General features: G+C 58.0%; 204 protein-coding genes, 2 tRNA genes, 1 other RNA gene, 1 pseudogene and 2 riboswitches (2 of these 210 only partly in view). Of the genes and pseudogenes, 120 read left to right on the plus strand and 88 right to left on the minus strand.

Going from position 1 to position 230686, the window contains the following annotated elements:
• Together pflB and G5533_RS05550 are read left to right on the plus strand one after the other, a co-directional pair.
• Window positions 1-1710, plus strand: the 3' portion of a protein-coding gene (gene pflB, locus G5533_RS05545) for a formate C-acetyltransferase (protein WP_337072580.1). Its footprint begins 585 nt before the window's first position; the window shows 1710 of its 2295 coding nt (coding positions 586-2295); its start codon lies beyond the left edge, outside the window; its stop codon occupies window positions 1708-1710.
• Between the two features lie 69 nt (window positions 1711-1779).
• Window positions 1780-2169, plus strand: a complete 390-nt coding sequence (locus tag G5533_RS05550; RefSeq protein WP_216979249.1) for a RidA family protein — start codon at window positions 1780-1782, stop codon at window positions 2167-2169.
• Window positions 2170-2275: 106 nt separating this feature from the next.
• On the opposite strand, the gene G5533_RS05555 is transcribed toward G5533_RS05550, so the two are convergent.
• On the minus strand, window positions 2276-3487 hold the full coding sequence (locus G5533_RS05555; protein ID WP_216979248.1) for an RsmB/NOP family class I SAM-dependent RNA methyltransferase: 1212 nt from the start codon (window positions 3485-3487) through the stop codon (window positions 2276-2278).
• A gap of 222 nt (window positions 3488-3709) precedes the next feature.
• Between G5533_RS05555 and G5533_RS05560 the strand changes: the two genes are divergently transcribed.
• The 6 genes from G5533_RS05560 (at window position 3710) to G5533_RS05585 (ending at window position 9692) form a co-directional block, all read left to right on the plus strand.
• Window positions 3710-5725, plus strand: coding sequence for a reprolysin-like metallopeptidase (locus G5533_RS05560; RefSeq protein ID WP_421255024.1), 2016 nt, complete (start codon window positions 3710-3712; stop codon window positions 5723-5725).
• Window positions 5722-6045 (plus strand): hypothetical protein, encoded by a 324-nt coding sequence (locus tag G5533_RS05565; protein WP_005344032.1) that lies wholly within the window; start codon window positions 5722-5724, stop codon window positions 6043-6045. Before G5533_RS05560 ends, G5533_RS05565 begins: the two co-directional genes overlap by 4 nt.
• A gap of 171 nt (window positions 6046-6216) precedes the next feature.
• Entirely contained in the window at window positions 6217-6855 is a 639-nt protein-coding gene (gene pdxH / locus G5533_RS05570; RefSeq protein ID WP_216979246.1) for a pyridoxamine 5'-phosphate oxidase, read from the plus strand.
• Between the two features lie 36 nt (window positions 6856-6891).
• Complete coding sequence (locus tag G5533_RS05575; RefSeq protein WP_216979245.1) at window positions 6892-7506, plus strand: glutathione S-transferase family protein; 615 nt, start codon at window positions 6892-6894, stop codon at window positions 7504-7506.
• Window positions 7506-9146 (plus strand): GNAT family N-acetyltransferase, encoded by a 1641-nt coding sequence (locus G5533_RS05580; protein WP_441254587.1) that lies wholly within the window; start codon window positions 7506-7508, stop codon window positions 9144-9146. The genes G5533_RS05575 and G5533_RS05580 overlap by 1 nt, the downstream gene beginning before the upstream one ends.
• Before the next feature lie 6 nt (window positions 9147-9152).
• A complete protein-coding gene (locus G5533_RS05585) occupies window positions 9153-9692 on the plus strand; it encodes a GNAT family N-acetyltransferase (protein WP_005344037.1) in 540 nt (179 codons plus the stop codon).
• Window positions 9693-9788: 96 nt separating this feature from the next.
• Here the strand turns inward: G5533_RS05585 and G5533_RS05590 are convergent, their stop codons facing one another.
• From G5533_RS05590 to G5533_RS05670, 17 genes are all read right to left on the minus strand, one after another.
• Window positions 9789-10202, minus strand: a complete 414-nt coding sequence (locus tag G5533_RS05590; protein WP_266134046.1) for a hypothetical protein — start codon at window positions 10200-10202, stop codon at window positions 9789-9791.
• A 183-nt stretch (window positions 10203-10385) separates the two neighbouring features.
• Window positions 10386-11516, minus strand: coding sequence for a ribosomal protein uL16 3-hydroxylase (locus G5533_RS05595; RefSeq protein ID WP_441254588.1), 1131 nt, complete (start codon window positions 11514-11516; stop codon window positions 10386-10388).
• A gap of 165 nt (window positions 11517-11681) precedes the next feature.
• A complete protein-coding gene (gene purB, locus G5533_RS05600) occupies window positions 11682-13052 on the minus strand; it encodes an adenylosuccinate lyase (RefSeq protein WP_441254589.1) in 1371 nt (456 codons plus the stop codon).
• A gap of 122 nt (window positions 13053-13174) precedes the next feature.
• Window positions 13175-13789 carry a high frequency lysogenization protein HflD gene (gene hflD / locus G5533_RS05605; protein WP_129503561.1) on the minus strand — a complete coding sequence of 205 codons (615 nt, stop codon included), beginning with the start codon at window positions 13787-13789 and terminating at the stop codon, window positions 13175-13177.
• A 23-nt stretch (window positions 13790-13812) separates the two neighbouring features.
• Window positions 13813-14919, minus strand: coding sequence for a tRNA 2-thiouridine(34) synthase MnmA (gene mnmA / locus G5533_RS05610; protein WP_005353619.1), 1107 nt, complete (start codon window positions 14917-14919; stop codon window positions 13813-13815).
• Window positions 14920-15069: 150 nt separating this feature from the next.
• Window positions 15070-15573: an NUDIX hydrolase gene (locus tag G5533_RS05615; protein ID WP_421172556.1), complete on the minus strand. Its 504-nt coding sequence runs from the start codon at window positions 15571-15573 to the stop codon at window positions 15070-15072.
• 95 nt (window positions 15574-15668) lie between these two features.
• On the minus strand, window positions 15669-16544 hold the full coding sequence (gene rluE / locus G5533_RS05620) for a 23S rRNA pseudouridine(2457) synthase RluE (RefSeq protein WP_441254590.1): 876 nt from the start codon (window positions 16542-16544) through the stop codon (window positions 15669-15671).
• A 104-nt stretch (window positions 16545-16648) separates the two neighbouring features.
• Window positions 16649-17416 carry a PTS sugar transporter subunit IIA gene (locus G5533_RS05625; RefSeq protein ID WP_421353869.1) on the minus strand — a complete coding sequence of 256 codons (768 nt, stop codon included), beginning with the start codon at window positions 17414-17416 and terminating at the stop codon, window positions 16649-16651.
• Window positions 17416-17721 (minus strand): PTS fructose transporter subunit IIB, encoded by a 306-nt coding sequence (locus G5533_RS05630; protein ID WP_005334611.1) that lies wholly within the window; start codon window positions 17719-17721, stop codon window positions 17416-17418. Before G5533_RS05630 ends, G5533_RS05625 begins: the two co-directional genes overlap by 1 nt.
• Before the next feature lie 219 nt (window positions 17722-17940).
• Window positions 17941-19347 (minus strand): hexose-6-phosphate:phosphate antiporter, encoded by a 1407-nt coding sequence (gene uhpT, locus G5533_RS05635; protein ID WP_005334609.1) that lies wholly within the window; start codon window positions 19345-19347, stop codon window positions 17941-17943.
• Between the two features lie 577 nt (window positions 19348-19924).
• Window positions 19925-21835: a PTS fructose transporter subunit IIABC gene (locus tag G5533_RS05640; protein WP_441254591.1), complete on the minus strand. Its 1911-nt coding sequence runs from the start codon at window positions 21833-21835 to the stop codon at window positions 19925-19927.
• A gap of 535 nt (window positions 21836-22370) precedes the next feature.
• A complete protein-coding gene (locus tag G5533_RS05645) occupies window positions 22371-23147 on the minus strand; it encodes a phosphotransferase family protein (RefSeq protein WP_234922378.1) in 777 nt (258 codons plus the stop codon).
• A gap of 11 nt (window positions 23148-23158) precedes the next feature.
• The gene (locus tag G5533_RS05650; RefSeq protein ID WP_319919186.1) at window positions 23159-23674 is read right to left on the minus strand and encodes an AAA family ATPase; all 516 of its coding nucleotides are present in this window, start codon (window positions 23672-23674) and stop codon (window positions 23159-23161) included.
• Window positions 23675-23784: 110 nt separating this feature from the next.
• Complete coding sequence (locus tag G5533_RS05655) at window positions 23785-24390, minus strand: hypothetical protein (protein WP_133249543.1); 606 nt, start codon at window positions 24388-24390, stop codon at window positions 23785-23787.
• 106 nt (window positions 24391-24496) lie between these two features.
• Window positions 24497-24991, minus strand: coding sequence for a hypothetical protein (locus G5533_RS05660; protein WP_133249542.1), 495 nt, complete (start codon window positions 24989-24991; stop codon window positions 24497-24499).
• Window positions 24992-25366: 375 nt separating this feature from the next.
• Complete coding sequence (locus tag G5533_RS05665) at window positions 25367-25630, minus strand: hypothetical protein (RefSeq protein ID WP_158112176.1); 264 nt, start codon at window positions 25628-25630, stop codon at window positions 25367-25369.
• A 213-nt stretch (window positions 25631-25843) separates the two neighbouring features.
• Window positions 25844-26881 carry a Mal regulon transcriptional regulator MalI gene (locus G5533_RS05670; protein WP_005344074.1) on the minus strand — a complete coding sequence of 346 codons (1038 nt, stop codon included), beginning with the start codon at window positions 26879-26881 and terminating at the stop codon, window positions 25844-25846.
• A 280-nt stretch (window positions 26882-27161) separates the two neighbouring features.
• On the opposite strand from G5533_RS05670, the gene malX reads away from it, so the two are divergent.
• Window positions 27162-28733: a maltose/glucose-specific PTS transporter subunit IIBC gene (gene malX / locus G5533_RS05675; RefSeq protein ID WP_139430288.1), complete on the plus strand. Its 1572-nt coding sequence runs from the start codon at window positions 27162-27164 to the stop codon at window positions 28731-28733.
• 87 nt (window positions 28734-28820) lie between these two features.
• A complete protein-coding gene (locus G5533_RS05680; RefSeq protein WP_441254592.1) occupies window positions 28821-30011 on the plus strand; it encodes a MalY/PatB family protein in 1191 nt (396 codons plus the stop codon).
• Window positions 30012-30153: 142 nt separating this feature from the next.
• Here the strand turns inward: G5533_RS05680 and ruvC are convergent, their stop codons facing one another.
• The 5 genes from ruvC to G5533_RS05705 all read right to left on the minus strand — a co-directional run bounded on the left by ruvC (window position 30154) and on the right by G5533_RS05705 (window position 38126).
• Window positions 30154-30675 (minus strand): crossover junction endodeoxyribonuclease RuvC, encoded by a 522-nt coding sequence (ruvC, locus tag G5533_RS05685; protein ID WP_005334512.1) that lies wholly within the window; start codon window positions 30673-30675, stop codon window positions 30154-30156.
• 115 nt (window positions 30676-30790) lie between these two features.
• Window positions 30791-31840 (minus strand): efflux RND transporter periplasmic adaptor subunit, encoded by a 1050-nt coding sequence (locus G5533_RS05690; RefSeq protein WP_266134033.1) that lies wholly within the window; start codon window positions 31838-31840, stop codon window positions 30791-30793.
• A gap of 15 nt (window positions 31841-31855) precedes the next feature.
• Window positions 31856-34918, minus strand: coding sequence for an efflux RND transporter permease subunit (locus G5533_RS05695; RefSeq protein WP_441254593.1), 3063 nt, complete (start codon window positions 34916-34918; stop codon window positions 31856-31858).
• A gap of 166 nt (window positions 34919-35084) precedes the next feature.
• The gene (locus tag G5533_RS05700) at window positions 35085-37424 is read right to left on the minus strand and encodes an acyl-CoA dehydrogenase (RefSeq protein WP_266134031.1); all 2340 of its coding nucleotides are present in this window, start codon (window positions 37422-37424) and stop codon (window positions 35085-35087) included.
• A 48-nt stretch (window positions 37425-37472) separates the two neighbouring features.
• Window positions 37473-38126: a TetR/AcrR family transcriptional regulator gene (locus tag G5533_RS05705; protein ID WP_441254594.1), complete on the minus strand. Its 654-nt coding sequence runs from the start codon at window positions 38124-38126 to the stop codon at window positions 37473-37475.
• Between the two features lie 468 nt (window positions 38127-38594).
• On the opposite strand from G5533_RS05705, the gene G5533_RS05710 reads away from it, so the two are divergent.
• The 3 genes and pseudogenes from G5533_RS05710 to G5533_RS05720 all read left to right on the plus strand — a co-directional run bounded on the left by G5533_RS05710 (window position 38595) and on the right by G5533_RS05720 (window position 41182).
• A complete protein-coding gene (locus tag G5533_RS05710) occupies window positions 38595-39335 on the plus strand; it encodes a phosphatase (protein WP_441254595.1) in 741 nt (246 codons plus the stop codon).
• A gap of 89 nt (window positions 39336-39424) precedes the next feature.
• A tRNA-Thr gene (locus G5533_RS05715) sits at window positions 39425-39500 on the plus strand.
• A gap of 525 nt (window positions 39501-40025) precedes the next feature.
• Window positions 40026-41182: pseudogene (locus G5533_RS05720) on the plus strand (IS3 family transposase).
• 260 nt (window positions 41183-41442) lie between these two features.
• Here the strand turns inward: G5533_RS05720 and ssrA are convergent.
• Window positions 41443-41802: a transfer-messenger RNA gene (gene ssrA, locus G5533_RS05725) on the minus strand.
• Between the two features lie 166 nt (window positions 41803-41968).
• Window positions 41969-42457: an SsrA-binding protein SmpB gene (smpB, locus tag G5533_RS05730; protein ID WP_005334498.1), complete on the minus strand. Its 489-nt coding sequence runs from the start codon at window positions 42455-42457 to the stop codon at window positions 41969-41971.
• A 169-nt stretch (window positions 42458-42626) separates the two neighbouring features.
• On the opposite strand from smpB, the gene G5533_RS05735 reads away from it, so the two are divergent.
• On the plus strand, window positions 42627-43061 hold the full coding sequence (locus G5533_RS05735; RefSeq protein ID WP_005334496.1) for an SRPBCC family protein: 435 nt from the start codon (window positions 42627-42629) through the stop codon (window positions 43059-43061).
• Window positions 43054-43401 carry an RnfH family protein gene (locus G5533_RS05740; RefSeq protein ID WP_058059898.1) on the plus strand — a complete coding sequence of 116 codons (348 nt, stop codon included), beginning with the start codon at window positions 43054-43056 and terminating at the stop codon, window positions 43399-43401. Before G5533_RS05735 ends, G5533_RS05740 begins: the two co-directional genes overlap by 8 nt.
• 81 nt (window positions 43402-43482) lie before the next feature.
• Here the strand turns inward: G5533_RS05740 and G5533_RS05745 are convergent, their stop codons facing one another.
• Together G5533_RS05745 and fadE are read right to left on the minus strand one after the other, a co-directional pair.
• Window positions 43483-44757 carry an amidohydrolase gene (locus G5533_RS05745; RefSeq protein ID WP_216951740.1) on the minus strand — a complete coding sequence of 425 codons (1275 nt, stop codon included), beginning with the start codon at window positions 44755-44757 and terminating at the stop codon, window positions 43483-43485.
• Window positions 44758-44936: 179 nt separating this feature from the next.
• Window positions 44937-47393: an acyl-CoA dehydrogenase FadE gene (gene fadE / locus G5533_RS05750; RefSeq protein WP_216961742.1), complete on the minus strand. Its 2457-nt coding sequence runs from the start codon at window positions 47391-47393 to the stop codon at window positions 44937-44939.
• A gap of 256 nt (window positions 47394-47649) precedes the next feature.
• Between fadE and lpcA the strand changes: the two genes are divergently transcribed.
• From lpcA to G5533_RS05765, 3 genes are all read left to right on the plus strand, one after another.
• Window positions 47650-48228, plus strand: a complete 579-nt coding sequence (gene lpcA, locus G5533_RS05755; RefSeq protein WP_005334485.1) for a D-sedoheptulose 7-phosphate isomerase — start codon at window positions 47650-47652, stop codon at window positions 48226-48228.
• A 164-nt stretch (window positions 48229-48392) separates the two neighbouring features.
• On the plus strand, window positions 48393-49202 hold the full coding sequence (locus tag G5533_RS05760) for a class II glutamine amidotransferase (RefSeq protein WP_421172031.1): 810 nt from the start codon (window positions 48393-48395) through the stop codon (window positions 49200-49202).
• Window positions 49203-49493: 291 nt separating this feature from the next.
• Window positions 49494-49829: an Hpt domain-containing protein gene (locus tag G5533_RS05765; RefSeq protein WP_005353511.1), complete on the plus strand. Its 336-nt coding sequence runs from the start codon at window positions 49494-49496 to the stop codon at window positions 49827-49829.
• 39 nt (window positions 49830-49868) lie between these two features.
• Here the strand turns inward: G5533_RS05765 and G5533_RS05770 are convergent, their stop codons facing one another.
• Complete coding sequence (locus G5533_RS05770) at window positions 49869-50783, minus strand: gluconeogenesis factor YvcK family protein (RefSeq protein WP_040065206.1); 915 nt, start codon at window positions 50781-50783, stop codon at window positions 49869-49871.
• Between the two features lie 113 nt (window positions 50784-50896).
• Here G5533_RS05770 and G5533_RS05775 point away from each other — a divergent pair, with 113 nt between their 5' ends.
• Together G5533_RS05775 and G5533_RS05780 are read left to right on the plus strand one after the other, a co-directional pair.
• Entirely contained in the window at window positions 50897-52081 is a 1185-nt protein-coding gene (locus G5533_RS05775; RefSeq protein ID WP_421255014.1) for an FIST signal transduction protein, read from the plus strand.
• 17 nt (window positions 52082-52098) lie between these two features.
• Entirely contained in the window at window positions 52099-54195 is a 2097-nt protein-coding gene (locus G5533_RS05780; protein ID WP_421255013.1) for an ATP-binding protein, read from the plus strand.
• A gap of 249 nt (window positions 54196-54444) precedes the next feature.
• Here G5533_RS05780 and G5533_RS05785 read toward each other — a convergent pair whose 3' ends face one another.
• The 3 genes from G5533_RS05785 to narQ all read right to left on the minus strand — a co-directional run bounded on the left by G5533_RS05785 (window position 54445) and on the right by narQ (window position 57474).
• Window positions 54445-55020, minus strand: a complete 576-nt coding sequence (locus G5533_RS05785; RefSeq protein WP_201937094.1) for an LON peptidase substrate-binding domain-containing protein — start codon at window positions 55018-55020, stop codon at window positions 54445-54447.
• 103 nt (window positions 55021-55123) lie between these two features.
• The gene (narL, locus tag G5533_RS05790; RefSeq protein ID WP_005334471.1) at window positions 55124-55762 is read right to left on the minus strand and encodes a two-component system response regulator NarL; all 639 of its coding nucleotides are present in this window, start codon (window positions 55760-55762) and stop codon (window positions 55124-55126) included.
• Window positions 55762-57474: a nitrate/nitrite two-component system sensor histidine kinase NarQ gene (gene narQ / locus G5533_RS05795; RefSeq protein ID WP_201937096.1), complete on the minus strand. Its 1713-nt coding sequence runs from the start codon at window positions 57472-57474 to the stop codon at window positions 55762-55764. The genes narL and narQ overlap by 1 nt, the downstream gene beginning before the upstream one ends.
• 78 nt (window positions 57475-57552) lie before the next feature.
• Window positions 57553-57693: riboswitch (molybdenum cofactor riboswitch) on the plus strand.
• Between narQ and moaA the strand changes: the two genes are divergently transcribed.
• The 16 genes from moaA to G5533_RS05875 all read left to right on the plus strand — a co-directional run bounded on the left by moaA (window position 57681) and on the right by G5533_RS05875 (window position 70689).
• Entirely contained in the window at window positions 57681-58676 is a 996-nt protein-coding gene (moaA, locus tag G5533_RS05800; RefSeq protein WP_040065406.1) for a GTP 3',8-cyclase MoaA, read from the plus strand. (Overlaps the previous riboswitch by 13 nt.)
• A gap of 239 nt (window positions 58677-58915) precedes the next feature.
• Window positions 58916-59458, plus strand: coding sequence for a ferredoxin-type protein NapF (gene napF / locus G5533_RS05805; RefSeq protein ID WP_139410607.1), 543 nt, complete (start codon window positions 58916-58918; stop codon window positions 59456-59458).
• 29 nt (window positions 59459-59487) lie between these two features.
• Window positions 59488-59742: a chaperone NapD gene (locus G5533_RS05810; RefSeq protein WP_031227438.1), complete on the plus strand. Its 255-nt coding sequence runs from the start codon at window positions 59488-59490 to the stop codon at window positions 59740-59742.
• A gap of 101 nt (window positions 59743-59843) precedes the next feature.
• On the plus strand, window positions 59844-62333 hold the full coding sequence (gene napA / locus G5533_RS05815; protein ID WP_441254596.1) for a nitrate reductase catalytic subunit NapA: 2490 nt from the start codon (window positions 59844-59846) through the stop codon (window positions 62331-62333).
• Between the two features lie 16 nt (window positions 62334-62349).
• The gene (gene napG, locus G5533_RS05820) at window positions 62350-63087 is read left to right on the plus strand and encodes a ferredoxin-type protein NapG (protein WP_058059905.1); all 738 of its coding nucleotides are present in this window, start codon (window positions 62350-62352) and stop codon (window positions 63085-63087) included.
• A complete protein-coding gene (gene napH, locus G5533_RS05825; protein WP_227340984.1) occupies window positions 63084-63959 on the plus strand; it encodes a quinol dehydrogenase ferredoxin subunit NapH in 876 nt (291 codons plus the stop codon). Before napG ends, napH begins: the two co-directional genes overlap by 4 nt.
• Complete coding sequence (locus G5533_RS05830) at window positions 63959-64414, plus strand: nitrate reductase cytochrome c-type subunit (protein WP_005334452.1); 456 nt, start codon at window positions 63959-63961, stop codon at window positions 64412-64414. The genes napH and G5533_RS05830 overlap by 1 nt, the downstream gene beginning before the upstream one ends.
• 11 nt (window positions 64415-64425) lie before the next feature.
• The gene (locus G5533_RS05835) at window positions 64426-65016 is read left to right on the plus strand and encodes a cytochrome c3 family protein (protein WP_005353459.1); all 591 of its coding nucleotides are present in this window, start codon (window positions 64426-64428) and stop codon (window positions 65014-65016) included.
• A gap of 242 nt (window positions 65017-65258) precedes the next feature.
• A complete protein-coding gene (gene moaB, locus G5533_RS05840) occupies window positions 65259-65765 on the plus strand; it encodes a molybdenum cofactor biosynthesis protein B (RefSeq protein WP_005344126.1) in 507 nt (168 codons plus the stop codon).
• A gap of 9 nt (window positions 65766-65774) precedes the next feature.
• Window positions 65775-66299 (plus strand): cyclic pyranopterin monophosphate synthase MoaC, encoded by a 525-nt coding sequence (gene moaC, locus G5533_RS05845; protein ID WP_227340983.1) that lies wholly within the window; start codon window positions 65775-65777, stop codon window positions 66297-66299.
• Window positions 66296-66541 carry a molybdopterin synthase sulfur carrier subunit gene (gene moaD / locus G5533_RS05850; protein ID WP_005353453.1) on the plus strand — a complete coding sequence of 82 codons (246 nt, stop codon included), beginning with the start codon at window positions 66296-66298 and terminating at the stop codon, window positions 66539-66541. The genes moaC and moaD overlap by 4 nt, the downstream gene beginning before the upstream one ends.
• A 101-nt stretch (window positions 66542-66642) precedes the next feature.
• Window positions 66643-67116 carry a molybdopterin synthase catalytic subunit MoaE gene (gene moaE, locus G5533_RS05855; protein ID WP_201995903.1) on the plus strand — a complete coding sequence of 158 codons (474 nt, stop codon included), beginning with the start codon at window positions 66643-66645 and terminating at the stop codon, window positions 67114-67116.
• A gap of 87 nt (window positions 67117-67203) precedes the next feature.
• Window positions 67204-67932 carry a molybdate ABC transporter substrate-binding protein gene (gene modA / locus G5533_RS05860; RefSeq protein ID WP_441254597.1) on the plus strand — a complete coding sequence of 243 codons (729 nt, stop codon included), beginning with the start codon at window positions 67204-67206 and terminating at the stop codon, window positions 67930-67932.
• 111 nt (window positions 67933-68043) lie between these two features.
• Complete coding sequence (modB, locus tag G5533_RS05865; RefSeq protein WP_005353447.1) at window positions 68044-68724, plus strand: molybdate ABC transporter permease subunit; 681 nt, start codon at window positions 68044-68046, stop codon at window positions 68722-68724.
• 14 nt (window positions 68725-68738) lie between these two features.
• On the plus strand, window positions 68739-69821 hold the full coding sequence (gene modC, locus G5533_RS05870; RefSeq protein WP_421255045.1) for a molybdenum ABC transporter ATP-binding protein: 1083 nt from the start codon (window positions 68739-68741) through the stop codon (window positions 69819-69821).
• Between the two features lie 91 nt (window positions 69822-69912).
• On the plus strand, window positions 69913-70689 hold the full coding sequence (locus G5533_RS05875) for an alpha/beta fold hydrolase (protein ID WP_270905112.1): 777 nt from the start codon (window positions 69913-69915) through the stop codon (window positions 70687-70689).
• 70 nt (window positions 70690-70759) lie between these two features.
• On the opposite strand, the gene moeB is transcribed toward G5533_RS05875, so the two are convergent.
• On the minus strand, window positions 70760-71515 hold the full coding sequence (gene moeB / locus G5533_RS05880; RefSeq protein ID WP_421255010.1) for a molybdopterin-synthase adenylyltransferase MoeB: 756 nt from the start codon (window positions 71513-71515) through the stop codon (window positions 70760-70762).
• Window positions 71512-72738 carry a molybdopterin molybdotransferase MoeA gene (gene moeA / locus G5533_RS05885; protein ID WP_441254598.1) on the minus strand — a complete coding sequence of 409 codons (1227 nt, stop codon included), beginning with the start codon at window positions 72736-72738 and terminating at the stop codon, window positions 71512-71514. The genes moeB and moeA overlap by 4 nt, the downstream gene beginning before the upstream one ends.
• Window positions 72739-73047: 309 nt before the next feature.
• On the opposite strand from moeA, the gene folE reads away from it, so the two are divergent.
• Window positions 73048-73704 (plus strand): GTP cyclohydrolase I FolE, encoded by a 657-nt coding sequence (gene folE, locus G5533_RS05890; protein WP_441254599.1) that lies wholly within the window; start codon window positions 73048-73050, stop codon window positions 73702-73704.
• Window positions 73705-74115: 411 nt separating this feature from the next.
• Entirely contained in the window at window positions 74116-75771 is a 1656-nt protein-coding gene (locus tag G5533_RS05895) for a methyl-accepting chemotaxis protein (RefSeq protein WP_421205847.1), read from the plus strand.
• 72 nt (window positions 75772-75843) lie between these two features.
• Here the strand turns inward: G5533_RS05895 and G5533_RS05900 are convergent, their stop codons facing one another.
• Window positions 75844-77574 (minus strand): formate--tetrahydrofolate ligase, encoded by a 1731-nt coding sequence (locus G5533_RS05900; protein ID WP_421205846.1) that lies wholly within the window; start codon window positions 77572-77574, stop codon window positions 75844-75846.
• A 67-nt stretch (window positions 77575-77641) separates the two neighbouring features.
• Between G5533_RS05900 and G5533_RS05905 the strand changes: the two genes are divergently transcribed.
• Complete coding sequence (locus tag G5533_RS05905; RefSeq protein ID WP_421205845.1) at window positions 77642-78058, plus strand: hypothetical protein; 417 nt, start codon at window positions 77642-77644, stop codon at window positions 78056-78058.
• A 55-nt stretch (window positions 78059-78113) separates the two neighbouring features.
• Here G5533_RS05905 and G5533_RS05910 read toward each other — a convergent pair whose 3' ends face one another.
• Window positions 78114-79016, minus strand: coding sequence for a LysR family transcriptional regulator (locus tag G5533_RS05910; RefSeq protein ID WP_421205844.1), 903 nt, complete (start codon window positions 79014-79016; stop codon window positions 78114-78116).
• A 109-nt stretch (window positions 79017-79125) separates the two neighbouring features.
• Here G5533_RS05910 and G5533_RS05915 point away from each other — a divergent pair, with 109 nt between their 5' ends.
• From G5533_RS05915 to G5533_RS05930, 4 genes are all read left to right on the plus strand, one after another.
• On the plus strand, window positions 79126-79686 hold the full coding sequence (locus G5533_RS05915; RefSeq protein ID WP_216951725.1) for a YceI family protein: 561 nt from the start codon (window positions 79126-79128) through the stop codon (window positions 79684-79686).
• A complete protein-coding gene (locus G5533_RS05920) occupies window positions 79686-80423 on the plus strand; it encodes a hypothetical protein (protein ID WP_441254600.1) in 738 nt (245 codons plus the stop codon). The genes G5533_RS05915 and G5533_RS05920 overlap by 1 nt, the downstream gene beginning before the upstream one ends.
• A 182-nt stretch (window positions 80424-80605) precedes the next feature.
• On the plus strand, window positions 80606-81730 hold the full coding sequence (locus G5533_RS05925) for an adenosylhomocysteinase (RefSeq protein ID WP_421255008.1): 1125 nt from the start codon (window positions 80606-80608) through the stop codon (window positions 81728-81730).
• Window positions 81731-81807: 77 nt separating this feature from the next.
• Entirely contained in the window at window positions 81808-82116 is a 309-nt protein-coding gene (locus tag G5533_RS05930) for a SelT/SelW/SelH family protein (protein WP_005344153.1), read from the plus strand.
• A gap of 114 nt (window positions 82117-82230) precedes the next feature.
• Here the strand turns inward: G5533_RS05930 and G5533_RS05935 are convergent, their stop codons facing one another.
• Entirely contained in the window at window positions 82231-83940 is a 1710-nt protein-coding gene (locus G5533_RS05935; protein ID WP_421235763.1) for a lysophospholipid acyltransferase family protein, read from the minus strand.
• Window positions 83941-84142: 202 nt separating this feature from the next.
• Window positions 84143-85366: a peptidase T gene (pepT, locus tag G5533_RS05940; protein WP_421235762.1), complete on the minus strand. Its 1224-nt coding sequence runs from the start codon at window positions 85364-85366 to the stop codon at window positions 84143-84145.
• Between the two features lie 1014 nt (window positions 85367-86380).
• On the opposite strand from pepT, the gene speA reads away from it, so the two are divergent.
• Entirely contained in the window at window positions 86381-88282 is a 1902-nt protein-coding gene (gene speA / locus G5533_RS05945) for a biosynthetic arginine decarboxylase (protein ID WP_005344160.1), read from the plus strand.
• Between the two features lie 272 nt (window positions 88283-88554).
• Complete coding sequence (locus G5533_RS05950; protein ID WP_005334402.1) at window positions 88555-88743, plus strand: hypothetical protein; 189 nt, start codon at window positions 88555-88557, stop codon at window positions 88741-88743.
• 74 nt (window positions 88744-88817) lie between these two features.
• On the opposite strand, the gene G5533_RS05955 is transcribed toward G5533_RS05950, so the two are convergent.
• From G5533_RS05955 to G5533_RS05965, 3 genes are all read right to left on the minus strand, one after another.
• The gene (locus G5533_RS05955; RefSeq protein WP_421255006.1) at window positions 88818-89111 is read right to left on the minus strand and encodes a hypothetical protein; all 294 of its coding nucleotides are present in this window, start codon (window positions 89109-89111) and stop codon (window positions 88818-88820) included.
• Window positions 89112-89392: 281 nt separating this feature from the next.
• A complete protein-coding gene (locus tag G5533_RS05960; RefSeq protein ID WP_441254601.1) occupies window positions 89393-91399 on the minus strand; it encodes a methyl-accepting chemotaxis protein in 2007 nt (668 codons plus the stop codon).
• Window positions 91400-91621: 222 nt separating this feature from the next.
• Window positions 91622-92917, minus strand: a complete 1296-nt coding sequence (locus G5533_RS05965; RefSeq protein ID WP_100645496.1) for an amino acid permease — start codon at window positions 92915-92917, stop codon at window positions 91622-91624.
• Window positions 92918-93168: 251 nt separating this feature from the next.
• On the opposite strand from G5533_RS05965, the gene G5533_RS05970 reads away from it, so the two are divergent.
• The 6 genes from G5533_RS05970 to G5533_RS05995 all read left to right on the plus strand — a co-directional run bounded on the left by G5533_RS05970 (window position 93169) and on the right by G5533_RS05995 (window position 99307).
• Window positions 93169-93552 (plus strand): Rid family detoxifying hydrolase, encoded by a 384-nt coding sequence (locus G5533_RS05970; RefSeq protein ID WP_040095234.1) that lies wholly within the window; start codon window positions 93169-93171, stop codon window positions 93550-93552.
• A gap of 22 nt (window positions 93553-93574) precedes the next feature.
• A complete protein-coding gene (locus G5533_RS05975) occupies window positions 93575-94864 on the plus strand; it encodes an L-cysteine desulfidase family protein (protein ID WP_421205842.1) in 1290 nt (429 codons plus the stop codon).
• Between the two features lie 64 nt (window positions 94865-94928).
• On the plus strand, window positions 94929-95582 hold the full coding sequence (locus G5533_RS05980) for a helix-turn-helix transcriptional regulator (protein WP_005334376.1): 654 nt from the start codon (window positions 94929-94931) through the stop codon (window positions 95580-95582).
• Window positions 95583-95737: 155 nt separating this feature from the next.
• Complete coding sequence (locus G5533_RS05985) at window positions 95738-96325, plus strand: histidine phosphatase family protein (RefSeq protein ID WP_421205841.1); 588 nt, start codon at window positions 95738-95740, stop codon at window positions 96323-96325.
• 150 nt (window positions 96326-96475) lie between these two features.
• Complete coding sequence (fabV, locus tag G5533_RS05990) at window positions 96476-97669, plus strand: enoyl-ACP reductase FabV (RefSeq protein WP_100653359.1); 1194 nt, start codon at window positions 96476-96478, stop codon at window positions 97667-97669.
• A 162-nt stretch (window positions 97670-97831) separates the two neighbouring features.
• Window positions 97832-99307 carry a YfcC family protein gene (locus G5533_RS05995; protein WP_164537218.1) on the plus strand — a complete coding sequence of 492 codons (1476 nt, stop codon included), beginning with the start codon at window positions 97832-97834 and terminating at the stop codon, window positions 99305-99307.
• 63 nt (window positions 99308-99370) lie between these two features.
• On the opposite strand, the gene G5533_RS06000 is transcribed toward G5533_RS05995, so the two are convergent.
• Complete coding sequence (locus G5533_RS06000) at window positions 99371-100585, minus strand: pyridoxal phosphate-dependent aminotransferase (protein WP_005334367.1); 1215 nt, start codon at window positions 100583-100585, stop codon at window positions 99371-99373.
• Window positions 100586-100972: 387 nt separating this feature from the next.
• Between G5533_RS06000 and G5533_RS06005 the strand changes: the two genes are divergently transcribed.
• On the plus strand, window positions 100973-101182 hold the full coding sequence (locus tag G5533_RS06005; protein WP_043851261.1) for a DUF1653 domain-containing protein: 210 nt from the start codon (window positions 100973-100975) through the stop codon (window positions 101180-101182).
• 274 nt (window positions 101183-101456) lie between these two features.
• Window positions 101457-102146 (plus strand): aquaporin Z, encoded by a 690-nt coding sequence (gene aqpZ, locus G5533_RS06010; RefSeq protein WP_421205840.1) that lies wholly within the window; start codon window positions 101457-101459, stop codon window positions 102144-102146.
• A 92-nt stretch (window positions 102147-102238) separates the two neighbouring features.
• On the opposite strand, the gene G5533_RS06015 is transcribed toward aqpZ, so the two are convergent.
• Complete coding sequence (locus G5533_RS06015; RefSeq protein ID WP_421309607.1) at window positions 102239-102988, minus strand: lytic transglycosylase domain-containing protein; 750 nt, start codon at window positions 102986-102988, stop codon at window positions 102239-102241.
• Window positions 102989-103313: 325 nt separating this feature from the next.
• Here G5533_RS06015 and G5533_RS06020 point away from each other — a divergent pair, with 325 nt between their 5' ends.
• The gene (locus tag G5533_RS06020) at window positions 103314-103754 is read left to right on the plus strand and encodes a GNAT family N-acetyltransferase (RefSeq protein WP_266134531.1); all 441 of its coding nucleotides are present in this window, start codon (window positions 103314-103316) and stop codon (window positions 103752-103754) included.
• 5 nt (window positions 103755-103759) lie between these two features.
• Here the strand turns inward: G5533_RS06020 and G5533_RS06025 are convergent, their stop codons facing one another.
• Window positions 103760-104302 carry a DUF1439 domain-containing protein gene (locus G5533_RS06025; protein WP_005344183.1) on the minus strand — a complete coding sequence of 181 codons (543 nt, stop codon included), beginning with the start codon at window positions 104300-104302 and terminating at the stop codon, window positions 103760-103762.
• Between the two features lie 95 nt (window positions 104303-104397).
• Between G5533_RS06025 and cls the strand changes: the two genes are divergently transcribed.
• Together cls and G5533_RS06035 are read left to right on the plus strand one after the other, a co-directional pair.
• Window positions 104398-105879 (plus strand): cardiolipin synthase, encoded by a 1482-nt coding sequence (gene cls / locus G5533_RS06030; RefSeq protein ID WP_421205839.1) that lies wholly within the window; start codon window positions 104398-104400, stop codon window positions 105877-105879.
• Between the two features lie 107 nt (window positions 105880-105986).
• The gene (locus G5533_RS06035; RefSeq protein ID WP_441254602.1) at window positions 105987-107249 is read left to right on the plus strand and encodes a DUF945 family protein; all 1263 of its coding nucleotides are present in this window, start codon (window positions 105987-105989) and stop codon (window positions 107247-107249) included.
• Window positions 107250-107328: 79 nt separating this feature from the next.
• Here the strand turns inward: G5533_RS06035 and purU are convergent, their stop codons facing one another.
• The gene (gene purU / locus G5533_RS06040; RefSeq protein ID WP_005344188.1) at window positions 107329-108165 is read right to left on the minus strand and encodes a formyltetrahydrofolate deformylase; all 837 of its coding nucleotides are present in this window, start codon (window positions 108163-108165) and stop codon (window positions 107329-107331) included.
• A 259-nt stretch (window positions 108166-108424) separates the two neighbouring features.
• Window positions 108425-108581: riboswitch (FMN riboswitch) on the plus strand.
• Between the two features lie 104 nt (window positions 108582-108685).
• Between purU and ribB the strand changes: the two genes are divergently transcribed.
• Together ribB and G5533_RS06050 are read left to right on the plus strand one after the other, a co-directional pair.
• Window positions 108686-109339 carry a 3,4-dihydroxy-2-butanone-4-phosphate synthase gene (gene ribB / locus G5533_RS06045; RefSeq protein WP_441254603.1) on the plus strand — a complete coding sequence of 218 codons (654 nt, stop codon included), beginning with the start codon at window positions 108686-108688 and terminating at the stop codon, window positions 109337-109339.
• Window positions 109340-109564: 225 nt separating this feature from the next.
• Complete coding sequence (locus G5533_RS06050; protein ID WP_005334342.1) at window positions 109565-109807, plus strand: Lpp/OprI family alanine-zipper lipoprotein; 243 nt, start codon at window positions 109565-109567, stop codon at window positions 109805-109807.
• A gap of 173 nt (window positions 109808-109980) precedes the next feature.
• Here the strand turns inward: G5533_RS06050 and G5533_RS06055 are convergent, their stop codons facing one another.
• Together G5533_RS06055 and G5533_RS06060 are read right to left on the minus strand one after the other, a co-directional pair.
• The gene (locus tag G5533_RS06055) at window positions 109981-110829 is read right to left on the minus strand and encodes a tetratricopeptide repeat protein (RefSeq protein ID WP_441254604.1); all 849 of its coding nucleotides are present in this window, start codon (window positions 110827-110829) and stop codon (window positions 109981-109983) included.
• Window positions 110826-111545: a 4'-phosphopantetheinyl transferase family protein gene (locus tag G5533_RS06060; protein WP_158112381.1), complete on the minus strand. Its 720-nt coding sequence runs from the start codon at window positions 111543-111545 to the stop codon at window positions 110826-110828. The genes G5533_RS06055 and G5533_RS06060 overlap by 4 nt, the downstream gene beginning before the upstream one ends.
• Before the next feature lie 275 nt (window positions 111546-111820).
• Here G5533_RS06060 and G5533_RS06065 point away from each other — a divergent pair, with 275 nt between their 5' ends.
• The 4 genes from G5533_RS06065 (at window position 111821) to G5533_RS06080 (ending at window position 116059) form a co-directional block, all read left to right on the plus strand.
• Window positions 111821-112309, plus strand: coding sequence for a C40 family peptidase (locus tag G5533_RS06065; protein ID WP_421172010.1), 489 nt, complete (start codon window positions 111821-111823; stop codon window positions 112307-112309).
• A gap of 148 nt (window positions 112310-112457) precedes the next feature.
• Window positions 112458-113429, plus strand: a complete 972-nt coding sequence (rlmF, locus tag G5533_RS06070; protein WP_216951710.1) for a 23S rRNA (adenine(1618)-N(6))-methyltransferase RlmF — start codon at window positions 112458-112460, stop codon at window positions 113427-113429.
• Between the two features lie 243 nt (window positions 113430-113672).
• Window positions 113673-114398, plus strand: a complete 726-nt coding sequence (locus G5533_RS06075) for a MaoC family dehydratase (RefSeq protein WP_441254605.1) — start codon at window positions 113673-113675, stop codon at window positions 114396-114398.
• Between the two features lie 245 nt (window positions 114399-114643).
• On the plus strand, window positions 114644-116059 hold the full coding sequence (locus G5533_RS06080) for an SLC13 family permease (RefSeq protein WP_421205835.1): 1416 nt from the start codon (window positions 114644-114646) through the stop codon (window positions 116057-116059).
• Window positions 116060-116125: 66 nt separating this feature from the next.
• Here the strand turns inward: G5533_RS06080 and G5533_RS06085 are convergent, their stop codons facing one another.
• Together G5533_RS06085 and G5533_RS06090 are read right to left on the minus strand one after the other, a co-directional pair.
• The gene (locus G5533_RS06085; protein ID WP_421205834.1) at window positions 116126-117115 is read right to left on the minus strand and encodes a DUF481 domain-containing protein; all 990 of its coding nucleotides are present in this window, start codon (window positions 117113-117115) and stop codon (window positions 116126-116128) included.
• Window positions 117116-117154: 39 nt separating this feature from the next.
• Window positions 117155-118111, minus strand: coding sequence for a L,D-transpeptidase family protein (locus G5533_RS06090; protein WP_441254606.1), 957 nt, complete (start codon window positions 118109-118111; stop codon window positions 117155-117157).
• A gap of 391 nt (window positions 118112-118502) precedes the next feature.
• On the opposite strand from G5533_RS06090, the gene G5533_RS06095 reads away from it, so the two are divergent.
• The 4 genes from G5533_RS06095 (at window position 118503) to tsgA (ending at window position 121784) form a co-directional block, all read left to right on the plus strand.
• A tRNA-Ser gene (locus G5533_RS06095) sits at window positions 118503-118592 on the plus strand.
• Between the two features lie 365 nt (window positions 118593-118957).
• Window positions 118958-119539, plus strand: coding sequence for a DUF1349 domain-containing protein (locus tag G5533_RS06100; RefSeq protein WP_421205832.1), 582 nt, complete (start codon window positions 118958-118960; stop codon window positions 119537-119539).
• A 326-nt stretch (window positions 119540-119865) separates the two neighbouring features.
• Window positions 119866-120567, plus strand: a complete 702-nt coding sequence (deoD, locus tag G5533_RS06105) for a purine-nucleoside phosphorylase (RefSeq protein ID WP_421205831.1) — start codon at window positions 119866-119868, stop codon at window positions 120565-120567.
• A 53-nt stretch (window positions 120568-120620) separates the two neighbouring features.
• Window positions 120621-121784: an MFS transporter TsgA gene (tsgA, locus tag G5533_RS06110; protein WP_421312484.1), complete on the plus strand. Its 1164-nt coding sequence runs from the start codon at window positions 120621-120623 to the stop codon at window positions 121782-121784.
• Window positions 121785-121881: 97 nt separating this feature from the next.
• Here tsgA and G5533_RS06115 read toward each other — a convergent pair whose 3' ends face one another.
• Window positions 121882-122559, minus strand: coding sequence for a Crp/Fnr family transcriptional regulator (locus G5533_RS06115; protein ID WP_216951704.1), 678 nt, complete (start codon window positions 122557-122559; stop codon window positions 121882-121884).
• 163 nt (window positions 122560-122722) lie between these two features.
• A complete protein-coding gene (gene rimO / locus G5533_RS06120; protein ID WP_421312485.1) occupies window positions 122723-124051 on the minus strand; it encodes a 30S ribosomal protein S12 methylthiotransferase RimO in 1329 nt (442 codons plus the stop codon).
• A gap of 293 nt (window positions 124052-124344) precedes the next feature.
• On the opposite strand from rimO, the gene G5533_RS06125 reads away from it, so the two are divergent.
• Entirely contained in the window at window positions 124345-125469 is a 1125-nt protein-coding gene (locus tag G5533_RS06125) for an HD domain-containing phosphohydrolase (RefSeq protein WP_421312486.1), read from the plus strand.
• A 163-nt stretch (window positions 125470-125632) separates the two neighbouring features.
• Here the strand turns inward: G5533_RS06125 and G5533_RS06130 are convergent, their stop codons facing one another.
• From G5533_RS06130 to G5533_RS06155, 6 genes are all read right to left on the minus strand, one after another.
• Window positions 125633-125818, minus strand: a complete 186-nt coding sequence (locus tag G5533_RS06130; protein WP_421312487.1) for a hypothetical protein — start codon at window positions 125816-125818, stop codon at window positions 125633-125635.
• Between the two features lie 42 nt (window positions 125819-125860).
• On the minus strand, window positions 125861-126442 hold the full coding sequence (locus tag G5533_RS06135) for a NifB/NifX family molybdenum-iron cluster-binding protein (protein ID WP_441254607.1): 582 nt from the start codon (window positions 126440-126442) through the stop codon (window positions 125861-125863).
• Window positions 126439-126753, minus strand: a complete 315-nt coding sequence (locus G5533_RS06140) for a DUF134 domain-containing protein (RefSeq protein ID WP_076492301.1) — start codon at window positions 126751-126753, stop codon at window positions 126439-126441. Before G5533_RS06140 ends, G5533_RS06135 begins: the two co-directional genes overlap by 4 nt.
• A gap of 223 nt (window positions 126754-126976) precedes the next feature.
• Window positions 126977-128158: a dicarboxylate/amino acid:cation symporter gene (locus G5533_RS06145; protein ID WP_005359180.1), complete on the minus strand. Its 1182-nt coding sequence runs from the start codon at window positions 128156-128158 to the stop codon at window positions 126977-126979.
• A gap of 192 nt (window positions 128159-128350) precedes the next feature.
• Window positions 128351-128902, minus strand: coding sequence for a hypothetical protein (locus tag G5533_RS06150; RefSeq protein WP_421208002.1), 552 nt, complete (start codon window positions 128900-128902; stop codon window positions 128351-128353).
• Window positions 128903-129007: 105 nt separating this feature from the next.
• Window positions 129008-129646 carry a TetR family transcriptional regulator gene (locus G5533_RS06155; RefSeq protein ID WP_421208003.1) on the minus strand — a complete coding sequence of 213 codons (639 nt, stop codon included), beginning with the start codon at window positions 129644-129646 and terminating at the stop codon, window positions 129008-129010.
• Window positions 129647-129786: 140 nt separating this feature from the next.
• Between G5533_RS06155 and G5533_RS06160 the strand changes: the two genes are divergently transcribed.
• The 27 genes from G5533_RS06160 to G5533_RS06290 all read left to right on the plus strand — a co-directional run bounded on the left by G5533_RS06160 (window position 129787) and on the right by G5533_RS06290 (window position 163297).
• Window positions 129787-130980, plus strand: coding sequence for an efflux RND transporter periplasmic adaptor subunit (locus tag G5533_RS06160; RefSeq protein ID WP_421208004.1), 1194 nt, complete (start codon window positions 129787-129789; stop codon window positions 130978-130980).
• Between the two features lie 17 nt (window positions 130981-130997).
• Window positions 130998-134147, plus strand: coding sequence for an efflux RND transporter permease subunit (locus G5533_RS06165; protein WP_441254608.1), 3150 nt, complete (start codon window positions 130998-131000; stop codon window positions 134145-134147).
• A 589-nt stretch (window positions 134148-134736) separates the two neighbouring features.
• Window positions 134737-135843 (plus strand): dTDP-glucose 4,6-dehydratase, encoded by a 1107-nt coding sequence (gene rfbB, locus G5533_RS06170; protein ID WP_421205824.1) that lies wholly within the window; start codon window positions 134737-134739, stop codon window positions 135841-135843.
• Complete coding sequence (gene rfbD, locus G5533_RS06175) at window positions 135843-136730, plus strand: dTDP-4-dehydrorhamnose reductase (protein ID WP_421205823.1); 888 nt, start codon at window positions 135843-135845, stop codon at window positions 136728-136730. Before rfbB ends, rfbD begins: the two co-directional genes overlap by 1 nt.
• Window positions 136731-136829: 99 nt before the next feature.
• Window positions 136830-137708, plus strand: a complete 879-nt coding sequence (gene rfbA, locus G5533_RS06180; protein ID WP_216954298.1) for a glucose-1-phosphate thymidylyltransferase RfbA — start codon at window positions 136830-136832, stop codon at window positions 137706-137708.
• A 62-nt stretch (window positions 137709-137770) separates the two neighbouring features.
• Window positions 137771-138316, plus strand: coding sequence for a dTDP-4-dehydrorhamnose 3,5-epimerase (rfbC, locus tag G5533_RS06185; RefSeq protein WP_216954296.1), 546 nt, complete (start codon window positions 137771-137773; stop codon window positions 138314-138316).
• A gap of 38 nt (window positions 138317-138354) precedes the next feature.
• Window positions 138355-139752 (plus strand): mannose-1-phosphate guanylyltransferase/mannose-6-phosphate isomerase, encoded by a 1398-nt coding sequence (locus G5533_RS06190; RefSeq protein ID WP_421205822.1) that lies wholly within the window; start codon window positions 138355-138357, stop codon window positions 139750-139752.
• Window positions 139733-141142: a phosphomannomutase CpsG gene (locus G5533_RS06195; RefSeq protein WP_302055988.1), complete on the plus strand. Its 1410-nt coding sequence runs from the start codon at window positions 139733-139735 to the stop codon at window positions 141140-141142. Before G5533_RS06190 ends, G5533_RS06195 begins: the two co-directional genes overlap by 20 nt.
• Before the next feature lie 14 nt (window positions 141143-141156).
• Window positions 141157-142278: a GDP-mannose 4,6-dehydratase gene (gene gmd, locus G5533_RS06200; RefSeq protein WP_108540000.1), complete on the plus strand. Its 1122-nt coding sequence runs from the start codon at window positions 141157-141159 to the stop codon at window positions 142276-142278.
• A 2-nt stretch (window positions 142279-142280) separates the two neighbouring features.
• Window positions 142281-143369, plus strand: a complete 1089-nt coding sequence (locus G5533_RS06205; RefSeq protein ID WP_421205821.1) for a DegT/DnrJ/EryC1/StrS family aminotransferase — start codon at window positions 142281-142283, stop codon at window positions 143367-143369.
• Between the two features lie 63 nt (window positions 143370-143432).
• Window positions 143433-144218, plus strand: a complete 786-nt coding sequence (locus tag G5533_RS06210; protein WP_108539995.1) for an ABC transporter permease — start codon at window positions 143433-143435, stop codon at window positions 144216-144218.
• Window positions 144215-144973, plus strand: coding sequence for an ABC transporter ATP-binding protein (locus G5533_RS06215; RefSeq protein ID WP_108539993.1), 759 nt, complete (start codon window positions 144215-144217; stop codon window positions 144971-144973). The genes G5533_RS06210 and G5533_RS06215 overlap by 4 nt, the downstream gene beginning before the upstream one ends.
• Window positions 144970-147255: a glycosyltransferase gene (locus G5533_RS06220; protein WP_421255279.1), complete on the plus strand. Its 2286-nt coding sequence runs from the start codon at window positions 144970-144972 to the stop codon at window positions 147253-147255. Before G5533_RS06215 ends, G5533_RS06220 begins: the two co-directional genes overlap by 4 nt.
• Complete coding sequence (locus G5533_RS06225) at window positions 147246-148886, plus strand: glycosyltransferase (RefSeq protein ID WP_441254609.1); 1641 nt, start codon at window positions 147246-147248, stop codon at window positions 148884-148886. The genes G5533_RS06220 and G5533_RS06225 overlap by 10 nt, the downstream gene beginning before the upstream one ends.
• On the plus strand, window positions 148858-149508 hold the full coding sequence (locus tag G5533_RS06230) for an acetyltransferase (RefSeq protein WP_421255281.1): 651 nt from the start codon (window positions 148858-148860) through the stop codon (window positions 149506-149508). Before G5533_RS06225 ends, G5533_RS06230 begins: the two co-directional genes overlap by 29 nt.
• Window positions 149509-149524: 16 nt before the next feature.
• Window positions 149525-150013 (plus strand): GDP-mannose mannosyl hydrolase, encoded by a 489-nt coding sequence (locus G5533_RS06235; RefSeq protein WP_421255282.1) that lies wholly within the window; start codon window positions 149525-149527, stop codon window positions 150011-150013.
• Window positions 149991-151115, plus strand: coding sequence for a glycosyltransferase family 4 protein (locus tag G5533_RS06240; RefSeq protein ID WP_421208013.1), 1125 nt, complete (start codon window positions 149991-149993; stop codon window positions 151113-151115). The genes G5533_RS06235 and G5533_RS06240 overlap by 23 nt, the downstream gene beginning before the upstream one ends.
• Window positions 151116-151134: 19 nt before the next feature.
• Entirely contained in the window at window positions 151135-152085 is a 951-nt protein-coding gene (locus G5533_RS06245; protein ID WP_421255326.1) for a UDP-glucose 4-epimerase family protein, read from the plus strand.
• Entirely contained in the window at window positions 152085-153110 is a 1026-nt protein-coding gene (locus G5533_RS06250) for an MraY family glycosyltransferase (protein ID WP_216954282.1), read from the plus strand. Before G5533_RS06245 ends, G5533_RS06250 begins: the two co-directional genes overlap by 1 nt.
• Window positions 153107-155092, plus strand: coding sequence for a polysaccharide biosynthesis protein (locus G5533_RS06255; protein ID WP_421208014.1), 1986 nt, complete (start codon window positions 153107-153109; stop codon window positions 155090-155092). Before G5533_RS06250 ends, G5533_RS06255 begins: the two co-directional genes overlap by 4 nt.
• 30 nt (window positions 155093-155122) lie before the next feature.
• The gene (locus G5533_RS06260; protein WP_323912956.1) at window positions 155123-156379 is read left to right on the plus strand and encodes a lipopolysaccharide biosynthesis protein; all 1257 of its coding nucleotides are present in this window, start codon (window positions 155123-155125) and stop codon (window positions 156377-156379) included.
• 8 nt (window positions 156380-156387) lie between these two features.
• Window positions 156388-157155 (plus strand): glycosyltransferase family A protein, encoded by a 768-nt coding sequence (locus G5533_RS06265; protein WP_323912953.1) that lies wholly within the window; start codon window positions 156388-156390, stop codon window positions 157153-157155.
• Window position 157156: 1 nt separating this feature from the next.
• Complete coding sequence (locus G5533_RS06270; protein ID WP_227340921.1) at window positions 157157-158251, plus strand: glycosyltransferase; 1095 nt, start codon at window positions 157157-157159, stop codon at window positions 158249-158251.
• Entirely contained in the window at window positions 158248-159381 is a 1134-nt protein-coding gene (locus tag G5533_RS06275) for a glycosyltransferase family 4 protein (RefSeq protein WP_421205816.1), read from the plus strand. Before G5533_RS06270 ends, G5533_RS06275 begins: the two co-directional genes overlap by 4 nt.
• Before the next feature lie 18 nt (window positions 159382-159399).
• Window positions 159400-160680, plus strand: coding sequence for a sugar transferase (locus G5533_RS06280; protein WP_323912947.1), 1281 nt, complete (start codon window positions 159400-159402; stop codon window positions 160678-160680).
• 17 nt (window positions 160681-160697) lie between these two features.
• Window positions 160698-162425 (plus strand): PglL family O-oligosaccharyltransferase, encoded by a 1728-nt coding sequence (locus G5533_RS06285; protein ID WP_323912946.1) that lies wholly within the window; start codon window positions 160698-160700, stop codon window positions 162423-162425.
• 461 nt (window positions 162426-162886) lie between these two features.
• A complete protein-coding gene (locus tag G5533_RS06290; RefSeq protein WP_216954269.1) occupies window positions 162887-163297 on the plus strand; it encodes an H-NS family histone-like protein in 411 nt (136 codons plus the stop codon).
• A gap of 583 nt (window positions 163298-163880) precedes the next feature.
• Here the strand turns inward: G5533_RS06290 and G5533_RS06295 are convergent.
• From G5533_RS06295 to nadK, 6 genes are all read right to left on the minus strand, one after another.
• The gene (locus tag G5533_RS06295; protein ID WP_323912944.1) at window positions 163881-165245 is read right to left on the minus strand and encodes an efflux transporter outer membrane subunit; all 1365 of its coding nucleotides are present in this window, start codon (window positions 165243-165245) and stop codon (window positions 163881-163883) included.
• A 2-nt stretch (window positions 165246-165247) separates the two neighbouring features.
• Window positions 165248-167221: a MacB family efflux pump subunit gene (locus G5533_RS06300; protein ID WP_216979164.1), complete on the minus strand. Its 1974-nt coding sequence runs from the start codon at window positions 167219-167221 to the stop codon at window positions 165248-165250.
• Window positions 167218-168381 (minus strand): macrolide transporter subunit MacA, encoded by a 1164-nt coding sequence (macA, locus tag G5533_RS06305; RefSeq protein WP_421205812.1) that lies wholly within the window; start codon window positions 168379-168381, stop codon window positions 167218-167220. The genes G5533_RS06300 and macA overlap by 4 nt, the downstream gene beginning before the upstream one ends.
• Before the next feature lie 247 nt (window positions 168382-168628).
• Window positions 168629-169519, minus strand: a complete 891-nt coding sequence (locus tag G5533_RS06310; RefSeq protein ID WP_376901387.1) for a manganese-dependent inorganic pyrophosphatase — start codon at window positions 169517-169519, stop codon at window positions 168629-168631.
• A 293-nt stretch (window positions 169520-169812) separates the two neighbouring features.
• The gene (gene recN, locus G5533_RS06315) at window positions 169813-171477 is read right to left on the minus strand and encodes a DNA repair protein RecN (RefSeq protein WP_376901386.1); all 1665 of its coding nucleotides are present in this window, start codon (window positions 171475-171477) and stop codon (window positions 169813-169815) included.
• Window positions 171478-171727: 250 nt separating this feature from the next.
• Window positions 171728-172612 carry an NAD(+) kinase gene (gene nadK / locus G5533_RS06320; RefSeq protein ID WP_005338038.1) on the minus strand — a complete coding sequence of 295 codons (885 nt, stop codon included), beginning with the start codon at window positions 172610-172612 and terminating at the stop codon, window positions 171728-171730.
• A gap of 291 nt (window positions 172613-172903) precedes the next feature.
• On the opposite strand from nadK, the gene grpE reads away from it, so the two are divergent.
• The 3 genes from grpE to dnaJ all read left to right on the plus strand — a co-directional run bounded on the left by grpE (window position 172904) and on the right by dnaJ (window position 176920).
• Window positions 172904-173479 carry a nucleotide exchange factor GrpE gene (gene grpE, locus G5533_RS06325; protein ID WP_164536416.1) on the plus strand — a complete coding sequence of 192 codons (576 nt, stop codon included), beginning with the start codon at window positions 172904-172906 and terminating at the stop codon, window positions 173477-173479.
• 268 nt (window positions 173480-173747) lie between these two features.
• Window positions 173748-175676, plus strand: a complete 1929-nt coding sequence (dnaK, locus tag G5533_RS06330; protein ID WP_441254610.1) for a molecular chaperone DnaK — start codon at window positions 173748-173750, stop codon at window positions 175674-175676.
• Window positions 175677-175777: 101 nt separating this feature from the next.
• Window positions 175778-176920 carry a molecular chaperone DnaJ gene (gene dnaJ, locus G5533_RS06335; protein ID WP_216954258.1) on the plus strand — a complete coding sequence of 381 codons (1143 nt, stop codon included), beginning with the start codon at window positions 175778-175780 and terminating at the stop codon, window positions 176918-176920.
• Window positions 176921-177035: 115 nt separating this feature from the next.
• On the opposite strand, the gene mgtE is transcribed toward dnaJ, so the two are convergent.
• A complete protein-coding gene (gene mgtE / locus G5533_RS06340) occupies window positions 177036-178415 on the minus strand; it encodes a magnesium transporter (RefSeq protein ID WP_216954257.1) in 1380 nt (459 codons plus the stop codon).
• A gap of 1192 nt (window positions 178416-179607) precedes the next feature.
• On the opposite strand from mgtE, the gene G5533_RS06345 reads away from it, so the two are divergent.
• The 5 genes from G5533_RS06345 to G5533_RS06365 all read left to right on the plus strand — a co-directional run bounded on the left by G5533_RS06345 (window position 179608) and on the right by G5533_RS06365 (window position 186086).
• Window positions 179608-181113 (plus strand): carbohydrate porin, encoded by a 1506-nt coding sequence (locus G5533_RS06345; protein WP_441254611.1) that lies wholly within the window; start codon window positions 179608-179610, stop codon window positions 181111-181113.
• A 115-nt stretch (window positions 181114-181228) separates the two neighbouring features.
• Window positions 181229-182185, plus strand: coding sequence for an aminoimidazole riboside kinase (locus G5533_RS06350; protein WP_441254612.1), 957 nt, complete (start codon window positions 181229-181231; stop codon window positions 182183-182185).
• Window positions 182186-182268: 83 nt separating this feature from the next.
• Window positions 182269-183633, plus strand: coding sequence for a sucrose-specific PTS transporter subunit IIBC (locus G5533_RS06355; protein WP_421255285.1), 1365 nt, complete (start codon window positions 182269-182271; stop codon window positions 183631-183633).
• Window positions 183633-185048, plus strand: coding sequence for a glycoside hydrolase family 32 protein (locus G5533_RS06360; RefSeq protein ID WP_441254613.1), 1416 nt, complete (start codon window positions 183633-183635; stop codon window positions 185046-185048). Before G5533_RS06355 ends, G5533_RS06360 begins: the two co-directional genes overlap by 1 nt.
• 27 nt (window positions 185049-185075) lie before the next feature.
• Window positions 185076-186086, plus strand: coding sequence for a substrate-binding domain-containing protein (locus G5533_RS06365; protein WP_021231153.1), 1011 nt, complete (start codon window positions 185076-185078; stop codon window positions 186084-186086).
• A 92-nt stretch (window positions 186087-186178) separates the two neighbouring features.
• Here the strand turns inward: G5533_RS06365 and G5533_RS06370 are convergent, their stop codons facing one another.
• The 3 genes from G5533_RS06370 to G5533_RS06380 form a co-directional block, all read right to left on the minus strand.
• Window positions 186179-186907, minus strand: coding sequence for an MgtC/SapB family protein (locus G5533_RS06370; protein ID WP_201990472.1), 729 nt, complete (start codon window positions 186905-186907; stop codon window positions 186179-186181).
• A gap of 228 nt (window positions 186908-187135) precedes the next feature.
• Complete coding sequence (locus tag G5533_RS06375) at window positions 187136-187540, minus strand: hypothetical protein (protein WP_201990470.1); 405 nt, start codon at window positions 187538-187540, stop codon at window positions 187136-187138.
• Between the two features lie 422 nt (window positions 187541-187962).
• On the minus strand, window positions 187963-188148 hold the full coding sequence (locus tag G5533_RS06380; RefSeq protein WP_201990468.1) for a YgaP family membrane protein: 186 nt from the start codon (window positions 188146-188148) through the stop codon (window positions 187963-187965).
• Window positions 188149-188236: 88 nt separating this feature from the next.
• Between G5533_RS06380 and G5533_RS06385 the strand changes: the two genes are divergently transcribed.
• Genes G5533_RS06385 through G5533_RS06425 form a run of 9 tightly spaced genes read left to right on the plus strand, consistent with a single transcriptional unit; the run spans window position 188237 to window position 197965 of the window.
• Window positions 188237-188551 (plus strand): ArsR/SmtB family transcription factor, encoded by a 315-nt coding sequence (locus G5533_RS06385; protein WP_005338008.1) that lies wholly within the window; start codon window positions 188237-188239, stop codon window positions 188549-188551.
• The gene (locus G5533_RS06390; protein WP_168176940.1) at window positions 188551-188964 is read left to right on the plus strand and encodes a YeeE/YedE family protein; all 414 of its coding nucleotides are present in this window, start codon (window positions 188551-188553) and stop codon (window positions 188962-188964) included. Before G5533_RS06385 ends, G5533_RS06390 begins: the two co-directional genes overlap by 1 nt.
• A gap of 13 nt (window positions 188965-188977) precedes the next feature.
• Entirely contained in the window at window positions 188978-189448 is a 471-nt protein-coding gene (locus tag G5533_RS06395; protein WP_421255287.1) for a DUF6691 family protein, read from the plus strand.
• A gap of 41 nt (window positions 189449-189489) precedes the next feature.
• Window positions 189490-190545 carry an efflux RND transporter periplasmic adaptor subunit gene (locus G5533_RS06400; RefSeq protein WP_441254641.1) on the plus strand — a complete coding sequence of 352 codons (1056 nt, stop codon included), beginning with the start codon at window positions 189490-189492 and terminating at the stop codon, window positions 190543-190545.
• Window positions 190538-193702, plus strand: coding sequence for an efflux RND transporter permease subunit (locus G5533_RS06405; protein ID WP_441254614.1), 3165 nt, complete (start codon window positions 190538-190540; stop codon window positions 193700-193702). Before G5533_RS06400 ends, G5533_RS06405 begins: the two co-directional genes overlap by 8 nt.
• A gap of 27 nt (window positions 193703-193729) precedes the next feature.
• The gene (locus G5533_RS06410; RefSeq protein WP_441254615.1) at window positions 193730-194869 is read left to right on the plus strand and encodes an efflux RND transporter periplasmic adaptor subunit; all 1140 of its coding nucleotides are present in this window, start codon (window positions 193730-193732) and stop codon (window positions 194867-194869) included.
• On the plus strand, window positions 194862-195551 hold the full coding sequence (locus tag G5533_RS06415; protein ID WP_421255290.1) for an ABC transporter ATP-binding protein: 690 nt from the start codon (window positions 194862-194864) through the stop codon (window positions 195549-195551). The genes G5533_RS06410 and G5533_RS06415 overlap by 8 nt, the downstream gene beginning before the upstream one ends.
• Window positions 195552-196766 carry an ABC transporter permease gene (locus G5533_RS06420; RefSeq protein ID WP_421255291.1) on the plus strand — a complete coding sequence of 405 codons (1215 nt, stop codon included), beginning with the start codon at window positions 195552-195554 and terminating at the stop codon, window positions 196764-196766. It abuts the gene before it with no gap.
• A complete protein-coding gene (locus tag G5533_RS06425) occupies window positions 196766-197965 on the plus strand; it encodes an ABC transporter permease (RefSeq protein WP_441254616.1) in 1200 nt (399 codons plus the stop codon). Before G5533_RS06420 ends, G5533_RS06425 begins: the two co-directional genes overlap by 1 nt.
• A gap of 51 nt (window positions 197966-198016) precedes the next feature.
• On the opposite strand, the gene G5533_RS06430 is transcribed toward G5533_RS06425, so the two are convergent.
• Window positions 198017-200479 (minus strand): diguanylate cyclase domain-containing protein, encoded by a 2463-nt coding sequence (locus G5533_RS06430; protein WP_421255293.1) that lies wholly within the window; start codon window positions 200477-200479, stop codon window positions 198017-198019.
• Window positions 200480-200909: 430 nt separating this feature from the next.
• Between G5533_RS06430 and G5533_RS06435 the strand changes: the two genes are divergently transcribed.
• Both G5533_RS06435 and G5533_RS06440 read left to right on the plus strand, forming a co-directional pair.
• The gene (locus G5533_RS06435; RefSeq protein WP_441254617.1) at window positions 200910-201926 is read left to right on the plus strand and encodes a lipoate--protein ligase A; all 1017 of its coding nucleotides are present in this window, start codon (window positions 200910-200912) and stop codon (window positions 201924-201926) included.
• A 218-nt stretch (window positions 201927-202144) separates the two neighbouring features.
• A complete protein-coding gene (locus G5533_RS06440) occupies window positions 202145-203839 on the plus strand; it encodes a pyridoxal phosphate-dependent decarboxylase family protein (protein WP_441254618.1) in 1695 nt (564 codons plus the stop codon).
• A gap of 158 nt (window positions 203840-203997) precedes the next feature.
• Here G5533_RS06440 and G5533_RS06445 read toward each other — a convergent pair whose 3' ends face one another.
• The 3 genes from G5533_RS06445 to yiaY form a co-directional block, all read right to left on the minus strand.
• A complete protein-coding gene (locus G5533_RS06445) occupies window positions 203998-204627 on the minus strand; it encodes an NAD(P)H-binding protein (protein WP_288726925.1) in 630 nt (209 codons plus the stop codon).
• 168 nt (window positions 204628-204795) lie between these two features.
• The gene (gene bamE, locus G5533_RS06450; protein ID WP_005344334.1) at window positions 204796-205134 is read right to left on the minus strand and encodes an outer membrane protein assembly factor BamE; all 339 of its coding nucleotides are present in this window, start codon (window positions 205132-205134) and stop codon (window positions 204796-204798) included.
• Window positions 205135-205271: 137 nt separating this feature from the next.
• Complete coding sequence (yiaY, locus tag G5533_RS06455; protein ID WP_005359322.1) at window positions 205272-206423, minus strand: L-threonine dehydrogenase; 1152 nt, start codon at window positions 206421-206423, stop codon at window positions 205272-205274.
• A 382-nt stretch (window positions 206424-206805) separates the two neighbouring features.
• On the opposite strand from yiaY, the gene udp reads away from it, so the two are divergent.
• Window positions 206806-207561 (plus strand): uridine phosphorylase, encoded by a 756-nt coding sequence (udp, locus tag G5533_RS06460; protein ID WP_005337975.1) that lies wholly within the window; start codon window positions 206806-206808, stop codon window positions 207559-207561.
• Between the two features lie 168 nt (window positions 207562-207729).
• Here udp and G5533_RS06465 read toward each other — a convergent pair whose 3' ends face one another.
• On the minus strand, window positions 207730-208458 hold the full coding sequence (locus G5533_RS06465; RefSeq protein WP_441254619.1) for an RluA family pseudouridine synthase: 729 nt from the start codon (window positions 208456-208458) through the stop codon (window positions 207730-207732).
• Window positions 208459-208680: 222 nt separating this feature from the next.
• Here G5533_RS06465 and rihA point away from each other — a divergent pair, with 222 nt between their 5' ends.
• Together rihA and G5533_RS06475 are read left to right on the plus strand one after the other, a co-directional pair.
• Entirely contained in the window at window positions 208681-209616 is a 936-nt protein-coding gene (gene rihA / locus G5533_RS06470; protein WP_421255298.1) for a pyrimidine-specific ribonucleoside hydrolase RihA, read from the plus strand.
• Between the two features lie 33 nt (window positions 209617-209649).
• Window positions 209650-210117, plus strand: coding sequence for a hypothetical protein (locus G5533_RS06475; protein WP_005350434.1), 468 nt, complete (start codon window positions 209650-209652; stop codon window positions 210115-210117).
• A 185-nt stretch (window positions 210118-210302) separates the two neighbouring features.
• Here the strand turns inward: G5533_RS06475 and G5533_RS06480 are convergent, their stop codons facing one another.
• From G5533_RS06480 to G5533_RS06490, 3 genes are all read right to left on the minus strand, one after another.
• Window positions 210303-210599 (minus strand): winged helix-turn-helix domain-containing protein, encoded by a 297-nt coding sequence (locus G5533_RS06480; protein WP_005344341.1) that lies wholly within the window; start codon window positions 210597-210599, stop codon window positions 210303-210305.
• Complete coding sequence (locus tag G5533_RS06485; protein WP_005350438.1) at window positions 210596-211126, minus strand: DUF1523 family protein; 531 nt, start codon at window positions 211124-211126, stop codon at window positions 210596-210598. Before G5533_RS06485 ends, G5533_RS06480 begins: the two co-directional genes overlap by 4 nt.
• Before the next feature lie 176 nt (window positions 211127-211302).
• A complete protein-coding gene (locus G5533_RS06490; protein WP_421255299.1) occupies window positions 211303-212925 on the minus strand; it encodes a methyl-accepting chemotaxis protein in 1623 nt (540 codons plus the stop codon).
• Between the two features lie 232 nt (window positions 212926-213157).
• Between G5533_RS06490 and G5533_RS06495 the strand changes: the two genes are divergently transcribed.
• A complete protein-coding gene (locus tag G5533_RS06495; protein ID WP_040066050.1) occupies window positions 213158-213790 on the plus strand; it encodes a LysE family translocator in 633 nt (210 codons plus the stop codon).
• 73 nt (window positions 213791-213863) lie between these two features.
• Here G5533_RS06495 and G5533_RS06500 read toward each other — a convergent pair whose 3' ends face one another.
• From G5533_RS06500 to G5533_RS06535, 8 genes are all read right to left on the minus strand, one after another.
• Window positions 213864-215072, minus strand: coding sequence for a cation:proton antiporter (locus G5533_RS06500; protein ID WP_441254620.1), 1209 nt, complete (start codon window positions 215070-215072; stop codon window positions 213864-213866).
• 30 nt (window positions 215073-215102) lie between these two features.
• Window positions 215103-216206, minus strand: coding sequence for a beta-N-acetylglucosaminidase domain-containing protein (locus tag G5533_RS06505; protein WP_042053967.1), 1104 nt, complete (start codon window positions 216204-216206; stop codon window positions 215103-215105).
• Between the two features lie 43 nt (window positions 216207-216249).
• On the minus strand, window positions 216250-217977 hold the full coding sequence (locus tag G5533_RS06510) for a potassium/proton antiporter (RefSeq protein WP_416014498.1): 1728 nt from the start codon (window positions 217975-217977) through the stop codon (window positions 216250-216252).
• Between the two features lie 279 nt (window positions 217978-218256).
• Entirely contained in the window at window positions 218257-218403 is a 147-nt protein-coding gene (locus G5533_RS06515; RefSeq protein ID WP_005337933.1) for a hypothetical protein, read from the minus strand.
• Window positions 218400-219089 (minus strand): M15 family metallopeptidase, encoded by a 690-nt coding sequence (locus G5533_RS06520; protein WP_058058024.1) that lies wholly within the window; start codon window positions 219087-219089, stop codon window positions 218400-218402. Before G5533_RS06520 ends, G5533_RS06515 begins: the two co-directional genes overlap by 4 nt.
• Complete coding sequence (gene dapE, locus G5533_RS06525) at window positions 219086-220213, minus strand: succinyl-diaminopimelate desuccinylase (RefSeq protein WP_441254621.1); 1128 nt, start codon at window positions 220211-220213, stop codon at window positions 219086-219088. The genes G5533_RS06520 and dapE overlap by 4 nt, the downstream gene beginning before the upstream one ends.
• A 19-nt stretch (window positions 220214-220232) precedes the next feature.
• Window positions 220233-220583: an ArsC family reductase gene (locus tag G5533_RS06530; protein ID WP_005337930.1), complete on the minus strand. Its 351-nt coding sequence runs from the start codon at window positions 220581-220583 to the stop codon at window positions 220233-220235.
• Between the two features lie 317 nt (window positions 220584-220900).
• Window positions 220901-221215 (minus strand): hypothetical protein, encoded by a 315-nt coding sequence (locus tag G5533_RS06535; protein ID WP_005337929.1) that lies wholly within the window; start codon window positions 221213-221215, stop codon window positions 220901-220903.
• A gap of 285 nt (window positions 221216-221500) precedes the next feature.
• Here G5533_RS06535 and dcuC point away from each other — a divergent pair, with 285 nt between their 5' ends.
• The gene (gene dcuC / locus G5533_RS06540; RefSeq protein ID WP_216954209.1) at window positions 221501-222877 is read left to right on the plus strand and encodes a C4-dicarboxylate transporter DcuC; all 1377 of its coding nucleotides are present in this window, start codon (window positions 221501-221503) and stop codon (window positions 222875-222877) included.
• 84 nt (window positions 222878-222961) lie between these two features.
• Window positions 222962-224101: a M20 family metallopeptidase gene (locus G5533_RS06545; RefSeq protein ID WP_216954207.1), complete on the plus strand. Its 1140-nt coding sequence runs from the start codon at window positions 222962-222964 to the stop codon at window positions 224099-224101.
• A gap of 140 nt (window positions 224102-224241) precedes the next feature.
• Here G5533_RS06545 and G5533_RS06550 read toward each other — a convergent pair whose 3' ends face one another.
• From G5533_RS06550 to asnS, 4 genes are all read right to left on the minus strand, one after another.
• Window positions 224242-224898 (minus strand): adenine nucleotide alpha hydrolase, encoded by a 657-nt coding sequence (locus G5533_RS06550; protein ID WP_216954205.1) that lies wholly within the window; start codon window positions 224896-224898, stop codon window positions 224242-224244.
• A gap of 173 nt (window positions 224899-225071) precedes the next feature.
• Window positions 225072-226415 (minus strand): anaerobic C4-dicarboxylate transporter, encoded by a 1344-nt coding sequence (locus G5533_RS06555; protein WP_005337916.1) that lies wholly within the window; start codon window positions 226413-226415, stop codon window positions 225072-225074.
• 374 nt (window positions 226416-226789) lie between these two features.
• Complete coding sequence (locus G5533_RS06560; RefSeq protein ID WP_216979130.1) at window positions 226790-227545, minus strand: substrate-binding periplasmic protein; 756 nt, start codon at window positions 227543-227545, stop codon at window positions 226790-226792.
• Between the two features lie 110 nt (window positions 227546-227655).
• The gene (gene asnS, locus G5533_RS06565) at window positions 227656-229056 is read right to left on the minus strand and encodes an asparagine--tRNA ligase (RefSeq protein ID WP_421255303.1); all 1401 of its coding nucleotides are present in this window, start codon (window positions 229054-229056) and stop codon (window positions 227656-227658) included.
• 194 nt (window positions 229057-229250) lie between these two features.
• Here asnS and G5533_RS06570 point away from each other — a divergent pair, with 194 nt between their 5' ends.
• Entirely contained in the window at window positions 229251-229601 is a 351-nt protein-coding gene (locus G5533_RS06570) for a hypothetical protein (RefSeq protein ID WP_216979128.1), read from the plus strand.
• A gap of 23 nt (window positions 229602-229624) precedes the next feature.
• Here G5533_RS06570 and G5533_RS06575 read toward each other — a convergent pair whose 3' ends face one another.
• Window positions 229625-230437 (minus strand): HAMP domain-containing protein, encoded by an 813-nt coding sequence (locus G5533_RS06575; protein ID WP_441254622.1) that lies wholly within the window; start codon window positions 230435-230437, stop codon window positions 229625-229627.
• Between the two features lie 176 nt (window positions 230438-230613).
• Window positions 230614-230686 carry the final stretch of an adenosylmethionine--8-amino-7-oxononanoate transaminase gene (gene bioA / locus G5533_RS06580; RefSeq protein ID WP_441254623.1) on the minus strand. 1202 nt of this gene lie beyond the right edge of the window, so 73 of the gene's 1275 nt are visible here — the last part of the coding sequence; its start codon lies off the right edge, out of view — the gene reads right to left on this strand; its stop codon occupies window positions 230614-230616.

Consider the following 230686-nt stretch of genomic DNA (forward strand, 5'->3'; position numbering starts at 1 on the left):
TATCTAATCCGTGAGCGGGAACTGCAGTTTGCCGATCTGCAACCGGCTCTCGAGCGGGGAGAGCAGCTGGAGCAGGTGATCCGCCAGCGCGAAGAGCTGGCCGAGCACAAGCGGGCACTGGTGCAGATCAAGCAGATGGCGGCCAGCTACGGCTTTGACATATCCGGGCCGGCGCGCACTGCCCAGCAGGCGGTGCAGTGGCTCTACTTTGCCTATCTGGCGGCGGTGAAGTCGCAAAACGGTGGCGCCATGTCCCTCGGCCGTACCGCCACCTTCCTCGACATCTATATCGAGAGGGATCTGAAGGCGGGGCTTATCAGCGAGCAGGATGCCCAGGAGCTGGTCGATCATTTCATCATGAAGATCCGCATGGTGCGCTTCCTGCGTACTCCCGAGTTTGACTCCCTCTTCTCCGGCGATCCCATCTGGGCGACCGAGGTGATCGGCGGTATGGGGCTGGATGGCCGTACTCTGGTGACCAAGAACTCCTTCCGCTACCTCCACACCCTCAAGACCATGGGGCCGGCGCCCGAGCCCAACCTCACTATCCTCTGGGCGGAAGGGCTGCCGCGGGCCTTCAAGACCTATGCCGCCCGCGTCTCCATCGATACCTCATCCCTGCAGTATGAGAACGATGACTTGATGCGCACCGACTTCGAGAGCGATGATTACGCCATTGCCTGCTGCGTGAGCCCTATGGTGATCGGCAAGCAGATGCAGTTCTTCGGTGCCCGTGCCAACCTCGCCAAGACCCTGCTCTATTGCATCAACGGCGGGGTGGACGAGAAGCTGAAGATCCAGGTTGGTCCGAAAGTGGCGCCTATCATGGACGAGGTGCTGGATTACGACACTGTCATGGCCAGCCTCGACAGCTTTATGGATTGGCTGGCGGTGCAGTACATCAGCGCGCTCAACCTTATTCACTACATGCACGACAAGTACAGCTACGAGGCCTCGCTGATGGCGCTGCACGATCGCGATGTCTATCGCACCATGGCCTGCGGCATTGCCGGTCTGTCGGTAGCGGTCGATTCGCTGGCGGCCATCAAGTACGCCAGGGTCAAGCCGGTGCGCGATGCGGACGGGCTGGCAGTCGATTTCGTGATTGAGGGGGAGTATCCCCAGTACGGCAACAACGACGAGCGGGCCGACTCCATCGCCTGCGAGCTGGTCGAGCGCTTCATGAAGAAGATCCAGGCGCTGCCGACCTACCGCAATGCGGTGCCGACTCAGTCGATCCTGACCATCACTTCCAACGTGGTCTATGGCCAGAAGACAGGTAACACCCCGGATGGCCGCCGTGCCGGTGCGCCGTTTGCGCCGGGGGCCAACCCGATGCACGGTCGGGATCGCAAGGGGGCGGTCGCTTCGCTCGCCTCGGTAGCCAAACTGCCGTTCAAATATGCCAAGGACGGGATCTCCTACACCTTCTCCATCGTGCCGGGGGCGCTCGGCAAGGAGCCGGCTAATCGCGAGAACAATCTGGTGGGGTTGATGGATGGCTACTTCCACCATGAGCGGGATGTAGAAGGGGGTCAGCACCTCAACGTCAACGTGATGAATCGCGAGATGCTGCTGGATGCCATCGAGAATCCGGACCAGTACCCCAGCCTGACCATCCGGGTCTCCGGCTATGCGGTGCGCTTCAACGCCTTGACCCGCGAGCAGCAGCAGGACGTCATCTCCAGAACCTTCACCAACATGATCTAACTCTCATGCCCGGGTTGAGCCGGCTTGCTCCGGGCCTACTTTTTGTTTGTCAGCACGAGGAAGTAACAGATGCGACAGGTTATCAGTACCAAAGCGGCGCCTGGCGCCATCGGCCCCTATGTGCAGGCCACCCGGATTGGCAACATCCTCTATACCTCCGGTCAGATCCCGCTGGACCCGGTGAGCGGCGACATTGCGGAGGGGATCGAAGCGCAAACCCTGCGCTCCCTGCAAAACGTCAAGGCGATTGTCGAGGCGACAGGCGGCCAGGTGCGCAATATCTTCAAGACCACGGTGTTTGTCTCCGATCTGAACGACTTTGCCGCGGTCAACCGGGTCTACAACGACTTCTTCACCGAGCACGATGCCATGTATCCGGCGCGCTCCTGCGTGGAGGTGGCCCGCTTGCCCAAGGATGTGAAGATCGAGATAGAGGCGATTGCTGCGCTGGAGTCCTGACGCGGCGATCCTTATCAATAAAAAGAGCGGCAGCCCGAGGGCTGCCGCTCTTTTTTCATCGAACCCGCCGTGCGCGATAAGGGCGCAAGGAGCAGATCACGCTGGATCAGGCGATCCGTTCGATACGAGCCATGTAGAAGCCGTCGAAGCCGGTCTCGGCCGGGCTTACGGTGTGATCGTCACGCAGACGGAAGTTCTCGTTGGCAGCGAGGAACTTGTCCACCTGCTGACGGTTCTCCTGGGGCAGAATGGAGCAGGTTGCATAAACCAGCAGACCGCCCACCTTCACCATCTGGCTGTAGCGCTGCAGGATCTCTTCTTGCAGTGCGACCAGTACAGGCAGACGCTCGGCGGTATCACGCCACTTGGCATCCGGATTGCGTTTGAGTACGCCAAGACCGGAGCAGGGCACGTCCAGCAGTACGCGGTCGGCGCTCTCTTTGAGGCGCTTGACGGTCTTGCTGCTGGTGATGACCCGGGTCTCCACATTGTGGGCACCGGCGCGGCGGGCGCGTTGCTTGAGGTTCTCCAGCTTCCACTCTTCCACATCCATCGCCAGCAGGCGGCCTTTGCCCTGCATCATGGCGGCGATATGCAGAGTCTTGCCACCGGCACCGGCGCAGGCGTCAATGACACGCATACCCGGGGCAACTTCCAGAGCTGCCGCAACCAACTGAGAGCCAGCGTCCTGTTGTTCGAAGCAGCCATCAGCAAAGGCCTTGGTGCGGAACAGGGCGGCGTCGGAAGTGACCTGCAGGGCCGTCTCCACACCTTCAACCGGAATAGTGGTGACCTGCTCTTTGGCCAGAATGGCCTGCAGCTCATCACGGGTGCACTTGAGGGTGTTGACCCGCAGGTAACGCTTGGGCATCCAGGCCAGGGCAGCACGCTCGGCAGGCCAGGCTTCACCCAGCTGTTCGTTGCCCAGTTTCTCCAGCCAGCTCGGGCAACCATCCATCAGCACCGGGTTCTTCTTCGCCTCGGTCAGACGGCGGCGGAAGGCCTCTTCGTTGAAGCGATCCAGCGTCGGGTTGTTGGGCTGGGCGATTTTGTGGAAGGCGTGCCAGCTGTGCAGCAGCGGCCAGACATTCTTCTCGGCCTGACGCACCTGAATACCTGTCAGAGCACAGTAGAGGCTCAGCCGACGCAACAGGTCGCCGGTGACCAGGGCAATCCTTGCCTGTTCTTGCGGTTTGAGTTCGATGCCTGAGAAGTGACGGGCATAGGCACGGTCGAGGGTAAGACCCTGACCGAGCACATCGTCAATAATGGCAACGACCAGATCCCCGAAACGGGGCAACAGTGGGGATTTGAGCATGAGATTAACCTTGGCCAGATAAAGATGAACTGCACCTTTGTGAAGAGGGGCTGTTCTAAAATTGACAAATCCGCGCAATGATAGGGGTTAGACGGGGTTGGCGCAACACTCCCACTCGGGAATGGTGGAAAGGGTTGCTTCAGCTTTGTATTGATGTGGCCGAATAAAAATAAAGTACAGGCCGCAATTCAGGCGATTGCATTAATACAAGGACTAAAAACAATGCATGTGACGAAATACTCTAGGGTGGCCTTGCTGGTTGCCAGCATGCTGGGCTCAACCAGCCTGATGGCCAGCGAATGGAGCACGGTTGCCGCCAGAGCAACAGCTGACGAGGGTTATGAGGTACGGGCTCATCAGTTCCGGGTCGCCAAGGTGCCGCTCGACTATTTTGCCGGGTTGCAAGCGGGGGCCAGCAAGCTGACCTTGCCACTGCCTGATGGGGGGGAGGTTACCTTTGCACTGGAAGCTTACAATGTACTGCCCGCAGACCTTGCAGCCAAGTATCCTCAGATCCGCACCTTCAAGGGGTACAACCCGGCTCATCCGGTTGATACTGGACGCTTCGATCTGGGGCCGCAAGGTTTTCATGCCATGTTCAGCCATCAGGGCAAGATGGTGTTTGTCGATCCGCTGCGCAATGCCGAGGGGTATGCAATTTACTACCAGCAGGATGCCTACAGCCGACTGGAAGAAGACGCCGACAAGGTGATCGGGGCTGACGCCAAAACGTTGGCTCGCAAGGTGCAAGTGGATGGTAATGTTCGCAAACGTTACACCATCGCTATCTCGGCCGCAGGTGAGTACACCCAATATCATGGCGGCTCCCAAGTGCTGGCCCTGGCGGCCATTACTACCCTGCTCAACCGGGTCAACGAGGTGTACCAGCGAGATGTGGGGGCCGAGTTCGTGCTGGCCAGCGGCAACGATTCTGTGATTTTTACCGATCCGGTAACAGACCCTTTCTACAACGGCGATAACCCTGACTACGTGAGCGGCGTGAGCAGCATCTATGAGGCTGATGACACCAGCAAGAACGTCCTGGTACAGGGAGAAGCCTTCGCCAATGGTGAGCTGGGCGCATTCGATATCGGGCATGTGGTCAATACCGGGGGAGGTGGCCTGGCCGGGCTCGGCGTGCTGTGCACCGCGGACAAGTCGGCCGGGATGACGGGCTCCGATAAGCCGGTGGGGGATGCCTTCTTTATCGACTACGTGGCTCACGAGATCGGCCACCAGTTCGGTGCCGACCACACCTTCAACGGCACCACTGGCAGTTGCGGCGGTGGCAATCGGGAGGCGGCACAAGCCTGGGAGCCGGGCAGCGGTACTTCTATCATGGCCTATGCCGGGATCTGCGGGGACGAGAACATCCAGCCCCACAGCGATCCCTATTTTCACAGCAAATCTATCGAGCAGATGCGGGCGCACATGGCGACCGTGCCGGCCTGTGGCACCACCCTGAATCTCGTCAACAACACGCCCCAGGCGGTGGCCGGAGCCAGCTATATCATTCCCGCCAACACGCCATTCGTGCTCAAGGGGGCCGGCGCCGATTTGGACAAGGATCCCCTGACCTACACTTGGGAGCAGATTGATCTGGGCGACCCGTCCAGCAGTGCTTTTGACATGATCGATGACGGCTCCCGTCCGTTGTTCCGCTTCGTGTCGCCGACCGGCTCGCCGGAGCGGATTTTGCCGAGCTTGCCATCCCTGCTCTCGGGCTCGCTCGCCAAGGGCGAGGCATGGCCCACCACTAACCGGGATCTCAACTTCCGATTGACGGTGCGTGACGGCAAGGGCGGTGTCGCCAGCGACGACATGAAGGTCCAGGTGATCAACACTGGCAGTGCCTTCCGATTGACCGCCCCGATTGGGGTGGCATTGACGCCGGGGGCAAGCCTGGCTGTCAGCTGGGATGTGGCCGGCACCACGCTGGCGCCGATCAGCTGCAGCAAGGTAGACCTGTTCATCACCCAAAACGAGGGAACCAGCTGGAGCAATCTGGCGGTCAGCCAGCCCAACAGCGGCGCCGCCACTGTCACCCTGCCGGCGGATCTGGCCAGCTCTGCCCGCCTGAAGGTGGCCTGCAGCGACAACATCTTCTTCGCGATCAGTCCCTCCAAGCTGCCGGTTGTCCAAAGCGGCGGCAGTTCGGGCGGTAGCGGCGGCGGTGGTGCCCTCGGTCTCTGGACTCTGGCGCTGGCTCTGCTGGGTTGGCAACGGAGGCGCGGATGAGGGTTGGCTGGCTGATGCTGGTGTCCCTGCTTGGCGGCTGTCAGGCCGACGCCGATACTCTGGAGCAGGCGGTCAGCGCCAGCCTGGCAAAGCAGGATTACCGGTTGATCGTGCGGGCCGGGCGCGGCGAGGTGGCGCCCGGCATCGCGCCGGAGCAGCAGGCCTCGGCCAAGGCGCGCTGCGGTGTGCGCTACCTCGACGGTCTGGGGGATGTCATCAAGCCCGGACAGGAAGAGGCCCAGGCCAAGCTGGCGGCCTATGCGGCCGATTACAACCGGCGCATGCTGGCGCATTGTCCTGCTGTCGCTGGCAGGCAATAAGCCTGCGCGTACCAAGATCGTGCGAAGGGTATATCAAGGAGGGAGGCGTGAGCCTCCCTCTTTTTTTGCAGCAGCCATTTGCTGGTCACAAGGCTTGTACCCATGGCGTGCTCGTCGCACAATGCCAGCACGCATGGCCGCATGGGCGGCAAAGAGAGAAGGAAAATCAAGATGATGGATGTTGCTGATCTGCGTCGGGAGTATACCCGTGGCGGGCTGCACCGGGCCGATCTGCCGGCCGAGCCGCTGGCGCTTTTCGAGAAGTGGTTGGCGCAGGCTTGTGAGGCCAAACTGACCGATCCCACCGCCATGGTGGTGGCGACCGTCGATGCCGATGGTCAGCCCTGGCAGCGTACCGTGCTGCTCAAGCACTACGATGCCCAGGGGATGGTCTTTTACACCAACATGGGCAGCCGCAAGGCGCAGCAGCTGGAAGGCAATCCCCGTATCAGCCTGCTCTTTCCCTGGCATACGCTGGACAGACAGGTGCATGTGACCGGTCGGGTGGAGAAGATGAGCACCTTCGAGGTGATGAAGTATTTCCACAGCCGTCCCAAGGATAGCCAGATTGCCGCCTGGGTCTCCAAGCAGTCGACCCGCATTTCGGCGCGCGGTGTGCTGGAGGCCAAATTCCTCGAGCTCAAGCAGAAGTTTGCCAATGGCGAAGTGCCGCTGCCGAGCTTCTGGGGCGGTTTTCGGGTGCGGATCGACACGGTCGAATTCTGGCAGGGGGGTGAGCATCGCCTGCACGATCGTTTCTACTACACCCGCGATGGGGATGGCTGGCATATCGAGCGTCTGGCTCCCTGAGTGCGCTGTTCAAATCTGTTTTCACAAGGAGTGTGTATGCGTCTGTATGGTGATCTGCGTTCCGGCAACTGTTACAAGGTGTGGCTGCTGGCCCGCTGGCTGGAGCTGCCCCTTGAGTGGGTAGAGGTCGATATTCAGGCGGGGGATACCCGTACCCCTGCATTTTTGGCCATGAACCCCAACGGCAAGATCCCGGTGCTGGAGATGGGTCAGGGCGATACGCTGGCGGAATCCAATGCCATCCTCTTCTATCTGGCGCAAGGTAGCACCTTGTGGCCAACCGATCCGCGCCAGCAGGCCGAGGTGCTCAAATGGATGTTCTTCGAGCAATACAGCCACGAGCCATACATCGCGGTGGCCCGCTTCATCGTTCACTATCTCGGCCGACCCGAGTCGCAGGAGGCGCGTCTCGACGGGCTGAAAGCCGGTGGCGAGAAGGCGCTGGCGGTAATGGAGCAGCAGCTGAAACAGAGCCCCTACCTGTGTGGTGATGCGCCGACCATCGCCGATATCGCCCTTTATGCCTACACCCATGTGGCAGAGGAGGGGATCTTCTCTCTGCAGGGGTGGCCCGCTATCCGTAGCTGGATCGCCCGTATTGAAGCCCATCCCCGTCACCTGACGCTGCCCGCGGCCTGTCAGGCCAGCTGATGGAACTGCTGATCGAGGCCAGTCTGTGGCAACCGCAGTGGGCTGCGCTGTTGCCGCACTGGCAGCAGCAGGGTCATCGCTGGCAGCTGCTACTGGGCAAAGAGGCGGCCGCCGTCCTCGATCAAACCGATGCTCCCTGGGCGAGCAGTCCTCCTGACGGGGTGCTCTGCCCGGGGGCCCTGCTGGCTACTTGGCTCGATGGGGATCTGCTGGCGGATTTTCATGTTGATCCCAGCCGCCAGATCCTGATCAGTGCCTCTACCTCCCTATTGACCCTCGCCAGGGAGCAGGGACTGCTCACCCTTGGCCCTGTGGGGGCCGATCTGCCGCTCACCCCCGAGGCCGATTTGGGCGCCGTGCTCAATCGCCTGCTGGCGCGCCGCGTGACGGTGCCGACCCTGGCTGAGGGGCATCCGCTATCAGGTGTCGTATTGCGACCGCTGCAGGCCGACGATGAACGCGAGATAGTGCGCTACTGCAGCGACGAGGCGCTGGCGCGCTACACCCTCAATATTCCTCACCCCTATCCGCCGGAGGGGGCCCGCGACTGGCTGGCGCTCAATTGGCGCAAAGCGGCGCTTGGCCTTGGCTGGAGCTGGGCCATCACCTTGCCAGAGGAGCAAGGGGTGGCGCTGGTTGGAGTGATCTCCTTGCAATGGAATGGCGAGCTCGCCTGGTGGGTGGGCGTGCCCTGGCAAAATCGCGGTCTGGCGACCCGGGCCGCCAGCTTGGTCAAGGGGTTCGCCTTTGACCAACTGCAACTGCCTGCGCTGACGGCTCGCCATATGCCAGACAATTTAGCCTCCGGCCGGGTGATGGCAAAAGTGGGGATGCACTATCGCGGGCGGCGCCATATCAGCGGTCGCCAGTCGTGTGAGGTGAGCTACTGGCGGCTGGATCGCCCCCTCTCCTTGCCAGCCCCTTTACTTGATGAGATTGATCATTGGCTGGCGGATGAGCGGATCGCCGTAGTGATCCTGTGTGATCCCGCAACGACCAATCGGCAGAGTGCCAACGGAAAGCAGGCTATCTCGCTCTTTGTGGATGAGAGGGGCGCGGGGGAGGAGTCCTGCTCTATTCGCTGCCCGCCGCATCTTGAGAGGTCTCTGGAGCTGCACTGTTACCCCGTCGAACTGCTGGAGCAGGCCGAACCGGAGCAGTTGTCCCATCTTGGCGGCGTCTTGCTTAAAGACAGGGATGAACAGGGGCTGGCGTGGTTGCTGCAACTGGCCGCGCTGCAGCGTCAAGGGCCCGAGCGGCTTAGCCGCGAGGAGCGCGCATCACGGCTCCACTGGTTCAACCAATTGATGGCGCAGGCGCTGGGTGGCAACTGTGACTCGTCGCAGATACGCTATCAGCAGTTACGGCTGCTAGTGGAGCTGCCGGAGCTGGTCGACGAGCTGGATGGTTGTTGGCATCAAACGCCCGAACTGACTTTTGAGCGGTTGGCGCGGGAGGCTCCCGCCCTTTGGCTGGCCTACCGCGAGGCGATGAACAGGGTCACCCCGGCGACGCTAACCGCCTTGCAGCAGCAGTTTGCAGCTCGTTTTCCTGAGTGCACCCTCCCATTTTTGGACAAAGGTACTCAGAGTGACCAGCCGTTATGTGGAATAATGCCTGCTCTGCTGTACGAGGAGTAATACCTGATGTTGAGAACCGAGCGCCCCGGTGACATGCTGCCGGTCTATGAGCTGCTGAGTGCCGCCTTCGGTCGTTCCGATGAGGCCGAACTGGTCAACCGCCTGCGCGAATGTGGTGCTGCCGTGGTGACCATGGTCGAAGAGGAAGAGTACGAGTTCATGGGGCACCTGATGCTAAGCCCGATCACCATTAACGGCATGGAAGGGCCTTGGCTCGGTCTGGCGCCGGTCGCGGTTCATCCCGACTGGCAAGGCCAGGGGATTGGCTCGGATCTTATCCGTGAAGGGCTTGATACGGCGCTCGAGATGGACTGGAAAGGGGTGGTTGTACTCGGGGATCCGGCCTATTACAGCCGTTTCGGTTTCCGCCCGGCCAGCGAGTTTGGCCTGCACTGCATCTATGAGGTGCCTGCCGACTGCTTTATGGCGATGGAGCTACAGGAGCGCGGTTTTGCGGGTGTGCAGGGTGAGGTGCTCTATCACCCCCTGTTTGATGAACTCCCCGACGAGCTGCCGGACGCGCAGGCAGAAGTGTCCCATTTATAGCGAGACGTCGCAGCGACAAGCCATAACGAAAAAGCCCTCATCGAGGGCTTTTTCATCTTGTATTGGTCCCTGCCGGGCTTATTCGAGCAAATTGGCTCAGGCAATGATGTCGAGCTGGGTGCCCTTGCGATTATCTTCGCCCACCATGTCACCCATCTGCTGGGCGAGCGGACTCTGCTGGAATTGCATGTAGTCGCTCAGATTCTGCTGGCGCTGGTAGCGATTGGCCGCCTGATAGAGTTCCGCTGTGCTCGGGCCCGACTTGCTGTCGCTCTCCTGACCGCTGGCCTCCAGGTAGCGCTCCACCACGGCCTTATCTTGCTGGTTGGCCGTATAAGAGACCGCCAGAGTTCTGCGAGCCGTTGCTTTCTCTTCGCTCTGCGCCTGCACTTCATCCTTCTTGGCCAGTGCTTCGTTACGGGCCTGACTGACCTGCTCGGGTGTGACAGTCGGAGAGGAGGGGTATTTGCCGTAATCGGGCAGCGGCATGGGTCGGGAGGTGATTTGCATGGTGGCGCTTCTCTTTTGAACAGGGACGGACGCATGATACTCATCGATCTTAGTTCAATAAATCACCACTTGTCGGTTCATCAAGAGTGGGTTCAGTTTCGCGCATCGATTGTTAATTGAACCGTATCTGAGTGACAAAAAAGGCGCCATAAGGCGCCTTTTTGTCGTTCAGTCATCGCTGGATCAGTTGAAGAACCAGTACCCGCGGTTGACCAGACGGGTCAGCAGTTGCAGGAAACCGGCCTGATCGGCCAGCTCCACCATATCGGCTTGAGTGATGATGTCTTTGTCACACAACAGCGAAATGGCGGCCGCGTCTTCGCTCTGCAGGGTCCAGGCTTCGCCGTCGATGAAGCACTGCTGGCTTTCGCCGCTAAACCAGACGGTGCGCAGACCCGGCACCTTGATGGCTGGCTCGCCCTGGGTCAGCAGGTCGGCCACTTCCTCGGCGCTGTAGTCCGGCTCCACCGGATTGACGTCCAGATCGTGCTTGGCCTCGGAGATCATGGTGCCGAACCACTCCTTGAACAGGGTCTCGTCATCGAGGGCCTGTTGCATCAGCTCGCGCAGACGGTGCAGCTCGTGGGGCTGGATCTCGCCGTGGCGGGTGCGGGGCTTGAGGTCGGCATCGCCGTAACGCTCGGTGCGCACCTCGTTGTCTATCAGGTGATCGGCAAAGGAGGAGATAAGCGCCTTGGCATCTGGTGCGCGGAAGCCCACCGAGAAGTTCAGGGAGGGCTCGATGGCGTAGCCCTCGTGGGGGAATCCAGGCGGGATGTAGAGTATGTCGCCCGGCTCCATGATGACGTCGATGATCGCCTCGAACGGCTCGCAGTGCAGCAGGGCCGCATGGGCGGCAAACTCGTTCAAGGGCTTGGCATCGCCGACGCGCCAGTGGCGTTTGCCCTGGCCCTGGGTGATGAAGACGTCGTAGTTGTCGATGTGGGGACCGACCCCGCCGTGAGGGGTGGAGAAGCTCACCATCACATCGTCAAAACGCCAGCCCGGAATGAACTGGAACGGCACTGCCAGCTCGTTGACCTCGGGAGCCCAGTGGTTGCATGCCTGTACCAGAATGGTCCAGTTCTCTTCGCCCAGATGGTCATAGGATTCGAAGGGACCGTGGGCCGCATCCCACTTGCCGTCGAAACGGGTGACCAGACGGGACTCTACCACCTCTTCCATGGCCAGACCCGCCAGCTCGTCCGGGCTGATGGGATCCTGAAAGTCTTTGAAGCCGCCCTTGATAAGGAGTGGGCGCTTCTGCCAGTAGTGCTCGAGGAAGTGAGCGATATCCAGATTGAGTTCGTACATAGATCTTCTCGTCAAAGGGTTCGACAAAGGTCAGGAGAGGTCTTGCCACAGGCGGCTGCCGGCCTCGGGCAAGCCCTCTTGCAAACCGTGTATAGGGTGCCACATAAAATAACCGGGGCCCTGTTGCAGATCATGCACAGGGCCCCGGTAGTGTCATTTATCCGCTTATTTCAGCAGGTCAACCAGACGCTGGGCGTCACCGATGTAGTTGGCCGGGGTCAGCTTCTTCAGCTCAACCTTGACCGCTTCCGGCAGCGCCAGGGTGTCGATAAAGGTACGCATTCCTTCGGCATCGACACGGCGGCCACGGGTCAGCTCTTTGAGCTTCTCGTAGGGCTTCTCGATACCGTAGCGGCGCATCACGGTCTGGATCGGCTCGGCCAGCACTTCCCAGTTGGCATCCAAGTCGGCGGCCATGGCGGTGTCGTTGGCTTCCAGCTTGGAGATACCCTTGAGGGTGGACTGATAGGCGATAAGGGAATAGCCGATGGCAACGCCCAGATTGCGCAGTACGGTAGAGTCGGTCAGATCACGCTGCCAGCGGGAGATGGGCAGCTTGTTCGCCAGATGCTGGAACACGGCGTTGGCCAGACCCAGATTGCCTTCGGAGTTCTCGAAGTCGATGGGGTTGACCTTATGCGGCATGGTGGAGGAGCCGATTTCCCCCGCGATGGTGCGCTGCTTGAAGTGACCCAGGGAGATGTAACCCCACACATCGCGGTCGAAGTCGATCAGGATGGTGTTGAAGCGGGCCATGGCGTCGAACAGCTCGGCGATATAGTCGTGCGGCTCGATCTGGGTGGTGTAGGGGTTCCAGGTCAGACCCAGGGAGGTAACAAACTCCTCGGAGAACTGGTGCCAGTCCACATCCGGGTAGGCGCTGAGGTGGGCGTTGTAGTTGCCGACCGCACCGTTGATCTTGCCGAGGATCTCCACCGCCATGATCTGCTTGAACTGGCGCTCCAGACGGTAGGCGACGTTGGCCATCTCCTTGCCCATGGTGCTCGGGGTCGCCGGCTGGCCGTGGGTGCGGGAGAGCAGCGGCATATCGCGGTACTCGTGAGCCAGACGCTTGAGCTCGCTGATCAGCTTTTCGCAATAAGGCTTGATGACCTCTTCGCGGGCGGTTTTCAGCATCAGACCGTGGGAGTTGTTGTTGATGTCTTCCGAGGTGCAGGCGAAGTGGATGAACTCGCTGACAGCCGCCAGCTCCGGGTTCACTTCAACCTTCTCTTTGAGGAAGTACTCCACCGCTTTCACATCATGGTTGGTGGTGCGCTCGATCTGTTTGATGCGGGCGGCGTCGCTCTCGTTGAAGTTGCTGACGATGCCGTCGAGCAGGGCGTTGGCGGCCGCGCTCAGGGCAGGGACTTCCGGGATCCCGGCGTGGCTGGCCAGTTTCTGCAACCAGCGAACCTCGACTTCAACGCGAAAACGCAGCAGGCCGAATTCGGAGAAGATAGGGCGCAGGGCATCGGCCTTGTCGCCATAACGACCGTCAATCGGGGAAACAGCAGTCAGCGCGGACAGCTCCATGGGGTGAACTCCTGATGATTGGTGTGGGGGATCCGTATTCACTTGCGCGCCGGTCGGGGTGTATCAAGGCTGATGTGCGGCTGTTCACCTTGTCCTCCCTCTGCCTGCGCGCAAGCCAATGATTAGTAACGCTTGGCCAGTTCCACCATCTTCTTGCGAGCGAAGATGATCTGGGTGCGGCTGCCACCGAGCTGGCGCCACAGCACCACGGCGCGGATGCCTGCCAGCAGCAGGGCGCGCACCTTGTGCTGCACCAGCGGCTGCTGCAGGAACAGCGGGGTGCCTGCCACCTGAATGCGCGGCCCGATGGGGCTGATAAGGTCGCTGTAGATGCTCGCCATGTTGGCCAGGATCTGCTCGTCGAGCAGATCGAAGTGCTGTTGCTGGCGACCGATCTGACTGATCCGCTCACCCAGCATGTTGAGAATGTCCTTGCGCTTGGCCAGCTTGCGCTCCAGCGCAATCAGGCTCACCACATAGCGGGTCAGCTCGGCATTCTTCTGGCTGCCGTCGGCACCCAGCTGCTCGACCAGCGCACGGTAGCCGTCGCGAATGGCCAGATGGGTATTGTTGAACACCTCGAGCGGGTGGCTCGGGTTGGTCACCAGAATGCTGGAGAGGCTCTCGCGCAGGGCAGCCTCGTCACAGCTGCCGTCTCGGGCCACCTTCTGCACCAGATACGCGGCCTGGCAGATGCCGGCAAAGGCCATTGTTCTGTCTTGGAATTTATCGCTCACGTCTGCTGCCTTCTGTTAAGGATTCAAACCGGATGGCTGAAACGTTGTTCGATGATGCCGCCGCCCAGACACACTTCCCCGTCGTAGAAGACGGCGGACTGGCCCGGGGTCACCGCAGCCTGTTTCTCGTCGAAGATGACCCGGATGGTCTCGTCGTCGATGGGCTGGATCAGGCAGGGGATATCCTGCTGACGGTAGCGGGTCTTGACGGTGCAGCGACGCGGCTCGCGAATGGGAGTGCGATCCACCCAGTGCAACTGGCTGGCAATCAGGCCATCGGAGTAGAGGCGAGGATGCTCGCCCTGCGCCACCACCAGCACGTTGCGCTCGACCTCTTTGTCGACCACATACCAGGCCTCTTCGGTGGCATCCTTTCGACCACCGATACCGAGCCCCTTGCGCTGGCCCAGGGTGTGATACATCAGACCCTGATGCTCGCCGATCACCTTGCCATCCACGGTCTCGATTTTACCGGGCTGGGCGGGCAGGAACTTGGCCAGGAAGTCCTTGAACTTGCGCTCGCCGATAAAGCAGATACCGGTGGAGTCTTTCTTCTTGGCGGTGATGAGATCCAGCTGCTCGGCGATGCGGCGCACCTCGGGCTTCTCCAGATCGCCAACCGGGAACAGGCTCTGACCCACTTGCTTCTCGCTCAGGGTATAGAGGAAGTAGCTCTGATCCTTGTTGGTATCGAGACCGCGCAGCAGGCGCGGGCGGCCGGTGCTGTCGTCACGGCGCACATAGTGGCCGGTGGCGATGTAGGTGGCACCCAGCTCTTCGGCGGCAAATTCGAGGAACGCCTTGAACTTGATCTCCTTGTTGCACAGGATATCCGGGTTTGGCGTGCGGCCAGCCTTGTACTCTTCGAGGAAGTGCTCGAACACATTGTCCCAGTACTCGGCCGCGAAGTTGATAGTGTGGAGTTTCATCCCCAGCTTGTCGCAGACGGCCTTGGCATCAGCCAAATCCTGGGCGGCAGAGCAGTACTCGTCCGTGTCGTCTTCTTCCCAGTTCTTCATGAACAAGCCTTCGACCTGATAGCCCTGCTGCTGGAGCAGGTAGGCCGAGACGGAAGAATCCACGCCGCCGGACATGCCGACGATCACCTTGATTTGGCTGTTGTCTGTCATTAGTCGAAGTTACCAGTTCGTTTAAACGGGGCGTATTCTACCAGAGTTTTGCGCCCCCGGTCACATCTCCATGCCACTGTCCCCATCAGGAACCTTGCGACAGGAAATCGTTTTTCTTGTGGCGATTGCCAGCGGATGCCTGCTCTGTCCCTAGCTCTGGATAAAGGCCTTGAGTGCCGAGAGCGGCAGGCGTGTTCCCGCCAGATAATCCTCGATGCACTGCCACACCAGCGGGCTTCTCAGGGCCGGTTTGCACTCGGCGATCTCCTCCAGGGTGAGCCAGTGGCAGGCGAGGATATCGCCGTCAGGATCCTCTGGATGGTGCTGACCCGGCGCTTTTTCAAGGTCGAAGATGATGGCTGTGCGCACATAGGTGGCCTCGCTGTCGGCCGGTTTGTAGAGATAGGTGCCAAGCCAGGAGGTAGGCGTGGCGGTCAGCCCCGTCTCCTCTTTCAGCTCGCGGCAGGCGGCGGTGAGCAGATCTTCACCGGCCTCCACATGGCCGGCGGGCTGGTTGAAGCGGCGCTGGCCTTTTATCTCCTCTTCCACCACCAGAAAGCGGCCCTGCCACTGCACCAGCGCGGCAACCGTCAATCTGGCCTGCATGCGCTCATGCGGCGTTTTTTCCTGCGATGCAGAAAGGTTATCGCTCATAAGGACTCCTTGTCTCGTTACCGGTTTGGCCCCGGCCGGAGCGGGGGCTCGATTCAGCGCTGTTCTTTACTGTTCGATTGCCAGCGGGCTGCGCGTCACTTCGAGGGGTTGTTGCGGGCCGGTCGGCGCGCGGTACCACGGCCGCCGCTGCGATTGGCCGGGCGGGGGCTCGCGTCACGGCTGTCGCGCCGCTGGCCCTGACCATGCGGGCTTCGGGTCGGTTGGGAAGCGCGTGGATTGCTGCTGCCCGTGCCCTGACTGCGCGGTTTGTTGGGTGCCTGTGCCCTGCGCGGGGCTGGCGCCAACTCGGGAGCGGGCAGGGCGCGGCTCTCGCCGGGGGCCAGACCATCTAACGTCCAGTCGCCGATGGCGTAGCGAATAAGGCGCAAGGTGGGGTGGCCGATATGGGCGGTCATCCGCCGTACCTGGCGGTTGCGCCCCTCCACTATCTTGATCTCCAGCCAGCTGGTGGGGATCTCCTTGCGATCGCGGATCGGCGGATTGCGCGGCCACACCGCAGGTTCATCCATGATGCGCGCCCCGGCGGGCAGGGTCATGCCGTCATTGAGCTCCACCCCGGCGCGTAGGGCGGCCAGTTTCTCCTCGCTCGGGATGCCTTCTACCTGCACCCAGTAGGTCTTGGGGGTCTTCTCCCCCGGCTGGGTGAGGCGCGCCTGCAGCTTGCCATCGTTGGTGAGCAGCAGCAGCCCCTCGCTGTCGCGATCGAGCCGCCCTGCGGCATAGATGCCGGGCTCTTTGATGTAATCCTTGAGGGTCTCGCGGCCCGCCTCGTCGGTGAACTGGCAGAGCACCATGTAGGGCTTGTTCAGCAGGAGCAATTTGCGATCCTCTGGGGCCAGCTCCGGTTTGCGGGGGGATGCATGGCGGGGTGCGGCTGGTTTGGCCGCCGTGCGCGGGGCGTAATCGCGCGGCGCGCGGCTGACAGAGAGACGGGAGCGGGGAGATTTCATCGGATACACACTTCAGACAGACGATGGCAGCGAGTGTACCACAGGGTGCTGAGGGCAGGATGAATGGCTGGCGTTACAGCAAGCAGCGCCCAGAGCCAATTCGCCTAGCTCAGCAGGCTCTCGATCACGATAGCCTGAAGGGCGGGGGCCGAGCCCGCCAACAGCAGGGCGTGGCTGACCACATCGTCGATCATCGCCTGCGCCAGTCGGGTGAGGGGGCGCAGGGTCTCCCGTCCGCTACCAACCGGCACCGCCAGCAGAATAATGGTCTGCACCGGCCCGATTTGAGAGCCCCACTCGATGGGCTCCTTGCAATTGAGCAGGGTCAGCGCTGGCTGGCTGATCCCTTCGCTCAATACATGGGGCATGGCAAGGCCGGGGCGGATGATGGTGGCCGAGACCTGCTCGCGCCGCTCCACCGCGGCGGTCAGTGTGGCGCGGTCGGTGACCAGCTCGTCGGGCAACAGATCGATCAGATGCTCGAGGGCTTCGGCCTTGGTCAGCGATTTGGGGCTATGGGCCAGCTGGCGCAGGGCAAAATGGTAGTCGGGCAGAGCGTTGGCCAGTCGCAACTCCGCCAGCGCGGCGGTGCGCGGGCGCACCAGCGGTTGACCCAGTTCGCCGCACCAGCAGGTGAAGGCCATGTGGGCCAGCTCGGCATCGCACCCTTCAATTTGCAACTGGCAGAGATCGCCGGGCTGAGTGGCGAGGGTCAACAGGGAGAGCTGGTTGCTGGCGGCAACGGTCTGGCGCCGGGTGAGGTTGGCGCAGCGGATGGTGGATTTGAACATCCCCGCCAGCCGGTTCAACTGCTTGGCCTGGGTGATGCTCAACCCCTGCTGGCAGTAGAAGGTGATTTCGCGGGTCAGCATTAGGCCGGGATCGGCAGGGCCTTGAGTACGGCGTTGGCATCCAGCAGCACGGTTTCCAGTCTCACCTGATGGATGGTGCAGCCGAGGAAGCGCTCCTTCTGCTCAATCTCGATATCGGAGGCAATCAGCACCAGGTCGGCGCTGGCAATATCGCGGGCGGTCAGCATGTTCTCCATGCCCATGGCGCCCTGAGTCTCGACCTTGATCTTGAGTCCCAGCCCAGTGGCTGCTTTTTGCAGGGCATCGGCAGCCATATAGGTATGGGCAATACCGGTCGGGCAAGCGGTGACGGCGACGATCTTCATCTGCTCTCTGTGATGCTGACAAGGGGGAGCAACAAGATAGCGCCAGCGGGGTGCTTTTACCAAAAGCGCATATGAAAAGTGGGATCTTGATGGGGATATGCCTGCCCCTTGAACGGCAGTGCAGGCTCATGCCGGGCCAGTCGGGTATCTGGTTGCTCTAAACAACAAGGGCCACCCCTGTGGGTGGCCCTGAACAATCTGCGTCTGATGTGATGGCTATCAGGCGGTCTGGGCGGCCAGTTCGGCGGCTTTCAGTTCGCGCTTGATGCGGCGGATCTTGCGCTCTTCGGCGACCGCGACACAGCCCATCAGCACCAGACAGGCGGCGGCTGCGATATCCAGCGCCGCGAAGGTGCCGGTCCAGCCGGTCAGACCGAAGATGGGGGTGCCATCGGCGATCATGCCCAGACCCAGTTTGGCGAAGCTGTCACCAATCAGGTAAGCAAAGGTGCCCTTGACGCCATCGGCCACGCTGATGCCCTGCTTGGGGACGAAGCCCACGGCGGCCACGCCGATCAGCAACTGCGGACCAAACACCAGGAAGCCCAAGGTGAACAGGGAACCCAGGAACATAAACTGGGTGGTCGCATGCTGGTAGAGACCCAGAGTCGCGATGATGAGCGCCAGCGCCACACAGGCAACCAGACCACGACGGCCGTTGGCCAGATCGGAGAGGTAACCCCACATCAGGGTGCCGACCAGAGCGCCCACTTCGAAGAAGGTAAAGCCCTGAATAGCCACGTCTTTGGAGAAGCCCAGCTCCTGGTGTGCATAGACGGTGGACCACTGGTCGATACCGATACGCACCACGTAGAGGAAGATGTTGGCAAAGCAGAGCAGCCAGATCACCTTGTTCAGCAGCACGTACTTCACGAAGATCTGCCACTTGGTCAGCTTCTGCTCTTCGGTAGCGATATCTTCTTCGCTCGCCACTTCGTCAAACAGCTCTTCCACCTTGCCAAGACCATAGGCTTCCGGTGAATCGCTACCAAAGCGCAGGCCGATAAAGCCGACGATCAGCGCGATGATGGAGGGGAATATAAACATGCCGAGCACGTTGCCATCAAACAGGTAGTTGGCACCGAACAGCGCCACACCGGCCGCACCGGCACCGCCCACGTTGTGAGAGAGGTTCCACATACCGAGATAGGTGCCGCGCTTGTTGCGAGGGGTCCACTTGGTGATGGTGGAGTAGCTGCAGGAACCGCCACAGCTCTGGAAGAAACCGCTCAGGGCATAGAAGAAGATCATGAAGTAGAGGCTAAAACCTGTGCCGCCCATGCTGGCACTGAAGCCCAGCATGCAGAGCGCGGAGAGGATCAGCATCAGCGGCAGGAACTGCTTGGTGTTCTTGCCATCGGCGTAGTAGGAGACGATGGTCTTGCCCACCCCGTAGGTGATGGAGAAGCCAAGGCCGATCATGCCAAGCTCGGTCATGGAGAGACCGTACTCCTGGATCATGTCATTTTGCGCAATGTTGAAGTTCTTGCGGATCAGATACATGGTCAAATAGCCAATAAATACAACCAGATAAGATTGCATAAACGGCTTGAACCAGAGCTTGCGCCGGGCTTCGACCGGCAGGTCGAGGGTGGGGACCCGGACCTGTTGGAGCAATTTCAACATCTTCGTTCATCCTCTGCGAGATAGACGGTATTTCCGCCGCGCCCCTCATTTGTAGATAGGTTGTTCGAGGTCACGCCACGGAAGGGGGAACGGAACGTCGGGGCTGTCAGCCGTTGCTGCGCTCGACGCTCCATCCATATAAACCCGGGCCCGGCACGGGATGACGGGGCGCATTGCCCGTCGCGGTGCGGGTCACGACATCAGGTGGGGTGACTCTAATAAGAGGGGCAAAAAATGGCTTGAGAGCCATCCCTAGTGGGGCTAGGAAATTTTCCTAGTTTTTGCGCTTTCGCGGACAAAGCGTGAGAAACATCACACCGCTGACGCCGGATTGCTGCCATTTCAGCCAGTTTGGCGCGCTGTGTGAGTGTTGGGTTGAGGAGGGGAGAGGCCAGAAGGGAGCCAGGGAAAGGCAAGGAGAGAGGTGAAGGGAGAGACGAGGACGAGTGCTTGTTGACCACCATTTCTCGGGGGCGATATTGGGAAATACGGCTCGCCAGCTATCCCCAAAAAACAAGAGGCCACCCCGTGGGGTGGCCTCTTTTATGCTCGACGAGCCGCGATGGCGAGGGGGGACTCAGGCCACCTTGGCCAGGGTCACCTCGTCACTCTTTTTGACTCGCAGCTTTTTCAGGGCAACCGCGACCACGCCGGTGACGATGGCGCCGCAGATCATGCAGAGCAGGGCCAGCAGCGGCTTGTTGACGGCGCCCAGCAGGGCCACGATGGGGCCACCGTGGGCAACGCTGTTGGTGATGCCGAACAGGAAGGCCATCACGGCGGCGGTCATGCTGCCCAGAATGTTGGCCGGGATAACGGCCAGCGGGTCACGGGCGGCGAACGGAATCGCCCCTTCGGAGATTCCCACCAGACCCATGGCACCGGCGGCTTTGCCCGCTTCGATTTCAGAGGCATCGAAGATACCGAGCTTGCGACCGAGCACGGTCGCCAGCGACATGCCAAGAGGGGCAGCCGGGATGGCGCAGGCCATGGCACCCATAAACTGGGTCTGACCGGAGGCAATCATGCCCACCGAGAACAGGAAGGCCACCTTGTTGACCGGGCCACCCATATCAAAACCAGCCATACCACCCAGCACGATACCCAGCAGCACCAGACTGCCACCGCTCATGGAGAGCAGCATGGCGTTCAGGCCAGTCATCATGTCGGCAATCGGGGCGCCGATGATGAAGATAAAGACCGCAGCGATAAAGAGCGACCCGATGATGGGGGCGATCAGGATCGGCACTAGCGGTTGCACCATCTTGTGGTACTGACGGGTGGCAATCCAGCGCACCAGATAACCGACCAACAGGCCCGCGATGATGGCACCGATAAAGCCGGTCCCGGCATCAGCGCCGTAGAAGCTGCCGTTGTTGGCGATCCAGCCGCCGATAAAGCCCGGCGCCAGTGCCGGACGGTCACCGATGGCGTAGGCGATATAGCCCGCCAGAATGGGGATCATCAGGGTGAAGGCGGCCACGCCCACGTTGAGGATCTGGTTCCACATGCTCCCTTCCGGGATCTGCATGCCGCTCGGGGTCGGGTTACCGCCGATGGCCAGTGACAGGGCGATAAGCAGACCACCGGTCACCACGAACGGGATCATGTGCGATACGCCGTTCATCAGGTAGCGATAGAGAGCCGAGCTGCCGCCGCTGGCGCGCTTCTCGTCACCCTTCTTCTCATCCTTGTCCGCCACATAGGCGGGGGCTTTCAGCGCCTGCTCAATCAGACCCTTGCCATCCTTGATGGGGGCTTTTACGCCGGTCTTGATGAGCGGCTTGCCAGCGAAGCGGGCCATGTCCACCTGCTTGTCACAGGCGACCACGATGGCGGTGGCGCGGGCAATCTCGTCTGCGGTCGGGCTGTTCTTGACACCGATGGAGCCGTTGGTCTCCACCTTCACCTCATAACCCAGCTCCTTGGCGGCGCGCTCCAGCGACTCGGCCGCCAGATAGGTGTGGGCGATACCGGCCGGGCAGCCGGTGACACCGATAATAAAGCCTTTGCTGGTGGTCGGGGCCGCGCTCTGCTCCTCTTTCTTGGTCAGCAGCAGCGCCAGCGCATCGGCCGGGGTTTTTGCCGCCAGCAGTTTGGCGATAAAGCCCTCTTCGATCAGCTTGCCGGAGAGCTCGGCCAGCACTTCGATATGGTGGTTGGCGCCGCCATCGGGGGAGGCGATCATAAAGAAAATGTGGGACGGCTTGCCATCTTCGGCGCCGTACTCGATGCCGTTGCGGCTGATGCCGATGGCGACCGCCGGATTGCATACCGCCGCACTCTTGGCGTGGGGCAGGGCCACGCCCTCTTCAAAGCCGGTGTTACCCAGCTCTTCGCGGGCCCACAGATCCTTGATAAAGGCCTGCTCGTTGCTGACTTTGCCTTGCGACGCCAGCAGGCGGGCCATTTCGGTGAAGACCTCTTCCTTACGCGTCGCTTTCAAATCGAGGTTGATCAGATGTTCATTGATCAAGGTGGTGATCATGGCGCTCTCCCCGCTTCCGGTGACGGAAGCTATGCGTGAGTACGTATCGACGTACTGGATAAAAATGACCTGTTCATTATCGTGGCTCGCTCGCCCCATCCCTATCGGACAAATGTGCTAATCACTGGATTTTTGTGCGCAGTAAAACGCGATGTGATGAAGATCCCGTTTTCAGGCAGGACTCACCATTTTCAGGTTATTGCTAATTTTGTCTTTAAAAACAAATAAATGGATTGTGGTTGGTCTCGTAGCCAGGTTTGTAATGTGTCATGTCAATAAATTAATCACCAGCAGGGTCTGGATTTATATGTGGTTTTAAGGCGTTATCAGATGTGACCCTTCTCACAAAAAGTCGCCATTTCGTCGGGCGGATTAGGATTTTTATGCGCCTGATGGCGGAGGCCAATCGCATTGGCTGGGCGAGCGCAGAGGGGCGTTGTTTGGGAAGAAAGTGTGGTGGCAAGAGAGGGATGGCCGAAAAGAGAGAGGTGATAACACGAACGTTCGAATACGCTGCGCTATTCGAACCTGCGGATTACACCATATGCGCCACCGACCCCAGCCAGTTGGGAACTTGTTGCCGATACCACTCCAGATATTGCTGTGCCTGCGGCTTCTCTCTTCTGGTCAGCAGATTGGTGACCTCAATAATCAGCCAGCACTTGGCCATGACGAGATGGCGGAGCAACCGGTCGCCAGAGAGCAGCGAACTGTGGCGCAGATAGCGTTCAATGATGGTTTCATATTCAGCCAGCGAACCCATCCGCGGCACCAGCGGGGCCAGATCGATGGCCGGACTACCATAACCAAATCGCTCCCAGTCAAACAACACCAGCTCACCATTGTCGCGGGTGCCCCAGTTTCCCTCGTTGCTATCTCCCGAAATCAGGTATGACTCCTCGAATAGTTCGTGGCCGACTTGCTGGATATGGCGGATCTTCTCGTTTACCGCTTCCGGCAGGCAGAGTACAGAGAGCGCCTCGTTGGTGTCGGCGAGCGACCAGCCGTGAGTTTTCACCGCAAAGTCGGGCTGATAGTTGGCGTTATGCAGGCAGGCCAGCTGAGCAAAGGTCTGTTCGTTGTGGTGCAGCTGCGTGAGCGTGACCGGATGAGGGATCTGCTCAAGGAACAGGGTCTCCCCTTCGACCTTGAGCAGGGAAGGAGTGTTGAGCCCGCTCAAATGCAGTGCGGCGCGTTGGTAGAAATGGCGCTCGACAGGCGATGCGCAGCTTTTTCTGATACAGGGCTTGCCATCCAGCAGCTGGATATTGACCGAAGCGCCCCCCATTTTCGCCAACTCCTGTTGCGTCATCCTCTACCCCGTTAGCTATGAGTGGTCAGGTGCGTGAGATAGCTATTTACTTCTGCCCGAGTCGTGAAACGGTGCTTGTCGTTTGGGAATCGATCAAACAGCTCGCGATGGAATTGGCGGGAGCTTTTACCGGCTCGCTGCCCATATTCCGATGCCCACACCAGCAGTTGTTGAAAGCTCTTTTCGGCTGCCACTGCATCCCGTTGCCTGGCACTTTGTGATCCACGCGATAGCAGTGAATCACGGCATACTGACCAGTCGAGATCCAGAAAGAGAAGGGTATCAGCGGCATCAAGCAGTTGCTCGGCCAGGGCACCAAATACCCCTTCGACCACCCATGATGGCTCTTGAGCAAGTGTTTGAATGGCATGATCAATCTCATGCTGGGGCCGTTTTTGGTTAAAGCCGCCCGGCTGCCAGACAATGGTGTCCAGATTGACCTCGCGGATAGTTAACCCCTCAGCCAATCGAGCTGCCAACCAGCTCTTGCCCGATCCCGAGTTACCAATAATCAGAATGCGTTTCATCTATGAGTGCTCTTTTCTGGAACAGATATCTGGAGGCTGGAAAGTAGAGGTGATGACGCGAATGTCCGAATATGCTGCTCTATTCGAACCTACTGGCTATGCCATTACCATCATGCCTTTACGAATTTACCGTCTGTGTATTTATAAAGGTGAATGGTATTTAAATGTGGATACTTATCAAAATTTTTCCATAATGAGGAACGGATGTTTTCATGGGTTGCATCTATTCTTGGTGATGGCCAAAAAGCTAAATATAAATTATTTATCAACATATCTTTTAAAACTGATTCTGCGTATCGCAGTCGCTCATCTATGTATCTATAAGTTCCTTTTTCTGTTTTTTGATTAGTACCATTTAGATATAGCTTATATTCTGCATTCAAATGTATTATTTTAGCAAAATCTTCATTGAAGGCTCGTTTACTAGTATTGCTCTCTGATTCAAGGGCAAAAGTAATCTTTTTTATGAAACTATGTTGATAATCAACGATGCAACTATCTACAAGCCACTCTCCGGATATTTTTTCATATTTATCATTAACCCCAATAACTTTAAGTTTTCCATTTCTTTCAAAACAAACAGTATAAATAGAACTTGCGACCTCATGAACGAAAATGGATGATATTAGTTGGCTAGAGATTTCTTCTTTTTTTTGGGTTTTTTCTTTTGCGTTATGAAAACCAATGTTGATAGCTTGCAAGATAGTGTTATCCATACGATCCTCTGTTTTGCTTATTCGATAATAAAACGTTTGGAGTTTGGAGAGTAGAAGGTTATTTCAAGAATGTCCGAATACGCTTCATTATTCGACTCTGCTGGCCTTAATTTGAGTTCTGTTCCTTACGAACCCATTTTATTTCCAAAGACTCTATTTTGTCTGTGATAATAGAGCGGAAGCAATAAACCCCGTTTAGTCTAATACCTCCATTAAGAACTTGTAGTAAAGAGGTTGAGTAAGATAATCTTGTTCTATCTTTGCTCTGTTGATTGAGAGTAATGAATCCTTCCCATATATGGCCACTCATAGATAAATTAGATACCTGTGTTAGATTACTTGGATCTCGTCCTTGGACAATTGTTGATTCACCTTTCACTGAATGGCCATTTTGATGAATAGTCATCTCCATGCTTGCAGTGATTCCTGATGCTGATGTAACTTCAGCAACCCATGTCCCACTTATATCAACACCTTTATAAATCGTTTTTTGATACCATGGAATAAAATGGTTTATAAAAAATAAACTAATGAGATATAAGAATGCCGCAGTGATGACTCCACTTACAACACCAAGTATTACAGTTTCAAATATATTCATTTTATATCCAAGATGGAAACGTAACTTTAATTAGCAAAACGTAATTGGACGTTCGCGAATGTTTTATCAAAATATTACTTATTGGGCTTCGCTCTGCGTCAACCTACAAACACCACGCTACCGCCCGTGGATTACAGCCTCCAGCCTGCTGCGGTTATCCGGCGATGTGGTGGATGGCGAAACGGCTGCACAGGGTTATCTCTGCAAGAGTGGTTGCCAAGTGGAGCATATTAGTCGAGAGAGGGGCAGGGTAAAACCGCAGTCGGGCAAAAACCTGCCAAAGATCAATAAATTACTTATTAAGTGGCGGCTACTCGCCCACTTGGGACAGTGACCGCAGACAGAGCTTCACATCTTGCCGGGTACAATCGCCACTTAATACTCCAGAAACTTCTCCCCGCAGTGTTCGCAAATTAGATGTTTTACATGGGTGGTCTGGTAGGCCAGTGTTTCACCAAACGCCCAGTTGGTGATGCTGCTGGAAGTAAAGGCTTGCCAGAAGGCTTTGCGCGGATCCTTGGGCATGATGTCCTGGCTGTGATCGCGGGCGACCAGCACCACGATATGGCGGGTACGCTCGCCACATTTGTCACAGCGATGAATTTCACTCGGCGGGTTCTGGTCGTGCGGGTGGCTCATAAATGGGCTCGTGAAGTGAGGCAGGCGCCCATCATATTCCTCTTCACTTGGCTCTCAATCTCTCCTTGCCAGCGCAGTGAGCAGCCTCACATTTTGCGTCCCCTCTTTGTTATTTGCCCGCGCGCCGCAGCCGTGTGCTTCTGGTCGGTGCCCGCTTTTGCGGTTTGCTGGTGAGTGGTGATGATATGGTGGCAGCAGGCTTGCCCAGCTAGTTCAGGCTGATTCTCGCTTCTGCAAATTGGGGGTGATGATATGGCGGTTGGGGGCGAGCTCGGGTTGCTGCATCCGGGTCAGCAGGCGCCTTGCCGCCTGACGGCCGATTTCGCGGGCCGGTGAGCTGACAAAGGTGAGTGCGGGGGAGGTGAGTTCGGCCTCCGCCACATCGTCAAAGCCGAGCAGGGCCACCTGTTGGCCGATGTAGTTGTCCTTGCCCACGGTGCGGCCGCTCGCCTCGACGCCATAGATGGCGCCGAGCGCCACCTCGGGGTAGTGGCAGAGCACGGCGGTCACCTTGGGGTGCTGGTGCAGCAGCTGGGCGATGGTGTCGGCGGCGCTGCGCTGGGTGCGCTCGCACTCCAGTACCCACTCAGGTTTGAAGGGCAGGCCATATTGCAGCAGGCTGGCGCAGTAGCCGCCGATGCGCTCGGCACGGGTGAGGGAGTCGGCTCGCCCGCCGACGTAGGCGATATGGCGGTGGCCCTGCTCGATAAGGTAGGTGGTGGCCTGCTTGGCGGCGTGGGTGTTGTCGGGGCCGATAAAGTCCACGTCATCGCGATAGTAGGAGCGGGCGGCGCACACCACCGGCAGCTCGGAATCGAGCAGGGTCTCCAGGGTTTTGGCCGCCGCGCCGCGCACCGGATTGAAGATGATGCCCGCCACCCCTTGGCGCGACAGGGAGTGGATGCTCTGCTGCAGCCGCTCCGGGCTGTGCCCGCACTGGGTCAGAAACAGCAGATAGCCCTGCTGCTCCAGCACCTCGCTCACCCCGGCGGTCACCTCGGTATAGAAGGGGTCGGTGATGTCGCGCAGGATCAGCCCCACCAGATTGGACTGCTGGCTGCGCAGGTTGGCGGCGGCGCTGTTGGGCACATAGTCGAGCTCTTTTATCGCCTGTTGCACCCGCTCGGCGGTGGCCGGCGAGATACGTCCCTTGCCGTTAAGCACCATGGAGACGGTGGTGACCGACACTCCCGCCCGCTGGGCGACATCGGTGATCTTGGTGGCTTTGGCAGAGAGGGATTTGGGCGACATAGGGCGAACGGACGACGGACAGTTGAAAGCGAGGCCCCAGCATACCTGCTCAGATGCTCAAGTGAAACGTTACATCACCATTGGGCCGATCCGGCTCACAAATTTGGATCCTTCTGCCAGCCAGCCCCCTTATTCTGTGATCCTGTCGGCACTTGTAAGTTGATAAAACGTTTTATCATCCAGCAAAACCTGATGCTGACCCGCGCCTTTTGCTTCGAGATTGCCTCGAGCGGGGGAGGGCCGCCGCAGATATTGCTGTCTATTCACAAGGAGCCGTTTCATGGCCAAGCCTCAAGCCAAATCCACCATCTGGGAGTTCCTGCAGAGCCTCGGCAAGACCTTTATGTTGCCGGTCGCCCTGCTGGCCTTCTCGGGCATCCTGCTCGGTGTCGGCAGCTCGCTCACCAGCGATGCGGTCAAGCAGAGCATGCCCTTCCTCGACAATACCGTGCTGCAACTGCTGTTCCTCTGGATGACCAAGGTGGGGCTGGTGGCCTTTATCTATCTGCCGGTGATGTTTGCGGTGGCCATTCCGCTCGGGCTGGCGCGAGAAGAGAAGGGGGTCGCGGCCTTTGCCGGTTTCGTCGGCTATGCGGCGCTCAACCTCTCCATCAACTTCTACCTGACCGTGGCCAACGTCATCGGTGACGCGGCGGCGGAAAAGGCCTACGGGGTGAAATCGATCCTCGGCATCAGCTCCATCGACACTGGGATTCTGGGGGCCATCATCGTCGGGGTGATCGTCGCGAAGCTCCACGCCCGTTTCTACACCTACAAGATGCCCGATGCGCTCGCCTTCTTCGGCGGTGCCCGCTTCGTGCCCATTATCACTGTGCTGGTGCTGGGTGTAGTCGGTCTGGTCGTGCCGTTCGCCTGGCCCTGGTTTGCCGCTGGCATCAACGGTATCGGGGCGCTCATCTCCCACGCCGGTCCCTTCGGCCCCTTCCTGTTCGGTACCGGTGAGCGTCTGCTGCTGCCGCTCGGCCTGCACCACATTCTGGTGGCGCTGATCCGCTTTACCGAAGCGGGCGGCACCCAGCTGGTATGCGGTCACGAGGTGAGCGGCGCCCTCAATATCTTCTACGCCGAGCTCTCCTGCGCTGACACTTCCGGTTTCTCGGTCTCAGCCACCTCCTTCCTCTCGCAGGGCAAGATGCCTGCCTTCCTCGGCGGCCTGCCGGGTGCGGCGCTCGCCATGTATCACTGCGCTCGCCCGGAAAATCGCGGCAAGATCAAGGCGCTGCTGGTCTCCGGCGTAGTGGCCTGCGTCATCGGCGGCATCACCGAGCCGCTGGAGTTCCTGTTCCTGTTCGTGGCACCGGTGCTCTACGTCATTCACGCCATCCTGACCGGTCTGGGCTTTATGACCATGGGGCTGCTCGGCGTCACCATCGGCAACACCGATGGTAACCTCATCGATTTTCTGGTGTTCGGCGTGCTGCAAGGCACCGCCACCAAGTGGTATCTGGTGCCGGTCGCGGCGGCCATCTGGTTTGCCATCTACTACAGCGTGTTCCGCTTCGCCATCGTGCGCTTTAACTTGAAGACCCCTGGCCGCGAGATCGAAACTAGCGAGACTGCCCAGCCCGCAGGCAAGAAGGCAGGCAACAGCGGTTACAACGGTGAAATCATCCTTAACGCCCTGGGCGGCGCCGATAACATCCTCGCGCTCGATAACTGCATCACCCGCCTGCGGATGTCGGTGCAGGACATGAGCCGGGTCGATGACAAGGTATTGAAGGCGAACGGTGCCATCGGGGTGATCAAGCTCGACGAGCACAACTTGCAGGTGGTGATCGGCCCGCAGGTGCATCTGGTGAAAAACCAGCTGCAGAGCCTGATGGGGGCCTGAACCGGCCAATAAGATCCGAACGGGGGGCGCAAGCCCCCCTTGTTTGCCTCTCCCAATATGTCTCCTGTTTATGGAGGGAGAAACTTCATGTACGATACTTATGACTTCGACCATGTGGTCGACCGCCACGGCACCTACTGCACCCAGTGGGACTATGTGGCCGACCGTTTTGGCCACGCCGACCTGCTCCCCTTTACCATCTCCGATATGGATTTCGAGACTGCCCCCTGCATTCGCCAGACGTTGGCAACGCGGCTCGAACACGGGGTATTTGGCTACAGCCGCTGGAATCACGACGACTTCAAGGGGGCGGTGAGCGACTGGTTTGCCCACCGCTACGGCGCGAGCCTCGACCCCGAGACGCTGGTCTACGGCCCCTCGGTCATCTATGTGATTGCCCAGCTGGTGAGCCTCTGGTCGGCGCCGGGGGAAGGGGTGCTGGTGCATACCCCCGCCTACGACGCCTTCGGCAATATGCTGGCTGCCAACGATCGGGTGCTGCTGCCTTGCCCGCTCAAAAAATCAGAGGGGAGTTACCAGATCGACTGGCAATGTTTCGAGCAGCAAGCGGCTCGCCCCGATTGCCGGATTTTGCTGCTCTGCAGCCCCCACAACCCCACCGGCCGGGTCTGGACGCGGGATGAACTCGGCCGGATGGCCGCCATCTGCCTGCGCCACGGGGTCAAGGTCATCTCGGACGACATCCATATGGATGTGAGCTTTGCCCGCTACCTGCCGTGGAGCGAAGTAGCGCAAGATGATCACTGGGCGTTGGTGAGCTCGGGCTCCAAATCCTTCAATATTCCCGCCCTTGGCGGAGCCTACGCCTTTATCGCCAACGCAGCGGCGCGGGCCGCCTATCTGCAGCGGCTCAAGGCAGCCCATGGCCTCTCATCGCCCCCCATTCTCGGGGTGCTGGCCCATATCAGCGCCTATCGGGACGGGGCTGCCTGGCTCGATGTCCTGAAAGCCTACCTGCACGGCAATCTCGCCCATGTGGCGGCGCGGCTCAACGCCGCCTTCCCCGCCATCGACTATCGGGTGCCCGAGGGAACCTATCTCGCCTGGATTGACCTGCGCGGTCTTGGCATCGACTCCACCGAACGGATGGATGCGCTGCAAGCCTTGCTGGTGGAGAAATATCGGGTCGCCATCATGCGCGGCGACACCTACGGCCCGGAAGGCACAGGCTATATCCGCCTCAACGTCGGCTGCCCGCGCTCGAAAGTAGATCAAGGACTCGACGCTCTGATCAGCGCACTGGGGGAGGTGGTGTAGAGTAAATTCATTCAACATGAGAAACATAACGGGGCCATCAGTGATGGCCCCGTTATGTGGGGAAATATAAAAAACCGCCCCGGATTTACGGGGCGGTTTTTTATTTTGCGATACCGAGATGAGTCGTGGACGACACAAGGGCTCAGCGATAGCGGCCACGTACCGAGCTGCTGGCACGGCCGGCCATCTTGATCAGGCTCTGGCGGGTGTGCAGGTGGCAGAGCGCGACGCCGAGGGCATCCGCCGCATCCGCCTGCGGGGTGGCGGAGAGTTTCAGCAGATGGGTCACCATATGCTGCACCTGCTCCTTGGCGGCACCGCCAGTGCCCACCACTGCCTGCTTGATCTGGGTAGCAGAGTATTCGCTCACCGGCAGATAGGCGTTGACCGCGGCGACGATGGCGCTGCCCCGGGCCTGCCCCAGTTTCAGGGCCGAGTCGGCGTTGCGGGCCATAAAGACCCGCTCGATGGCAAACTCGGTGGGTTTGAACTGGGTGATGATCTCGCATACCCCGTCATAGACCTGCTTGAGGCGCTCCGGCAGCTCGCCGCAATCGGTGCGGATGCAGCCAGAGCCCAGGTATTCGGCCTTGCCGCCCACGACCCGGATAACCCCGTATCCGGTGATCCGCGATCCCGGATCGATGCCCAAAATAATGCTCATGGGTGTTGATTGCTCTAAACGCGAGTGATGGCCGCCAAGATAGCAAACTGTGGCCCGTTTGGCTGTATGTCCCGGGTCAAGCGGGCAAAGATTGGCCAGCCTGCGTCGAGCGTGGTTAGCCCTTGAACAGCGCTATGGTGTCGCCATCCTGCAGGCTGCCCGCGCCGCGCACCACCACCCGATCCCCCTGCTTGAGGGCGCCGCTCACCGCCACCTGCTGGCTGTCGCCAAACAGCACGGTGACCGGCACCCGATTCACTTTGAGCGATTTGCCGCTTCTCGCCACCTGATAGACCACGCTGCCATCGGTGCCGAGCACCAGAGCGTCCCGGGGCAGCAGCATGCTCTGCTGATCCCCCAGTGGCAGGGCAACCCGTACCGGCGAACCGATGATGAAGTTGCCCGCTTCCGGTTTGAGGCGCAGCTCGATGAGGCGCGATTTGGGATCGGCGCTGGCGGCCCGCTGGTAATAGACGCCGTGACCGCTCAACTGCTCCCCCTCCACCCGCAGCCGGGTTTGCGGCGCCAGCTGCTGGGCCCAGAGAATGGGGGCCTGCAGGCGGATATCCGGCTGATCCGGGTTGACCAGCTCCAGCGCCTGCTCGCCCGCGTCCACATGCTCGCCGGGCTGGATGAAGTGGTTGTTCACCACCCCGTCGAACGGGGCATAGATGTGGCTGCGGCGCAGCTGTTCTTCAATCTGGTTTACCTGTATGGCGGCCAGTCGCTCGGCCAGCGCGGCCTGCTCCACATCGTAACTGGCCTTGTCGTACTGGCTCTGGGAGGCGCTCTTTTGCTGGTGCAGCCGGGTGATCCGCTGGGATTCGGCGCGGGCGAAGCGCAGGTTGCTCTGCCATTTCGCCTGCTCGGCGCGAGCCTGCTCCAGCGAGAGGCGCAGCGCCGTACTGTCGAGGCGCAGCAGCTCGTCCCCTTTTTTGACCCGGCTGCCAAATTCGGCGATCCACTCCACCCGGCCGCTCACTTCGGCGCTGAGCGCCGCTTGCTGGCGACTCGCCACCGTGCCGCTGACCCAGATATTGGCGGCAGCATCCCCTTGGGTCACATCCGCCAGGGTCACCATCTTGCCCTGATCGGCCAATACCGGTAGCGTGCTGCCTGCTATCAGCACAGCGCCAGCCAACATTCGGGTAATCATATGTGTCATCGATGAGCTCCTTGCTCAGGCCCGCTGGCGCAGGGGTTGTGGGATCGCCACCTGCTCCCCGAGACGCAGGAAGGCAGGCAACAGGATCAGGGTAAACAGGGTGCTGCAGCTCATGCCGCCGACAATGACGGTGGCGAGCCCGCGGTAAATTTCGCTCCCCTCGCTCGGGCTCAGCATCAGCGGCAGCATGCCGAAGATGCTGGTGAGACTGGTCATGGCGATGGGACGCATCCGGCTTTGCAGGGCATCGGCCACCGCCAGCTGGCGGCTCATGCCGTCCCGCTCGGCGGTGCGGGTCTGATGCACCAGCAGGATGGCGTTGTTGACCACCAGTCCCAGCAGGATGACAAAGCCGATGATGGTGAGCAGATCCATCGGCAGCGGCACCAGCAGCCCGCTCAGTTGCAGTGCCAGCACGCCGCCAACTGAGGCAAGGGGCAGGGTGAGCAGCACCAGCAGGGCATCCTTGAGGGAGGCAAACACTCCCCACAGCAGCACCAGCAGGATCACCACGGCAAACAGGAAGATGGTCCCCAGATTGTCGAGCGCCTGTTGCAGGCTGTCGGCATTGCCGGCAATGCGCAGCTCGCCACCGGCGGGCAGCAGGGGACGGATGGCGGCAAAACTGCGGTTTTTCAGGGTGTCGATCACCTGCTCCATGGTCATGCCCGCCGGGGGCGCTATCTGCAGGCTGATGCTGCGCCGCCCATCGTCCCGGAAGATGCTGGCCGGGCCCATGTCGTGCTCCACCCGCAACAGCTCGCCAAGGGGAACGATGCGCCCGGAGGGGGTGGCCAGCGGCACTGCCTTCAGCTCGTCCGGATTGGCGGAGCTCTGCCCCATCAGCATGATGTCGAGCCGATCCTCGCCATCGAAATACTCGCCGACCCGCAAGCCGTCGCCAAAGGTCTGGATGATGGTGGGCAGGGGTGTGCGATCCCAGCCCACTTCGGCGAGGCGCCGATCTTGCGGCACCAGTTTGAGCTCGGGGGCGGTGAAGTCGAGACTCGGTTCGGGCCGGATCTGTGCTCCCGGCAGGTCCTTGCTGAGGATCCCCATGCTGGCACGGGCCGCCTGATAGAGCTCGGGCAGGTTACCCCCCTGCAGCAGCAGGGAGACGCCGTTCTCGCTGTCAAAGCCGCCAAACAGCGACCCCTGACCGCCGAACACCCGTGTGTCGGGAATACCCACCAGCAGCTGTTTCATCAACAGGCTCTCCAGCTCCTTGATGCGGTTTTCGTCTTTGGGGCGCACGCCAATCTGGGCGCCCCCCGGGTAGCGCAAGATGTAGTAGTTCTTGAGGGCAGGCTCTTTCTCCCCCTTCATGTAGGGGGCGAGGCGGGCGATCAGGGTATCGATCACCTCTTCGCGCTGGGCCTTGAGGTTGACCCCGGGGGTGAAGTTCATCCAGACATCCACCGCGTCCCGTTTCACGTCCGGCAGATAGTCCATCTTGGGCAGCAGCGCCCAGGTGGCCAGTGCCGGCAGACTCATCATCAGGGTGATGACCGTCCAGCGTTGGCGTGAGGTCGAGGTCCAGCGGATCACATGACGGGTGGTGCGCTGCCACAGCGACGCATAGGGGTCGGTCAGTGTTTCATGTCCCATCCAGCGCGCCGCCACCGCAGGCAGCACGATGACGGCGACCAGCATGGAGACCGTTACGGCGCAGGCGATGGTCAGCGCCAGATCGGCAAACAGTTGGCCCTCCACATCGTTGAGCAGCAGCACCGGCAGGAAGATGGCGACCGTGGTGAGGGTGGATGCCACCAGCGCCGTCCACACCTGACGGGTACCTTCGAGCGCCGCCTCCGCCTTGCTCAAATCCCCCCGCTCGTGGCGCCGGTAGATACTCTCCAGCACCACGATGGCGGCGTCGAGCACCATGCCGACGGCAAAGGCGATGCCTGCCAGCGAGATGATGTTGAGGGTGCGATCCATCACCTTGAGCAGGCAGAAGGTGAGCATGATGCTGATGGGGATGGCGAGGGCAATCATCAGGGTCGCCTTGAGCTGGCGCAGGAAGAGCCAGAGGATGGTGCAGGAGAGCAGCACCCCGAGCCCCAGGTTGGCAGTGACCATGCTGACGGCGCGATTAATGTAGAGGGAGGCATCGAATGACTGCTCCATGTGCAGCCCGACCGGCTCCAGCACCTCGCGGTTGAGCTCGTTCACCCGGGCCTTGATCGCCTCAAGGGAGGCCAGGGCATTGGCGCCGCTCTCCTTGAAGATCTGGGCGGCGATGGCGGTATTGCCGTTCTGGATCCGCAGCACCGGGTTCTCTTCCCTGGCCACCCTTACCTCCGCCACATCCCGCAGATAGATGGGCAGGCCATTGCGCCAGTCCACCACCTTGTCCCCCAGCGTCTCGACATCGTAACGACCGGCGAAGCGCAGCTTGTACTCCCAGCGACCGATGTCGAGGGTACCGGCCGACACGTCCCAGCCGGTGGTGGCGCGGCTGGCCAGCACCGGGATCTCCACCCCCAGCTCGGCGGCGCGATAGGGGTCGAAGCGGATCTGGATCTGACGCTCATTGATCCCCTCGACTGCGACCGTCGAGACCCCTTCGATGCGTTCCAGCTCGGGTTTGACCCGCGCCTCGATCAACGCCTGATGATCATCGATCACCCCTTTGGCGCCGGGCAGTTGCTGGATGAAGAAGAAGGTGAGGGTATCGTTGCTGCTATAGTTGTTGACGTAGGGGCCGCCGATCTTGTCCGGCAATCCCGAGACCCGGTTCAGTCGCGAAATCACGTCGAGTTGGGCCCGTTGCATGTCTGTGCCGAGGGCAAACTCCATGTCGATTTCGGTAAAGCCGGGATAGCTGTTGCTGACAAGGCTCTTGAGCCCTTGCACCCCCTGCATCTCCTGTTCGATGGGGTCGGTGATCTCCGACTCCATCTCCTGGGGCGAGGCTGAACGCCAGCTCACTGAGATGTTGAGGTGTGGACGGTCGATGTCGGGGAACAGCTGGATCGGCAGTCCCCGGATACTGAGCAGGCCCAGCAGGAAAATAAGCACGATCGAGACCGCCACCCAGATGGGGCGTTCGATCGCCGTTTTGGCGAGGTTCATTCACTCTTCCTGAGTTGTTGTTATCGGCCATTCCGCTGGCCTTGCTTCCAAAGCCCCTGCAACAGGGACTCAAGCATTTAACTGGAATTCTCCTAGCTTGTAAATGCATGGTTAACAAACAAAAAACCGGCCACGAGGGCCGGTTTGGTACTGGTTTGCCAAGGGATCAGGCGGCGTGCTCGACCTTGTTTGGCTGCTTGCTTGGTTGCTGGGAGAAGCCTTCCAGCTCGCCCGGAGCGAAGTTGTCTACCTGGATCGCTTCGTAGCGCAGGGCATCGGCGGCCAGCAGCTTGTCCGCTTCGTCCTTGCTCAGGATGGAACCTGCCAGCGCAGCGGCAACCAGCTCCGGCAGCGCCAGTTTGCGGGGCAGTTTGCCCTCTTTCTGGGCCTGCACCAGCTTCTTCTCGTAGGGCTGCACAGCGACCATGGCCTGGAAGGCGCGCTCCATCAGGCCGACCGGATCCGCCTCGTCTTTGCCGACGTAGCACAGCGCCGTCAGACGGTCGCGGAACTCGCCCGGCTTCATCATGGCCAGACAGATGGCGTGGCAGCGATCGTCGGCCGGCATCTTGTAACCGACGCCGAACGGGAACACCACGCGCTTGAGTACGGCACCCGCCACCTTGTTCGGGAAGTTCTGGAAGAAGCCCTCGAACGCCTTGCCAATCAGGTAGAGGTTGCGCTCCACCGCGTACTGCACGAACGGTAGATCGGAGACCATGCGGCCCTGATCCTCGTAATGCTTGAGGGTGGCGGAGGCCAGATAGAGGTGGCTCAGCACGTCCCCCAGACGGGCGGAGATCATCTCCTTGCGCTTGAGATCGCCACCCAGCATCAGCATGGAGACGTCGGCGCACAGGGCCAGCCCTTTACTCATGCGGGAGAGCTGCTTGTAGTAGCGGGCGGTTTCGCCAGCTACCGGCGCGCTGTTGAACTGGCCCAGAGTCAGCCCCTGGAACAGGGAGCCGAAGAAGTTGCCGGCGCCGAAGGCGATGTGCTTCATCAGCAGGGCGTCAAACTTCTCGAGACCGCGTTCCACGTCGGTATCGGCTGCCGCTTCCAGCTCGGCAAACACGTACGGGTGGCAGCGGGTAGCCCCTTGCCCGAAGATCATCAGGTTGCGGGTCAGGATGTTGGCCCCTTCCACCGTGATGGCGACCGGAATACCCATGTAGGCGTAGCCGGTGTAGTTTTTCGGGCCCAGCTGGATGGCTCGACCGGCGTGGATGTCCATGGAGTCATCCATGATCTGGCGTGCCATCTCGGTCATGTGGTACTTGGAGATCGCGGTGACGATGGCCGGTGCCTGACCCAGGTCCAGGGAACCGGCGGTCATGCGACGGGCTCCTTCCAGCTGATAGGTGAGGCCGCCGATACGGGCCAGCGCCTCTTGCACCCCTTCAAACTTGCCGATGGACATGCCGAACTGCTTGCGCACATAGGAGTAGGCGCCCACGGTGCGGCTCGCCATGTGACCACAGGCGGTGCCCAGAGCAGGCAGCGAGATGCCGCGACCGGCGGAGAGGCATTCGACCAGCATACGCCAGCCGCGACCGGCGTAATCCGGGCCGCCGATGATCCAGTCGAGCGGAATGAACACATCCTTGCCGAAGGTCGGGCCGTTCATGAACGCCAGACCCATAGGGTAGTGGCGATCGCCGACGCGCACGCCGGGGTGGCTGGTGGGGATTAGGGCGCAGGTGATGCCGAGCTCTTCCTTGTCACCCAGCAGTTTTTCCGGGTCATAGAGTTTGAACGCCAGCCCCAGCACGGTAGCGCGCGGCGCCAGGGTGATGTAGCGCTTGTTCCAGTTGAGGCGAATACCCAGCACCTCTTCACCCTTGTGCATCCCTTTGCAGACGATTCCCTTGTCAGGAATGGCACCTGCATCGGAGCCCGCCTCCGGCCCGGTCAGGGCGAAGCAGGGCACTTCCTTGCCGTTGGCTAGCCCCGGTAGCCAGAAATCTTTCTGGGCCTGGGTGCCGTAGTGCATCAGCAGCTCACCCGGGCCGAGGGAGTTCGGCACCATGACGGTGACCGCCACGCTCAGGCTCTTGGTGGCAATGCGGGTGACGATGGTGGAGTTGGCTATCGCCGAGAACTCGCGGCCGCCATAGGATTTCGGGATGATCAGGGAGAAGAAGCCTTCCTTCTTCAGATAGTCCCACACCGGTTCCGGCAGGTCTTTGGTTTCGTTGACGATCTTGAAGTCATCGACCATGGCGAGCAGGGTTTCGACCTGATTGTCGATAAAGGCCTGCTCCTCTGCGGTCAGCTCGGCCTTGCCGTAACCGTGCAGTTTTTTCCAGTCGGGGTTGCCGCGAAACAACTCGCCATCCCACCAGACGGAGCCGGCTTCCATGGCCTCCCGCTCGGTAGCTGACAAGGGCGGCAATATTTTTTTGAAGATGCCGAATACCGGACGGGTTACCACCTTTTTACGGATGGAGGGTACGCCGAGCACAACGGCTATCGCCAGCACCAGCAGGACAAGCAATGTGATCATACCGAAGTTCCTTCTATTTCACTGTTTCCGTTGATTTATTGTTGGTTGTTACACGGCCAGGGAGAGCCTGGTCGACTCCACGGGCGCCCCGACTCCGGACGCCAGATAAGGAATAACGTTGCGCACCAGCCCTTCCACATCGAGCTGCTGGCCAAAGTCGGCCAGGGCGATGTCGCGCAGGGCATCGGCAGAGGCCATGGTGAATACGACGGTGCCCAGGGTGAAGTGCAGGCGCCAGAAGAGATCCGCGGGCGACAGGGCCGGATTGGCCTTGGAGATGGCCTGGGTGATCCGCTGCAAAATGGGGCCATAGTGGGCGGTGATAAAGCGGCGCAGGTGGCCCTGGCTGTCGATGTAGCCGCGACCCAGCAGCTGCATGAAGATGGCCGGGCCGTTGGTGCGCACCGCCACCAGCTTCATCAGCGGGTCGACGAAGCTCTCGAACACCTGCAGCAGGGTCAGCTGCTCCTGCGCCATCAGGGTATGCAGGCGTGCATCCAGCTCGGGCATGAACAGGCTCAGATAGCGATCGAGCACCGCCTGGATCAGCACCTTCTTGGAGCCGAAGTGGTAGTTCACCGATGCCAGATTGACGTCGGCCTCGCTGGTGATCAGACGCAAAGAGGTATCGGCGAATCCCCGCTCGGCAAACAGCACTTCAGCGGCGTCGAGAATACGGTTTTTGGTATCGATTTTACTCACTGGACACCTCACTTAAACGAATGTTTAAAAAGTACGTTTCATAACGTGAGGTGTCAAGAGAATGTGAATGAGTGTTAGCGGAATGTTTTTCGATGAAAAAAGCAAAGTGGGCGGAACTTAGTCAAAAAGCAGGACTCTATATCTATGCCACTGCAATTAAACATTAAGTCTCGCCCAACCTGCACCATGCTAGTTGGGCCTTTTTTTGCGCGTTTGTTACCGGTTTGCGGCTTGCAGGCAAAAAAAACCGCCGCAGGGCGCGACGGTGGGGAAAGTGAGTTCGCGTCATCCTGACGGCAAACTGTCGATGCGAGTTCAGGCATGTATCGACGGGGGCAGTATGCCAGCCAGAGCCCCTCAGACTATGTCAGCTTCGCGGTATTTTGTGACAAAGTGTGGCAAGCTCTGGCGTGGCCCAAGCTGCCGCTCTTTGCTATGCTGCCCTTTCAAAATATGAGGGGAGAGAAGATGAAGTACCCGGTCGATACCCACACTCACACCATTGCCAGCACCCACGCCTACAGCACCATCCACGACTATCTGCCCATCGCCAGAGCTAAAGGGATCAAGCTGTTCGCCACCACGGATCACGGCCCCGAGATGGCCGATGCCCCTCATGTCTGGCATTTTGCCAACTTGCCGATATTGCCAAGAGTGGTGGAAGGGGTAGGGATCTTGCGGGGTATCGAGGCCAACATCAAAAACCTCGACGGGGAGATCGATTTTCCCGAGCGCTATGAGTCGCGCCTCGACATGATCATGGCGGGTTTTCATGAGCAGGTATTCCCTCCCTGCGATCAGGCAACCCACACCCAGGCGATGATCAACGCCATCAAGAGTGGCCGGGTCGATATGATCAGCCATCCGGGCAACCCCTCATTTCCCATCGACATTCAGGCGGTGGTCAAGGCGGCTGCGGACTATCGGGTGGCGCTGGAGATCAACAACTCCTCCTTCATTCACTCACGCCCGGGTAGCGAAGGTAACTGCCGTGCCATCGTTGAAGCCGCGCGAGATCTGGGGGCCTACCTCACCTTCGGCTCCGATTCCCACGTCGCCTTCAGCCTCGGCGATTTTGACCATTGCCACCGTCTGGTGACCGAAGCGGGCTTCCCGCAAGAGCGGATCCTGGTGCGCTCCCCCCGCGCCCTGCTCGAATTTCTCGAAAGCCGCGGCCGTGCCCATATCCCCGAGTTTGCCGATCTGTAAATCGGGCTCTAACACCATGAGCCAACTCATAAAATCGAGTTGGCTCAATTGACTTGCCGGTCATTTTTTATGAATGTGGAGAGCAACAAGCCGGTATAGCTCAGTTGGTAGAGCAGCGCATTCGTAATGCGAAGGTCAGGAGTTCGATTCCCCTTATCGGCACCATATAAAACAAAGGGTTGGCTTCTTGGTAAAGCTAGCTCTTTAGCGCATTTGCCCAACACCATGCCCAACACTTCACAGTGTATAGGCTGCCCATGACGGGCGGCTAACTTGTCTTGTACGCAAGAGAGAACACCAGAGGAAAATAAAAGAATCGAGGGGGGATAGGATAGGTCTGTTCGATTATGGGGGAAAATTGCATGGAGGGGAGCAGGGGGTAAGGGAGGTCTTCTTATATATGCAATGAGGCTTGAAAAAATCTCACAGAAAATATGACAAATGGCCCCCTCTGCAAGAGTCAATACAACCCCATGAGCATACTGGCTATAGGGATAGTAATCAGATGGGGGCTGCATGTCTTGAGAGGCGTGAGGGGTAAAGTACCTCTTCTCTATCACCGGATTACTTCATCTTTCACGGCTTCATAGTAGGAATAGTGGGAGTATCGAGCGCATAAGGGTGTAGTGGTCTAATTATCCCGGACACCATTTTAGGTGGTACAGTCGCCACCATGACCTGAGGTGTTCAATGACAAGATTACGTCGCTCATTTACTGCCGCATTCAAACTCGAAGCCGCATCCCTGGTGCTCGACCAGGGATATTCAGTCCCCGAAGCCAGCCGTTCACTGGACGTCGGTGAAACCGTGCTCCGTCGCTGGGTTCAGCAGCTTCAATCCGAACGCAGTGGCACAACCCCAATCAGCAAAGCGCTAACTCCTGAGCAGCAGAAAATCCAGGAGCTGGAAGCCCGTATCAACCGACTCGAACGTGAAAAGGTCATTCTAAAAAAGCTACTGCTCTCTTGATGTCGGACGACTTCACACGTACGCGCTGATAGACCGATTAAGGGAGCAAGCCCCCATCACCCTGGTCTGCTGCGCTTTCGATGTTCCAACATCCTGTTTTTACGACTATCTGGCTCGCAGGCGGACGATTAACCGTGAGCGCATGCAGCATCGCTCTGAGTTGCGCCGTTTGTTCAAAGTGAGCCGGAACTCGGCAGGCAGCCGTGCCTTGATGTCGATGATGCGGGAGTTGGGGTATCAGATTGGTCGATTCAAAGTACGTAACCTGATGAAGGAAGCCGGTCTGGTATCCAAGCAACCGGGCGCTCATCGCTATCAGGTCGCTCGGTCTGAACGACCGGGCATTCCCAATCTGCTGGCCCGCGAATTTGATGTCCAGCAACCCAATCAGGTGTGGTGATATCACCTACGTCTGGGCAGGTGGTCGTTGGTATTACCTGGCAGCGGTGCTTGACCTGTACACCCGGCGGGTCGTGGGCTGGGCGATGTCTGATAAACCTGATGCAGAATTGGCAATCAAAGCACTGGAGATGGCCTATCAGTAGCGGGGTTGCCCATCCGGTGTGCTATTTCACTCCGACCAGGGCAGCCAATATGGCAGCCGGGCATTTCGGCAACGACTGTGGCGTTATCGCATAACCCAGAGCATGAGTCGTCGTGGAAACTGCTGGGATAACGCCCCGATGGAGCGACTGTTCAGAAGCCTGAAGTCAGAGTGGCTCCCGGCTATGGGATATATGAGCTTGCGAGAGGCGAAACGAGATATCAGTTATTACCTGATGGATTACTACAACTGGCGGCGTCCACATCACCACAATGACGGGATACCGCCAGCAAAAGCCGAAGAATGGCCTAACCAAGTGTCCGGATTTAGTTGACCACTACAAGTAGGAGCCTGCCAATTTTGAAAGCATGGATCCACAATTCTCCCGTTTTAGCGCGATTTTTTGTGCCGAGTGAGAAACGGGTCTCACGAGGAGCTCCGTACTGGCGGAGGGCCGGGGGGAAGATCAGGCGGTAGCAGTAGACACCACAGTGGTTTTTGATGAGACCGGGATAGAGCATATGTGACACCTCAGTGTGTCACTCCCTGACCAGCCATAAAGAAAAAGCCCTGACGAATCAGGGCTTTAGCAGGTGGTGGAGCTGGGGGGATTTGAACCCCCGTCCAAAATTACTACATCCTTGGCACTACATGCTTAGTCACTCTTTACATTCGCCAACCCGCTGCGGAGAGACACGCCACGAATTGACTAGCTCGATTGGTTTTAATGCTTCCGCCCCGAGCAGGACTTCCACACGATCCTGTGAAGGATGACCTTCCGATTCCCTAGGACACAGGCAAGCTAGGGTAGAAGGGCTCTATGCAGGTTATTAAGCTGCTAGTGCGTAGTTTTCGTCGTTTGCGACTATTTTTTTGCGGTTTATTAACGAGGCCTACCGCACCTCGGCATGCACCTTGGGTTTCGTGAATCTTGTCGAATCCAGAATCAGCCCCAAGTTGTTAATTGCGATTGTACGCAAAAATGCTGTCATAGCAAGGCGTTGATACCCATTCCCTCTGGCCGCAAGTCTGTTTGCCGATTTATTGTACGCAGCTGAGCCTGAAGAGCCAGCTGCGCCGGGGGAAGGTGAACTGGCGTCCAGATCCTGCCAGTAGCGGGTTAGCCGCGATGCTTGTTCTTCATGATGCGGGCTTTTTCCCGATCCCACTCGCGGGCCTTGGTATCTTCGCGCTTGTCGTGCTCTTTCTTGCCCTTCACCAGGCCGATCTCGACTTTGACCCAGCACTGTTTCCAGTAGAGGGCGAGGGGAACTATGGTGTAGCCCTGACGGGCGATCAGGCTTTCGAGCTTGTCGAGTTCACGACGGCTCAGCAGCAGTTTGCGGGTGCGGGTCGGGTCACATACCACGTGGCTGGAGGCCGCTTGCAGTGGCAGGAAGCTGGAGCCGAACAGATAGGCCTCGCCATCGCGGAAGATGACATAGGCTTCGCTGATGTTGGCCTTGCCCGCCCGCAGGGATTTGACTTCCCACCCTTGCAGGGACAGACCCGCTTCGATCTTCTCTTCGATGAAGTATTCGTGGCGCGCGGTTCTGTTGAGTGCAATGGTGCTGGACCCGGCTTTGTTTTTACTGTTTTTTTTGCTCATGACGGGCGATTTCCGGCAATGACTAGGAGGCTCGTATTATACGTAGGCAGGGGCGGCTGTAAAACGCGCAGCAGGTCAAGTGGTGGCTTTCTGAGCGGTTTGGCTGAGGTTTTACCTCCACAACCCCAAACATGGTGATAAAATCGCGCCGATTGGATGAGGAAAAGCCATGCCCCGAATTACGCGCAGTGCCCTGGTGATGTTCAGTGCAGAACAGATGTTCAAGTTGGTTAACGATGTGGATGCCTATCCGCAGTTTTTGCCCGGCTGTGTTGGCAGCCGTGTCCACGAGGCTGGCGATGACTACATGATGGCGTCGGTCGATGTGGCCAAGGCGGGGATTGCCAAGACCTTTACCACCCGCAATCAGCTGGATGTGAACCGCCAGATCAGGATGGAGCTGGTGGATGGCCCGTTCCGCAAGCTGGCGGGCTGGTGGACCTTTACCCCGCTCGATGTCGACGCCTGCAAGGTGGAGTTTGATCTCGATTTCGAGTTTACCTCCAAGCTTATCGAGGTGGCATTTGGTCAAGTATTCCGCGATCTGGTGAGCTCCATGGTCTCCGCCTTCTCCAACCGGGCGAAGGAGGTCTACGGTGTCTGACCAGCTCAATATCGAGGTTGTCTATGCCTTGCCGCAGCAGCAGACGGTGATTGCCCTGCGGGTGGCGCCCGAGACTTGCGTGCTGGCGGCCATCGAGCAGTCCGGCATCGTGCAAAAGCACCCCGAGATTGACTTGTCGGTCAACAAGTTCGGTATCTACAGCCGCCCGGTGAAAGGGAGCGAGCCGCTGCACGACGGCGATCGCATCGAGATCTACCGTCCACTCATCGCCGATCCCCGCGAGATGCGCAAAAAGCGGGCCGAGAAGGCCAAAGAGGAGGGGCGAGCCGATAGCGTGACCGGTGGTCGCCCCGATGTGCATCGCAAACTCCGCGAGTAGCGCTCAGGTTTTTCTTGCAGAAAAAAGGCGCCGAGGCGCCTTTTTTTGATCCCGTTAGCCGGTGAGCTGGCCGAGGGGATATCAAGAGAGGGCTGCTTCTGCCACACCCAGCCGTGCGCGTGCCCAGGCGGCCAGCAGCTCGACCCCGCTTTGCATCACCCGCTCATCGAAATCGAATTCGTTGTGATGGTGCGGCGCCGCCAGATCGGCCCCCAGGATGAGGTAAGCCGCTTCGCCCCCCTGCTTTTGCACCCGCTCCATCAGAAAACCGGCATCTTCGCTGGCGCCAAAGCGGCGAGTCTGGATGGTGGCGAGCCCTTGCTTGCGGGCCAGCACCGCCAGCTCGGCCTGCAGTGCCGGGCTGTTGTCGAGGGCAATAGCCTCGCCCTGTTTGATGATGCGGTAGGTGACGCCGTGGGCGAGGGCAGTCCCTTCGACGATGCGCTGTACCTGACTGAACATATAGTCGTTGAGCGTGCTGTCGGCGCCGCGGGTCTCACCGCGCAGCTCGGCGTGATCGGGGATGACGTTGCGGCCGCTGCCAGCGTGGAGCTGGCCGACGTTGATACGGGTCATGCCGTCGCGGTGGCGGGGAATGCCGAGCATGGCGGTGGTGGCCATGCAGGCGGCTGCCAGCGCATTGCTGCCAGCGTTGGGTTCGAGCCCTGCGTGGGCGGCGGAGCCCATAAAGTGGACGTCGAACTTGGTGGAGCAGAGGAACTCGGTGGGGTTGATCACCAGCTCGCCGCTGCCAGCGTGAATACCGATATGGAGCGAGAGCAGGGCATCCACGTCATCGAGTGCCCCCCCGGCGGCCAGCGCCTTGCCACCGCGGCACCCCTCTTCGGCGGGCTGGAAGAAGAGCTTGATGCGGCCGCACAGCTGCTCCTTCATCGCCATCAGGCTGCTGGCCAGCCCCATGCCGATGGCGGTGTGGCCATCGTGGGCGCAGGCGTGCATCCACCCCTTGTTGTGGGAGGCAAAACCCTCCTGCTGCGGCTGGTGCTGTTCGGCATCGGACTCTTCCACCTCCACCGCGTCGATATCGAAGCGAAAGGCCAGGGTCGGGCCGGGACGGCCGGTATCCAGCTCCCCCATCAGCCCGGTGACATCGCCGATCCGCTCCAGCCAGTCGGGATGGGCTCCCTGACGGCGGGCACGAGCCTTCTCGGCCGCCACATCCACATCACGCCCCATCATCAGATTGCTGGCCAGCAGTTTGTCGCCGAGCACAATGCGATAACCGAGCTCGCTCAGGTGGTGGGCAATCAGGCTGGTGGTGCGAAACTCTTTCCAGGCGGCTTCCGGCAGGCGGTGCAGGTCGCGGCGCCACAGGATCAGGTGCTCAAGGGTCATCTTGGCTTCCTTGGTGATTCGATTTGTCGGCTATTGTGCCTTTTTTCCCGGCTGACCACACGGGGGCTGCAGCTGGTCGGGGGAGCTGTGAGTGCAAGTGGTGGCTGTTCGGGCCGTGAATAGTGGTGAGCGCCCATAAAAAACGCCTCCACAAGGGAGGCGTTGTCGATAGCTGGTTATCAGGCCGCGTGATGGTAAGCGGAGGCTTCAAACAGCTTCTTGTTGGCCACCAGATCGATGGGGTCAAAATCATCGACGTTGATGGTGCGCAGGCGACTTACCTCGGCGCGGTGCAGCAGCTCGGCTTCGCTCTGGGTCAGTACGCCAGCGGCCAGACCCATGTCGGCCACCTTGTCCAGCGCCATGAAGGGACGCTTGATACCATCGCTCTTGCAGACTTTCTCGAACAGCGGCTCGGCGGCCAGCACGTCATCGAGCGCTTGCTCCAGCAGACCGAAGGGGTTGCCCTCTTCGCGAGTCAGGTATTGGCCCTTGGCCAGGCGGCTGCGGGTCTCGCTCGGGGTTTGCAGCAGACGGGCCACTTGCTGGTCCAGCTTGTCGCACGGACGGTTCAGGTCACGACCCAGCGGCAATACCACGGCGCGCAGGGCAAGGCCAATCCAGCGGTTCGGGAAGTTGCGCAGCAGCTCGTCGATCGCTTCTTGTGCTTTGAACATGGCATCTTGCAGTGCCCAGTGCAGCAGCGGCAGGTCGGCCTGCTGGCGTCCCTCGTCCTGATAGCGCTTGAGGGCGCTGGAGGCCAGATAAAGCTGGCTCAATACGTCGCCAAGGCGGGCGGAGACCCGCTCCTTGCGCTTGAGCTCGCCACCCAGGGTGCCCATCGCCATGTCTGACAGGAACGCCAGGTTGGCCGAGAGGCGGGAGAGCTGCTGGTAGTAGCCCTTGGTCTGATCCTTGTAAGGGGCCGCGGCAAAGCGGGCGCCGGTGATACCGAGCCAGAAGCTGCGTACCAGGTTGCTGATGGCAAAGCCGACGTGGCTGAATACCGCCTTGTCGAAATCTTTCAGCGCCTGCTCCTTGTCGGGATGGCTGGCGGCCAGCATCTCCGGCAGTACATACGGGTGGCAGCGGATAGCGCCCTGACCGTAGATGATCATGCTGCGGGTCAGGATGTTGGCCCCTTCCACCGTCACGGCGATGGGGGCACCCTGATAGCCGCGGGCCAGATAGTTGTTGGGGCCCATGCAGATGGCCTTGCCGCCGTGGATGTCCATGGCATCGATGATGCACTTCTGGGCACGGTCGGTGAGGTGGTATTTGACGATGGCGGAGATGACCGAGGGCTTCTCGCCAAGGTCGATACCGGTCACGGTCAGGTTGGCTGCGGCGCCCATGATGTAGGCGTTGCCGCCGATGCGGGCCAGCGGCTCTTCAATCCCTTCCATCTTGCCGATGGGCAGCTTGAACTGGCGACGGATGCGGCTATATGCGCCGCTCGCCAGGGCCAGCATCTTGACGCCACCTGTGCTGTTGGAGGGCAAGGTGATGCCGCGACCGACCGACAGACACTCGACCAGCATGCGCCAGCCCTGACCGGCCATGGCCGGGCCACCGATGATGAAATCGAGCGGGACGAACACATCCTTGCCCTGGGTCGGGCCGTTCTGGAACGGCACGTTGAGCGGGAAGTGGCGACGGCCGATGCCGACACCCTTGATGTGAGTCGGGATTAGCGCGCAGGTGATGCCGAGCTCTTCCTCTTCGCCCAGCAGGTGTTCCGGATCACGCAGTTTGAAGGCGAGACCCAAGACGGTGGCGATAGGGGCGAGCGTGATATAGCGCTTGTTCCAGGTGAGGCGCATACCGAGCACCTCTTTGCCTTCCCACTCGCCCTTGCAGACGATGCCAAAATCGGGGATGGAACCGGCGTCCGAACCTGCCTCCGGGCTGGTCAGGGCGAAGCAGGGGATCTCTTTACCTACCGCCAGGCGGGGCAGGTAGTAATCTTTCTGCTCGTCGGTGCCGTAGTGCTGCAGCAGTTCGCCCGGGCCCAGCGAGTTGGGTACGCCGACGGTAGAGGCGAGCACGGCGCTGGCGCCGCACAGTTTTTGCAGGACACATGACTGGGCGTAGGCCGAGAACTCCAGACCGCCATATTTCTTCTTGATGATCATGGCGAAGAACTTGTTGTCCTTCAGGTATTGCCACACCTCGGGGGAGAGGTCCGCGCGCTCGTGGGTCACTTCCCAGTCGCTCACCATGCGGCACACTTCCTCGACCGGACCATCCATAAAGGCCTGCTCTTCGGCAGAGAGGGTGCTGACCGGGATGGCGTGCAGCTTTTTCCAGTCCGGGTTGCCCGCGAACAGATCGGCTTCCCACCAGGTGGTGCCCGCTTCAATCGCCTCTTTCTCGGTGCGGGACATCTCCGGCATGATCGATTTGTAGATCTTGAACAGCGGCTTGGTTATTTGATTGCGGCGAAATTCCACCAGATTGAGCGGGATGGCGATCACCGCGAACAGCGCCCATACCAGCAAGGGCACATGACCATAGATGGCGCCAAGCACCAGGGCGGCGCCGGTGACCAGGGTGGAGATGAACAGGGATGCCCGGCGATAGGCCAGGGCTCCGATAACCAGGATCACCCCGAGCAGAGTGAGGGTCGTCGTCATTGCTTGCTCCTTGCGTGTATAAATGTGCCAACTTGGTGTAACTCATCCAGAGGTCTGACCTGTTGGATATGGCCCCTGTTGTAATTCATACGCACAAAGTTATCAAGCTGTTTACATCTTCATTACCTTCTCTCTGTGATCCCCATAACGCTCACGCGCCGCCAGCGCTGTGGCTCGCAGGGGGGCGACTGTGCGATTCGCTTGTGCGAGAATAGCCGCGATCTACACGCACACTAAAAACAGTGGAAGAGACATCATGTACCAAGAATTGATCCGCAATGAACTGACCGAAGCTGCCAGCGTGCTGCAGGCCTTCCTGGCTGATGAGCAGAACCTGAAAAACATCGAAGCGGCCGCCAAACTGCTGGCTGACTCTTTCAAAGAAGAGGGCAAGGTGCTCTCTTGTGGCAACGGTGGCTCCCACTGTGACGCCATGCACTTCGCCGAAGAGCTGACCGGTCGTTACCGCGAGAACCGCCCGGGTTATGCCGGTATCGCCATCTCCGATCCGAGCCACCTCTCCTGCGTCTCCAACGACTTTGGCTATGACTATGTCTTCTCCCGCTACGTAGAAGCGGTCGGCCGCCGTGGCGACGTGTTGCTTGGCATCTCTACCAGCGGCAACTCCGGCAATATCCTGAAAGCCATCGAGGCGGCCCGCGCCAAAGGGATGAAAGTGATCGCCTTGACCGGCAAGGATGGCGGCAAGATGGCAGGTCTGGCGGATGTCGAGATCCGCGTGCCGCACTTTGGCTATGCCGACCGTATTCAGGAAGTGCACATCAAGGTGATCCACATCCTGATCCAGCTGGTCGAAAAAGAGATGGCCAAGTAATCAGGCTGTCACTACCAGACAAGGGCAACGCCGGTAGCATGGTTCGCCATCGGCCGGTTGTTGCCAGTCACAGGGGAAGAGATTGCGCCTTCCCCTGCTGTCTGTCGAACCAGCGTGCTGGTCGAACATGACACAAGCCAAATCATGAAAGGAGTCTGCCGGATATGTGCGAACTGCTCGGCATGAGTGCCAATGTGCCGACCGATATCTGCTTCAGCTTTACCGGGTTGATGCTGCGCGGCGGCAAGACCGGGCCCCACAAGGATGGCTGGGGGATCACCTTTTACGAAGGGAAGGGCTTTCGCACCTTCAAGGATCCCGAGCCCAGCGCCCAATCTCCCATCGCCAGACTGGTACAGGCGCTGCCCATCAAGAGCTGCGCTGTGGTCAGCCACATTCGGCAGGCCAATCGTGGCTGCGTGTCACTGGAAAATACCCACCCCTTTACCCGTGAGCTGTGGGGCCGTTACTGGACCTTCGCCCACAACGGTCAGCTGACCGGTTACAAGAAGCTGCCAACCGGTCGCCACCGTCCGGTAGGGGATACCGACAGCGAACACGCCTTCTGCTGGCTGCTCGACCGGTTGGAGCAGAAGTACCCCAAGCGTCCTGCAAACTTTCCCGCCATGTTTCGCTATATGGCCACCTTGTGTGATGAGCTCAGAGCATTCGGGGTGTTCAACATGCTGCTCTCGGACGGGGAGTATGTGATGAGCTACTGCAGCAACAACCTGCACTGGCTGACTCGCTGCGCGCCATTTGGCGAGGCGAGTTTGCTGGATGAGGAGGTGGTGATCGATTTCCAGAGCGAGACCACACCCAACGATGTGGTGACGCTGGTCACGACGCGGCCGCTGACCGGCAATGAGAACTGGATCAAGATGGCCCCCGGCGAATTCAATCTGTTCCGGCTTGGGGAGCGGGTGGCGACCAATCGGGTTGCGCTTGGGCAAGATAAAAAAATACCAGGGTAGATACCTACCCTGGTTCTTCGCAGCAGCCATAAAAGGCAAAAGGGATGAGAGGTGTTGCTGAGCATCATCACTCTGACGGCATTGAGTGTTGATCAATTGTTAATTTGTGGCAATCAAGTTGTTGTCTTGACGGGCGCTTGAGCATCGCTATTTCGATACTGATCACATTTTTTGCCACTTTATTCCCTGAGCCATCCAATCGGGTGCTTCATCACTGCCTGGTCGTGAGCCACGACATCGAAAACTATCTATAGTATGGTCTGTTTGAATACCGTTCTGGAGGAGCCTCGCATGGAGTGGGTGGATCGCAAGGTGTTGCAGCAGCTGGCAGAGGATATCGGTCCGGATATGCTGCCCGTGGTCATCGCAGTCTTTATTGAAGAGGTGGGCGAGCAGCTGAGTCAGCTCAGACCCCTCTATGAACAGGGAGAGTGGGAGGCGCTGGCTCGGGTGGCGCACAGCATGAAATCATCCTGTGGCAGCTATGGCGCCATGCCGAGTTATCAGCAGGTGATGGCACTTGAGATGGCCAGCAAGCAGGCCGATGTGGCAGAGGCAGAGCGCCAGTTGCAACTGCTGGAGGCCTCCTTGCCTCAGGTGCTCGCGTTTCTTGCCGATTATCAGTAACGGCGCCATGCAGGGGGGCCGGGGCGCCGTGACCGTTGCCTAACGCTGGTTGAGCAGTTGCTGGATGATCCGGTCCAGCGCCAGTTTCAGCTTCAATCGATCGTGCCGATGGGGCAGCTCAAGCTCGCCCAGCTCGGCTTCGATCACACGCCCTTGCCAGTCCCCCGCATCACTCGCGCCCTGTGGGGCCAGGATGGCATCCAGCCGACCCTGACCGACCCGGGACTCCAGCCAGCGACACTGACTCATCAGATCCAGCTGGCTGGCAGGGCCGTTTTCTGCCACCAGATTGCAGACGAAAACCAGCATGGCGCTGCTCTCGTTGATGGCCTGGGCGATCTCGGCCAGCAGCAGTGGCGGCATGATGGAGGTGAGAAAACTGCCCGGCCCCAGAATGATCATGTCCGCCTGCTGCAATGCCAGCACCGCTTCCCGGGTCGCTTGCACCTCCGGCATCAGGCCGAGGGATAGGGGCGGTGTTGCCAGTTGATCGATGGATACCTCTCCCAGGATCTGGGTGCCACACTCCATATGGGCGCAGAGATCGGTGGGAAATTCAGACATGGGTAGCAATTGTGACTCGATTTTGAGCATGTCACTGATCAGCTTGATAGCATCAAGAGGACGGACACAGAGATTATCGAGCGCCAGCAGCATCAGGTTGCCAAGGTTGTGGCCCGCCAGCTCGCCTTTGCCGGCGAAGCGGTACTCGAACAACAGGCTGCCGATGCTGGGATCGGTCACCAGCTGGTTCAGGCAGTTGCGCAGATCGCCCCAGGCGATGCACTCCTGACTCTTGCGCAGGCGTCCGGTCGAGCCACCATCATCTGTGGTGGCGACGATGCCGGTGAGCCGTTGACCGAGAAACGAGAGGGACGAAAGCACTCGTCCCATGCCATGGCCACCACCGATGGCAACGACCCGATCGAAGTCATTGATGTTTTTTTGCCACATATGGGCGTCCTGTTATTGGTCTCAGTTGACCGCTATGTTAGCAAGCGAAGCGAGATAATTGTTTGATAAAGGTATGATTTTTGCTTGAGGCTGACATTCGATAAAACAAGGAGATGGTGTTGAAATTTCTGACCGTTCACTCCCTCGCCCAGAATTCATCGCTGGCGGCCCAAGATATCTGCGCGCAGCTGCGCCACCATGCCGATCAGGCCCCCTCCCTGCTGTTACTCTATTTTACCCAAGCCCATGAAGGGGAGATACTGCGCGACGCGCTCAAACGCCAGTTCCCGACGACCCGCCTGCTTGGGTGCAGCTCTTGCGGTGGCGTCATGACCGAGATGGGACACCACGCCCGAGACGGATATGGGCTGGCAGTTGCTGCCCTGTACGACGAGAAAGGGGCCTTCGGGGTGGCCGGTGCCAGCGGTGACGGGGTGGATGTGCGGCAGTTGCTGCGCCGAGCCATGAGCGACTGTGGTCGACCGGGCGAGCTGCCCCAGTTGATCCTGTTTCATGCCAGTCCCGGCAAGGAGGAGGGGCTGCTGGCCGGTATCGAGGCCGAACTCGGTGCCTCGGTGCCGGTGGTCGGTGGATCCGCGGCTGATAGCAGTGTCAGCGGTGACTGGCAGCTCTGTTGGGATGAGGCGGTGGCTCAGGATGGTATCGGTCTGGCGGTGCTCTATCCTGATTGCCAGCTCGCTTTTCAGTTTCACTCCGGTTATGTGCCTGCCGAATTCAGCGGCGAGATCACCGCCTGCAACGGGCGGGAGGTACTCACCATCGATCATCAGCCTGCCGCCGAGGTCTATGCCCGCTGGTGCGGGCGCGAGCAGCCCTGGCCGGTGGGCGCGATTTTGCGGGAGACCACGCTCACCCCGCTGGCCCGTCAGGTGGGAGCACTGGATGGTATTCCTTATTACAAACTCTCCCATCCCGAAGCTGTGACCGAACAGGGCGGGCTGCGGCTCTTTACCGATGTGGTGCAAGGGGAGCGTCTGCTGTTGATGTACAGCAGTCAGGAAGGGTTGTTGCAGCGCAGCCTCAATGCCATGCGCGTCGAGCCAGGGTATGGGGTCGATGTGGAATTGCAGCCTATCGGCGCTCTCATCATCTTTTGTGCTGGTTGTCGTTTGGCGCTAGGTGATATGTTGTGCCAATTTGTCGAGCAGAGCCAGGCTCGCCTCGGCAAGATCCCTTTTATCACCCCCTTTACCTTCGGCGAGCAGGGGCGACTGCCCAATGGCGAGCTGGCTCACGGCAACCTGATGGTATCGAGTGTGATCTTTCTGACCGCTTGAGCAGAGCAGGATACAAGATGATTGGCAACAGTGAATTGGAAGCCCTTGGCGACAAACTGCAGGCGACCCTGGTCGATCTTATGCGCTGTCGTGAGCGCGAGGCCAAGTATCGTCATGAATCCCATACCCTGCTGAAAGGGGTGGCTACACTGGCTGATGCCAAAACGCTGGAGCAGGTGCTGGAGAGCCTCATTCAAGTGCTCAAGCCCTTTATTGGATTTGAACATGCGGATGTGGTGGCCTGGAGTGGGGAACAGGGCATCACCCACCTCAGTACCGAGCCGGAACAGTGCGGTCGCAGCTGGTTGATGACCCCGGCCTTTGCTCGTGCCATTGCCGGAGAGACGTTGGTGATCTATGACCCGTTCCAGTTGCCTGAGCTGGCACCGCTGGCGAGCGAGCCGGGCTGGGCCAGCCTGATGCTGACCGGGCTGCAGGCCCCCGGCTTTACCGCCGTTATCCTCTGTCGGCACTCGCTGGCCGGCTCCTTCGATCTGACCAGCAAGGCGGCCATGCAGCGCTGCCGTCCGTTGATTTCACAAGCGCTGGTCAACATTGCCTATCGGGCCCGCTTGCAGGAGCAGGTCGATTTAAAAACTCAGGCCCTGCAGGCCAGTGAACGCCGTTTTCGCAGTTTTGCCGCCATGGCCTCCGACTGGTTCTGGGAGACCGATGCCGAACACCGGCTCAGCTATGCTTCCGAGCCCGGTTACCTTGACGAGATGACCCCGCTGGCAACCCGGCCGACCCTCTATGACTATGTCTGCAACAAGCAGAGTACCGAGTCACAGGCATATCTCGACCTATTGGAGCAGCGTAAACCGGTTCGGGCTGTACGCATGCAGGTTGCGATGCTCGACGGCCCCCGCTGGATGGAGGTGAGTGCCGAACCCTGTTTTGATCATGGGGGGGCTTTTACGGGATATCGCGGTACCGCACGCGATATCAGCCACCAGATCCATCGTGAAGAGGAGCTGGCGCGGGCACGGGACGATGCGGAGGCGGCCAACCGTGCCAAATCCCAGTTTCTTGCCATGATGACCCACGAGATCCGCTCCCCCATGAATGCGGTGCTGGGGATGCTCGACCTGGTGCTACACGCCGAGCTGGCACCCGAGCAGAAGCAGTTGCTACGTCATGCCACCCACTCTGCCAGATTGCTGCAGACCATCATCGACGATGTGCTCGATTTCTCTAAAATCGAGTCCCAGACCCTGGTGTTCCATTGCGAGACCTTGCAACCGATCCAGTTGTGTCAATCCGTGATCGAACCGTTGCAGAACCGTGCCGACGGCAAGGGCATAACACTGAGCTATGGGGTAGATGAAGCTGTCCCTGCCGAGCTGCAGGGAGATCCGGTGCGTCTTACCCAGGTGATGGGCAATCTGCTGGACAACGCCCTCAAATTTACCGAACAGGGAGAGGTCACTCTCCATCTGGGTTGGCAGGATGAGAAGCTGCTGATCTCGGTCTCTGACACCGGGATCGGGATCTCTGATGCGGATCAGGCGCTGCTGTTTGAACCCTTCTCCCAGGTCGACAACTCGGCCACCCGGCGTTTTTCCGGTACCGGCCTCGGTCTTGCCATCAGCAAGCGTCTGGTGACGCTTATGGGGGGAGAGATCCACCTGAAGAGCGAGCCGGGCAAGGGAAGCTGTTTCTGGTTCGAACTGCCCGGCATGGCGCTACCCTGCCATAGCCAGCCGCAGCGGGAGGAGGGGGCTTCGGCACTGTTGCCACTGGATGTGCTGGTGGTGGAGGACAGCCCGGTGAATCAGCTGGTGGTGTCGCTGATGCTGCAAAAACTGGTGGGCAAGGTTCGGCTGGCTGCCAATGGTCTGGAAGCGCTGGCGCAGGTGGATGAGCAGCTCCCGGATCTGATCCTGATGGATATGCGGATGCCCCTGATGGATGGACTGGAAGCGACCCGACGCTTGCGTGAGTTGGGATGCACCATGCCTATCGTCGCCCTGACGGCCAATGCGATGGCGGAGGACAAGGCGTGCTGTCTGGCGCAGGGGATGGATGACTTTCTCGCCAAGCCTATCACCTTGTCACGGTTGAGAGAGTGTTTGCAGCGTCACTTTGGTCAGCGGTTGCCGACGCGCGGATAAAAAAAATGGTCAACTTTGTGGGTTGACCAGTTCTTCAGCAAATACTGAAGAGAGCACGGGATAAATCGGGTTGTATCAATCTATATGAAAAATCTGTGCCAACTTTTTCAGGACTCTTTTGTGTTCAATTTTGGCCGTTTAGCGCAGCGGCTCTCTCTTGTTATGGCGTTTTGCGTTCCTACTTACTCGCAAAATGCGAATTTCACATTTTCATTGTTGGAATAATTGCATTTTGCAACGCTGTTTTTGTCATTGTGAAATCAGGCGATGCAGAAATTTACGGGCCGCTTCGCTGTTTTGTTTGGCAATCAGCATCTGCTTTTCATAAATCGGCATCGGCAATATCTCGAGCCAGCGCTGGCAGAGCCAGGCGGCATCTTCAAAGCGCTTGTCCGGATAGAGCTCATCAAGCTCCGGATACTGCTCGAACACTTCCCGCAGGCGATTGACCAGCAGCTTGTCGTTGAAATCTGAGTGGGTGCTCGGCCAGTTGGGCAGCATCTCCACCTTGGCCCGGCGCAGGCCCATCTCGTCTGTTTCCATCTCGTGGATGCAGAAGCGCTCCAGTCCCAGCACCGTCACTCCCAGCAGGCCATCATTAAGGCTGTAGAAGTCAGTCACCTTGACCCGGGTGCCCACCGGCAGAATGCGGCCGGATTGTCCCGAGGTGGTCGACTCTTCCATCACGATGCCAAAGCCCTGATCGTTGATGAATGACTCCTTGAGCATCTGCAGGTGGCGTGGCTCGAACAGACGCAGAGGAAGCTTGCCGCCCGGCAGTATGTGGGAAGGCAAGGGGAACAGTGCCAAAGGTTGTAGTTTCATGTTCCATCCTCCATTGAGTAGTTGCTGAATATGACAATGCAGCGACTGTGCCAGAGAATGAAAAAAGCCACCGGAGGGTGGCTTTTCGGGCGGTTGAGGGCGCTTAGTTGCGCTGCTCCAGATACATGACAGCCGCTTCCACGCGGCTTTGCGCCTCGAGTTTCTTCAGCAGGCTCTTCACGTGAACCTTGACCGTTCCCTCGGAGATATGGAGTACCGAGGCGACCTGTTTGTTGGAGAGGCCTTTTGCAATTTCGCGCAGGATTTGCATTTCGCGACGCGTTAAGCTTTCCAGCTTCTGCTGCAGGTGATCCAGCTCGTAGATGTTTTCGAGATAGGGGCGCAGCGGTTCGCTCAGGATCTGCTTGCCGGTCATCACGTCGGCCAGCTGGGCCAGCAGCAGATCAGGCTCGGTATCCTTGAGCAGGTAGCCGTCGGCACCGGCCTTGAGCAAAGCCACCACATCCTGACGGGCATCGGAGACGGTGAGGATCACTACCCGGGAGGTGATCTCCTCGGCGCGCAGCGCCTTGAGGGTATCGAGGCCGGAGAGCCCCTTCATGTTGAGATCGAGCAGGATCAGATCCGGCTCTGACTCTTTGGCCAGCGCCACGGCATCTGTGCCGTTGGAGGCTTCACCGGTCACCTCCATGTTCTCTTCCAGAGCCAGCAGCTGCACAATCCCTTTGCGCATGAGGGGATGGTCATCTACGACCAGAACTGTGTATTTCATCTCGTCCATCAGGCGTCTCTCGTTAGACTGGTGGGAAAGGTCAGATGCACGCAGGTGCCTTGTGGTTGCTGCTCGTTGATGGTCAGCAGACCGTGCAGTTTGCTGGCGCGCTCGTTCATGATGCTCAACCCGTAATGGTTGATCGCCGAGCTGGCGAGTCCGATCCCGACACCGTCATCTGAAATCTGAACCTCAATGTTACCACTGGCGAGGGTCTCACAGCTAACATCAATCACTTGCGCGTTGGCATGTTTGATGGCATTGAGCACTGCCTCACGGATCAACTGCAAAATGTGGATATGCTGGCCCGCCTCCAAGTCGTTGTCGGCCAGTCCGTAATGGAACCGGATTTCGGCCTGGGTCTGAGGCTGCAGTTGATCAAGCATGACGCGGATCGCTTCCCCCAGATTGGCATCGCCAATGGTGAGACGGAAGGTACCGAGCAGTTCGCGCAACTGGGTATAGGCATTGCTAAGCCCCTCGTCGATCTGCTGCATCGCCTCCTGCGCCTTGTCATGTTGCCCCTTGGCGTAAGAGCGCTTGAGCAGGGTGGACTGGATCTTGAGATAGGAGAGGGCCTGCGCCAGCGAGTCGTGCAGCTCGCGGGCGATCACCGCCCGCTCCTCCATCAGCAGCAGTCGCTGCTGCTGCAGCAGGGTCTGGTCTTTGTGCAGCACCTGAGCCAGCAGCATGGTGAAGTTTTTAATCAACCGCTCATCGATGGGGTGTTGGCTGATGATGTCGAGGCGGCCGAACTCCTGCTCATCCATCTGCAGATAAAAGCTGGCCACCGCATCGAGATCGCCGGGCCAGCCGGTGCGCCCCGAGATATAGACCGGCATGGCATTGTGCTCGAAGCGGGTCAGCCGGATATGGTCGATATGCTGGTGGGCGGCGGCGCGGTCCAGCAGTTTGATGAGGGTACGGGTACTGAGCGGGGCGGCGTGCAGCTTCTGGGCGGTCGAGTAGAGAAACGAGAGCGTGTCGTTGGCCTGTTGCAGCTTGGCGGTTTTCTCTTCCACCTTGTTTTCCAGCTCCCGATAGAGTTTGCCCAGCTCATCGGCCATGGTGACGAAGGCGCGCGATAGCTCCCCCAGTTCGTTTTCGCCGTGGGCGGGCAGCTTAAGATCGAAATCCTGCCGCTGGATCTGGCGGGCACAGTAGACCAGCTGGTTGAGGGGGGCGACCACCTGCTGACGGGTGAAGCGCACCGTGAACCAGGCGATGGTGATGATGGCCAGCAGGCCGAGCCCCTCCGCAAGCGCCAGCATCCGCACCTTGAATTCCACGTGGTACTGCATCTGATTGACGAAATTGTCGATGGCCGCCACAAACTGCTCGGTGTTATCGGTGTACCGTCTGGGGGTACGATCCTCGATGTGCTGGCGCATCACCTGCCACTGGCCGAGCACCTCGCCATAGGTGCGACGCAGGGAGGCAGGAGTGATCCAGCGCTGGGTCTCCTGCAGCTCTTCGGCGTGCAGGGTCTCTTCAAACTGGGAGAGGCGCCCCAGCACGCTGTCGCCCCGCTCGATTTCGTAGGCCATCCGGTAGGCCTGCATCCGCAGCGAACCGGAGAGGTTGATCGCCTTGGCATCGGGTACCGAGTAGAAGAGGGTGACCATGGCGACCAGCGCGATCAGGCTGGCCATGAAGAGGATCAACACCATGGCGCGGCCAATGGCACTGCTGACCGAATGGACCCTGAACCGTTTTCCCATACTGATGCGCACCTCTGAATAGTGATAAGGACCCCGCAAGATGCGTGGGAGTGTACTCCAACTTGTGTTAGCATCGAAAAACTAGATGAACTCCGAGCGGTTTTGCCTAAGTCCTAGCGATAGGGGAAAACCAGCCGTCAGCCGACGTTCGAGCTGTAAGGGTCAGGAAAGAAATGCCCTGGCCTCCCGTATTTGGAAAGGTGTTTATGTTGCCACTTGAAGATGGTTTTTCCCGTCGTTTTTACTATTTGCGTCTGTCAGTGACCGATGTGTGCAATTTCCGTTGCACCTATTGCCTGCCTGACGGTTATCGTCCCCCCGAAGGTCACAAAGCGGGGCGTCAACCCTTTCTCTCGATTGACGAGATCCGCCGCGTGGTCAGCGGTTTTGCCGCCATGGGTACTCGCAAGGTGCGCATCACGGGGGGCGAGCCCTCCCTGCGCCGCGATTTCACCGAGATCGTCAAGGTGATTGCCACCACCCCGGGCATCGAGAAGGTCGCCATGACCACCAACGGCTATCGCCTCAAGGAGCGGGCTCAGGAGTGGTTTGATGCCGGACTCAACGCGCTGAATGTCAGTGTCGACAGTCTCGACCCGCGCCAGTTTCACCAGATCACCGGTGAGAACAAACTGGCCGAAGTGATGGAGGGGATCGAAGCAGCACTGGCCGCCGGTTTCAAATCGGTGAAGATCAATGCTGTGCTGCTCAAGGGGCTCAACGACTACCAGCTTGATGCCTTTCTGGGCTGGATCAGGTACAAGCCCATCGAGCTGCGCTTTATCGAGCTGATGCAGACCGGCGAGATGGATACCCTGTTTCGTGACCACCATGTCAGCGGCGAACAGATCAAACAGCGCTTGCTGGAGAGCGGTTGGGTGCAGCAGTTGCGGGGCACGGATGACGGTCCGGCGCAGGTCTTTATGCACCCCGATTCGCAAGGTGGGGTGGGGCTTATCATGCCCTACAGCAAGGATTTCTGTGCCGGTTGCAACCGGCTGCGGGTCTCCTCGCTGGGGAAGCTGCATCTGTGCCTGTTTGGCGACAACGGCATCGACTTGCGGGATCTGCTCGGCGCAGATGGGCAATCTGATGAGCTGCAACAGCGCATTCGCGCGGCACTGGCGGGCAAGAGTGCTACCCATCGTCTCCATGAGGGCAATGCCGGTATCACCCCTCATCTCGCCTCGATCGGCGGATAACCGCAAAAAATCGCCAACGATTAAATAGCAATCCTCACATGGAGGTATTTTAACCGATACCTCCATTTTTATTGCGCTGCAAGGCTTTGATCTGGCGCAAGAATCCCCCCTGTTTATCTCCCTGGTGGTATATCCCTTACCTTGTCAGGGCCGCAATATACACCCACTCTTATAATTGGTATCAAGAATGCCAATCATGGACTCGCACTGTCCCCTTTTTCACCAGAACAGGAGTCAACATGCCGGATGAGATCGATCTTGCCCGCCGCGGCCTGTTCCGGGGGCGGCTGAGAACCGCCGAACCGCCGGTGCAGTTGCCCTGGTCAGTCAACTGGTCGGCATTTGTCGCCGACTGTACCCGCTGCGGGGACTGTCTGGCCGCCTGTCCGGAGCAGATCCTGGTGAATGGCGAGGGCGGTTTTCCGGTGGTCGATTTCCAGCGTGGCGAATGCACCTTCTGCACCGAGTGCGTCACGGTCTGCAAGGTGCCGCTGTTTCGCCCGACCAGCGAGTCCCCCTGGCACTACAAGGCCCATATCGAGGCCAACTGTCTGGCCAATGGTCAGGTGTTTTGCCAGCGCTGTCAGGACAGCTGCGAGCCCAATGCCATTCGCTTTATTCCGGTGCTGGGGCGTGTGCCCACCCCGACGGTCGAGCCGGATCGCTGTAATGGCTGCGGCGCCTGCGTGCAGGATTGTCCGGTTGGCAGCATCAAGGTCGATGGGCGAGCCGCCCCATCCGGTGTTACGAGCCAGTCCACCCTCAAGCAGGAGTCAGAATGAGTCAGAAGCCGTGTGACACAGAAGCCACAATGGATCAGGAGTTCCATGTATCGAGTCTGGTGGTGCTGACCCAGCCCCCCTTGCGCCATCAGCTCGCCGAGCAGATTGGCGCCCTTGAAGGGGCCGAGATCCACGCCGTCAGTGACGAGGGCAAGCTGGTCGTGACCCTGGAAGGTCCGAGCCAGCGGCCGATCATGGCGGCCATTGATGCGATACAGGCGATGCCGGGTGTGCTCTCTGCCGCCCTGATTTACCACCAGTTCGATGAACTGGGCGGTCACTGAAAAGAGTGATGGGATGCCGGGCGTGCCCTCTGCCGCTGATGGCTGGCTCCCGTTCGACAGATTCGACAACTATTACGCGATAAGCAATGTGAGGATATGCCATGAAGCTGAGTCGACGCGACTTTATGAAGGCCAACGCGGTGGCAGCTGCCGCTGCCGTGGCCGGTGTCAGTGCCCCCACGCTGGCAGCCAATCTCATCACCAGTACCGACAAGACTGCCATCCATTGGGATAAGGCTCCCTGCCGCTTCTGCGGTACCGGCTGCTCCGTGCTGGTGGGCTCTCAGGATGGTCGGGTCGTGGCGACTCAGGGCGACCCCGATGCGCCGGTCAACCGTGGCCTCAACTGCATCAAGGGCTACTTCCTCTCCAAGATCATGTACGGCCAGGATCGCCTGACCCAGCCGATGCTGCGGATGAAGAACGGCCAGTTCGACAAGGATGGCGACTTCGCCCCCATCAGCTGGGATCAGGCGTTCGACATCATGGCCGAGAAGTTCAAGGCGACCCTGAAAGAGAAGGGGCCGACCGCCGTCGGCATGTTCGGCTCCGGCCAGTGGACCGTCTGGGAAGGCTATGCTGCCGCCAAGCTGATGAAGGCCGGTTTCCGCTCCAACAACATTGACCCCAATGCCCGTCACTGCATGGCCTCTGCGGTCGTTGGCTTCATGCGTACCTTCGGTATGGATGAGCCGATGGGCTGTTACGACGATATCGAGCAGGCCGATGCGTTCGTGCTGTGGGGCTCTAACATGGCCGAGATGCACCCCATCCTCTGGTCGCGGATGTCTGATCGCCGTCTCTCCAACCCGGATGTGCAGGTGCACGTGCTCTCGACCTTCGAGCACCGCAGCTTCGAGCTGGCGGACAATGGCATGGTGTTCACCCCGCAGACCGATCTGGCGATCCTCAACTATGTTGCCAACTACATCATCCAGAATGACAAGGTGAACTGGGACTTCGTCAACAAGCACACAGTGTTCAAGAAGGGGGCCACCGACATCGGTTACGGCCTGCGCCCGACCGATCCGCTGCAGCAGAAAGCTAAGAACCCGGACAGTGGCGATGCCACGCCGATGACCTTCGAGGAGTTTGCCAAGTTCGTGGCGGATTACGATGTGGAGTCGGTCTCCAAGCTCTCCGGCGTCTCCAAAGAGAAGCTGGAAAAGCTGGCCAAGCTCTATGCCGACCCGAACAAGAAGGTGGTCTCTTACTGGACCATGGGCTTCAACCAGCATACCCGTGGCGTCTGGGCCAACAACCTCTGCTACAACATCCACCTGCTGACCGGCAAAATCTCCGAGCCGGGCAATGGTCCTTTCTCACTGACCGGCCAGCCCTCTGCCTGTGGCACCGCGCGTGAAGTGGGTACCTTTGCCCACCGTCTGCCTGCCGACATGGTGGTGACCGAGCCCAAGCACCGCGCCATTGCCGAGCAGATCTGGAAACTGCCAGAGGGGACCATTCCCGACAAGGTGGGTTTCCACGCCGTGCTGCAGGATCGCATGCTCAAAGATGGCAAGCTCAACGCCTACTGGGTGATGTGCAACAACAACATGCAGGCTGGCCCCAACATGAATACCGATCGCCTGCCTGGCTATCGCGATCCGCGCAACTTCATCGTGGTCTCTGACCCTTACCCGACCGTCACTGCCCAGGCCGCTGACCTCATTCTGCCCACCGCCATGTGGGTGGAGAAAGAGGGGGCCTACGGCAACGCCGAGCGCCGCACCCAGTTCTGGCACCAGCAGGTGAAAGCGCCGGAAGGGGCCAAGTCCGACTTGTGGCAGCTGATGGAGTTCTCCAAGCGCTTCAAGGTGGAAGAGGTGTGGCCAGCTGAGCTGATTGCCAAGATGCCGGAAGTGAAGGGCAAAACCCTGTTCGACGTGCTCTATGCCAACGGTCAGGTCAACCAGTTCCCGAAAGAGCAGAGCAAAGGGCTGCTGAACGACGAAGCCGAGCACTTCGGTTTCTACGTCCAGAAGGGCTTGTTCGAGGAGTACGCCACCTTCGGTCGCGGTCACGGCCACGATCTGGCGCCGTTCGATCAGTACCACGAAGCGCGCGGTCTGCGCTGGCCGGTAGTAGATGGCAAAGAGACCCTGTGGCGCTATCGCGAAGGGTTCGACCCCTATGTGAAAGCGGGCGAGGGGGTGCGTTTTTATGGCAAGCCCGATGGCAAGGCGGTCATCTTCGCCCTGCCGTTCGAGCCCGCCGCCGAGTCGCCCGATAAAGAGTACGATCTGTGGCTCTCCACCGGTCGCGTGCTGGAGCACTGGCACACCGGCACCATGACCCGTCGGGTGCCCGAACTCTATCGCGCCTTCCCGGATGCGGTGCTCTTCATGCACCCGGACGATGCCAAGGCTCGCGGCGTGCGCCGTGGTGAAGAGGTGATTGTCTCCTCCCGCCGTGGCGAGGTGAAGACCCGTGTCGAGACCCGTGGTCGCAACCGTCCGCCGAAAGGACTGGTCTTCATGCCCTTCTTTGATGCGAGCCAGTTGGTCAACAAGCTGACCCTGGACGCCACCGATCCGCTCTCGAAAGAGACCGATTACAAGAAGTGCGCCGTCAAGGTGATGAAGGCTTAAGGCGGGGGAGCGCGAGATGAGTCGTAGTCGTCGCCAGTTTCTGGCCGACATGGCCAAGGGGGCCTGCGGTGTGGGCCTGCTTGGCGTGGGGCTCGGTGGCGTGGCCCGCCAGCAGGCACAAGCTGTGCCTGCCCAAGCGCTGCGTCCGCCCGCCGCTCTCGATGAAACAGAGTTCCTCAGCGCCTGCGTGCGTTGCGGGCTCTGCGTTGAGGCCTGCCCCTACGACACCCTCAAGCTCGCCCGGCTGTTTGACCCTGTGACCACTGGTACCCCCTATTTCAAGGCGCGTGCCGTGCCCTGCGAGATGTGTGATGACATCCCTTGCGTGGTGGCCTGCCCGAGCGGGGCGCTGGATCAGCAGATGACCGACATCGATCAGGCCCGGATGGGGGTGGCAGTGCTCATCGATCACGAGACCTGCCTCAACTATCTGGGGCTGCGCTGCGATGTCTGTTATCGGGTCTGCCCGCTGATTGACAAGGCGATCACTCTTGAGCTGCAGCATAACCAGCGTACCGGTAAACACGCCATGTTCCTGCCCACGGTACACAGCGATGTCTGTACCGGCTGTGGCAAGTGCGAGCATGCCTGCGTGCTGGAGGAGGCCGCCATCAAGGTGGTGCCACGCCAGCTTGCCAAAGGTGAGCTGGGTCATCACTACCGGCTCGGCTGGGAAGAGAAGGCCAAGGCGGGGAACAAGTCGCTCATCGGCGACAGGCTCACCCTGCCCACCCGCAAACCGGAGGGGTTATGAGTCGTTATCCGGGGGAAGAGGCTCGCATCAAGCTGGGGTGGTGGCGTTCCCACCGCTTCCTGCTGTTGCGTCGGCTGAGTCAGTTCAGTGTGCTCGGGCTGTTTTTGCTGGGGCCGCTGGCGGGCATCTGGATCCTCAAGGGCAACCTCTCCAGCTCGCTGTTGCTGGAGACGGTGCCGCTGACCGATCCCCTCACGCTGTTGCAGTCGCTGGCGGCGGGCCACTGGCCCCTCACCACCCTCTGGCTGGGTGCTGCCATTGTGTTGGCCGGTTACTGGCTGGTGGGGGGGCGAGTGTTCTGCTCCTGGGTCTGTCCGGTCAACCTCATCACGGATGCGGCGGCCTGGCTCCGGGGGCGTCTTGGCCTCAAGGGAAATGGCCAGTTCAGCCGTGCGACCCGCTACTGGCTGCTGGCCATGGTGCTGGTGGTGCCAGCGGTGGCCGGGGTGATGGCGTGGGAGCTGGTCAATCCGGTGTCACTGGCCATGCGCGGTCTGCTGTTTGGCATGGGGGCGGGCTGGGCCCTGCTTGCAGCGCTGTTCCTGTTCGATCTCTTCGTAGTTGAGCGGGGCTGGTGCGGTCATCTCTGTCCGGTGGGGGCCTTCTATGCCTTGGTCAACCGGGTCGGATTTATCAAGATTTCTGCCAAGGGGCGCGAGCGGTGCAACAACTGCATGGATTGTTATGCGGTCTGCCCGGAACGTCCCATCCTGCGCGGGCCTGTTCATGGTGCCAAGCGCGGTCACGGGCCCTTGATTGCGGCTCAGGAGTGTACCAACTGTGGCCGCTGCATCGATGTCTGCGCGGAACAAGTTTTTGAAATCACTGTAGGTTTTGCCGTCAAGGCAGAAAAAACGTCGGAGAACAAATAATGAAAAAGCTGATTGGAGCAATGCTGGCCTGCCTGATGGCGGGATCCTTGATGGCAGCGGCCCCCGAGATCACCAACAGTACCGGTGGCCTCAAGTCCGAGCGGGGCGCCACCGATCTGGTGACCGATGCCACCGCCGCGCCCCTAAAAAACTTCCGCAAGGATGGCGCGCCCTACGATCGCCAGTACATGCATCAGCCGCCGCTGATCCCCCACGACATTCGCAACTATGAGGTGGACACCAAGGTCAACAAGTGCCTGGCTTGCCACAGCTTCAAGAATGCCAGTGCCATGAAGGCCCCCAAGATCAGTCCGACTCACTTCGAGACCCGCGACGGCCTGACCCTGGGTGAAGTGTCGCCGCGTCGCTACTTCTGCCTGCAGTGCCATGTGCCGCAAGCGGATGCCAAGCCGCTGGTGGAAAATACCTTTAAACCGGTTGAAGCGCTGAACTGAGGAATCCATAGATGAAATTACCCGGCTTTATCCAGCGTCTGTGGACCACCTTCAAGTCACCATCGAAGGCGGCTCTCTGGGTCATCCTGCTGATGGGCTTCTTCGGTGGCGTGATTTTCTGGGGTGGCTTCAACACCGCCATGGAAGCATCCAACACCGAGGCCTTCTGCACCAGCTGTCACGAGATGAAGGACAACGTGTTCGAGGAGTACCGCGACACCATCCACTACGCCAACCGCTCCGGCGTGCGGGCCAGCTGCCCGGATTGCCATGTACCGCATGAGTGGACCTACAAGATCATCCGCAAGGTGCAGGCTTCCAAGGAGCTGTGGGGCATGATCACCGGCAAGGTGGATACCCGTGAGAAGTTCGAGTCGCACCGGCGCGAGATGGCGGAGCGGGAGTGGCAACGAATGAAAGAGACCGATTCGCGCGAGTGCCGCAACTGCCACAACTTCGAGTACATGGACTTCTCCCTGCAGGGGCAGCGTGCCGCCAAGATGCACTCTACCAATCTGGCCAGTGGTGAAAGTACCTGTATCGACTGTCACAAGGGGATCGCTCACCAGCTGCCCGACATGACCGGGGTGAAAGGGTTCTGATCCTGCGACGACAGGCCGGGTTTGCCCGGCCTGCGTTTTGTTCATATATGGGACAAGCATCAGATTTGTGTGTCTTTTAAATCCCATATCTCGTGAAACCTTTGATAGAATCAGCCCGCCGTCACACGCTTGAGCAAGTTGGTCACCCCTGTCTGCGTCCGTTTTTGCGCCCTGACAGCTGGCCTCTCATACCCCTTCTCTTCCTGCCTCGTTGACGGCCCATAGCCACAAGGAGCTGCCCGATGGGACAGAAACACAACGCATTTATTCCCCTCAAGATCGCCGTGCTGACGGTCTCCGACAGCCGCACCGCCGCCGATGACAGCTCGGGTGACTATCTGGTCTCGGCCCTTACCGACGCGGGCCATCAGCTGGCCGATCGGGCGCTCTGCCCGGACAACCTGTTTCGCATCCGGGCGCGGGTGAGCGAGTGGATTGCCGATGAGGGGGTGCAGGTGGTACTGATTAACGGCGGTACCGGCTTCAACGAACAGAACCGGGTGCCGGAAGCGGTCGGTGTGCTGTTCGAGCGCACCGTACAGGGTTTTGGCGAGATGTTCCGTCAACTCTCTTTTGCCGAGATTAAAGGCTCCGCCATGCAGAGCCGTGCGCTGGCGGGACTCGCCAATCGCACCCTGATCTGCTGTCTGCCGGGCTCCACCGGCGCCTGCCAGCTGGGCTGGGAGCAACTGATCCGCGATCAGCTCGATGCCCGCACCAAGCCGTGCAACTTTGTCTCCCACCTCTGAGAGCAAGCGATGAACCAGATCGATCCCAAGCAGACCCAGCCCAACCTGACGCATCTGAACCAGAGCGGCGAAGCCCATATGGTGGATGTGACCGACAAGCAGGTGACCGAGCGCGAAGCCCGTGCCGAGGCGTTTGTTGCCATGGCCCCCGAGACGCTGGCGCTGATCCTGAGCGGCCAGCACCACAAGGGTGACGTGTTCGCCTCCGCCCGCATCGCTGGCATCATGGCCGCCAAGAAGACCTCCGATCTTATCCCACTCTGCCATCCGCTGGCCTTGACCAAAGTCGAGGTGGAGATAGTGCCGCTGCCCGAGCAGCAAAAGGTGCATATCCGCACCCTCTGCAAGCTCTCCGGCAAGACTGGTGTCGAGATGGAAGCGCTGACCGCCGCGTCGGTAGCGGCGCTGACCATCTACGACATGTGCAAGGCGGTGCAAAAGGACATGGTGATCGAACAGGTGCGGCTGGTAGAGAAAAAGGGCGGCAAGTCCGGCCATTTTCAGCTGGGGTCAAATAGCGGGGAGCAAGCATGATCAAGGTACTGTTTTTTGCGCAAGTAAGAGAGCTGGTGGCCTGCGATGAGCTGAGCCTGCCCTGCGACTATGCCACCGCCGAACAACTGCGTGCGGCGCTCTGTGAACGCGGCGACAAGTGGGCGTTGGCGCTGGAAGCAGGCAAGCTCTTGGTCGCGGTCAATCAGACCCTGGTGCCCCTCGATACCCCCATCAACGATGGCGATGAGGTGGCCTTCTTCCCGCCGGTGACCGGAGGTTAAGGATGAGCGAGATAATGACCGTGGATCGCACCACTGAGCTGTGCGGTGGTGACGAAGTGGCCTTCTTCACTTTCTCTCCAGTAACGACCGGAGGCTGAGCCATGAACGACGTAGCCATTACAGACCGCATTCTGGTGCAGCGTGAGGATTTCTCGCTGGCGGACGAATATGCCCGCCTCGCCACCCGCGCCGACAGTGGCGCCATCGTCACTTTTGTTGGCAAGGTGCGCGACTTCAATCAGGGGGAGGAGGTGAAGGGGCTTGCCCTCGAGCACTACCCCGGCATGACCGAGAAGGCGCTGGCCGATATCGTGCAGGAGGCCCGCCGCCGCTGGCCGCTGCAGGAGTGTACCCTCATTCATCGTATCGGCGAGTTGTGGCTTGGCGATCAGATCGTGCTGGTGGCGGTGAGCAGTGCCCACCGCGACGCCGCCTTTGACGCCTGTCACTTCATCATGGATTTCTTGAAAACCCGGGCGCCGTTCTGGAAAAAAGAGCTGACTGCCGAGGGTGTGCAACGCTGGGTCGAGGCCAAGGAGAGCGACAACGCCGCCGCCGCCCGCTGGCAAGCCTGACCTGTTCATCACGAGGGGCGCAGGTTCAACGGGAACCACGGCCCCGCCAAGGGGCGCGGATGTGCGGGCCCCATCAGGAGAAAGGGAATGAAACCGCTGTTATCTGTTGTCATCGTAGGAGTCTGCGCCGCCACCTTGCATACCGGTGTCGTGCAGGCCGATGAAGTGAAAGTGGCCGTGGCGGCCAACTTCAAGGGAACCATCGAGCGTATCGGCAAGGAGTTCACCGCCAAGACCGGCCACACCCTGGCCATCTCGTCTGCCGCCACCGGAGTGCTCTACACCCAGATCAGTCACGGCGCACCGTTCGATCTCTTCCTCTCCGCCGATGCGGCGACCCCCGAGAAGCTGGAAAAAGAGGGCAAGGGGAGCGATCGCTTCACCTACGCCATCGGCCAGCTGGGGCTGTGGAAGAAGGGGGGGCCGGCCCCTGACGAGGCGACCCTGCGCAGATGGAAAGGCAACCTCGCCATCGCCAATGCCCGTACCGCCCCCTATGGTGCTGCCGCCATGGCGACCCTCACCCATCTCAAAATCGATCCCAAGCAGTACCGGTTGCTGACCGGCGCCAACATCGGCCAGACTTGGCAATTTGTCGACACCGGCAATGCCGAGCTGGGCTTTGTCGCCTGGGCCAATCTGGTGGAAGCGGGCAAGACTGGCGAAGCCTGGGCGGTGCCTGCGAGTTTCTATCCCCCCATCGAGCAGCAGGGGCTGGTATTGAAAAAAGGCGCCGCGGTCGAGGCTCTGGTGGCCTGGCTCAAGGGGCCGGGTCAGGCACAGATCAAGGCAGCTGGTTATGCCTTGCCCCAATAAGGGGATGGGCCTGATGCGATACCTTGAGTGGTCGGCCTTCGGGTCGGCCACTCTTTGCAATGAGGATGGAGACCATGCCGTTGGAGGCATTTATCAACCGGGAGGTCGGCAATGAGTGAAGGGGATCTGCTGGCGGTCTGGCTCACCCTGAAGCTTGCGGCCAGTACCACAGCGATTTTGCTGTTGCTGGCTCCGCCGCTGGCCTGGTGGTTGTCGCGCAGTCAGAATCGGCTGCGGCCGCTGGTGGAGGCGCTGGTGGCGCTGCCGCTGGTGCTGCCCCCCACAGTGCTGGGTTTTTATCTGCTGCTCGCCTTCTCCCCCGAATATGGCTTCGGCGCCTGGTGGCGCGACACCTTTGGTGCCCCGCTCGCCTTCAGCTTTCTCGGCCTGCTGTTTGCCTCCATCCTCTATTCGCTGCCGTTCGTAGTGCAGCCGCTCACCTCCGCCTTCGTCAACATGGGCAACAAGGAATTGGAGGCCGCCGCTACTTTGGGGCTCGGCCCGCTGGAACGCTTCTTCCACATCATCTTGCCGATGACCCTGCCGAGCTTTGTGATGGCGGCGGCGCTGGGCTTTGCCCATACCCTGGGGGAGTTTGGCGTGGTGTTGATGATTGGCGGCAATATCCCCGGCGAAACCCAGGTGCTCTCCATCGCCCTGTTTGATCATGTGGAGGCGATGGACTACCAGAACGCCCATATTCTGGCGGGCGGCCTGATGGCCTTCTCGCTGGTAATGCTGGTGCTGGTCTACGGGGTGTTGCAGCGTAGACAGCGGAGAGTGTTTGGTTGAACCAGCCCGCCACTATGCCGTCAGTGAACGTGCCGCACCGCCATGTCCTGAACCTCCATGCCTGGCGCGAGTTTGGCCCTTTTACCCTCGACTGCGCACTGACCCTCGAACTGGGGGGGATCCTCGGTCTGTTTGGCCCCTCCGGCTGCGGCAAGAGCACACTGCTGCGCATCATCGCCGGACTCGATCGCCGAAGCGGGGATCGCTTGCGGTGGCGCGATCGGGAATATGCTCAACTGCTGCCCGAAGCGCGCCGGATCGGACTGGTGTTTCAGGACTCGCGGCTCTTCCCCCATCTGACGGTGCTTGGCAATCTGCAACTGGCGGCCCGCAAGGGGCGAGGGCGCTGGCAGCCCGAAGCGCTGGCGGCTCGGCTCGGTTTTGCCGATCTGCTGGGGCAGCCTGCCCATGCCCTCTCTGGCGGTCAACGCCAGCGGGTGGCATTGGGGCGGGCGCTGCTGGCCGAGCCTGATCTGCTGCTGCTCGATGAGCCTTTCTCGGCGCTGGATCGGCGCAGCCGCATCCATCAGGCCCATGTGCTCAAGGGGTTGCAGCAGGAGAGCGGCATCCAGATGATCTTCGTCAGTCACGCCATGGAGGAGGTGAGCCTGCTCTGCGATCAGCTGGTGCTGCTGGAAAGTGGCAGGGTCGAGGCACAAGGCAGGCCGAGCGAAATCTTCGCCCGCACCGATCTCTCGCTCGCCACTCGCGACGATGCCGGGGTGATGCTGGATGCGACCCTCTCTCACTACGATGATGACGAGCAGATGGCGACCCTGCAACTCGGCGAGCAGCAGCTGCGGGTTACCATGACCCATGTGCCGGATGAGAGCGGCCCATTGCAGATCAAGGTGGCGGGGCGCGATGTGGTGATTGCTACAGCACCTATCGAGCACTCCAGTCTCTCCAACTGTCTCGTCACCCGTCTGCTGGCGGTGCGCGAGGTGCGCCCCGGCCAGACCCTGTTGCAGTTGGCGCTGGGTGAGCAGATACTGCTGGCCCGGATCACCAGCCGCTCCGCCAGGCGGCTGGCGCTGGCGCCGGAGCAGCAGATCTACGCTTATATCAAGGCGGTGAGTCTGGTCAGCGAAGGCTGATTGGGCGCCGTGCTGATAACGTGGCAGGATAACCACGGGTGACATAACAACAAGAGATGGTTCAGGTGATAAGTCGAGAGGCAATACACTGATGCGCCGCAATCAGGTGATGAAATTCAACGGTCTTTCCCTGCGCAGCGCGGGGGAGGGCCCCTTGCTGTTGCTGCTGCATGGGCTGGGCTCCTCCAGCCTCGACTGGCAGGCGCAGATCGAACGGTTTTCCGAACACTACCGGGTGGTGGCGCTGGACTTGCGCGGCCACGGCCAGAGCATGCAGGAGGGGCCGTTCGATGTGGCGACCCTGGCAGCCGATGTGGTGAACTGGCTCGATGCACAGCCAGAACCCGCCTGGGTCGTGGGATTGTCGCTGGGGGCCATGGTAGCGCTGGAGCTGGCGCTGCAACTGCCCCACAAGGTGCAGGGGCTGGTGCTGGTCAACGGTTTTAGCGAGTTTCTGCTGGAGAGCCCCAAAGAGCAGGAGCGTTACGCCCAGCGCCTCAAGTGGCTGCGCTGGTTCGGTATGCGCCCCCTCGCCTGGTGGCTGGGACGCGAGCTCTTCCCGGGCCCGGATCTGGCACAGGTGCGCCACACCTTCCGGCTGCGTTTCGTGCGCAATAAAAAGAAAACCTACAAGGCGCTGCTGGAGGCGTTACCCGGCTGGTCGGTACGCGCCCGGCTCGGCGCCATCTGGCAGCCGGTGGCCATCATCTCCACCAGTCACGACTACCTGCCGCTGGCCAAACGGGTAGAGCAGTTTGCCGCCTTGCCCAACGCCACCATCCACACCCCCAACGGCCACCACGCCTGGCCTGCGGAAGACCCCTCGGGCTTTAATCACCTGTTGCAACGGATCCTCACGACCCATTGAGGAAGGGGTTGTTAGGTGCAGGTACCAAAAAGCCGAACCACAGGGTTCGGCTTTTTTGATCCCGTTTGCTTTATGGATGGGAGCAGACCGGGCAGTCGGGGCGCTTGGGCAGCTTCATCTCGCGGAAGGTGCTGCTCAGGCCGTCGATCATCAGCAGGCGGCCGCTGTAGCTTTTGCCCATGCCTGCCAAGAGCTTGATAGCTTCCAGCGCTTGCAGGCTACCCACCAATCCCACCACGGGGGCGAGCACACCTGCCTCGACGCAGGTGAGGGCCTGCTCGCCAAACAGGGCGCTGAGGCAGGCGTAGCAGGGCTCATCTTCCTGCCAGGTGAAGCTGCACAGCTGTCCCTCCAGCCGGATGGCGGCGCCGCTGACCAGCGGCACCCTGTGCTGGCGTGCCTTTTGATTCAGCAGGTTGCGAATGGCCAGATTGTCGGTGCAATCCAAGACCAGCTGATGCCGTGGCAGCAGGGTATCGAGCAGCGCTTCATCGGCCACGGCAGCGTGGGTCTCCACCTTGAGCCAGGGATTGAGCGCGCGCAGCGACTGGGCGGCAGAGTCTACTTTGTAGTGACCGATGCGCTCATCGTTGTGCAGCACCTGACGCTGCAGGTTGGAGAGCTCCACCTTGTCGAAATCGACCAGGGTGAGCTGGCCGACCCCGGCAACCGCCAGATACTGGCTGGCGGCGCAGCCAAGGCCACCGGCGCCGATCACCAGCACCCTGGCCTGCTTGAGCGCCTCCTGTCCCTCGAAGTCGAAGGATTTGAGGATGATCTGGCGGTTGTAGCGCAGCAGCTCGGCGTCGCTGAGGATCTCGCTCACAGCAGCAATCCCCCGAATGGCTCGACGGTCACCGTCTCGCCCGCGGCGACGCGGCCCCGCTCGCGCTCAAGGACGATGTAGCAGTTGGCCCGCGACAGGGAGCTGAACACGGCGGAGTCCTGCGAGCCGGTACTGCGCACCTCGAGGCCATTTGGCCCCTGGCTCAGGATGCCGCGCTGGAAGTCGAGTCGGCCCGGGCTCTTTTTGAGCGGCTCGGTCGCAATGGCCTGCAACTGAAGTGGCCGCTCGAAGTGCTGACCTGCGAGCTTGGCCAGCGCCGGTTGCACCAGCTGATCGAAGGTGACCATGGCGGAGACCGGGTTGCCCGGCAGGCCGAAGAACCAGGCGTGGGGCAGGCGACCAAAGGCAAACGGTTTGCCCGGCTTGATGGCGAGCTTCCAGAAGCCAATCTCGCCGAGCTCGTCCAGCAGCTGTTTGGTGAAGTCCGCTTCCCCCACCGAGACGCCGCCAGTGGTGATGAGCACGTCGGCCTCTTTATCGGCACGGATAAAGGCGGCGCGCAGTTGGGCGGGATCGTCCGGGATGATGCCAAGGTCGAGACAGTCGCAGCCCATGCGTGCCAGCATGGCCCGCACGCCGTAGCGGTTGGAGTCATAGATATCGCCGTGAGCGAGCGGGGTGCCGACCGGTTTGAGCTCATCGCCGGTGCTGAAAATAGCCACTTTCAGTGGGCGGCGCACCGCGACGGTGGCCACGCCAAGGGAGGCCAGCAGCGGCATCTCTCTTGGGGTGAGGCGAGTACCGGCTGGCAGCACACAGGTGCCCTTGCCTATATCGCTGCCGGCGCGGCGGATATTCTGGCCCGGTTCGGGTTGTGCCAGAAAAGTGATCCGATCGCCGTCGGCCTGCGTTTCTTCCTGCATCACCACCGCATCTGTGCCTGCGGGGATTGGGGCGCCGGTCATGATCCGCACGCAGTGGCCAGCGGGCCATTCGCCCTGATAGGGCTGACCGGCGAAGGCTTTGCCCGCCATGATGAGCGGGGTTCCGCTGGCGAGATCCGCAAGGCGCACGGCGTAACCATCCATGGCGGAGTTGTCGAATGGGGGCACGGCGAGGGGAGAGGCGATATCACAGGCCAGTACCCGGCCAAGGGCCTGTGGCAGGGGCAGCTGCTCGCTGTCGCAGCAGCAGGCGAGTTGTTCCAGCATCCCTTGCAGGGCATCGCTTAAGGGGAGTAGTCCGCTGGTATCAAATCCCATCGTCATGACCTCTTTCTATGATTGAAGGCGGGATTATCACAAAAATCCCCGGGGATGGGCAGGTTATCTCAAGGGAATCTCGGGGTAATCGGCGCAAAAACGGGGGTAGATGGCCATAAAGTATGAGGTGACGCACAAGTTGACTTGAATCTTGGCGGCAATGGCCGTTTACTATGCCGCCATAACAGATGGCCGTCACATCCTGTGTGGTGACCATTACAGCGATACCGTCGGCCCTGTGCGCCGCCATAACATAGGGTGTTGCTCCTTGAGCAGCCCTCACAGTCCCTGAGCGTGGGAGAAAAGACAATGACAACCTTAAGTTCGGAAGCCTTGCTGGTCAGGGCTGCCCTCGAAGCCCAGGGACTGGAAACCCCCCTGGTTGCCAACGAGCTGAACAGTCAGCAGAAGCGGGAGAAGATCGAAGGCCATATGCGCTCCATCATGGAGACACTGGGGCTGGATTTGGCCGATGACAGTCTGGCCGAGACACCGCACCGCATCGCCAAGATGTACGTCAACGAGATCTTCTCCGGCCTCGATTATTCCACCTTCCCCAAGGTGACGGTGATCGAGAACAAGATGCAGGTGGACGAGATGATCATGGTGCGGGACATCAGCCTCACCAGCACCTGCGAACACCACTTCGTCACCATCGATGGCATGGCCCATGTGGCCTATATCCCTCGCGGCAAGGTGATTGGCTTGTCGAAAATCAACCGCATCGTGCAGTTCTTCGCCCGTCGTCCCCAGGTGCAGGAGCGGCTGACCCAGCAGATCCTGCTGGCGCTTCAGACCCTGCTAGGTACCAAGGACGTGGCTATCAGCATCAAGGCGACCCACTACTGCGTCAAGGCGCGGGGGGTGATGGACTCCACCTCCTACACCACCACCACCTCCCTCGGCGGTGTCTTCAAGACCCAGCCCGATACCCGGGCCGAATTTCTCGGTGGCCTGCGCGGATAAGATGGCGGTTGTTTTGTAACCGCCATGCTGAATAAACGAGACGCCAGCTGCCATTGCTGGCGTTTTTCATTGGTCCCGAATGAGAGTGGCGGTCTGCCACTGCTTGGCCCGCGTGGCTTGCCCTATGCAAACGTTATGCATTTTTTCGATTTATTCATCTGAGCGATATATTTAATCGAACACGAAAAAAACTTCGCTTTCACCTTACAAAAAGTAACCGGACAGACTCTTTCCGAACCGCCACGATCCGGTTACTCTAGCGCCCCCTCACGGCTCTCGCTGCCGCTCATGGAATTCAGAGATATTCATCAAGGTTGGATGGTGCGCCACTGAACAAGTGGCCAGATAGTTCATGCCAGGAGGGCGTGAACCGGACGAGTGCTACGAATTTAACGACCACCAGGATATCCCATGAATACCAGTTCCATGACCATAGGTAAAAAGCTCACCGCCGGCTTTGCAGTGCTCGGTTTGATGGTCGCCTTTATCGGCGGCTTCTCGTTGCTGGAGTTCAGCAACATGAACCGGGCGGCTATCGGTTTTACCGACAGCATCCTGCCTGCCGTCAACCGCACCAATGACATTGGCGACAGCATCAGCGAGTTGCGTCGTTATGAGCTTGGTCTGTTTCTGGTCGCCGCTGATCCCCAGAAGCGTGCCGAGTACCGCACCATGGCCGCGCAGTTGGTGGAACGACTCAAACAGCAGATGATCGACCATGACAAGACCATCTGGGCGCAGGATGTTGAAGAGCGTCGCACTTTCGATATCGTAAAGTCCGACTGGGCAAGCTACCTGGCCCTGCACCAGCAGGTTAAGCAGTTGCAGGATAGCGGCCTGATGAGCGAGGCCCAGAGCGTCTTCATGGAGCAGGGGATCCCCCTCTACAACAACCTGCACAAGTCGGTGGCGGATCTTATTCGCATTAACCACGGTTATGCGACCGAGTCGCGCAAGGTTGTGGTTGCCTCCTACGACTCCGCCAAGCTGAGCGTTACCATCGCGCTGGTGATTGGTCTGATCCTTGTGGTGGTGCTCTCAGTGGTACTGACTCGCCAGATCCGCGACCCGCTGATCATGCTGGCCCGTCAGGCCCAGCGTATTGCCAATGGCGATCTGGGTCAGGGCGAACTGCAGCAGTGGATCCGCGACAGCCGCTTCAACCGCGACGAACTGGGCCAGCTGGGTTCCGCCATCAACCGGATGCAGGGCTCCCTCTCCGATCTGGTGAGCGAGATCGCTGGCTCCGTGAGCCAACTCAGCAGTGCGGTGGAGGAGGTGAGCGCCATCTCCAGCCAGTCTGCCAGCGGCATGGCCATCCAGCAGAACGAAGTCTCCCAGGTGGCGACTGCCATGAATGAGATGCAGTCCACCGTCAACGAAGTAGCCCGCAACACCACGGATGCCATGAGCGCCGCCAAGGATGCCTCCCGCACCTCCGCTGCTGGCAGCGAAGTGGTGCGCAGCTCGATTACCAGCATCGAAGAGGTGTCGGTCAAGATTGAACAGGCGGGCATAGTGGTGCAGCAGCTGGAGGCCGACAGCGCCAACATCAGCGTGGTGCTGGATGTGATCCGCGATATCGCCGGTCAGACCAATCTGCTGGCCCTTAACGCCGCCATCGAAGCGGCCCGTGCCGGTGAGCAGGGTCGTGGTTTTGCGGTCGTTGCGGATGAAGTGCGTTCATTGGCCCAGCGTACCCAGGACTCCACCGCCGAGATCAGCAAGATGATCGAGCTGTTGCAGAGCCGCGCCGCCGAGGCGGGCAACGCCATGCAGCTGAGTCGTCACCAGATGCAGGAGAGTGTCGGTCTGGCACGGGATGCTGGTACCAGTATCGAGACCATCAACGGTGCCGTGGTGCGCATCACCGACATGAACACCCTGATCGCCACCGCCACCGAAGAGCAGAACGCGGTGACCGAAGAGCTCAACCGCAGCATCGTCAACATTCACAATGCCGCTGACGAGAATGCCCAGGGCGCTCATCAGATCGCCCAGGCTTGCGTCGAGCTGAGCAAGCTGGCCAACACCCTGCACCATATGACCCAGCGCTTCACCCTCTAAGGGTTGATGCATGGATAACAGAAGGCCCCGCCAATTGGCTGGGCCTTGTTGTTTCTGGCGTTGTGGAAGGGCTCAGCTCAGGCCGACTATCTCGCCGTTCTCATCGATATCGATATGGCGATAGGCAGGCAGACTGCCCAGCCCCGGCATGGTCATGATGGGGCCCGCCAGCGCATAGACGAACCCGGCACCGGCGCAGAGCTTCACCTCGTCGATGGGCACCTCGAAATCGGTCGGTACCCCTTTGAGGGCTGGGTCGTGGCTGATGGAGAGCGGCGTCTTGGCTACGCAGATGGGCAAGTGATCCCACCCTTCGGCGGAGAGTTGCGCCAGCTGCTGGCGCGCTCTGTCGGAGAGCTGCACTCCGCGGCCGCCGTAGCCGCACTCCACCAGGGTCGCCAGCTTGCCGTCGAGGCTCATCTCATCGGGGTAGAGCAGTTTCACCTTGCCGGGTTGCTCGCAGGCGGCCACCACGGCGCGGGCCAGCTCGCTGGCACCGGCACCACCCTGAGTGAAGGCGTTGGAGATGGCCGCGCCACAGGCACCGGCTTGCTGCGCTTCATGGGCCAGCAGCGCCAGTTCGGCCTCGCTGTCGGTGGGGAAGCGGTTGATGGCGACCACCACCGGCACCCCGTAGCGGCGGGCGTTCCGGATATGCCAGGCGAGGTTGGCGCAGCCCTGCTTGAGGGTCGGCAGATCTTCCCCTTGCAGGCTGGCTGGCAGCGGCTGGCCCGGGCGGATATCGAGCAGGCCGCTGTTGGCCTTGAGGCCGCGCACCGTGGCCACCAGCACCACGCAGGCGGGGGTAATACCGGATTGGCGGCTCTTGATGTTGAAGAACTTCTCCAGCCCCATGTCGGAGCCAAAACCTGCTTCGGTCACCACATAGTCGGTCAGGCCAAGGGCGATGCGATCGGCGATCACCGAGGAGTTGCCGTGGGCGATGTTGGCAAAGGGGCCGGCGTGCACCAGCACCGGCGTCTGCTCGGTGGTCTGCATCAGGGTCGGTTGCAGCGCATCTTTGAGCAGCACCGTCATGGCGCCCGCCACTTCCAACTGTTCGGCGGTGATGGGCTTGCCGTGGATATCGCGGGCCAGCTGGATGCGGCCAATACGAGCGCGCAGCTCCTTGAGATCGCTTGCCAGCGCCAGAATGGCCATCAGTTCGGAGGCGGCGGTGATGACGAAGCGATCGCTGCGCTCCACACCATCGGCAGCGCCCCCCTGTCCAATCGTGAGGTGGCGCAGTGCGCGGTCATTCATGTCGAGGGTGCGTGGCCAGAGAATGTTGTCAGCATCGATATCGAGCCGCGGCAGGCCGGTTTTGGCGCTGAACTGGTCGCCGAGTTTACGCTCATGGAACAGGCGGGCATCGAGGGCTGCCGCCGCCAGATTGTGGGCCGCCGTCAGGGCGTGAAAATCGCCGGTGAGGTGGAGGTTCATCTCCTCCATCGGCACCACCTGGGCGTGGCCGCCACCAGCGGCCCCTCCCTTGACCCCGAATACCGGCCCGAGGCTCGGTTGGCGGATGGTTGCGATGCTGGGCTGGCCGATATGGTTGAGCCCCATGGAGAGGCCAAGGGTGGTCACCGTTTTCCCTTCACCGAGCGGGGTCGGGGTGATAGCGCTCACCAGTACCAGCTTGCCGCGCTGTGTGGGTTGAGACGTGAGCAGGTCGAGGCTGAGCTTGCCTTTGTAGTGGCCATGAGGGCTGAGCAGGTGCTGGGGGATGGCGAGGCGTTCGGCCAGCGCGTGGATTGAGAGACGGGGGGACTGGCGGGAGATCTCGATATCGCTTAGCATCAGCACCTCGTTGGCATATCTGGGTAAAATATGCGGCGCAGTCTAGTGGAATATAACGGGTAATCCAATGACGAAAACGATTTTATTTGGTGAGGGTGAGGTTCGTCAGAATCCTGTTCGGCTGGATCTCAACGCACTCTATCATCCCCCCAGGCAGCCGATGACGGCGCTGGGGATTGTCAGCGCGCTGGTGCCGTTGTTTGGTTTCGGCTGGCAGGCGATGACCCAGGACCCCGAAACCCAGCTGCGCCACGAGATCCGCAAACGGGTCAACAAGCACAAGACCGACGAGGCAAACCTTATTTTGATCCTGCAGCTGGCCGCCATGTTTGACTGCCCCGAGATTGAAGTGGCGCTCCCCTATGCCTTCAGTGAACAGCAGTTGTCGGTGATACGCACCCGTTTGCCACGCTGGCAGTTAAGCCTCGAGCAGGCGCGTCTGCTGGCAACGCTCGCCCCCGCAGCGGCCCCCAGCCAACGTTAGGTTGTCTGCCGGGCCAGCAGGCCGGAAAGTCAGAGCAAACCGTCAGCGTTGACCATCAGGTCGTCGCATCCCACTGTTGCGGGGCGAGATAGCGCTCCTGCACGAACTCGATAAAGCAGCGCACCTTGGCCGAGACGAAGCGGCGGTGCGGATAGACCGCATAAAGTCCCACCTCTCCCTTGTCCCACTCCGGCAGCAGGCTGACCAGCTGTCCTGACCGCAGGGCCTCCCCCACGATAAAGGTGGGCTGCAATATGATGCCCTGATCATCACAAGCGGCGCGGGTCAGCGCCACCCCGTTGTTGGCCCGCAGCGGCCCCTGTGGCCGGATGCTCTGCTGCTCGTTTCCCCGTTTGAAGTGCCACTCCGGCTGGGTCAGGGTGTAGATCAGACAGTCGTGCTGCTTGAGATCCTCGGGTTTTTCCGGTCTGCCCTTGCGCGCTAGATAGGCGGGGCTGGCGCAAAGCTCGACCCGAATGGTGGCAAGCTGGCGCGCCACCAGCGAGGAGTCGCTGAGGTGGCCGATCCGCAGCGCCAGATCGAACCCCTCTTCCACCAGCGCGACCCGCCGGTCGCTGTACTCGATATCGAGCTTGAGATCGGGAAAGCGCTGGCGAAACAGCGGCAGGGCGGGGGAGAGGTGCAGATAGCCAAAATCCATCGGCACCGAGAGCTTGAGGGTACCGTTCGGCTGCTGGTTGTGGTGGGTCAGCTGGCTGTGGGTCTCTTCCAACTCCGCCAGCAGGGCGAGGGAGCGCTGGTAGTAGAACTGGCCCGCTTCGGTGGGATTGACCTGACGGGTGGTGCGCGACAGCAGCCGGGTGGCGAGGGACTCCTCCAGCTGCTGCATTAGCTTGGAGGCCATGGCGACCGAGATGCCGAGCTGGTTGGCGGCCTTGGTAAAGCTCTGGCACTCCACCACCTTGATAAAGGTACGCATGGCGGCGATCTGGTCCATTTTCCATCCTCAGTAAATAATGAATTTAATAAATCACTGATTATTCATCTTCAGAACGAGGTTAGCATTTTAACCACTGATGTGAACCCCAAGATGAAGGAACGAACGGATGAAAATGACCAAGGCTCTGCTGGCCTCCTGCCTGTTTATGGTTACCCCTCTGATGGCGGCGGATTACGATGTGGATGCGGCGCACACCACGGTGCAGTTCAAGGTGGGTCACCTGGGCTTCTCCGAGCTGGTGGGTCGCTTCAACACCTTCAGCGGCACCTTCAGCATGGATGACGCCAACCCGGCGGCCGCCAAGGCGAGCTTTGAAGTGGATGCCGCCAGCGTCGACTCCAATCACGAGGCCCGCGACAAGCACCTGCGCAGTCCGGACTTCCTCGACGTGAAGCAGTATCCCAAGATGACCTTCGTCAGCTCCGCTTACGAGGGCACCAAGGATAAAGGCGTGCTGAAAGGGACCCTGACTCTGCACGGTGTCTCCAAGGAAGTGGCCTTCGATCTGGTCAAGATCGGTGAGGGCAAGGATCCCTGGGGCGGCTACCGCAGCGGCTTCAACGCCTCCACCACCATCAAGCGCAGTGACTTTGGCGTGAGCTACATGCTGCCCGGCATTCCGGACGAGATGAACATCAACCTGTTTGTCGAAGGCGTGCGCAAGTAATGGGCGCGGAACTTCTGCTGCAAACCCTGGCGGCTCCTCTGGGAGCCGCTTTGCTATCGTGGCGCTGGCCGCGACTGGGTTATCTGTGGGGCGCGCTGGCGCTCTGGCTGGTGGGCTCATTGCTCGGCGGTCTCTATGGTATTCCGGCCAAGGCGTGGCAGTGGCTGCCGCTGACCCTGCTGGTGCCCGCCATTGCGGCTCAGGTGAACGATCTGCGCGGTTCACTGCTGCTCTTTGCGGTGTTCAGTGCGCTGGTGTGGTGGCAGGGATTGGCCTCGGTACTGGCGAGCGAACCCGGGATCTGGCTGGCGCTACTGCCCGCCATCCTCTGGTTTGGCTGGAGCACCTTGCGCTGTGATAGCCGCGAGGGGCTCGGGTTTGCCCTCGGCTTTATCTGGCTGGCGCTGGTGATCGGCATCGATGGTAGCCTGCTGATTGCCCAGTTGGCCGGTGCGCTGGCCGCTTTCGCCGGTTTTCGCGCCCTGCTTGCCACCTTTGTTGGCATCAAGGTAGCCCCAGCCGGTCTGGCGCTGGCCCTCGCCTTCGTCCAGATGCTGGCCTGGCAATATGTGGAGGTGCCGCTGGTGGTGTTGCTGCCGGTCTGGTTGCTGCCGCTGCTGGAGTGGGCGTTACGTGACAAACCCTGGCCAGTGCGTTGGAGTGGGCTGATCCTGCTCGCTGCCGCGGAAACCGGGCTCAGCCTATGGTGGGTCTGGCCTGCTGCTTCTTTGTACTGATACTTGTGTGGAAAATGGTCAAATGGCGCCATTTTTGCATACTCGCTCATACTCTTGGTAGATAATGATTGAGCCCCCTATGTGTTTCAGATAAAAAGGATTTTCATTTTATTTGGACACACACAGAACCCGGCCGCGCCGGGTTCTGTTTGCCTGCTTTGCGGCACATAAGGAGGCCACAGTTGCGCAGTCAAGGATCTGAGCATCTGTTTTTTCGCCATTTCACCGGACAGGGACGTATCGATGGTCTCTGCATTCTGCTGGTCACTCACCTGCTTCCCGATCGCCCCCGTTTTATCGACGCTCTCGGTCAGATTGGACGGATTGGCGCCATTTTGCCCAAACCGAAATCGGTACACCGTCCGACCCTGGAGTGGGTATCCCAGCACTATCCGGTGCTGCCCCTCAACCGGCGCTGGACCAATGAACCCGACAGTCTCATCCAGCAGATTGCGCCGCTGGTGGCCCCCCACGAGCGGTTGCTGATCCTCGATATAGGCGGTTACTTTGCCAAAACCCAGGTGATCTTGAGTGAATACTTCGGCCCCCGTTTCCTCGGGGTGGTGGAGATGACCGAGAACGGCCATCAACGCTATGAACAGGAGGTGCTGGCGACTCCGGTGGTGTCGGTGGCGCGCAGCCCCCTCAAGCAGGCCGAGGATATCCAGATTGGTTTGAGCGTGGTCTACTCCGCGGAGTCGCTGGCTCGTAACCTCAACCGTACTTTCAACGTCTGCGAAGCCGTGCTGTTTGGCTATGGCAAGGTGGGGCGCAGCATCGCCCGCGACCTGCGCTGTCGCAACCTCCATCTCGGGCTGGTGGAGACCGATGTGCTGCGACAGGTCGAAGCGCTCTCTCACGGTTTTCGCTTGATCACCAAGGCTGAAGCCTTGAGCCGCGCCGAGCTGGTGATCTGCTCTACCGGCAACGGCTCACTGGATTTGGCGGATCTGCAGGCGCTGCGCCCCGGCACCATGGTCGCCTCGGTCACCTCGGCCGATGACGAGTTTGCCTTCTCGCTGGCCCAGTTGCCGTGGCCGAGCGAAGAGGTGTGCCCCCATGTGCTGGCCCTCAACCGGCCGGATGGTACCCAGATCTACCTGCTCAACCGGGGCGAGGCGGTCAACTTCGTCCATGGCGCCGTGATTGGCGAATATGTCTATCTGGTGCTGGCGGAGATCATGGAAGGGATCCGGATGCTGGCGGCAGGCCCTCTTGCTCCCGGCCTGTTCGAGCTGCCAGAATCGGCGATGCGTACCATTGCCCGCCATTGGCTGGCCGATTTTCATGGGGTTGATCAGCGCTGATTTGACCGAACCGGGATTGGCCATTGGGTGGCGGTACGCCATTTCCCGCCATTGGCCGCTTTTTTATGGAGTCACTCATGACCGAGTCTGAAACCCTGATCAGCAAACCCCGCATCGAAATCCGCTACTGCACCCTCTGTCGCTGGATGCTGCGCGCCGCCTGGCTGGCGCAGGAGCTGCTTTCCACCTTTGACAGCGATCTGGGGGAGGTGGCGCTGGTGCCGGCCAGCAAGGGGGAGTTCCGCATTCTGGTGAACGGGGTGCAGGTGTGGGATCGGGTGGTCGATGACGGCTTCCCCGAGGCCAAGGAGATCAAGCAGCGGGTGCGCGATGTTATCGCCCCTGAGCGGGATCTCGGCCACTCGGATCGCAAGGCTGCCGAGTAACGCCAGATGGGCCGAGCGCCTCGAAAAGGTGCTGAGCATGAGAGCTAAAGGAGAGGGAGGCGATGGCCTCTCTCTCCTTTTTTGCCTTTGGCTGTTTGCCTGGCGCCTACAGGGCTATGAGCGCGGCTCGGCCAGATGACTGCCGATATAGCGGGCCCGCTTGTGGGGCTTGATGCGGCTCACATCGACCCACACCAGGCCATCGATGCAGTGGTTGAAGTCGGGGTCGATACCAAAGTCCATAAATTGCACCCCGCCCGGCTCGCACAGCTCGGAGTACTGCTTGTAGAGGGTGGGGATGGCGCAGCCCAGATTGTCGAGACGGGCCTTGAGTGCTTTGAGATCGGCGCCGTAATCCACCCCTTCGAACAGAGGCTGCGTCTCGGGGTAGGGACGGCGGGAGGGGGCCAGCGCCAGCTCGGGGGCAAAGTGCTGGCGGTAGAAGCTCACCAGCAGATCCTTGGCCGCCGGCGGCAGGCTGCCGGAGAGCGACACCGGGCCAAACAGGTAGCGGTAGCGGGGATAGCGGGCCAGATAGGCACCGATGCCGAACCAGAGATAATCGAGCCCCCGCTTGCCCCAGTAGGCGGGCTGGATAAAGCTGCGGCCAAGCTCGATAGCCTGCTCCAGCCGGGGCAGCAACTTATCCTCAAAGCCGAACAGGGTGTGGCTGTAGAGGCCATCCTTCCCCTTGCTGGCCAGCAGCTCCGCCACCGGGGCAAAGCGGTAGGCGCCGATAATGTCGAGTCGGGCCGGATCCCAGAGGATCAGGTGGTGATAGTCGTTGTCAAAACCATCGAGATCCCGCCGCTTGCCAGACCCTTCCCCCACTGCGCGAAAGGCGATCTCCCGCAGTCGCCCCAGCTCGCGCAGGATCACCGAGTGGCTCAGTTCGTGGCGGCGGTAGAGGTAGATCCCCTGACCATCCGGGGTGGTGCCGAGCTGTTCGCAGCTTTCGATGGCCTGTTTGAGCTGGCGGCGATCCCCCGGCAGGGCGATGGGGGCCTCGGTCTGCAGCCGTCCCGCCTTGCCACGGCCAATCCGGTAGAGGTGGTTGCGCACCAGCCGCGCCGCCGTCTTGGCGGGCAGCTCCTGAAAACTGCCGAGCGGAATGCGCGCTCCTATGGTCACCGGCAGGGTCTGCCCCTGCTGGCGAAACAGCTGGCGCACCAGCAATAGGGCGGAGGCGGGCTTGTTGAGCCAGGAGGCGAGATAGAACCAGAGGCTGTTGCGCCCTCCCAGATGGATGGGCACCAGCGGGGTGCGGGTGCGCTGGGCCAGCTTGATAAAGCCTGCCTGCCAGGGGCCATCTTTCACCCCCTTGAGGCCAAGCCGCGAGACTTCGCCTGCGGGGAAGATCACCAGTGCCCCTTCATGGGCGAGGTGTTCGTTCATGGCGAGGATGGCCTGTCGATCGGTCTTGCCCTCCATATTGTCTACCGGCAATAGCAGAGGGCGCAGCGGCGCGAGTTGGGCCAGCAGCTGGTTGGCGACGATCTTCACATCGGGGCGAATGCGACCGAGCAGTTGTAGCAGCGCCAGTCCGTCCAGCGAGCCGATGGGGTGGTTGGCGACAAGAATGACCCGGCCGCTGGCGGGAATATGCTCCAGTTGCGCCTCGCTGACCCGATAGTCGAAATCGAGCTGGGTCAGCGCCTGCTCGACAAAGTCGAGGCCGCGCAGGTGCGGGTAGCGGGAGGCAAAGGCGGCAAAGGCCTGCTCGTTGAGCAGCCAGCCCAGCAGCCGCTTGAACAACGGGGTAAGCAGGGGATAGCCAAGCAGGCGGGGGAAGTGCTGGGTCAGCAGGGTATCGATAGTGAACATCTGGGGGGCTCCGGCGATCCGTTGCTCCCAGCATGATGTGACACTGTTCCCGCGACATGTCAGCGGGATGACAGTTTGATGGCAGCGGCGGCCAGTTGCTCCTGAGCGACCCTCCCCGGTTTCCCTTTCTTGATGGGTGATGGCCAGATAGCAAGGGGGGCGCCGGTTAACCGGCTCCCCCCTTGGTTGTCATGGTAATCGATTAGCCGCGCCAGGCTGCGGTGAGGCGCACCAGCTCCACCAGGGTGGCGACCGATTTCTCCATGGATTGCAGCGGGATGAACTCGTGCTTGCCGTGGAAGTTGTGGCCACCGGTGAAGAGGTTGGGGCAGGGCAGACCCATAAAGGAGAGGCGGGCGCCATCGGTACCGCCGCGAATGGGCTTGATCTTCGGCACCACGTCGGCGGCCTCCATGGCGGCCTTGGCCAGCTTGACGATATGCATGTGCGGCTCAATCTGGCTGCGCATGTTGCGATAGCTGTCGGTCAAGGTCAGCTCGATGCGGGCCTTGGGATATTCGGCCTGCAGGGCGGCCACCCGGCTCTGCATCTCGGCCTTGCGCGCGGCGAAATGTTCGTCGTCGAAGTCACGGATGATGTAGTGCAGGGTGCTCTCTTCCACGGTACCGCTCATCTGGGCCAGATGGAAGAAGCCCTCATACCCGTCGGTGCACTCCGGGGTCTGCTCGGCAGGCATGGCTGCGTGGAAGCGGGCGGCCAGGGTCTGGCTATTGATCATGTTTCCCTTTGCGGTGCCGGGGTGGACGTTGTTGCCGATAAAACGCACCGTGGCGCTGGCAGCGTTGAAGTTTTCATACTCCAGCTCGCCCAGTTCGCCGCCATCCACGGTATAGGCCCACTTGGCCGGGAATCTCTCCAGCGGGAACAGGTTGGCGCCGCGGCCGATCTCCTCATCCGGAGTAAAGCCGACCCAGATATCGCCACGTGGGATCTCGGGGTGGGCCTGCAGGTGGTCGATGGCGGTAAGGATTTCGGCAATGCCTGCCTTGTCGTCGGCGCCCAGCAGGGTGGTGCCGTCGGTGGTGATGAGATCCTGACCCAGATAGTTTTTCAGGAAGCGGTAGTCACGGATGGCGAGCACCTCGTCACCCTTGCCAAGGCAGATGTCGCCGCCCTGATAGTTTTCGATGATTTGCGGTACTACGTGCTCCGCCTCGTAGTCGGCGGTGTCCATGTGGGCAATCAGGCCGATGGCGGGGGCGTCCGGCTGGTTGCCTGGCAGGCAACCGGTGAGGTAGCCGTGCTCATCCAGAGTGACCTGGGTCAGCCCCAGCGCCTTCATCTCTTCTTGCAGGGCACGGGCAAAGATCAGCTGGCCTTCGCTGCTGGGGCAGGCTGGATTGGTCTCATCGGAGCGGGTATGAAAAGTTACGTAACGCAGAAAACGCTCAAGCAGGGTATCCATTAGTCAGCCTCTAACCGATTGTGAGCGGTCATTGTGGCCAATCCGTGCGGGGCACTCATTGCGTCAGCGCAGGTTTTTCCCATTTTTTGACGCAAGGGAAGAGCGGCGAATGTGCGGCGCGCGGGGCAACGTCCGGGAGGGAGATCGCATAAATGTGGCATTTATTGCGATATTTAGGCGCTGGCGGTGGCGGCCAAATTCCCCTCAGCGACCGCACAGCAAGGCGTCAGCCCAATCATGGCGTTTTCACACACTTTTCAAGGGGAAACCGGGCTGTCGCATAACCTGCGCCATCCCAGAGCCCGCCTGCCCGCCAGCAAGATTTGATCGACTTATTAAAAGGGGATTTTGAACACTATTTTTTATTGTCACTGCCCGCGGTAAGTGTGTACACTCCGCGCCGATCCAAGGGCAACCCTGAAGCAGGCAGAGCCGCCAGAAACCCGACCGATCATACGCCTATAGGGCGAGGCACGCAGAAACGACAGACACTGCTGGGGAATGGTTTCTTTAATACCGGTTAGGCTCCGGTATCAGGGAGAACAACAGACTCTCATCCTTCATTTGACCGAGTGGGCCACCGGCTCATCATCTTCCCTTGTCATGGGCGGTCACTGACGATGAGGTGGGCTGTGGTTGTTGTCGTCTATCAACACGCATGCGTGCTGGCGCCTTCGCTTCTCTTCCTTGGAACCCTCTCCTTCTGTCGGGATCGCTGCCGAATGATGAACTGACGGCGTGGCTGATGTCGTCTGTCATCAAAGTACCGCGGCGCCACGGCATAGTGGCACCGCATACCGTTGAGCTTGATGTAAAGCCACCAGCCCCACATCAAGACTCGTTACTTCCCCAAGATCCACCAGGCAGCCTCTGGCTTGCCGCGATGTGCAAAGCGCTGGTTTGGGTGGCTGCGTCTCGTGATGGCAGCGCTCGCCGTACTCTGCACTAGATGGTCTGGATGTGATTGAGGGTAACGAAGGCGACTTTGGGTCGCTCATTTGCGAGGCATAGCCCATGACTAACTGGTCCAGCAAGGACTCCTTGAAGGTCTACAACGTTCCCTACTGGGGTGCGGGTTTTTTCAATATCAATGACGCCGGTCATGTGACCGTCGCCCCCGACAAATCACGCCCTGACGCGCATATTGTGCTCTCTGACGCCATCGAACAGTTGCGTCAGTCCGGGCTGACCACCCCCGTGTTGCTGCGCTTCCCTGACATCCTCAAGAGTCGGGTCGATGCGCTGTTCAACGCCTTTGGTCAGGCCATCGAAAAGTCTGGCTATGAAGGGGACTACCTCTGCGTTTACCCGATCAAGGTAAACCAGCAGCGTCGTGTCATCGAGACCATCAGCCAGTCCTACAGCGACAAGCCCCGGCTTGGCCTGGAAGCTGGTTCCAAACCGGAACTGCTGGCCGTGCTGTCCCATCACCATGAGCAAGGCTCGGTGATCGTCTGCAACGGTTACAAAGACCGCGAATATATCCGCCACGCCCTCTTGGGCAACCTGATGGGCCACAAGGTCTACATCGTGGTGGAGAAGCCCTCCGAACTGGAGATGGTGCTGGACGAGTCAGCTCGTCTCAACATCAAGCCCAACATCGGGGTGCGTGCCAAGCTCGCTTCCACCGGCTCCGGCATGTGGGAATCGAGCGGCGGCTCCATGTCCAAATTCGGTCTCTCTGCCTCCCAGATCCTGGCGCTGATCGAACGTCTGCGCGGGCTGGGCAAGCTGGATTGCCTGCAACTGCTGCACTTCCATCTGGGCTCCCAGATCGCCAATATCCGCGACATTCAGGGCGGCATCCGCGAGTGCGGCCGTTTCTACGCTGAACTGCGTCGCCTCGGTGCCAACATCGAAGTCGTGGACGTCGGCGGCGGCCTGGGGGTGGACTACGAGGGAACCCGTTCCCAGAGCCACTGCTCCGCCAACTACAGCCTCTCCGAGTACGCCAACAACGTGGTATGGGGCATCGGCGATGTCTGCCGCGAGTTCGACCTGCCGCACCCGACCATCATCAGCGAGTCCGGCCGTGCTCTGACCGCCCACCACGCCGTGCTGGTCACCAACATCATTGGTGCCGAAGGGGTGGAGATGAACGACATCAGCGCGCCGGACGAAGATGCACCGACCATTCTGCAGAACATGTGGAAAGGCTGGCTGGATCTGCGCAGCGAAGATCCCTCCCTGCTGGAGATCTTCCATGACTCGGTAGCCGATCTGGGTGACGTGAATACCCAGTACACCATGGGCCTCTTGAACCTCGAACAGCGTGCCTGGGCCGAGATGCTGCACCAGAACACCTGTCTGGCACTCAAAGAGATGCTCAACCCGGTCAACCGCAACCACCGTGCGCTGGCTGACGAGCTGAGTGAAAAGCTGGCGGACAAGTGCTTTGCCAACTTCTCCCTGTTCCAGTCCCTGCCGGATGCCTGGGGTATCGGTCAGGTATTCCCGGTGATGCCGCTGGCCGGTCTCGATCGTCCGCTTAGCCGTCGCGGTATCCTGATGGATATCACCTGTGACTCCGACGGTCAGGTCGAGCACTATGTCGACGGTCTGGGGGTCGAGAGCACCCTGCCGATGCCGGTCTACGGCGAGAACGAAGAGTGCCACGTCGGCTTCTTCCTGGTCGGTGCCTATCAGGAGATCCTGGGCGATCTGCACAACCTGTTTGGTGACACCCACTGCGCGGAAGTGTGGCTGGACGAAGAGGGCAAGATGGACATTCGCAACGTGGTGCGCGGCGACACCGTCGACCAGCTGCTGCGTTATGTCAACATCGACCCGTCCGTGATCCGCGAAAACTACCAGCGGATCGCCGCTCACCCGGCGCTGGACGATGCCACTCGCAAAGCCCTGCTCGACGAGCTGGAGCTGGGCCTGCAAGGCTACGCCTATCTGGAAGACGAATAAGCCTTCTGTTTGCCCCTCGCTTTTGAGGGAAAATGAAAAAACGGCGCCTGCGGGCGCCGTTTTTGTTACCGGGGGCCATCCGGCGATATGACAGGGCACTCGGCCCGTCTTCATTCGGATAACCTATGGTGGCTCGGGGCATCCGCAGGCCACAGATCTGGCTGATATCTGTCCCTTTCGGCCGCTTCCCTTGATCTGCATCAAGCGTGAACCTCGGTGGTTATTTTACGGTCAGAAGTGATGCTGATGGAATGTAACAAAAGGATGTGCATATGGAACTGAAAAGGGACCCGAGATGCTATACCGACGTCTGTATCGACGGTAAGTGGTATCACTACGACCACTGCAGCACCAACGTCTATATGCTGATGGGAGGCGCCGCGCCGAGCCTTCAGCTGGCCTATGAGCCGAGCAGCGAAGAGGAGCTGATCGAGATGCTCCAGCAGCTGGGGCGCTTCTGACTTACCGAATTGATGTCTTGCCATATGGCCATCGGGTGCGTTGCCACGATGGCCACGACTCTTTACCGTTGTACCTAATCTCGACGGGTTTTATTGCCTAATAGCCCCTTGCCAATCTCCAGCATGGCGACGGCTGCGGCATAGGTGCTATCGGACTTGCCTATCTCATCGGCCACATAGAGGAAGTTGGAGCGATACTTCTCCACCGCCTCGCGCGGGTTAGCTGCGTCGATAAAATCCTCTTCCACCTCGAACCCCTGCGTCAGCAGCGCCGCTTTCTCGGGCAGGAAGGTGGGGGAGGCCATGTCGATAAAAGTGTACTGCTGCCGGTTGGAGGCCGGGATAGAGAAAAACTGGTACTTCGCCATGTGCGATACCTCGCCTGAACGGTTGTGTCGTGATGCGAGCTTCCTCTCGCCGAACTCTTGTCGAACTGCCTATCGGGCGTCGAACTGATCCCCGGGCCTGTGGCTGGCAAAAAGGTAACGTTCGAATCTTGTTGTGGCTGAAGATTACTCCGCTTTATCCTCATCGCACAATGGTTAGTCGATACTTTTTTCGCCAAGAAAAACAATGCTGCCTGATCGTCTGAATTTGCAAAAAACCAGCCCCGGTAGGGGCTGGCGATGGAGTGGGGGCGGGCGCTGGCTCAGAGCACGAAGCTCTTTACCATGGCGCGCAGCTGTTCGGTGAGCTGGTGGATCTGGCGGGCTGCATCGCGGGCAGCGTTGGCTACTTGCAGCGCCTCGTCGCTGCCATCCGAGATGCGCACCACGTTGCGTTCGATCTCGTTTACCACCGCACCCTGCTGCTCGATGGCGCTGGCGATGATGGCGTTGGTATCGACCATCCGATCCACCTTCTCGGTGATGGCACCGAAGGCCTGTTTTGCCTCCTGCGCCAGCCCGACCCCCTCCTGCGCTTCATGGCTGGCCGCCGACATGGCGGTGACCGAGGCGCGTGCGCCGGATTGCAGCTGTTCAATCATCTGCTGGATCTCGACGGTAGCCCCCTGGGTGCGGTTGGCAAGAGACCGCACCTCGTCGGCCACCACCGCAAAGCCGCGACCCTGCTCACCGGCTCGGGCCGCTTCGATGGCCGCGTTGAGGGCCAGCAGGTTGGTCTGTTCGGCGATGCCGCGGATCACGCTGATGACGCCGCCAATCTGGCTGCACTGCTGCTCCAGCTGGCCTATGGTATCGGCGGTGCGCAGCACCTCGCGGTTGATATGGTCGATGGCCTTGATGGTGCGCTCCACCACATCCTCGCCCTGACCGACCACGTTCTGCGCCTCCTGGGTCATGCGGGCGGCTTGCAGGGCGTTGCCCGCCATGTCCTGTGAGGTGGCGGCCAGCTCCTTGATGGCGGTGGCGACCTGATGGGTCTCTCCTTGCTGATCAGCAATCACCTCCTGTGAGCGGCAGGTGCGCGCTTCGATCTCGGTAGCGCTCTCCACTACTGTGACGCCATTTTCCCGCACTCGCAGCATCAGGGTGCGCAGGGTCTCCAGCGTCACGTTGTAATCGTGGCTGATGGCGGCCAGTTCGTCCTGACCGACGATCTCGATATGCTGGCTGAGATCTTGGGCGTTGACCCGGGCGGCAATATCACGCACCCGCCCTACGGTTTCGCGCAGGGAGAGATAGGCGCCGATCATCAGGTAGAGGTAGAGCAGCAAGCTGACGGTCAGCGGCGCTGTGACCCACCAGAAGTGGCGCTGGTTGGCGGCCAGCCGCTGATGCAGGTCGGCCTCCAGCCGCTGGCGTACCTGGCCTGCCAACGCGCTGATAGCCTCGTCCATCTTATCCCCCAGTGCCTGTACCTCCTTGGTGGAGAGCTGCACCAGCTGATCCTTCATCATCTTGTTTTCCATGGTCTCGACCCCCTGACGCACCAGCTGTATCAGAGCATCAGTTTGCTGACCCAGCTCGGCGCGGTATGCCGGTTCGATCTGGTAGAGCAGGGTCAGATCGGCCTCCAGCTCCTGCAGGGTGGCGCTGATAAGGTCGAGACGAAAACGCAGGCCGCTGTAGCCCTCTGCCTGAAACAGGCCGAAATCGGCGATGGTGGCAGCGCGATCCCGCACCTGGGCCAGCAAGTCGCGCAGCTGCGGCAACCGTTCGCTGGCGAGGATCACCATGTAGTAGGTACCGAGCGACGGATCCTGGATCAGGCTGCTACTGGCAGTAATGTGCTTGTAGAGATGGCGCACCTCGGTCAGCAGCTTGTCGTGGCGCAGGTTGCTCTGCTCCACTTCCAGCTTGCCCGCTTCGCCCTGCAGGGCGGCCCAGCCCTGCTGGATCACCTCAAAGGAGGGGTTGTTCTGGCGGGTGTCGGCAAAGGCTTGCAGGCTCTGATCAACTGTTTGTGCGGCCGCCTTGACCTGATCGTCACCGACCGGATCCACCTCATAGGCGTGACGGGTCACCAGATTGCGATGGGTTAGCAGGGCTTGCTCGATAGCGGGTACGGGGGCGAGATTGACCACTCCCGCCAGCTCGCGGTTGGCCTGCGCGTTGTCATCCTGCAGCCGCCCCAGCAGATTGGTCATGCTGTAGGCCAGTGGCAGCAGCATCAGGCAGGACCAGAGCAGGAATTTGTATTTGAAGGAGAGCTGATTGCCCAGCTTGATGGCCGGGTTGAAAATCCATTTCATATGAGGCCTCGATAACCGATAAGACGGGTGCATGCGGTGATGCCTGAATATTACTCCGCACCAGACCCCTTGGGGGAGGTCAGCTTGCAAGTTGTGATCCCCTTGGCTTTTTGCCCCGCGGGGTGACTTGGCAGCCGCAGCGACAGAGAGGCGGGTTGCGCCAATAAAAAACGGGCCACCCGAAGGTGGCCCGAAGTCGATAAGGAGGGCGTTTGCAATCGATCAGTTGAACGCCAGGAAGGGCGAGACACAAAGGAGCAGGCCGGTGACGATGATTATGTAGAGGGAGGTGCCCTTGTACTTGTGCAGCGCCGGTACCTGATAGACCAGATAGGCCGGGATGAGACAACCCACCATGCCGAAGATGGGGCTGCAGATAGAGGTGAAGCTCAGTACCGGGGCGTTGAGCACGATGGCACCCCAGGAGAGCATGACGGTAAACACCATGATCCCTTTGCCGACCAATCCTTTGTTGATGCGGTTTTCCGGCAGCACCCGGCGCAGCAGGTTCATCGCCAGACCCTGACAGGCTTCACGGAAACCGAGGTAAACGCCGAAGTAGGCGGTCATCACCGCGAAGATGTTGAGGGTGAGGCTCAGGAGCTTGAGAGTCTGGCCGGGCATCCCCTGGGCCACCATGGCCAGTGCGGAGATGTTCTCTTCAGAGGCTTTGACCGCCTGATCGTGTCCCATGGCAAGGGTAAAGGAGACCGCGTAGAAGAACACAACTACGAACAGGATGCCGAAGGCGATATTCATGGCGCGCATCGCCTTGAAGCGGGCCACTTCCAGCGACTTTTCCCGCGAGCGGTAGGAGATCACCATGGGGCTCAGGCTCTGGATAAAGAGGATGGAGGTGAGGGTAAAGGGCAGCATGATGATGGCATCCTTCATCCAGTCACCGGCAGCGGGCATGGCGGTGATGTTGGATGCATCCCACTTGTCCACCATCATCAGGCCGAGCACGGCCACCACGCTGATCTTGGTCAGCACCATAAAGGTGGAGATCTTGAACAGCAGGTTTTCGCCGCGCGAGGCCAGTGCCACCAGACCGCAGATCAGCACCAGACCGTAGAGCGGGTTTTCGGAGAGCAGACCGTCGGTAACGCCGAAGCTCTGCAGGAAGGAGGCGCTGTCATTGGTGATGGCGGTGGAGTAGACGAAGACCCAGATTACCAGCATCACGAAGTAGAGGGCGCCGAGCAGCACACCCCAGTTCTTGCCAAGGTAGCCGGTGATGACGCTGGGGTAATCCTTGCACTCCGGCGAAGTGGCCAGGGTGTTGATAAAGAGGCGCTGGAACATATACATGGCGGGGTAGCCGATCACCGCCGAGAGCAGAAAGACCCACAAGCCCATCAGACCCACCTGTACCGGCAGGAAGACGATCCCTGCGCCGATGGCCATGCCGATGCTCATGATGATCCAGCCCCAGTCGGTGCTGTCGAAGCGAACCGCTTCTTTCCATTCCAGCGTGCCCATCACGGGGCTGGCGAGTGTAGTGCTATGCGCGTCCATTAAAACCTTCTTTTTTGTAGGGATGTGGGAAAGCGGCGCAAATATAGTTGAATGAAACTGTCATAAACAATGCCCATAAGAGTACTTTTGTTCAAATCAGGATGGTGATCACGGTTTATATTGAGGCCGAAAGGTGCCTTTAAACGCCATTTTTGTATCTTTTTGTTGAATGGATAAAATAAAAAGCAAATAATGTTGAACGGAATGAGATTCATGATTGCAAAAAAAATTGCACAAACAGGAGTGGCTATATGAAACGCATCATCACAGCAGCAGCGGCACCTGACGCTATCGGTCCCTACAGCCACGGCACTGCCTATGGCGACCTCATCTTTACCTCCGGTCAGTTGCCGGTCTGCAAGCTGCAGGGTGGTGTGGTGGAAGGGGGCATTGCCGCCCAGACCCGCCAGTCACTGGAAAACCTGAAATCCGTGCTGGAAGCCGCTGGCGGCTCGCTGGATACCGTGCTCAAAACCACCTGCTACCTCGCCGAGATCAGCGATTTTGCCGCGTTCAACGAGGTCTATAAAGCCTATTTCCAGAAAGATTGTCCGGCGCGCAGCTGCTTCGCAGTGAAGGATCTGCCGATGGGCGTCAAGGTTGAAGTGGAAGCGATCGCCCATATCGCTCGTTAATGCTGATAAAAAGGTTCAAGTGATGAAACAAGCGTGGCAGCAGTATCTGCAGATTATTCAACAGGTTGTCAAACCAGCGCTGGGTTGTACCGAGCCAATCGCCGCCGCCTATGCCGCAGCGGTCGCCACCCGGCAACTGGGCTGTGAGCCCGGTCGCCTCGAGGTCGCGGTGTCGGACAATCTCTATAAAAACTCGATGGGTGTTTATGTGCCGGGGACCGGCAAGATCGGTCTGGCCATTGCGGCCGCGGCCGGTGCCATCGGCGGCAACGCCGATGCCGGGCTGGAGGTGCTGGCCGCGATCCAGCCAGCACAGGTGGATCGTGCCCAGCAGCTGATCGATGCCGGCAAGGTGCAGGTGAGCCGCACCGCCGCCCCCGAGTTTATCTTCTGCCGCGTGACAGTTTATGGCTCTGATGACAAGGGTGAAGAGCACAGCGCCGAAGTGACCCTCTGCGGCGGCCATACCCGCATCGTCGAGCAGCGCCGCGATGGCGAGGTAACCTTCACCGCCGATCAGAGCCAGGGCGTCGCCACCGGTTCCATCTGCGATGGCGTCGATATCAGCATCGCCGCCATCTACGAGTTCGCCATCCAGGTGGAGTTCGAGCAGATCAGGTTCATCCTCAAAGCCTCCGAGCTTAACGGCAAGCTCTCTGCCGAGGGGATGAACAACCCCTATGGCCTGGAGATTGGCCGCACCATGCAGCAGAACATCAATGCCGGTCTTATCGGCGAGGATGTGATGAACCGCATCGTGATGATGACGGCGGCCGCCTCCGATGCCCGCATGGGGGGCGCGACCCTGCCAGCCATGAGCAACTTTGGCAGCGGCAACCAGGGTATTGCCGCCACCATTCCGGTGATGGTGATTGCCGAGCGCTTTGCGGCCAGCGAAGAGCAGCTGGCTCGCGCCCTCATCATGAGCCATCTGGGCGCCATCTATATCAAGTCCCACTATCCGCCGCTGTCGGCCTTCTGTGGCAATACCGTGACCAGCGCGGCCGCCTCCATGGCCATGGTTTATTTGGCGGGCGGCAGCTTTGAGCAATCCTGCTTCGCCATCCAGAACGTGCTGAGCGACAGTGCCGGTATGGTGTGCGACGGGGCGAAAGCCTCCTGCGCCATGAAGGTGAGTACCTCCTCCGGTGCGGCGGTGCGCGGCTTCCTGATGGCCCTCAACAGCCACTCGGTGTCGGGGCAGGGGATCGTCGCCGGCGACGTGGATCAGACCATCCGCAACGTCGGCCAGATGGTGAAGGAGGGCATGTCTGCCACAGACAGCACCATTATTGATATCATGTCCGCCTGATGTCACTGTTGGTTGCTGCCCGGCGTCCATTGTCCGGCAGCAACCCTTGCAAGAAGGTCCCATTGTGAAGCTGCAAGAGTTGAGTCCGAGCGATTTTGAGATCCTCAAGTCGATGGAGAACATTGTGGACGGCATCGCCGCCATGTATGGTCAGCACACCGAGGTGCTGCTCCACAGTCTGGATGCGCGCAATCCCTCGATCGTCAAGATTGCCAACGGCCATATCACCGGCCGCAGTGTCGGCGCCCCCATCACCAACCTGGCGATGATGAAGCTCAAGAGCGGGCAGGATATCTCCAGCCCCTACATGACCAAGTGTGCCACCGGCAAGACCCTGCGCTCCATTACTACCGTGATCCGCAACGGGGAGCACAGGGCCATCGGGTTGCTCTGCATCAACAGCGACATGGATGCCCCGCTGCAATCTGTGCTGCGCACCATGATGCCGGAGTGCATGCATCCCCACGAGAGCCATGCCACCCCGGAGGTGTTCGCCCGCAACATCGACGAGGCGCTCAACAGCACCATAGACACCGTCAGTGCCGAGGTGCGCGGCAACGAGGCGGTGCCTCCGTCCCAGAAGACCCGGGTTATCGTCAACCAGCTGCACGACATGGGGATCTTCGAGTTAAAAGACAGTGCCCAGATTGCGGCGCGCCAGCTCGGGATCTCGGTCCACTCCATCTACCGCTATCTGCGGGAGATCAAGAAGGGCTGAGCCGATACACTCTGGTCAAATTGGTAGCAAACGGGTCAGCCTTGACCCGTTTTTTTACGCCCGCTTTAGCCTCTCTGTTTGGGCCATCCTTCGGGCTCATCTGTTATCATCTTCCCCCTTTATTTTTCTATCTCTCTGAACGTGCTGGAGAAATCATGTCTCGACTCATCTATCTGCTGCGCCATGGCCAGACCCGCTTCAATGCCGAGCAGCGTCTGCAGGGGCGTTGCAACTCCGATCTGACCGACAAGGGTGAGGCGCAAGCCATCGCCATGGGGCGGCGCCTTGCCGCCGAACTGGCGGATCCTGCCCGCTGGACCGTCTATGCTAGCCCGCTCGGTCGCGCCCGTCAGACTGCGCTGCTGGTGTGCGAGCAGTTGGGACTGTCAGTTGATCGCATCATCTGGGACGATCGGTTGATGGAGCTGGGGATGGGGGAGTGGGAGAGCTGCCAGATCCCGGTGCTGCGGCTCGCTCATCCCGAGCTCGATACCGGCAAAGGGGACTGGTATCTGCAGGCACCGGGGGCCGAGAGCTTCGAGAGCATTCAGCGCCGGGCACACCAATGGTTGCAGGATCCCGCGCTCGTCGAGCGGGCCATCGTCATCACCCACGGTCTGCTCGGTGCCATGCTGCGTGGCGTCTATGCCGATCTCGACTATGAGGCGACCTGGTCACAGGAGTTGCCGCAAGATGCCTTCTATAAGCTGCAGGATGGCCACATCACCCGCATTGCCTGCTAATTGCCGTGAGGTGGCACCATGGCATGGACCATGATTGCCACCTTCGGATGCCCATTTTTGCCGCAGTTCAACACATCAGAGCACCTTATCGCGGCAAGATGAGGTATCTTATGCCCCGATTTCATCCATTAAACGGATCCGAGACCCCATATGATCATCAAACCCAAGGTTCGCGGCTTTATCTGCACCACCACTCATCCGGTCGGTTGTGAAGCCAATGTTCGTCGCCAGATCGCTTATACCAAAGCCAAGGGCATCATCGAGAATGGTCCCAAGAAGGTGCTGGTGATCGGCGCTTCCACCGGTTATGGCCTGGCCTCCCGGATTGCGGCTGCCTTCGGTAGCGGCGCCGCCACCCTCGGCGTCTTCTTTGAAAAAGCGGGCACCGAGTCCAAGACCGGTACCGCTGGCTGGTACAACTCTGCCGCCTTCGACAAGGCAGCCAAAGAGGCGGGCCTCTACGCCAAGAGCGTCAACGGCGATGCCTTCTCCAACGAGTGCCGCGCCAAGGTGATCGAGCTTATCAAGCAGGATCTGGGTCAGATTGATCTGGTGGTCTACTCCCTGGCCTCTCCGGTGCGCAAGATGCCGGAAACCGGCGAAGTGGTGCGCTCTGCCCTGAAACCGATCGGTGAGGTCTACACCACCACCGCCATCGATACCAACAAGGATCAGATCATCACCGCCACCGTCGAGCCGGCGAACGAGGAAGAGATCCAGAACACCATCACCGTCATGGGCGGTCAGGATTGGGAGCTGTGGATGGCTGCCCTGCGTGATGCCGGCGTGCTGGCTGACGGCGCCAAGTCCGTGGCCTACTCCTACATTGGTACCGATCTGACCTGGCCAATCTACTGGCACGGTACTCTGGGCCGCGCCAAGGAAGATCTGGACCGCGCCGCTGCCGCCATCCGTGGCGATCTGGCTGCCAAGGGCGGCACCGCTCACGTGGCCGTGCTCAAATCCGTGGTGACTCAGGCCTCTTCCGCCATTCCGGTGATGCCGCTCTATATCTCAATGGCCTTCAAGATCATGAAGGAGAAGGGCATTCACGAGGGGTGCATGGAGCAGGTGGATCGCATGATGCGCACCCGTCTCTACGCCTCCGACATGGCGCTGGACGATCAGGCTCGCATCCGTATGGATGACTGGGAACTGCGCGAAGATGTGCAGCAGACCTGCCGCGACCTGTGGCCATCCATCACCAGCGAGAATCTTTCCGAGCTGACTGATTACACCGGCTACAAGCAGGAGTTCCTGCGCCTGTTCGGTTTCGGTCTGGACGAGGTCGATTACGATGCGGATGTAAATCCGGATGTGAAATTCGACGTGGTCGAGCTCTGAGTCTGACTCAAGTGAAAACAGGGCCCCGCGGGGCCCTGTTTTTTTGGCAAACATTCCGCTAATTTGCGGAATTTTATTATCAGCGATCACCTTTTTCCCATATCAAACCCGCTAGTCTTGCGCTGATCGGATCACAGACGGCATTGCCGAGGAACGGAAGCTATGACCACTCCAAACGAGGCGCCCAAGAAGCGCCAACTCCCCACTGTCTATACCCTGCTTTTTATCATCATCGCGCTGATGGCCGCCCTGACCTGGGTGCTGCCAGCGGGCAAATATGACTATGTCACCGCCAAGACCCAGCAGCCGGTTGCGGCAGCGGCCGTGGCCGATTACAGCGGCGACGAGCGGCTGTTGCCTGTACCCGGCAGCTACACCGAGTTACCCGCCCACCCGCAAGGGGTATTCGAGGTGCTCAAGGCGCCCATCCAGGGTTTTCACAAGGCGGCCGATGTGGCGCTGTTCGTGCTCATCATCGGCGGTTTTCTCGCGGTGACCATGCAGAGCGGTGCGCTGGATGCCGGGGTTGGGGCCATTGTGCGTGGCTTTGCCGGGCGTGAGCGGTTGCTAATTCCTGTGTTGATCGCCCTGTTTGCCCTCGGCGGCTCCACCTTCGGCATGGCAGAGGAGACGGTAGCCTTCTGGGCGCTGATCGTGCCGGTGATGATGGCGGCGGGCTTTGATCGCATGGTGGCGGCGGGGATTATCCTGCTCGGCTCCGGGGTCGGGGTGCTCGCCTCCACCGTCAACCCGTTTGCCACCGGTATCGCCTCGGGCTTTGCCGGTATCCCCATCGGTGAGGGGATTGGCCTTAGGGTTGTGCAGTGGCTGCTGCTGGTGATCTTCGCCTCCTGGTTCGTGATGCGCTACGCCAAGCAGGTGCAGCAGGACAAGTCCCGCTCCGTGCTGGCCGACATCGCCTATGACGACGAGTTTTCCCAGATGAAGAGCGGCAACCTCGCCTTCACCGGCAAGCAGAAACTCACCATGCTGGTCTTCTTCGGCACCTTCCTGCTGATGATTTACGCGGTGGTGCCCTGGTCGGATTTGGGGATCGACGTGCTGCCCACCTTTGGCTGGTGGTTTGACGAGCTCTCGACCCTGTTCTTCAGTGCCTCCATCCTGATTGCGCTGATCAACCGGATGCCGGAGTCCAACTATGTGGCGACTTTCCTGAGCGGCGCTCGGGATCTCATCGGGGTAGCGCTGGTGGTGGCGGTGGCGCGCGGCATCTATGTGGTGATGGAGCAGGGCGTCATCATCGACACCATTTTGCACTGGGCCGAGGGGCTGGTGACCGGACTCTCCTCATCGGTCTTCATCCTGATGGCCTATCTGGTGCACATCATCCTGAGTTTTTTCATCCCCTCCACCTCGGGGCTGGCGACCGTCTCCATGCCGCTGATGGGGCCGCTGGCTGACTTCTCCGGTATCTCCCGGGATCTGGTGATCACGGCCTATCAGTCCGCCTCCGGCTGGATCAACCTGTTTGCCCCCACTGCCGCCCATCTGGTGGCGGGTCTGGCGCTCGCCAAGATCCCCTACGATCGCTTCGTGCGCTGGGTGCTGCCCTTTATCATCGGCGTAGCCCTCATCACCATGGCGGTGCTGGTGGCCGGCGCCCTGCTGCACGGCTGATGGCACGGATAAAGCCACAGATAACAAAAAGGCTCCCGCGGGAGCCTTTTTCATGAGCTTTGCTTACTGCTTGTAGCCCTTGAGGAAGCGGGCGAGGCGGCCGATGGCATCCTCCAGCTCCTCTTCGCGGGGCAGAAACACCAGCCGGAAGTGATCCGGCGCCGGCCAGTTGAAGCCGGTGCCCTGTACCAGCAGCAGCTTCTCCTGTTGCAGCAGGTCGAACACCATCTTCTGATCGTCGCGGATGTCATACACCTTGGGATCGAGGCGCGGGAACATGTAGAGCGCCCCCTTGGGTTTGACGCAGGAGACCCCGGGGATCTCGTTCAAGAGCTCCCACGCCTTGTCCCGCTGCTTGCGCAGGCGGCCGCCCGGCAGGATCAGCTCGTTGATGCTCTGATAGCCGCCGAGTGCAGTCTGGATGGCGTGCTGCATCGGCACGTTGGCACACAGCCGCATGGAGGCCAGCATCTCCAGCCCTTCGATATAACCGCGGGCACGGCCCTTGGGACCGGTGATGACCATCCAGCCCTGACGGAAGCCGCAGGCACGGTAGGCCTTGGAGAGGCCGTTGAAGGTCACCACCATCACATCGTCGCACAGGGTGCAGACGCTGGTGTGGGAGATATCGTCGTAGAGGATCTTGTCGTAGATCTCGTCGGCGAAGATGATGAGGTTGTGCTGGCGGGCGATCTCGATCACCTCCAGCAGGAACTCGCTGCCGTAGACAGCACCGGTCGGGTTGTTGGGGTTGATCAGCACTAGGCCGCGGGTGCGCGGGGTGATGCGGGCGCGGATGTCGTCGAGGTCCGGATACCAGTCAGCCCCTTCGTCGCAGCGATAGTGCACCGCATGGCCACCGGAGAGAGTGACGGCAGCAGTCCAGAGCGGGTAGTCGGGGGAGGGTACCAGCATCTCGTCGCCATTGTTGAGCAGCGCCTGCATCGCCATCACGATCAGCTCGCTGGCGCCGTTGCCGATATAGATGTCATCGATATCGACCTTGCGCATCCCTTTTTGCTGGTAGTACTGCATCACCGCCTTGCGGGCAGAGAAGAGCCCCTTGGAGTCGCAGTAGCCCTGGCTCAGCGGCATGTTGAGGATCACATCCTTGATGATCTCTTCCGGCGCATCAAAGCCGAACGGGGCCGGGTTGCCGATGTTGAGCTTGAGAATGCGGTGGCCTTCGTCTTCGAGACGGCGAGCCTCTTTATGCACCGGGCCGCGGATGTCATAGCAGACATCATCGAGCTTGTGCGACTTGTCGATTGTGAACATGGTGACAGTGATTCCTTCCCCACAGGGACGCGTTGGCGAAAAAGGCGGTTTTTAGTATCAAATATCTTTTCCCCTATTCTTCACAGAATTGAATGCTAGAACAATCTTCTTTTTAGTAGATATTCCTGATTTTTAGCCCCAAAACAGAGTTATTAAAAGGTTAAATTCAGCACGATCGTTTGTGCTTGGCAAGGTTCACCAGTGAAAGATGGGGGAGTGATTAACAAAGCTACTCTACTGTGTTGAAATCTTCACGCTCTCTGGCACGATTGGCTTGTGTAAAAAAGCCTCTTCATCGTCATTTCCGACGAGAAAAAGCTGATACAACTGGCACTGGCCAGCGCATATTTCCCCTTTCCCGTCCTGTTCTATCTGCAGAGGTATCCCATGCATGCACCCACACCCGGTCGCTATCGTCACTTCAAGGGGGGCTACTATCAGGTGCTGACCCTGGCCAGCCATACCGAGACAGGCGAGCAGCTGGTGATCTATCAGTCGGAACAGGATGGCGCCGTCTATGCCCGTCCAGTCGCCATGTTCATGGAGTGGATTGAGCATCAGGGTCAGGTGGTCAGCCGTTTTTCGCCGATCAAGTGATCCGCTGGTGTGGCCCTGAATTGTTGATCAACAAATAGACAGAACAGGCCTTTGGAGTCATAAGTTGTCGCATGAGGCTCCTTGTTGGCAACAGCCTCTGTGTGGCTTGCTACTGATAAATATCTCTATTAATCAACCAATTGTGACTTGAGTCACGTTTTCTGGCGACTGGTAACCGGGTTCGCATCGGCTATTGCTGCTCCCATAATGCTGCGCGTGTTAACGCATGGCCCCTTTGCGGGCCTTTTTATCTCATCTTATCGGGAGACATACAGTGAAACCTGTTGCAGCAGAGTTTTTGGGAACCTTCTGGCTGGTATTGGGAGGTTGTGGCAGTGCCGTGCTGGCTGCAGCCTTCCCCCATGTGGGGATCGGCCTCTTGGGCGTATCGCTGGCATTCGGCCTGACCGTGCTGACCATGGCCTATGCCATCGGCCATATCTCCGGTTGCCATCTCAACCCGGCCGTCACCATCGGTCTGTGGGCGGGTGGTCGTTTTCCGGCATCCGGTGTACTGCCTTATATCGTGGCGCAAGTGCTGGGTGGCATTGCCGCCGCTGCCGTGCTTTACGTGATTGCCAGCGGTCAGGCCGGTTTTGATCTCTCCGCCGGCTTTGCCTCCAACGGCTACGGTGAGCACTCTCCGGGCGGCTACAGCATGATGGCGGCACTGGTGTGCGAAGCTGTGATGACCGGCTTCTTCCTGTTCGTCATCATGGGCGCTACCGACAGCCGTGCGCCAGCTGTGCTTGCTCCGGTTGCCATCGGCCTGTGCCTGACCCTGATCCATCTGGTGAGCATTCCGGTGACCAATACCTCGGTCAACCCGGCCCGCAGTACCGGCGTTGCGCTGTTTGTCGGTGACTGGGCGGTCAGCCAGCTGTGGTTGTTCTGGGTTGCCCCGATTGTCGGTGCCATTCTGGGTGCGCTGGCTTATCGCCTGGTGGCGACGGAGCAGAAGTAATCATTTGCGAAACAAAGTGTGGTATCGACACGCCTGAGGGCGTGTTTTTTGTTTCTGGAGGAGTGAGATAAGAGAACTCACCAAGCCAAACGTCAGAGTCCCTTGGCCTGCAGCATCTCTTTGTAGCGCTGATGGAGCAACTGGACGCGCTCCACATAAGCGCGCGTTTCCGCATAGGGTGGGATGCCGCCATGTTTTTGTACGGCGCCCGCCCCGGCGTTGTAGGCCGCGGTCGCCAGCGCAATGTTGCCGTCATACTGCTTGAGCAGTCCCGCTAGGTATTTCACCCCGCCGAAGATATTCTGCTCCGCCAGCAGGGCATTGCCGACCCCCAGCTCCCGCGCCGTGGCAGGCATTAGCTGGGTCAGCCCCATCGCCCCCTTGCGGGAGACCGCCAGTGGATTGAAAGCCGATTCGGCGTGAATGAGCGCTCGGATCAGCGCAGGCTCAACCTGATAGGTCTTTGCTGCTGCCTTGATGGTGCTGGCATAGTCATAGAGAAACAGTCCTGTGGTCTGCCAGTTGACGCTGGATTTGGGGTCGCAGGCGAAGCAGTCGTTGAACAGCAGCAGTTCGTAATGGCCCTGTTCGGGCGCCATATCGGAGTAACGTACTACCCCGTTTTGCTGCACCGATTTATAGACCTGGATCTGCTTCTTGCCGCCAGCGGCGGTTGCCGCTGTTTGAGTGGTTTCGGGTTGTGGGGCGGGCGCAGCATGATTGACCGGGCGCAAGGGAGAGGGGGCTGCGGTCAGGAAGACCACCTCCGCGGGAGGGGGCGTCTGGCTCCATCCACTCAAGGGGATCAACACCATCTGGCCTGCCAGCATCCATGCTTTCAACCGTCACACTCCTTCCCTGGATCATCATGTTGAGTAAAGCACCATGGCGAGTGCAGAACAAGCGTACAAACAGGGAGTTGTGAAGTGGAGGGGGGATTTGACCGAGGGACGGGGGGATGCCGGAGTATGGCCAGGAGAGGCGCCAAAAGGTGGAATTTTCCGGTAGCTAATGGTCATAAGCGTCTTAGGGAAGTGCTCCAGCATGCTCGCTTTTTTGTTAATAAAAGGCATGCTATCTTGCTGGTGTAAGCTGGTCTGGCTAGTTAGTTTCAATCTATCTTATCTACTGATTATAAAGGAATTTTTTGTGTCAGGAATGCTGGCGATGGAACTCATCTTCGAGGAGTACTGTGACGCCGATCTCTCTCTCATCAAGGATTATTACGAGACGACTTTTTCCCACTATGTGCCGGATCTGGCAGAGCGGGTCTTTGTCGTACGTGATGCTCACTGGCTGGTGGGGGCGGTTCGGTTGCGGGACGAGGAGGAGTTTTATCATCTGTGCGGCTTTCGTCTGTTGCCTCACTACCAGTCGCTGGGATTGGGTTCACGGCTGTTGCAGCACGCCTGTCACGGTCTGGAGGACAAACCGGTAGTCTGTCAGGTACTGCCTTTCGAGAAACCCTTCTATCTCAAGGCCGGTTTTGCCGATATCTCCCTCAACCAATTGAGCGGGTCACTCTTCTCCCTTTATGAGCAACAGCAGCAGCAGGGTTATCAGGTGGAGCTGCTGGTACGGGATACCAGCCAGCCCCTCCTGAATTGAGCGGGCTAGCGGGGTCTGGTCAGCAGGTGGATTTTGCCCGGTGACAGCTCCAGCCCCAGCAGGTTTTCTTTCAGCCAGGCTTGTTGCGGATCCTTGTCATCCAGTCGGTAAACCGGTTTGCTCTCAAGACGCTTCTCCATGCTCTGCAGCAGCATACCGAGCATCATGCCGAACTTTCTCTCTGCCGCCTCCGGTTCCAGCTTGTACTCCACCAGTTTCATGTTGTCGAGAAACAGCGCGCTCTGGCTCTTGTCATAGCGGGGTCTTGCCTCATAGGTCATCTGCAGGCGGGCGTCATATTCGGTATTGTCGGGCAGGGCGATCTTGAGCTTGCCCTTGCCATAGACTCGGGCGGTGTCTGGCTGTTGACGGCCAATCTGGACATCGCTCTGCTCCAGCTTCACATGGGCCTTTATGATGCCGGGCAGCTCCAGCTGTTTGTCGACTTGCACCTGGGATTGCAGGTACTGATTGATCTGCTGCTCATTGATGTCATATGAGCCTTGACCTAGCATGGCCAGGCTGAGCAGCATGGATTGCAGAATCATGGGGGCAACCTGATAGAATGGATTTGCCTTACAGCATACCATTCCTGACTGGCAGGATCTGCCGACCACTGTTTGTTGATGAAAAGGAGTTACCGTTGCTAAACGGTCTGGAACATGATCTCCACCTGCTGTTCTCCCGCTTTCTGGGCTGGCTGCTACTGCTTTTTCATACCGTTATCGTCGCGGGTGTGTCGTTTCGGGTAGTGATGAAACGCCGCCCCATCGGGGTGTCGCTGGCCTGGCTGGCGCTGATCTACGCCATTCCGTTTGCCGGCGTCGGCTTTTACTTGCTGTTTGGTGAAATCAAGTTGGGGCGCCGCCGCGCCGAGCGGGCACAGGCCATGTATCGCCCTTACGCTATCTGGATTCGTCAGTTGGCCCGCCTTTTCCCCCAGCATTGCTGCGAGGTGGGGGAAAAGGCCCAACCATTGCACGATCTGATCCAGGGGCGGTTGGCCATGCCCATGCTCTCCGGTAACCGGATGACTCTGCTCAGCCAACCCGACCAGATCCTGCATGAGATTGCTCAGGATATTCGCCGCTCGACGCTCTCATGCTATCTGGAGTTCTATATCTGGCACCCCGGCGGTGATGCCGACGAGGTGTGTGAAGCACTGATGGAAGTCGCGCTGTGCGGCGTGGATTGTCGTTTGTTGCTCGATTCGGTGGGCAGCAAGCACTTCTTCCGCTCCGGGTGGCCGAAAAAGCTGCGCAAGGCGGGGGTCAAGCTGGTGGAGGTGCTGCCGGTCGGCGCCTGGCGCATTCCGTTCCAGCGGCAGGATTTGCGAATGCACCGCAAGTTGGTGGTGATCGATGACAAGGTCGGCTATACCGGCTCCATGAACATGGTGGATCCCCGTTTTTTCAAGCAGGATGCCGGGGTCGGCCAGTGGGTCGACATCATGATCCGGGTGCAGGGGCCCATGGTGCCGCTGATGTGGTCGATCTTTGTCTGGGACTGGGAGATGGAGACCGGCGAGCGGCTGCTCGACAGTCTGCAGCATGAGCCGGAAGCCTGGCCCCAGACCAACTACCGCGCCCAGCTGATCCCGTCCGGCCCCTTCGTCGGCGGCGACTGCATCCAGCAGAGCCTGCTGCTGGCCATCTATCAGGCGCGCAGCCATCTGGTGCTGACGACCCCTTACTTTGTGCCCGACGATCCGCTGGCGGCCGCACTCAGTTCGGCGGCGGCGCGCGGGGTGCAGGTGCAGCTGGTGTTGCCGGCACGCAACGACTCCATCATGGCCAATTACGCCTGCAACGCCTTTATGGAGGAGCTGCTGGCGGCCGGGGTGGAGATCTACCGCTACGATGCCGGTCTGCTCCATACTAAGAGCGTGCTGGTGGATGATGACTTCGCGCTGGTGGGGACGGTCAATCTGGATCGGCGCAGCCTCTGGCTCAACTTCGAGGTGACCCTGCTGGTGGATAACCCCTCGTTCGTGGCCCAGATGACCCGGCTGGTACAGGGCTATATGGCGGAAGCCACCCCGATGACCCTGGCCCAATGGCAGGCCCGCCCCTGGTACAAGAAGGCGATGGAGAACATCTTCTATCTCTTCAGCCCCTTGCTGTGATGTTGTGGCGAGCCGCAAGAAAGTGGACTCGCCATCTGATTGGACTTGCCTAGCCCCGAGTCCGCCCCGTAGAGTGCAGTGACAACTCCCTGGAGACACATGGATATATGAAAAAGATAGTGGCCCTCGCCGTGGGTGCGGCACTGGTAGGTGGTGGTCTGGCTGCGTGTTGGTACACGGGCAACAGCTTCGACAACATCATGGCGGAGCAGATCGCCAAGGTAGAGCAAGAGACCGGTATCGATATGCAGTGGCAGCCGAGTAGCAGCAGCCTCTTCACCCGTGACGGGGTCCTGAAGGTCGTGGTGACGCCGGAGGAGCTGGTTGCCATTGACAGCGAGCTGGAGGGCAGTCAGTCCATCGAGTTGCAACTGGTGGTCAAGAGCCAGATCCTGCCGCTCTACATCAAGAGCCACCTCCTGCTCGATACCCATAATGGCACGCTAGCGCCGGTTTTCACCGCACTGGGCATGGAGCAGTGGGAACTCGGTCTGGAGTCGGTCACCAGTCTCTGGACCCAGGGTAACAGCAGCCGTTTCTGGGCCAATGAATTCAAGGTAAAACAGGGGCTGGACGAGTTCAGCTTCCTGCCCCTGAGCGGCGAGTTCCACGGCAATCTGGAGGGGAATGGTCACCTCACCATGACCTGGCAGGGGATGACGGTCCATGAAGAGCAGAGCAAGATGGACTTGGTGCTTGCCGATCTGAAAGGGAGTGCCGACATTGCCGAGATCAGCGGTGTGCTCCTCTCGCCCCAGAGCGAGATGACCCTCTCGGCCCTCACGGTACAACTGCCTGACAGCGTCAAGGTTGCCCTGCAGGGGATGATTACCGAGACTCAGCTGACCGGTGATGATGCCCAGACCCTCTCCAGCAGCTATCAGATGAAAATTGCCAAGCTGGATCTGGAGAACGAGACTGACACCCTGGCGGTGACCGACAGCAAGTTGGCGCTCAACCTCAACGGTCTGGATCTGGAAGGGTATCAGGGGCTGCAGGCCGCCGGTGGCAAGGGAGTTGAAGATGCCGCTGTCCAGCAGGCGCTGGACAAGATGCTCAAACGTGGCGCGACCCTTGAACTGGCCGATCTCAGCGCCAAGCTCAACGGTGAGGCGGTGACCATGAAGGGGGACGTGAAGCTGGCCTCCACTTCGCTGGAGCAGCTGTTCAACAGCGACGCGGGAATGCAGGCCCTCTCCGGCGTGCTGCATGCCAGCCTCAGCGACAAGCTGGGCAAGGCGGTGCCGCAACTGGCCCCCATGCTCGATCAGCTGACCCTGATGGGTTATCTGAAGGCCGACAAGCAAGCGCTGACCTCCGAGCTGAAGCTGGAGAAGGGCGCGGTGACGGTAAACGATCTGCCGCTCTGACACTCGGCGCAGAAACAACAACGGCTCCCGCGGGAGCCGTTGTTGTTTCTGGCGTTTGCATATGGGCCGTGTGGGCGAATTACTTGAAGACCACCGTCTTGTTGCCGTAGACGAACACCCGCTCGTTCAGTACCAGCTCCAGCGCGCGGCTCAGCACCGATTTCTCCACATCCCGACCCGCCTTGGCCATGTCGTCCGCACTGAAGGCATGACCGACGTGGATCACGTCCTGTTCGACGATGGGGCCTTCATCCAGATCGTCGGTCACGAAGTGGGCGGTGGCGCCGATCAGCTTGACGCCGCGATCAAACGCCTGCCGGTAGGGGCGGGCACCGATGAAGGCGGGTAGGAAGGAGTGGTGGATGTTGAGGATCTTGCGCGGGTAGGCCTCGACGAAGCTCGGGGTCAGCACCCGCATGTACTTGGCCAGGATCACATAGTCAGGCTCATAGCTGTCGATGATGGCGCGAACCTGCTCCTCATGCTCTGTCCGGCTCAGACCCTCGTGACTGACGGTGTGGAACGGGATATCGAACTTGCCGGTGAGCTCGGCCAGGGTGTCGTAGTTGCCGATCACCGCGACGATATCCATATCCAGCGCGCCCGCGTAGTTCTTCATCAGAATATCGCCGAGGCAGTGGGTCTCTTTGGTCACCAGGATGACGATGCGCTTCTTGCCCGCCTTGACCAGACGGCGCTGGGCACCGGTGGGCAGGGCATCATCGAGGTCGGCCAGCAGGGTCTCGTCGTTGAAGCGTCCCTCCAGCTCGGTACGCATAAAGAAGCGGCCATTCTCGTGATCCACAAACTCATCGTTCTTGATGATGTTGAGCTGGTGCTTGTAGCAGATGTTGGTGATCTTGGCGATGAGCCCTTTGGCATCCGGGCAATCCGTGAGCAGTATTTTCTTTTCCATCTCTGTCATTTTCCGTTTGTGGTGTTGGCGCTGCTGTCTGCGCCGGCAGCGTTGTTCAGGCTCTCTTTTCGGGCCCTGTTTTTTTGTTTCGGGAACTATGCCATAAACCGATCCGCGCCATAAAGAAATTCGCCAGTCATGGTCTTTCGTGCTGGCGAGCGGGCCGCAGAGCGGGATCCCGGGCGCAATGTTGAAACGCTTTTCAGCCTGCGGGGGATTTTGGCTGGTATCTGCAACCGTTTTTCTTTAGGCTGTCTGCGCTTATTCTCAGGGCGGGGTGCAATTCCCCACCGGCGGTATCCCGATTGACTCGGGGAGCCCGCGAGCGCCCGACTTGGCTGATTGCCGGGTCGGGGTCAGCAGATCCGGTGAGATGCCGGAGCCGACGGTCATAGTCCGGATGAAAGAGGATAAGACAGACCTTGCCGTGTTGGCCCTTGTGGGCTGGCCGCTGCATGCCCGTCTCTGTCTGCCTTTCCATGCCCTGATTCTGGTCCTTGTCTTGTTTAGGAGTTTTACCATGAATCAGTCTCTACTCAGTGAATTCGGTGATCCCGTTGCCCGTGTCGAAGCGGCTCTGTCTGCCTTGCGTGCCGGAGGCGGCGTGCTGGTGGCCGACGATGAAGATCGGGAGAACGAGGGCGACCTCATTTTCGCCGCCGAATCCATGACCAATGAACAGATGGCGATGATGATCCGCGAGTGCTCCGGCATCGTCTGCCTCTGCCTGCCCGACGAGCGGGTTCGCCAGCTCGAACTGCCGATGATGGTGGAGGCCAACTCCAGCCACTACCAGACCGCCTTTACCGTGACCATCGAAGCGGCGCAGGGGGTCACGACCGGTGTCTCGGCGGCTGATCGCATCACCACCATCCGCGCGGCTATCGCTGACGGCGCCAAACCGGGTGATCTGCACCGCCCGGGTCATGTTTTCCCGCTGCGGGCGCGAGCCGGTGGGGTGCTTACCCGTCGTGGTCATACCGAAGCGACGGTCGATCTGATGCAGCTGGCTGGCCTCAAACCGTTTGGTGTGTTGTGTGAATTGACCAAAGAAGATGGCTCGATGGCGCGTCTGCCAGACCTGGTTGCCTTCGGTCGCAAGCACCAGATGCCAGTGCTGACCATCGAGGATCTGGTGCAATATCGTCAATTGTTGTCAGAACGTACAGCCTGAGCCTCATACGAAATTGTAATAAGGCAAAAATTTGGTTAACCTTTGTCCGTGCCTCCACCACATGGCACTCATTTTTTAGACGGATTTGGACAAAAACTGTTCATTCAAAAAAAAATGAGGGTTTTAATGCATTTATCTGTGGTGGGGACTATGCAAAGTAGGATTTTTTTGTGCCATAATCACGCCGCTTGCTAAACGTCTGGCGAGTTCAAGGGAGCTTTAAAAATGAAAAAATTGTTGTTGGTAGGTGTTGTTGGTCTGTCCGCTCTGCTGGGCGGTTGTGCAAACACCAGCGAACTGGAAACTTCCGTTCAGAATCTGTCTAACAAAGTTGACCAACTGGCTCAAGATGTTAGCGCAGTTCGTGCTGATCAGTCCAAAATCGCTGCTGATGTTGCCGAAGCCAAGCAAGAAGCTATGCGTGCTAACCAGCGCATCGACAACATGGCTACTTCCTACAAGAAGTAATCCATGCGAAAAAAATGGCGCAGTTTTGCGCCATTTTTTTTTTGCCTGAAATTCACCGTATCTTCACTATTCCCACAGCACCTTATTCCCACAGTACCTTCTTCGTACTTGACCCATGAGGTCATGCCGGTCTCCCGGCACTCCCCCATCATTACCAGCCAGTTCGATTCCGCTCAGTAGAGCAGACTATAGAGTTTGCGACGGTAGCTCTGTGCCGCCGGTGTGCTGCCCATGGTCGCCAGAATATCGAGATAGGTCTTTCTGGCATCGCCGAATGCCAAATCCCGCTTGAGGATCTCCAGCAGCAGTCCCAACGCCTCTTCCTGACGACCAGCCTGGTTGTATTGCACCGCCAGCTCCTGAGTCAGGGCATAATCATCAGGCTGTTCTGCATGACGGGCTTCCAGCGCGCGCAGCTCCGGGCTGTCTGCCGCTTGCAGGGCCAGCGCCAGTCGTGAGCTCAGGGTATGGAAGTGGCCATCCTGCGCCGCCATCGGGATGGTGCCGAGGCGCTCCTGCGCTTCATCCAGCAGGTTGAGGTCGAGCGCAGCTTGAATGAGCCACAGGCTGATGTCGTGACGTTCAGGGGCCAGCTGGTGTGCCTTGGTCAGATGGGCATAGGCGATGCTGGGCTGCTCGTCAGCCAGTGCCTGTTGCCCCTTGGCCAGCAACTCTTCCTCTTCTTTGGGGGCGAAGGCGGCGAAATACTGGCGCAGGGTGGCTTCATCCTGCGGCCCTTCGATGATCCCCTGTTCGTCAGGGCGACCCTGATGGAACAGCACCAGCGCCGGAAGGGCGCGCAGGCCGAGCTGGCTGGCCAGCGGTTGCAGCTGGGGATCGTTCATATCCACCTTGGCCAGGGTGACCTGCTCATTAGCGGGCCCAACCAGTGATTCGATCAGCGGTGTCATCCCATGACACTCCGGCATCTGCGGAGCATGGAAATAGATGACGACCGGCTTCTTCATGGAGGCATCGATCAGTTCAGCGTGAAAATTCTGGGGAGTAATGTCGACGATCATGAGTTGGACTCTTCAGAAAGGGTGTTGAGTAACATGGGGTTGAGTGACTGGCAATTCAAGCGCTCATCAAGCCGGTAAAAGGTCACGGGGGTTGCCGCCGCGAGACTGAGCCAGCCGCTGGCAAAGGGCCAATCCTGTACCTGATAAGGGGTGTCATCGAGCCGGTTGTCGAGTCGCCACCCTTCCTCCGGGAGAAACCGCACCTTCTCCAGTCCCGCCGCTATGCCGCCACCGTGGGCTTTCAGTACCGCCTCCTTGCGTGACCAGAGCCGGTAGAAGGCACTCTCCTGCTCTGGAGCAGGCAGCGCGCAGAGCCACTCATATTCACTCTGTGCATAAAACCGGCGGGCCAGGGGGAGGGGGTGATGCCGCCGTTTGCCCAGTTCGATATCCACCCCAAGCTGCCCCTGCGGGCAGAGCGCCAACACCAGCCAGCTGCCACTGTGGCTCAGATTGAACTGCCAAGCATCATCATGCAGTTGGGGCTTGCCGTGGGGGCCGTTGCAAAATTGCAGGCTGGCGGCAGGGCGTTGCAGCCTCTCGGACAACAGCTGGCGCAGCAGGGCGCGGCTCACCAGATATTCCTGACGCCGTTCAGGATGAGTCATGGTTTGCCAGATATGCAGCTCATCGGTTGACAGCCATTCAGGCAATTGAGCAAGCAGTGCCTGGCATACCCTGGCTGGTTTTAACAAAAAAAGATCGGTTTCGATCATGATTTTTCACTTTAAAAAGGTGCTGAAGCAGGGATAAAAGCCAGTTATCTATGAGGCCAAAGGTCCTTTTTGCGATTGTATATTGTTTGGGCATGATCACATTAATTATGAAAAATCGTGCATTTCCTTGCAAAAATGTGAGCTTGATAGGGATTTTCACTTGCCTCGATAGAATTCTTGGATATAGTCGGGTGCTGTTGCCTTATAAATTGCCCTTTGGGGCCGTATTTTAACAAGATTTACTATTTTGCGGGGATAAAGGATTGCGCTACCTGATGCTACTGCTGGTCGCGCTCGGAATGGCGGGTTGTGCTTCGGCACCCCAACCCGAGGTCGCGAGCAAGATCGAAGTTTCCATGATGGAACCCGTTATTGAACCGGAAGCTTCGCAGACACCCGATGTGAATGAAATCCTGACAGTATACAAAGAGTGGCGCGGTACCCCTTACCGCTACGGTGGTACAACCGAACGTGGTATCGATTGTTCCGCCTTCGCCCGTGAAGTGTTTCGCAATGCGGTCGGTATTGAACTTCCCCGCGATACCCGCTCCCAAGTTCACGAAGGGACGCGCGTTTCCAAGCAGGATCTGGTCGAAGGTGATCTGGTCTTCTTCAAAATCAATCGTCGTCTCAACCACGTTGGTATCTATGTCGGGAATGGCGAATTCATTCACGCCTCGACTCGAGCCGGTGTGACCCGCTCCAAGCTGGACAGCCAATACTGGCGCAGCAAGTTCTGGCAAGCTCGCCGGATCGATATCTGAGTCAGGCTGGACAAACGGCTCGCAGTACGGACTGTTTTTCCAACCTCACTTGAACCGGGCTCGATAGCCCGGTTTTTTATTGCCCTCGTTTAGACTTTCCCGAGTCAAATCACTATAGTGTGGGCCCGTTTTCTTCGGCAGGCTCAGCATGAAACCCCGCATCCCATCAGCTGGTGGCCCCAAGTCGGGCGACCGTAAATCCGGACTTCACTCCCGTAATCGCCATGAGGCGGGTTACGACTTTGAGGCGCTCTGCCTGCGAACTCCCGAGTTGGCCGTCCACGTATTTATCAATGACTACGGTACCCGCACCATCGATTTTGCCAATCCCGATGCAGTGAAGTCCCTCAATCGCGCCCTGCTGGCCCATCACTACGGGATTGCCCACTGGGACTTGCCTACCGGTTACCTCTGCCCGCCTATCCCGGGACGGGTGGACTACCTGCACTGGGCGGCCGATCTGTTGGCCGAGAGCGCAGGCCAGCTCCCTACCGGCAAGGGGGTGAGAGTGCTGGATATCGGGGTGGGGGCAAACTGCATCTATCCGCTGCTAGGCTGCCGCGAATATGGCTGGCGTTTTGTCGGATCGGATATCGATCCGGTCTCGGTCAAGGCGGCCACCCTGCTGGCCAAGAGCAACGGGCTCGGCAATCAGATTGAGTGTCGCCTGCAGGGCAACCCCAACCATGTGTTTCGCGGCATCATAGGGCCAAAGGAGCGCTTTGCCCTGACGCTGTGCAATCCGCCGTTCCATGCGTCGCTGGAAGAGGCGAGCAAGGGGACGGAGCGCAAGCTGCGCAATCTGGGCAAGGAGGTGACAGGCGCCCCTGTGCTCAACTTCGGCGGCCAGAAGGCCGAGCTCTGGTGTGAAGGGGGCGAGGCGGCGTTTCTGGCCAACATGATCGCCCAGAGCAAGGAGTTTGCCACTCAGTGCCTCTGGTTCAGCTCGCTGGTGTCGAAAAAAGAGAATCTGCCGGGGGCGAAAAAGGCGTTGAACCGGGTGGGGGCGCGTCAGGTACGGGTGATCGACATGGCGCAGGGCAACAAGGTGAGCCGGATCCTCGCCTGGTCCTTTCTGGATGAAGAGGGATTGCGTAGCGGCTGGTCGAGCGCGCGCTGACCCCCACCACAAGGTCCGATGAGGGCCTTTTTCATGATGAGCCCCGCGAATTTCCCCTGCTGGCGGCATCTTTGGCAATCGATTTCCTCATTGGCAGATCGTGCTGGTTTACATGGTGTAAGTAGTTACTTCCGCCTTGGTACAGGTGTACGCCGAGATTTTTTTGCACTTACAGCTGAAACTTTAATAAAATAGGACTGGTTAGACCTCTTTACAGGCAATGAATCACATAGGGATCGGAACATGAAAGTTGTCGATTTTCTGAAGCGCAAGCGCGAAATTTTGGCGCAGCACCCCTTTGAGCTCAAGGATTGGCTCTCACCGGCGATCCGCGACTACTGGCGTGAGTTTCAGCAAAAGGCACATCTTCACCCTTTGCTGGGTCGTGTGCTGGACTTGCAAGCCGAGTCCCAGAGCGAGCAGCAACAGGATGCAGCAACCGTGGCACAAGTAGCCAACGGTCAGCCTGCCGTGGCTCAGGAACCCGCTGTGGAGCTGGGAGCCGAGGCGGCCGAGCTCTATGCCGCCCTGCAGGCCCGCATCGGTGAAGAGACCCATGTCGGCGAGTGGCTCCACGTCAGCCAGCAGATGATCGATCAGTTTGCTGCCGTGACCGGGGATCACCAGTGGATCCACACCAATCCTGAGCGCGCGGCCGCCGAGTCCCCCTTCAAGACCACCATCGCCCACGGCTTCCTGACCCTGGCGCTGCTGCCGCAGTTAACCGGCTCGGTCGATGAGGCCACTCCCGAGTTCCCGACCGCCCGCATGGTGGTGAATTTCGGGCTGGATCAGGTACGTTTCCCGTACCCCATCAAGGTGGATAGCAACATCCGCGCCCGCACCAAGCTTGCCCGGGTCACCCCTATCAAGGGTGGGCTGGAGCTGCTCAAAGAGATCAAGGTTGAGATCGAAGGGATCCGCCGCCCGGGTTGCGTCATCGAGTCGGTGACCCGCATCTACTTCTGAGCTCCCTCATCGGCATGAATGGTGAAACGGGCCCGCTGTCCTGTGCAACGAACAGCGGGCCCGTTTTTTTGCCTGTTTGTTGCAAGGGCTGAGGCGTCAGCCATAGCGCGCCGACCCCAGCTTGATATGACTCACAAAACGGTGCGCCGTGCAGTTAGCCAGCTCTCATTTTGGCGAGTTGGCGGCATGAGGCGATAGCATGTTATGCCACTATTGGTTTCTTACTCCCGATCCTGGAGACAATAGTGCCCATCAATAACAAGATTATTCTGCCACTGCTGCTGAGCCTCACCATCCTGCTGATCCCGACCCACTGGATCCCGCTGGAGGGGATCACCGTCATCGAGCAGCGGGTCGTGGCCATTTTCGTGCTGGCCGCCCTCTGCTGGATCCTGGAGCCCATCCCCATCTTCGCCACCTCGGTGCTGATCATCGTGCTGGAGCTGCTGTTGCTCTCCGACAAGGGGCTCTGGTTCATGACTGCCGACAAGGCTGAACCGGGCTTTGGTGAGCTGCTCAAGTCCACCGAGGTGATGGCGACCTTTGCCTCGCCGGTCATCATGCTGTTTCTCGGCGGTTTTTTCCTCGCCATTGCGGCGACCAAATACCATCTGGATGTCAATCTGGCGCGGGTGTTGCTGCGCCCGTTCGGTCAGGATCCCCGGATCGTCATGCTGGGGCTGATGTTGATCACCGCCACCTTCTCCATGTTTATGAGCAATACCGCCACCACCGCCATGATGCTGGCCATCCTTACCCCGGTGCTGGCGGCGTTTCCCGACAAGGACCCGGCCAAAATCGGCTTTGTGCTGGCCATTCCGCTGGCGGCCAACCTCGGCGGGATCGGCACTCCCATCGGCACTCCGCCCAACGCAGTGGCCCTCAAATACCTGACCGGCGAGCATGCCATCTCGTTCGGTCAGTGGATGGGATTTGCGGTGCCCTTTGTGGTGTTGCTGTTGCTGCTTGGCTGGTTCCTGCTGGGGCGCTTCTTCCCGAGTTCCCTCAAGCTGATGGATCTCAAGATTGAGGGGCGCTTTATGCAGACCCCTCGCGCCTGGGTGGTCTACCTCACCTTTATCACCACCATAGTGCTCTGGCTGCTGGGGGATCTGCATGGCATGAGCTCCTACGTGGTCGCCATGATCCCGGTAGCTGTGTTCCTGACCACCGGCATCATCACCAAGGACGATCTGCACAAGATCTCCCTCGATGTGCTCTGGCTGGTCTCGGGTGGTATCGCGCTGGGGCTGGCGCTGGAGGACTCCGGGTTGGCCGAGCGGCTCATCACCCACATTCCGTTCCACGAATACTCCACGCTGGCGGTGCTGATTGGTGCCTGTCTGCTGGCAGTGGTGATGGCCAACTTCATGTCCAACACCGCAACCGCCAATCTGTTGCTGCCACTGGTGGCGGCACTGGCGGTCAGTATGCCGGAGCTGGCAGAGTGGGGCGGCAGTCACACCCTGATCCTGGCGGTCACCATTTCGGTTTCGCTCGGGATGTCGCTGCCCATCAGTACCCCGCCCAATGCGCTGGCCCACGCCACCGGTCTGGTGGAGAGTCACCAGATGGTGCGCATCGGCGTCATCATGGGGTTGGTCGGCACCCTGCTGGCGATGGTATGGATCTACCAGATTGCCGCCTGGGGGCTGATCTAGCGAGCCTGTCTGCCTAAAGCAAAGAGGAGCCGAATTGGCTCCTCTTTGCGTGTTGGGGATCCGGGGCTAGAAACTGACGCCAAGGCTGAGCAGGTGTCTTAATTCGCTCTCGCGGGGTTCCGGGCTGCCTGTGTCGACAAGGATGTCAGCATCTTCCCAATTCAGCTCACTCGACCAGGAGAGGCGCAGATGGTCATTGAAGTAGTAGCGCAACCCTATGCTGCCTTTCAGATCCTGATTACGGGTGACATAGGGGGAGGGTTGTGCCAGATATTTCAGATAGCGCCCCTGGCTGAACAGTTCCATTTTCTCCTGCCAGAGGGAGAAAGGTTGGCGATAATCCCAGTTCAGGCCAGCGAAGGGGTAGTCTATGACCCGTTCACCCAGAAAAACGCCGGTGATCTTGCTATCTTCACGGAAGTAGAGCCGACTTAGCCCCCCTTGGGCCATCAGCTCCAGTCGGCGGCGCTTGTCGTTCCAAAAGCGATAGCCAGGCCCCGAGCCATAGTCCATGTAGAGATAGCGATCTTTATCTAGCATGTCATATTCGGCATCGAGTGAGGTGCGCAAGAACCACTGCTGGTTGAAGAAGTAGTCCAGCGTAGGGTTGAGCTGATAATAATGGCTGTCGGTGACGTTGTCAGCGGTCTCATAGGTATATTCACCGGAGAAGCTGTAACGCCAGTCCAGATTGGCCAGCTCGCTTTTCCACTTGAGGTTGACGTTGTTGGTCTGCTTGTCATTCTGTTTGAGTTTGACATTGAGATCGCCGCTGCCGGTCCAGAGCCAGGCGTTGCGTTCATCCTGGTCATCCTCGAACAGCTTGAGCCCACCCTTTGCCGTCGCCTTGGGTTTGTCCTCTTTATCGATGCGCCAGCGTTTGATGGCCTCCCGCTGGACGGTGACTGCGCCGCTGTAGGGCAGGGCGATGCGCACCGACTGTTCGGTCACCTCCTCGATGTTGCCGGTCAGACGATCGCCATTGTTCATCCAGAGAATGTCCTTGGCCCACAAGGAGTGACAGGCCAACAGGAGCAGGAGGGGCAGGAATTTCATGAGGTAAGGTGACTCCGGTGCGACTCGGGCGCTGGTGACTTAACCACTGACAAGCTGGCTGCTGATGGGGCGGGGCAGGCCATTTTTTCTCTCCAGCGCTGCCGTCACCTCATCCTGCATCACGTCAGGTGCGCTGATAAAGCTCTCTATGGCCGGAGATAGCACCAGCGGGGCGCCATTTTCAAGCTCCTCTTCGGTGCGGGAGAGCGGGGAGTGTACCTCCAGCCAGCGCCGACCATCCGGTTCGATGGCGACCTTGACCGGTTGATTGATGACCCGCACCGGCGTGCCAATCGGCACAATCTTGAACAGGGCCTCTATATCGTCAGGTCGCAGCCGGATGCAGCCTGCACTCACCCGAAGTCCGACGCCAAAATCCTTGTTGGTGCCGTGGATCAGGTAGTCGCGCTTGCCATAGCCAAGGCGCATGGCGAACTTGCCGAGGGGATTCTCCGGGCCGGGGGGCACCACGGCGGGCAGGGTGATCCCTTTTTGCTCCAGCCAGGATTTGCGCACCATGGGACCGGGTACCCAGGTCGGGTTGGGATTCTTCTCGATGACGGTGGTGGTCATCTCCGGAGTCTCACGGCCGATATCACCAATCCCGATGGGCAGCACGATGACCTCGCTCTTCCCTTTGGGGAAGTAGTAGAGGCGCAGTTCGGGCAGATTGATGACGATCCCCTCGCGAGGCACATCAGGCAGTAGCATCTGGGTGGGCAGCGTCAAGCGGGTGCCCGGCTTGGGTAAATAGGGGTCTACACCCGGATTTGCTTCAAGCAGCGCCAAAAATCCAATTTGTGTATTTTTGCCAACCAGCTCCAGATGCTCATTCTGCTGGATGATGTAATCCTCCAGCTCACCGATAAGGCGACTCCCGGCTGGTGGCAGCGGGTAGCGTTTGGCCTCTGCCGGCGCGGCGCAGAGCAGGATGGCTGCCAGCAGCAGGGAAAGGGCGGGCGTTAAGGGTAGGGGCTTGAGTTTCGGCAATCGCATAAGAAGATCCATCAGTTCAATCGGGGCGGAACATCATCAATACAGCCGCCAGGATGGCGCGATTGTTCCTCAATCAGCCCATGATTACCAGCTTGCCGCGCACCCGCAATGATTTGGGGATACATAGGAAACCAGCCAAAATCGGCATCACCCATGAATTTGAGTGCCAAGCAGGAAAAAGAGGCGCCTGATGGCAATGGGGGAATATCACGACGTGGATAATGGCCGGGTGTGCGAGCGGGTGGATACAGAGCCATACAAGAGTGGCCTCGCAACGCAGGCCGTGCGTGAAGCATTGTGAGCCTGCTCCCAGATAGCTGATTCAGCCATTTGATATCTAAGAAATTTTTATTGCATCCTCGGTCCAGCTCGGGTAAAAATCTCATCCCACGGAGAGATGCCGGAGTGGCCGAACGGGATTGACTCGAAATCAATTGTGGCAGCAATGCCACCCAGGGTTCGAATCCCTGTCTCTCCGCCACATACCAAGCCCAAGCAATTAAATTGCTTGGGCTTTTTCGTTTCGTGTGATGCCTGATATGCCATCTGATGTTGGCGGGCTTGAAGCGTCCCCTCTATCGACCACCTGTTAGTCGACTCGAGCCCATATCGAGATGTCTTATCGTCGTGCAATAGGGGCCCCCTTTTACTTGCCCGATCGCCTATCGGTTGCAAGGTTGGCCCCAACGGCTTGCTCGCCAGTCATGATGGCGACACAATGGAGTCCCTTTGGTTGGCCGCTCGCAGCTGGGGCTCGTGGCCGAATGGCCAGCGATAGTATGAGCGCGCCCGAGTGTTATGGGCCGGTGACAACGGGAAACATGGCGAGAACAGGAGCAAAAGAGGATGAGGGAAGGGCTTGAATGGTTCTGGCTCAATGAACCGGCCGAATGGCACAAAACAAGCGACGGCTTGCTGGTGGTAACGGACAAGCAGACCGATTTTTGGCGCAGCACCTGGTATGGTTTCGAGCGCCACAGTGGGCATCTCTATGGCTGTGAGGTCGAGGGGGAATTTACCTTTCAGGTCTGTGTCGAAGGGGAGTTCACGACCCTCTACGATCAGGCGGGGCTGATGTTGCTGCAAGACGAGGCGCACTGGCTCAAAGCGGGGATAGAGTACAACGATGCCCAACCGATGATCGGCAGCGTGCTCACCAATCAGCGATCTGACTGGGCCACCGGTATTTTCAGCGGCAATCCGCGCCGTTTCTGGCTGCGCCTGACCCGGCTGGCCGATTGTCTGCGTCTGCAATACTCCACCGATGGTGAGGTGTGGCCACTGCTGCGGCTCGCTCCGTTCCCGCCAGGCGAGCGCTGCTTTATCGGGGTGATGTGCTGCACCCCCGAGCGGCAGGGGTTGGTGGTGCGTTTTTCGGATCTGCGCCTCACGCCGCCCCTGGGCAAGGCACTGCATGATTTGAGCTAGCCAGCCCATGGCTGGCATTGCGTGTCAACCGGCAGAGTGAACAATGCCGTCGGCCTGTAGCGTCATTCGCAGGGTCTATCGAGCGGGAGGGGCGTTGCCCTCCCGCTTTTTTACACCGGTAGGTCGGGAATGGCGGGTGGCTGTGATGGGCAAGCCTTGGCAAGCAACGTCGAAAAGCATGCGGTATGCGATGTAGCAGACACAAGTTACCGGAACTGGGATCTCGATCGGGACAACAGGACTTTTGTCCTGCAAGGGGAGGTGGGGTGGCGGCTAGGATGGCCACATCAAAACAATAAAACGAGTCAAACTGGAGCACAACAACCATGACCGCTCATATCAATGCCAACCCGGGCGATTTCGCCGAGACCGTCATTATGCCGGGGGACCCGCTGCGGGCCCGCTATATCGCCGAGACCTTTCTGACCAATGCACGCGAGGTGACCAATGTGCGCAATATGCTGGGCTACACCGGCTATTACAACGGCCAGCGCATCTCGGTGATGGGCCACGGCATGGGGATCCCCTCCATGGTGCTCTACGCCCACGAGCTGGTGAACGACTTCGGGGTCAAGCGCATCATCCGCATCGGCAGTCTGGGAGCGACCCAGCGCCACGTGCAGATGCGCGACGTCATTCTGGCGCAGGCGGCGGGCACAGATTCCCCGACCAATGCCAAGCGCAGCGCCGGTTACCAGATGGCGACCTCGGCCGACTTTGCCCTGCTGCACAAGGCGTTTACCAAGGCGCAGGAGAAGGCGATTCCGGTCAAGGTGGGCAATATCTTCACCGGCGACCTCTATTACGATCCGGACGAAAACCTCATTCCGGCGCTGGAGAAGTTTGGAGTGCTTGGCATCGACATGGAGGTGGCCGGTCTCTACGGGCTGGCCCATCAGCAGGGGATAGAGGCGCTCGCCATCCTGACTGTCTCCGACCACTGCCTGACCGGTGAAGAGACCACTGCCGAAGAGCGGCAACTCTCCTTCAACCAGATGATCGAGCTGGCGCTGCACACCGCGCTGTAAGCGCCGCAGTCCGCCCACCCCTGCACGCACCCTGACCCCAAGAGAGATCCAATATGAACAATAAGCTCTCCCTCACTGCCATCAGCTTCCTGGCCAACTTTGTGATGGCCGGTTTTGCGACCCAGTTCGGCATGCTGATCGACCCCATCGCCGCCAAGTTCGGCGCCGACGTCAATCAGGTGGCCTCCATCTTCTCCCTGCTCAACGGCGGGGCGCTGGCGGGCACCATTGCCGCCTTCTTCCTTATCGAGAAGGTGGGGCTCAAGCGGATGACCCTGCTCTGCTACGGCCTGATCGCGCTGGCGGCGGCTTCGCTCCATCTGACTGGCTCGCTCTATGTGGTGATGGCTGCCATGACGGTGATCGGCCTGTGTGGCGGGGTGGGACTCTGCATTGCAGGAACGCTGGTGGTGAGCGTCTGGCAGGCGCGGATGCAGAGCACCATGCTGGTGGTGCAGGATGCCACCTTCAACGTGGCCGGGGTGGTCTTCCCGCTTATCACCACCTACACCCTGACTCACGCCATGGCGTGGAGCTGGAGCTATCTGGCGGTGGGCGTGGTGGCGCTGGCGACCATGCTGGTGGCGGTGCTGACCAACTTCCGCAGCTGCGAGGCGGGTGGCGAGAGCGCAGGCAACGAGCACTCGGAGTGGAACCTCGGCATCATCAGCGGCGGGTTGGGGCTCTTTCTAGGCATGCTGGCGCTCTACACCTTCCTCACCTGGGCGCCCATGTTCGTGAAGAATAAGTTCGGCATCCCCTTCGAGGAGGCGGGCAACATCATCACCCAATACTGGACGGCTGCCCTGCTCGGCGCACTGGTCTCCACCGCCATCGTGACCCGCATTGCGATCCGAACCTTCCTGCTGGTGATCATCACCCTAGCGATGGGGATGACGGCGCTCATCGTTACCACCGATAACCTGAGCCAGTTGCCATACCTCACCTATGGTTACGGCTTTGTCTGCGCGGCGCTCTACAACGCCTTTATCGCCTACGGGGTGTCGTTTGTGCGCCAGGCGTCGAGCAAGAACGTCTCCTACATCCTCATCAGCGGCAGCGCGGGGGCCATGTTCAGCCCGGCCATCAGCGCCATGTTCGAGCAGGTGATCGGCTTGCAGGCGGTGATGTACGCCATCCCGCTTATCTACGCCGTGATCCTCGCCATGCTGGTAGCCTCGCTGCGCATGGCCCGGCCTCAGCCCTGTCTCGCCTGAGCGGGGGAGTAAACAGCAAGAGGGGCGGTATAAACCGCCCCTCTTTTTTGTTGCTGTTCCGCTTGTTGCTGCTCAGTCGGCAACTGAGGCCTGCGACTTATGGCTGCTCCAGAAAGGCCTTGAGCCCCGCCAGATCGCGGATCTGCAATCCCTCTTCGCCGCGCTCCACCAGTCCCTTCTCCATCAGCTCTTTCACCGCCCGCCGGTAGACCCGGTCGGTCGTGCCGAAGCGTTCCGCCTCCTGATACCCCTTGCGAAAGCCGCTCACCGGGTTGTGGTGGCAGTGGCTGTGATAGAGGTCGAGGGCGATGTTGTAGCTGATGGGGTAGAGCATGCGGCAGGTGAAGATATCCACCGTGTCCTGATAGTCGATGGCAATGGCGGTGGCAAAGAAGAGCGCCACCTTGGGGTGGGCGACCAGCGCCTGCTCCAGCTGCTCGCCGTCGATGCGGGCCACTTCCAGCGGCTCCTCGGCGATGATGTCGAGCTGGCAGCGGTAGCCGGTGAAGAACTCCATCTCGCCAAACAGCTGGTTGTCGCACTCCAGGGTGCCGAGCTGAAAGCGGCGGCCATTCATGGCGGTGTGGCCCATGGCGATGCGGCCGCCCGGTACCAGCACCAGATCCCGCAATAGCTCCCCCTGACGCATCAGGGGCTCCCCCTCGGGGATCAGATGCTGCTCCGTGATGCAGGATTGCACTACCTGCACGATAAGATCATGACTGGCCTGCCAGTGGGGCTGAAAGCGTCCCTTGAGAAGGGGTTTGAGTTGCATGGGATTTCGAGTCGTCGCCAAACAGAAACGACTATTACACACCCTTGCATACGGATATGCCAGTTTTGTACCGCAAAGTGGGGCTTACTGGTGTAGAAGTGCAATCTGGAAGCATAAAAAAGCGCCCGAAGGCGCTTTTTCATTGAGCGGTGGTCAGCAAGGGTTAGCTAATCAGGCTGGCCCACAGGTCATATTCGTCGGATTCGTCGATCCGCACCTTGACCATGTCGCCCGGCTTGAGGCCGGTTTCGCCGTTGAGGTAGACCAGACCGTCGATCTCCGGCGCATCGGCGAAGGAGCGGCCAGTGGCACCCTCTTCGTCCACTTCGTCGATGATAACGGTCATCTCCTGACCCACTTTGCGGGCCAGCTTGCGGATGGAGACCTGCTGTTGCAGCTCCATAAAGCGCTGGAAGCGCTCTTCCTGAATCGCTTCCGGCACCGGGTCCGGCAGCTCGTTGGCCAGCGCCCCTTCGACCGGGCTGTATTTGAAGCAGCCGACCCGATCCAGCTCCGCCTTGTCGATAAAGTCCAGCAGCATCTGGAAATCTTCCTCGGTCTCGCCCGGGAAGCCAACGATAAAGGTGGAGCGCAGGGTGATCTGCGGGCAGATTTCGCGCCACTTCTGGATCCGCTCCAGAGTGCGCTCGACAGTACCCGGGCGTTTCATCAGTTTCAGGATGCGCGGGCTGGCGTGCTGCAACGGAATATCGAGGTAGGGCAGTACCTTGCCATCGCGCATCAGCGGGATGACGTCATCTACGTGTGGGTAGGGGTAGACGTAGTGCAGACGTACCCAGATATCGAGCTTGGCCAGCTCTTCGCACAGGGCGACCATGCTGGTCTTGACCGGCATACCGTCGTAGAAACCGGTGCGGTGTTTCACATCGACGCCGTAGGCGGAGGTGTCCTGGGAGATCACCAGCAGCTCCTTCACGCCCGCCTCTTTCAGGCGCTTGGCTTCTGCCAGCACGTCGCCGATGGGGCGGCTCACCAGATCCCCGCGCATGGAGGGGATGATGCAGAAGGTGCAGCGGTGGTTGCACCCCTCGGAAATCTTCAGATAGGCGTAGTGGCGCGGGGTCAGCTTGACGCCGTGGGCCGGTACCAGACTGGTGAAGGGGTTGTGCTGCGGCTTCTCCACATATTTGTGGACGTGACCCAGCACCTCTTCATAGGCGTGGGGGCCGGTGATCTCGAGCACCTTGGGGTGGATCTCGCGGATCTGGTTCTCTTTGGCGCCAAGGCAGCCGGTGACGATCACCTTGCCGTTCTCGGCCAGCGCTTCGCCGATCGCTTCCAGCGACTCTTGCACCGCGCTGTCGATAAAGCCGCAGGTGTTGACGACGACCAGCTCGGCATCGTCATAGCTGGGCACCACATCGTACCCTTCGGTACGCAGCTGGGTCAGGATGCGTTCTGAATCGACCAGGTTTTTGGGGCAACCCAAGGAGACGAATCCTACTTTGGGGGCCTGTTTTATGTTGGACATCGCTCAATCACTCTTAGGTGGCTCTTCTTTAAGGGCGCGGATTTTACCGGAATGGTTAACCAAAAACTATACAGCCAGCATGGCAGAACCTAACAATATCTCCGAGTGGGCAGGATTGGGCCGTGCGAATAGCGGCTGATGGTGGAGCCCTGACTGGCGCGCAGTCCCTGCTGCACAGGTTTGTGACTGGTAATATGCGTTGCTGACTTATTAGTCAATTTCGCGGTCTGTGGCTGGGAACCCTGTCACGGGTACCCCTATACTCCCATCATGGTGATCCGGTGGAGAAGGCAATGGAAAGTTCATTTGGCGAAAGAATGCAGAATCTGCACGCTACGCTGCGCGAGCGTTTTGACAAGCTGAGTCGGGTGGCCATTGCGATTTACGATCCCCATACCGATCAGCTCAAGACCTTCGCCCACAGCACCGAGGGGCCCTCGCCGCTGGTGCAGTATGAGGTGAAGCTGAGCGATGTTCCATCCTTGCGCTATCTGGCGGAGCACAAGCACCCCCGGGTGCTTGGCAATCTCGATGCCCTGCGTGGTTCCGCGTCGGAACACAGCCGCAAGCTGCTGGAGGCGGGCTATGCCTCCAGCTATACCGAGCCGCTGTTGTTCAACAGCAAGCTGTTTGGTTTTCTGTTTTGCGATGCCATGGAGCCGGGATATTTCGATGAGTCGATCCAAAGCGAGCTGTCGGCCTATGCCCAGATGTTGTCCGCCATCATTGCGGTGGAGTTCTTCTCTATTCAGACCCTCGGCGGCGCGCTGACCACGGCACGTGAGTTCAGTCGCTATCGGGATGAGGAGACCGCCAACCATCTGCATCGGATGTCGGCCTACTCCCGACTGATCGCCAAGACGCTGGCCCCGACTTGCGGGCTGAGCGACGAGGAGGTGGAGTTTGTCTACCTCTTCTCCGAGCTGCACGACATCGGCAAGATCGCGGTGCCGGATGCCATTTTACTCAAGCCGGGCAAGCTGACCCCGGAAGAGTTCGAGATCATGAAGGTTCACACCAGCAAGGGGCGAGAGATGATCAGCCTGATGATCAATGAGTTTGGCCTCGATGGCATTCACCACACCGATATGCTGACCAACATCATCGCAGGCCATCATGAGCGTTTTGATGGTACCGGTTATCCGCTGGGGCTGGCGGGGGAGGCGATCCCGCTGGCGGCGCGTATCGTGACGGTGGCTGATGTTTTTGATGCCCTGACCAGCGAGCGCCCCTACAAGCAGGCCTGGCCGTTCGAGATGGCGTTTGCCTATCTGGAGGAGCATGCCGGCAGCCAGTTTGATCCCGCCTGTGTCGCTGCGGCCCTGCACAACAAGGCCGAGTTTTATGCCATCTATCAGCAGTATCAGGATCCCGCCAGTTCATCAGGTGTGGCGGCCAGTGGCGCAGAGCCGGGTTGAGCGCGTGTGATGAGCGTAAGGGGGAAAGAGGCGGTTCAAGCATGACGAGGAATAAATAGAGAGGGGGCACCAGCAGGTGCCCCCTCTCTTTTATGCGCTTATCGATTTCACGCGCCCTTATTTTGCCGACCTTGTATCTGCGGCTATGGCGTTTGCGCTCAGGTTACTTTTTGGGCGTCGGCTCGCTGATCTGATAGAGGTGATCCGCGCAGGCGCTGGAGCAGCCACAGGGGCGCACCTCTTTATCTTCCCGTTTCTGGGCAAGCTGGTATTGGCGCCACCAGATGATGGAGCCCATAGCCAGGATCAGCACGAATGAGGCGAGCAGGCTCAATAACCAGATGGACATGATCTCTTCTCCCTGATGGTGATGACATGCACTGCGATGGCATCAGTGATGATAGCAGCAACCGCCCTGCTGGTTGGCGCCCTCACTGCCGTGGCAACAAGTATGGCCTTGTCGTGAGCTCTCTGCCTGATTGCCACCACTGGCGCAGCAGTGATCGGATCCACTGTTGCACCCACCGTGACAATGGGCATGACTCTGGCCTGCGCCGAGGGGCTGGATGACACGGATCGCGGCCTTGCTCTGATGACGGCGAGATGGACGGCCCTGACTTGCCTCGGTGAGAGGTTGTAGATTAGCGGGGGCCAGCAGCGCGGGCAGCGGCAAGCGGGCAGAGCGGCACTGCAGCACCCGGATATTGACCGCCAGCAGGCGCCCCAGCATTCGCTCGCCGATATTGCGCACCACCACCTGACCCACTTGATGATGGGCGAGGGCGTCGAGCAGCGCTTGCTTGCCGTGGCAGCCTTCGGCGGTGGCCGGGTTAGCCAGGGTGGCGATAACGTTCCCTTCGGGGTTAAGAATTTGCAGCTGCTCGGCACGGGTAAAGTGGCCAGCCAGCAGCCCCTGACTCAGCATCAGGGCGCTGTTGCAGGGGTTGGTGGTCATGGTTGTGACAGCATTCATGTCGGCTCTTCTCCACTGGTTGGGTGGTCGGGCTCGGCGGGTTGCATCATCAATGCCTTGCCCAGACTCAGACACTCCACCACCTTGTAGCGCCCTTTTTTCAGGATATTGGCCAGGGTCTGGCGGGAGACCCCCATCACCAGGGCGGCCTCCTGCTGCTGCATTCCTTGAAGGTCGACGAGGCGGAGTGCCTCGAACTCGTCAGGGGCCAGCGTGACCTGTTCCAGCTGATGCATGGGGCGGCCGTTGGGTTTGAAGCAGCTGTTGGCGGGGTGGCCACAGATCTGGCGGGCAATCTTGGGTCTTGGCATGGTGGCTCCTAATTGGCATAAGCCATTTATACGCTCATATGTAGCATATGCCAATAATTTTGTCGGGTGTAGAGAGCTGTGCCAGTGCTGTTTACGGCAGAGAGGGGTAAAGAGGGGGAGGGGGAATACGTACAAAAGCAGTGAAGGTGGCAGAAACGACGCAGGCCCGAACATGGTTCGGGCCTGCGTTTTTGCAGAGGATGGTTGAGCTATCCCGGCGAGCTTACGCCTGTTCGGCCTCGGCCACGGGGGCTGCGCTCTCGCTACCGTTGGCGAAGCGATCCGCCCACAGGGCAATCACGCCGTCACCGGTGACGTTGCAGGCGGTGCCGAAGCTGTCTTGCGCCAGATAGAGGGCGATCATCAGGGCGATGGAGGCTTCACCGAAACCGAGCATGGAGGTGAGCAGGCCCAGTGCCGACATCACGCCACCACCCGGGGCGCCCGGGGCGGCGATCATGATCACCCCCAGCATCATGATGAAGGGGAGCATGGTCTCGATGCCCGGAATGGCCAGATGCTCGGAGAGGAACATCACCGCGGTGGCGCAGGTGACCAGGGTAATGGTGGAGCCACAGAGGTGAATGGTGGCACACAGCGGCACGGTGAAGTTGGCGATACCGTCGCTCACCCCGTTGTTCTTGCTCGATTGCAGGGCGACCGGAATGGTGGCGGCGCTCGACATGGTCCCCAGCGCGGTGAAGTAGGCGGGCAGCATGTTCTTGATGAGCTGGGCCGGTGAGCGGCCAAGGGCCAGACCGGTACCCACGAACAGTACGGAGAGCCAGATCCAGTGCATCAGGATCGCCATCACCAGCACCACGCCGAAGGTTTTCAGAGTGGCGAATACGGTGCCTTCTACCGTCATCTCGACAAAGACGCCCGCGATATAGAACGGCAGCAGCGGAATGATCACCTTGGCCAGCAGGCGGTCGATGATGTCACGGCCCTGATCGGCGACCCGGCGCAGATCGGTGGCCTGGGTGGCGCTGATGCCGATGCCAAACACGAAGGCGGCGGCCAGTGCCGACATCACGCCAAACAGCGGCGGGATCTCCAGATTGACGTAGGAGGCGAGCTTGATGGCCGTGGCCGTGGTGGGCTCGGCGGCGGTGGTGAACTGCGGGATCAGGTGGCTCGCCACGGTAAAGGCGAATAGCCCTGCCAGAATGGTGGAGCAGTAGGAGAGGGCCACGGTTTTGCCCAGCAGCTTGCCGGAGTTTTTCGGCAGGCTGGCGATGCCGCTCATGATAAAGAACAGAATGATGAGCGGAATGGTGAAGGTGATCAGCTGACCTATCACTGTCTTGGCCGTAAACAGCACGCGCGCCACCCACTCAGGGGCGTAGAGACCGAGCAAGAGACCGGCAAGGATGCCAGCAATGAGTTTCAGGACAAGTTTCATAAGGAAATCCGGAGTTGGTTGTATTGTCTGTTTTGTTATTAAATTTTGATATTAATCGAACTTTTTAACACGTAAGCCGTGTTATGTCTGCCTTTTATGCGTTAATGCCGAGTTAAATATTGTCGATAGCCAAGATCGCCGACTAGCAGCCGGCTTAGCATTGAATGGGAAAATCCGTGATGAATTAGCCCGTTAGGTGGCCTGATGATCGCCGCGCAGCAACATGACGTACTGGTTGGCATATTGACTTGCGGAGTCTGAGGTGCTGGCTGATACGGTTTCCATCGGCGCCAGTTGCAGCGCTATCCCGGATGTGGTGACCAGTTGCTGTAGCTCATCGTGACTTATCTTGCCGCTTGGCTGTAGGGGGAAACAGAGCGGTGCGCCCGTTTTGAGCAGGGTCGCCAGCTGTTGCAACAGGGGGACAAGAGTGGCTTCGTCGCTATCAAGTGGGCGACTCAGCCAGATGCCATCGTAAGGGAGCACCGAGTGCATCTTCGCCAGCGAGCAGACCCGCACTGCTTGCCCGGATTGCTGTGAGGCAACTCTGGCGTCGGCCAGTATCGCTTCGCAGGCGGTGACCACATACCCTTCTGCACGCAGCCAGCAGAGATCCTCCCCCGTACCGCACTGACCATTGAGCAGGTGAGCGCCGGGTTTGAGGCGCGCCACAAAGGCAGCTCGAGCGTGGGCATGCTGGTCGTTCAATGGCCGGGAAGCGGGGATGGCGTCAGAGTGTGGCACAGGGGTTACCTCAAGCAGGGGGCGCACAGGGTAACAAATCGGGGCCTGACTGCCAAAGCGCGCGGTCAGGCCCCGATTTGGATGGGTGGGAGTTACCGGAGCCGGTTAGCGGCCGCAGGCAGGCCCGTGGGGGTGGGCCAGCATGGTAAACATGCTCTCTATCAGGAAGGCTGATTCGCCCTGCAGGTCGATCCGCTCCGGAAAGTGGAGCCAGTTGATGATGTAACCATCCAGGGTGCAGTGGAGCAGGGTGGCGGCGCGCTGCAGGTTGAGGTTGGCGGGCAGTTGGCCCCGCCGTACCGCATTGGCCAGGGTGGTCTCCAGGTCCCGGAAAAAGTTGGCTGACTCGCTGCGGATATGTTCGCGCAGTGAGATTGCCTCCCCCTCCAGCGATTCGAGATTGAACAGTATGGTGAACATCTGCCGCTGGGCCGGATTGTGAATGAAGCTGTGGAGTACCCCTTCGAAGAAGAGGCGCAGTTGCCCCAGCGGATCCGGCTCATCTGGATTGAGGCAGGCATCGAGCTGGTGGGCGAGGGGGCTGCAGAGCTCCTGCCAGAGCGAAATGAAGAGTTCATCCTTGTTCTTGAAGTGCCAATAGATGGCCCCGCGGGTCAGGTCTGCCGCCCTGGCGATGTCAGTCAGGCTGGTCTTGGCCAAGCCCTGGGAGCAGAACAGATCCAGCGCCGTGCTCATGATGTGGCAGCGGGTTTGCTGCGCCTCTTCTTTGGTTCGTCTGGCCATCGAAATTTGTGCCTCATGCAAGTAAAAAGTCACTTACATACATTTATGAATGTATGTATATTGCCTCATCTTTCGACTATTTACCAACAGGGCCCATGCGGCCCTGATTGTTCATTGACTGGCAAAGGCTCAGGTGTTTCATGCATAAACATATTCTTGCTCGTTCAGTTGGTCTTGCCTTGCTGGCTACAGGCTTGCTGGCAGGTTGTGGTGACAAGGGGGGCGCACCTCAGGGACAGGGCGACATGCCCCCCGCGGCGGTCAACGTGGTGACCCTGCAGAGCGGTCCGCTGATGTTGACCACCGAGTTGACCGGCCGCAGCGCCCCGTTGCGGGTGGCCGAAGTGCGTCCGCAAGTGAGCGGCATCATCCTCAAGCGCCTCTTTACCGAGGGAAGTGATGTGAAGGCGGGCGATCTGCTCTATCAGATCGATCCAGCTGTTTATCAGGCGGCAGTCGCCAGCGCCAAAGCCAATCTGGCCAAGGCCGAGGCTAACGAGCAGAGTGCCCGCCTCAAGGCGCAGCGCTATCAGGAGCTGCTCAAAGTCAAATCCATCAGCCGTCAGGACTATGACGACGCCGATGCCAGCTGGAAGCAGGCCAAAGCGGAGATCATGGCGAGCAAGGCGGCCCTGCGCACTGCCGAGATCAATCTCGGTTACACCCGCATCACCGCCCCCATCAGTGGCCGCATCGGTAAATCCGCGGTGACAGAGGGGGCGCTGGTGACTGCCCAGCAGGCTGACAGCCTGACTGCCATTCAGCAGCTCGATCCCATGTATGTGGATGTGCGTCAGTCCACCGCCGATCTGCTGCGCCTCAAGCGACTGGTCGCCGAGGGCAAGTTGACCCAGGACGAGCAGAAAGGGGCCAGGGTGACCTTCCAGCTGGAAGATGGCTCCACTTATGGCGAAGAGGGCTCGCTGCAGTTCTCCGATGTGACAGTGGATGAGACCTCCGGCATGGTGACCCTGCGGGTGATTGTGCCCAACCCTCATCAGCTGCTGCTGCCCGGCATGTTTATGCGCGCCACCCTGCAGGAGGGTGAGCGGGCACAAGGGCTGCTGGTGCCGCAAACTGCGGTGACTCGCACCCCCAATGGCGGCGCCACCGTGATGGTGGTGACGGCTGACAACAAGGTGGAGCTGCGCAACGTGCAGCTGAGCCGTGTCGTTGGCAGCAACTGGGTGGTGGAGTCAGGGCTGACCTCCGGCGAGCGGGTGATCGTGGCTGGCTTGCAGAAAGTACGACCGGGTGCCGTGGTCAATCCCGCCGAGCAGGATGCTGATGCAGCGTCTGCTCAAGCTGCGTCCAACACCCCGGCCAACAAGTAGGATGGAGTAGTCGCTTCATGGCTCGATTTTTTATAGACAGACCCATTTTTGCCTGGGTGATCGCGCTGGTGATCATGCTGGCGGGCAGCCTGGCCATCATCAAATTGCCAGTCGCCCAGTATCCGAGCATTGCGCCGCCCGCTGTCGGTATTTCTGCCAGCTATCCGGGCGCATCCGCCAAAACGGTGGAAGACTCGGTAACCCAGATCATCGAACAGAACATGACCGGGCTGGATCACCTGCTCTACATGTCCTCCCAGTCTGACTCCGCGGGGCGGGTGTCGGTGACCCTCACCTTCCAGCCGGGGACCGATCCCGATATTGCCCAGGTGCAGGTGCAGAACAAGCTGCAACAAGCGATGTCGCTGCTGCCGCAAGAGGTGCAGCAGCAGGGGATCCGGGTCCAGAAGACCTCCAGCAGCTTCCTGATGGTCGCGGCCTTCATCTCCAGCGATGGCAGCATGAACAACGACGACCTAGCGGACTATGTGGTCTCCAACATCAAGGACCCCCTGAGTCGTCTGGACGGGGTAGGGGACATCACCTTGTTCGGCAGCCAGTACTCCATGCGGGTCTGGCTCGATCCCAACAAGCTCAACCGAGTGCAGATGACCCCGGGAGATGTGCAGGCGGCCATCAAGGCGCAGAACGCCCAGGTGGCGTTTGGCAAGCTGGGTGGCACACCATCGGTGGAAGATCAGCAGTTCACCGCCACCATCATGGGGCAGACCCGTCTCTCTACCGTCGAGCAGTTCAACGATATCCTGCTGCGGGTGAATCAGGATGGCTCCAAGGTACGGCTGAAAGATGTGGCCCGGGTCGAGCTGGCGGGCGAAAGCTATGACGCCGATGCGCTCTACAACGGCCAGTCTACCGCCGCGGTCGCCATCAAGCTGGCGACCGGCGCCAATGCGCTGGATACCGCCGAGAAGGTGCGTGCCAAGCTCAATGAGCTGTCGGATTACTTCCCGGCCAATATGGAGATCGTCTACCCCTACGACACCACGCCGTTTGTGAAGATCTCCATCGAGGAGGTGGTGCAGACCCTGATCGAGGCGATCTTCCTGGTGTTCTGCGTCATGTATCTGTTCCTGCAGAACTTCCGCGCCACCCTGATCCCGACCATTGCGGTGCCTGTGGTACTGCTCGGTACCTTCGGGGTGATGGCGGCGTTCGGCTTCTCCATCAACACCCTCACCATGTTCGGTATGGTGCTCGCCATCGGCCTGCTGGTGGATGACGCTATCGTGGTGGTGGAGAACGTGGAGCGACTGATGAGCGAGGAGGATCTCTCCCCGCTGGAAGCGACCCGCAAGTCGATGACCCAGATCACCGGCGCGCTGGTGGGGATCGCCTTGGTGCTCTCCGCCGTGTTCGTGCCGATGGCGTTTTTCGGCGGCTCGACCGGTGCCATCTATCGCCAGTTCTCATTGACCATCGTCTCGGCCATGGTGCTGTCGGTGCTGGTGGCGTTGATCCTGACTCCGGCGCTCTGTGCCACCCTGCTCAAGCCGATGAAACATGGCGAGTTTGGTGCCAAGCGTGGCTTCTTTGGCTGGTTCAACCGCGCCTTTGATGCCGGTACCAATCGCTATCAGAGCGGCGTGCGCAAGGTGATCAAGCAGGGTGTGCGCTACAGCCTGATCTACGGTGCCATGCTGGCGGTGTTGGCAGTGCTCTTTATGCGGATGCCCACCTCCTTCCTGCCGGAAGAGGATCAGGGGGTCATCATGTCCATGGTGCAACTGCCGGTGGGGGCGACCAAGCAGCGCACCGAGGTGGTACTGGCGGATATGCGCGACTACTTCCTGAAAAACGAGAAGGATAACGTTGACTCCGTTCTGACCGTATCCGGCTTCAGCTTCGCCGGTAGTGGCCAGAACGCGGGTATGGCCTTTATCAAGCTCAAGGACTGGAGCGAGCGCAAGAGCCCGGATCGCAGCGCCAATGCCATCATCGGCCGTGCCATGGGTTACCTGTTCAGCATCAAGGAGGCGCAAGTGTTCGCCTTTAACCTGCCTCCGATCCCGGAGCTGGGGACGGCGACCGGTTTTGACTTCTTCCTGCAGGATCGCGGCGGTATCGGTCACGACAAGCTGATGGCGGCGCGTAACCAGCTGCTCGGCATGGCGGCGCAGGATCCCACTCTGGTGCGGGTACGCCCGAACGGGATGGAAGATACGCCGCAACTCGATATCAAGATCGACTACGAGAAGGCGCTGGCGCAGGGGCTATCCATCGCGGATATCAACAACACCCTGGCTACTGCCTGGGGTTCCTCCTACGTCAATGATTTCGTTGACCGTGGCCGGATCAAGAAGGTCTACATGCAGGCGGATGCCCCCTTCCGGATGAACCCGGAAGATCTGAAACTCTGGTATGTGCGCAACAGTGCCGGTCAGATGGTGCCCTTCTCTGCCTTTGCCAGCACCGAGTGGAGCTTCGGCTCGCCGCGTCTGGAGCGTTATAACGGCGTGCCGGCGATGGAGATCGTCGGTGAAGCGGCGCCCGGCAAGAGTACCGGTGATGCGATGGCCGCCATCGAACAGATGGTGAAACAGCTGCCGGAAGGGGTGGGCATCGAGTGGACCGGGCTCTCCTTCCAGGAGCGGCAGGCCGGTTCACAGGCGCCTGCGCTCTACGCCATCTCCTTGTTGGTGGTGTTCCTCTGTCTGGCGGCCCTCTACGAGAGCTGGAGCATTCCGTTCTCGGTGATGCTGGTGGTGCCGCTCGGGGTACTGGGGGCCATTGTGGCTGCCACCCTGCGCGGGCTGGAGAACGACGTCTACTTCCAGGTCGGTCTGCTCACCACCATAGGCTTGTCGGCGAAAAACGCGATTTTGATCGTGGAATTTGCCAAAGAGCTTTATGACAAAGGGATGGGGTTGGGTGAGGCGGTGGTGGAGGCGGCACGCCTGCGTCTGCGTCCGATCCTGATGACCTCGCTCGCCTTTATCCTCGGGGTGCTGCCGCTGGTGATCAGCTCCGGCGCCGGTGCCAGCAGCCGTAATGCAATCGGTACCGGCGTAATGGGGGGGATGATCAGCGCCACCGTGCTGGCCATCTTCTTCGTCCCGCTCTTCTTCGTGCTGGTGATGCGTTACTTCACTAGCCACAAGAGTAAAGAGGCGCGCATGGTTGCAGCAGTTGAGTCAAAAGGTGACTGAGCAAAGTAACCCCTGAAGTTCTGGGTGGCAGATCACAATAAGACAAATACATCAGGTATGACTGAGTAATAAATAGAGCGACTTGGAAAGTCGCTCTATTTTTTTTCCGTAAAAACGGTAACTTAAGCGTAATTATTAAGTTAATACTGCTGCTTTTCGAGAAATTATGTCGCCGTGAGGTGGTTTTCTATCGACTCCTTTTCAGCGGTGAGGGGCAAGTCAGTTTCTGCTGTGCAGCTCGGCTGGAAACAAGATAGAATCTGCGTCTTATAGGGTTGGATAGGTAGTGTCCGCTCTTTCTTGGTCTTGGGCCATAAAGCTGTGCTACACACCATCAAGACAGCAAAATGCTGGAGGACATGATGACCAACAGCAGACCTAATTTGGTTAAAAGCAGCAAACTGGGGGCTGTAACCCAAGGGCGGTAGCCTTGAGATTATTCAGCAATTTGCACAAATAATGTTCATTTATTGTTTTGCTGCTGTTTGCGCTGGTTAAATTGCAGTCTATTGGGTGTTTCAATAACGCATCAGTGGATAGCCAGCCTCTCTCTGATATCATATCAACGCCTCGCAAGAGATACATATTTATGAAAATCCTCGTGACCGGTGGTGCCGGCTTTATCGGCTCTGCCGTGGTGCGCCATATTATCCGTGATACCCAAGATTCCGTTATCAATCTCGATAAACTCACCTATGCCGGCAATCTGGAATCCTTGGCCGATGTATCGTCAAGCGAGCGTTATGTGTTTGAGCAGGTGGATATTTGCAATCGCGCCGAGCTGGATCGGGTGTTTGCCTTGCACCAGCCGGATGCCGTGATGCATCTGGCCGCCGAGAGCCATGTTGACCGCTCCATTACAGGGCCGGCTGACTTTATCGAGACCAATATCGTCGGCACCTATATGTTGCTGGAAGCGGCTCGCGCTTACTGGAACGGTCTGGACGAGGTACGCAAGGCGGCCTTCCGCTTCCACCATATCTCCACCGACGAGGTGTATGGTGATCTGCCTCATCCGGATGAAGTGGCTGCCGGTGAGCCATTGCCGCTCTTTACCGAGACCACCCCCTACGCCCCCAGCAGCCCCTATTCTGCCTCCAAGGCTTCCAGCGACCATCTGGTGCGCGCTTGGCGCCGCACCTACGGTCTGCCGACCATGGTCACCAACTGCTCCAACAACTACGGCCCGTACCACTTCCCCGAGAAGCTAATCCCGTTGGTCATTCTTAACGCGCTGGATGGCAAGCCGTTACCGGTCTATGGCAAGGGCGACCAGGTCCGTGACTGGCTCTACGTGGAAGATCACGCGCGTGCGCTCTACAAGGTAGCGACCACAGGCGTGGTCGGTGAGACCTACAACATCGGCGGTCATAACGAGAAGCAGAATCTGGAGGTGGTACACACCATCTGCGATCTGCTGGACGAGATGGTGCCGAAGGTGGGCTCTTATCGTGAGCAAATCACCTATGTGGCGGATCGCCCTGGCCACGATCGCCGCTATGCCATCGATGCGACCAAGATGAGCGCAGAGCTGGATTGGCAACCGCAAGAGACCTTTGAATCCGGTATTCGCAAAACTGTGCAGTGGTATCTGGATAACCAGCAGTGGGTCAGCAACGTCAAGAGCGGTGCCTACCAGTCCTGGATTGAGCAACACTATTCCTCGATTGCACAGAATGATGGGGAGCGTGCCTGATGCATATTCTGCTGTTTGGCAAAAACGGCCAGGTAGGCTGGGAGCTGCAACGCGCACTGGCGCCGCTGGGGCGCATCACTGCCGTTGATTTTGACTCCACCGATTATTGCGGCGATTTCAGAAACCCGGCAGGGGTGGCCGACACTGTACGTCTGGTCAAGCCGGATGTGATTGTCAACGCTGCGGCCCACACCGCAGTCGACAAGGCGGAGAGCGAGCGTGAATTTGCCGAGCTGCTCAACGCGACCAGCGTGGCAGCGATAGCCAAAGAAGCGGAAGCATTGGGTGCCTGGTTGGTGCATTACTCCACCGACTATGTATTTGATGGCAGCGGTGAGCGCCCCTGGGTGGAAACCGATGCAACCGCCCCGCTCAACGTCTATGGCGAAACCAAGCTTGCGGGTGAGCAAGGGGCCGCACTTTGTTCCCGTCACCTGATCTTCCGTACCAGCTGGGTTTACGCCGCCCGCGGAGCCAATTTTGCCAAGACCATGCTGCGCTTTGGCAAAGAGCGTAGCGAGATGTCAGTGATCAATGACCAGTTTGGCGCTCCGACCGGCGCCGAGTTGCTGGCCGATTGCACCGCCCATGCTCTCCGCGTGGCGCAGCGCAAACCCGAGGTCGCCGGGCTGTACCATCTGATTGCCTCCGGTACCACCACCTGGTTTGACTACGCCCAGCTGGTGTTTGCCAAAGCCAGAGAGGCTGGCGTTGAACTGGCGGTGACACAACTCAATGCGGTGCCGACCAGCGCCTTCCCTACTCCGGCCAAACGCCCCCATAACTCCCGCCTGGATACCGGCAAATTCCAGCGCACCTTCGATCTGGTGCTGCCGGAGTGGACAGTCGGTGTGGAGCGGATGTTGACCGAGATCCTTGGCAAGTAAATTACTGGCCAGGGATGTAGTGACTGCCTCCCTGGCTGGCAGGGATAAAACGGAAAGGTGGCCTAAAGCCATGCTTCCTCTATATAAGAAACAAGCATCATGACTAAACGTAAAGGCATTATTCTGGCCGGCGGCTCAGGCACCCGTCTCTATCCGGTAACCATGGCAGTGAGCAAGCAGCTGTTGCCTATCTATGACAAGCCGATGATCTACTATCCTCTCAGCACCCTGATGCTGGCGGGAATTCGCGATATTTTGATCATCAGCACGCCGCAAGATACCCCCCGTTTTGAGCAATTGCTAGGTGATGGCAGTCAGTGGGGCCTGAGTTTGCAATACAAGGTTCAACCAAGCCCGGACGGGTTGGCACAAGCCTTTATTCTGGGTGCAGAGTTTATCGGTTCAGACCCCTGTGCACTGGTGTTGGGGGACAACATCTTCTACGGCCACGACTTGCAGAAACAGTTGGAGGCGGCAGTGGCCAAAGAGAGCGGTGCTACCGTCTTTGCCTACCATGTGCATGACCCCGAGCGTTATGGGGTGGTTGAATTTGATAAAGAGGGCACCGCGATCTCTCTGGAGGAGAAGCCACTGGAGCCCAAGAGCAACTATGCGGTAACCGGCCTCTATTTCTACGACAACAGCGTGGTCAAGATCGCCAAGAGTCTGACGCCGTCGCCCCGTGGCGAGCTGGAGATAACCGATGTAAACCGTATCTACCTGGAACAAGGTAATCTGTCGGTGGCCATGATGGGCCGTGGTTATGCTTGGCTTGATACCGGTACCCACGAGAGCATGATTGAAGCGAGCAACTTTATTCAGACCATCGAGACCCGTCAGGGGTTGAAAGTCGCTTGTCCTGAAGAGATCGCCTATCGCAAGAAATTCATTGATGCAGAGCAAGTAAAAACGTTGGCGACACCACTTGCGAAAAATGCTTATGGACAATACCTGTTAAAGATGGTTTCGAAAGTATGAGTTGGAGTTAAGGGTGTGCACCGGTTCCTGTAAAATAAACTAAATAATATATGGATATGAAGATGAATGTAATCGAGACCACGATACCTGATGTACTTATTTTTGAGCCAAAAATATTTGGTGATGAGCGTGGCTTTTTCTTTGAGAGTTTCAACCATAAACTGTTCGAAGAAGCAGTAGGATACCCTGTTACTTTTGTTCAAGATAATCATTCTAAATCCTCGAAAAACGTGTTGCGTGGACTGCATTATCAATCATCACCACACGCCCAGGGAAAGCTGGTGCGATGTGTTGTGGGAGAAGTATTTGATGTAGCAGTGGATATTCGTGAAAATTCGCCGACCTTTGGAAAATGGGTCGGTGTTCATCTATCAGCTGAGAATAAGCGGCAATTGTGGATTCCGAAAGGGTTCGCCCATGGTTTTATAACTAGAACAGAAACAGCAGAAGTTTTATATAAAGCAACCAATTATTATAGACCTGACTTTGAACATACAATATGTTGGAATGACCAGCAACTAGGAATAGAGTGGGAGAGTGATATGCTCCCTATATTATCTCTTAAAGATAAAAATGCAAAGCCATTTATGGCAGCTAAACATTTCTGAAAATCATATCAACACATTAAATACATTATGGTGTATCTATGACTGTCTTAATTCCTGCTATTATGTGTGGTGGAAGCGGTTCAAGATTATGGCCTGTTTCACGTGAACAACATCCCAAGCCATTCATTAAACTATCGGATAATCAAAGTTTTTTACAAAAAGCATTTTTACGTGGAGCAAAATTATCAGATGTCAGTGAAGTATTAACTATTACTAATCGAGACCTTTATTTCAAAACACTAGATTCATTTAAAGAAGTTAATAGTAATGAAATTCAGACTTCATTTATTCTTGAACCTTATGGCCGTAACACTGCAGCAGCAGTAGCATCTGCAGCAATTTATGCTCGCGATACATATGGCGATGATGCGGTCTTGTTGGTCTTGGCTGCTGATCACTTGATCACAGAGCAAGTTGCATTCGATGATGCTGTTTCCTGCGCTATTGAATTAGCAAAAGCAGGACGGTTAGTCACATTTGGTATTAAACCCACAATACCTGAAACAGGTTATGGTTACATTGAAGCTCTTGGTACAGAGGTTTTGCGCTTTGTTGAAAAGCCAACATTGGATAAGGCAATTGAGTACGTTGAAAGCGGTCGCTTCTTCTGGAATTCAGGTATGTTTTGCTTTAAAGCAAGTACAATGATTGCAGAGATGGACTTGCATTGTCCGGAAGTATTGATAGCAACAAAAGCTTGCCTTGACAAGTCCGATTCGGTTCAAAGTAAAAAGGTCAAGCATATTGATCTGGACCCTGACACATTTATCCATGTTCCAGACATCTCGATAGATTATGCCGTGATGGAAAAATCAGGAAATGTTTCAGTAGTTCCATGTGACATAGGCTGGAGTGATATTGGGTCTTGGGCTGCAATAAGTGAACTACATCAAGCTGATGACGATGGAAACACCGTTCAGGGGCATGCAATTTTACATGCTACCTCAAATTGTTATATTTCGAGCGAGGATCGGGTTATTGGTGCTGTAGGTGTAGAAAACCTAGTAATTGTTGATACTGCTGATGCTCTATTGGTCGCTCACAAAGAAAGTAGTCAGGATGTAAAATTAATTTATAATCACCTTAAGACGATAAACAATGATGCATATAAAATACATCGTACAGTCTATTGTCCATGGGGACGTTATACGTTACTTGAGGTGGGAGATCGTTTTAAAATAAAAAGACTTGAAGTTAAACCTGGGGCTAGCTTAACGATGCAAATGCATCATCATAGAAATGAACACTGGGTGGTATTATCTGGTGTTGCAGAGGTTTTCTATGAAGATCAAATTGCCTTGCTAACTGCTAACCAATCTACATATATTCCTGCTGGGCATCGTCACCAATTAAAAAATCCAGGTCTCATCGATTTAGTTATGCTAGAGGTGCAAACGGGTGAATATTTAGGTGAAGATGACATCATTGATTATTGAAAAGGAATTTAATTTAGGGGGCATCATGAATCTTACTTGTTTTAAAGCTTACGATATTCGCGGAAAACTGGGTGATGAGCTGAACACTGAGATTGCATACCGTATTGGCCGTGCAACTGCACAGTATCTAAATGCAACGACAATTGCTGTTGGAGGCGATGTTAGACTCACGAGCGAAAGCCTAAAGCAAGCACTTGCAAGAGGGATTCTTGATGCCGGTTGTGATGTCATCGACTTAGGGACTACGGGGACTGAAGAAACCTATTTTGCAGCATTTACGTTAGACATTGATGGTGCTATAGAAGTGACGGCCAGTCATAATCCTATGGATTACAATGGCATGAAACTGGTTGGTCGTGATGCTTGTCCAATTAGTGGTGATAGTGGTTTGAATGATATTCGAGCATTGGCTGAAAAGGGTGACTTCATTGCATCCTCCCGGCAAGGAACATTGATTAAAAAATCGATACTAGATGCTTATGTCGATCATTTGCTGACGTATATAAAGCCGCATCAATTACGTCCACTCAAGCTAGTTGTGAATGCCGGTAACGGGGCAGCAGGGCATGTGCTTGATGTTATCGAGCGACGTTTCAATACCCTCAATGTTCCTGTTGAGTTTATAAAAATTCATCATGAGGAAGATGGTAACTTTCCCAATGGTATTCCTAACCCATTGCTTCCTGAAAATAGAAGTGCTACATCGGAAGCGGTAAAGTTCTATCATGCTGATATGGGTATTGCTTGGGATGGTGATTTTGATCGCTGTTTTCTGTTTGATGAAAATGGTGATTTCATCGAAGGATACTATATTGTTGGATTATTAGCAGAGGCATTTTTAGTAGATAATCCTCATGAGAAAATCATCCATGATCCACGCTTGACATGGAATACTATTGATATCGTTGAAAAGTCTGGTGGTACACCAGTACAAAGCAAAACTGGTCACGCCTTTATTAAAGAACGGATGCGCAGTGAGAATGCAATATATGGTGGTGAAATGAGTGCCCATCACTATTTCCGTGACTTTGGCTACTGTGATAGCGGTATGATTCCTTGGTTACTAGTAATTAACTTGCTATCACTAAAAAAATCCACATTGTCTAGTTTAGTTGCTGAACGTGTTAAAGCCTATCCATGCAGTGGTGAGATAAATTATAGAGTTGATAATGCTCTTGAGATAATAAAGAAGCTGGAAGAGGTCTATGCGCCACTTGCTGTCAAGGTAGAATATGTAGATGGTCTTAGTATTGAAATGAATGATTGGCGATTTAATGTTCGCATTTCAAACACAGAACCATTACTAAGGCTTAATGTTGAAAGCAAAAACGATATAAGCAAGTTAACGTCTGGTTTGAATTCATTACATAAAATGATCAACAACTTATAAGGAGAGTTCTGAAAATGTCCAAGAAAGTAGCGTTAATTACTGGGGTGACTGGTCAGGATGGTTCATATCTGGCTGAGTTTCTATTAGAGAAGGGGTATGAAGTCCATGGTATTAAGCGCCGTGCATCTCAGTTTAATACACAACGTGTAGACCACATTTATAAAGACCCTCATGAAGAGAACGTTGATTTTAAACTACATTATGGTGACTTAACGGATTCATCAAATCTAACGAGAATTATAGCCGAAGTTCAACCAGATGAAGTTTATAATCTTGGTGCTCAATCTCATGTCGCTGTTAGTTTTGATTCCCCAGAATATACTGCGGATGTTGATGCGATAGGTACTTTACGCTTATTGGAAGCTATTCGTTTCTTGGGACTGACAAAAAAAACTCGTTTTTATCAGGCATCGACATCCGAACTATACGGCCTCGTGCAAGAAATTCCGCAGCGAGAGACAACACCTTTTTATCCGCGCAGCCCTTATGCTGTTGCAAAAATGTATGCGTACTGGATTACGGTGAATTATCGTGAGGCATATGGTATGTATGCTTGTAATGGTATTTTGTTTAATCATGAGTCACCCCGTCGTGGAGAAACATTTGTTACTAGAAAAATTACTCGAGGTTTGTCAAATATTGCTCAAGGCCTCGAAAAGTGCCTGTATATGGGAAACATGGACTCATTGCGTGATTGGGGACATGCAAGAGACTATGTCAAGATGCAATGGATGATGTTGCAACAAGAGCAGCCAGAGGACTTTGTCATTGCAACTGGAGTGCAATATAGTGTCCGTGAATTTATAAAAATGGCCGCTGCTGAGTTAGGTATTGAATTGAACTTTGTTGGAAGCGGCGTCGAGGAAAAAGCTGTCGTTTCGGCGATTTATGGAGATAAGGCGCCGGCATTGAAGGTTGGTGATATTATCGTATGTGTTGATCCACGTTATTTCAGACCGGCCGAGGTAGAGACTCTTCTTGGTGATCCATCTAATGCAAAAAATAAGCTGGGGTGGGAGCCGGAAACGACACTCGCAGAAATGGTAAGTGAGATGGTTGCATATGATTTGCAGCAAGCTCGCCAGCATGCCTTGCTGAAATCTCATGGCTTTGATGTTAATGTCAGTGTGGAGTGACTATGATTCCAGTATATCAACCAAGATTATCTGGTAATGAAAAAAAATATGTTAATGAATGCCTTGATTCAACATGGATCTCTTCAAAAGGTGAGTTTATTAACAGATTTGAATCTGCATTTTCAAAGTATATTGGTGCAGAAAATTGTACAACAGTGAGTAATGGTACTGTAGCACTTCATTTGGCGTTGGCTGCTTTAGGTATTGGTCCTGGTGATGAGGTTATTGTTCCTTCATTCACATATATTGCCTCAGTGAATACAATCATTCAGACCGGTGCAAAAGCAGTCTATGTTGACTCGCTACCAGATACATGGAACATCGATGTCAATGATGTAATAGCAAAAATCACAACAAAGACCAAGGCTGTCATGGCTGTGCATCTTTATGGTTTACCATGTGATATGGATGCGTTAGTCGATGTTTGTAAGAAACATAACTTGTTTTTGATAGAAGACTGTGCGGAGGCGTTCGGTACTCTTTATAAGAATAAGCATGTTGGTACATTTGGTGATGTGGCAACATTCAGTTTCTTTGGAAATAAGACAATAACTACCGGCGAAGGTGGCATGGTTGTTTCAAAGGATAAAAATGTCCATGACTTGGCATGCCACTTGAAGAGCCAAGGTGTTTCGAAGGTTAAAGAGTATTGGCATGATGCGTTGGCATTTAATTATCGCATGACAAATATATGTGCTGCGATTGGCCTGGCACAATTAGAGCAAGCAGACGAGATAATTGCAAAAAAAAGAGAGATTGCCAGTTGGTATCAGCGTCGATTAAACCATTTGCCGATAACATTCCACAAAGAGATTGAGAATACCAGGCATTCATTTTGGATGTGCTCGATCCTAGTCGAGAATGCACAAGATAGAGACTTGCTCAGAACTGTTCTAAAGAGTCATGATGTTGAGACAAGGCCATTGTTTCCTTTAGCTAATACGATGCCACATGTATTTACGGAACATAAATTTCCTGTTGCTGAAAATATCAGCTCAAGAGGAATGAATTTACCAAGCTACCCTGAATTATTGGAAAAAGATGTTGATTATATCTGCAGCGTAATTTCTGATTTTTATTTAAATAAGTAATGTTAAATAAATAACCCTTCATCTTTCGTTGGTGAAGGGTTATTTTAAGTTGGTGGGAGTTCTATGAGTCTTTATTATGTTAGGGGTATTTGGGATGCTAGATATTTTTGGCAGCATCTCGCTTTATCGGATCTACGCTCTCGTTGGCGGCGGTCTTTTTTCGGTGTATTATGGTCATTTATTCAACCTTTAGGTATGACATTATTAATATCTATAGTTTTTAGTAAAATGTTTAATACGGACATAGTGACGTATGCACCCTATATTTTGTCAGGAATTATAGTCTGGGATTTTGTAGTAGCCAATACCATTGGTGGTTCACTTGCGTTTGTGCAAGCAGATGCCTACATTAAACAATGCAAGCATCCATTAGCAATATATACATTACGAACTGTCTTGAGCAGCATTATAGTACTTGCACTTGCCAGTTTGGCTCTATTTGCTTGGTCAATAGTTGTATTGCCACAAAATATAAATATAACCTGGCTAGCCACCTTAACTGTTTTCCCAATATTGGCACTTATTGCATGGCCATTATCAACATTACTAGCCTATATCGGGGTTAGATTTAGAGATGTACCACATGCGATGGGATTAGTCATGCAAGCGATATGGTTTATCTCTCCGGTATATTTCGAAGAACGTATGTTCCGTTCTGGCGGATTGGATTGGCTAGTCGATTACAATCCTGTGTATCATGTATTACAAATTATAAGAGCACCACTACTAAAAGGTGAGTGGCCGAGTCTGGAGAACTATACATTTAGTCTGATAACTGCTGCTTTCCTATTTTTGCTTGCGTGGCTGATTGGCCGAAATGCAGAGAAAAAAGTGATCTTCTACCTATGAAAAAGAATAAAATTAAACTTGAGAATGTTAACCTTCATTATGCATCAGTAGCTTACAAAGAGCGGTCACTAAAGTCTCTTTTCTCTGCTGCTTTTAAAAAAGGAAAAGCAGAGCGTTCTGTCTCTGATATTCATGCATTAAAAAATATTACGCTAGAAATAAATAATGGAGAGAGGGTCGGGCTCTTAGGGCATAATGGTGCAGGAAAAAGTACATTTCTTAAAACGGTGGCAGGTCTCTATCCTATATCTAGTGGTAAATTAATTGTTGAAGGGCAAGTTCGTTCTCTTTTTGATTTGAGTCTAGGTTTTGAACCTGATGCAACAGGCCGAGAGAATATTCTCTATCGTGGTCTTCTGCTTGGCCTCTCTCCGACTTTTATGAAAGAGAAAGAAAATGAGATCGTTGAGTTTGCTGGTTTGGGTGAGTTTATTGATTATCCAATTAAAACTTACTCTGCAGGCATGCAGGTAAGACTAGCATTTGCTATATCCACAGCAGTTGGTGGCGATATTTTGCTCCTAGATGAAGTGATTGGTGCTGGTGATGCTCAGTTTATGGCAAAGGCTAAAAGCAGAATAATGAGTTTGATTGAGAATGCTGAAATACTAGTTTTAGCATCACATGATTTCAGCGCATTGAAAAATATTTGTTCAAGAGGGATTGTATTTCATCATGGTGAATACATTTTTGATGGCCCCATTGATGATGCGATCATTGCCTATAAACGAGTCAATAATCTGGATTTAGCATGAAAAATCGAGTGTTGTGGCTGCTTAACCATTCAACATTAAGAAACTTTGAAATACCTCAGCTAATAGAGTTTGGTATTGAAGAAATATATCTTCCAAAAAAGTTTCCATATGATGAGGGAAATTTATCGGCAAGTATTACATTCGATTTTGACGATAAATTGACTATCCCTAGGCATGAACTTGATATTTTAAATGAACAAAATTGGTATGAGTCGCCCAGTAAAAACGCTTGGGATATTGTCAATAAATATTTTGATTATGCGATAATTGGCTTCTTCCCAAAGCAAATTAAGTCAACCATTAAAAATTTTAATGGTGCCGTCATTCTTCGTGTATTTGGATTATCTAAGGGATACAATTATTCTTCTTTACTAAGAAGTGAGTGTGGAGATAATGTAGTATCAACGATTAAATCGATGGGGAAAAGATTCTGGTTTGGTTGTGGCTATGAGCATATTTCCGATGTAGAAATGCCATATTTAGCAAAGCGCTCATGCTATTTGCCTGTTGGTTTAAAAGGTAAATATCAACCTAATAATTGGACTGGAAAAAGAAAGACGATACTATTTGTCTGTCCTAGAATAGGAACATCTCCATACTTTAAAAGTATTTATGAATCCTTTGTTCGTGATTTTAAAGAGTTTGATTATATCATTGGTGGTGCGCAGCCAATAGCTGTTAATGATAAGAAAGTACTCGGCTTTGTATCTAAAGAAGAGCACTCTGATAACATGCAACAATGCAGCGTTATGTTTTATCATTCCACTGAACTAAATCATATACATTATCATCCCTTTGAAGCTATACAAGCTGGTATGCCATTAATATATATGGCTGGGGGAATGCTGGATTTGATGGGTGGCGGGGATTTACCTGGCAGATGTGAAACAATTGCAGAGGCTAAGGCTAAGATTAGAAAAATTTTAAATGGCGATGAACAGTTAATCAATGATATTAGAAAAACACAGCATGTGCTTCTTGAGCAAATGATGCCAGAGTATTGTGCTTCAATATGGAAAAGAAACTTTAGCCTTGTCGTTGATGGATTAAAAGAGCATCGCCTCCAGCAGAAAGCTCGCCCTACATATATTACTAGAAAAAAGCGAATTGCTGTAATTGTTCCGATTGAGTATCGAGGGGGGAGTCTGCGAGGCGCTAAGCTTTTAGCTGATGCCATATTACTTGGTAGTCAACAGGCTAATGAAGAATGTGAGGTCGTTTTTGCGCATCCAACAATTGATGAATTAGAGCATGCTAATGAATTGCGGGATTTAAATCCAAAAATTCAAAGGAGAAGCTTCTATTGGCAACATCTTTCTAAAGATGATGCTACACGTGCTATGCAGTATGCTGGTCATGATGGCTGGTGTGCCGTAGATGAATCATATATGGTGCCCAATGACAGCATCAGTAATTTCTATGATTGTGATATTTGGGTTTTCGTTTCCGACAGGCTGGACAAAACGCTGCTTCCAGTAAGACCGATAGTATTGATGGTATACGATTATTTGCAGCGATATGTTTCAATTTTGCAAGGAGGTGCTGATCATCCCTACTTGAAAGCAGCAACACAAGCTGAGCGAGTCTTGGTTACTACTGAGTTTACTTGCCGAGATGCGCAACAATATGCTGGTATTGAGTCTGACAGAATTGCTAGGTTACCTATGTTGGCACCTGACTTTTCGTTTTCAGATGAGCAGCAAAAAGCTGTTGGCGATTATTTCATTTGGACAACTAATCTCAGTCCACATAAGAATCATCTCAATGCTGTCAAAGCATTAGAAATTTATTATAATCAGCTAGCCGGTTCTCTTACATGCTTTATTACTGGAGTTAATACTCAGAGTATAATGGAAAGTAAACTTTCATATTTGAGCGAGTTTGTGAGAACTGTTGATAATAGTGAGTCATTGAAACGTAAGATAAAATTATGTGGTGAGTTATCCGATTTAGAATATAAAAAAGCACTAAAAAAAGCAGCATTTATATGGCATCCTGCGCGCATTGATAATGGTACCTTTTCGGTTATTGAGGCTGCCTATCTGAATATACCTGCACTCTCCTCTGATTATCCGGCAATGCGTGAAATAGATAGACAGTTTTCACTTAATTTAACATGGTCTGATGCAAACTCGCCGGAGCAAATGGCTTGGCAGCTAAAATATATAGAAGAGCAAGCTTTGCATCTTCGAAAAAATTTGCCTAGTAAAGATATACTGAAAGAACAACGAGCGAAAAATCTGGCTAAGCATTATTGGGGGGTAATACGCGAATGTCTGTGAGAAAATTTGGAATTTATCTTTGCTATGCCCCATCTGTTGATTTACGAAAGGAGGGACTTGGTCGTTACTTGGCTGCCTTTCTTAAAGGTGCTGCAGCACGTGATGATGTAAAGTTTACCTTGGTTTGTCCTAGTTGGTCTACGAAAGATCTATATGACCTTTTTGATAGTGAGAATGTACCACATGACAGTTTTTCGATTCGCTCGCCAGATAAAAGACCACTTTTACTGGATCTTTACCATTGGTACATTAACCGTAAAACGAAAAGACTTAAAAGAAAAACACTCAAATCGTTTTTACTGGAGTTGGTTGCTAGCTTGAAGGAAAATATTTTCCATTATGTGGAAAAGCGTTTGTTAAATGCATACACAAAATTGGATCTGATCCTTTTAGGCATTGAAGGGAGTTTGTTATTTCTGCTGGCTTTAATCATTTCCCCATTATTTTTTATTTTTTCGTTTCCTTTTTTATTGGCGTTCTTTTTTATTCGTAGATTGAAACTAATTGTGCTGGGCAGGTTTTCCAAGTACATAGGCCGTTTCATGAAAATGATTTACTCGCCTAAAGATGATGGATTTGTATTGCGTCTCTACCGTAACATGGAGTTGGTGGAAGGGAAGCGTATAAGCGCATTAATCGATAGTATGCATGATATATCTGCATGGTATTGTCCAACAGCCTATTGGCCTGAGTTTAACAAGATCGATTCCCCTCGATTAATGTGTGTACCTGATGTTGTTTTACGAGAGTTTCCCGTGGCCTTTTCTCAAATTGGTGGTGATAGAACTCTATCGACGTTTAAATTGTTAGAAGAGGCTATCAGAACAGGGGATCACTTTGTAACTTATAGTGAAGTGGTAAAATGGAATACACTTATTGATGGCTATCAAGTATCAATGGACAAGGTGTCTGTAGTACATCACGCCGCTAATAAAGTTGATAGCTTCATTAATATTACTGGTCTACCAGATAATGAAGAGGCAACTACCCATTATGCCAAGTCGTTACTCATGTCCGCTATTCGCAAATCGAATGAGCAGAATTATGTTTCAATATTTAAAAATAAAGATGTAGAGTTTGTTTTTTATGCTAGCCAGATCAGGCCAAATAAAAACATAATAAGTTTATTCAAAGCGTATGAGTATCTTTTACGAAAAAAATTCGTTCAGCACAAACTGATCGTTACCGGCAGTGTTAGTGTTATGCCTGAAGTAAAAGAATTTGTTATTAGTCACAATCTGCAACACGAAATTTTATTTCTGCATGGACTAACAATGCAAGAGCTCGCAGCTTGTTATAAATTGGCAAGTTTGGCAGTTAATCCAAGTCTAAGTGAAGGTGGGTGTCCATTTACATTTACTGAGGCGTTATCTGTTAATACACCAGTTGTTATGGCTCGTATTCCTGTAACTGAAGAAATTCTTACTGACCCTGAGTTACAGGAAATGACATTTTTTGATCCATATGATTGGAGAGATATGGCTAAGAGAATAGAATGGGCACTCCACCATAAGGACATCTTACTACGAAAACAGTTGCAGATATACGATCAGTTATCAATGCGTACATGGTCTGATGTTGTAAATGAGCATATCGATATACTTGAGCGTATTAGTTGCTTGGAGAAATAATGTGGTAGATTCAAAGAAGTTGGCCATTTTAGGATGTGGTGGACATGCAAGAAGTGTGGCTGATGTAGCATTGTCGTTAGGATTTTCAACGTTATGCTTTATTGATGATAATGCAAAACCTGGCGAGAGTATTTTGGGTTATCCAGTTTTTCCTTCATGGGATGTAATCTCTCCCGATGAGTGGATTTTTTTTTCTGCAGTAGGTGATAATCATAAAAGAAAGTTACAGTTAGAGATATTGGGGAAAATGGGGTGGCAAGTTGCCACCTTGATTTCTGCCACAGCCACGATTGGTATTAACTCTATCATAGGTAAAGGAACATTCGTCGGTCATCATGGGCACATTGGTCCTTCAGTTAAAATTGGTGAGGGATGCATTATCAATTCAGGTGCAATAATTGAACATGACGTCTGTGTTGAGGAATTTACGCATGTATCGGTCAACAGTACAGTGGCAGGTTCAGTTAATATTGGGACGTTATGTTTTATAGGTGCTGGCGCGACTATAATCAACAATATTACTGTTCGCGACGAGATTACTGTTGGTGCCGGTGCGTGTGTTGTAAACACTATAGATCAGCCCGGAATTTATTTGGGTGTGCCAGCAAAGAAATATAAATAACATCTTGGGGCGAGATATGCATCTTACGGATGATGATTTTTTAAAAACAATAAAAAACACCCCCTTAATCTCGATTGATCTGGTGATTTCTGATAGTTCAGGGCGATATCTTCTCGGTCTCAGAAGAAATAGACCTGCAGCCGATCATTGGTTTGTTTTGGGGGGCAGGATAAAAAAGGGAGAAGCTATATTAGATGCCTTTAAAAGAGTTGCTGAGAATGAGCTTGGTGTGACGTTACAGAGTTCGAAAGCTAAATTTATTGGAGTCTACGAGCATTTTTATAAAGATTCTTTTTATGACGTTATGACTCCAACTCACTATGTTGTTTTAGCGTATTCAATAGAACTAGACCATGATATAAATTCATTCTCTGTTGCTCAGCATTCAAAGTATAAATGGTTTGATATAGTAGACCTTCTTGCATCACCAGATGTTCATCAATACACAAAGAACTATTTTTTAGATAAGGGCTTGGAAGATAATGAAAATTCTTCATTTTTTTAAAACATATTATCCAGATGCTTACGGTGGTGTGCAACAAGTCATATATCAGCTTGCGGAAGGTGCAGTAAAAAGAGGGCATGAGGTTGATGTATTATGCTTAAGTGCTGAGAATGCTGGTCGAAATTTTAACATCGCTAATCATAGTGTGCATGCTGCAAAAGAAGATTTTTATATAGCTTCGACTGGTTTTTCATGGTCTGCGATTGTCGAATTCAGGCGACTGGCTGAGAAAGCTGATATTATTCATTATCATTTTCCGTGGCCCTATATGGATCTCGTTCATTTTTGGGTTAATCCTAAAAAGCCGACAGTGGTCAGTTACCATTCTGACATTGTCAAACAAAAATACCTGCTACAACTTTATAAGCCATTGATGATGTCTTTTCTAAATAAAGTTGATGCTGTGGTCGCTTCTTCACCCAATTATGTCAAGACCAGCCCTGTTCTCTCTAGCCTAAAAAAGGATGTTGAGGTGATACCATTCGGTCTGGAAAAGGTATCTCCAAGTTATGCAGAACTATCGTTATCGAATAAATGGAATGATAAAATAAAAGGGCGTTTTTTTCTTTTTATCGGATTTTTACGATATTATAAGGGGTTGTCATTTGTCCTTGATGCTATGCGTGGACTTGATTATCCTTTGATAATAATTGGTGAAGGCCCATGTGAAAAGGAGTTGAAGTCTCAGGCGGATAAGTTAGGATTAAAAAATACGTTGTTTGTTGGTCCAGTAAGTGACGCTGAAAAAAATATTTTACTGGAGTTATGTTACGCTGTGGTATTTCCATCTCATCTGCGTTCTGAAGCGTTTGGTATGACTTTGTTAGAGGCATCAATGTATGGTAAGCCAATGATTACTTGCGAAATTGGTACAGGCACTACATATATAAATCTGCATGGTGAAACCGGCTTGGCAGTTGAGCCTGCAAATAGTGAGGCTCTCTCATCTGCAATGAAAAAGTTATGGGATGATCAAGATGAAGCTGAGCGTATGGGGAAAAATGCAAAGGCTAGATTTGAACATAACTTTACTGCCGACGTCATGATTGATAAATATATGACGTTATATGAAAAGGTTATCTCAAATTATTATTCATCTTGAAATGCCTATCTCAAACTGTATGTCCATACCTAGAATTCTTGTCACAGGTGCCAACGGATTTGTAGGCAAGGCGGTCTGTGAACACTTGCTGGCGCTGGGGGCGAATGTTAAAGGAGCGGTGCGAAGTCACCCGCTGGCTTCTTACCATGTTCAGGCTCCCTCTCTGACTGCCGATGCAAACTGGACAGCCCAATTGCAACAGGTGGATGTGGTTGTTCACTGTGCAGCCAGGGTGCATGTGATGTCGGAAACCGCGACAGATCCTTTGGCGGCTTTTCGAGCGGTGAATACAGAGGGCACCCTCGCTCTTGCTCGACAAGCGGCTGAGGCAGGGGTGAAGCGCTTCATCTTTATCAGTTCGATAAAAGTGAATGGCGAGCAGACCGAGCCTGGCAATCCATTTGATGAGAATGTGCAAAGTCCGCCAGAAGATCCCTATGGACGCTCGAAGTATGAGGCGGAACAGGGGCTGATGGCACTCGCGAAAGAGTGTGGTATGGCTGTAACCATCATTCGTCCTCCTCTTATCTATGGAGAAGGAGTGAAGGCTAACTTTGCCAGCATGATGACCTGGGTGCGCAAAGGGATCCCGCTCCCTTTTGCCCGTTTGACCAATGCGCGTAGCCTGTTGGCGTTACCTAATCTGTGTGACTTTATTGCCCATGCGATGGCGCACCCGGCTGCAGTGAATCAGGTCTTTTTAGTCGCAGATCCTGTCGCAGTGTCGACGTCTCAGTTGTTGGCGGCGATTGCAGAAGCAGAAGGCGTTAGCTGTCGGCTCTTTTATCTCCCACCAGGAGTAATAAGAGTGCTTGGACGCTGTTTGGGGATTGATGCCAAGCTACAACGGATTTATGGCTCTCTGGAAATGAATACCCGCAAGGCTCAGAGCCGATTACAATGGTCGGCACCCTATTCGCTCTCTCAGACCTTATCTCTGATGGCGTCAATCCATAGTGAGTCGTCTTGATGCTGGCATTTGTTTTGTTGTCGATATTTTGTCTTTTTCTTTCAATTACCATGACCGGCCTGCTCAGGCGCTACGCCCAGACCCGCTTGCTTGACCAACCCAATCATCGCAGTTCGCATCAGGTGCCTACCCCGAGAGGCGGTGGCATGGCTATCGTGGCGACCTTTCTGCTGGCAGCCCCGTTGTTTGTTACCCTGATCCCACTGCCCGCCGGCATATCCCAGAGCAGCTTTGCATTGATATGGGCTGCGGCGCTGGGCATTGCATTGGTTGGTTTTATCGATGACCACATCTCTCTCAAGCCTCGAACCCGCCTGATTGTGCAGAGCATGGCGGCCGCTTTGGTGGTTTCTGCGGTTAATGGTTTGCCAGCGCTGACCTTCTTTGGTTGGCAGCTCGATCTGGCCTGGTTTGGTTACCTGCTGGTCTGGCTGGGGGTGATCTGGTTTATCAATCTCTACAACTTTATGGATGGCATCGATGGCTTGGCGGCAGGTGAAGCCGTTGTCGTCTGTCTGTTCATGACGTTATTTCACTATCTGGTTGGGGGGGAGTGGTCGTCTGCCAGTTTGATCCTGCTACTGGGGATTTCGGCGGCTGGCTTCTTGTGCTGGAATTTTCCGCCCGCCAGGATCTTTATGGGGGATGGTGGCAGCGGTTTTCTTGGCTTGATGCTGGCTTCCCTGATGCTGCTGGATGCCGCTTCTGCGCCTCAATTCCTGTGGGCATGGCTCGTCATGCTCGGAGTCTTTGTGGTTGATGCGACCTGGACGTTACTGAATCGCTATCGTCTGAAATGTCGTCTGAGCGAGGCGCATCGTACTCATGGCTATCAATATCTGGCGAGACGTTGGCAAAGTCATCGAAACGTGACCTTGGCTGTGCTTGTTTTAAATAGCCTCTGGCTTGCGCCGATCGCTGTCATGATTGTATTGGGCCAGCTCGATGGTGTGATCGGTCTGGTCATTGCCTACTTGCCGTTAGCCTTTCTTGCGTATCACCTGAATGCAGGAGTACCAGAATGAGAAATGAGCTTTTACCCGGAGGGGGCTGGCTACTGAGTTGCCTGGGCTCCCTATCACGAGCCAGTAAGCGTGTCATCTCTGTCGCCGTTGATATGCTCTTGATCACCATGACCTATTGGGGAGCGTACTGGATCCGGCTTGAACATAACTGGCCCATCGATAGCCCTCATCACTGGGCACTCCTTGGCGCAATTATCGTTGTCAGCATCAGTTTGTTTGTACGGCTGGGGCTCTATCGCGCAGTACTCCGATATGTCAGCTTTCGGGTCTTATGGACAATCTCGCTAGGCGCATTTCTTTCAACCTGTTTCTTTGTTCTCTCTGCATTTTACTTTGATATCTTTCTGCCCAGAACGGTATCTGTTATCTATCTCTCCTTTTTGGTGCTGCTGGTTGGTGGTGTGCGGCTGTTTTTCCGGGCGCTGCTCAATACCACCCGTCTGGCTCGTACCCAGGTGTTGATCTATGGCGCGGGTTCTTCGGGTCGACAGCTTCAAATGGCCTTGTTGCAAGGTAATGAGTTTTATCCCGTCGCCTTTATTGATGACGATCCCGCCAAACAGGGATGCGTGATCCAGGGCTGTACCGTTTATCACAGTGCTCAGTTGCCAGCCCTGATTGACCACCATGGGGTACAGAAGATCTTGCTGGCTATGCCGAGCAGCACCAGAGCGCGTCGTCAGGAGGTGATCAATGCACTTGAGCCCCTCTCTTGCGAAGTACTCTCTATCCCGGGAATGGCCGATCTGGTCAATGGCTCGGCTCGCATAGATCAGCTCAATGAGGTTTCCATCGACGATCTGTTGGGCAGAGATCCGGTAGAGCCGGTGACAAAATTAATGGAAGCCAATATCACAGGCAAAGCGGTCATGGTAACCGGTGCCGGTGGCTCCATTGGTTCTGAGTTATGTCGCCAGATCTTGCGGTGCCGACCGTCCACCTTGGTTCTGTTCGAGCTATCTGAATATGCTCTCTATGCCTTAAATAAGAATCTGCGTGAACAGTGTCAGCGCGAGCAGATCGAAACAGAGCTGGTGCCGTTATTGGGTTCAGTACAGCGCCAGCATCGTCTAAAAACGGTGATGCAGAGCTTCAGGATCCAGACCGTCTACCATACCGCGGCTTACAAACATGTCCCGCTGGTCGAGTTCAATATCATTGAAGGAGTACGTAACAACGTATTCGGCACTCTTTATGCGGCACAGGCGGCCATTGAGGCAGGGGTGGAAACATTCGTGCTGATCTCTACCGATAAAGCTGTGCGGCCAACCAATACCATGGGGGCCAGCAAGCGTCTGGCCGAATTGATCTTGCAAGCCTTGACCCGCGAGAAGCACAGCACCCGTTTTTGTATGGTGCGCTTTGGCAATGTTCTTGGATCTTCCGGCTCAGTGGTGCCGTTATTCAGACAGCAGATAGATAAGGGGGGGCCTATCACCCTGACTCACCCCGATATCATCCGTTACTTCATGACGATACCTGAGGCTGCCCAGTTGGTGATCCAGGCCGGCGCCATGGGGGAGGGGGGCGACGTCTTTGTGCTCGATATGGGGCAACCGGTACGGATCATGGAGCTGGCCAAGCGCATGATACGCCTCAGCGGCCTGACACTGCGTGATGAGCAGCGTCCCGATGGTGATATCGCCATAGAGGTGACGGGGTTGCGGCCGGGCGAAAAGCTCTACGAAGAGTTACTGATTGGTGATGATGCCAGAGGAACCGAACACCCCAGGATCATGGTGGCACAAGAGAGCTGGCTGCCCTGGTCCCGACTGCGCCCCTTGCTGGCCTCGCTGGATGATGCTTGTCACCGTTTTGATCAACAGCAAGTGCGCGAGATCCTGATGCATGCTCCTGCTGCATTCGAACCGACGGATGGTATCTGTGATCTGGTGTGGCTAGCGAAGCAGCAGCATACAATAACGGAGAACATCGTGAAGCTACCAGTACACAATGTTAATTTTTTGCTGGCTAGAAATTGAGTTACCTGTTTCTATAATGAGGCAACTTGGATGCGATTAGGCCTGGTTGTGGCATTTTATCGAGAATATGCCGCAATTATTACTAATGTTAGTATTCTATTATTTGAAAAAATGGTGACCATTGGGTTGGTTTTTTTTTGCGAGGGGGTAATTAGTCATCTACTCGGTGTGTCATTATATGGGAAATGGCTATATTCGCTCAATGCCGTCATTTTATTGTCATCAGTTACATTGATTGCCGGCTCGGAAGTTGTTGTTCCGGCATTAGTTCGGCATCCTCATTTGCGTTGGAAGATACTATCTTCAGTATTTGTTTTTCGTCTACTTTTCGCTTTGGTTGCTTTGCTTGTCACATTAGTCTACGCAAATTTTATTGTCGCAGATCAAGATGTAAGATTAATGCTGATGCTATTGGCACTGGCGCTCATTTTTAATGAACCATTTTCAGTAATAGCCAACTACTATCAAGCCACCACAAATATAGGTATTGTTGTAGCGATTCGTCTTGCAATTTTATTATTAAGGGTGCTTTTGGTAAGCCTCGCTCTTTTACTTTCATCTTATTTCATCATCTATTCAAGCAGGGCAATAGAAGCAATGTTTTTAGCTATGTCACTGTGTTGTGTTATTTATTTTAGAGGTGGCATCTGGGACTGGCATAAAAAAGTGGCAGTGGTAATGTTAAGTCGAGGTGGGGCGCTCTGGGTCCCATTAATGCTGATGCTGATTTATATGAGAATTGATCGCTTTTTCATCGAGCATTACTTAGGGTATGAACAACTAGCCATGTATGGTGTAGCTAGTCAAATGCTAGAGCAGGGCGTACTTGTACTTGGTATAGTTGTGCAGTCTATAGCCCCAATGATGTTATATGGGCGCAGAGTAAAAAAAATACATACGGTCTGTTTAGGGCTGTTATTAGTTGCATGTATCTTGCAATTAATGGGTTGGTTATGGCTACATGAAATTGTCTATTTTATCTTTGGAAAAGATTATGAGTTAGCAGCAGAATTAGCCATTATGATGTTGCCTGCGCTTTCTTTTTTCGCTGTGGATAGCGTTTTAATGCAACGGTTATACCGTGACAAAAAATATTTTTTGATAATGTGCAAGTGGTTCTTTCTCTTAATTATAAGCATGTTCAACTATTGGTTGTTGCTAAAAGTATTTCGTTCCGGTGACATTTACATCGTTTACATAACTAATGCTTTTTTGATGATGGCTGCGACGATGTCGATATACTTCATTCATCAATATAAAGGTTGCGTGTGTAAGGTCGTGCAATGATAACAATAATGACGCCAACTTATAACAGAGCATATGTTTTACCAAGGTTGTATGACAGTTTGTGTCAGCAGACAAGGCGGGACTTTGAATGGCTTGTAATCGATGACGGTAGCACTGATGGTACCGCCGAGCTTATTTTTGATTATAGAGTTAAATCTGACTTTCCAATCAATTATTTTTATAAAGAAAATGGAGGGAAGCATCGCGCTATAAATGAAGGTGTGGTTCATGCGACCGGTGATTGGATTATCATTGTGGATAGTGATGACTTATTAACTGGTGATGCTGTTGCCAAGCTATATGATGTTATGAATCATATTGGCTCGGAATTTGTTGGGATGTGTTTTAGAAAAGCAACATTATCTGGTCATATAATTGGTATCTCCGACACCGCATGGAGCAAGTCAATGGTAATGCAGCCCATCATGGCAGGGCATATATTACAAGGTGACCTGGCTTATGTTTTTCGCACTAATGTTATGCGTGAGTTTCCTTTTCCTCAGTTCCCGGGCGAAAAGTTTGTACCAGAGTTATATATATGGAATAAAATTGCCGATATAGGTAAGATAGTTTTTTATGTAGACCAAGTAATATACTTGTGTGAATATCTTCCTGATGGCTACACCTCAAATTTTAAAAAAAATCTAAGAAGTAATCCATGTGGTTTTGGTTTGTTTTATCGAGACCAGGTGATCCGAGATACTCGATTGTTCGGCAAGGTCAAAGCATGTGTCAGAAGTCTCCAGTGCATTCTTTACTGTTGGTTGAAGAAATAGCATGAAAATTGCGATGGTAATCACAGGCCTTGGTATGGGGGGCGCTGAACGACAAGTGTGCGATTTGGCAGATCAATTTATTAGGTTGGGCCACCATATATTAATTATCTCGATGACCGGTGAAATTAGCAATCGCCCACATTCGACTGCAGCAAACATCGTTTCACTGCAGATGAGGAAAACTCCATTTAGTGTTTTCAAAGCATACTGGCAGGCGATCAGGTTACTTAATCAATATAAACCGGATGTGGTGCATAGCCATATGGTGCATGCAAATATTTTTGCTCGGTTATTACGATTGTTTGTATCATTTCCGAAGCTTATCTGCTCTGCACATAGTGTTAATGAGGGAAGAGGGTGGCGGATATTGGCATACCGGCTTACCGAAAGGTTATGTGATCTTAACACAAACGTAAGCCAAGAAGCAGTTGAGGCTTTTATTAAACAAGGTGCGGTATCTGCCGGGCGAATGAAAGTCATGTATAATGGTATTGATACGGAGCGTTTTTATTTTAACGCCACAGTCAGAAATAAATTACGCTCTCAGCTTGGGATTGATGACAATAACATATTGTTAATTTCAGTAGGCAGACTGACCGCTGCCAAGGACTATACAAATTTGCTTGTTGCATTTGCGATGTTATCTTCGAGATCCAATAATGTTAAGTTGGTCATCATAGGTGAGGGTGAGGAAAAAGAATACTTAACCACAATCGCTAGCGCACAAGGGATTAGCGAGCGAGTTCATTTCTTGGGGCTGCGCTATGATGTTGAAGATTGGATGAGTGCAGCAGATATATTTGTGTTGTCATCAGCTTGGGAGGGGTTTGGTTTAGTTGTGGCTGAGGCTATGGCTACTGAGCGGGTAGTGGTTGCTACCGATTGTGGTGGAGTGAGGGAAGTGGTTGGCTCTGCTGGATTGCTTGTCCCCTCTAAAAATAGTCAGCAGCTATTTACCGCGATTGAGCAGGCTATGATGCTTTCGCCGCTTGAGAGAGAGGTGATGACTAGGGAGGCTCGGATTCGGGTTATTAGCCATTATTCAATAGAGACTATCTGTCTGCGTTGGTTAAATTTGTACCAGGACTACACATGAGCAAACATCTTTGTATGGTGAGCAATACAGCGTGGTCAATGTGGAATTTTCGCCGCGGATTATTATCTGCACTTATACAACATGGATATCGCATAACCATTGTTGCTCCACCTGATAATACAGTTTTTTCGCTCTGTGATTTGGGGTGTTCATTTATACCGTTGGCACTATCCCCTAAAGGAGTCAACCCAATTGTTGAACTAAAATTAATATTTGATTTCGTAAGAATATATAGAAAAATTAATGCGGATTTAATTATCCATTATACGGTAAAACCAAATATATATGGTTCTTTTGCTGCACATCTTTGTCGCACACCTGCCTTGGCTATAACCACTGGGTTAGGATATGCCTTTATGAATGATGGTTGGGTGCCCAAAGTAGTAAGGTTGCTTTATAAATTCGCTTTTAAATATCCTAAGCTAGTCATTTTCTTAAATGAAGATGATCGCCTTGAATTTGTATCAAGACAGTTGGTAGATGAAAGAAAGACTCTGTTACTGCCTGGCGAGGGCGTTGATTTGAGTTTTTTTTATCCTTCAGAAAAATTTGCTGAAGATGACTCGGTTAGTTTTTTGCTCATTGCGCGGTTGTTATGGGATAAGGGGATTGGAGAATATGCAGCAGCCGCAAAGCAGATTCATATTCGTCATCCAAACATAAAGTTTAAATTGCTAGGCGATGTTCAGGCTGATAACCCACGAGCGATCGGATATGCACAGTTGCATGAATGGATCAATGACGGTGTGCTGGAATATCTCGGTACTACACATGATGTTAGGCCTATCATAATGGAAAGTGATTGTATTGTGTTACCTTCTTATCGCGAAGGATTGCCAAGAACTATGATCGAAGCTGCTGCAATGGCAAAGCCAATTATTGTTACCGATGTTCCTGGATGTAGAGATGTACTGCTACATGAGAAAACCGGGTTACTCTGTCAAGCTAGAAATGTTTCATCATTGGCTGATGCGATGATGACATTCATACGAATGACTACAGCTCAAAGAACCTTGATGGGTAATGCTGGGAGGCAATTAGTTAGTGCCAGATTCGATGAGAAAAAAATCATTGGCATATATTTTGACATATTGGCTCAGCATATCGATGGCGCTCACCCCTGTGGTTGATAACTAAATGAGTATTTCATGATAAATAATAGCTATTATCCATATGGTGGTCGTTGGTATGACCTTGTACGGTTTAATTATACAATAATGTTCTTTTTTACATCCTTGGTGTCAACATTATTACCTGCATTTTTGTTTTGGGGCGAGGACTTTTGGAATTTCCTTGATGATGTAAAAATAAATTCACTTTTAGGAATCTTTATAACATGTATTACTGCTGGTTTTTTCCTGAGTCGAGTGCTTTGCTATCCTGGAGTTAATGCTTTATCTTATATGATTCCAACAGTAACCGCTGTGTATGGAATATTATTCGGTGTGTTGCTGCTGTTTCGTCTTGAGTATAGTAGGCCAGTAATTATAAGCTCGTATATATTGGTTTTAGTATCTTGCTGGCTTATTTATTACTTAGGGGCACGATCTGGCAAGGTTAAGTATTCCATCATCCCGGTTGGTAATTATCAGAAACTGTGTGCCTTGACTGCTGTTGAATGGAATATTCTTCACAAACCAGATTTTTCTCTGTTTTGTGGTAATGCCGTAGTTGCTGACCTTCACTCATCTGATTTGACGAGTGAATGGCAAAGGTTATTAACTGATTTCGTTTTGTTAGGGATACCAATCTATCACAGCAAAACTATATATGCATCATTAACAGGCCGAGTGAGCGTTGAGCAATTATATGAAAATGACTTGGGTTCCGCTATTCCCTCGTTGTTTTATTTCTTTTTAAAAAGACTAGCTGATCTTTTGGTTGTTATAATTGCACTCCCCTTTTTTATGCCGGTGTTACTTATAACAGCAATATTAATAAAGCTGGAAAGCCCTGGCCCTGTTTTCTTTAAGCAAAAGAGAGTTGGGCTGGGTAATAAAGATTTTGTAATATATAAATTTCGTAGTATGCATGACAGTTCATCATCAGACAATGCATATTTTGCTCAGGAGGTTGACAAACGGATTACTCGTGTTGGTAATTTTATTCGTAAATATAGAATTGATGAGCTCCCGCAATTCTTTAATGTTCTTAAAGGGGATATGAGCTTGATTGGTCCACGGCCTGAACAGCGTTTTTTTGTGGAGAGGTTTGAGTTTGAATTACCATTCTATATGTATCGTCATATGGTTCGTCCTGGTATAAGTGGATGGGCTCAGGTGATGCATGGCTACTCAGCTGATACAGATAGTACTCGTATAAAATTAGAATATGATTTTTATTATATTAGAAACTTTTCGCTTTGGCTTGATCTATTAATAGTAATCAAAACTATTAAAACAATGCTGACAGGGTTTGGGGCTCGTTGAGTATACGGAAATAATATATGAGCAGCTTGTATTGGATTTTATCTTCATTATACTGGTTACTTGGAGTGCATTTTTTTATGCACAACCCGGGAGGAGCAGGGCTATATCTGCCCTTTAACGCATGGGGATGGGTGTTTGCCTCGCTGGCTATTGGATTAGGATTGTGGCAAGTGACGTTACGCCAGCGTCTGCTCTTTTCTCCATTACAAGCGGGCTTATGGATAGGGGCACTCTTGCTACTGCTGCCGATGTTCTATCCAGGTTTTGCACTCAGGGATTATGCCATTCCAAGATTATTGGGGCTTTTTGCTGGTCTGCTGTTTTTATTCGGGCTCTATCAATGGCGCTTCAATCGGTTGCAGCGTGATCGCTTGCTCTATATCGTCCTGATAGCGATCGCGATGGAGGCTTTGCTCGGTCTGATACAGTTCTATCTGTTGACACCCGGTAACTGGATTGGCTACGACACTAAAACCAATCGTCCTTACGGGATCTTTCAACAGCCAAACGTGATGGCAACCTTTATGGCAACTGGTCTTGCCCTTGCTATTTGGCTGGAATTACGCCGAGAGGGTGGTCGTTTGCTGATGGCTCTGCGCTATGGCGTCATTCTATCAGCAACACTGTTGCTGGTTGTTTTGCAATCCCGAGTGGGTCAACTTGGCGGTCTGCTAGCTCTGTTTTTATTGATACCGCAACTCCATCGCCATCGAGTGCTATGGCGTATGTTGGCACTGGTTATTTTTGCGGTGGCCCTTGGCCTGCTATCACAGTACTGGATGGCAGGAGCAAAGCGCGGGTTGGAGATTTATCAATCTGGTGGTATGCGATCTATTTATTGGCCTTATGCAGCCAAGCTGATTGCCGAAGCACCATGGAGTGGTTGGGGATACGGCAGTTTTGAATCTGTTTTTCTCCATCACTACATGGCTGATAAGGCGCTGAATCCATCTATGGTGCAGATTGAGTACAATCTTGACCATCCCCACAACGAATTCCTTTATTGGGCTGTTGAGGGAGGGGTGGCTCCCATGGTTGGTATGGTGATTATGGGGGGCGCATTATTGTGGCGCCTGACGAAGGTGCGTTGGGTAAATGCCATGGCACTGCTTGCCCTGGTGACACCGATATTGCTCCATACTCAGACGGAATATCCCCTTTACCATGCAATCGTGTTGTGGTGGTTGTTGCTGACGCTGATCTATGTCGTTGACACCGAGATTGAAGAAACCCGTTTCGTGAGTTGCGGTAGCCCATCGTGGTTGGACATTGAGTATCGCCCCTGGTTGTTGCTCCGATTTATGGCAATAGCTATCCCTCTATTGATTGTCCCATTTATGCTGACAGCCCTTCATACTGCCTGGGTCGTCACCAAATACGAGCGGGGAGGTTATAAGGAGCCGACGCTCTTGCTGGAGATTATCAATCCTATGGCATGGCTGACACGAGTTGAATTTGATGTGAACTCGGTTCGTCTGATGGTCGGTTTGCAGACAAACAACAAGGATGAACTGGAAGCTTATCTGGAGTGGGGGCAGGACTTCGTACTTCATACACCACGAGCTAATATATACGCCAATATGGTGACAGCACTTAACGCTCTGGGTCGCAAAGAGGCAGCCGATACGATGCGTCTGGAAGCGCTCAGACTCTATCCTGCGGAACCTCTGCTGAGTGGCTCTGTAGCTATACCGGTGATCAGTGGTGTTGATCAATCTGCACAAAGTAATGCTCGCGCAAATTAGCGTAATTTAACAACCGGGTAAGATCGGTTATGTTAAAAAACAGATTGTTTATTTGTCTTTAGATATATGGGTTGGTGTTGTAAGCTCATGATTTTTATGGATAAAAGTTATGGCCTTTTAAGTCGTCGTTGCTGAGGAATTGCTTTGTGGCTTTTTTATTTCACCTTGATGGGTAACTGGGCGGGGGGGGGGAGGGCATATCGGGTGTCACTATAAAGAGAATCTTCTGACTGCATGCAGTGGGATATTAATGAGCCCTGTAATATCTGAGATCATCATCTGTCAGATTGTATAGCAATCACAACTGAGCATTGATTTGTTATCACGCTTCGCGTCAAGAGAGTATGGTGAGTGAAAAATAAAAAAAAAGGAGTGTAAATACAGAAAACGGTATGTTGTTATCAATTGTCCATGCTATTCTGACACGGTAATCCCTGTGACCGACTTTTTGTGAGGAAATAATGAACGAGTTTCTGAAAGTTCTGCTGAACATTCGCAGTCTGCGTGCGGCTGTTCGTGAGCTGCCGTTTGAGCAACTGCTGGAAGCTAAAGAGAAGTTTGACCTGGTTTACCAAGAGCGCGCCGATTCTGTTGAACAGGAGCGTGCTGAACAGGAAGAGCGTCAGCGCAAGCTGAATGAATTCACCGAAATGCTGCAGCAGGCTGGTATTGATCCTCGTGAGCTACTGGCGACTGCCGCTGCTCCGGCTGCTGCAACTGGCGCTGCCAAGAGCAAGCGAGCTCCGCGTCCGGCTAAATACAAGTACGAAGAAGATGGCCAGGAAAAAACCTGGACCGGTCAAGGCCGTATGCCGAAAGCCATTGCTGCTCAAGTCGCATTGGGTAAAGACCTGAACGATTTCCTGATCTAATTCGTCAGGTTCAGAGATTGAATAATGCCGCCCTCGGGCGGCATTATTTTTGCCGTTTTACTCGTGGTTATCCAACCAGTATTTCCACCTCATTGTTATCTGCATTCCTCGTTTGTATCCTTTCTCTCTCGCCTTACCCGCAGTTCCTTTACTCAATATCATTCGTTGTTTACGATTAATTTTGTCCTGTGGCTCACCAAAGCGATATCGCTATTTGTATGCGTTGTGCTGATACGAGCTTCGGATATGTTTCTCACGATTCACGATTCACGATTCACGATTCACGATTCACGATTCACGATTCACGATTCACGGTGCGTCGTTCGGCAAGAGTAGAGCTCTCTGCTGATGGAATATCCGGTAATCGTTATCTCCGGTCAGGGGGCGTTAGGTATAGAGAGAGCCGCAAGGTATGGCCGGTATATTCAGGGTCGCCGATGCATGTAATTGGCTGCGCTGCCATGACTGCCCCTGATAATGGGCAATGAAGTTCGGCTGCAGTGTGGGAGAGGAAATTCTGTATGGTCTATGGCGATGATATTCCCCACTCTGTAGGCAGAGTGGGGGATAGCCAGGTGAAGCGCTATCGGGGCGTCACGCTATCGCTGCCACCCAGGGCGCGATAGATTTTGGCTGTGGTGGTGAGCTGCTCTTTTTGCTGTGCCAGCAGGCTCTGCTGGGCATCCCACAGTCGGTTCTGCTCATCAAGCCAAGCTTGCACGCCGGTCGCACCCGCCTGGAAGCGAGCCTTGGCCAGTCGTTCGGCCTCCCGGGCATAACTCAGCTGCTCCTGCAGATAATCGAGTCGCTGCTGGCCATAGTGGCGGGCGGCCAGATTGTCTTCCACTTCCACCAGTGCAGTGTAGAGCTGCTTGCGAAACTCGGTTTCGGCGATCTGGTAATCCAGCTCCGAGCTTTCAATGGCGAGCTGGGTGCGGTTGTATTCAAGGAAGGGGAGGGCAAGGCTGGCTCCCAGCGTACCGACCGGATTTTGCAGCACTTGCGCCAATCTATCGGATGCGGTGCTGGCGCTGCCGGTCAGGGTCAGGCTGGGGTAGAAGCTGGTGCGGATCTCATCCCCTTTAGCCAGCGTCTTGCGCAGCCGCAATTCGGCCGCTTTGACATCGGGGCGGCGGGCCAGCACATCGGCCGGAATACCCACCGCAAGTTCAGGAATGGCCTGCTTTGCAAGGGAAGCGGGTGCATACTCCAGCGGCCCGCTGCTGCGGCCCAGCAACAGACGCAGGGCATTGCGAGCCTGCTCCTGCTGCGCCTTGAGGGAGGCCAGCTCAGCCTGCTTGCCTGCCAGTTGCTGGCGTGCCTGCGCCAGATCGAGTCGGGTGATGGCGCCTGCCTGGTATTTGGTTTGGGTCAGCTGCTCGGTTCGCGTCAGGTTGGCCAGCTGCTGTTCTCCGAGTGCGATGGCAGAGCCGAGATAGCCGAGCTGCCAATACTGCTCCAGAGTATTGCCAATCAGCAGGAGTCGGGTGCTGGCGAGATCCTGCTCGCTTGCCGCCGCCTCCCAGCTTGCCTGATCTCGCACCGAGGCAAGCTTGCCCCACAAATCCACTTCGTAACTGAGGCTCAGCGAGGGGCCCAGACTGTTGGTGCCTTTGCCGCTTTTCAGATCCTTGTTGCCACTGGCTGCGATAGTGCCATTGACCGAGGGGGTGAGGTTGGTATCGGCCTGCTCGGCGCCCAGTCTGGCGCTTTTGAGCTTGAGGGCCGCCACATGCATGTCCGGGTTGGCGGCTAGAACCGCCTCGACCAATTTGTCGAGTTGGGGATCATGAAATTCCCGCCACCAGAGGCCAGCCTGCGCAGCCAGTTGGGCGCCCTCTGCTTGTTGCCATGTGGGGGCGATCGCCAACTCGGGTCTTTGATAGGTGCTGTGCTGACTACAGCCGCTGAGGGCCATAGAGAGAGCCAGCCAGGAGAGTTTGTGCATTGTTATTCCCTCGCCAGTGCGACAACAGGGTCGAGCCGCGCCGCATTGCGTGCCGGCAGGTAACCAAACAGGATCCCGATGAGTGACGAGCAGCCAAAGGCCATCAGGATGGAGAAGAGCGAGAACTGCATCTTGATGGAGTCCACCAGCAGTGCAAAGAGCGCACCAATGCCTAGCGAGAGGCCGACGCCGAAGATACCCCCCAGCAGGCTCACCATCACAGCTTCAATCAGGAACTGCTGCAAAATATCCGACTGGCGGGCGCCCACGGCCATGCGAATGCCGATCTCGCGGGTGCGCTCGACCACTGACACCAGCATGATGTTCATCACGCCCACCCCGCCGACGATCAGCGAGATCACCGCGATGGCCGAGACCATCAGGGTCATGGTGGCGGTGGTTTTCTCCACCGATTTGATGATGCTGTCGCTGCTGAAGGTGAAGAAATCCTTCACCCCGTGGCGCTTGGTGATCAGCTCGATCACCGCCTGCTCGGCCAGCGCCGGTTGTACCCCGTCCTTGACCCGGATGGTGATCTGGCTGAAGTGGTGCTGCGAGATGAGGCGACTCATCACCGCGCTGTAGGGCAGCCAGATATTGACCGACTGGCTGGTGGGGCCGAAGCCGGTCTCCTGCGAAACCACACCGACAATCCGCACCGGCAAGGTGCCGACCAGTACCACCTTGCCGACCGGCTCCTCCTTGCCAAGCAGGCTGGTGATGCTCTTCTTGTCCACCACGGCAACGGCGGCACGCTGCTGGATATCTTGCCACTCCAGTAAGCGACCACTGACCAGCGTCATCCCCTTTACCTTGAAATAGTCGTTACCGACCCCGGTCACATTGCCGCTGTTGGTCTTGTTGCGATAGCGCAACTGCCCTGAGCTGCCGATCTCGGGGCTGGCGCCCGCAAGATAGGGTTGCCCCAACAGGGCATCGAGATCCCCCTTGTTGAGGGTCTGGATGCTGGCCATCTTCTCATCGCCCCATCCTTTACCCGGGAAGATTTCGATGGTGTTGGTGCCCATCGCATTGATCTGGTCGATCACCTTGGCGCGCGCCCCTTGCCCCAGCGCCACCACACTCACCACGGCGGCGATGCCGATGATGATGCCGAGCATGGTGAGGAAGGTGCGCATCCGGTGGGCTAGCATGGCATGGATTGCCATCCGTCCCGCTTCCCGATAACGATCCCAATCGTGGCCCATGGCGCCTTTAGTGGGCGCTATTTTTTGAGGGGCTACAGCGGTGGCTGGAGCCAACACCGCCGTTTGGCAGGGGCCGCTATCTTGTTCAATCCGACCATCCTTGAGAGTGATGATCCGGTCGGCATGGCTGGCCACGTTCATATCGTGGGTGACCAGAATGATGGTATGGCCCTGAGCGTGCAGCTCCTTGAGGATCGCCATCACCTCCTTGCCGCTCTGGCTATCCAGTGCGCCGGTCGGTTCATCGGCGAGGATCACTTCGCCGCCATTGGCCAGCGCCCGGGCGATACTGACCCGCTGCTGCTGACCGCCAGAGAGTTGGCCCGGGGTATGGTGGCTGCGATCGGCCAGACCCAGTCTGCCCAGCAGCTGACGCGCACGTGCCTGGCGATCCGGGCGATTGGTGCCGGCATAGACGGCTGGGATCTCCACGTTGGCGGCGGCATCGAGGTGGGGCAGCAGGTGGTAGCGCTGAAAGATAAAGCCGAAGTGGTGGCAGCGTAGTCGGGCCAGCGCCAACGCATCCATGGTGGCGGTGTCCTGTCCGCGAAACAGGTACTGGCCGCCGCTCGGGCTATCCAGACAACCCAGCAGGTTCATCAGGGTCGACTTGCCGGAGCCGGACGCGCCGACAATGGCGATCATCTCTCCTGCCGTGATGGTGAGGTCAAGAGGGTGGAGCACGGTGACTTCGCTGTCGCCGCTCTGGTAGCGTCGCTCGACCCCTTTCAGCTGGATCAACGGCAGCTGGTTCAGGGGCTCACTCATAGCATCACCGCCATCTCATCATTGTCGGCGGGGGCACCGTGATTGAGCTGCACCTCCTCCTTCTCACTCAGCCCGCTGATCACCTCAATGCGGATCTCATCCTTCATACCAGTCTTGATATGGCGGGTTTCGGTTGTTTCATCGTCCTTGATCAGGGTGACTTCATACTCGTTATCACCCAGCGACTTGCCGAGGGCGGTTTGCGGCACAGTGAGCACCTGCTTGCGTTCGCCGAGCACTATGGTCACCTGGGTGGTCATTGCAACCCGCAGGGTATGGTCGGGATTGGGTACATCGAACAGGGCGTAGTAGTAGACAGCCGCATTGCTGGTGGTGGTGCCGGTGGTGGCCTGATCGTTGATGTTGGTAGGCGCTAACTCCACGGCGCGAAGCGTACCCTGATAGCGGGTATCCGGGTCGCCGATCAGGGTGAAGTAAACCGGCATGCCGGCTTTGACCTTGGTGACATCAGCTTCGGAGATCTGCGCCTTGACCGTCATGGTCTCGAGGTTGGCCAGCTTGAGCACGGTCGGCACCGTCTGGCTGGCTGCCAGGGTCTGGCCCTGACGGGTCACAATGCTGATGACGGTGCCATCCATCGGCGCCAGGATCTTGGTGTAGCCCAGCTCGGTCTTGGCCCTATCAACCTTGATCAGGGCGTTGTCGATATTGGCCTGGCTGTTTTGCAGTTCGGCGCGGGTGACTGCCAGCAGTGCCTCGGCACTCTCCAGATCGGCCCGTGAGCTCGCCTCCTGCTTGAACATCTGCTGCTGGCGCCGCCAGGCGAGCTCGTTCTGTTTGAGTTGCGCCTGCTTGATCTTGAGCTGGGCGCGGTTGCTGGCAAGCTCCGCCTCGGCCGTCTTGAGGTTGTTCTGGGCAATCAGGGGATCGATCTCGGCCAGCAGGTCTCCCTGCTTGACTTGATCACCGGCCTCTACGGCCAGCTTGGTAACCTGACCGGAGACCTGGGCCCCCACATCCACCTGCTCTACGGCCTGCAGCACGCCACTGGCCAGTACGGTCTGGGCGATATCCTCGCGGGTCACTTGAGCGGTCAGCATCGCCTTGGGTGGTTGACTGGGCCAGAGCAGCCAGCCGAGGAGCACCACGGCGATCAGAATTGTGATGGCCAGGGTTCTCTGCTTGGGGGTTATGTTCATCGGTCACCTGAATGGAAACGGAAAAGGTTGTGCGCGGCGATTATCCTGCAGCAAAGCCCTGATAAATAACAGCCGCAAATATGTAAGCAAAGTTATGGGGTTAACTGTCAATAAGCCGAGAAAGGAGTAAGCGAGAGGCCGCAGTGGTGAGCAAGATGATCAGCAAGAGGGGGAGTGCGGCTGGCGGTGGCGATGAGAAAGCCCTGCGCAGAGGCAGGGCTTTGGAATAGGTGATGGCGAGGTAGGATCAGGCCTTGGCCAGCAGGTCCATCACCCAGGGCAGACCCTGCTTCTTGCGGCTGACAAAGCCCGGGTGGTAGCTGGACTCTGCCGGTACTTTCGGGTGCTCGGTAAAGTAGATACGGCTGGCTGCGGCCGTCAGGTCAGTCACCATCAGCACGAAGAAGTCGAGCCCTTCGCCTTCAACACGGTGTGCCATCTCTTGCAGCAGAGTGTCAATCTGGTCGGCAAGCTGTTGTTCGCTGCCCACTTCAATTTGGCTCATGATGAAGCTCAGACTTTCGGCCTGGAATGCTTTCTCATCCTGCTGCAGCAACTGCGCAGGAGTGAGGCCGCGCAGGTCGGTTTTTGCCATCAGCAGCTGTTGACCGAACTCGGCCAGCGATACTTCGGCCAGCGGTGCCAGACGCTCGCAGGCGATCTTGTCCTGCTCGGTGGTGGTCGGCGAGGTGAGACAGAGGGTGTCGCTCATGATGGCACCCAGCATCAGGCGAGCCTGGCTGCGGGTCACGGTACCTTGCTGGCTCAGCAGATCGAAGGCGATGGTGCAGGTGCAGCCGACAGCCCGGATCCACGCATCCAGCGGAGACTGGGTGACCAGAGTGCCGAGACGGTGGTGATCCACCAGACCCAGTACATTGGCTTGTGCCAGTGTGGCAGGGCCCTGTTCCAGATCACTGAAATCCACCAGCCAGACATCTTCACCGGTCAGATCTTTGGTCAGCAACTCGGGTTCGCTGACGCCAGCCTGCTCCAGAATAAAACGGGTTTCGGTGCGCAGGTCACCCAGACGCCATGGGGTGGCCTGACGGCCCTGGCCATTGAGCCAGTCGGTGATAACCAGCGCACTGCAGATACTGTCGCTATCAGGATTCTTGTGACCAAAAACGTGGATCATAGACAAAGCCTCACAATTGGATACCCATAAAGGGGGGCAACACTATGCGAAATCCGCCACATGAAGGCAACCGGATCCACGCCCATGTTGCTGCCAGCTTCGCCTAACTCGCCATTTTATTGATCTGGGTCGGTAATCCTGACGCGAGTTCGGTGCTCACAGTTGGCTATTGGCTATTGGCTATTGGCTATTACTGGCTGCGCAGGCCATAGCTCTCGCCTGTGCCTGCGCAGTCAGCATGTTCGGTCAGCGCTATCAGTCGCCATCGCTGCAAATTGGCTTTATCACCTGATTCATCGACGCAGCAGCTCGCGGGCATTGGCCAAGGTGTTGTCGGTGATCTGGTCGCCACCGAGCAGGCGTGCCAGCTCGTTGAGACGGGCGGTCTCATCAAGGGCACTCATTTGGGTTTCGGTGGTTTTGCCATCGGTATGCTTGCTCACCACCATATGCTGGTGGCCGTTGCCTGCCACCTGAGGCAAGTGAGTGACCACCATCACCTGAGTGGACTCGCCGAGCTGGCGCAGCAGGCGACCGACCACAGCGGCAGTTGGGCCGCTGATCCCCACATCCACTTCGTCGAAAATCAGGGTCGGGGTTGAGACCTTGCGAGCACTGATCACCACGATGGCAAGGCTGATGCGCGACAGCTCACCGCCTGAGGCTACCTTGCCAAGGGGCTGGATCGGTTGGCCCGGGTTGGTGGTGACCATGAACTCCACCCGATCTATACCCAGTGGTGACAGACTGCTCTGGGCATCGGGGCGCACCTCGATGGCAAAGCGGCCATCGGGCATTGCCAGTTCGTGCATGCTGCTGGTTACCTTGGCGCCCAGCTCCTGGGCGTAACGCTGACGGCTCTGGCTCAGGGCTTCGGCGGCCTGGACAAAAGCCTGACGGGCCTCGGCCAGCTCATCTTCCATCCCCTCTAGCCGCTCTTCGTCAGAGTTGAGGCGGGCGAGATCCGAGGCCAGCTCCTGATGGTGCAGGGCCAGATCCGCCGGTTTGACGTGGTGCTTGCGGGCCAGATTGATCGCCTTGGAGAGGCGGGCCTCCAGCTCGTTAAAACGTTCGGGATCCAGTTCCAGCCGATCGAGGTAGCTACGTAGTTCGCTGTGACTCTCCTGCACCCCGATCAGTGCTTCGTTCAGCATCTCCAGTACCGGGGTGAGGCGGCTGTCCATGCTGACCAGCCCCTCGGCCCGATCGACGGCCGATTGCAGCAGCCCTGCGATAGTGGTCTCTTCGTTGTCATAGAGCAGATCGAGGCAAGCGCCGCACTCCTGCATCAGCTCGGTGCCGTTGGCCAGACGCTGGTGCTCCTCTTCTATATCTTCAAACTCCCCCGGCTGCAGGGCGAATTCGTCCAGCTCCTGCACCTGATACTCGATCAGCTGGCGACGAGCCTCTCGCTGCTGCTGCTCGGCTTTGAGCCGGTTCAGTTCGTTTTGTAGTTGGCGCCACTGCTGATAGTGCTGGCGCACCTCGTCGAGCAGCAGATGGTGACCGGCATAGCCGTCGAGCAGGGCGAGCTGGTAGTCGGGTTTGAGCAGCATCTGGTGGGCATGCTGACCATGTACGTTGACCAGCAGCTGGCCCAGATTCTTGAGCTGGGTGAGGGGCACGGGCACGCCGTTGATATAGCTGCGGGAGCGGCCCTCGGCTGAGATGACTCGCCGCACGATACATTCACTTTCGTTTTCCAGTTCGTTGGTGGCGAGCCAGGCGCGGGCGGCCGGGTTGTTGTCCAGCAGGAAGCGGGCGCTGACCTCGCTTTTGTCGCTATCGGGTCGCACCATGCCGGCTTCGGCCCGCTCTCCAAGGCAGAGACCGAGAGCATCGATGGCGATGGATTTACCGGCGCCGGTCTCACCGGTGATGCAGGTCATGCCCGGTTGCAGATCGAGTTCGAGAAACTTGACGATGGCGAAGTTGTTGACGGTCAGCTGGGTCAGCATGGTCTCATCCTGTATAGGTCAACATTACTGTGTATGCATCCAGTATATACTGGTCTTATATACAGTAAAGAGGGCTCCGTCATTTTTAGTACAGGAAAGGTGTGTCAGTGCGCTATGGCTATGAGAATGCGGTACTGACCATTGGCACACGGTACGGATATGAGAGTGCAGGGGCGGTTGCTACGAAAGAAAAGAGAAGGGCGCCAATTCAGGCGCCCTCTGTGGCAATGCCGCTGTCGGTCAGCGCCGATTAAAACAGCTTGCTGCCCCAGCCGAGCTTGTTGCGCAGCACGTGGAAGTAGCTGTAGTCGAGGGGATGCACCAGATGAAGCTGATGGTGGCTCTTCTTGATCAGGATCTCATCCCCCGGGTGGACCGCCAGGGTCACCTGACCGTCACAGCTGACCTGCATCGCATCGTCCTGATTATCCGGCGAGACCAGAAGCCGTACTTCGCTGTCGGCATCGAGTACGATGGGGCGACTGCTCAGGGTGTGCGGGAACATGGGCACCAGCGTGATGGCGTTGAGCTTGGGGGTGAGGATGGCGCCACCTGCTGACAGGGAGTAGGCGGTGGAGCCGGTCGGGGTGGCGACTATGATGCCGTCCGAGCGCTGGCTATACATAAAGCTGCCATCGATATAGACCTCGAACTCGATCATATGGGCGATCTTGCCCGGGTGCAGCACTGCTTCATTCACCGCCAGATTGCTCGACTTGCGCTCGCCGTGGCGATAGACCGAGGCCTCAAGCAGGAAGCGGTGTTCGCTCTTGTAGTGGCCGGAGAGCACCTGCTCCAATGGCAGCAGGTAATCCTGCGGCGAGAGATCGGTCAGAAAGCCGAGGTTACCCCGGTTGACCCCGATCACTGCCACATCGAAGCGTGACAGCACTCGCGCCGCCCCCAGCATGTTGCCGTCACCGCCGACCACGATGGCGAGATCGGCCTGCTGGCCCAGTTGTACCAGATCCATCACGTTTTCATCGAGGATGCTCAGGGTCTGGGCGACCCGGCTCTCCACCAGTACCCGAAAGCCGCGGGCGGTCAGGTATTGATGCAGGCCGGTCAGCGTCTGGTTGGCCCCCTCATGGTGGGGTTTGCCAATCAGGGCGATGGTTTTGAACGGAGAATCCATAGTCAGTCAGATCTGGGATGGGTATTGCGGGCCAGTATACAGTGCTTTGCTCCGCTTGTGACGCTCTCCCGTGTGACGGGGCCGGCTATCCCCTTGAGGCTACTGGTTAAACGGTGAGCGGTAACCCGGATAAACCGACGGTTGCTGCTATTCAGCAACCCTGATTGCCCTTTACCCCTTGAAAGCCGGGGATGCATCCCCATAATAGCGCCAACATAGTCGGTCTGTTGTCGTCCGGTCGCTCAACCAGACGTCAGGGCCCTCATAAGTAACCCCGGAATTGGAGATGTCATGAACCACGAAGAGCAAAAGGTTGAAGCGATGGAGCAAGTGGAAGCCCAGCCAGTCGAGCCGACCGATGTAGACAGTGAAGTGACAGCCGAGCAGGCCCGCATTGCCGAACTGGAAGCGCAGCTGGAAACCGCCATCCAAAAAGCGGCGGAAGAGCGTGAACGCGCCCTGCGTACCGCCGCCGAGATGGAGAACCTGCGCCGTCGTACCGAGCTGGATGTGGAGAAGGCGCACAAATTCGCTCTGGAGAAGTTCGCCAATGAACTGCTGCCGGTGCTGGACAACCTGGAGCGCGCCATCGAGCTCGCCGACAAGGAGAACGACGCCCTCAAGCCGATGGTGGAAGGTGTCGAGCTGACCCTCAAATCCATGCAGAGCGGTGTGGCCAAGTTCGGTCTGGTTGCGCTGGATCCGACCAACCAGCCGTTTGATCCGAATGCCCATCAGGCGATGAGCATGGTGCCGAGTGCCGATGTGGCGCCGAACACCGTGATTGCCGTGATGCAGAAAGGCTATGAGCTGAACGGTCGCGTGATCCGTCCGGCCATGGTCATGGTATCCAAGGCCGCCGACTGAGTCGGCACTTGATGCCCAGGCCCGCCGCTTGGCGGGCTTTTTGTTTATCTGTCTGGTCTGTCATGGACTGATCACGACAAAAGGTAGGGTTTTTGCGGGGCAGGGCTTGAAGTGGCCGCTTGCGACCCCATATAGGATGCAAGGCCACGGCGGCACAAAAATTTTGATGCCGGGAGCTTGAAAGCCAGATTGGCAGGCCCCACCTAGCCGTTAACGCATTAAGGCGAGTTCCTCGCCAGTTTATTCAAAGTATTTGGAGATTTCTCAAATGGGTAAAATCATCGGTATTGACCTGGGTACTACCAACTCCTGCGTTGCCATTCTGGACGGCGACACTGCTCGCGTGATCGAGAACGCAGAAGGCGATCGTACTACTCCGTCCATCATTGCCTATGCCGATGATGGCGAGATCCTGGTTGGTCAGCCGGCCAAGCGTCAGGCCATCACCAACCCGAAAAACACCCTGTTCGCCATCAAGCGTCTGATCGGCCGTCGTTTTGAAGATGACGAAGTGCAGCGTGACCTGAAAATCATGCCGTACGCCATTGCCAAGGCCGACAACGGTGACGCTTGGGTTGAGGTGAAGGGCAAGAAAATGGCACCGCCGCAGATCTCTGCCGAAGTGCTGAAAAAGATGAAAAAGACCGCCGAAGACTACCTGGGCGAGCCGGTAACCGAAGCAGTTATCACTGTTCCGGCATACTTCAACGACGCCCAGCGTCAGGCCACCAAGGATGCCGGTCGCATCGCCGGTCTGGATGTTAAGCGCATCATCAACGAACCGACTGCAGCTGCTTTCGCTTACGGCGTAAACAAGGTCAAGGGCGAGCGCAAGGTTGCCGTGTATGACCTGGGTGGCGGTACTTTCGATATCTCCATCATCGAGATCGACGAAGTCGAAGGCGAAACCACCTTCGAAGTACTGGCGACCAACGGTAACACCCACCTGGGTGGTGAAGACTTCGACAACCGCGTCATCAACTACCTGGTTGACGAGTTCAAGCGTGAGCAGGGCATCGACCTGCGCAACGACCAGCTGGCTCTGCAGCGTCTGAAAGATGCCGCCGAGAAAGCCAAGATCGAGCTCTCTTCTGCCCAGCAGACCGACGTCAACCTGCCGTACATCACTGCAGATGCCACCGGTCCGAAGCACATGAACATCAAGGTAACCCGCGCCAAGCTGGAATCCCTGGTAGAAGACATGGTGAAGGACTCTCTGGAGCCGGTTCGTGTTGCCCTGAAAGACTCCGGTCTGGCAGTTGGCGAGATCGACGACGTGATTCTGGTTGGTGGTCAGACCCGTATGCCGCTGGTTCAGAAGACCGTTGCCGAGTTCTTTGGCAAAGAGCCGCGTAAAGACGTCAACCCGGACGAAGCCGTGGCCATGGGTGCTGCCATCCAGGGCGCCGTACTGTCCGGTGACAAGACCGACGTACTGCTGCTGGACGTGACCCCGCTCTCCCTGGGTATCGAAACCATGGGTAGCGTGATGACTGCGCTGATCGAGAAGAACACCACCATCCCGACCAAGAAGTCCCAGGTGTTCTCCACTGCCGAAGACAACCAGTCTGCCGTGACCATTCACGTGCTGCAGGGTGAGCGCAAGCGCGCCAGCGACAACAAGTCTCTGGGCCAGTTCAACCTGGAAGGCATCCGTCCTGCACCGCGTGGTCTGCCGCAGATCGAAGTGACCTTCGACATCGATGCCAACGGTATCCTGCACGTCTCTGCGAAAGACAAAGAGACCAACAAAGAGCAGAAGATCACCATCCAGGCCTCCTCTGGTCTGTCTGATGACGAGATCGAGCGCATGGTACGCGAAGCCGAAGCCAATGCGGCCGAGGACAAGAAGTTTGAAGAGCTGGTACAGGCTCGCAACCAGGCTGATGGTCTGGTCCACTCCGTACGCAAGCAGGTTACCGAAGCTGGTGAAGCCCTGCCTGCCGACGACAAGACCAAGATCGAAGCTGCTCTGAGCGAGCTGGAAGCGGCCATCAAGGGTGACGACAAGGCTGCCATCGAAGCCAAACAGCAGGCTCTGCTGGAAGCATCCCAGAAGCTGATGGAAATTGCCCAGCAGCAGGCTCAGGCACAGGGTGCCGCCGGTGCTGATGCCGGTCAGTCCTCCTCTTCTGCCAAGGCTGACGACGACGTAGTCGACGCCGAGTTCGAAGAAGTGAAAGACGACAAGAAGTAAGCCCTACCCAGATGGGCGAAGTCCGCTTCGCCCATCGGCTTGGTCAATGAATTCACGGGCGTTGGGTAACCAACGCCCGTCTGCGTAACCACAGGATGAGTATGTCGAAGCGCGATTTCTACGAAGTACTGGGTGTGGCGAAAGATGCCGACGATCGCGAGATCAAGAAGGCGTACAAGCGCCTGGCCATGAAGTATCACCCGGATCGTAACCAGGGTGATGCCGCATCCGAAGAGAAGTTCAAAGAGGTCAAGGAAGCCTACGAGGTCCTGACCGATGCCAACCTGCGTGCCCGTTACGACCAGTACGGCCATGCCGGTGTCGACCCGAGCCAGGGTGGTGGTGGCCACGGTGGCTTTGGCGGCGGTGCCGACTTCGCCGACATGTTTGGTGACGTATTCGGTGACATCTTCGGCGGTGGCCGTGGTGGTGCCCGTCGTGGCCCGGCCCGTGGCTCCGACCTGCGTTACACCATGGAGCTGACCCTGGAAGAGGCGGTGCGCGGGGTCTCCAAGGAGATCAAGGTGCCGACCCTGGTTCACTGTGAAGTCTGTAACGGCTCCGGTGCCCACACCGGCAGCAGTGCCCAGACCTGCCCGACCTGCCACGGCTCCGGCCAGGTGCAGATGCGTCAGGGCTTCTTTGCGGTGCAGCAGGCGTGTCCGCACTGTCACGGTCGCGGCAAGATCATCAAAGATCCGTGCCGCAAGTGCCACGGTGAAGGTCGCTACCAGCGCACCAAGACCCTGTCGGTGAAAATTCCGGCGGGCGTCGATACCGGCGATCGCATCCGTCTCTCCGGTGAAGGGGAAGCGGGGGAAGCAGGAGCTCCGGCAGGGGATCTCTACGTACAGGTGCACGTCAAAGAGCACGAAATTTTCGTGCGTGACGGCAACAACCTCTACTGCGAAGTGCCCATCAGCTTCACCGCAGCTGCGCTGGGTGGCGAGATTGAAGTACCGACCCTGGATGGCCGCGTCAAGCTCAAGGTCACTCCGGAGACCCAGACTGGCAAGATGTTCCGCATGCGCGGCAAGGGCGTGAAGTCCGTGCGCTCCGGTCAGGTAGGGGATCTGATGTGCAAGGTGGTGATCGAGACGCCGGTCAACCTCACCGAGCAGCAGAAAGAGCTGCTGCGCCAGCTGGACGAATCCTTCAGCGGCGCCGCTGCCAAGACCCACAAGCCGAAATCGGAAGGCTTCTTCGAAGGGGTGAAACGCTTCTTCGACGATCTGACCAAGTGATGGCATAGACCCGTGTCGATATAAAGAGAGAGGGAGGCGTGATGCCTCCCTCTCTCTCTTATCTTGAACTATCGGAGATGGCGGTGGTTTGGCTGCCCCCATCTGCTGTGCGCTGTCAGGCAGCAGCCAGTGACCCACCGAGGAAGGCATAGGCGAAACCAAAATAGATCAGCACGCCCAACAGATCCATGATCGAGGTGAGCATGGGGGAGCTGAGGGTTGCCGGATCAGTCCCCATCTTCCGTGCGGCAAACGGCAGGACCAGACCAAGCAGGCTGCCAACCACAGTCACCGTCATGGCAGAGAGGCTGACAATCATGACGATGTCCCAGCCGATGCTCTTGCTCCAGAATGCCATCACCCCTTCCAGCAGGGCGACACCCAGCCCCAGAGCCATTGCGACGGGCAGATCGCGCCGCAGCACGAAAAAGAAGTCACGCATGCTCAGCTTGATCTGACCCATGCCCATTGCCCGGATCACCAAGGTGGCCGACTGGCTGCCCGAGTTGCCCCCCATGTCGATAATAGGGGCAATAAAGGCTGCGAGGATCAGTACTTCGCTGATGAGTTCTTCCTGAGCGGCGACCAGATTGCTGGTCAGTATGCCGAATACGGTCAAGACCGCCAGCCAGAAGAATCGGGCGCTGAACATGTTAAAGGTGCTGGATGCGCGAAGATCAAGTTCGGGACCTCCCAGCGCAGCCGTACCACCGAAGCGGGCAATCCGGTTGGCATCTTCCTCTTCGGCAACATCCATTGCATCATCCACGGTCACCATGCCGAGCAACTGCTGATCCTGATTCAATACGGGGAGGGCCAGCAGGTTGTAACGGGCGATCATCTCCGCGGCTTCGCCTTTGGGGGCATCGGCCTGAATACTCACCAGCTCGCGCTGCATAATGGCCGAGATGGGGGTTTTGCTGTCGGCGAGAAACAGTTCGCGCAGGGAGACAACCCCGATGAGGCGGCGCATTTCATCCACGACATACAGGGTATAAATACTCTCCCTGTCGGCAGCAGTGCTGCGCAGCCGTTGCAGCCCCTCTCCCACAGTGATGTCAGCCGTCAGGCTGGCACAATCCGAGCTCATGATGGAGCCGACGAGGTTTTCCGGGTAAGAGGCCAACCGTTGCGTATCCTCACGTTCTTCATCTGTCATCGCATCGAGCAGGGTCTGGCGCAAGGCTGCGGGCAGACGATTGTAGAGATCGGCTCTGTCATCGGGGGATAGGCGGGTACACAACTCCTCCAATTGGGGCTTGGCCATGGAACGTACCAGGCTGGCCTGAATATCGCTGGGCAGATGGCGGAAGATGCGTGCGGCACGCAATGCAGGAACCAGATTGAGAAAGGTATGAATATGTTTATCTGTCAGGCGGTTTATCGCTTGTGCCAGATCGACCTCATGAATATTCAGGCTGAGGCTCTGGATCCCCATACGATCCTTGTTTTGCAGCAGTACATACAGTTGTTGGTGAATATCTTGGTATTGCATTTATATATCCTTTAATACATCAGCCTGGAAAATAGAAAATAGAATTCCGACTGACATCACATCAGCAAAAATAGATAAGGAAATAACGCCCGAAAATTAATCCGGACTAGTCGCCGATACCGGCTCCAGGGTCAGGGTCCATGACACACCTCCTGATTGATGTAAAGAATCGTCATATGCTTACCCGTCAATAGCCACGCATGGGGAATGAACAGGTGTTGCACTCGGCACAAGTAAATGAAGGTGGAGCGGATCGCGGGACGGTCGTCGCCCGGCTAGCGGCTGTTGCCATCTCCCATGCCACCTTGTCAAAAGCCTTGTGGCTACTGACCTGCAGCGATAGAGGTTCGCCATCGTTGACGCACGCCAGAGGCGGAAAAACATGGCGTGATGAGGTAACAGTGGTAATGACATGGTGACCCTGATATCAGGAGAAGACCCATGCAGGCATTATTTACGCATCCAGTCTGTAGCATTGGATGGCGTCAGTAACAGACATCGAGTGAATACAGGGAAGGAATTGCACTCAGGTGCAAATAAACCGCTCTCCGCATAGTGCGAGATAGCGGCAGAACAATCTGCGGGGATCTCGCGACTCAGGTATTGGCTGACGAGCTCAACAACCTACTGTCATCTGATGAATTGCCCACTGATGGTCTCCGTTATTAATCAATGCTGCGATGCTACTGGAATGGTTCTTATTGGTAAATAATTAATCCACCGCCAGAAACATTTAGAAACATCTTTATTGATATTTTGGTAATTGAACGACAGGAATGTCGCGTATTCAGCCATATCGCATGCGTGATCGGTATTATTTACGCTGCTTTGTAGCCGAACCTGATGGTGTAATGCGTGTAACAATCTCCACCAACAGAATGACGCATAGGGTATGCCGATACCTGGCAGACCCATCGCCAGCACCCTGATCCGGTTGGTGGTGAGGTGCCCCCCTTCCTATTCACATTGTCAGGGTCGCTGCTCGCAGAATCGGGATCCGCCTTATTGAGTGGATCCTGATGAGGGATCCTCCTCACAACTCCCGCCAATTCCTGCTGTACAAATGTTATCCCGCTCACACTATTGCTGAAACGGTTTAGTTGTCATATTGAGTTAGCTAAATTGGTTTAGCTATGCTCTGGCTGTCGATAACAACAGCGCCCGTCCGGGCCACAGATGACAGGTGAGGAAGATGATGATGTTCAAGAGCAAGTTGGCGCTGGCGGTAGCGCTGGGATTGGGGATGAGCAGCCCGCTGTGGGCGGCGCAGGCGAGTATTGCAGGTGAGAGTGTCGAGGCCAGATTGGCGGCGCTGGAGGCGCGGGTACAGGCAGCCGAAGCGAGAGCCGAGGCGGCAGAGAGCCGTGCCAGTCAGGCGGAAGTGAAGGCGAGCGCGGCGAGTGAGCAGGCGCAGGCGGCCGACAACCGCAGCCAGAAGATGGATGAGAAGACAGCAGGTGCCCAGGGCTTCGAGTTTCACGGCTACGCCCGCTCGGGCCTGTTGGTCAACGGCAATGGCAACGGCGGGCGCGGCGGCCCCTACATCACGCCAGCCGGTTCGGTGGGCGGGGCCGTCGGTCGCCTTGGCAATGAGGATGACACCTATATGGAGGCCAACCTGCTGAAAACCCAGACCTTCGAGGATGGCAGCTGGGCCCGCTACAAGCTGATGCTGGCAGACGGGGTGGAGACCAGCAACGACTGGACCGCCAGCGATTCGAGCCTCAATACCCGTCAGGTGTTTGCCGAGATCGGCAATCTGGCGAGCTTCGACGGCCCCTTCAAGAATGCGGTGCTGTGGGCGGGCAAGCGCTTTGATCGCGACAACTTTGACATCCACTGGCTCGATTCCGACGTGGTGTTCCTGGCCGGTACCGGCGGCGGTGTCTACGACGTGCAGCTGGCCGATAGCTGGAAGGCCAACTTCTCTCTCTATGGCCGCGATTACGGCGACATCAGCGCCAGCGGTCTCTCCGATATCGAGAGCTACATCCTCACCATGAACAACCGCGTCGGTAACTGGCAGTGGATGGTGAACGGTCTCTCGGCAAAGGACAATGACGCCCGCATCAATGACAAGGGGGCGGGCAGCGAGGCGGCGGACAAGGGGGCACACACCCTGCTGGCCTACCACGGCGAGAGCTTCTTTGGCCTCAACCCCGGTTTTGCCAAGGCGGCGGTGCTGTACGGTCATGGGCTGGGGGCCGAGGTCAAGGGGCTGGGCTCTGACAGCGAGCTGTTGCCGGACGCCGATTCGGTGCGGGTCGCCGTGTTTGGCGCTACCGATCTTAATCCGCGCTGGCGTTTTGCCCCGGCCCTGCTGGCCGAGCAGAGTCAGGATCGCTACGTGAAAGGGGACGAGTACCGCTGGCTCACCTTCAATACCCGGGTGGCGCAGGTGCTGAGCCAGAACGTCGAGCTGGTCTACGAGGCGGCCTGGCAGTACATGGATCTCGATCCCAAGGGCTACAAGGGACGCCAGGCGGTGAACGGCAACTTCACCAAGCTCACCTTCGCCCCCACCTTCAAGGCGCAAACCGCCGGTTTCTTCGAACGTCCCGAGCTTAGGGTGTTCGCCAGCTGGATGGACTGGTCCTCCGAGCTCGACAACTACGCCAGCGACGATGCCATGGGCCAGAGCAACTTCACCGCCGGTGGCGAGTGGAACTTTGGTGTGCAGATGGAAACCTGGTTCTAGTTCGTTATCCCGATCACAAAAATGGCAACCGGTGCCGAGATCTGCTGGTTGGCTAAAACGGTTTAGCTGATAATGCCAGCCAACAGAACAGAGTTCGGGTTTGACCGTGGATCCGATGCAGCAGTGGAGTAGCAAGGTGACGAATCGAGTGTGGGTAATGGGGGATGCGGTGGTGGACTTGATCCCGGAAGGGGCGTTGCACTACCTCAAGTGTCCGGGTGGCGCGCCCGCCAATGTGGCGGTTGGTGTGGTACGGCTGGGTGGCGATGCGGCCTTTATCGGCCGGGTCGGTGCCGATCCGTTCGGCCGCTTTATGGCCGACACCCTGAGCGGGGAGGGGGTGGATGTGGCCGCGCTGCGGCTCGATCCAGACCATCGCACCTCTACCGTGCTGGTGGCACTGGATGATGAGGGGGAGCGCAGCTTCACCTTTATGGTGCGCCCCAGTGCCGACCAGTTCCTCACCCCAAATGAGTTGCCCCGCTTCGATGCCGGTCAGTGGCTGCTCACCTGCTCCATCGCGCTCGCCAACGAGCCGGTACGCACCAGCTGCCTGCAGGCCATGGCGGCTATCAAGGCGGCAGGAGGGCGGGTCTGTTTCGACCCCAACCTGCGCCCCGAGGTGTGGGGCAACCCCGCCGAGATGCTGCCGCTGGTGCGTCAGGCCATTGCACAGGCGGATGTGGTCAAGCTATCCATCGAGGAGCTGCAACTGCTGAGCGGTGAGGATGATCTGGCCGCCGGGCTCGCCACTCTCTCTGGCCCGGCGCTGGTGCTGGTGACCAGAGGGGCGGCCGGTATGGTGGCGCGTCTGGGTGGCGAGCTGCTGGAGTGGGTGGGGCAGAAAGTGACGCCCATCGACACCACGGGGGCGGGGGATGCCTTCGTCGCCGGTCTGCTGGCGGCCCTGGCCGGGCGTTCGTCGCTGCCGACGCTGGCCGAGTTGCCCGCCATTCTGGCTCAGGCTCACGGCTGCGGGGCGCTCGCCACCACCGCCAAGGGGGCGATGACGGCGCTGCCGACCCGCTCCGAACTGGATGCCTTTTTGCGATCAAGCGCAGATGGCTGTTGAGCTGAGGCTAGAAGCCCGGCTCGACAGCCCCTACTCTCATGTGACAAGGGCCCGCCAGCGTGGCGGGTCATAAGAGGAAGAATATGAATATCAGTGCGATAGCCAAGGATCTGGTGCCCCTGCTGGGGGGCAAGGAGAACATCGTCAGCGCTGCCCACTGCGCCACCCGGTTGCGGCTGGTGCTGGCCGATGACAGCAAGGTAAACAAGGCCGCCATCGACAAGCTGGAGGGGGTCAAGGGGTGCTTTAGCAACGCGGGCCAAATTCAGGTGATCTTCGGCACCGGTCTGGTCAACAAGGTGTATGCCGAGTTTGTGGCGCAGACCGGTACCGGCACCGCCAGCAAGGCGGAGCTGACCGACATGGCGGCGGCCAAGCTCAACGTGGCCCAGCGGTTGGCGCGAACCCTCTCCAACATCTTCGTGCCGATCATTCCGGCCATCGTCGCCTCGGGCCTGCTGATGGGGCTGCTCGGCATGGTGCGCACCTACGGTTGGGTCAATGCCGACAGCGCCCTGTTTGTGATGCTCGACATGTTCAGCTCGGCGGCCTTTATCATACTGCCGATCCTCATCGGCTTTACGGCGGCGCGGGAGTTTGGCGGCAATCCGTATCTCGGGGCGACCCTCGGTGGCATCCTCACCCACCCGGCGCTGACCAACGCCTGGGGCGTGGCCGGTGGCTTCAAGACCATGGACTTCTTCGGGCTGGATGTTGCGATGATCGGCTATCAGGGCACCGTCTTCCCGGTGCTCTTGGCGGTCTGGTTTATGTCCCATCTGGAGAAACAGCTGCGCAAGCGCATTCCGGATGCGCTGGATCTGATCCTCACCCCGTTTTTGACCGTCATCATCACCGGTTTCGTGGCACTGCTCTTTATCGGCCCGGCGGGTCGGGTATTGGGGGATGGCATCTCGTTCGGTCTGAGCGCCCTCTATGAGCAGGCGGGCTGGCTGGCGGGGCTGGTATTTGGCGGCACTTACTCGCTTATCGTCATCACCGGCATCCACCACAGCTTCCACGCCATCGAGGCGGGGCTGCTGGCGAATCCGCAAATTGGCGTCAACTTCCTGCTGCCCATCTGGGCTATGGCCAACGTGGCGCAGGGCGGGGCTTGCCTCGCGGTCTACTTCAAGACTCGCGATGTGAAGATCAAGGCCATTACCGTGCCGGCGGCCATGTCCTGCCTGCTGGGTATCACGGAAGCGGCGATCTTCGGGGTGAACCTGCGTTACATCAAACCCTTCCTCGCCGGTCTGTTTGGCGGGGCCTGCGGCGGTGCCTACGTGGTGGCGGCCAAGGTGGGGATGACGGCGGTGGGGCTGACCGGTATTCCCGGCATGGCCATCGTCCAGCCCATGAGCCTTATTCATTACATCATCGGGCTGGTGATCGCCTTTGGTGCCGCCTTCGCAGCTTCCTACCTGCTCAAGTACAAGGTGGAGTGATGAAGGAAAGCGATCTTCTCAACCAGATTGTCCGGTCGCTGCTGGCCGGACAGCTCAAGGCGGCGGCCGATCCCCATCGGCCGCGCTGGCACCTGGCAGCCCCGGTGGGGCTGCTCAACGATCCCAACGGCTTCATCGAGCACGGCGGGCGCTACCACCTCTTCTACCAGTGGAACCCGCTCGGTTGCGAGCACCGCAACAAGGGCTGGGGCCATGTCACTTCCACCGATCTGCTGCATTGGCAGCACGAGCCGGTGGCGCTGTTGCCCACCGAGGACTATGAGAGCCACGGCTGCTATTCGGGCTCTGCGGTGAGCGACGAGCAGGGGCATCTGACCCTTATCTACACCGGCAATGTCAAATACCCGGATGGCAGCCGCACCGCCTATCAGTGTCTGGCCCGCGCCGACGGTGAGGGTAGTTTTGCCAAGCTGGGGCCTGTGCTGGATCTGCCCGAAGGCTACAGCGGCCACGTGCGCGACCCCAAGGTGTGGCATGACGGCCAGCAGTGGCTGATGGTGCTGGGGGCCCGCACCCTGGATGACAAGGGCGAAGTGCTGCTCTATCGCGGCGACACCCTGCAAAGCTGGCAGCGGGTGGGCCCCATCGCCGGTAGCGGGCGAGGGGGGCTGGGTGAGTTTGGCTATATGTGGGAGTGCCCGGATCTCTTCCCGCTGGGGGAGCGCTATGTGCTGATCAGCTGCCCGCAGGGGATTGCCCCACAGGGAGAGGATTATCTCAACCTCTACCAGTGCGGCTGGCTGGCGGGTGACTTCGACGGCGAGCGCTTCGAGCACGGGGCTTTCCACGAGCTGGATCGGGGCTTCGAGTTCTATGCGCCGCAAACCACCCGAGACAGTCAGGGGCGCCGCCTCTTGTTTGGTTGGCTGGGGCTGCCGGAGGAGAACGAGATGAGCCAGCCCACAGTCGCTTACGGCTGGATCCACCAGATGAGCTGCCCGCGGGAGCTGTTCTGGCAGGATGAGTGGCTCTGCCAGCGGCCGGTGGCCGAGCTCGCGGCATTGAAGGGAGAGTTGACCCGTTTCGAGGGGACGCTTGGCGAGTTTCCGGGGCTGGCCATCGACTCGGCCTGGCTCGATATGGAGCTCTGCGGTGAGGGGAGTCTCTGGTTCGGCGCCGTGGCCGAGCTGGTGTGGCAGCCGGGGCGCCTCATCTTGCGGCGCCAGAACTGGCAGAGCGGAGCGTGGGAGACCCGCAGCAGCCCATGGGCTGGCGGGCGGATCACCGTGCTGTGCGATCGCTCCAGTCTGGAGTGTTTCATCGATGAGGGTCGTCACAGCCTGTCGGTGCGCTACTTCCCCGGGGAAAAGCCGCAACTTTCATCAGGTAACGGCGATGATGGCTGCAAAATTTGCCTCAATCACTGGCCGCTGTCGGCGTGCCTAGTACAATAGCCCGGTTCTAGTCAGCCGGGAGGCCAGGTGGAGAAGAAGAAACGGATCACGATTGCCCAGATCGCCGAACTGGCGGGGGTGTCCAAGGCGACCGCCAGTCTGGTGCTCAACGGGAAGAGTGCGGAGTACCGCATTGCCGACGATACCCGCAAGCGCATTCAGGCGGTGGCGGAGGAGTGTCACTACCTGCCGAGCTTTCATGCCCGCTCCCTGCGCGAGACCCGCAGCTACACCTGGGGGTTGGTGATCCCCGATCTCACCAACTTCGGTTTTGCCCGCATCGCCCGCGCCCTCGAGGCCCACTGCCGAGAGGCGGGCATCCAGTTGCTGATCGCCTGCTCCGAAGATGATCCCGCCCTCGAGCAGCGGGTGGTGGACAACCTCATCAGCCGTCAGGTGGATGGGCTGATTGTCGCCTCCAGCGGCCACAGCGATGATATCTATGCCCGCATTCACGACCGCCTGCCGGTAGTACAGCTCGACCGCCATATTGGCGAGTCGCGCCTGCCCATGGTGATCTCCGATGCCTGCAAGGCGACAGCCGAGCTGGTGCGGGACATGGCCAGCGAGTGCGGCGAGCAGATCTACTACTTCGGTGGCCTGCTGGATCTCTCCCCTAGTCGTCACCGGCTGGCGGGCTATGAGCTGGGGCTCCATCGCGCCGGTTTTGAAGCCGATGCCGCCCGGGTGCGCCATCGCGACTACCAGCCGAGCTCCGGTTATCAGCTGATGGCTGAGCTGGTGGCCGAGCTGGGAGCGCCCCCCAAGGGGCTCTTTACCGCCTCCTTTACCCTGCTGGAAGGGGTACTGCGCTACCTCAACGAGGCGGGGTTGATGGAGACAGGGATGCGGCTGTGCACCTTCGACGATCACGACCTGCTCGACTGCATTCCCATGCGAATCGACTCGGTGGCGCAGGATTGTCCGGCGCTGGCCCTCGCCGCTTTCGAGCTGATGCAGCAACTGATTGCGGGCAATCCCCCGGCGCAGACTGCCCAGGTGATCACCCCCAGGGTGCGCTGGCGCAGCCGCCGCTAGCCACTCTTCGCCCATCCCATATGAGAAAGCCCCGCCATTGCTGGCGGGGCTTTTTGCCGTTGGTGGATGGAGCCATGACTCTGATCGACAACTCAATCCGTGGTGCTGGCGCGCCAGAATATCTGCTTGATATGGGGATGAATGCCGAGTTTCACCATCAGGGCGTCGAGCTCGTCACCATCGATGGAGGTAGCCAGCAGCACCGCCGAGATCTCCAGATCCCTCTCGCCAAACGGCTCGATGTCGAGCTCGCTCATGGGATAGTTGGCCTGCTCCAGCATCTCCTCGAGCCAGTGCAGCACCTCCTTCTGATGCTCGCGCGGGGTCAGGGCTGTCACCTTGTAGGTAACTTCTGTGTCCAGATTGTCTACCGGGCGACGGTTGATCTGGTTGACCAGCGGTCTCAGCAGGGTGTTGGCGGCCAGCACGAACAGGGCGCCCAGAATGGCCTCCATGGCGAGCCCGGCGCCACAGGCGGCGCCGACCGCAGCGACACCCCACAGGGTGGCGGCGGTGTTGATGCCACGGATATTGCCCGACTCGCGCATGATGACGCCAGCGCCGAGAAAGCCGATGCCGGAGACAATATAGGCCACCACATGGACCACGTTGTAGTTGCCGCCGTGCAGGTCATAGATTCGCTGGGCCAGGCTGACGAACAGGGCGGCTCCCACGGCGACCAGCACGTTGGTGCGCAGGCCCGCGGTACGTTGGCGGTACTGGCGCTCCAGCCCGACCAGACTGCCGAGCACAAAGGCGAGCAGCAGGCTAGCCAGAGTGTCGAGCAGTGAGAGCATGTCTAGTTGTTGCCACATCTTCATGGCGTACTCCTTCTTATGAAAGCTGGCTTGGCACAATCCATGATGAAACGCCGGGTGGCGGATGGATCAGAGGGGGATTGAGCGGATGGCCAGCAGAAAAACGCAGCGTCCCGGGTTTAGCTTCCGGGGCGCGAGCATCATCAGATGCCCTGACGCTCGGAGAGGACGCAACAAGTGGGGCCAGCGTGGCTGGCCCCCTGAACGGTCGTTAGTGCAGCAGGATGTGCGTCAGTTGAGTTCGGGAGCCGTGTCGATGCGCGGACGCAGCTCCCAGCGCACCGGATGCGCTACTCCGACCTGATGAACAAACTGCACCAGATAGCGGCGCTGGGGTGGAGTGCAGTGCACATTGAGCACCAGCTCTCGCCCGCCGCTGCGACCCGGTTTCATCGATTGCATCGGTTGCAGTCCGGCCGGTTGCAGGGTGTGGCTCACCATATCCAGCACTTGCTCCATATCGGCGCGATCCTCGCAACGGATCTGCAGCCTATAGTGGTGCTGGCGCGGTTTGCCGCCCAGCCAGCGTGGCAATATGCCGCGCCCCAGCTTGCTCAGCAGGGGGTGAGCCCGGGGTGCAACAGAACCTGTTGCGACCACGCGATCCGCAGCCGGTTTGATTGAGATAAAACGCATAGCAGCCTCCTTGTGGGAAGCAGAAACTATGCAGGCAAGGTGTCATGGCAAAGCCAGATCACCTGACGTCAAGTGTGAAAAAAGAGAAGAGGGGAGTGGATTTCCGCTTCTCGCAGGGTTGCGAGCATGCGGCAGAGAAAGACCTGCGGCTAGCTCGCGACCTTGGTACCGACGATGAGGGTCGGTCTACAACTGTCACTTGATGAGTTGCCCACTGATGGTCTCCGCTGTGTTAAGAACGGCAAAATGGTACTCATCCAGAGCGGTGAGGTAAAGCCTTATCGACCTTCCAGCAACATTTAGATACAAGTTTGTCAATAATGGGGCCGACTGGCTACCTCCATAAGCATCAGGGAGCGACGATAGCCATCGCCGCGCGATGACGCCCCGCTAGCAGGACCGCCCCTGTCTTGCGCGACCTGTTACTTCAGCCCCAGGCGCTTGAGGAGCATGGCGGCCGGGCAGAAACCGGTGAATGCGCTCTGGATCAGGTTGACCCCGACAAAGGCACTCAACCAGACAAAGCCCGGATGAACCCAGGTGGTAAGGATAAGCGAGAGCAGCAACATGCAACCCGCGACGATTCTGACTCCGTTATCTACTGTCATGGTCTTTCTCCTTATCTACTTTAGATATTGCTAATTTAGTGTTGTTTTATACAATAGAACAAATATCAGCAATTGCTAATTTACTCTTATGAGCCAATTCGACGAGATGAACAGACATGCGACAGCCGCCGCCTCCCTGCTCAAGGCGTTGGCTCATCCCGAACGCCTGATGGTGCTCTGCCAGCTGGTGGAGGGGGAGAAGGGGGTCGGGGAGCTGCTGGCCCATAGCCAACTCGGGCAGTCGGCGTTTTCCCAGCAGTTGTCGGTGCTCAAGCGCTACGGCCTGATCCGTTCGCGCAAGGTCTCCCAGCAGATCTACTACTCGCTGGTGAGCGAGGCGGCTGCCGATGTGCTGGGGGCGCTGCAAACCCATTTTTGTCACTCAGAAAATAAGGAATCTTGATGATGGAAAGCCAATGGCTGCTCTCTTTGGGCGGTGGCATGCTGGCGGGGCTGTCGGCCCTGATCCTGATGTTGTTCAACGGCCGGGTTGCCGGGATCAGCGGCATTCTGGCCGGTGCGCTGCAACACCGTACGCCGTGGCGGGTGCTATTTCTGCTGGGGCTCGGGGCGGGCGCCTGGTTGGCGCTGACTCTGGGTTGGTCCACCATGCCCGCATTCACCACCTTGCCCGGCTGGCCTGTAGTGCTGCTGGCCGGTCTGCTGGTCGGCATCGGTACCCGTCTTGGCAATGGCTGCACCAGCGGCCACGGCATCTGCGGTATGGGGCGGCTCTCCCTGCGCTCCATCGTCGCCACCCTGACCTTTATGGCGGCAGGCTTTATCACCGTCTTCGTCACTCATCATCTGCTGTAAGGGGCTGATTGCCATGAAGTTGCTGACAAGTTTGTTTGCGGGTGTGTTGTTCGGACTGGGGATGGCCATCTCCGGCATGATGGATCCCGCCCGGGTCACCGGTTTTCTCGATCTGGCCGGGGCCTGGGATCCCAGCCTCGTCTTCGTGATGGGGGGCGCCCTGCTGGTCTTTATGCCGGGTTACTTCCTGCTGGTGAAACCCCGCCGCCAGAGTGTGCTGGGGGAGCCCATCGTCGCCGTACCGGCCCCCAGGCTGGATCGCCGGCTGATCGGCGGGGCGGCGCTGTTTGGCATCGGCTGGGGATTGGTGGGTATCTGCCCGGGGCCTGCTCTGAGTCTCATTTCCAGCGGGCAGCCCATGATAATGTTGTTTATAGCGGCCATGGTGGCCGGGATCTTGCTGTTTGACAAAGGACTGGCCAGGGTGCTGACCAAGGCGCCAGCTCGGGGAGTGGATAAGGTGCGCCAGTCCCATACCGCCTGATCCCGTGAAGTGACAGATTACGCCAGGGAAGGAGAGTAATGATGGAAAAGATCCGGTTGCTGGGGATCACCTTGTTGGTGATGACATCGCAGGCCATGACATCCCCCCTGGCCTTTGCCGCGGACGGGGAGCCTATTGCCCCACTGACAGTGCCCCTGTTGACAGTGGCGCCACAGGCGGTGACCGACTGGCTGACGCTGGATGGCACCGTCAGTGCCATCAACCAGGGGACGGTGGCGGCCCAGACCAGCGGCCGGGTCTCCCGCATGCTGGTGGATGTGAACGATCAGGTGCAGGCGGGACAGCCGCTGCTGGAGATCAGCGGCAAGGAGCAGTTTGCCGCCGTCACGGGTGCCGAGGCGCGACTGGCCAGAGCCAAGGCCCAGCAGGTGGAGGCAGAGCGCCAGCTCGCCCGCTTTCAGGCGCTGATTGCCAAAGGGGTGATCACCCGCGCCCAGCTCGACAATGCCCAGGCGACTGATCGCGCCGCCCGCGCCGAGGTCAATGCGGCCGATGCGGCCCTCACTCAGGCCCGCGAGGCCTACGGTTATACCCGTATTCTGGCCCCTTACGCCGGAGTGGTGACCAAACGGCTGGTAGAGCTGGGGGAGACTGTCGCCCCCGGCACCCCTCTGCTCTCCGGCTTCTCCCTAGACACACTGCGGGTGGAGGTGGAATTGCCCCAATCCGCCCTGACGCTCGCTCGGTCACCTGCTGATGTGCAGGTGCTGCTGCCGGATGGCAAGTCTGTTATCCCGGTCAAATTGACCCGCTTCAACTATGCCGACAGCCAGAGCCACGCCTTCAGGTTGCGCCTCGACTTGCCGCCGCAAACCACCGGGGTATTGCCCGGCATGTGGCTCAAGGTGCAGCTCAAGCAGGGTGAACGTCAGGTGTTGCAGGTGCCGGATCGCGCCCTGCTGCGGCAAGGGGAGTTCAACGGTGTCTATCTGCAACAGCCCGCTGGCTGGGCCCTGACGCCGGTGCGGGTAGGCCATTGCTTTGAAGGGCAGTGCGAGATCCTGGCCGGTCTGCAAGCCGGTGACAAGCTGGCCCCCGATGGCTGGGCGCAGCAGCAGGAGATGGCCCATGAGTAGCGAACTGAACAGCAACAAGGAGAGGCTGGGGCCTGCCGGTCGGCTGGCTGCGCTGTTTCAGGGCTCGGCCATCACTCCGCTGCTGGCACTGGTGGGGCTGCTGCTCGGCCTGTTTGCAGTGCTGGTGACTCCCAAGGAGGAGGAGCCGCAGATCGATGTCACCTTCGCCGATGTCTACATTCCCTTCCCGGGGGCCAGCCCGGCTGAAGTGGCCTCTCTCGTCACCACCCCTGCCGAGCAGGTGGTTTCCCAGATAAAGGGAATTGATACCCTCTACTCTTTTTCCCAACCCGATGGCGCCCTGCTGGTGGTGGTATTCAAGGTAGGGGTGAGCCGCGAACAGGCCATCGTCGATCTCAACAACCAGCTCGACTCCAACCGCGACTGGTTGCCACAGGGGATCGGAGTCGGTCAGCCGCTGGTGAAACCCCGGGGGATCGATGATGTCCCTATCGTCAGTTTGACCTTATGGAGCAAAGAGGGGAGCAAGCAACTGGGGGCTCCCGAGTTGACCCAGGTCGCCCATGAGCTGGAGACCGAACTCAAGCGCATTCCCGGTACCCGCGATATTTACACGCTGGGCAGCCAGAGCGCCGTGTTGCGGGTGATGCCGGATCCGGCGGCCCTCAGCGCCCACGGCATCAGCTGGGGCGATCTGAGCCAGCGACTTGCGGCCGCCAATCAGGTGGGCCCGACACAGGCCATCGAGCAAGATAACCGGGAGATCAAGGTGCAGGTCGGGCAGTTCCTGCAAAGTGAGCAGGAGGCTAGAGAACTGGTGGTGGGGCTGCACGACGGCAAGCCGGTCTATCTGGGAGAGGTGGCCAAGGTCTCTCTGGGTCAGGAGACTCCGACCAAGCGCAGCTGGATGGGGCTGGGGCAGGCCAGTTATCCGGCGGTGACCCTGGCCATCGGCAAACAGCCGGGCCAGAACGCGGTTGATGTGGCCAAGCGGGTGGAGGCGCGGGTCGAGAGTTTGCAGAACCGACTGATCCCTGCCGGGGTCAAGGTGACGGTGACCCGGGACTACGGCGTTACCGCCGAGACCAAATCCAACACCCTGATCGGCAAGCTGATTTTTGCCACCACGGCGGTGGTGCTGCTGGTACTGGTGAGCATGGGTTGGCGCGAGGCGCTGGTAGTTGGCGTTGCCATCGTCATCACCCTGGCGCTGACCCTGTTTGCCAGCTGGGCCTGGGGCTTTACCCTCAACCGGGTGTCGCTGTTTGCGCTGATCTTCTCCATCGGCATTCTGGTGGATGACGCCATTGTGGTGGTGGAGAACATCCACCGCCATCGCGGTTTGGGCAAGGGGGCGCTCAAGGATCTGATTCCGGGGGCGGTGGACGAGGTGGGGGGGCCGACCATACTGGCGACCCTGACCGTCATCGCGGCCCTGTTGCCGATGGCCTTTGTCAGTGGCCTGATGGGCCCCTACATGAGCCCCATCCCCATCAATGCCAGCATGGGGATGCTTATCTCCCTGCTGGTGGCCTTTATCTTCTCCCCCTGGCTGGCGAGCCATTTGCTCAAGGATTCGGCGCACGGTGCCCACGGCGAGGCCAAGGCGGGTCTTTTTCACCGGCTGATGACCCCTTTCCTGATCGGTGATGGCGCCAAGCGCGCCAGACGCAAGCTCTGGCTGGCGGTGTTGCTGCTGGTCGGGGCGGCTACCGCCATGCCGTTGGTGCAGTGGGTGGTGCTCAAGATGCTCCCCTTTGACAACAAGTCGGAATTTCAGCTGGTGCTCGATATGCCGGAGGGGGCGACCCTGGAGCAGACCGAGCGCACCCTGCTGGCGGTCGGGCGGGAGCTTGCCAAGGTGCCCGAGGTGAAGGATTACCAGATCTATGCCGGTACCGCGGCCCCCATCAACTTCAACGGGTTGGTGCGTCACTACTTTATCCGCAGCGGCGCCAACGTGGGGGATATTCAGGTCAATCTGGTGGACAAGCATGAGCGGGATCGCAGCAGTCACCAGATTGCCCAGTCGGTTCGGGAGCCGCTGCAGGCCATCGCCAGTGCGGCAGGGGGTAACCTGAAAGTCGTTGAGGTGCCGCCCGGCCCGCCGGTCTGGTCCCCCATCGTTGCCGAGATCTATGGCCCGACTCAGGCCGCCCGCGAAGCGGCGGCGCGCGCCGTACAGGCCCGTTTTGTGGCCACGGCGGATCTGGTGGATGTGGATATCTATCTGACCGACCCGCAGCCCAAGTGGCGGCTGGTGGTGGATCGCAGCAAGGCGACCCTGCTCGGGGTCGATCTCGGGGATCTGGTGAATACCCTCAATGGCGGGGTGGGTTATCAGGATGCCAGCTGGCTGCAGGGGCACGGCGCCAAGTATCCGGTGCCGATCCGCATCGAACTGGCTCCCGGTGACAAACGGGAGCTGGCGGGTGTGCTGGCCCTCAAGGTGCGCAGCCAGAGCGATCAGCTGGTGCGGGTCTCCGAGCTGGTGAGTCGCCGTGATGAGGTGGCCCCCAGCTATATCATGCACAAGAACATGCAGCCCATGGTGATGGTGGTGGCCGACATGGGTGGCCATACCGACAGCCCGCTCTACGGCATGTTTGCCGCCGGTGCCGACATCGACCTGCCCCAATATTACGTGCAGCAGCCCGACAAGCTGGGGGAGGTGGCGCTGTTGTGGGACGGGGAGTGGAAGATCACCTACGAGACCTTCCGCGACATGGGGATTGCCTACGGGGTGGGAATGATCCTCATCTACCTGCTGGTGGTGGCCCAGTTCCGCTCCTATCTGGTGCCACTCATCATCATGGCTCCCATTCCGCTCACCATCATAGGGGTGATGCCGGGCCACGCCCTGCTGGGAGCCCAGTTTACCGCTACCTCGATGATCGGGATGATCGCCCTGGCCGGGATCATCGTACGCAACAGCATCCTGCTGGTGGACTTTATCGAACAGCAGCGCAGCGCCGGAGTGGCGTTCGAGCAGGCGGTGATCGAAGCGGCGCAGGTGCGGGCCAAACCCATCATGCTGACGGCGCTGGCGGCGATGATCGGGGCTCTGTTTATCCTCGATGATCCCATCTTCAACGGACTGGCCATCAGCCTGATTTTCGGGATCCTGGTCTCCACTTTGCTCACCCTGGTGGTGATACCCTTGCTCTATTATGCCCTGCTCTCCCGACGCTCATGACGGGAGTCACTAGCGAAAGGATGCGCGATGAAGAGAGGTTGGTTGTGGTGGGGAAGTGGCGCCGTGGTAGCGGTGGCTGCGGCAGCATGGTGGTGGCGACCGCAGCCGACGCCGATCAGGCTGGCAGAGGTCGCGCGGGGGGATGTGCTGGTCACCGTGGTCAACACCCGGGCTGGCACCATCAAGTCGTGCCAGCGGGCCGGGCTCAGTCTGCCCGGTGGCGGCGTGGTGGAGCAGATCGCCGTCAAGGCCGGGGAGCGGGTGGCCCGGGGAGATCTGCTGCTGACCCTCTGGAGTGACGATATTCACGCCGATCTTGCCCGTGCCCGTGCCCAGCAGGCCCTTGGCAAGACCCAGCGCGAGGAGCGTTGCAGCGAGGCGGCCTACTACGAGCGGGAGGCCAACCGGCTGGCCACCTTACTGGCCAAAAACCTCACCTCCCGCACCCTCGCCGAGCAGGCCCAGAATCTGGCCGATACCCGCCGCTATGTCTGCCGCGCATCCCGCCAGCAGGAGCGGGTTGACGAGGCGCAGGTCGCCCAGGTGGAGGCACGCTTGAGCGAGCGCCGCTTGCTGGCGCCGTTTGCCGGAGTGGTGGCGGAGGTCAACAGCAAGCTGGGCGAATACATGACCCCCTCACCGCCCGGAGTGGCCATGCCCCCCGTTATCGATCTCATCGACGATCGCTGTCTGTATGTCTCAGCCCCCATCGATGAGGTGGATGCCGCCCGCCTCAAGGTGGGGCAGTCTGCCCGGGTACTGCTCGACGCCATGCCCGGGCGCGATTTTGCCGCCACCGTCACCCGCATCGCCCCCTATGTGAAGGAGCTGGAGAAGCAGGCCCGCACCGTCGAGGTGGAGGCATCGCTCACTGCCCTGCCCACCGATGTGCCCCTGCTTATCGGCTACAGCGCCGATCTTGAGGTCGAGGTGACCCGCGCCACCGATGTGCTGCGGGTAGCGGCCAGCAGCCGGGCCGACGATGGCAGCGTGCTGCGGCTGGAAGGGGATAAGCTGGTGCGGGTGGTACCCCGCTGGGGCGTGGAAAACTGGAACTGGATTGAGGTGGCCGAGGGGCTCGCTGCCGGTGATCGGCTGGCAGCCCAGCCCGGACAGATTGTCGGGGAGGGCCCTTTCAGCGCCGCCACGGAGCAGACGGATGAGTGATCTCATTCGCCTTGAGGCCGTCAGCCGACGTTTCACTCTGGGGGGGAGCGAGGTGGCTGCCCTCGACCGCGTATCCCTGCAGGTTGCCGAGGGGGAGTATCTGGCGGTGATGGGCCCCTCTGGCTCCGGCAAATCGACCCTGCTCAATGTGCTGGGGCTGCTGGATCGGCCAGACGAGGGGCGCTACTGGCTGGGAGGGGAGGACACCGCCACCCTGTCAGAGCCAGCGCTGGCCCAGCTGCGCGGCCATCGCATCGGTTTCGTGTTCCAGTCGTTTCACCTTATCTCCCGCCTCACCGCCCGTGAAAACGTCGAGCTGCCGCTGATGTTGTGCGGGATCGCCCCCGCCGAGCGCCATCGTCGCAGCCAACGACTGCTGGGGGAGCTGGGGCTGGAGAACCGGGCCGGACACCGCCCTGCCGAGCTCTCCGGCGGTCAGCGTCAGCGGGTGGCCATCGCCCGGGCCATGGCGATGGCGCCGCGGCTGATCCTGGCCGACGAGCCCACCGGCAATCTCGACTCCCGTTCCGGGGAGGAGGTGATTACCCTGCTGGAGGGGCTCAACCGGGAGCAGGGGATCACGCTGGTGGTGGTGACTCACGACCCGCGCCTCGGTGAGCGGGCGGGCAGACGTATCCTGATGAACGATGGCCGTATCAACATTGATAGCGGCGGTAGCTGAATGCGGCGCCCCGATGTGATCCGCTTTGCCGCCGTGGCCTTGCTGCGTCAGCGTTCACGGGCGCTGGTCTTGATCCTGGCGGTGAGTCTGAGTGTCACCTCGGTGCTGCTGCTCACCGCGCTGGGGGAGGGGGCGAGGCGCTATGTGGCGGACCAGTTCAGCTCCCTTGGCAAGGATCTGCTGGTGATGTTCCCGGGCCGCAAGGAGACCACCGGCGGGCTGCCGCCGGTCACCGGCAACAGTCTGCGGCAGATCACCCTCGATGACATGCACTACCTTGGCCAGCACCAGCCAAACGTGCGGCTGGTGCCGCTGGTGATGGGCTTTGCCGAGGCCAAACAGGGGGCGCGGTTGCGTCAGACCATGCTGCTTGGCAGCAGCAACGGGCTGCGCGATACCCACGGGCTGGAGCTGCTCTCTGGCCGCTGGCTGCCGGGGGATGCCGCAGAGGATCGCCCGGCCGTTCTGCTCGGGGCCAAGGTGGCCCGTGAGCTGTTCGGTCAGGTCGATCCGGTCGGACAGTGGCTGCGTTTTGACAATCGCCGCTTTCGGGTGGTAGGGGTCTTCACCAGCCAGAGCAGCAATCTGGGGATGGACATGGCCGAAGCCGCGCTGATCCCGGTCGGTAGCGCCATGCGGCTGTTTAATACCGAGGGGCTGTTTCGGCTGCTGATCCAGCCGCTGGCGGGGCAAGCGGTGCCGCCGCTGGTCAAGCGACTGGAGCAGCTGATGCAGGGGCGCCACGGGGTGCTCGATGTGACCGTGGTGCGCCGTGACGCCATGCTGGCCACCTTCTCCACCATTCTCTCGACCCTCACCTTGGCGGTTGCCGGCATCGGCGCCATCAGCCTGCTGGTCTCCGGCATCATGATGATGAATCTGGCGCTGATCAGCACCCGCCAGCGCACTGGCGAGATCGGCCTGCTCAAGGCGCTGGGGGCCGACAGTTGCCAGATCCGCCAGCTGTTTTTGTGGGAGGCACTGCTGCTGAGCGGCAGTGGCGCGCTGTTTGGCACTGTGTTGGGCTATGCCCTGGTTGGCCTCGTCGGAGTGATTTGGCCCGGATTTCCGGCGGCGGTCCCTCTGCTCGCTACTTTCTGCACCATACCGGCGGCCCTGCTGACCGGGCTGTTTTTTAGCTGGTTGCCCGCCTCCCGGGCGGCACGGCAAGATCCGGTCAACAGCCTGCGCAGCGGGCAGTGGAGCGGTGGCTGATGCGCGCTGTCGATCTGCTGTTCTGGCTCTGGCGTGCCTTGCTGGCGGGGCGCAGTCGCAGTCTGCTGTCGGCGCTCGGCATTGCCATCGGGATCGCTTCGGTGACCCTGCTTACCGGCATCGGCGAGGGGCTCAGGCTCTATCTGCTCGACAGCTTCTCCCAATTTGGCACCCGGTTGATCGCCGTGACCCCGGGCAAGACCGAAACCGCAGGCGGCCCGCCCGGCATCCTCTCCAGCAGCCGTCCCCTGCTGCTGGAGGATGCCGATGCCCTCGCCAGATTGGCAGGGGTAGAGGCGGCGCTCCCTGTGGTGCAGGGGCAAGGGGAGGTGCGCAGCCGCGGATTGACCCGCAGCACCGCCATTCTGGGCACCGGTCTGGCTGCGCTCTCAGGCTGGCGGCTCACCCTGGAGCAGGGGCGTTTTCTGCCTGCGGATGACAGTGCCATGCCCCGCGCCTATGCGGTGCTGGGGGCCAAGGTGGCGGCTGAGCTGTTTCCCGGTGGCGATGCGCCGGGCAGTCTGCTGCGGGCCGGTGATCGCCGTTTTCGGGTGGCCGGGGTGCTGGCGCCCAAGGGGCAATTTCTCGGCTTTGATCTGGATGACATGATTTATCTGCCCGCCGCTCACGCCCAGGCGCTGTTCAACAAGGAGGGGCTGCAGGAGATCGACGTCATCTATCGCTCCGGACAGACGGAAGCCGATATCACCGCCCAGATCCGGCGGGTGCTGATCGCCCGCCACGGCGCCGAGGACTTCACCCTCACCTCCCAGCAGGACATGCTAGCCAGCCTCGACAAAATACTCTCCATCATCAAGCTGGCGGTTGGCGGGCTCGGCATTATCTCGCTGCTGATCGGGGCGGTCGGCATCTTCAGTATCATGAGCATCGCCCAGCAGGAGCGGATCCCCGAGGTAGGCTTGCTGATGGCGTTGGGCTGTCCGCGGCGGCGCATTCTATTGCTGTTCCTGCTCGAAGCCGTGGTGCTGGCGCTGCTGGGCGGAGCCATGGGACTGGCCCTGCTCGGCGGGCTCAAGCTGCTGCTCACTCTGCTGGCGGCCGGCTTGCCGCTCACCCTCCATCCTCTCTATCTACTGCTGGCGCTCGGTTGCAGCGCTCTGGTTGGTCTATTGGCCGGGGTTGCTCCTGCGCTACGAGCTGTGCGTCTCGATCCCGTGGTTGCCCTGCGCGGTGACTAGGTCGCCCCTTTCGCAAGAGGCGCGTTACGCTCGGGTCTTAGCAGAGGGGGACTAGGTGACCCCCTCTGCAACCGGCACGCTGCGCTCAGATCTGAACAGAGGAAAGTAGCGGCGATCCGCCTGACTCATGTGGCCGACCACCAGCTCCTGAATGATGAAGTTGAGCAGCTCGTCGTTGCCCAGTCTCCCCGCTTTGGCGGCGTGCAGCAGCTGGCCAGCCTTGTTGAGCAGGCGCTGGTGATCCTGACGGTGGCTGACGAGTTCCCGATAGTCGATCTCCGCCAGCATCTGCTCTTCAAAGGCGAAATGATGGCGGGCCATGTCGAACAGGCTCTCCAGACTCTCCAGAAACGGGGCCGGATCCTCGTGCTGATCTTTCATCCGCTCCAGCAGCCGGTTGGTCAATACGAAAAGCTGGCGATGCTCGGCATCGATGCGCGGGTGACCGCACTCGTGGCCGGGTTGCCACAGCAGGGCGCCCTGCTCGGGATCAAGGCCTTCGGTAAAGAGGCAGACCCGGCCGCGGCCGCGATTCTTAGCCTGATACATGGCCTGATCGGCGTGGTGCATCAGGGTTTTGGCATCCTCTCCGTGCTCGGGATAGAGCGCCAGCCCGATACTGCTGGAGATGAGCAATTCCTGCCCCTCCAGCTGAAACGGATGGCGCAGCTGCTGGTGCAGCTTGTCGGCCACCGCCAGCACTTCGTCGCCACTCTCCGGCAGCAAGATAACGAACTCGTCGCCCCCCAGCCGTGCCACCAGATCCTGTTTGCGCACGCAGTGGCTCATCCGCTCGGCCACCATATTGAGCAGAATATCCCCGGTCTCATGGCCGAAGGTGTCGTTGATCGGCTTGAAGTGATCGAGATCGATAAACATCAATGCCAGCGGACGGGGTGTCTCCTGCTCCATCAGCTCCTTGAGCCGTTGCTGCAGCAAGCGGCGATTGGGCAACCCGGTGAGGGGATCGTAGAAGGCGAGGCGGCGCATCATCTCCTCCCGTGCTGCCCGCTCGGTGATATCCCGGGTGACCCCGAGGATCGCCTCCGGCTGGGCATTGTGGTTGCCATGGAGGGTGGTGATGGTCTCGGTCGCCACCAGATGGCCATCCTTGTGGCGCAGTTGGGTGCGAATGACCCGGCGGGTCTGGTCATGCTCTCCCCGCTGCCATGCCTCCAGGGTGGCGGAGATCTCCTCACGCAGCAGTTGCCTTGAGGCATCCGGCAGCAGCTGTTTGAGGGGCAGGGCAAACAGCTCTGGAGCCTCGTAGCCGCTTAGAGGAGTGATGGCCGGGCTGACATAGCGAAAGCGCAAGCTGGCTGCATCCATGGTCCAGATCACATCGGCGCTGTTCTCCGCCACGAAGCGATAGTGCTGCTCGCTCTGGGCCAATTCACGGGTCAGCCGCTGGCGATCCCGCGCCTCCTGGCGCAGGCGCAGATAGAGGTGCAAGAAGATGCCGAGCAGGGTCATCAGGGTAAAGGTGATGAGCATGGCCACCGCCACGCTCTTGTCGAGCAGTTGCCGTTGCTGGCGCAGCCGCTCCTGAGCCGGGTCGTAGATAAAGCGGTCGAGGTTGGGCAATACAGTGAGCATGCCCGCCTCCAGATAGGTTTTGGCGATCTGCAGCCAGCGCTCCTGCTGCATGTAGCCAGGTTCGATAAGGTCGGGCTGCATCAGCTCTCTGGTTTCGCGAGCCTCGAACTCCAGCTGTTCACGGCCAGCCCCGGTCGGGTACTGCTCCATGATGAGGTTGATCATCTCTTCGGGGTGGTCCATCGCATAGCGCCACCCCTTGAGGCTGGCCTGCTGGAAGGCGTAGACCCGATCCTGTCGGGTGATCAGCTCCCGCTCGGAGGTAAACAGGTTGTCGCCGTAGAAGTCGAAGTCGATGGTGCGCGGACTGAAGACCCGATAGGGGATCCCTTTTTGTTGCAGATAGAAGGGCTCGGTAGTGCTGTAGGCGCTGATGGCATCCACCTTGCCCGCCAGCAGTGCCTCTATCCCCTGTTTGTAGGGGAGGGTGACCCAGTTGCGGCTGCGGGTCTGGTGAGAAAGGTAGGTCAGCAGCTCGTTGGAGCCAGGCTCCAGCATCAGTCGCTTGTTGGCCAGATCGGCCGGGTTGCGAATATCTGGCCTATCCAGCGTGAGCAGAACCAGCGGCGAGTGCTGCAGCAGGGCGGCGAGCACCACCACCGGACGACCGGCAGCCCGATCCAGCAGCAGATCACTGCCGCTGATGCCAAAATGGGCCTTTCCCGAGATCACCTCGCTGACCACATCGGTGCGGGAGTCCGCTTCGCGCAGGGTGACATGCAGACCGGCCTCCCGATAAAACCCTTTGGCGATGGCCGCGTAGTAACCGGCAAACTGGAACTGGTGTTGCCACGGCAACTGGACGATGACCTGCTCGCCGGCTCGCACGGGGGGAGAGGTCAGGGTCGCGATGACCATACTGACCAGCATTGGCATAAACCAGCTGAGGGGCTGGCGGGGGGCTGCGTTCTCCGTCATACAACGTTTCTCTCGGGAGCGATGTCTAGGCTAGATTCAAGCAATTTTGTGTCACCTGCAAGGGGAGAAAAGGCGTTTGCAATAGGGTATAGGGGGGTTGGAAAGTCATTTTTGTGTCGTTCATCACACGTGATGGATACATGCCGTTTTTTTGCAAGTTATGTGACCAATAAGAGAGTCATATGGCCTATCGAAGTGGTCGCATTCTAGCCACTTTTTCCCGTTTTTATCGTTGTCATTGTGGCTTGACTGCATTTTTTCCGTGGTTGCACGTCAAGCTGTGTCGTTATATCAATAGATACTTTTATGGGGCGGTCAGGTGTGACGCAAATGTGTCGTGGCTGCTGCGCACTGGTTAATGTGCAACGGTTCAGTGATGGTAGCCCGTCAGTGTTATCATGCTGTCCCCAGTTCCGGATAAGGTCTTTTTATGTCCCGCTTGCGTCTGCTTGTCTCCGACTCTCACGATCCCCTGTTCAATCTGGCCGTTGAGGAGTGCATCTTCCGCCAGATGGACCCCGGCCAGCGGGTGCTGTTCCTCTGGCGCAATGCCAATACCGTGGTGATTGGCCGTGCCCAGAATCCGTGGAAGGAGTGCAATACCCGCCGCATGGAAGAGGACGGGGTGACCCTGGCGCGTCGCAGCAGCGGTGGCGGCGCCGTGTTCCACGACCTTGGCAACAGCTGCTTCACCTTCATGGCGGGCAAGCCGGAGTATGACAAGAGCGTCTCCACCGCCATCGTGCTGGATGGGCTCAAGCGATTGGGGATCGAGGCGTTTGCCTCCGGTCGCAACGATCTGCTGGTGGTCACCCCGGACGGGGAGCGCAAGGTATCGGGGTCGGCCTATCGGGAGACTCTGGATCGCGGGTTCCACCACGGCACCCTGCTGCTGGATGCCGATCTCGGCCGCCTTGCCAACTACCTCAACCCCGACCCCAAGAAGCTGGCGGCCAAGGGGATCACCTCGGTGCGCAGCCGGGTGGCCAATCTGTGCGAACTGCAGCCGGGGATCGACCATCAACAGGTGAGCGAGGCGCTGCAGGAGGCCTTTTTCCATCATTACGGCGCGCGAGTTGAGCCCGAGCATATCTCCCCGGAGCAGATGCCGGATCTGCCGGGCTTTGCCGAGACCTTCGCTCGCCAGCGCAGTTGGGAGTGGAACTATGGCCACGCGCCCGCCTTCACCCATCTGCTGGAGGAGTGGTTCAGCTGGGGCGGGGTGGAGCTGCACTTTGATGTGGAGAAAGGGGTCATCACCCGGGCGCAGCTCTTTAGCGATACTCTGGAGCCGGCCCCGTTTGATCGGCTGGCGGCCGAACTGGCGGGTTGCGGCTATCGAGCGGAGGCTGTTTCCGCGCGCCTGCAGCCCTGGCTGGCGGCCTTTCCGCAGCAGCAGAGTGAGCTGACGGAGTTTGCCGAGTGGCTGTTGGCCTCCCTGCGTTGAGGGCTGCGCTGATGGCGGTCCGGTAGTGAGGGCGCTGTCAGCCAGGATGGGAGCAAGATCACGAAATATAAAGAGGCGCCTCAAAGGCGCCTTTTTGCCAGCCCTTGTGATGGCTGATACATGACAAAAAGTAGGGTAGGCCATTAGATATTGTCACTGTTGGCCCCGCTGACACAGGGGTATAACGGCCGCACATTTGCTGTACTAATGGTATAAAAATGAGTGACTTAGTTTATCTTAAAGACGACAGCGTCAATGCCGTCCACCCCGATTTCTCCGCCCGTTTCGCCACCGTCAAAGCCAACTTTTTCTCGCGTAATCCCGATCTCTGGCCCGTTTTTCGCGAACCCGGATTTGCCACCCTCAACGAATTTCGGGCCCGTGGCCTGGCGCCGGATGCCCGCCTGAACGCCTGGCCTGATGGCCGTGCCCGCCTGGCCGATCTCTGCGAGACCATGCCGGTGCCTGCCACCATGCGCACCCCGGGCGAGCCGATGGCCGAGTTGCTGTTTGCCGCTGCTCTATCGAAGGATTGGGAGAACCCCTCCAGTGTCGAGAACGTCATCACCATGTCGGCGGATCCCGCTATCTATGGCGCCCAGATGGGTATTCTGGCCAACCCCAATCTGGTCTACTCCGAATACGCCGGAGTGGCCGAGGAGCTGGAGAAGAAGGTGGTGCGCCAGATAGCGCTGCTGGCGGGTTACGACCCGGCTCGCGCCACCGGCATCTTCACCCAGGGGGGGACCTTCTGTAACCTCTACGGCTACTTGCTCGGCATTCGCAAAACCTTGCCGGAGGCCAAGCACAAGGGGCTAGGCCACTATCAGGATTACCGCATCATCAACTCCCAAGGCGGTCACTACTCCAACATCACCAACCTCTCCCTGCTCGGGGTCGACATCGAGAACAAGACCATCCGCATTCAGGTCGGCGAGAACAATGACATCGATCTCGACCACCTCGAGCGCACCCTGACCGCCTGTTTTGCCCTGAAACACGTGGTGCCCACCATCATGCTCACCATGGGCACCACCGACACCTTCGGGGTAGATCAGGTGAAACCAGTGTTCGAGCTGCGCAATCGCCTCTGCGAGCAGTTCGAGGTGGCGGTCAAGCCCCATATCCACGTCGATGCCGCCATCGGCTGGTCGATGATCTTCTTCCTGGGTTACGACTTTGCCGCCAACCCGCTCGCCATCAACAGCGCCACTCTGGCGGGGATCGAGCGCAACGTGGCGCGCTTTGCCGAGCTCAAATATGCCGACTCCTTCACCGTCGACTTCCAGAAGTGGGGCTATGTACCCTACACCTCCAGTCTGGTGATGATTAAAGAGCAGGATGACCTCAAGGCGATGGAGAATGACCCGGAGAACTTCTCCTACTTCGAGCGGGATATTCAGGGCCAGACCCACCTGCAATCCACCATCGAGTGCTCCCGCGGCGCGAGTGGTCTGTTCGGTGCCTATGCGGCGCTCAACTATATGGGGGTGGAGGGGTATCGCACCGTGCTGGCCCACTGCCTGCAAAATGCCAACTACTTCCGCTTCCGGTTAAGCCAGCTGGGCAACGTCATGCTGGTGGCGCAGGAGAATCAGGGGCCGAGCGTCGGCTTCAAGATCTACAACCCCGAGTGGGTGAGCGATCCGGAGGCCGAATTTGCCTTCGAGCTGGCCCGCTCCAGTGACCCTGCCTACAAGGTGCGACTGCAGCGCAATACCGATTACCACCGCAGCCTGTTCAAGGGGCGCGGCAAGGTGGGGCTCTACACCAACTGGGTGGAGGCGGTGGCCCATTCCGACTATGACGCCCGTGGCAAGTACTCCTACATCGCTGGGGAAAAGGCAGTCTTTATGAACCCTGCCTGCACTCGCGAGCAGATCGACGCCTTTATCGACCATATTCGCGGTTGATGGATGTTGCCCTGACAGTCGAGCGCGGCCTGTGATGGCAAGAGGCGGTCAGGGGACCTCGCCAACAGATAAACAAAGGGCAAGCCAATTGGCTTGCCCTGCTGTTTTTGCGGCTCTGTTTTTGCAGCACTGTGCGTAAGTAGTAGGGAAGGCCTAGTTCAGAGGGTCAGCAGTTGCTCGTTCTCGACAATCTCGCACCCAGCGGGCAGTTTCGAGAGGGCGATCATGGCGCGGGCCACCTGACGGGCCTCGATGGCGCGCCAGCGGGCGAGCTTGCCCACCAGCAGTGGCCGAAACAGTGGGTAGATGGTCTGAAAGATCTGCTCGGAGAGGCGCGGTGGCTGGCGATCCCCGAGCAGCATGGCGGGCCGTACGATGGCGAGCCGTGGCCAGGATTGGGCCAGCAGGGCCTGCTCCATCTCCCCCTTGGTTCGCGGATAGAGAGCCGGGGACGATGCACTGGCCCCCATGCTTGAGACCACGATGAGCCGTTGACAACCGTGGCGGCGGGCCAGATCGGCAAAGGCGACCACATAGTCGAGATCGACCCGGCGAAACGCCTCGGCAGAGCCCGCCTCCTTGCGGGTGGTGCCGAGGGCACAGAAGGCGATATCCACCGGGCGGGAGAGTGTGACGCTGGCCAGATCATCAAAATTGACCGGTAGCCAGTGGTGCGCCTCCTTGCCCGGCTTGCGACAGAGCAGGGTCAGTTCATGTTCGGCAGGCAGTTGCTGCACCAGTTCGCGACCGATCAGGCCGCTGGCTCCGGCAATCAGGATCCGGCTCATGGTGTTCTCCCGGTTTCATTCGATGATGGTTCTGATCAGCATCAGCCAATTTGCAGGCAGCTGCAATGGGAGGATATGACACGACATTCCCTGACAGGATAACGGGCAGGATACATAGTGCGGAGGCTGGATAAAACAAAACCGGCACGAGGCCGGTTTTGCGGTATATCAGAGCGGGGTATTGAAAGCTGCTGGCAGCGGGAAGTCACCCGTCACTGTGGTCAGCCTGTCATTGGCGAAGGTGACGGTGAGCTCCTTGCGCTCTTTCTCACCGCGCCCCGGCTGGAACTCATAGAGGTAGTACCAGGTGTTGGGATCAAAGCCGTCACGCAGCATGGGGGTTCCCAGTACATAGCTGACCTGCTCGCGGGTCATCCCCTGGCGCAGTTTGTCGACCTGTTTTTGTTCCACATAGTTGCCCTGGGGAATATCGATACGATAGACCAGGCTGCAACCGGAGAGGGTGAGGGCGGTCAAGGCCGCGGCAATCAGGTGTTTCATCCGCATATCGAGTTCAGATCATCCATACAGTCTTTTTTGGCTCGGCAAATCATACCGACTCCCTCCACGGAAGTAAAAAGCCATTGATCCATCAGCCAATAAAAAGGGTCGCACTGCGACCCTTTCTGGCAATCAGGCAACAATCACATTGCAGCGCGGAAGATGGCGACGATCTCTTCGTGGCTCGCCTGTTTCGGGTTGGTGAAGCCACAGGCATCTTTCAGGGCGTTGCTGGCCAGGGTATCGAAGTCATCGGCCTTGACGCCGAGCTGCTCCAGCCCGGCCGGGATCTTCACATCCAGCGCCAGCTGCTTGATGGCGGCAATGGCGGCGGCGGCGCCCTGTTCGTCGCTCATGGCACTCACGTCCACCCCCATGTAGCGGGCCACATCCTTCAGACGAGCCGCGCTCACCTGGGCGTTGAACGCCTGAACGTGGGGCAGCAGCACGGCGTTGCAGACGCCATGGGGCAGGTCGTAGAAACCGCCCAGCTGGTGGGCCATGGCGTGCACATAGCCGAGGCTTGCGTTGTTGAAGGCCATGCCGGCCAGGAACTGGGCGTAGGCCATCTGCTCGCGGGCATGCAGGTCATCGCCATGGTGAACGGCGGTGCGCAGGTGCTTGGCAATCAGCTCGATGGCCATCACGGCGCTGGCATCGGTCACCGGGGTGGCGATGGTGGAGACATAGGCTTCGATGGCGTGGGTCAGGGCATCCATACCGGTGGCGGCGGTGAGACCAGCCGGCTTGGCCAGCATCAGTTCGGGATCGTTGACCGACATCAGCGGGGTAACGTGCTTGTCGATGATGGCCATTTTCACGTGGCGCGCTTCGTCGGTGATGATGCAGAAGCGGGTCATCTCGGAGGCGGTACCGGCGGTGGTGTTGATGGCGATAAGCGGCAGTTGCGGTTTGGCGGAGCGATCCACCCCTTCGTAATCCTTGATGCTGCCACCGTTGGCGGCGACCAGCGCGATGCCCTTGGCGCAGTCGTGGGGCGAGCCGCCACCCAGCGAGATGACGCAATCGCAGCCGTTGGCCTTGATCATGGCCAGACCCGCTTCGACGTTGCTGGTAGTGGGGTTGGGTTTGGTCTCATCGAAAACAGCGCTTTCAATGCCATGTTCAGCCAACAGGGTGGTGAGCTTGGCGACCACGCCGATCTGGTTGAGAATTTTGTCGGTGACGATCAACGCCTTGCGATAGCCGTAACCCTTGATATCGGCGGCGGCCTCTTGCAGACAGCCGGCACCCATCAGGTTGATAGCGGGAATATAGAACTTGAATGTAGCCATGATGGACTTCCTATAGTTAGCCATTAAGTGGTAGTTGAGAGCTAGGCTACCATCTAGAAAGGGATACAAAAGCATCTTGTTTACAACTTTACGGGGTCGATCACGAGTCGTTAATTAAGCGCTGAACCAGGCTTGACTTTCCCGCATCTGAGTCGATTTGCAGAAAAACGTTTGTCAATTATTTCATTGAGTTAGCAAACGTTTTGCGCAATGTTTGTCACTGTCAATGCGTGGAAGTGTGAGGCGCTTCAAGGAATTGGAAAGCGCTTTCGACCATAGTTGGCGCCTCCCCGAAGAGGGGGGTAAAGGCTTGAAAGTATCATAAAGAATCATCTTAACTTGTGCCCTGACCATGCTGGCAGGGGGCAACCAGGAGTCCAATATGTCTGATGTATTTCACTTGGGTTTGAAGAAAGCGGATCTGCAAGGCGCCACCCTGGCGATCGTCCCCGGTGACCCCGAGCGCGTGAAGCGTATCGCAGAGCTGTTGGATAACCCGGTGCACCTGGCCAGCCATCGTGAATTCACTACCTGGCGCGGCGAGATGGACGGCAAGGCCGTGATCATCTGCTCTACCGGTATCGGTGGCCCATCCACCTCCATCGCGGTAGAAGAGCTGGCCCAGCTGGGCATCCGCACCTTCCTGCGTATCGGCACCACTGGCGCCATCCAGCCGCACTTGAACGTGGGTGACGTGATCGTGACCACCGGTTCCGTGCGCCTCGACGGTGCCAGCCTGCACTTCGCACCGATGGAGTTCCCGGCTGTTGCCGACTTCGACTGCACCACCGCACTGGTGAATACCGCCAAAGAGATGGGCTCCAAGCTGCACATCGGTGTGACTGCCTCCTCTGACACCTTCTACCCGGGTCAGGAGCGTTACGATACCGTATCCGGCCGCGTAGTGAGCCGTTTCCAAGGTTCCATGAAAGAGTGGCAAGCCATGGGTGTGCTGAACTATGAGATGGAATCTGCAACCCTGCTGACCATGTGCTCCAGCCAGGGCCTGCGTGCTGGTATGGTGGCTGGCGTTATCGTCAACCGTACCCAGCAAGAGATCCCGAACGCCGAGACCATGGCGAAGACCGAATCTGATGCCATCAAGATCGTACTGGGCGCTGCCCGCAAGCTGATCTGATAGCCCTCTTTGTAACAAAGAGTACCGAGTGGGGGGTGGGGGCCGTTGCGAAAGCGCGGCCCCTATCTTTATCCACCGTTTACCGCTTTTCCTCTCCCGTCACGCCTTTCACTGATCCCGCCAAACTCGCGTTTATTGCCATCTACTGACGGCCTCTACCCATTGCCTCTAAAAAGGGGCGGCACAGCGGATCTGCATCGGCTCACCGCTCACCGGATGTACAAAATCCAGCTCGCTGGCATGGAGCATCAGCCGCGGTGCTTGCTCGCAGCCAGGTGGCAGCAGGCCACCATAGAGATCGCAGCCGAGGATGGGGTGGCCCAGCAGCTCGCTGTGGATCCGCAGCTGATGGGTTCGGCCGGTCTCCGGCAGCAGTCGTACCCGGGTCAAAGGCACGGTCTGCCCCTGCATCTGCAACTCCAGCAGCTCAATCACCTGATAGCGGGAGCGGGCGGGTTTGCCACTGGCGGCGCAAATCTTCATCAGCGGAAAGAGGGCCGGATCCTTGGCGATGGGGGCGTCGATAACTCCTTCGTCGTCAATCAGATGACCGCAGAGCAGGGCGCTGTAGGCTTTGCTCACCGCCCGCTGGCTGAACTGCTGGCAGAGCAGGGCATTGATGGCCTTTTTTCTGGCGACCACCATGATGCCTGAGGTGCCAAAATCTAGGCGATGCACCAGGGTGCAGCCGGGGAAATCCTGCACCAGTCGATAATGAACCGAGTCGAGATTCTGCGGATTTTTGCCCGACAGACTCAGCAGGCCGCTTGGCTTGTTGATGAGCAGCAGGTGTTCATCCTCGAACAGGATCTCGATGGCGGCCTTGCAGGGCGGGGCGATAAAGGTGTCGACGATAACGGACATAGGTGGCACAGGCTGGAAACGGGGTGCGATCATACCCGAACCGGCTCGGCCGGGCGAATGGGTGGTGCGCAGCCTCGGAAAATGAACGGAATGACGTCATGCAACCTATTGATAATGAGCCGTGTTGAGCGAGGCGGTGTACAGTGCAAACCGCCCAGGTCAGCAACAAGGCCCCGTTTTGTGACCCCTTCCCGAGTTCATCCGAGGCTTGCTTGTTAAGGTATGGCTCCCTGTTATGTTGTAAGGACTCATCCCATGGCACTGCCCGTTATTCTCGATTGTGATCCCGGCCACGACGACGCCATCGCCCTGATTCTGGCGCTGGCCAGCCCTGAACTGAAGGTGTTGGCGGTTACCACCAGCGCGGGCAACCAGACGCCGGACAAGACCCTCAACAATGCCCTGCGCATTCTCACCCTGCTGGGACGGGACGATATTCCGGTGGCGGCCGGGGCGCCGAAACCACTGGCCCGCGAGCTGATCATTGCCGACAACGTCCATGGCGAATCTGGGCTCGATGGCCCCAAACTGCCTGATCCTGCCTTTGCGCCGCAGGCCATGACTGGGCTTGAATTGATGGCTAAGTGCCTGCGCGAGAGCCCGGAGCCCGTGACTCTGGTGCCGACTGGGCCGATGACCAATATCGCCCTGCTGCTGGCGGCTCATCCCGAGCTCAAACCCAAGATTGCCCGCATCGTATTGATGGGGGGCGCCGCAGGGGCTGGCAACTGGACGCCTGCGGCGGAATTCAATATTTATGTGGACCCGGAAGCGGCCGATATGGTCTTTAAGTCGGGCATCCCAATTACCATGTGTGGCCTCGATGTGACTCATGAGGCGCAGGTGATGGACGAGGATATCGAGCGGGTGCGCGCCATCACCAATCCGGTGGCCCAGTGCGTGGCCAGGCTGCTCGACTTTTTCATGATTTACCACCGGGATCCCAAGTGGGGATTTGCTGGTGCACCGCTCCACGACCCCTGTACCATTGCCTGGTTGCTGGCTCCCGAGCTGTTCCATGGGGTCGAGTGCCGGGTCGATATCGAGACCAGCGGGGAGCATACCGTGGGGATGACGGTGGTGGATCGTTATGGTCTGACCGGCAAGCCAGCCAATACGCTGGTATTGTTGGGGCTGGATCGTCCGGGCTTTATCGATCTGCTGGTGACGCGGCTGCGGGCGTTTGACTGAGCGCCGGTTCATTTTTGCAAGAAGGGGCGGGGAATGTGGAAGAGAGGCTTGGTGCTGCTGGCCGGGTTGCAACTGACAGGGTGTGCAACGCCATTCGAGCGGATGTGGCAGGGGCTGGCGACCTGTGAATTTACCGATCTCTATGTGGATGAGACGGGCAGGCCCGCCAATCTACAACTGGCCAACTACACCCCCTACAAGGTGAGCGACGGCTTTGCCTGGTACAAGGTGCACGAGGAGCTGCACGGCCTGCCGGTGGTCGGCTTTATCGTGCCCGCTTCCAGCTTCGAAGTGCACGCCCTGTTTGTCGATACCCCCATCGCCAATGCCCGCCGCTTGACCCACAACGCCTACGGCAGCGAGTTTGGCGACGAGCAGAAGCATGACGAGGGCTCAGCCCCTCTGCTTTTGCGCGATCCCAACAACCCCAAGCGCTCCATCATCGATTGCACCCGCGGCGAGTCTGATGGGGAACTTGAGGATTCGGCCATGCCTGAGTAGGACTACCTGTCATGCTATCGGCCTGAAATAGAGGGGCCAGCCTTGCCGGCTGGCCCCTCTTTTTTATTGTTGCTTAGCGCCCTGATCAGGGATAGCTCAGCGTCTCCTTGATAAGAGGCAGCTGGGCCTTGATCCATGCCGGATTGCAATAGGTTCCCCAGTCGCAGGCCTGACTCGACATCATTTCAGGGATAGCTCAAAGTCTCTTTGATAAGCGGCAGTTGAGCCTTGATCCACGCTGGGTTGATGGGGCCCCAGTCGCTGATGCGGTAGTGTCCCTGCAGGTGGCGAGCCCCCTCGGTCTGCTCGAAGGCGCAGCTGATGTCGAGCTCGGCCAGCGCGCTCAGGGTATCCTGCGCTGTGCGGCGCGGCATGCCGGTCGCCTCCATAATGGCAGGCACCGTATCTGTGCCCTGGCTGATCAGCCAGGCCACGTAGAGCCGCCGGTAGAAGCTGGTGCGGGTCTTGCTCGGCTCACTCATAGCTCGTCCTCGAGGCGATCGAAGTAGCGCCAGGTCGCGATGGCGGCTTTGCCCATCACCAGCGCCCAGAGGCCGAACCAGAACCAGCGGAAGAAGCTCCAGGTGGAGGCGTCAGGCTCGGTACTCTCAATCTTGGTGACGTTGGGGAACATGGAGAACATGTTCACGCGCCATCCGTAGGAGGTAATGATGGCCAGGCGTTTCTCGAACTCCATGGACTTGGCCTTGGCCTGGACGTCGGCGGCGTTGAACTTGAAGTAGAAGGGCCAGCCCCACTCGGTATCTTCATTGCGAAACACCCGGATCTTCTCGCCGGGGCGCTCGGTGTAGATGTAATAGACGTCGGTGGTGGGGCCGTCAGCCGGGTTCTTCTGGCTGATGGGGCCATCCTTGTCGGTGCGCTTCACCTCCACCCCGGTGATGGTGGCGATGGTGTGCTCCGGCAGGTAGTAGTCGAGCCAGGCGGCGGAAATGAGGGCGATGAGCCCCAGGGCGATAAAAGCGGGTTTCTTGAATCTCAGGCTCATGGTGTGCTCACGTGAGGGGGGAGTAACGTGCCTCTACCATACCGATATTTGACAGGGCAGCCCAGCCCCTTATGGCACCAACGGCCAAAAAATGGCGTTTAAAACAGAGACAAAGCCATTGCTCCATCAACAAGAAAGGCCCTTGCGGGCCTTTTTGTCTGGTTCACGTCGTGCGCTTACAGCTGGAATTGGGCCAGCTGTTTGCGTTGCTGCTCGGCGAGCTGGGAGAGTTCGTTGCTGGCACTGGCGCTCTGGCTGATGCCGGCGGAACTCTGGCTCACGATCTCGTGAATATTGGTGATGTTGCGATTGATGTCGGCAGTGACGCAGGACTGCTCCTCGGCTGCGGTGGCGACCTGGGCGTTGGCGTCGTTGATCTGGCGTACGGCACCGGTAATGCCACTCAGCAGATCCTGCACCTGAGCTGACAGGCGTTGGTTATGACCGAGGATCTCCAGGGTCTCCTGCACGCCGTTGTTGGCGGATTGGGACTGGCTCTGCAGCCGCTCGATGATGGCCTGGATCTCCTTGGTGGAGTCCTGGGTACGGGCTGCCAGCATTCTCACCTCGTCGGCCACCACCGCAAAACCACGACCCGTTTCGCCGGCACGGGCCGCTTCGATGGCGGCATTGAGCGCCAGCAGGTTGGTCTGCTCGGAGATCCCCTGGATCACTTCAATTACCTTGCCGATCTGCTCGGACTGGGATTTGAGCTGAGCCACGATGGCGGCAGCATCTTCCAGACTGCCTGCCATCCGGCTATTGGCGGCGATGCTTTCGGTAAAGAGGGCGAGCCCCTGTTCGACCCGGCCATTGGCATCCCGCGCCAGCTCGTCGGCGATGGCGGCGTTGTGGTTGACGTTGTCTGCTGTGCTGGAGAGTTCGGTCACGGCGGAGGCGACCTGTTCGATCTCGCTGTGCTGCTGCTGGGCGTTGGCTTCAGCCTGGGTCATCACGGCGGCCAGCTCGGTGGCGGCGGAGGCGACGCTGTTGCTGATCCCGGTCAGGTTCTCGATGGTGCTACCAAGTTGCCCCAGAGTGAGGTTGATATCTTTGGCCAGACGGGTCAGCTCGTTGTTGCCCTCCGCTTTGGCGCGCACGTTGAAGCGCCCTTGCGCCACGGCGTGCATCACCTCTTGCAGCTGACCGATGGGGCTGACGATGCGACCGGAGAGGACCCAGCCGCAGATCAGCGCCGCCAGCAGGGTACCAGCGGTGAGCAGCAGGGTACGTAGCAGGGTGGCGTCATAGTGAGCCTGCTCTTCGGCCAGCTCTTGCTGGATCAATTGGTTGATGTGGGCGGACATACTGTCGATCTGTTTGATCAGCTGCTCACCCAGTTCGCGGAAATGGAGGCGGGCCGCCTCGTAGGCGACCGGATCGCCACCTCCCTGATGCTTTTCTGCCAGTAACGGCAGCATATTATTTCGGGTGTGGCTGAGGTAGGCCTGCAGGGCGGCAGCAACCTGACGGTTATCCTGCTCGGCACCGGGGACAACCAAGCGACCGAGAATGGCATTGATCTCCTGCTCGGCGCTGTTGAGGTTCGCGGGCAGTGCGGCAAACAGCTTGGCATCGTAGAGGCCATAGATGGCGCTGGTGCGCAGCCGGTAGGTGGTGTGGATCAATGTGGCAATATCGTCCTTGTGCCGGACTACGCTCTGGGTCGTCTCATCTATGTCACGGATGGCATCGTCCAGCCCCTGTTTACTGATGGCGATCATTACCATCATCAGCAGGCTGGCCAGCAGCAGCGGTATCAGGACCTGGACACGTATTGATAGATTATTCAATGACATAAATGGCTCTAATCCGAAATGGGAGGAGCTGACATATTACACATCTACGTCAGGAGCTGTCACAGTCTTTTATTGCTGAAATTTGCTGAAGAAAAGGTTTTTCCTTGTGCGAAAGGCGCCATATAGGCATGATTGAGCGCTTAATCCCCTGAATATGTGGTACAACTGGCCGGGTTGCGTCAACCCTGTCCCGTTTTCGTGATTTCTCGCTCTCGTCATATGGAGGTGTGCTGTGTCCAGCTGGATCGATCCGGCCATTCTGGCTCTGTTTATTCCGACCTTTTTCTTTGTCTCGGTGACCCCCGGCATGTGCATGACCCTGTCGATGACGCTGGGGATGAGCCTGGGTGTGCGTCGCACCCTGCACATGATGTGGGGGGAGCTGATCGGCGTCGGCCTGGTCTCGGTGCTGTCGGTGATCGGGGTCGCTGCCATCATGCTCAACTATCCGGGGATCTTCGCCGCCTTCAAATATGTGGGGGGCGCCTATCTGGTGTGGCTCGGCATCCAGATGTGGCAGGCCAAGGGGAAGATGGCCATTCCGGCGGATCTCTCGGCCGGTCAACAGACCAGCGCCATGGGGCTGGCGGTGCAGGGCTTTGTCACCGCCATCGCCAATCCCAAGGGGTGGGCTTTCATGATCTCCTTGCTGCCCCCCTTTATCTCTGCCGACAAGCCGATGGCGCCGCAGATCGGCGCGCTGGTGGCGCTGATCCTGGTCATCGAATTCTCCTGCCTGCTGCTCTACGCAAGCGGTGGCCGCACTCTGCGCCACTTCCTCGCCAAGAGCGGCAACGTCACCTTGATGAACCGCATCGCTGGTACTCTGATGCTGGGGGTGGGAGTCTGGCTGGCGCTCGGGTAAGAGCTGTCAGTGACTCTCGCCACAAAAGAAAAATGCCACCGATCGGTGGCATTTTTTATGGGCGCCGGGTGGCTCAGCGAGGCTTGAAACGCTCGACCCAGGGGTTGGCGGTGAGGCCGTGCAGGATGACGCTCAATATGATGGTGCAGAGCACGGTGGCGATGATGGGGCGCTGGCCAATCAGGGAGGGCTCGTTTTGCAGCACCATCACCGCAAAGACGATGCTGGCAAGGCCCCGCGGCCCGAACCAGCCGATAAAGAGCTTGAGCTCGGGCTTGAGGCCGGTGCCGATGAGGCTCAGCCAGACCGGCACCATCCGCAGCAGGGTGAGGCTGGCAATGGCATAGAGCCAGTATTGCCAGTGCAGCAGCTCGGGCAGAATGGGCATCAGGGTCGCGCCAAACACCATCCAGATCACCACGGAGAGCAGGTCGCCATACCCTTCGCAGCTGTCCATATAGGCGTGCTTGTGCTCGCCGAGGCGGTGGCCGATAAAGAGACCGCCGACAAAGGCGGCGATAAAGCCGCTGCCACCGAGAGTCTGGGCCAGTGCAAAGCAGAGCAGGGCCAGCCCCGGCATGGTGAGCTGGCGCCAGAGCGGCAGTTGCCAGCCGTTGAGATAGGTGATTTTCAGTAGCCGGATGGTGAGGCTGGTCAGCACAAAGGCGACCAGCAGGCCAATGCCGATCTCCTCCAGCATCAGGGTGATAGCCAGAGTGGCGGTGCCTGCGTGCTGCTCGGTGGGGGCGATAAGGGCCAGCAGCAGAAGCAGCACCGGTACGCAGATGCCGTCGTTGAGGCCGCTCTCCTGATTGAGCCCTTCACGCACAGGTGCAGGCACCGCGGGGTTGCTTACCACCGCCTTGCCGAGCGCCGCATCGGTGGGCGCAAGAATGGTGGAGAGGATCGCCATCTCCAGCAGTGGTAGGTCGGGGAAAATCCAGTGGCCAAACAGGGCGCCACAAAGCAGGGTGAGGGGCAGGCCAATCAGCAGCAGGCGGATGGGCAGCTGGCGGTTGGCCAGCAGCACCTGCCAGTTGGTGTTGGCGGCATCGTTGAACAGCACGATAACCAGCGTCAGCTCGGCCAGCAGCTTGATGCCGGCGCTGTCGATAGAGAGGGAGAGCAGCTCAAGCCCTCCCGGCCCCAGCAACCAGCCGGTCAGCAGAAAGAGCAGGGGGCCGTTGACCAGTTTTGACTCGAAGCGCCCCGCGATCAGGCTGTAGATCAGCAAGAAGGCGGCGATCACCGCCAGATTCTGGTAAAGCAGGTGTGCATCCATACAACCTCCTTTCTGCCCCGCAGGGGCGGTTTAATCGGTCAGGCAGTCGGGATCGAACACATACTCCCCGTCCAGCCAGCGCACGATTTCGTCGACGCAGGATTGGTCGCGAAACGGCAGATAGCGCGCCTTGAGAGCGGCAATCTGCTCGGAGGTGAGCTGTGCCAGCCCCAGATCCTGAAACAGCGGCAGGTCGGCCTCGATCATCGCCGAGATCTGCGGGCCGCAGGTGGCGTTGAGGGCGGCATGCAGCGCCTTGTCGGGGTCGTACTGCTTGCCGAGTCGGTAGCTCATCGGCAGGGTAGCGAGGGGCAGGGCCGACAGCGCCGCCTGTTTCATCGGGTTGACCGCGTGGCCAGAGACCAGCTCCGCCAGCTCGGCGGGGCGGTTCTCGAAGGCGCGCAGGTGCAGGTAGCTGCTCGCCTTGCTGCCATCGTTAACCGGGTAGTTGTCCCACAGGAAGGGCTTGCGGCCGAGCAGTTCGTTCACCTGCTTGAGGTGACTGGCCGGATATTCGCTGGAGCAGACCTTGGGGCCGGTCCAGAAGATCTCGAAACGGCGATCGAGCTGCTCGCCAAGCTCCTCCAGATAGCGGGGAGGCATGGCGCCAAACACCTTCTCCAGCACCGGGTCGGTCGAGTAGTAGCTGGGGCAGAAGATGAGGCGGCTTGCCTTGCTGTGGGCCGCGATATCGTGGGCGATGGTGAGCTGGTGACGGGCCAGGTCCGGGGTATCCCCCTTCATATCGTCAAACAGCACCGCCAGAATATCGGGCTGGAGCATCTCGTCGATGAGGCGCACTTTCTCAAGCAGCGCCGAGCGTTTGCGATCGTAGTCGTGATGAGCCCCCATGGGGCTCAAGCCCACCCCGAAGGCGAGCCCGTTGGCGCGGCACTGGCGCGCCAGCTCGGCGAGATCGGCCAGTTGCTGCTCGGGCCAGGGGAGGGCCCAATGCTTGCGCAGATAGCCATCCTCTTTTGGTGCATAGATATAGAAACCGTAACCGTGGCGTGGCAGCCACTGGGCGTAGCGGGCGCGGGCCTGCCAGCTCCATCCCTTGCCAAAAAAGCCTTCAATGACCCCCAGATTGGCAGCGGGGGGCAGGGGGCCGGACAGCAAACTTTGATATGGCATAACTCTCTCCCTTCTTGCTGGGGACTTGATACGGGACGGTCGGTCAGACCGGGTCCTCTTCCTGAAAGCGCACCCCGATCTTGCTTGGTACGCTCTCGTCCATTTCGGCCACGGTCCAGATCAGGCCCTGCCATTCGATGTGGTCACCGACCACCAGATTATCGCCCAACTGGTTGGCAATAAAATCGCCCAGTGTCTGATCCGCCACCTCGCTCACATCCAGCCCATAGAGAGGGGCGAGATCCACCAGTCGTGCCGCCGCTTCCAGCAGGAAGTCACCGAAGAAGCGGGGGCCGAGATCTTGCTCCGGCGCCTGGCTAAAGAGCTGGCCGAGTGCAGGGAGGTCACGTTCGTGACCGATGACGCAAAGGATGTCATCGGCCTGCAGACAGGTACTACCCGAGGGGTGAAGCAGCTCGCGGCCTCGAAACAGGGCGCAGATCCGGGTGCCGGTGGGCATCTGCAGGTCCCGCAGCGGCGAGCCGATGCACCACTTCTCCTCCCCCAGCTGGTAGACGAAGGTCTCCCACTGGCTGTCGAGATCGATTTCGAGCCCGGAGCGGTTGATGGGCGATGGCGGTGCCGGCACCTCCACTCGCGCCAGTTTTGAGGCCAGCGGTAGCGAGCTGCCCTGCAAAATCAGCGAGACCAGCACCACAAAGAAGGCGACGTTGAAGTAGAGCTGGGCGTTGGGCAGCCCCGCCATCATGGGGAACACCGCCAGAATGATGGGCACGGCGCCGCGCAGGCCAACCCAGGAGATAAACCAGCGCTCGCGGGGGGCGAAGTTCTTGAACGGCAGCAGCCCGATCCAGACCGACACCGGGCGGGCAAACAGGATCATCCACATCGCCAGCGCCAGCGCGGGCAGGGCGATGGGCAGCAGCTTGTGGGGGGAGGCGAGCAGCCCCAGCACCAGAAACATGCCGATTTGGCTGAGCCAGGTCAGACCGTCCAGCACCGACAATGTGGTGCTGCGGCTGCGCAGGGCGAGGTTACCGAGCAACAGACCGGTGAGGTAGATGGCGAGAATGCCGCTGCCACCAACCGCCGTGGTGAGGGCGAAGATCAGCAGACCGCCGCTGACGGTGAGCAGCGGATAGAGCCCCGGCGCCAGACGGGCTGTGTTGATGAGACGCCACAGCAGCCAGCCGCCGCCAAGGCCAATCCCGGCGCCAAGACCAAACTGCTTGACCAGTTGCAGCAGCAGGAAGCCCCCATCCAGCCCTTGCTGGGCGGTGGCGAGCACCTCGATCAGGGTGACGGTGAGAAAGACCGCCATGGGGTCGTTGCTGCCTGACTCTATCTCCAGCGTCGCGCTCACCCGCTCGTTGAGACTGCGCCCGCCAAGCAGGGAGAAGACCGCCGCCGCATCGGTGGAGCCGACAATAGCGCCGATCAGCATCCCCTGCATCAGGTTGAGGTCAAACAGCCAGGCGGCGGCAAGCCCCGTCAGGCCAGTGGTGATGGCCACCCCGACCGTCGCCAGCGACAGGGCAGGCCAGAGTGCCACCCGGAACGAGGAGACCCGGGTGCGCATGCCGCCGTCGAGCAGGATGATGGCAAGCGCCAGGTTGCCTACCAGATAGGCGATGGAGTAGTCAGCGAAGTGGATGCCACCTGGGCCATCCTCACCGGCCAGCATGCCGACGGCGAGGAAGATAACCAGAATGGGAATACCGAGGCGGGAAGAGAGGGCGCTCAACAGTACGCTGGCTCCCACCAACAGGGCAGCGACAAAAAAGAAACTGTTGATGGTAGCGGCATCCAAGGGCGAACTCCTTCCTGGTAATGTGCAAAGTAGGCACATTATATGCAGTTAGGCCCCCCTTGTGTGGCTTATTTGTGCATCAATTTGCACTTTCTTACATTTTTCATCCCTTTTTTCAGCATGGCCGCGCCATATTCTGACAGTGACGGGGTTATCGAAAGCGGAGTCAAAGGAGCGTCGATTTCAGGATGCGCAGGGAGGAAAGGGCGGGGAAAAGCGAAACGGCACAGCAGAGGGAGAGGGGAGCACAAGGGCGCTCCCCACGGGATGGGGCGGGATTCAGTCGTCCTCGTCATCCTTCACTTCGCGGATCTTGTCCTTGTAGTTGGGTAACTGTTTTTCCAGCCGTTTCATGTCTTTGATGGCATTGAGAAACAGCCCGAGCAGGAACAGCAGCGGCAACCCTATCCACAGCCAGAGATTCATGGGATTTTCCTTTCGTCAGGACAGGTGGTGACATAACGGGCCAAAATTTCATCAAGGTTGGCCAATATGGTCGACTTGCCTTCAATATCCGCCTGTTGCAGACAAAGCGCCAGTGCCGCGGGATCGAGCCGCTGCTCATCGGACTCCAGCGAGAAGCTGATATGCCAGGGCTCGTAGGCTACCCCGCTCTCTGCCCCGACCGGTTTGGCATAAGGGAGGAAGAAGCCGAAGTCGCTCATATGGTCGCTGAGCCACTCGCTGAGATCCGCAAACCAGCCCCCGGCTTCATACTCCCAAGGCTCCAGTGCCAGTTTGGTATCGGCGGGCAGGCAGTCCGGGTCGTAGATATCGAGATCGGTCCCCCAGTGGTGGCGGCTGGTGCCGGGCAGGGCACTCCAGCGCAGGATGGCGTGCAGCCGCTCCACCTCGCTTAGTTGCAGGGCATCGATGGGCTGGCTGTTGGCATCGAGCAGTGGCCGTTCGCCGCGCCACTTGCCATTCCAGATGGCGAGCTGGCGCTCGAAGCTGCGCCAGCTGGAGGCCGCCTGGAGGTTGAACCCCTCATAGGCGGCTGCCACCTGCATGTCGTTGAAGGCCGCCGCGGTGGCGGCGGTCAGACGATGAGGGCCGCGCCCCACCAGAATAAGGTGGCTCTCGTCGAGCCCCAGCAGTTGTTCCTGCGTCATGCCAGCAATCTCTCGAGCACCCCTTGGTACATGTTGGCCAGCAGATCCAGATCGTCCGCCTTCACGCACTCGTTCACCTTGTGAATGGTGGCATTGACGGGGCCAAGCTCAATCACCTCGGCGCCGGTGGGGGCGATAAAGCGCCCGTCGGAGGTGCCGCCGGTGGTGAGCAGGGCCGGTCGCTGACCGTTCACCGCCTCGATGGCCGCCACGGCGGCATCGAGCAGCGCGCCGGTGTCGGTGAGGAACGGCTGGCCGGAGAGGGTCCAGCTCAGCTGATAATCGAGGCCATGTTTATCCAGCAGCGCTTCGACCCGCTCACGGATATCCATGTCGGTCAGTTCGGTACTGAAGCGGAAGTTGAACTGGACCAGCAGCTCGCCCGGAATGACGTTGGAGGCGCCGGTGCCGGCCGAGATGTTGGCGATCTGGAAGCTGGTGGGGGGGAAGTAGGCGTTGCCCTCATCCCACACGGTGGCAGCGAGTTCCGCCAGCGCTGGCGCGGCTTTGTGAATGGGGTTGTCCGCCAGATGGGGATAGGCCACATGGCCCTGCACCCCGCGCACCAGCAGATCACCGGTGATGGAGCCGCGGCGGCCATTTTTCACCACATCGCCGACCACGGCGGTAGAGGAGGGCTCGCCGACGATGCACCAGCGGATCTTCTCGTTGCGGGCCTCCAGGGTGTCGATCACCCGGGTGGTGCCATTGATAAAGGGCCCCTCTTCATCGGAGGTGATGAGAAAGGCGATGGACCCGGTGTGATCCGGATGCTGGGCGACGAAGCGCTCGACCGCCACCACCATGGAAGCCAGCGAGCCCTTCATGTCGGCGGCGCCGCGCCCATAGAGCACGCCATCCTTGATGGTCGGCTCGAACGGCGGGGTGTGCCATTTGTCCAGCGGCCCGGCGGGCACCACGTCGGTGTGACCGGCGAAGCAGAACAGCGGCCCCTCGCTGCCGCGGCGTGCCCAGAGGTTGGTGGTGTCCTCAAACACCATGGGCTCGATGACAAACCCGAGCTTGGCTAGGCGCTCCGCCATCAGGGTCTGGCACCCTTCATCGAGGGGGGTAACGGAGGGGCGGCGGATCAGATCCTTGGCCAGTGCGATGACATCCGACATCAGTTGTCCTTAGTTGTCCTTAACGGGAGAAGAGGGATTGGTAGTGATCAGCCTTGAAACCCAGGGTCAGTTCGCCGTCACGGTCGAGCAGCGGGCGCTTGATCATGGCCGGATGTTCCAGCAGCAGGGCGCGCGCCTTGGCGGTGTCGAGCCCCTGTTTGGCCTCATCCGGCAGGGCGCGGAAGGTGGTGCCGCGGCTGTTGAGCAGGGCTTCCCAGCCGAGTTTTGCCAGCCAGCTGTCCAGATCGTCCGGGTTCAGGCCGTCGGCGCGGTGGTCGTGAAAGCGGTAGTCGATACCGGCCTCATCCAGCCACTTGCGGGCTTTCTTGATGGTGTCGCAGTTCTTGATGCCATAGAGGGTGATGGCCATGGGGAGTCCTTCTCTTGTGGGCGCTGGCCGTGGCCGTGCCCGAAAATCCGAATCAACAGAGTGCAAGGGCCCGATTCTGGCATTGTGGCAATCCCATGGCAACGCCGATGGTCAGGCTCGCGGGTTTTACCGGAACTGGTCACACCTGAACGGCGATTTTGAACACAAGGTCAGAAGCAGTGGGGCTGGCGTGCCCGATGGGGTTGGGTATTGCGGGAGAAGATCGACTATTGCAGGAGAAAAAGAGAAAGGGCAAACGCCAGATAGCCAAAACGCGCCAGCGGGCGCGTTTTGGTCGGCATTATCAAGCATGTCAATCAGTGCAGGGTGGTCCACTCATGGTCAAAGACCCGGGCCCGTTCCCAAGGTGCATCAGGCAGGCTGGAAGAGAGGCCAGTGTATTTGCCCACGTCGTCCACCACGATGGCGGAGAGGATCGGCAGGTTGTTTTCGGTGCAGTACATGCGGATGCGTTGCAGCAGGGTGCGCAGTTCATCCTGGCACTGCTCCAGCCCGGCCTGCTTGGCCAGTTTGGAGTAACGAATGGTAGTGCGTTCCTTTGCAGACTCGACGAGGATGTCCCACAGCTTGTAGTCGCAGGTCGAAGCACCTGCGGTGGCTTGGCTTGTCATAACTCTCTCCGGCGCGAAATGGTCGCTATATGTCGAAGCGCATCTTCGCCAGTTCGGCGCCGTCATATGTTGATCCAACGCAAAAAAGAGGGGAGTCGCGTCACACAATTCTCTTTCCGAGAATGGTAAAGGTTTTTCTGTGGGTGAAAAAACGAAAATTTGGCACTTGGCTAACATATTGTGCTGTCAAAGCCCAATGTCGTCACCTTTATTGATGGGGATCAAAGGCAAACAGTAGTCAGATCACTAGATTTCGCTCCTCGATAAATTTATCAGGAGTGAATATTGGAACTTTTATTCGTCTTGCTCGTTCTGGTCGCCGTGGTCTACGGCATCATCAAGGATTACAACCCGCAGGCGGTGCTGGCGCTGGCGGGCATGGCCATTTTTGCAGTGGCCTACTGGTTGGGGCTGCACCCCATTCTCCCCGCTGACAAGAGCACCGGCTTCGCCCTGTTCGACCTGTTCGAAGTGTTCAAGGGGATCTTCTCCTACCGCGCGGCGGGCCTCGGCCTCACCATCATGGCGGTGGCGGGTTTTGCCACTTACATGTCCCATATCGGGGCCTCTCAGGCGCTGGTGCGGGTGGCGGTCAAGCCGGTGGCGGGCATCCAGTCCAGCTACCTGATGCTCGCCATCTGTTATCTGGTGGCGGTCTTTGTCTCCCTGTTCGTCACCTCCGCCACCGGCCTTGGCCTGTTGTTGATGGTCACCATGTATCCGGTGATGCGCAACCTCGGCATCAGCCCGGCCTCCGCCTGTGGTGTCATCGCCACCTCCCAGGCGTTTGAAATTGGCCCGACCCAGACCAACGCCATCTTCTCCGCCGGTCAATCCGGCATGGATCCGACCAGCTATTTCGTCGACTACCAGATCTGGCTGGTGGCCCCCATGCTGCTGGTGACCATGGTGCTGCACTTCTTCTGGCAGCGTCACTGCGATCGCAAGGATGGCTGGGATCCTGCGCTCCATCGCGGCGATCACGCCGAGCTGGACGAGCAGGGCACCGAGAGCGTGCAGGCGCCCACCTGGTATGCCCTGCTGCCGATAATCCCCTTCGTGCTGATGATGACCTTCTCCAAGCTGCTGGTGAGCGACATCAAGATGAGCGTGGAGGTGGCCATGCTGCTGTCGGTCTTTATCGGCATGCTGTGCGAGCTGCTGCGTAGCCGCTCGGTGCGAACCGCATTCGCGGGGCTGTCGAGCTTCCTCGATGGCATGGGCAAGGTGTTTGGCCCTGTGGTGGCGCTCATCGTCTGTGCCGAGCTGTTTGCCGAATCTCTCAAGGCCATCGGCGCCATCGATACCCTGCTGCACTCTGCCAGCAATGCCGGTATCGGCAGCGGCCTGATGACCCTGGTGATGGTGGGCCTCATCATGGTGGCGGCGGTCATCATGGGCTCCGGCAACGCGGCGTTCCTGAGCTTCTCGACCCTGGCACCGGCGGTGGCGGCCAAGTTTGGCGTGCCTGCGGTGACCATGTTGCTGCCGATGCAGCTCGCTTCCAGTATCGGCCGCACCATCTCTCCCATCGCGGCGGTGCTGATCGCTTGTGCGGGGATTGCCAAGGTGTCGCCCTTTACCGTGGTCAAACGCACCAGCGTGCCGATGGCGGGGGCGCTGGTGACGGCGCTGACCCTCAACTATCTGCTGTTTATGTAAGCGGGTGGCGGACGGCACGAGCTGTCCGCCCCTTTCACTCGGCTGTCGGACGGGAGGCCTGCCCTCCCGTCCCAGGAGATGACAATGACAGACTCTCGCAACGCTTTTTCTCTGGATGCCTACCTGGCAGATCTGGCCCCGCTCATCAACCTCGATTGCGGTACTCGCACCCCGGCCGGGGTGGCCAAAGTGGCCGACATCATGACCGAGAAATATGAGGCCATCGGCTGGCAGGTGACCCGCCACCAGTTTGCTGCCGAGTGCGGCCCCTGCCTCGAGGCAACCAATGCACCGGGTGCCGCTCACTACGACGTGATGCTGGTGGGCCACATGGACACCGTCTTCCCCGAGGGAACAGCGGCCAAGCGCCCGTTGAAAATCGAAGGCAATCAAGCCTTTGGCCCCGGTGTCTCGGACATGAAGAGTGGCCTGCTCTCTATCTGGTATGCACTTAAAGAGATGGATCCGGTGCAGCTGGCCAAGCTCAAGGTGCTGGTCTGCTGCAACTGCGACGAAGAGATTGGCTCCCCCTGGTCGAAAGATTGGCTGGTGGAGAAGGCCAAACAGAGCGGCTGCGTGCTGGTGGCCGAAGCGGCGCGCCCCAACGGGGATCTCATCAGCGCCCGCAAGGGCAATGCCAAGTACCGCATCACCTTTCACGGCAAGGCGTCCCATGCCGGTTCGGCTCTGACCGAAGGGGTCTCTGCCATCACAGAACTCGCTCATTGGGTGCTGGCCATTAACGAGCAGGTCAACATGACCACGGGCACCACCATGAACGTCGGCGTGGTACAGGGCGGCACCGGCGTTAACGTGGTGCCCGACTTTGCCGAGGCAATCGTCGATCTGCGTTTCTGGAGTAACGAAGAGGCCGCTGCGGTGCACGAGCGGCTCACCTTTATGGCCAACAACCCCTTCCTTGCGGGCTGTCGGGTCGAGGTGGATCGCCAGACCTTCAAGCCGGCGATGCGCCCGAGCGGCGATACAGAAGCTGTGATGGCGCTGGTGGAGGCGGCTGCGAAAGAGGAGGGGATCTCCTTCAACTGGCTGGAGGCCGGTGGCGGTTCGGATGCCAACTTTACCGCCGCCGCGGGGGTGCCGTCCCTCGATGGTTTCGGCCCCATGGGGGGCGGTTTTCACTCGGAGGCGGAATTCCTGCTGCTGGACAGCATCGAGCCGCGCATCCGCCTGCTGCAGCGGGTGCTGGGCAAGCTGGCGAAATAAGCCGGTTTATCCCTTGTTCGGGTCATCATGGCCCGCTCAAAATTGGTCCGCTCCACTCCAAACGGGAGGCTGTTGCCTCCCTTTTTTTATCTCGATTTTTCGCGCGTCCCTGAACGAGCGCGCCAGATGGCTTGAGGCCGTTACCCCTGTGGCTCAGCCAGATAGGCCAGATGATCCTGCCGTGCTACCTGCCAGCCATCGAGGCGCAGCGGGGCGGCAAAGCCCGGGCCGTCAGTCACCATGGTGTGGTACTCCCCCTGCTCGCCGCAGGCATCGAAGCCCTCGCGCTCGGCCAGTTGTTGTAGCTCGCAGAGGGTGGCGGCATCGAGGGGGCGTCCAGTCCACTCGGGGGCCAGCACCCGGGTATCGATGCAGGAGAGGTGGGCGACGATGCCGCGGGCCAGCATATCCGCCAGCAAGGCTTGGCGAGATTGCTGCCAGAGCGGGGTATGGACGGTGAGCCCGAGCGGGCGGCAGCGTTCGCGGATCCAGTTTGGTGCGCCCCCCACGCTGTCGATATCGCCGGTCACTACCCCGTCGAGGTTCCACTCCTGCTGCAAGTGGCTCAGCGCCGTCTCATAGCTCTGCTCGAACGGCGCTTCGATGGTGACCAGCAGATGGGGCAGCCCGAGGGCTTCCGCCTGACGGCGCACCAGCGGCAAGGGGTGAGCGAGAAATCGGGGCTCTGGCGGCGCAAAGGTGGCCAGTGCCACCACCTGATGGCCCGCTTGACGGGCATGACAGAGAGCCAGCATGGCATCTTTGCCACCGCTCCAGAGCAGGATGACGCGAGACATGGATGAGATTCCGGTGGTGAACGAGGGGGCATGCTACCCAGCGGCGGGGGCAGAGGTAAAGGCATAGTGTCCGGAAATGGCGGCGGGGAAGTGGTTGAGGTAACGGAGCTGGAAAAAAGCAGGCCCCCGAAGCGGGGGCCTGTATTGCAATAGCGTGGTAAACACCGCTGCGATTAGAGCAGGATGCTGGTGAGGATAAAGCCCAGCGAGCAGGAGGTCACCACCCCGATCAGCCCTGGAATGATGAAGCTGTGGTTGATGATGAACTTGCCGATGCGGGTGGTGCCGGAGCGGTCGAAACCGATACAGGCCAGATCGCTCGGGTAGGTCGGCAGCACGAAGTAGCCGTAGCTCGCTGGCAGGAAGGCAATCAGCAGCTTGGGCTCGACACCCAGCGCCAGACCCATGGGGGCGATAGCGGTGAGGGCTGCGGCTTGGCTGTTCACCAGCTTGGAGATGAGGAACAGCACCAGGGCGTAGGTCCAGGGCTGGGCCTGTACCACGTGGGCCAGGGTTTCTTTGAGCAGCGGCATGTGAGCCTGGAAGAAGGTCTCACTCATCCATGCCACCCCGAATACGGAGAAGATGGCGACCATACCCGCCTTGAAGACGGCACCGTTGGCGATCTCGCCCGGCTTGACCTTGCAGCGCATCAGTATGATGGCACCGGCGATCAGCATCATCATCTGGATCACCAGGTTCATGGAGAGCGGGCCAGTTTTGTCCTTGATGGTGAACACCGGACGCAGACCTTCGTTGGCACCGAGCAATACCACGGCGGCGATGGCGGCGAAGAAGATCCAGGTAGACCAGTAGGCCTCTTTCGGGAACTTGGTGTTGAGCAGGGTTTCACCACCGCCGTAGATGAAGGCGCGCTGCTCCGGGTCTTTGATCTTGGCCTGGAACTCTTCGTCCTTGTCCAGATCCTTGCCGCGACGCAGGCTCCACAGGGCTGCCACGATGACACCGGTCAGGGAGGAGGGGATGGCGATCATCAGGATGTCGAGCAGGCCGTAAGCCTGACCGATACCGTGACCAGCCGCCAGAATGGAGACCATGGAGACCACAGCAACGGAGACCGGGGAGGCGCAGATGGCCATCTGGGAGGCAACGGAGGCGACAGCCATCGGGCGCTCGGGACGGATGTTCTTTTGCAGCGCGATGTCAGCGATGATGGGGAACATGGTGTAGACCACGTGGCCGGTACCGCACAGGAAGGTGAGGGTCCAGGTGGTGAGCGGCGCCAGGATAGTGATGTATTGCGGGTGACGGCGCAGCAGACGCTCGGCCACTTGCATCATCAGGTTAAGGCCACCGGCAGTCTGCAGGGTGGCGGCACAGCCGATCACCGCCAGAATGGTCAGCATTACCTGAACAGGCGGTTCGCCCGGAACCAGACCGAAGACGAAGGTCAGCAGGAAGAGACCGATACCACTGATGAGACCGAGTCCCATGCCCCCAAAGCGGGTACCCAGCAGCAAGCAGCCGAGTACCACTAAAAATTCCATCAAGATCATTCCGTTACCTCGTGTGATTCAACCCATATTGCCGCGGGTAGCCTGAACCATGAATTGTCATTGTCTGTTTTATTTAGCCCGAAAGGGTTAGTTGCTATTCTGCTCCCCTGAAAAAGTGAAAAAATTGAGTTACTTCAATAACTCGATGAATTTTTGATTAAACCACTTAAAAACCACGTACTAACAAAAACATCATTTTTGTCACCAAGTGGTATCACTCGGGGCCAGCCCATCAGAGTGCAACCAGAGGCGTTGTGATGGGGAATGCGTTGGTAAGGAAGTTGTGGAAAAAGGCCCGGGTCAGGGGAGAAGAGGCTGTAAAAACACGGGTTAAAGATATCTTTTTTGACAAATGGGGTGTTCTGCGACTCTGCTCATCGGGGGGCGGGTGCTGATAGCAGATAGCGACGCTGATACTGTTCGCTCAGCTGCTTGATATCGAGTCTGGCTAGCGCATTGTTCACTCGCTGTTGCAGTTGCTGTTGATCGGGACGGAACATGATGTGCAGGCTCTTGTACCCGAGGATCTTCGGGTTGAACTGCAGCTGTTCGGGGTGGAGTTTGTCATCGTGATAGGTGAGCCAGTAGAAAACATCCCGGTCGATCACGGCCAGATCGAGCCGGTCGCGCTGCAATTTTCGCAGGTTGAGGTGATCGTCGTCCACGGCAAAGGTGTTGAGGCGCTTGCTGGCCATCAGGGCATCAAATTCACGGGTATTGATATAACCTGCGACGACCCCAATCCGGTAGGAAGCGAGATCTTCGAGTCGCTGCCAGTGGATAGGGGGGCCGGCTTGCTGCGCCATGCCCAGCACACTACTGCCCACGCTGGTGGAAATATGCCACCGTTTATCCAGATCATCGGCGAAGTATTTGGGGAAGTAGCCGCTGTAGTGCTGGGCGGGATCGGATGCCAGCAACATGGCTCGATGCCAGGGGTAGAAGTCAAACTGAACCTCCAGCCCCGCTTCGGCAAATGCACGCTTGACGATATGGCCGGTAAGGCCACCATCAGGGAGATGCTGGCTGGTATAGGGGGGCCACTCCAGGGTGGTCAGGTGCACGGGTTCTGCCCGCAATTGCAGGGGGAGCCAGAGCAGCAAGAGTGTCAGAAGCCGACGATATCCCATGAACGACCCATTCCTTGTGTCGATTGGTTCTGAGTATTACCCATAACGGGGGTAATAAAAAAGCCGACCCTGAGGACGGCTTTTGCAATGTAGTGGCAATATGCCGCTGATCAGAACTCGGCGGTACGCGGAGTTCGCGGGAACGGGATCACGTCGCGGACGTTGCCCATACCGGTCACGTAAACCACCAGACGCTCGAAGCCCAGACCGAAGCCGGAGTGCGGGACTGTGCCGTAGCGGCGCAGATCGCGATACCACCAGTAATCTTCCTGCTTCAGGCCCATCTCGGCCAGGCGGGCATCCAGTACCTCCAGACGCTCTTCACGCTGGGAGCCACCGATGATCTCGCCGATGCCCGGTGCCAGTACGTCCATCGCGGCAACGGTCTTGCCGTCGTCGTTGAGGCGCATGTAGAAGGCCTTGATATCTTTCGGATAGTTCTTCACCACCACCGGAGACTTGAAGTGCTCCTCGGCCAGATAGCGTTCGTGCTCGGAGGAGAGATCGATGCCCCAGGAGACCGGGAACTCGAACTTCTTGCCGCAGTTTTTCAGCACTTCGATGGCATCTGTGTAATCAATCTGGGCGAAGTCGGAGGCGACGAAACGCTCCAGACGGCCGATGGCATCCTTGTCTACGTGCTGGGCAAAGAACTCCAGATCGTCGCGACGTTCGGTCAGGACGGCGTTGAAGACATACTTCAGCATGGCTTCGGCCAGGGCGGCGTTATCTTCCAGATTGTTGAAGGCCACTTCCGGCTCAACCATCCAGAACTCGGCCAGGTGACGGCTGGTGTTGGAGTTTTCAGCGCGGAAGGTCGGCCCGAAGGTATAGACCTTGGAGAGGGCGCAGGCATAGGTTTCGGCGTTCAGCTGGCCGGATACGGTCAGGAAGGCCTCTTTGCCGAAGAAATCTTCGTTGTAGTTCACCTTGCCGGCGTCGGTACGCGGCAGGTTTTCCAGATCCAGGGTAGAGACACGGAACATCTCGCCGGCCCCTTCGGTATCAGAGGCGGTGATGAGCGGGGTCGCAACCCAGACAAAGCCCTCTTCGTGGAAGAAGCGGTGGATAGCTTGCGCCAGGCAGTGGCGAACCCGGGTCACGGCACCCACGATGTTGGTGCGCGGGCGCAGGTGAGCCTGTTCACGCAGGTACTCGATGCTGTGGCGCTTGGCGGCCATCGGGTAGGTATCGGGATCTTCGACCCAGCCGACGACCTTCACATCGGTGGCCTGCAGTTCGAAAGCCTGGCCGCTGCCCTGGGATTCGGCGATGATGCCAGTCACTTCCACGGAGCAGGCGGTGGTCAGACGCAGCACTTCATTCTCGTAATTGGCCAGGGTATTGGGGACGACGGCCTGTACCGGATGGAAACAGGAGCCATCGGAAATGGCCAAAAATGAGATCCCCGCCTTGGAATCACGGCGAGTCCGGATCCACCCTCGTACAGTCAGGGTGGTGCCAACCGCATATTTACCGGTCAGCACATCAACTACGGATGCGTGCGTCATCGAAATATTGTCTCCAGCTTGTTCTTGCAGCGCTATTTGCAACACTAGGGAGTCTGGCCCGGGCACAGATGGCCCACCATGGCAGACTAAGCCGTCAATCTTACCCGCGCGGGTTTGATAAACAAGCAAAAATGTCGGACTCTGGTGGGGTTTTCAGCATGGTTCACCCAAGCAGGGTTCCCTCGGGACAGGAGATGCGAGTGAAAGAGCGGCGACAAGGGCCGGATTGGCTGACACGACTGTTGCGAGCAATGGTGCTGATCTGCTGGTGCGGTTTTATCGTGCTGCTTGCGCTCTATCACTATGCTAGGCCGGAGATTGCATATGGTTTTCTGGTTTACGGCGGCATCAAGGTACGCGATTACTGGGATCCCGCACTCACTCCCTGGTTGGTGCATGGCCTGTGGGGTTGCAGCTTGCTGACCCTGGCTGTACTGCTGCTGGAGCGGCGGCGCAGTCGGCGCAGGGATGATGCCTATCACGTCAATCTGGCGATCCTGCTGCTGATCCTTATTGCTTGTCTGCTGTTCTATTACACCGGTTAGCCGATGCCGGGCGGTGTGGTCCGCTATTCGCCAGGGCGAGCTCCCGGCTTGCCGCCGAGCGGTCGCTTGCCGAGCTGGCGCTCCACACTGTCGAGCATCTGGTTGTAGGCCACCGCCACCCGGCCAATCTCGTCGCCGTCATCCCCCTCCAGCCGGTGGCCGAAGTCGTGCAAGTCGGTGGCCTCTTCCATGGAGCGGGTCAACTGGTTGAGGGGGCGCACGATCCAGGTGCGGATGACCCAGAGGGTCAGCAGCAGTCCCATCCCGAAGATGCCGGTGAGGATCAGCGCCGAGGTGAGGATATTCTGCTCGACCCGGGTAAACAGCGAATCGAGGGAGTAGTCAAAGCGCACCGCACCGAGCACAGTGTTCTCCGGCACCAGATGACAGCTGGTGCAGTCGGTGCCGCGAAAATCCTTCTTGGCTAGTAGCGGTCGGGTCACTACCAGACGGCTGTGCATGCCGTTGTGCACCACCTCCAGACTCCCTTTGCCCGCCAGAGCCAGCTCATCAAACTCATCTTTTACCTGCTCTGTCTCCCGTCCAGGCCCGAACTGTTTGCTCACCGCGTCGCCACGGACGATGCGGGCATCCTCCACATGGGCGTGGTCGAGAAACTTGCCGCGCAGGGTATCGCGGGCATCCATCTTGCCGGTCAGCATCAGCATGTTGAGGCCGTCGAAATAGGCTTCGGTCTGCTCGCGGCTCTGCTCCTTGATGAGCGTCAGGATGAGATCGCGCTCGCGCACCGCCTGATAGGCGGCGGAGAAGACCAGTACTATGGAGAAGATGAAGAGCAGGAAAAAGTTGATTTTGGCAGCAATGGAGAGGCGCATGAGCAGTCTTTCTTGATGGTAAAACCGCAGCAGTTTACCCCTCTTGGGGCCTCAGGTCTGGTGTTTTGCTCACATTACGGCAAGTGAAAGTGCCCATAAGTGGATAAAGTTGCCCTCTTTATATATCAAATGCCGATAGTCAAACGGGCGGCTGCGATGGCCGCCCGCTGCATGCATTAAAACTCGCCCTCGGTGATGGCTTGACGGATGGCGCCGGTCAATACCCGCAGCTCTTCAGGGGTGATGACG

The organism is Aeromonas sp. A600620 (genome assembly GCF_029479985.1).
In the GTDB taxonomy this organism is placed as follows: Bacteria; Pseudomonadota; Gammaproteobacteria; order Enterobacterales; family Aeromonadaceae; genus Aeromonas; species Aeromonas veronii_A.

Coding starts and splice junctions, on each gene's coding strand:
- G5533_RS05550 (WP_216979249.1), top strand. CDS start 1,780: ATGCGACAGGTTATCAGTACCAAAGCGGCGCCTGGCGCCATCGGCCCC.
- G5533_RS05555 (WP_216979248.1), bottom strand. CDS start 3,487: ATGCTCAAATCCCCACTGTTGCCCCGTTTCGGGGATCTGGTCGTTGCC.
- G5533_RS05560 (WP_421255024.1), top strand. CDS start 3,710: ATGCATGTGACGAAATACTCTAGGGTGGCCTTGCTGGTTGCCAGCATG.
- G5533_RS05565 (WP_005344032.1), top strand. CDS start 5,722: ATGAGGGTTGGCTGGCTGATGCTGGTGTCCCTGCTTGGCGGCTGTCAG.
- pdxH (WP_216979246.1), top strand. CDS start 6,217: ATGATGGATGTTGCTGATCTGCGTCGGGAGTATACCCGTGGCGGGCTG.
- G5533_RS05575 (WP_216979245.1), top strand. CDS start 6,892: ATGCGTCTGTATGGTGATCTGCGTTCCGGCAACTGTTACAAGGTGTGG.
- G5533_RS05580 (WP_441254587.1), top strand. CDS start 7,506: ATGGAACTGCTGATCGAGGCCAGTCTGTGGCAACCGCAGTGGGCTGCG.
- G5533_RS05585 (WP_005344037.1), top strand. CDS start 9,153: ATGTTGAGAACCGAGCGCCCCGGTGACATGCTGCCGGTCTATGAGCTG.
- G5533_RS05590 (WP_266134046.1), bottom strand. CDS start 10,202: ATGCAAATCACCTCCCGACCCATGCCGCTGCCCGATTACGGCAAATAC.
- G5533_RS05595 (WP_441254588.1), bottom strand. CDS start 11,516: ATGTACGAACTCAATCTGGATATCGCTCACTTCCTCGAGCACTACTGG.
- purB (WP_441254589.1), bottom strand. CDS start 13,052: ATGGAGCTGTCCGCGCTGACTGCTGTTTCCCCGATTGACGGTCGTTAT.
- mnmA (WP_005353619.1), bottom strand. CDS start 14,919: ATGACAGACAACAGCCAAATCAAGGTGATCGTCGGCATGTCCGGCGGC.
- G5533_RS05615 (WP_421172556.1), bottom strand. CDS start 15,573: ATGAGCGATAACCTTTCTGCATCGCAGGAAAAAACGCCGCATGAGCGC.
- rluE (WP_441254590.1), bottom strand. CDS start 16,544: ATGAAATCTCCCCGCTCCCGTCTCTCTGTCAGCCGCGCGCCGCGCGAT.
- G5533_RS05625 (WP_421353869.1), bottom strand. CDS start 17,416: ATGCTGACCCGCGAAATCACCTTCTACTGCCAGCAGGGGTTGAGCATC.
- G5533_RS05630 (WP_005334611.1), bottom strand. CDS start 17,721: ATGAAGATCGTCGCCGTCACCGCTTGCCCGACCGGTATTGCCCATACC.
- uhpT (WP_005334609.1), bottom strand. CDS start 19,347: ATGTTGAAATTGCTCCAACAGGTCCGGGTCCCCACCCTCGACCTGCCG.
- G5533_RS05640 (WP_441254591.1), bottom strand. CDS start 21,835: ATGATCACCACCTTGATCAATGAACATCTGATCAACCTCGATTTGAAA.
- G5533_RS05645 (WP_234922378.1), bottom strand. CDS start 23,147: ATGACGCAACAGGAGTTGGCGAAAATGGGGGGCGCTTCGGTCAATATC.
- G5533_RS05650 (WP_319919186.1), bottom strand. CDS start 23,674: ATGAAACGCATTCTGATTATTGGTAACTCGGGATCGGGCAAGAGCTGG.
- G5533_RS05655 (WP_133249543.1), bottom strand. CDS start 24,390: ATGGATAACACTATCTTGCAAGCTATCAACATTGGTTTTCATAACGCA.
- G5533_RS05660 (WP_133249542.1), bottom strand. CDS start 24,991: ATGAATATATTTGAAACTGTAATACTTGGTGTTGTAAGTGGAGTCATC.
- G5533_RS05665 (WP_158112176.1), bottom strand. CDS start 25,630: ATGAGCCACCCGCACGACCAGAACCCGCCGAGTGAAATTCATCGCTGT.
- G5533_RS05670 (WP_005344074.1), bottom strand. CDS start 26,881: ATGTCGCCCAAATCCCTCTCTGCCAAAGCCACCAAGATCACCGATGTC.
- malX (WP_139430288.1), top strand. CDS start 27,162: ATGGCCAAGCCTCAAGCCAAATCCACCATCTGGGAGTTCCTGCAGAGC.
- G5533_RS05680 (WP_441254592.1), top strand. CDS start 28,821: ATGTACGATACTTATGACTTCGACCATGTGGTCGACCGCCACGGCACC.
- ruvC (WP_005334512.1), bottom strand. CDS start 30,675: ATGAGCATTATTTTGGGCATCGATCCGGGATCGCGGATCACCGGATAC.
- G5533_RS05690 (WP_266134033.1), bottom strand. CDS start 31,840: ATGACACATATGATTACCCGAATGTTGGCTGGCGCTGTGCTGATAGCA.
- G5533_RS05695 (WP_441254593.1), bottom strand. CDS start 34,918: ATGAACCTCGCCAAAACGGCGATCGAACGCCCCATCTGGGTGGCGGTC.
- G5533_RS05700 (WP_266134031.1), bottom strand. CDS start 37,424: ATGATCACATTGCTTGTCCTGCTGGTGCTGGCGATAGCCGTTGTGCTC.
- G5533_RS05710 (WP_441254595.1), top strand. CDS start 38,595: ATGAAGTACCCGGTCGATACCCACACTCACACCATTGCCAGCACCCAC.
- smpB (WP_005334498.1), bottom strand. CDS start 42,457: ATGAGCAAAAAAAACAGTAAAAACAAAGCCGGGTCCAGCACCATTGCA.
- G5533_RS05735 (WP_005334496.1), top strand. CDS start 42,627: ATGCCCCGAATTACGCGCAGTGCCCTGGTGATGTTCAGTGCAGAACAG.
- G5533_RS05745 (WP_216951740.1), bottom strand. CDS start 44,757: ATGACCCTTGAGCACCTGATCCTGTGGCGCCGCGACCTGCACCGCCTG.
- fadE (WP_216961742.1), bottom strand. CDS start 47,393: ATGACGACGACCCTCACTCTGCTCGGGGTGATCCTGGTTATCGGAGCC.
- lpcA (WP_005334485.1), top strand. CDS start 47,650: ATGTACCAAGAATTGATCCGCAATGAACTGACCGAAGCTGCCAGCGTG.
- G5533_RS05760 (WP_421172031.1), top strand. CDS start 48,393: ATGTGCGAACTGCTCGGCATGAGTGCCAATGTGCCGACCGATATCTGC.
- G5533_RS05765 (WP_005353511.1), top strand. CDS start 49,494: ATGGAGTGGGTGGATCGCAAGGTGTTGCAGCAGCTGGCAGAGGATATC.
- G5533_RS05770 (WP_040065206.1), bottom strand. CDS start 50,783: ATGTGGCAAAAAAACATCAATGACTTCGATCGGGTCGTTGCCATCGGT.
- G5533_RS05775 (WP_421255014.1), top strand. CDS start 50,897: ATGGTGTTGAAATTTCTGACCGTTCACTCCCTCGCCCAGAATTCATCG.
- G5533_RS05780 (WP_421255013.1), top strand. CDS start 52,099: ATGATTGGCAACAGTGAATTGGAAGCCCTTGGCGACAAACTGCAGGCG.
- G5533_RS05785 (WP_201937094.1), bottom strand. CDS start 55,020: ATGAAACTACAACCTTTGGCACTGTTCCCCTTGCCTTCCCACATACTG.
- narL (WP_005334471.1), bottom strand. CDS start 55,762: ATGGACGAGATGAAATACACAGTTCTGGTCGTAGATGACCATCCCCTC.
- narQ (WP_201937096.1), bottom strand. CDS start 57,474: ATGGGAAAACGGTTCAGGGTCCATTCGGTCAGCAGTGCCATTGGCCGC.
- moaA (WP_040065406.1), top strand. CDS start 57,681: ATGTTGCCACTTGAAGATGGTTTTTCCCGTCGTTTTTACTATTTGCGT.
- napF (WP_139410607.1), top strand. CDS start 58,916: ATGCCGGATGAGATCGATCTTGCCCGCCGCGGCCTGTTCCGGGGGCGG.
- G5533_RS05810 (WP_031227438.1), top strand. CDS start 59,488: ATGGATCAGGAGTTCCATGTATCGAGTCTGGTGGTGCTGACCCAGCCC.
- napA (WP_441254596.1), top strand. CDS start 59,844: ATGAAGCTGAGTCGACGCGACTTTATGAAGGCCAACGCGGTGGCAGCT.
- napG (WP_058059905.1), top strand. CDS start 62,350: ATGAGTCGTAGTCGTCGCCAGTTTCTGGCCGACATGGCCAAGGGGGCC.
- napH (WP_227340984.1), top strand. CDS start 63,084: ATGAGTCGTTATCCGGGGGAAGAGGCTCGCATCAAGCTGGGGTGGTGG.
- G5533_RS05830 (WP_005334452.1), top strand. CDS start 63,959: ATGAAAAAGCTGATTGGAGCAATGCTGGCCTGCCTGATGGCGGGATCC.
- G5533_RS05835 (WP_005353459.1), top strand. CDS start 64,426: ATGAAATTACCCGGCTTTATCCAGCGTCTGTGGACCACCTTCAAGTCA.
- moaB (WP_005344126.1), top strand. CDS start 65,259: ATGGGACAGAAACACAACGCATTTATTCCCCTCAAGATCGCCGTGCTG.
- moaC (WP_227340983.1), top strand. CDS start 65,775: ATGAACCAGATCGATCCCAAGCAGACCCAGCCCAACCTGACGCATCTG.
- moaD (WP_005353453.1), top strand. CDS start 66,296: ATGATCAAGGTACTGTTTTTTGCGCAAGTAAGAGAGCTGGTGGCCTGC.
- moaE (WP_201995903.1), top strand. CDS start 66,643: ATGAACGACGTAGCCATTACAGACCGCATTCTGGTGCAGCGTGAGGAT.
- modA (WP_441254597.1), top strand. CDS start 67,204: ATGAAACCGCTGTTATCTGTTGTCATCGTAGGAGTCTGCGCCGCCACC.
- modB (WP_005353447.1), top strand. CDS start 68,044: ATGAGTGAAGGGGATCTGCTGGCGGTCTGGCTCACCCTGAAGCTTGCG.
- modC (WP_421255045.1), top strand. CDS start 68,739: ATGCCGTCAGTGAACGTGCCGCACCGCCATGTCCTGAACCTCCATGCC.
- G5533_RS05875 (WP_270905112.1), top strand. CDS start 69,913: ATGCGCCGCAATCAGGTGATGAAATTCAACGGTCTTTCCCTGCGCAGC.
- moeA (WP_441254598.1), bottom strand. CDS start 72,738: ATGGGATTTGATACCAGCGGACTACTCCCCTTAAGCGATGCCCTGCAA.
- folE (WP_441254599.1), top strand. CDS start 73,048: ATGACAACCTTAAGTTCGGAAGCCTTGCTGGTCAGGGCTGCCCTCGAA.
- G5533_RS05895 (WP_421205847.1), top strand. CDS start 74,116: ATGAATACCAGTTCCATGACCATAGGTAAAAAGCTCACCGCCGGCTTT.
- G5533_RS05900 (WP_421205846.1), bottom strand. CDS start 77,574: ATGCTAAGCGATATCGAGATCTCCCGCCAGTCCCCCCGTCTCTCAATC.
- G5533_RS05905 (WP_421205845.1), top strand. CDS start 77,642: ATGACGAAAACGATTTTATTTGGTGAGGGTGAGGTTCGTCAGAATCCT.
- G5533_RS05910 (WP_421205844.1), bottom strand. CDS start 79,016: ATGGACCAGATCGCCGCCATGCGTACCTTTATCAAGGTGGTGGAGTGC.
- G5533_RS05915 (WP_216951725.1), top strand. CDS start 79,126: ATGAAAATGACCAAGGCTCTGCTGGCCTCCTGCCTGTTTATGGTTACC.
- G5533_RS05920 (WP_441254600.1), top strand. CDS start 79,686: ATGGGCGCGGAACTTCTGCTGCAAACCCTGGCGGCTCCTCTGGGAGCC.
- G5533_RS05930 (WP_005344153.1), top strand. CDS start 81,808: ATGACCGAGTCTGAAACCCTGATCAGCAAACCCCGCATCGAAATCCGC.
- G5533_RS05935 (WP_421235763.1), bottom strand. CDS start 83,940: ATGTTCACTATCGATACCCTGCTGACCCAGCACTTCCCCCGCCTGCTT.
- pepT (WP_421235762.1), bottom strand. CDS start 85,366: ATGGATACCCTGCTTGAGCGTTTTCTGCGTTACGTAACTTTTCATACC.
- speA (WP_005344160.1), top strand. CDS start 86,381: ATGACTAACTGGTCCAGCAAGGACTCCTTGAAGGTCTACAACGTTCCC.
- G5533_RS05950 (WP_005334402.1), top strand. CDS start 88,555: ATGGAACTGAAAAGGGACCCGAGATGCTATACCGACGTCTGTATCGAC.
- G5533_RS05955 (WP_421255006.1), bottom strand. CDS start 89,111: ATGGCGAAGTACCAGTTTTTCTCTATCCCGGCCTCCAACCGGCAGCAG.
- G5533_RS05960 (WP_441254601.1), bottom strand. CDS start 91,399: ATGAAATGGATTTTCAACCCGGCCATCAAGCTGGGCAATCAGCTCTCC.
- G5533_RS05965 (WP_100645496.1), bottom strand. CDS start 92,917: ATGGACGCGCATAGCACTACACTCGCCAGCCCCGTGATGGGCACGCTG.
- G5533_RS05970 (WP_040095234.1), top strand. CDS start 93,169: ATGAAACGCATCATCACAGCAGCAGCGGCACCTGACGCTATCGGTCCC.
- G5533_RS05975 (WP_421205842.1), top strand. CDS start 93,575: ATGAAACAAGCGTGGCAGCAGTATCTGCAGATTATTCAACAGGTTGTC.
- G5533_RS05985 (WP_421205841.1), top strand. CDS start 95,738: ATGTCTCGACTCATCTATCTGCTGCGCCATGGCCAGACCCGCTTCAAT.
- fabV (WP_100653359.1), top strand. CDS start 96,476: ATGATCATCAAACCCAAGGTTCGCGGCTTTATCTGCACCACCACTCAT.
- G5533_RS05995 (WP_164537218.1), top strand. CDS start 97,832: ATGACCACTCCAAACGAGGCGCCCAAGAAGCGCCAACTCCCCACTGTC.
- G5533_RS06000 (WP_005334367.1), bottom strand. CDS start 100,585: ATGTTCACAATCGACAAGTCGCACAAGCTCGATGATGTCTGCTATGAC.
- G5533_RS06005 (WP_043851261.1), top strand. CDS start 100,973: ATGCATGCACCCACACCCGGTCGCTATCGTCACTTCAAGGGGGGCTAC.
- G5533_RS06020 (WP_266134531.1), top strand. CDS start 103,314: ATGGAACTCATCTTCGAGGAGTACTGTGACGCCGATCTCTCTCTCATC.
- G5533_RS06025 (WP_005344183.1), bottom strand. CDS start 104,302: ATGATTCTGCAATCCATGCTGCTCAGCCTGGCCATGCTAGGTCAAGGC.
- G5533_RS06035 (WP_441254602.1), top strand. CDS start 105,987: ATGAAAAAGATAGTGGCCCTCGCCGTGGGTGCGGCACTGGTAGGTGGT.
- purU (WP_005344188.1), bottom strand. CDS start 108,165: ATGGAAAAGAAAATACTGCTCACGGATTGCCCGGATGCCAAAGGGCTC.
- ribB (WP_441254603.1), top strand. CDS start 108,686: ATGAATCAGTCTCTACTCAGTGAATTCGGTGATCCCGTTGCCCGTGTC.
- G5533_RS06050 (WP_005334342.1), top strand. CDS start 109,565: ATGAAAAAATTGTTGTTGGTAGGTGTTGTTGGTCTGTCCGCTCTGCTG.
- G5533_RS06055 (WP_441254604.1), bottom strand. CDS start 110,829: ATGATCGTCGACATTACTCCCCAGAATTTTCACGCTGAACTGATCGAT.
- G5533_RS06060 (WP_158112381.1), bottom strand. CDS start 111,545: ATGATCGAAACCGATCTTTTTTTGTTAAAACCAGCCAGGGTATGCCAG.
- G5533_RS06065 (WP_421172010.1), top strand. CDS start 111,821: ATGCTACTGCTGGTCGCGCTCGGAATGGCGGGTTGTGCTTCGGCACCC.
- rlmF (WP_216951710.1), top strand. CDS start 112,458: ATGAAACCCCGCATCCCATCAGCTGGTGGCCCCAAGTCGGGCGACCGT.
- G5533_RS06075 (WP_441254605.1), top strand. CDS start 113,673: ATGAAAGTTGTCGATTTTCTGAAGCGCAAGCGCGAAATTTTGGCGCAG.
- G5533_RS06085 (WP_421205834.1), bottom strand. CDS start 117,115: ATGAAATTCCTGCCCCTCCTGCTCCTGTTGGCCTGTCACTCCTTGTGG.
- G5533_RS06090 (WP_441254606.1), bottom strand. CDS start 118,111: ATGCGATTGCCGAAACTCAAGCCCCTACCCTTAACGCCCGCCCTTTCC.
- G5533_RS06100 (WP_421205832.1), top strand. CDS start 118,958: ATGAGGGAAGGGCTTGAATGGTTCTGGCTCAATGAACCGGCCGAATGG.
- deoD (WP_421205831.1), top strand. CDS start 119,866: ATGACCGCTCATATCAATGCCAACCCGGGCGATTTCGCCGAGACCGTC.
- tsgA (WP_421312484.1), top strand. CDS start 120,621: ATGAACAATAAGCTCTCCCTCACTGCCATCAGCTTCCTGGCCAACTTT.
- G5533_RS06115 (WP_216951704.1), bottom strand. CDS start 122,559: ATGCAACTCAAACCCCTTCTCAAGGGACGCTTTCAGCCCCACTGGCAG.
- rimO (WP_421312485.1), bottom strand. CDS start 124,051: ATGTCCAACATAAAACAGGCCCCCAAAGTAGGATTCGTCTCCTTGGGT.
- G5533_RS06125 (WP_421312486.1), top strand. CDS start 124,345: ATGGAAAGTTCATTTGGCGAAAGAATGCAGAATCTGCACGCTACGCTG.
- G5533_RS06130 (WP_421312487.1), bottom strand. CDS start 125,818: ATGTCCATCTGGTTATTGAGCCTGCTCGCCTCATTCGTGCTGATCCTG.
- G5533_RS06135 (WP_441254607.1), bottom strand. CDS start 126,442: ATGAATGCTGTCACAACCATGACCACCAACCCCTGCAACAGCGCCCTG.
- G5533_RS06140 (WP_076492301.1), bottom strand. CDS start 126,753: ATGCCAAGACCCAAGATTGCCCGCCAGATCTGTGGCCACCCCGCCAAC.
- G5533_RS06145 (WP_005359180.1), bottom strand. CDS start 128,158: ATGAAACTTGTCCTGAAACTCATTGCTGGCATCCTTGCCGGTCTCTTG.
- G5533_RS06155 (WP_421208003.1), bottom strand. CDS start 129,646: ATGGCCAGACGAACCAAAGAAGAGGCGCAGCAAACCCGCTGCCACATC.
- G5533_RS06160 (WP_421208004.1), top strand. CDS start 129,787: ATGCATAAACATATTCTTGCTCGTTCAGTTGGTCTTGCCTTGCTGGCT.
- G5533_RS06165 (WP_441254608.1), top strand. CDS start 130,998: ATGGCTCGATTTTTTATAGACAGACCCATTTTTGCCTGGGTGATCGCG.
- rfbB (WP_421205824.1), top strand. CDS start 134,737: ATGAAAATCCTCGTGACCGGTGGTGCCGGCTTTATCGGCTCTGCCGTG.
- rfbD (WP_421205823.1), top strand. CDS start 135,843: ATGCATATTCTGCTGTTTGGCAAAAACGGCCAGGTAGGCTGGGAGCTG.
- rfbA (WP_216954298.1), top strand. CDS start 136,830: ATGACTAAACGTAAAGGCATTATTCTGGCCGGCGGCTCAGGCACCCGT.
- rfbC (WP_216954296.1), top strand. CDS start 137,771: ATGAATGTAATCGAGACCACGATACCTGATGTACTTATTTTTGAGCCA.
- G5533_RS06190 (WP_421205822.1), top strand. CDS start 138,355: ATGACTGTCTTAATTCCTGCTATTATGTGTGGTGGAAGCGGTTCAAGA.
- G5533_RS06195 (WP_302055988.1), top strand. CDS start 139,733: ATGACATCATTGATTATTGAAAAGGAATTTAATTTAGGGGGCATCATG.
- gmd (WP_108540000.1), top strand. CDS start 141,157: ATGTCCAAGAAAGTAGCGTTAATTACTGGGGTGACTGGTCAGGATGGT.
- G5533_RS06205 (WP_421205821.1), top strand. CDS start 142,281: ATGATTCCAGTATATCAACCAAGATTATCTGGTAATGAAAAAAAATAT.
- G5533_RS06210 (WP_108539995.1), top strand. CDS start 143,433: ATGAGTCTTTATTATGTTAGGGGTATTTGGGATGCTAGATATTTTTGG.
- G5533_RS06215 (WP_108539993.1), top strand. CDS start 144,215: ATGAAAAAGAATAAAATTAAACTTGAGAATGTTAACCTTCATTATGCA.
- G5533_RS06220 (WP_421255279.1), top strand. CDS start 144,970: ATGAAAAATCGAGTGTTGTGGCTGCTTAACCATTCAACATTAAGAAAC.
- G5533_RS06225 (WP_441254609.1), top strand. CDS start 147,246: ATGTCTGTGAGAAAATTTGGAATTTATCTTTGCTATGCCCCATCTGTT.
- G5533_RS06235 (WP_421255282.1), top strand. CDS start 149,525: ATGCATCTTACGGATGATGATTTTTTAAAAACAATAAAAAACACCCCC.
- G5533_RS06240 (WP_421208013.1), top strand. CDS start 149,991: ATGAAAATTCTTCATTTTTTTAAAACATATTATCCAGATGCTTACGGT.
- G5533_RS06245 (WP_421255326.1), top strand. CDS start 151,135: ATGTCCATACCTAGAATTCTTGTCACAGGTGCCAACGGATTTGTAGGC.
- G5533_RS06250 (WP_216954282.1), top strand. CDS start 152,085: ATGCTGGCATTTGTTTTGTTGTCGATATTTTGTCTTTTTCTTTCAATT.
- G5533_RS06255 (WP_421208014.1), top strand. CDS start 153,107: ATGAGAAATGAGCTTTTACCCGGAGGGGGCTGGCTACTGAGTTGCCTG.
- G5533_RS06260 (WP_323912956.1), top strand. CDS start 155,123: ATGCGATTAGGCCTGGTTGTGGCATTTTATCGAGAATATGCCGCAATT.
- G5533_RS06265 (WP_323912953.1), top strand. CDS start 156,388: ATGACGCCAACTTATAACAGAGCATATGTTTTACCAAGGTTGTATGAC.
- G5533_RS06270 (WP_227340921.1), top strand. CDS start 157,157: ATGAAAATTGCGATGGTAATCACAGGCCTTGGTATGGGGGGCGCTGAA.
- G5533_RS06275 (WP_421205816.1), top strand. CDS start 158,248: ATGAGCAAACATCTTTGTATGGTGAGCAATACAGCGTGGTCAATGTGG.
- G5533_RS06280 (WP_323912947.1), top strand. CDS start 159,400: ATGATAAATAATAGCTATTATCCATATGGTGGTCGTTGGTATGACCTT.
- G5533_RS06285 (WP_323912946.1), top strand. CDS start 160,698: ATGAGCAGCTTGTATTGGATTTTATCTTCATTATACTGGTTACTTGGA.
- G5533_RS06290 (WP_216954269.1), top strand. CDS start 162,887: ATGAACGAGTTTCTGAAAGTTCTGCTGAACATTCGCAGTCTGCGTGCG.
- G5533_RS06295 (WP_323912944.1), bottom strand. CDS start 165,245: ATGCACAAACTCTCCTGGCTGGCTCTCTCTATGGCCCTCAGCGGCTGT.
- G5533_RS06300 (WP_216979164.1), bottom strand. CDS start 167,221: ATGAGTGAGCCCCTGAACCAGCTGCCGTTGATCCAGCTGAAAGGGGTC.
- macA (WP_421205812.1), bottom strand. CDS start 168,381: ATGAACATAACCCCCAAGCAGAGAACCCTGGCCATCACAATTCTGATC.
- G5533_RS06310 (WP_376901387.1), bottom strand. CDS start 169,519: ATGATCCACGTTTTTGGTCACAAGAATCCTGATAGCGACAGTATCTGC.
- recN (WP_376901386.1), bottom strand. CDS start 171,477: ATGCTGACCCAGCTGACCGTCAACAACTTCGCCATCGTCAAGTTTCTC.
- nadK (WP_005338038.1), bottom strand. CDS start 172,612: ATGGATTCTCCGTTCAAAACCATCGCCCTGATTGGCAAACCCCACCAT.
- grpE (WP_164536416.1), top strand. CDS start 172,904: ATGAACCACGAAGAGCAAAAGGTTGAAGCGATGGAGCAAGTGGAAGCC.
- dnaK (WP_441254610.1), top strand. CDS start 173,748: ATGGGTAAAATCATCGGTATTGACCTGGGTACTACCAACTCCTGCGTT.
- dnaJ (WP_216954258.1), top strand. CDS start 175,778: ATGTCGAAGCGCGATTTCTACGAAGTACTGGGTGTGGCGAAAGATGCC.
- mgtE (WP_216954257.1), bottom strand. CDS start 178,415: ATGCAATACCAAGATATTCACCAACAACTGTATGTACTGCTGCAAAAC.
- G5533_RS06345 (WP_441254611.1), top strand. CDS start 179,608: ATGATGATGTTCAAGAGCAAGTTGGCGCTGGCGGTAGCGCTGGGATTG.
- G5533_RS06350 (WP_441254612.1), top strand. CDS start 181,229: ATGCAGCAGTGGAGTAGCAAGGTGACGAATCGAGTGTGGGTAATGGGG.
- G5533_RS06355 (WP_421255285.1), top strand. CDS start 182,269: ATGAATATCAGTGCGATAGCCAAGGATCTGGTGCCCCTGCTGGGGGGC.
- G5533_RS06360 (WP_441254613.1), top strand. CDS start 183,633: ATGAAGGAAAGCGATCTTCTCAACCAGATTGTCCGGTCGCTGCTGGCC.
- G5533_RS06370 (WP_201990472.1), bottom strand. CDS start 186,907: ATGAAGATGTGGCAACAACTAGACATGCTCTCACTGCTCGACACTCTG.
- G5533_RS06375 (WP_201990470.1), bottom strand. CDS start 187,540: ATGCGTTTTATCTCAATCAAACCGGCTGCGGATCGCGTGGTCGCAACA.
- G5533_RS06380 (WP_201990468.1), bottom strand. CDS start 188,148: ATGACAGTAGATAACGGAGTCAGAATCGTCGCGGGTTGCATGTTGCTG.
- G5533_RS06385 (WP_005338008.1), top strand. CDS start 188,237: ATGAGCCAATTCGACGAGATGAACAGACATGCGACAGCCGCCGCCTCC.
- G5533_RS06390 (WP_168176940.1), top strand. CDS start 188,551: ATGATGGAAAGCCAATGGCTGCTCTCTTTGGGCGGTGGCATGCTGGCG.
- G5533_RS06395 (WP_421255287.1), top strand. CDS start 188,978: ATGAAGTTGCTGACAAGTTTGTTTGCGGGTGTGTTGTTCGGACTGGGG.
- G5533_RS06400 (WP_441254641.1), top strand. CDS start 189,490: ATGGAAAAGATCCGGTTGCTGGGGATCACCTTGTTGGTGATGACATCG.
- G5533_RS06405 (WP_441254614.1), top strand. CDS start 190,538: ATGAGTAGCGAACTGAACAGCAACAAGGAGAGGCTGGGGCCTGCCGGT.
- G5533_RS06410 (WP_441254615.1), top strand. CDS start 193,730: ATGAAGAGAGGTTGGTTGTGGTGGGGAAGTGGCGCCGTGGTAGCGGTG.
- G5533_RS06415 (WP_421255290.1), top strand. CDS start 194,862: ATGAGTGATCTCATTCGCCTTGAGGCCGTCAGCCGACGTTTCACTCTG.
- G5533_RS06420 (WP_421255291.1), top strand. CDS start 195,552: ATGCGGCGCCCCGATGTGATCCGCTTTGCCGCCGTGGCCTTGCTGCGT.
- G5533_RS06425 (WP_441254616.1), top strand. CDS start 196,766: ATGCGCGCTGTCGATCTGCTGTTCTGGCTCTGGCGTGCCTTGCTGGCG.
- G5533_RS06430 (WP_421255293.1), bottom strand. CDS start 200,479: ATGACGGAGAACGCAGCCCCCCGCCAGCCCCTCAGCTGGTTTATGCCA.
- G5533_RS06435 (WP_441254617.1), top strand. CDS start 200,910: ATGTCCCGCTTGCGTCTGCTTGTCTCCGACTCTCACGATCCCCTGTTC.
- G5533_RS06440 (WP_441254618.1), top strand. CDS start 202,145: ATGAGTGACTTAGTTTATCTTAAAGACGACAGCGTCAATGCCGTCCAC.
- G5533_RS06445 (WP_288726925.1), bottom strand. CDS start 204,627: ATGAGCCGGATCCTGATTGCCGGAGCCAGCGGCCTGATCGGTCGCGAA.
- bamE (WP_005344334.1), bottom strand. CDS start 205,134: ATGCGGATGAAACACCTGATTGCCGCGGCCTTGACCGCCCTCACCCTC.
- yiaY (WP_005359322.1), bottom strand. CDS start 206,423: ATGGCTACATTCAAGTTCTATATTCCCGCTATCAACCTGATGGGTGCC.
- udp (WP_005337975.1), top strand. CDS start 206,806: ATGTCTGATGTATTTCACTTGGGTTTGAAGAAAGCGGATCTGCAAGGC.
- G5533_RS06465 (WP_441254619.1), bottom strand. CDS start 208,458: ATGATCGCACCCCGTTTCCAGCCTGTGCCACCTATGTCCGTTATCGTC.
- rihA (WP_421255298.1), top strand. CDS start 208,681: ATGGCACTGCCCGTTATTCTCGATTGTGATCCCGGCCACGACGACGCC.
- G5533_RS06475 (WP_005350434.1), top strand. CDS start 209,650: ATGTGGAAGAGAGGCTTGGTGCTGCTGGCCGGGTTGCAACTGACAGGG.
- G5533_RS06480 (WP_005344341.1), bottom strand. CDS start 210,599: ATGAGTGAGCCGAGCAAGACCCGCACCAGCTTCTACCGGCGGCTCTAC.
- G5533_RS06485 (WP_005350438.1), bottom strand. CDS start 211,126: ATGAGCCTGAGATTCAAGAAACCCGCTTTTATCGCCCTGGGGCTCATC.
- G5533_RS06490 (WP_421255299.1), bottom strand. CDS start 212,925: ATGTCATTGAATAATCTATCAATACGTGTCCAGGTCCTGATACCGCTG.
- G5533_RS06500 (WP_441254620.1), bottom strand. CDS start 215,072: ATGGATGCACACCTGCTTTACCAGAATCTGGCGGTGATCGCCGCCTTC.
- G5533_RS06505 (WP_042053967.1), bottom strand. CDS start 216,206: ATGCCATATCAAAGTTTGCTGTCCGGCCCCCTGCCCCCCGCTGCCAAT.
- G5533_RS06515 (WP_005337933.1), bottom strand. CDS start 218,403: ATGAATCTCTGGCTGTGGATAGGGTTGCCGCTGCTGTTCCTGCTCGGG.
- G5533_RS06520 (WP_058058024.1), bottom strand. CDS start 219,089: ATGACGCAGGAACAACTGCTGGGGCTCGACGAGAGCCACCTTATTCTG.
- dapE (WP_441254621.1), bottom strand. CDS start 220,213: ATGTCGGATGTCATCGCACTGGCCAAGGATCTGATCCGCCGCCCCTCC.
- G5533_RS06530 (WP_005337930.1), bottom strand. CDS start 220,583: ATGGCCATCACCCTCTATGGCATCAAGAACTGCGACACCATCAAGAAA.
- G5533_RS06535 (WP_005337929.1), bottom strand. CDS start 221,215: ATGACAAGCCAAGCCACCGCAGGTGCTTCGACCTGCGACTACAAGCTG.
- G5533_RS06545 (WP_216954207.1), top strand. CDS start 222,962: ATGACAGACTCTCGCAACGCTTTTTCTCTGGATGCCTACCTGGCAGAT.
- G5533_RS06550 (WP_216954205.1), bottom strand. CDS start 224,898: ATGTCTCGCGTCATCCTGCTCTGGAGCGGTGGCAAAGATGCCATGCTG.
- G5533_RS06555 (WP_005337916.1), bottom strand. CDS start 226,415: ATGATCTTGATGGAATTTTTAGTGGTACTCGGCTGCTTGCTGCTGGGT.
- G5533_RS06560 (WP_216979130.1), bottom strand. CDS start 227,545: ATGGGATATCGTCGGCTTCTGACACTCTTGCTGCTCTGGCTCCCCCTG.
- asnS (WP_421255303.1), bottom strand. CDS start 229,056: ATGACGCACGCATCCGTAGTTGATGTGCTGACCGGTAAATATGCGGTT.
- G5533_RS06570 (WP_216979128.1), top strand. CDS start 229,251: ATGCGAGTGAAAGAGCGGCGACAAGGGCCGGATTGGCTGACACGACTG.
- G5533_RS06575 (WP_441254622.1), bottom strand. CDS start 230,437: ATGCGCCTCTCCATTGCTGCCAAAATCAACTTTTTCCTGCTCTTCATC.